The following is a 230,686-nucleotide window of genomic DNA, read 5'->3' as shown; positions in this document are numbered from 1 at the left end:
GTGGATCTTCAAGACCGGCTATCGCCTGAGGTCCTGATAACCAGAGGATGGAGATGAACCTGTTGATCGGGCCTTTACCAATAGCCGCCGTGGTGCTTTTGTTTGCCGGCTGCGCACCCATGGAAGCCGCCCAGGAAGAGCTTGAGCTCGCCCAGGCTTGCCTGGTGACGGGTCCGGATACCGTCCACATAGAAGTGGAGCTCGCCCGGACCCGGGATGAACGGGAGCGAGGTCTGATGGAGAGGACCGAGCTTGACGAGCACAGGGGTATGCTCTTCATCTACGAGGATTTGCGCCCGCCAAGTCACAGCTTCTGGATGTATAACACCCCGCTTCCCCTGGACATCGCTTTCATCAGACCGGATGACACCATTGGTACAATCCGCGCTATGGCACCCTGCCCTGACACCGCCGGGCGCTGTCCCTCCTACCCTGCCGATGTGGCGTTTACCAGGGCGCTGGAGATGAACCAGGGCTTCTTTTCCAGGGCGGGCGTCAGGGAGGGCGACCGGTTTTTGCTCAAAGGCCAGCCCGGCTGCGACTGATGAGCAGGAGGCAACTGGCCCGATTCGGTATGCCGGCCTCATAAGGACCGTTTACACTGAAGGCTGAGTTACGCACTATTCTAATAAGCCAGTCCAATGAGTCGATCTTTATGCGTCGTAAATCCCAAGCCTCCACCCCCTCCTCCATCGCCGCTACCACCCCATCAATAATCATCCTGGGTACCGGTTTTGGCGGACTCTGTATGGCGATTGCACTGAAAAAGGCCGGCATTGATGGCTTTACCATACTGGAGAAGGCCAGTAGAGGCGTCGGCGGAACCTGGCGGGACAACACCTACCCCGGGGCTGCCTGCGATGTTCAATCACACCTTTACTCTTACTCTTTTGAGCCCAAACACGACTGGACCCGCAAATTTGGCAGGCAGGCGGAGATCCGGGCGTACATGGAGAGTTGCGTTGAGAAGTATGAGCTTGGGCCCCACATTCAGTTCAACAAGGAAGTGACCGAAGCGGTCTTTGACGAGAGCCTGAACGAGTGGCAGCTTACAACCGCTGACGGCAGCTCATTCAATGCCACTGTCCTGGTAACGGCCACGGGCCAGCTCAACCAGCCAGCCTACCCGAACATTGCCGGCAAAGACGAGTTTAAAGGCAAACTGTTCCACTCGGCACGCTGGGACCATGACTATGATCTGACCGGCAAGAGAGTCGCGGTTATAGGTACAGGGGCAAGCGCCATTCAGTTTGTGCCCGAAATCGTTGGCAAGGTGAAGCACCTGACCCTGTTTCAACGGTCCGCTGCCTGGGTGATCCCAAAACCTGACCGCAAGTTCTTCGGCTGGGAACACTGGCTTTTCAAACATATCCCATTTCATGACCGGGCTTACCGCGCACTTATTTACTGGAAAAATGAAAGCCGCGCGCTGGCCTTTACCCGCTTCAATGCCCTGCTGGAGCTGTTTTCATGGCTGGCAAAGCGGGAAATCCGCAAACAGGTCCGGGACCCTGGCAAAAAGGAAAAACTCGTTCCGGACTATAAAATTGGCTGCAAGCGGATCCTGATTTCCAACGATTGGTGTAAAGCCATGGACCAGGACCATCTGGACATCGAGACAGTCGGTATAAAAAAGATCAGCGCAAAAGGCGTAATAACTCAGGATGACCGGCTCCATGAGGTAGATGCGATCATTTTCGGAACCGGATTCAAGGCCACGGACTTCCTGTCACCGATTTCCATCAGAGGCATTGACGGCCTTGACCTTAACGATGCATGGCGTACCGGTGCCGAGGCTTACAAGGGCATCACCGTGGCCGGTTTTCCCAACCTCTTCATGCTCTATGGCCCCAATACCAACCTGGCCCACAATTCCATACTGTTCATGCTCGAATCCCAGGTTGCCTATGTCATGTCAGCCATCCGCCTGTTGCAGGACAAACAGTTAAAAGTGGCAATGAACGTAAAGGCTGACCGTCAAAGTACCTACGTCAATGGTATTCAGGCGAGGCTTGAAGGCAGTGTCTGGCAGTCTGGCTGCACGTCCTGGTATAAAAATGAGCATGGCAGGAACACGGTAAACTGGCCGGGCTTCACCTTTACCTACCGGTTAGCAACGCGTTCGGTGGATCCCACCGATTACGAATTTCGGGAACCAAAGCCGGTAGCGAAATCAGAATCCATGACCGCGACGATATCCCGAGAAGAGTCAGCTGCCTCTGAAAGCCCGACAGTCTGAGCCAGGCTGGTTCGCGGGAGTTAGAATCGCGGGAGTCAGAATAGTGGCGACCGAAGTTCAGGGTGTCAGTAGAAGACGGTAAGCCTGAACCCGCGCCAAAACGAACAGCACCCGGGTGATATGCCCGGGTGCTGTCTCCACTGCTTTTCAGTAAGCATAGGTGGCCACTTAGCTGTTGCGGCCGCCCTTCTTACCTGCCTTACGAGCTTCTTCTGAGTCAAACTCGTGGGCGCTGCCAGTCTCGTGGGCTACTTTGCCCCCTTTCTGGCCGGCCTTGCGTGCCTCTTCAGAGGTAAACTCGTGGGCATTACCGCTTTCATGGGCTGCCTTGCCACCCTTCTGGCCTGCCTTACGAGCTTCTTCGGAATCAAATTCATGGGCCTGGCCTTGCTCGTGGGCAGCCTTACCGCCTTTTCTGGCGATTTCCTGCTGCTTGTCTTCATCCATTGAAGCAAAACCGCGGTTGTCAGTTCCTTTATTAGCCATAATTGACCTCCATCATTTGTTGGTCCTACTTGCAGCGGACTGGCTGTACCAATCTGCCACATACTGTGTTAAGCAAAGCATGGGCCAACTATCAGGACGTCTTTAAAGCCAACTAAAAACAGCTACTTAACTGAGTATACGGGTTAAAAGGAACGTTTGGCTGGCAGGAAGTTCGCAATATTTTCAACTCTCGCGAAATAATTTCGTGTAGATGCATAATACATATTCCTTATGCGGACCTGCGCGTTTCCGCTCCCGAACTCTCTGTCTGACACGCTTCCGCTTTGAGACCGGGAATATCGATGAGCGTGATGCCATGGCCGGTTGAGCCGACCACACCGTTCTCCCGTAACTGACGAAGCGTTCTGTTCACATGCACCAGGCTCAGGCCAAGCGCATCAGCGATGACGGCCTGGGGTATGCGAACGGTATCCACGGGCTCCAGGCGCTGCCTGCCAGGCTGAAGTTCCCTGGGGCCCCGGCCGAAGAGGTAGGCTGAATTAACGGTTCCCGGAGTCGCCCTTGACCGTATTTCCAGCAGGAAATGGGCGACACGGCGGCGCGCGGGGGCCCTGCTAAGGGTTAGAAGACGCTCGGTCAGGACCGCCTGCTGGTGGGATAGAAGATTTATGAACCGCCGGGACAGTTCCGGCGACTGATAGAACAATCGTGAGACATCGGCTTTGTCATAGCTGACAAGACGGGTATCTGTCAGGGCCATCAGCCCCGAGCTGTACCAGCGCTCGGAAAACTCGTTCAGTTCGAGAATTTCGCCCGGAAAGTAGAGGTCGACCACCTGTCTGCTGCCGTCCTCAAGATAGCGGTAGGCAACGGCGGAACCTCGCTCAATCACATGCAGGCGGTTGGCCAGGTCCCCTTGGCGGCTGATCACCTCACCGCGACGCAGGTTTCGTCCACTGAACGGTAGACGATCAATATGCCTTTGATCAGCCACCGTCAGCGGTGAGCCGTTTTCAAAGCGTGCACGAAGCACCGTTGACGTGTCGCTCGGCATGATCCCTCCCTAGATTACGCGCCGTGCCTGCATTGGAAGATCGTCAGCCTAGTCTGTCTGCTCACCCCTCCTTTTCGTATTCCCGGAGTCTGTTGTAGAGCGTCTTGACACTGACCCCGAGCACCCGCGCGGCCTTTTCCTTTTTGCCGTCGCACTTACTCAGCGTCGCAAAGATCAGCTCTTTTTCCACCTCTGCCATGGACGTCCCGACACGGACGCTTAACTGGCCACCCTGGTTTGAGACAGGGGCGTAGTGCTGAAAAATCTCCTCAGGCAGATCGGCCGTATCGATGATTTCACCGGCCATGATGTGAGCCCGTAGTACCAGATTCTTCAACTCACGCAGGTTGCCGGGCCAGCGATAATCCTCCAGGGCATCCAGGGCCTCGTCAGTAAACTCCTTCGTGGTCTGCTCAATCTCGTTGAGTTCTTCAAGAAAGTGGCAGGCCAGCAATCGCACATCCCCGGACCGGTCCCTGAGTGGTGGCAAGGTAATCGGGAAAACCCTTAACCGGTACAGAAGGTCAGCCCGCAGCCGACCTTCCTCGACCTCCTGCTCCGGATCACGGTTGGCGGCAGCAATAATGCGCACGTCGGTGTTCTGTTCCTGGCCGCTACCTACCTTTGCAAAACGACTGGTTTCCAGCACCCGGAGCAGTTTGACCTGCAGATCCATGGGCATCTCGGTGATCTCATCGAGAAACAGGGTGCCGCCATCAGCCCGTTCGAAGAGACCGCGGTGGTCCCGAACAGCGCCCGTGAAACTGCCTTTCTCATGGCCGAACAGCTCACTTTCGATAAGCTGTGGCGCAATAGCGCCGCAGTTCACCGGAATGAACGGTTTGTCACTACGCCGGCTCTGCTCATGGATTGCCTGGGCGACGATTTCCTTGCCGGTACCGCTCTCACCGGTGATCAAAACCGTGGCAGATGTTGGGCCCACTTTTCTCACCGTATCCACCACCTGGCGCATAAGGCTGGAGGTGCTGGCGGGCTTGCTTAACCTGGTGGTCGCGTCCTGGTCCGCATTGCGGCTAGGGCCCGTTTTCGAGGTGGTCGCAGGCAATGGTTGCTTCAGCGCTTTGCCCAGTACGCGCCAGAGACTGTCAAAACTCACAGGTCGTGAGACATAATCGGTGGCACCCTGGGCCAGCGCTCGCTGTGCAACGAAGTCAGCGTCAGCGGGACCGATCACGATGACCCTGGCATTGCGGATCACCGCCTCCTTGATCAGGTTGAGCTCGGCAACCGAATCCTTGTCCACGCCCAGCACCAGAACAGACGGCCGGGTCTCCCGCACCAGAATGCTGGCCTGCTCAATCTCGTTGGAGATGGTGACTGGAATCTGCCGTGCCAGCAGGCCTTTGGCCACGGCAACGGTAGCGTCTCCCCTATCCATCATCAAAACGTGATCCGCAGCTTCTGACTGCGGCACGGAATAGGATTTTAAAGGCGTTGTCTCAGTTGGATGCATTCTCAGGTTCCCTCCAGATATGTTGCCTCCATGCCCCTCAGCGACATCGCCCCGCCAGCGTCTGCTGAATACCGGCGCGGCCTGCTGGGTCCCTTGCTGAACCCTTTTCTTTAGAAAAAACCAGCATTTCCTCAAACATGAACTTGAGATGCGGGCGAGTCAATACACTAAGTTATAGCCGCCTAGAACGGGGAAAACCTTCATGTTCTCAATCATGTAGCATTTATAGGGTATCCCCTACCTAAGCTCTTAATATGCTTGGCATGTTGTCTGGATAACGGGGCGGTATTCAGAAAACATACCAAGTAACAAAACATCATTACGTTAATGTTAAAGACTCGTCAGGAAGCTACCTGTAGCCCTGGCTCAAGGGGAAAAATACCCGAAAATTAACCTGTGATAATTCATCCGTACCACTGGTTGTGCTCAACATAGGGTTGTTCAAACGCTTGCACATTCAAGGAGGAATTATGCACGGTTCCGGTAGGTTCCCCACCCATTCCCACGGTTCCAACGACAGCACCTCACCCCAGCAACTCATGCGCTACGCAGGCATGGCCGGCGGCGGCCTGGTCGCCGTCTCCGGCTTGCGTCGTGGCGGCGCCGTAGGTGGGTTGTTGACTGGCCTTGGCATAGGCCTGATCCTGAAATCAGCCCAGGAGCAGCGCGCTGCCTCAGGCCGCGCCCCGGTTATCGGGTTGCAGCGAACCACCATTCACCTGGAAAGCACTGTCAACATTGATCGCCCCAAGAGCGACATCTATGACTTCTGGCGCAGCTTCGTACGGCTTCCTGAAGTCATGGACTTCCTGGACCGGATTGAGCCGGACAGCCGCGGCTATACCCGATGGGTCGCCAAGGGACCCCTTGGCAGCTCTGTTGAGTGGACTTCGGAGGTAACCGAAGACGTCCCCAACGAGCGGATAGCCTGGGCCTCTCTTACCGGGTCAGACATTCACACCTGGGGCGACGTGACGTTCAAGCAGGGTTTCGGCGGCCTTGGTACCGACGTAACGGTAAACCTCAACTTCGAGCCCCCCGGGGGCATGATTGGAGCTGCCGTAAACCATTTTCTGTCCGGTCTTGAGAATGCCGTACTTAACCAGAACCTCCGCCACCTCAAGGCGTATATGGAGACCGGTGAAGTTCCGACCAACCGCACGCAGAAATCAGGGAGGCTCTTATGAAGGCTGTCTGCTGGTACGGCAAGGAAGACGTCCGGGTCAACAACGTCCCTGACCCGGAACTGGTCAATCCCCGGGACGCCATCATCAAGGTAACGTCCACCGCCATCTGTGGCTCAGACCTGCACCTGTACGATGGTTATGTGCCCACCATGCAAAAAGAGGACATCCTGGGCCATGAGTTCATGGGCGAGGTGGTGGATCTTGGTCCGGGCGTCAAGAACCTCAAGGTAGGTGACCGGGTCGTGGTCCCCTTTACTATTTCCTGTGGCAGCTGTTTTTTCTGCAGCAAGGACCTCTATTCGCTCTGCGATAATTCCAACCCGAACGTTGCCATGGCCGAGAAGTTCTGGGGCCACACACCCTGCGGCATCTTCGGCTACTCTCATCTTGTTGGTGGCTATGCCGGCGGCCAGGCCGAGTACGTTCGCGTACCCTACGCCGATGTCGGTCCTATGAAAGTGCCTGACCACCTGCATGACGACCAGGTGCTTTTCCTGACCGATATCTTCCCCACCGGCTACATGGCGGCAGAGAACTGCAATATCCAGCCGGGCGAAACCGTCGCTGTCTGGGGCTGTGGTCCGGTAGGCCAGTTCGCCATTGCCAGCGCCTATATGCTGGGAGCGGAACGGGTTATCGCCATCGATGACGTGCCAGAGCGCCTTGACATGGCCCGTCGGCAAAAGGCCGAGATAGTCGACCTGAATGACCTGCCCAACAGCTTTCAATTGGTAGACAAGCTCAAGACAATGACCAGTGGACGCGGACCGGATTCGTGTATAGACGCAGTTGGCATGGAGGCGCACGGCATGGGAATCGAGCACATGTATGACCGTGCCAAGCAGATGCTGCGCTTTGAAACAGACCGGCCCAATGCCTTTCGACAGGCACTGATGTCCTGCCGTAAAGGTGGCACGGTTTCGGTACCGGGTGTGTATGGCGGCATAGCGGACAAGATCCCCCTTGGCAGCATGATGAACAAGGCCCTGACCATCAAAACCGGTCAGACCCATGTCCAGCATTACCTCAAGCCGTTGATGGACCGGGTGGCCAAAGAGGAAATCGACCCAAGCTTTGTGATCAGTCACCGGCTGAGCCTGGACGATGCGCCCGAGGCCTATCGCATGTTCCGCGACAAGACCGATAACTGCACCAAGGTGGTTATGCGTCCCGGGCAGAATCCGGAAGGCAGGAAGCTTCCCCATTACGCCTAGATGGCATACCAGAATGGGTTTGCCCTATGACCACTGAAAAGGAGATCAGCTATGGATCAGTTGAAATACCAGGACTGCATTGATGCCTGCAACCGCTGTGCCGATGCCTGTGACCACTGCTCGGTGGCCTGCCTGAGCGAAGAAAATGTTGCGATGATGGCACGCTGTATACGGCTCGACATGGACTGTGCAGCCCTGTGTCGTTTCACCGCCGGAGCACTGGCGCGGGATAGCGAGCATGCTGCCCAGATCTGCAGGCTGTGCGCCGACATCTGTGAAGCCTGTGCCAAGGAATGCGAGAAGCACGATCACGACCACTGCAAAGCCTGCGCGAAGGCGTGCCGTGACTGTGCCAAAGCATGCCGCGATATGGCCGCCTGAAAGGCGGCCTTTAAATAAAACCTTAACCTAAAAAATGATGAAAGGAGACCAGTAAATGGCTACGGAAAAGCTGAATTCAGACAGTATTATCAAGAAACTCAACGATCTGGTGGAGCTGGACTACGACGCCATCGAAGCCTACCAGGCAGCGGTGGATCGCCTTGACGACACGGGCTTCAAATCCAAGCTCCAGGAGTTCATGAAGGATCATGAGCGTCACGTACGCGAGCTCTCCGAACAGATCCGGACCGAGGGCGGCACGCCTCCCGACAGCGGGGACGCCAAGGCAGTGCTTACTAAGGGCAAGGTGGTCATGGCCGACATGGCCGGTGACAAGGCCATTCTGAAGGCAATGCAGACCAATGAAGCCCAGACCAACAGCAAATACGAAGACGCTGTGGAAGAAGCCTTTCCTGAAAACGTGCTCACCTTGCTGCGCAACGCTCTGAACGATGAACGTAAGCATAAGGCCTGGATCGACCAGACCCTTGATAAGCTGTAGTTGCCGGGAATCAGTTAACCGGTAAATCAGCCGTGAGAAGGTTCCCTTCACAAGCAACCCGGAAAGGTCACGCAAGTGGCCTTTCTTTTTAGGCTTTCTTTTTACCGGTCCAGAAACCAAAAAAAGCCCCGAGCCAGCTAATGGATCGGGGCAAGACAACCGCCTACTCAGTGGCGATCGGAAAGTTGGCGGCCCGGGAGCCATCGGTCCTCGACGCGAACCACCGGCTCCCATTGTGCCAAGGTACAGGGACTCAAGCCGACATCCTGTTTCTGAGCCGGTTACCGCGGTATGACTGTAGCCTTGAGCCAGCCCGGTTGCCTTGTGTCAAACTGCTTGTAGGCGTCGAGTACAGAGGGCATGTCCTCCTGCTTTTTGATAAAGCTGCTGAGGTCCACAGAACCGGATCGGACAATCTGGATCAGCTTGGGAATATAGCTCCGGTGATTACAGTTACCCATCCTGATGGTGAGGTTTCGGTTCATGGCCATGCCTATCGGGAAGGTGGTGTCGTTGGGCGGATAAACGCCGATAATCGACAGGGTTCCGGCCTTGGCCAGCGCCTCGGTTGCCCATCGCAGGGACTGTGATGGGGCTTTGCCGGGCTGCCAGAGTTCGCCGTCCGGATTCTGTTCCGGCGCAACCTGGGCCCGTTCGGCCTGAAAGTCGTCCGCGTTCTGGCCATGGGGACATTCCGCATCTACTCCTACCGCATCAATGGCGCAGTCTACCCCTATGCCACCGGTAAGCTCCCGGATCTTCTCCACCGGATCATCCTCTTCGAAATTGATGATCTCGGCGCCCTGCTTGCGAGCCTCTTCCAGGCGGTCGGGCCGACGGTCGACGGCAAATACACGCCCTGCCCCCATCAGTTTCGCCGACACGATGGTCAACTGGCCTACTGGCCCACAGCCGAATACGGCCACGCTGTGACCTTTCTTGATGTCCGCAAGCTCAGCGCCGAAGTAGGCCGTGGGGAAGATATCAGACAGCAAGATGGCCTGATCGTCGGAGACATCATCCGGCAGCTTGAACAGGTTCACCGCAGCAAATGGAATACGGGCTTTCTCTGCCTGCAAGCCGTCGAACGGGCCCGTGGGCTCCGGACCGCCATAAAACGAGGTACCGCCCTGCTTGCCGTGCGGGTTCACGGTATCGCACTGGGCGTAATAACCGGCCCGGCAGTAGGAACAGTAGCCACAGGCAATGGTTGAAGGGATCACCACGCGGTCGCCGGCCTTGAAGTTGCGGACGTCGTTACCAACTTCTTCGACCACGCCGACGCCTTCATGACCAAGCACGGTGCCCGGTTTCATGCCGGAGACCGTCCCCCGAATAAAATGCAGATCGGTGCCGCAAATGGCACTTGTGGTGATGCGAACGATCGCGTCCGTTGGTTCCTGAATGACCGGATCATCCACCTCGTCCAGCCTGATGTCTCCCACACCGTGAAATACCACCGCTTTCATAAGACGCTCCTTGTGTTATGGAAAGTGCTGATCGGTTGTTATGGAAAGTGCTGATCGTTTTTCAATGACAAGCAATTTTCAAGCCAATGCACCTCGTTAGCGAGGCAGGCTCGCCCCTGCCGTTATAAACAGGCGTGCGGACCAGCCCATAAGCCTTGCACCATCGACTGTCGGAAAATGCTGGAACGAGCAGGTAAATCTGACAGCAACCCGGGTGCATCTTCACACGATGTTACGTCCTGTTACCCCACTCACACTGAGTTTTTAGGCTACGCCCCTATCCTCGTTTTCATGCATTTGCCCTATTGCCCCAGCCGTACTGAAGGGAGCCTGAATGACCATACCTGCCTCATGCGCCCTGCCTGAAAATCAGCCACACCTGCACGCCCGGGCCATCCCGACCCAGGATCTCCAGGCCTTGTTTGAGCTTTGCAACGAGCGCTATTTCGACGGCTACCTGGTGCCTTCCTCCGGCTTCAGGCTCCGCTTCAGCCGATCGGTCAAGTTGTCCGGCTGCTTTCATTATTGCCTGGCCAGTTCCGAGGACTGGGGGATCGACATCTCACAGCGACTGAAGGACCATCCCTTCGCCCTGCTGAGCACCATGGTTCACGAGATGATCCATATGCTGGCCCATCAGCTTTTTCGTGAAACCGGGAGCCGTGAATATCTGGACGAGCAGGCCCTGCCTGGCCAACCCTTTACCAACCGTGGCCACGGCGCCTTTTTCATGGCCTGCCTGGAGCGTCTCAACCAGCGCTTTGCTGAACTGAGAATAACCATCAAGTCGACCTTTGGCGACTCCCTGTATGACCTCAGCAAAATCTCTCGGGAACGCCTATTGCTGATCTCCATCAGAGACGCCTCGATTGCTGGCGCCAGCAACCCGGAGCAGTCCAGCTCAAAAGGCATGATCTATAGGTTGGATCCGAAAGCAGAGCTGGACTGGGACAGACTGGCGAAGACCGCAGAAGAACTTCATGGCAGCCGGGAGATCCGGGTGCTCAGTGTGGCCGGCCACCGGGCGGAGGGATTTCCAGTATTGAGACGGGATAACGGAGCGCGCCGCAATATGAGGCTGCGCTCACTGCGCAATTTTAGCGCCAAGGTCATGATGTTGCTGGATGCGCCACAAACCGATGAGCTTCGGGAAGCACCCCGGAGCCCATCGTTAAAGACGGCCGTTTAGGCGTCTCGGAACAGTTTGAAAGGCGGTATATAGCCGTTCGCTGACGTCGGAGAGACCGGCTAATCGATAAAAGTGACACCGGGGATGACATTTAAACTGGCTGTGGATAGCGCTCGCCCGGGACCCAAAGCCAGACGTTCGAACAGGTCGAGGTCCCTGGAGAAGGCTTCGTTCGCATCGGATACAAGCTGCCTCAGTTCGGTGGAAACGCGGTCATCCGGTATGATGCGGTCGTTTACAATGCCCATGCCAATGCGTACGAGGAAATTGTCCAGGCCTTCAAATGCACCCCCCGCCTTCAGGCGGCCCGAACGCAGAGGATCACCGTTGATAATCTCCAGTCGTCCGACTATGCCCTCCCCGCCATTGCCAAGGCTGGCGACCGTCAGGAAATCCGTAACCAGCTGATCAATCCGCCGGGGCAGGAACAGGTTGATCACTGACGGGGGCACCAGCCCCAACGCCCGACCGCCCACCGTGACCTGGGGTACCTCGGTTACCTGCCCCTCAAACACGGCACCTGAAGCCGTTGGCAAATATTGGATATCCGTCTGCATACCGCCGACCCGGGCAACCACACCCAATATGGTCATCCTGGTATCAATATGAGCGGTGAGCTGGCGCGGCCGGTTCGGGTCAAAAGGCTCGAGATCCAGTCTGGGCCTGCCATTTGCGACCGGTAGGATCTCTCCCTGACCTGCCCCGTTGATACCGACCACCATCTCGACCTCTACTTGCAGGGTTTCGGTATTGCCCTTGAGAATCAGCAGGCGGCCGTGCTCGTTGTGAATCTCGACCTTCACTTTCAGTAACCGGTCCAGCATAGACAGATGCTGGGAAAGAACCGGGTACCGTTGGCCAAGGCGAGCGGTATCAAGCCTGAAGGCCGCCCGAACCTTGCGATAGGGCTCATCAGAAGCGGAACTGGTGAACAGAGTTTCCAACTGTCCAAGACGCGCCAATAACGACCACAACTCAGGGTAGGCCACCCATAGCTGGCTGATCAGCTCGAGTTCGTGATCGCCCAGATCGGGGTTCATGGCCCTGGCGGCAGCGCCGGCTTCTCCTGCCCAGACGTAATCCCCCATCGGTGGTTGCTTGCTCGCTGACACCTGGTGCAGGGCTTCCTGCCCGGCCCCGACAACGGTCTCCCAACTGATAGGCCCGAGCCCCAGCTCAAGGCTGCCGTCAAGCAGATAATGGGTTGCGTTCTGCGCTGAAATCCGGCGTGCCTGAACCCGGGCATCAAGGTCGCCGAGCCGGAACCGATCATTACTGCCATTGGCTCCGCGGATTGGCTCCGGCCCGACAAGGTACTGGCCGGCCTCGGAACGCCCATAGATGTTGAGCTTGCGCCACTGGTCGTCCTGCTCAGGTAGAAGACGGTAGAGCCCATCCAGATCAAAGCGCTCGAATGAGGCCCACAAACCGTCAATAAATCCCTGGGTCTGGGGATGGAATTCTGTGTGTTCCATAACGAGCCGCTGCAACCAGATGTAGTGCCTGAGCCTCTCAGCCGCCAGCCTGGCCTGATCACCGCCGGTGCCCACTAGCTCGACCGGTGGCTGCCAGCCGCGGCTTACGGTTTCCGCGAGCGCATCGCCACGGGCAGCTGAGCTATCGCCTATCAGAGCCAGGACAGTAAACAGACTCGCCGCCAGGAAGCCGAGCGGATGCAATGGACTCATGAATACCTCAAAACTCAAAGCTGACGGGGCCGGTGGCAGACACTACCGAAGCGAATGGCAGAGACATTCATTCAGTATATCCAAATACGGCAGCCCTCCTGACAGGCATGATGCGCCAAACCAGAACAAACCCATTAAATTTGTTCAATATGTGATCAGACCCACAGCTGCATAACCGTCACTGGACACTGGAGGAATAACCGTTAATCAGGATCACTCCCGCGACGATCAGCGACACGCCTACCATCGCCGGAGTATCCAGGGGCTGCGAGAAGAACACCCATCCAACCAGAACTATAAGCGCCACTCCCGAACCGGCCCAGACTGCATAGGCAATGCCCACCGGCATGGTCTTGAGGGTGAGTGATAAAAAATAGAAAGCCACCACATAGCTGATGACCACTACGACCGAAGGTACCAGGCGGGTAAAGCCTTCCGTACTTTTCAGGAAGGACGTGCCGAGCACCTCAGCACAAATGGCAATGGACAATAAAAACCAGTGGGACATGAGAGCACCTCGGTAAGCATCATAAAGGGCACGGGCTGAGAAATTTAACCCAGGTTAATTGCTTTAAGGGGCAGACGTGCGAAACATGGGGTTTCGTGTGAGCGGATGCCAGACCCTGCATTAGCAGGCACGAATGCCAAGGGAATCGTATTCAGGGAGGATAATACATGGCTAAGCGCAATCTGAAGAACGCTGTCGTAGTGATAACCGGGGCCACCAGCGGCATAGGCCGCGCCACCGCCCTGGCTTTCGCTGATAAAGGGGCCCATCTGGTGCTCGCGGCCCGAAAGCAGGACAAACTCGATGATATCCAGGACGCCTGCATCGAAAGAGGCGGCCTGGCCAATACGATACAAACTGATGTCACCAACGGCGCATCGGTGAAATATCTTGCCGAGCATGCGGCGCAGCTTGGGGGCGGCAGGATCAATGTCTGGGTCAACAACGCCGGTGTGGGTGCTGTCGGCGATTTCCTGGACACTCCGCTGGAAGCTCACGAGAAAGTGATTCGCACCAACCTGCTCGGCTACCTCTACGGTGCCCATGCGGCGCTGCCGTTTTTCGTCGAGCAGGGCGAAGGCGTGCTGATCAATAACATTTCCTTCGGCGCCTGGTTTCCAGCCCCGTTCGCAGCTGCTTACAGCGCCAGCAAATACGGCTTGGAAGGTTTCTCCCAGGCATTGAGAGGCGAGTTGTTCCGCTGGCCGGGTATTCGTATCTGCGATGTCTACCCCGCCTTCGTCAACACCCCCGGTATTTCTGACAATGCCGCTAACTATACAGGACGGAACCTTGGTAAACCCGGGCTGGCCATTGAGCCCGAAAAAGTCGCCGATGCGATGGTAAGTCTGGCCCAGAACCCCCGGGACCACCTCATGGTCGGCTTGACGGCACACGCCACCAGGGTAGCCCACGCTGTAAGCCCGAACCTCACCCGCTCCCTGGCCGCCCGGTTTGCCGATCTCTTCCTGGGCATCCGACCGGAACAGACCCCAACCTCCGGAGGCCTGTTTGAAGCCGGTCCGGGTAACCGGACCACGGGGGCAGACCCGCGGCAACGACAGGCGCTGCGATTTGCCGGTGCCGCTCTGGCAGTAGGCGGGCTCGCCTACCTACTGACCCGCCCTCCGGTTCGGCAAAGCCAGCTTGCACGTAAGGTGTTTTGACACCCCAAAAAAACACCCCGGCTTGCGCCGGGGTGTCCTGTGCTTTGCTTATGGGCTTTTCTGGTGCGATCTACCGGCCCTTATAAGCCTGGGCCGCGACCTTAGTGTCCTGCACTTTCGTGCACCAACTCGGAGCTTTCAAAGATTTCCGGATCGGCTTCTCCATTAACGTTCAGAATGCCCACCAGCCCTTTCTCTGCCCGTGACAGGGCGTGGTCAACCAGGATGTACTTGCCCGGGAACTCGGTGACAAACTCGACCATTGTGGCACCGCCAGGAGGCACCAGAGTAGTTTGCACATTGGTCAGTGGAGGGCTGGTCAGGGACGCCTGGTCGTACACCTTGTCGAAAATCTCGCCAATAACGTGGAAGCTGGATACCAGGTTAGGACCACCGACGCCGAAGAAGATACGGACGTTATCGCCAGTCTCGGACTCCATCTTGTGGGTAGCTGTCAGAGCATCCATGGCACCGTTGAACATCATGTGCTCTGGGCGCTCATCAAGCATTTTGTCCAGGGAGAACTCCTGCAGGCCAGAGGAGCCATGACGCTCGGCTGTGTAGAGTTCGCCCTGCATCACGTAGAACTCACGGTCGACTTCGGACAGGCCACCTTCAGGCTCCACCAGAATCAGGCCATACATGCCATTGGTGATGTGCTGGGCCACCATCGGGGTTGCGCAGTGGTAGACGTAGAGTCCTGGCGCCATGGCCTTGAAAGAGAAGCTCTTGGTCTGGCCCGGGGCCGCCTGGGTTACCGCAGCACCGCCGCCGGGGCCAGTCACCGCGTGAAAGTCCACTGAGTGAATGTGAGCGCTCTCGTCAGAGTTTTTCATGTTGACGGTTACGGAATCGCCAACGCGCACCCTGATCATTGGGCCCGGAACGGTGTTGTTGAAGGTCCAGAACTTGTAGCTGCTGCCGTCGCTAAGACGTCCGACCACTTCGGTTGTTTCCAGGTCGACAGTGATGTTCTTGGGCCCACGGTCGCCCACCGGTTCACCGACTTTATGGGGGTCCATGGAAAGATCCCGTTCCTCGGTTGCGGCCTGCTCCTTCGGGTCACCTACAATCACCTTGCCAACCATCCCGGCCGCCTTGTGGCCAGGCAAGGTGCACAGATACTCAAACGTACCTGCCTTGTTGGCCTTGAACACGATCGCCGTGGCCGATCCTTTGCCTGAAATCTCATCGGACTTGGCGTCAAATTCCGGCACCGCCAGATCATGGAGCGCCCCGTCACCATTGACCACGTTAATCTGGACAACCGCTCCTTCATCAACCTTCAGGTCCGGGTTGATCTGGCCCTTGGTGGGGCCCGCTTCACTGACATACACCAGCTTGCCGTCGGCAATGTCGGTTCGCAGCGTATAAGTTACATCCGGAACATAGGTTACGTCCGAGCTGCTCTGCGGATGCTCCGCAAAGGCCGGCGAAGCGAGTCCCACCATTCCGCATAATGTCGCTATCAAAACAAAGGCTCTCATGGTTTTTTCTCCCCGTTTCTAATACCCGCCTAGGGCGGGATCCATCAATGCGTTAAACATTGATCTGAAATAAGTGTATTGAGAGTCAAACCATTTGATCTTGATGTTCATCAAGTACTTAAGATTACCGGCCGGTAATTGTGGTTACCTCCTAGTGGTTATCTTTGGAGGGGAAGGTGATGCCAGAGACATTGCTGTCCTCGCGTGGCGCCGGACGTGCAAAGTAATAACCCTGCTGGAAAAACACCCCCGCTTCGTGCAGCCAACGCCGGTCTTCTTCGGTCTCCACGCACTCGGCAATCAGCGTCATCTGGAGGGTGTTGATCAAAGGCACAAGGCCGGTGGCCAGGTTCTGGGCGCGCTGGTCCATCGCCGCGGCGCGTACGAAAGAACCATCGAGCTTGAGTTTGTCCAGCGGGTACTGCCAGAGATAAGACAGCGACGAATAACCCACCCCAAAGTCATCGGCAGCGATCTGGACCCCACGATCATGAACCGCCTTCAATGGCTCCAGCACCAGTTCCGGTGAGCTGAACACACGCTCCGTCAGCTCCAGGGTCAGCCAGCTTGGTGGCAATCCGCTCCGGACCAGTGCCCGGTCCAGGCGTTTGACAAAATCCGGAGCCGTAATGGTATTGGCGGTTATATTAACGGCCACCGGCGTTCCCATGGCCATGGCTTCGTGACAGGCCCGCTCCAGAACCCAGAGGTCCAGATTGACAATCAGCTGCATCTCTTCAATAACCGGAATGAAATGCCCGGGCAGGATCATGCCCCGCCACGGATGGTGCCAACGGATCAGCGCCTCCATGGACACGGCTTCCCCGGTTCGGGTGTCAACGACGGGCTGGTAGTAGAGTTGAAATTCGCCCTCGCGGAGGGCGCGCTGGGCCTCAGCGGGAACCCAGCTGTAGGCCAAAACATGATCTTCCAGAGCAAGGCTGAAGAAAGCGTAGTGGAAACCGTTAAGTCGGGTGCGCTCAAGAGCGATGGTGGCACGCCGCTCAAGATCCTTGGCTGTCGTGCCGTCTTCCGGATAACGTGCAATACCCACATTCAGGTGAAGCATGAACTGGAGAACCCCGACTTTCAGGGGCTCATCGAACAGAAGGTCCATGGCTTGTATGCGCTTATGAGTCTGCTCGTCATTTTCATGGTGGATAAGCAGAATAAACTCATTGCCCCCTACGCGGCCCACACACTCGCCCTCATCCAATGAGCGAACAATGCGGCTGACGGCCTGATAGAGCGCACCGTCGCCCATTTCCTGGCCCAGGGCCTGGTTTATGCGTCTCATGCCGACAATCTTGAGCCTGAGGATGGCCCACTGGGCATCGGGCTGACTGTTAAATGCTTCCCTAGCAAGTCCAACCACCACCCGTCGGGTGGGAACCCCGGTGGTGCGGTCCAGCCTTCGAGATTCCGGTTCATCCTCGGTCGGTTCTTCCTCCTCTGCCAGCACAATAGCCAGGGCCAGCACCTCCCGGCCTCTTTCGGTATCCAGGGGGGATAATTCCCAGGCAACGTCCACGCCCCTGACACGTTGACGACAGCTCTGCAATTCGCCTGTCAGGGCGCTGGCATGAGCCTCGCGCAAGCCATGGTTTCCGGCCGATTCCGGAAACAGAGAGTCAATGCTCTCCCCGAGCGAAGGGCGGTGTTGATCAAGAACTTTGCCGATGCTCTCCCCGCGCCCGGCCTTGAGTACGCCGGCTTCGTCAAGCAACAGCATTACGCCGGGGGTATCTTCTAGCGGAAGGTCATCAAGAAGACTGTCCGGATCCCAATTCCCTGGGCCATTCGCCATACATCCACTTCCTTACTGTTGGTCTAATGCATGCACACAATATGCGGTATTCCAGGCCGCTCCACTCTGCCATCGGCGGAACAAGTAGACTTGGAATACTAGATTACAAACGAAGCCAGGCCAAACCCTTATGTTATTCAGGCATAAAAATCGGGAAGAACGAGGAAGTGGGCAAAAAATGACGTTTGACAGACATGACAGTCTGGATGAGGTACAAGGCGTAATTCAGTGATAGTTATAATCGACCAGACTTAAAACCAGCCGTAGCATGTGGCGGGCAATTACTCAGACCGGCTTCTCGACTTCTGTAAAAGATTTGAAAAGTCCACCAGAAGACTCCGGTCGCTAGGCGCCAACTGTATGAAATTGGCATTCAGATGGCTCTGACCATCACCGGACCGGCTGACTTCGGACACCTGGAAGAGTTCATTAACCGAAACGTTAAGAGAATCCGCCAACCGGTACAGAAGATCAAGGCTCGGCTTGGCAGCGTCCCGCTCAATACGCGAGAGGTTGCCTTCATGGGAATGTGCCTGCGTCGCCAACTCAGTCAGCGTGAGTCCTTTCGCTTTACGGAAGGACCTCAGGGTTGCACCTAGAGTCATAAGGGACTCCTTGATAGGGCATCAACGTTCGGTGGAAATGGGAAGGGTTCGTTGAGCGGTGAATAACGTGAACATACACTCACCATACGCCTTATAAGGTGCGTGTCGAGCATTAAATGAACAGTTTTGTTACTTCATTGATCAAGCGAGGCATTACTGTGACCCTAGCAATTTGGCTGAGGCACAGGTACTCCAGCTATTAGCGACCGAATCCTTAACAATCACGACCTAACGTTTCAGACAACATGAGCGGCCACCATTACTACATGACGTCACAGGACACTCGCTAACTGGAAATTTAGAATTTGGCAGGTTACCCTTCCAGCTTACAAAAATGTAATCTCCAGGGATTGGGGTAGGGTTAGTTCCCGGACCAGGATAAGAAGCGTCCGTGCCGTAAAATAGGACAAACAATGAGCAGTAGCGATAAACGAGCCCGTAACCTCATGGGGGAAGATCCGGATTTTCTCCTGCGCCTTTCCGGCAGTCCCCTACCTGGCTCTAACGCCTACAGTGCAGGCTATTACGACGGCGTCCACAGTCTGCCCTTCAACCCTACCAGTCAGATTTTGCCCCGAACCAGTGACGACCAGCCCGACAGGATCGTGGCACGGCTTTACCAACGCTTCGCACGCTGGGCAGCAAGGGGCTTTACGCCTGACAGTGATGGGTTTCAGGATGCCAGAGCTGATGTAACAGACTTGCTCCGGTCAATGGTCAAGGCAGAGCGCAATGGCTGGATGTCAGCCACTCACCGCCGATACCCGCCTGGGAGTCTGGTCGAGTTCAGGTTCAACCCGGACGGAAAGATGCTTAGCGGCAGGTGCGAGATAACCACATACGAAGACTATGGCGTCTGTTTTAAGCCGGCCTTGATGAGCAGCCAATCCTGTGCCCTGTCCGACATCGAGTTTCGACCGTTAGGAAAGAAACCAGAATAGATACCCTCGCCTCTGTCCGCCCCAATGCCTGGAGGCGGACTTGAACCGTCATAGCTTAACGGCCGAGGGATTTAAACTACCTCATGGGTGTGACTCGCCTTTTTGCGTCGCAGAAAAAATCTATTTCTTTGAGCATCTTTTGGCGAACAGCACCATTCTGATGTTTTATGTCGTAGCCGAGATTCCAGCACTTCACTGCAAAGTGCCACTGCGCGTATCGACGGCAGCCTTTCCAATCAAGCCCGCTGTACTCTTTACAGACACTATTCTCTACAACTCTTCCGTTATTCGCCGTTTGGTAGCTGAAGCGGTAGTGCTCGGGAGGGTCATTCTCCAATTCTGTTCCGGCCCATGTGGGCTCAAGCCCTAGAAGTAGCGCCAAAACAAACGGCAGTGCCTTGATTTTTTTCAATTCTGATTCCTTTGCCCTGAAATATATTGGAAAGCCTTTCTGGTTAATTGTGTCGCTCTGAGCACCAGACGGCATAAAAACAAGACGAAACTTAGAAAAGTGGGAGCATCTGGCTCCCCACTCTAAAAGTTTATTTTGTACCAATAAACACAGCGGCGACCTCACCGTCAGAGCCAGCAAACTCGAGCTCCATAAGGTCAGGGTCATAAGCGCCCAAACCAGTAAACTGGCCATTCCGTTGGGTGTCGGCACAGTTGCCTGCATCGAAAGACACTTCGAAAACGTTGTAGTTCTGGTCGGGTATGGTGATGCTTCCGTTGAATGCACATCCAGTTTCATCAGGTGATAAATAGATCTGTCCCGGTTTTCTTACATCAGGTGATAAATAGATCTGTCCCGGTTTTCTTGGTTTTCTTACATCAGGTGATAAATAGATCTGTCCCGGTTTTCTTAAATAGATCTGTCCCAGTTTTCTGGTTGTCCCAGTTTTCTGCAGTTTTCTTATGGTACGTGAAACGATGTGCAGCCTAAACAAACGTGACGTTATTTTTGTATGCTAGGTAGATTAGGTGATAAGTAAATCTGTCCCGGTTTCACGCATTTGCTTTGAGCATCTGTTGGCGAACAGAGCCAGTTTGGTGTTTGATGTCGTAACCTAAATTCCAACACTTTACTGCAAAGTGCCACTGTGCGTATCTGCGACAGCCTTTCCAATCGAGTCCGCTGTACTCTTTACAGACACTATTTGCTACAACTCTTCCGTTATTTGCAGTTTGGTAGCTGAAGCGGTAGTGCTCGGGAGGATCGTTCTCCAATTCTGTTGCGGCCCATGTAGGTTCAAACCCTATAAGTAGCGCTACAACAAACGGCGCTATCGTGGATTTTTCCAAAATTATTACCTCGGTGAGTCCGTTTCAATAATCATGTCAAAGCACATTTAGCTAGTTGCAGCTCGTGCAACCTTTTTTGCTTCATCGCGACTCATGGATACACCTAAATCTAACCAGTGGATTACGTTGTAATATCGGTACTTATCACTACTGACGTATTCCGCAAGAACAGACCTAATTCGTTTGGCGGGGAGTGCTCTCACGGTAAGAAGCGCAGCGGATTTACGAACCTTTTCGGACTCGTTATTGAGAAGTGAAAGCAATGCCTCCTCCGAGATCTTGGCAAACCGTTTTTCTGAACATAGGTCAATTGTGTTCTTCAGAATGGCGTCAGGCATTTCAAGACACAGAAGGTCTGAAACCGAATGTTTCTTGCCGATAGAGGTTATAGCTTTAGCTACTTCAAACTCAAACTCCCCATGTATTGCGTCAAGTTTCTCACCAAGTAATATCGCACCAAAACCTGCCCCTTTCCCATTTGTAAGTAGGGGTATGTCGATCCACTCTCCATGCTTTTGCAGATACTCTGCGTCAAGCTTCGAAGATTCTGCGTATCCAGTGCGGAGATTGGTGCGAATTCTACGCAAATCCTCGGGTTTCTTTGCTGAACAAAGTATGTCCAACCCTTGTCTCGTGAGCGTTTTGCACAAAAAACTTTCCATGCCCCTCATTTTCTTGATTAGATCTTTAATCGAGGGTACCAGGCCATATGCTTCCTCCATCCTACGAATCTTCCCTTCAAAATAGGCGCGGAAGCGGTCATCTACGTTTTGTCTCATTCCATCAGCATGTTTGCTGAAAAATTTCTCCGCAAGTACAAAGTAAGCAGCATCGTCATGAACCAGGCTCGACTCGGCTTTTAACTTCAGCTCCTCTTCAGAGGCCTGCCACAACAAACCCAACTGGTATTTCTTAAAAAATACCTCCCCTTCTTTTTCTGTTTTCTTTCCACCGCCTATCTCTAAACCAAGGAAACCACTTCTGGAGGTAGGAGTTACTAGGATCTGTTTAACTTTATTGTCGTCTAATGGCTTTCCTAGTTTAGAGAGTTCAAGGACAGCCTCGTATCGTATTCGAGGATCACTATCCGTAGTCAGCAGCTCGGCCGTAGCAACGTCCATTGCATCAGTAACGATTAGAGCCTGCATTGCACTTAACCGGACCTGCGAATTGCGATGTTCAATACCAAGAAACAGCTCTGCCGATTCGAGACTCTCTATCCCCGCTAATACCGCCCTCAGAAGGTGGGCATTCAGCGTCGCGAACTGTGACTCCATGACTATCTCTCGAGCGGCATCCAACTGACCGGATCGGATCATAATCTCAATCATGCACTCTAGTGCGCTCCGAGATGTCCCGTAATCGCTTCTTTCATACTCTCTCCTAACAACGTCCAGGTCGGCAACCGAACCGCACTTTGATAGGTATTCGAGAGCCGCCGTTCGAACTTGTGCCGAAGATTTATCCGAGAACCAATTCAAGACAACATTTTCCCTAATCTCGTTGTCCCTTATCATGAAATCGAGAGCCTTCAAAACCCATAGCGCTCCCACCTTCTCGCTATCACCGACTCCAGTGATTGAGGATATAACAGCACGATTTAAACTTGAGTCCGCTAAAGCCGAATACCAGCTCCACAACGGTACGTTCTCATTATCGAGGTGTTGAAAGCCCAGCCGAACTAGATATTTTATCTCACTCCGACCCAGCCCCATGTCTTCTAGATACGCCGAGAAAAGTATATTAATGTCATGGACACCTAAATTCATTTCCTCGTTGCCTGGTTTTGAGATCAAGTTCGACTGCAATCTGAACCTTGCAACGTCACTCGCGCTAACAATGTCTAAAGCGTTTGACTGCCTTATCTTCTCGACCATGCTCTCAAGAAACGCGAAGCCCTGAGCAGAAAGGGGAGATTGCTCTGGACCCCTAACTTCGACCCCCGTGTTTTGAATGACGGGTTGAGTACGTTTAACTTGGGGTTCGTCTCGCTCGGACAACTCATTGTCGTCTCTGAACCGAATCACATAGGCTGTGATGCATTTTCTAACGAGGGATTCTAGCTCCATCACTGTCGAAAAATTCTGAAATAGAATCTGTTTTTCAGCGATGATTGTGTCCCGAAATTTCAGAACTTTCTTCAAATCGTTACCAGGGTCCACCATAAACTCGTCGGGGACCTGCTTAAAAAAAAGCGAAATCTCAGGGTTTCCTTTAATTTCGCGTCTTTTCAGGGATCGGAGATATTCCTCTTCGAACCCAGACGAGAATTCCCCGCTCAGGTCTGGTGGGGTTCCCCATCTTTTCCAAATCATGCCCAAAAATAGATCGCATCTATCAAGTTCTTGGTTTATCAGCTGCTGTGGACGACCAAATCCGGCAACGGTTTCCTCCCACCCCATAAGCTCGATTTGTAAGCCAAGCTCATTCGCCCATGACTCATTAAATTCATTGACGACGCCGCGAATAGCATAACGCTCATCTTGTAAGTCGCCAGGTGAAGCAAGGAATGCTCGGATTATTTTTCTAGTGCTAGTCATAAATGAAGCCTGAAGCTCGATGTTTTGACGCACTATAGCAGGGCAAATGGAATGCATTATTTTTTATTGTAAGGTGCATCTTCGGAAACTGTTTAAAAGCACTCGGGGTCGCCCTTTAAGCAACACAAAGTGTCTACATTACGTCTACATTTAAAAGGAAAATTCGAAGTCGGGGGGAGAAAAAACCACACGGCATTGATTTTATTGGTGCCCGGAGCCGGACTTGAACCGGCACAGCCTAACGGCCGAGGGATTTTAAGTCCCTTGTGTCTACCAATTTCACCATCCGGGCATTCAGGAGGGAATTGCGGGCAGGATTGTATAAGGCCCTGCTGCTGAACGCAATTCGATCGCGGCAATTGCAGCCCTGCCGATGGGTCAGGTTGGCTTGTGGGCCCGGCCCTTGTAGATGTAGCCGGCGATTTTCGGGGTTTTGGGCATGTAGAGCGTCTCCAGCGCATCTACCTCAAAGCCTGCCTGCTCAATAAGCTCCGAGATCGGTCGGTTGAGGTGGCATCCGCCGGCAAACCTTTTCCAGCCGGGCGTGATACGGTCCTGCCACTTCCTGACTTTATAGTCTGGGGACTGGCCGTGTTCCAGGAACAGTAACTTGCCTCCCGGTTTCAGCACCCGCAGCATTTGGGCAAGCGCTGTCTGGGTGTCGGGTATGGTGCACAGGGTAAACGTCAGCAGAACGGTATCGACGGAGTCATTGTCCAGGGGGATCTTCTCCCCCGGAAGGTCCAGCCATTCGACGCGTACCCGTGCCTCACGCAAGTTAGCCCGGGCTTTGTGCCGCATGCCCTCGGACGGTTCCAGGCCGTATACAAGGGAGACTTTGCCGGCATCGTACAGGGGCAGATTGATGCCCGAGCCAATGCCTACCTCAAGCACCACGCCCTCGCACTCTGGCACAACCTGGGATCGTAGCTTCATGACCTGCCCTACGGAACAGGTTTTATCGATAAGATGCGGCAGTATGCGCTCATCGTAAAAGCCCATGGTTCACTCCATAATCGAAAGTGTTGTAAAATTGTATCCAAGCTATCACAGCTTGGTGGTCATTCATTGCCGAAAACTCAATAGAAGACCAACCACCGGTTTATAACAAGTCCAAGAAACGAAGTACTCAGAGTGGTTACACGAGCAGTAGTTTCGTCCTTTTCTGGTTAAGCCGGAGGCTTCCGTGGATCTCGATCCTGTCTTGTTATCGCGCATTCAGTTTGCGTTTGTCATTTCCTTTCATGCCATTTTCCCGGTGTTTACCATTGGTCTCGCCTCCTATATTGCCCTTCTGGAAGGTCTTGCCTTCAAAACCCGGAACCCGCTGTGGCTGACACTTTCCAGTTTCTGGACCAAGGTATTTGCCGTGGTCTTCGGTATGGGGGTGGTGTCTGGCATCGTCATGTCGTTCCAGTTTGGTACCAACTGGAGCAATTTCTCCCAGGCAACGGCCAACTTTATCGGCCCTGTTCTCAGCTACGAGGTCATCACCGCCTTTTTCCTGGAAGCGGCGTTTCTGGGTGTTTTGCTGTTCGGTCGCGACAAGGTGCCTCCCTGGGTGCACCTGTTCGCGGCCATTATGGTCGCCCTTGGCACGCTCATTTCCACCTTCTGGATTCTGTCGGCCAACAGCTGGATGCATACCCCAGCCGGGGTTGAACTCAGGGACGGTACCTTTTACGTGACCTCCTGGTATGACGCCATTTTCAACCCTTCCTTCCCCTACCGCCTGACCCATATGGTGCTGGCCTCCTTTCTTACTGGCGGCTTTGTGGTTGCAGGTGTGAGTGCCTGGTATCTACTCAATGGTCGTCAGGTGGAGGCAAACCGGAAGGCGCTCTCCATGTGCCTTTGGCTCCTGTTGATCATTGCCCCGGCCCAGGCAGTGGTTGGTGATTTTCACGGCTTGAACACTCTGGAGCACCAGCCCCAGAAAGTTGCCGCCATGGAGGGACACTGGGAGACAGCCACCAACGTACCCCTGCTGCTGTTTGCCATCCCTGATCAGGAAAATCAGACCAATCACTACGAGGTGGGCATTCCCGGGCTGGCAAGCCTGATTCTTACCCACGACTGGGATGGAGAACTGATCGGTCTGAACGATGTGCCGGCAGCGGAACGGCCCCCGGTGGCCATCGTGTTCTGGGCCTTTCGGGTTATGGTCGGGCTGGGGCTGCTGATGATTGCCTTTGCCTTAACCGGCCTGTTCCTGCGACGTGGAGGACGCTACTGGCAGACCCCCTGGTTCCTGCAAAGTATGCGCTTTATGAGTATAACGCCCTTTATCGCGGTACTGGCAGGATGGTTCGTCACTGAAATTGGCCGTGCGCCCTGGCTGGTTCAGGGCATCATGACCCATTCAGAAGGCGTCAGCCCGTCCCTGACCGGAGGTATGGCACTGTTCACCCTGATCGGCTACATCGTTGTCTACGCCCTGGTGTTTACCGCCGGGCTTTATTACCTCATGCGCGTGCTGTATGCCGGGCCTGAAGCCAGCGACCATGCCCAGGAATACGACAGTGGCAGACCGATGCGGCCCATGTCGGCCACCCATGTGCCCTTTGAAATCGAAGATGACGCCGAAGGCGGCATGCACAGAACGCCCGGAAGCCGGGCCAACCCGGGAGGACACTGATCATGGGACCGATTGATCTGGTTATTGTCTGGTCGTTCATCATCGGCTTCGGCGTCATCATGTATGTGGTCATGGACGGGTTTGATCTGGGGGTTGGCATCCTCTTCCCCTTCGCGCCCAATGAAGAAAGCCGCGATATCATGATGAATACCGTGGCACCGGTCTGGGACGGCAACGAAACCTGGCTGGTACTCGGCGGTGCCGGACTGTTTGCGGCCTTTCCGCTGGTGTACTCGATTCTCATGCCAGCGCTGTATATTGGTGTTTTCCTGCTCCTGGCGGGCCTGATCTTTCGTGGCGTGGCGTTTGAATTCCGGTTCAAGGCCAACACTTCCCGCTACCTCTGGAACTGGGCCTTTGCCGGTGGCTCTACGGTTGCCTCCTTCGCCCAGGGAGCGGTGGTCGGTGCTTATATCGAGGGCTTCGATACGGCCGATCGCGTATTCGTAGGCGGGCCTTTTGATTGGCTGACTCCGTTCAGTATCCTGACCGGTTTCGGGCTTCTGGCGGGCTACGCCCTGCTTGGCTCAACCTGGCTTATTCTCAAGACAGAAGGCGAGTTGCAGGCATGGGCCTATCGCATTGCGACACCACTGCTTGTAGCGGTTCTGGTCGTGTTTGCCATTATCGGAATCTGGACTCCGTTCGTTGACCAAATGGTTCGGGAGCGCTGGTTTAATTCACTCAGTATTATCTGGATTTTGCCCGTGCTGACAGCACTCTGCGCTTTCCAGATCTACCGTTCCGTGCGCAAACGGTACGAAGCCAGGCCTTTTCTCGCCACTATGGGACTGTTCGTGCTGACCTACCTGGGCCTGCTGGTCAGCAGGTGGCCCTATGTAGTGCCACCGGAGTATACCGTCTGGGATGCCGCTTCATCCTATGACTCCCAGCTGTTCCTGTTGGTCGGCGTCTTATTCGTGGTGCCCGTAGTGCTGGCCTATACCGCCTGGACCTACTGGGTATTCAGGGGCAAGGTCACCGCCGACTCTGGTTACCATTGAGTACCAGGCCCCCTGGCCGGGCGCCGGAATCAGCCAGAGCCTGGCTCAAATCCCTGGCGCATCAGGTTGCGTCATACCGGCGCGGAGCCATTGTAGCTGGCACTGCGGCCGGCCTGTTCACGGTTCTGCAGATGGCGGCACTGGCCTACATTATTGACAGGGCTGTGATTTCTGAATGGACTGCCATCGATCTGCTGCCCTGGTTTATCGCCCTGCTTCTGGCACTGGGATTAAAAGCCATAGCCCAGGGGATACAGGCCCATTATATGGCCAGGGCCAGCCTGGCGGCCCGCAACGAAGCGCGCAGCCAGCTTACCAATGCCTGGAAAACCGCGGGGCCGGTCCGGCTTCTGGATGAGTCTGCCGGCACCCTGGCCCGGGAATGGATAGACCATGTGGAAGCCCTCCACGGCTACTTCGCCAGGTACCTCCCCCAGATGTCCCTTGCCGTGTTTGTCCCGTTACTGATGCTGACGGTTGTGGTCTGGTTTGACTGGCTGGCAGCATTGTTCCTGCTTCTTGCCGCCCCTCTCATTCCGATCTTCATGGCTCTGGTGGGCATGGGTGCCGAGTCTCTAAACCAGCGGCACTTTGAAGCCATCGGGCGCCTGTCAGGGCAGTTCCTGGATAAAGTGCGGGGACTGACAACACTCCAGCTTTTCGGTCAGACCGAACCGGCGGCAGAGCTTCTCCAGACCCGCTCCGATGATTATCGCCGCCTCACCATGAAAACCCTGCGGGTGGCCTTTCTGTCCTCCGCGGTCCTGGAGTTCTTTGCCTCGGTGAGCATTGCCGTTGTCGCCATGTATGTGGGCTTCGGTCTACTGGGCTACATCGAGTTCGGGCCAGCGCCACAACTGACCCTGTTTTCGGGCTTATTTGTATTGCTGCTCGCACCGGAGTTTTTCCAGCCGTTACGCCAGCTGGCCCAGCACTATCACGACCGGGCAGCAGCCGTTGGCGCAGCACAACTGATTGTCCTCCGTCTTGATCACCTACAGAGCGCCGGAGGCCAGCCAGAGGATGCTACGTTCACACCCATTACCCAGCCTCCAGCCTGTACCCGTAACATCATGTTGGAACGGGTCAGTGTACGCTTTCCCGATGGCCGTACCGGCCTGAGCAACTGTTCTTTGGTGGTCGGCCAAGGTGAAAGCCTGGCACTGACGGGGCCTTCAGGCGGCGGTAAAAGCACCCTGCTCCATGTTCTGGCGGGCTTCATAAAGCCAACCGAGGGTTCTGTCACGGTATTCTGCGAGCCACCGGGGACCGAACCTTTCGCCTGGTTGGCGCAATCGCCCTATACGGTCCACGGCACCTGGGCCGAGCATCTGAGACTAACAACCCCGACGGCATCTGAGCGCGCGATGATCAGGGCACTGGAGGCGGCTGGGCTGGGTGAACTGCTGAGGTCCCGGCCCGAAGGCCTGCACAGTCCCGTGACGGAAGCCGGTTTAGGGCTGTCAGGGGGCCAGGCCCGTCGCCTGAGCCTGGCCCGGGTGCTGTTATCGGAAGCCCGTCTGATCCTGCTGGACGAGCCCACAGCAGGGCTGGATCGGGAAACCGAACAGATTGTTCTGGCGGCACTGCAGAAGCTGACCGGGGAGGGTCGAACCCTCGTGTTCGCCACTCACCACCCGTCGCTGCTCGGGCTTGCTCATCGGGTACTGACAGTTCAGGCCGGGGAGGTGTCCCATGGCTGATCTTCTGCCCTGGCTAAGGCTGATTGGCCAGCGCCGCGGCCGCTTGTGGGTCGGGGCGCTTCTGATCGCGCTCACCATTATTGCCGGGCTCGGATTACTGGCACTCTCTGGCTGGTTCATCACAGCGTCAGCGGTTACCGGCCTGGCGTTTGCTGCGGGCTCCCGGGTGGCGTTTGATATCTACCTGCCCGGCGGAGGTATCCGCACGTTCGCACTCGTGCGCACGGTCGGGCGCTATGCCGAACGGGTCTACAATCATGAGACGGTTCTGCGCCTGCTCGCGGATCTCAGGGTCTCGCTTTTTCGCAGCCTGGCAAGGGAGTCCGTCATGGCTCGCGCCCGTCAGCCGGGAGCGAGCTGGCTGTCTCGGCTTACCAACGATCTGGACAGCCTGGACACACTCTATCTAAGGCTGATCGCGCCCACCGGCCTTGCCATCGCAATAACCTCAGCACTGGTCGTGGTTTCGGGCTGGCTTTACGGGCTGCAGGCAGCAACAGTGACCGGAGTGATGCTGGCCGGGGCCCTTATCCTGGCGACCTGGGGTGTATTCCAGGCTACCGTTAGGTTAACCCGACAGCGAGTCGACCAGTTGGAGTCCCTTCGCGGTATGACCCTGGAGCACCTGGAGGGTCAGGCTGAGCTTACGGCCGCTAGCGCCCGTGATGAGCACAGCCGGCGCCTGCTGCGAGATGCCCACACAAGCTCTGAAGATCAGGCTCGGGTGGACCAGAGGATCGGATGGTTTGGCGCCGGGTCGAGCTTTCTCATGTATTCGGCCGCTGTCGCCGCATTGTTTACCAGTATTGGTCGCTTCCAGGCCGATGAAATCAGCGGTCCGGTTCTGGCCCTGCTGCCCCTCGCGATCCTCGGGCTCAATGAGGTTTATGCCACCCTTCCGGAAGCCTTTGGGCGGCTGGGAGGAACACTGGCAGCAGCGCACAGATTGAATCGGGACATTGCCCCCAGAGGTGAGCCCACAACTTGTGCCCGTCCGCCGAAGAACGGCTCGGCTCCATTGCCGGATGCTGTTCTTAGCTTTCGTAATGCCGGCTTCCAACACCCCGGCCTGCCGCCGGTCCTGGTGGGGCTCGATCTTGAGGTCAAGCCCGGGGAGAGAGTTGGCCTGACGGGGCGGTCCGGTTGTGGCAAGTCCTCCCTGGCTGACATGGCAGCAGGGCTAGCAGAACCAACTCACGGCAAGCTGTTCCGAAACGGCTATGGCTTGCAGGATGGCAACGAACAATGGCTGGCTAACGTCAGCTATCTGACCCAGAGTACTCAGCTGTTCGATGATACCTTACGCAACAACCTGCTACTCGCTGATCCGGATGCGACTGAGCATGATCTGTGGAACGTGCTGGATACCGTGTGTCTGGGGGACCTGGTCAAGCGCCTGCCCCAGGAGCTGGATACCTGGCTGGGCGCCTATGGGCGCCAGTTATCTGGGGGGGAGGCACGACGAGTGGCTCTGGCCCGGGCTTTGCTCAAGCCCGCCGATGTGATCGTACTGGACGAACCGTTTACCGGCCTGGACGCCAGTACCCGACAGACGGTAATCGCTAACCTGAGCCTCCGGCTCAGGGGCAAGACTCTGCTCGCATTCGCCCACGCCCCGGATGCTCTGCCAGAGGTCGACCGGGTGGTCGAACTCTGACTGGATGAGCATACAGCCTATTCGATAAGCTCGAAGGTCAGCCCGGCGTAGGTACGCAGGCGGCTTAACAGCTTGTCTTCAAAGATCGAGGCGGGAGTCCAGAAGCCGCCGGGCTTATTGGTCTTGGCAATATCAAAAGCCAGACAGGCACCCGCCTGGCCCAGCATCTTGCCGGTTGAACCGTAGCCCGGGTCCTGGTCACCCACGACCTTGGCACGGATTGTCTTGCCATCCGCCGTCTTGCCAACGAACCGCAGATCGTAGTAGCCCTCCTCCTGGGATTTGCGGCTTGGGCCTTCCCCTGGTTTGGGAACCACAAACCGCTCAAGTGCCCATCGGCTCGGCTTTATGGCTGAGGCTACCAGGAACCCACCCATGGCCGCGGTAATGCCATACGCCGCGAGACGGCCTTTAAGACCCCTGCCCGCTATCATGGCCTCGTCATACTGGAATTCTTTGCCATAAGCGGCACCCTGCATGGCGTTGGACCGGTGCACAATTCTCGTGTTAATGGCCGACATGACAAACGGCGCCAGCCAGACATTGAGATCCGCATCGTACTCGGCGGACTTTACATTGGGCTGGCGTCGGGTTGAGCGATGGCCCGGAGGACACAAAGAAAACGGATTCGCCAGCTCTTTGCGCAGTGCCGGGTCCGAAGCCGCCTCTTTTGCGACATTCATCAGACTGGCAACGGTACCTCCAGAAAATTCGCCTTTGGCCGCCTTAACACGCATTTTTATTTCAATGCAGGGCCCACCCAGGGTTTGCCTGGCTTGTTGCTGGAGGAAAAAGACGCCCATGTCAGAGGGGATAGAATCAAAGCCACAGCAATGGACGATGCGAGCGCCAGATTCTTTTGCCTGGACCTCATAGGTCTGGATCATCTTTCGGATCCACTGCACTTCACCGGTCAGGTCACAGTAATCCGTACCTGATTCCACACAGGCCTTGACCAGTGGCTCGCCAAACAGCGCATAAGGCCCTACGGTGGAGATCACAACCCGGGTCGACTGACACATGGCCTTTAGGGAAAACTCATCCTCAGCATCAGCAAGGATGAAATTCAGTTCGGCGGCATCGGGACCGAGGTCTGTCTTCAGATTCACTAGCTTATGTTCTGAGCGACCTGCAATAGCCCATTTCATCTGACCTTTGGTCCCAAAGGTCTCGAACAGGTAGCGGGTCAGTATCTGGCCAACAAAACTGGTGGCCCCAAAAACCACTACGTCATACGGTTGTTCAGTCATTCATCTTCCTTATTTGAAGGTATAGGTTCCTGAAAGTGGGTTTCTACTGCAGGCTTTTCGGGTTCCGGGCGCCCATCAGCACCAGAAAAAGTGCCAGGCCGAGTCCCCAGAATCCGTTGAGTATGAGTCCCCCGACCCAGGCCTGGGCGGTCACTTCCAGACCTTTGAGGGGGAAAACAACCAGCATGGCAACGGCAGTGGGAGCGACGGCACCGAGAATAACCGCCAATGCCCAGAACCCTGTAGTCGCCATACGGCCAATGATTGCCCAGAGTACCATGCCCCAGAGCCCGCCGAAAAAGGCCAGAGAAATCACCGCGGGTACCCCGATAGGAGGCACAGGAGTCAGGTTAAAGGGTTCCGAGGGAGCCATGCCCGCGTAGAAGAAAACTGCAAACAGGCCCTGATGAAATATCAGGGTCGAAAGAAATCCCGCAACGAAAGCTTTGAACCAGACCATGGGATGATCTCCTGTATGGGTGTAAAGAAAGACGAATTGTGCGCCGAGTTGATCTCTGCCCGCAAATATTCCACGATTTTACGGGTTTTTTCCCTGTTTTATGGGAAATTATGGGCAACTCGGCCAATCGATTCCCGGGATTGCTCCGTCAGACTGGATCAGACCAGTGGCATAGAAAACAGAGAGGCCTCACGTGTCCTATATTTTCACTTTAATCTTACTGGTACTGATTGCCGGCATAGGTCTGCTCTACCACCGCCTGCGCCTGCAGAACCAGCGTCTCGACCACGCCCTGGCCCAACTGGACGAATTGGGCACCGGCCGTCTCACTTCCCGGGAGCCCCAGCTTGTGCTTACGTTACGGGTGCTCGACCCGATTGCAGTGGCAAAGCGGGAATCACGCTCTGCAAGGATCCTGGCGGATCGTCTGCCGGTGATGGTCCAGAAGATGGTGTACCAGCAGGTCATGAAAGAGGTTGGTGAAGAGCTTGCTGCCCGGGATATTGATGTTGAGCTGAATGTCGAATACCGATAGTGCGTGAATACAGGGGTACACCAGCATGATTATTCTGAACACCTTGTTGGCGTTAATCGGACTTGGGCTGCTGGCAGCCACCGCCCGACTCAGCCACCGGAACCACAGTTTGGGTCGGATACTGAGCGCCGGGCTCGCGGCACTGGTCAATCAGGCGGGAAAGCGACAATTGGATCTGATTGAGTTCAGAAACCGGGCGCGTCTTGTGGAAGAGACCGTTCGGACCAGCACTACCGCAGTGGAAGTAATCCATCGTGCGATTACGTCCACGACCTTCGAGGTGATCGACCGCCTCTCGACAAGTGAAAGGTTCCGCGCCGATGCCCGCAGGGCCAAGACAGTTCACGACACCAAAAGCCGTAGCTTCTATCGTTCGTTACGGACAACCAACCGCGCATTTCATGGCTTGGCCAATAGGGTAATGGACAGCAAAGCTAAACGAACAAACCAGAACCGGGACAGCAAGAAGCACGGAAGCGGGGATCAACCGTAAAATCTGCCGGGCAGATATCGCGCCCGGCAGCGCCAACCTGTTCTGATCAGTCCTGACGGGAGGTCACTTCCAGAAGGTGGTAGCCAAACTGGGTTTTAACGGGGCCCTGCACTTCCTTGATAGGGGCTGAGAAAACGACCTTGTCGAACTCGGGAACCATCTGACCACGGCCAAACTCACCAAGGTCACCACCGCTGCGGCCAGACGGGCAGGTTGAGTGCTCCTTGGCCAGGGCCGCGAAATCTTCGCCCTTCTCGATGCGAGCTTTCAGCTCATTACAGGTTGCTTCGTCTTTAACCAGCAGATGACGGGCGGATGCACGTGCCATAGTTACTACTCCAAAGTGTGTGAGAGCGCATAATACCCTGTTATAGCGCGTTAAAAAAGATACAAAAAAAGGGCGCACTGAGGCGCCCTTTTTCATCACAGACAGTCAGTTAGACGACTTTCTTCAACTCTTCCTCAAGCTGAGGAATGGCTTCGAACAAATCCGCGACCAGACCATAATCCGCGACCTGGAAGATAGGCGCTTCTTCGTCCTTGTTGATCGCAACGATCACCTTGGAGTCGCCCATGCCGGCCAGATGCTGAATGGCACCGGAAATACCAACAGCAATATACAATTGCGGCGCAACAATCTTGCCTGTCTGGCCGACCTGCATGTCGTTAGGCACAAAGCCCGCATCAACTGCCGCACGGGATGCACCAACAGCCGCCCCCAGAACATCGGCGACCTGCTCCAGCATCTTGAAGTTTTCGCCGTTCTGCATGCCACGACCACCGGAAACAACCACACCAGCGCTGGCAAGATCGGGACGGTCAGACTTGGCCTTCTCTTCGCTCACAAAGCTTGAGAGGCCCGCATCTTTGACGATGTCCAGATTCTCGACGGAGGCGGAGCCCCCCTCTGCAGCAACCGGGTCAAAGGCGGTGGGACGTACAGTGATCACCTTGATCTTGTCGCTGCTCTTCACGGTCGCGATGGCGTTACCCGCGTAGATCGGACGAACAAAGGTGTCCTCGGATTCAACGGCCATGATGTCAGAAATCTGGGCGACATCCAGCAGGGCAGCCACCCGGGGCATGAAGTCCTTGCCCGTGGTACCGGCTGACGTAAAGATGTGGCCGTAATCCTTGCCAACCTCAGCCACCAGCTCTGCCAGGTTCTCACCCAGAAAATGGCCATAGGCCGCGTTATCTGCAACCAGAACCTTGTTGACACCTTCCGCCTTGGCGGCCGCTTCTGCTACGGCACCGACGTTTTCACCAGCGACCAGCACATCCACATCGCCGCCAACGGCCTTGGCAGCAGCCACGACGTTCAGGGTTGCCTGCTTCAGGCTGCTGTTGTCATGTTCAGCAATTACAAGGATGCTCATTTAGATCACCTTCGCTTCGTTCTTCAGTTTATCGACAAGCTCTGCAACGTCAGCCACCTTGATGCCACCCTTACGTGCTGCAGGCGCTTCCACCCTCAATGTGGTCAGCCGCTGTGCGATGTCGACACCCAGGTCCGCCGGGCTCATGGACTCCAGGGGCTTTTTCTTGGCCTTCATGATGTTTGGCAAAGAGGCGTAGCGCGGCTCGTTCAGACGCAGGTCCGTGGTAACCACGGCCGGAAGGCCCAGGGAAACCGTAATCAGACCACCGTCGACTTCGCGGGTCACTGTTACCTTTTCACCTTCGACAACCACCTCGGAGGCGAATGTGCCCTGCCCCATGCCGGTTAAGGCCGCCAGCATCTGGCCGGTCTGGTTGTTGTCCGAATCAATGGACTGTTTGCCGAGAATGACCAGCTTGGGCTGCTCTTTCTCCACGACGGACTTCAGTAATTTGGCAGCTTCGAGTGACTGAACCTCTTCGTCAGTCTCGATATGGATACCCCGGTCAGCGCCCAGTGCCAGAGCGGTACGGATCTGCTCCTGGCAGGCTTTGGGCCCGATGGATACCACGACGATTTCGCTCGCGACACCTTTCTCTTTCAGGCGAACCGCTTCCTCGACAGCGATTTCGCAGAAAGGGTTCATTGCCATCTTTACGTTGGCAAGATCAACACCGGTGTTGTCCGGCTTGACGCGTACCTTGACGTTGTAGTCGATTACTCGTTTTACAGCGACCAGAACCTTCATAGATTCCTCGTTCTTCTACGATGGGTTGAATGACTCGCACCGGTTGTCACAGTGACCAGCGTCCCTGGATTCGGTACCTGTCGCATCGATTCGTCTAATGACCAATCGACCGTTATGTCTGCCTGTTTCTTACCTGGTTCCGCTTTTAAAGGCTAGTGCGTGCCCCAGGGCGCCATAATACTGACGCCAAAGCCTAAACGGGTCAATAGCCCCGAATGGCCGTCGTGGCCGCCACAGGGGCCAACGAGCGCTTGCCTGTGCCGTCTGAGCCATGAGACCATAAATTGAACCGACTCATAACAACAGACCACCGCAGACATCCAAAGCGCGCTTTCCCTGCATTACCCGGATCTACGATCCCAGATATCTGTGTCTGAATGTAAAAGATGGAGGCAGCAGGGTCGCTTTACAATGCCAAAGGATCAGAGGAATTTCAAACAAACGTTTGTTTGATTACCGGATTATTATATCCTCAAGGTATGGGGTCGGGCGGGCAGAGACCGCAAAAGTCGTTCGATTGCTTATATTTGGGTATCATGGCCCCCTTATGGAAAAGGCAGCCATTACGGCTGGTCTATTAGAAGAGAGAACAGGATTAGTCAGCGCGGCAGTAGCCGTTTGCCCCGTGGCGACCGCTCCAATGAGCTGATCACGGGCGCAAGAAGCGTCGAAGTCCTTATATCCACTGCGAAGTTTGAGGAGACCAACGTGGAACGCGAATCGATGGAATTTGATGTTCTGATCGTCGGCGGTGGGCCAGCAGGCCTTTCGGCTGCCTGTCGTATCATGCAGTTGGCCGAGGAAGCCGGCGAAGAAAAGACCGTTTGTGTGGTCGAAAAGGGTTCCGAGATCGGCGCTCACATCATGGCCGGTACGGTCTTCGAGCCGACGGCCCTTAACGAGCTGTTTCCCGACTGGAAGGAAAAAGGCGCTCCCCTTAATACGCCGGTCACGCGTGATGACATCTTCCTGCTCAAGGACCAGGCGTCCGCCACCAAAGTGCCTGGCGCCTTCGTGCCGAAGAGCATGCACAATCACGGCAATTATATCATCAGCCTGGGCAACCTTTGCCGCTGGCTGGCCGAGCAGGCCGAAGCCATGGGCGTCGAAGTCTACCCTGGTTTTGCGGCAGCAGAGACCATCGTTGAGGATGGCCAGGTCAAGGGTATCATTACCGGAGACATGGGTGTTGCACGGGACGGCAGCGAAAAAGACAGCTTCATGCCGGGCATGGAGCTGCGAGCAAAGTATACGCTCTTTACCGAGGGTTGCCGGGGCCACCTGGGCAAGCGCCTTATACGGGATTTCAAGCTGGACGAAGGCAAGGACCCGCAGCATTACGGCATCGGCATCAAAGAACTCTGGGATATCGATCCAGCTAAACACGAACCAGGGCTGGTGGTTCACACCACGGGCTGGCCACTGAAAGAGACCGGCTCCACCGGCGGCTCCTTCCTGTACCACCTTGAAAATGGCCAGGTCTATGTGGGTCTGATTGCGGATCTGTCCTATAGCAATCCCCATATGGCGCCGTTCGAGGAGTTTCAGCGGCTGAAACTGCACCCGGAGATCAACAAGCATCTGGAAGGCGGCAAACGGGTTTCCTACGGCGCACGGGCCATTACCAAGGGTGGCTTCAACTCGCTACCCAAAATGAGCTTCCCCGGCGGCCTTCTGCTGGGCTGTGATGCTGGGACTCTCAACAGCTCCAAGATCAAGGGCTCCCACACTGCCATGAAGTCCGGTCTTCTGGGCGCGGAAGCGGTTTTTGCAGCGCTGAAGGAAGGCAAGAGCGGTGAAGAGATCACCAGCTTCGAGGATCGCTTCAAAGACAGCTGGCTGTACAAGGAGCTCTTCAACGAGCGCAACTTCAGCCCGGCCATGCACAAGTTTGGCAACGTCGTGGGCGGTGGTATCGCCTACTTCGAGCAGAATATCCTGCGCCGGAGCCTGCCGTTCACCTTTCATGACACGGTGCCGGACTATGCGACCCTCAAGCTGGCATCCGAAAGCAAGAAGATCAGCTATCCCAAGCCGGATAACAAGCTGACGTTTGATCGTTTGTCATCGGTGTTTATCTCGAACACCAATCATGAGGAAGACCAGCCGGTTCACCTGAAGCTTGAGAACCCAGCTATTCCCATTGAGGAAAATCTGCCCAAGTATGACGAGCCGGCTCAGCGGTATTGCCCAGCTGGCGTTTACGAAGTAGTTGAGAAAGACGATGGCAGCGGCAAGCGGTTTCAGATTAATGCCCAGAACTGCGTTCACTGCAAGACCTGCGACATCAAGGACCCTGCCCAGAACATCAACTGGGTGACCCCGGAAGGGGGAGGCGGACCGAACTACCCCAACATGTAGGGGATAGAAGGGTTCAAGTGAATCCTGAAGTATTGCAAGCGGCTCGTTTAGAGCCGCTTTTTTTTACTCAACCGAAAAGTTTGGCCGTTGTTTTTCCGATCAATTCACCCTGATGCCGGGCACCTTCGAGCTCGATCTCGCTCGGTTGCCGGGAGCCATCGGTACCGGCAATAGTGGTGGCTCCATAAGGCGAGCCACCCACAATTTCCTCCATTGTGGTCTGTCCCTGGTGACTGTACGGCAACCCCACGATCGTCAAACCGAAGTGCAGCAGGTTGGTGATAATGGAGAACAGCGTCGTCTCCTGACCGCCATGCTGGCTATTGCTCGAGGTGAAAGCCCCGCCGACCTTGCCATTAAGAGCGCCACTGGCCCAGAGACCGCCGGCCTGATCCAGAAACGTGGCCATCTGACTGCTCACCCGCCCGAACCGGGTCCCGGTACCAACGATTATGGCGTCGTAATCGGCCAAATCATCAACTTTGGCCACGGGCGCTTCCTGGTCCAGCTTGAAGTTGGCTTTACGTGCGACGTCGTCGGGAACTGTCTCCGGAACACGCTTGATATCGACCTCTATGCCCGCCTTTCGGACACCTTCCGCCATAGCTTCCGCCATAGCTTCGATATGCCCGTAGCTTGAGTAATAAAGTACAAGTGCCTTTGTCATAGTTACCTCCTGTAATTGCCACTAAAAAAAACAATTGGTCTCACAGCCGAACACTGCATATATCTGCGGCATTGCGTAATTCAAGTTGTTCAGGCTCAGGGTGCAACACTACTGCAGCGTCAATCAATAACCGGATCGGTGCTTGCCCGATAGCCTTGTTTAATAAGGCTCAGACGGAATCTCAGGCATAAAAAAAGCGGTCTCGAAAGAGACCGCTTTTTTGAACCGGACTAAACGATCAGTGCACGTGACCGTGTTCGGATTCTTCCTCACTCGCTTCGCGGGTGTCGACCACTTCCACGTCGAAATGCAGGGTTTCGCCTGCCAATGGATGATTGGCGTCGATGGTGACGGTCTCATCGTTGACTTCTACCACACGAACCACCTGCGGGCCGCCCGGGGTCTGAGCCTGGAACTGCATCCCGGGTTCGATGGATTCGACCCCCTCGAACGCGGAACGGGGAACCGGCTGGACCAGCTCTTCGTTGACTTCGCCATAACCTTCAGCGGGCTCGATGGACACTTTCAGCTGGTCGCCGGGGGCTTTTTCGGTGAGCGCGTTTTCGAGTCCACCAATAATATTTTGAGCACCTTCCAGGTATGTCAGCGGCTCACGGCCTTCCTCGCGGGAGGAGTCTAGCTGCTCTCCCTGGTCGTTAGTGAGCGTGTAATGGATGGTGACAACACGAGGTTGGGCCATGTGATCTCCTTGCGTGTCGCAATGACTGAGTATGTAAGGTTAGGGCAATCGTAAGTAGTCTTGAACAGCCAGACTGCACAGAGGGACTCGCGACCACCAGGCCTCGTTAAAAGAGCTAACTTCGGTAACACGAAAGTGCAGTCTAACAAGGGTCAGACTGCGTTTTCTACCGTAACGATAAGGGCGCCCCCCGGGAATTCAAGCCCCCTTTCCCAATTCAAAGAAGACCCCATCGCTCCAAACCCCCACGCTCTGGTGTGTTCCGTCAGGGTTATCAGTAACATAGCGCACCAGCTCGTAGAAGGCAGCGGTACCTAGCCGGGCCTGTAAACCGTGATACATATCAACAAGAGGTCGTGGCTCATCAGAGCCCGGGTAGGTATCCATATGCAGGGAGTGCTCCCGCCCAAGCGTGATGCTTTCACCCGTGTTGGTGGTGACTTCCACCTTCTGCTGCTGACCTTCTCCCATGACGGTCACGTTGTGGGCCATCAGTGGCGTATCCTCAACCTTGATGCGCCACTTTTCGACGGGCGTGACCAGATAGTATTCGCCGTCATCCTCACGCCTGAGAATAGTGGAGAAAAGCCGGACTAACGCCTCCCGCGCCATCTTTTCGCCCTGGTAGTACCAGTCGCCATCACGGGCTATGCGGATGTCGATATCCCCGGAGAATTCCGGATCCCATTTTTCCAACGGCGGTCTGGCATTCGGCTCCGGCTTCGCGGCTTCGATCTGGGCTTCAATGCCCTTGGGGTCAGGACTCATAGGTGACTCCTTCACGTTTATACGTTGACTGGCCGTTTTATTCGCTGTCAGGCAGAAACTGGTCTTTCAGGTCAGCACATCCCGGCCCCACAATGGGCATATCCAACAGGACCGCCTGGCTGGTCATGAACGGAATACCTCGCCGATGACCATCCACCAGCAGCGTCGAGAGTGCGCCGACAAAAGGCATATGGGAAACCAGCATCAGGCGTTCAATATTACAGTCAAGCAGTGCTTCGAGGCATTGGCCGGGGTCATCATCAGGCGTAATAAAGGGTTTCTCGAGCACTGGCCGGTTGCAGGTTTCGGAAATAATTGCGGCAGTCTGCCGTGCCCGTACCAGCGGACTTGCCCAGATCACCTCCGGGCGCCAGGGCGACGCCGCAATCATGCGCGCTACTGAGCCTGTGCCAAGGCGACCCGCTTCTGTCAGTTCCCGCTCCTGATCACGCGTGTGCCAGCCGGCTTCGCCATGTCGCATCACAAGCAGATACATGAGCTGCTCCGATAAGCTAGTGGGTGAGCGTCCTCGGCAGGATGAACTCCACATCCGAATTCTGCACTGCCATCATCAGGCTGTTGATCACGGCCTTGATGGACGCGTTGCCATACAGTATTTCATACAAGCCTTTGACAAGCGGCATATAGATGCCGATTTCCTCGGCTTTTTCCTTGACCAGCAGCAGGGTGTAGATGCCTTCAGCCACCTGCCCTATTTCCGCTACTGCCTCGTCAAGCTTTTTGCCCTGGCCTATAGCATAGCCAATGCGGAAATTACGGCTCTTCGGTGAAGTACAGGTCACGACCAGGTCGCCCACGCCAGCCAGGCCCATAAAGGTCATCGGGTTGGCGCCCAGGCTCACTGCGAACCGGCTCATTTCTGCCAAGCTGCGGGTAATCAGCATGGCTTTGGCATTCTCCCCCAGCTCGAGGGCTGCGGCCAGGCCGGCAACGATGGCGTAGATATTCTTGAGCGCGCCCGATAATTCAACCCCGTACATATCGACGTTGGCATAAACCCTGAAGTACTCACAACCCAGCATTTGCTGGACTTTGCGCCGAACGTCCGGATCCTTGGCGGCGATGACGGTGGCGGTGAGGTCACGGTTGACTATCTCGCTTGCCAGGTTGGGGCCGCTCAGCACACCAATGCGAGCCCGGGGCAATTCAGACTGCAGGATCTCGCTCATCAGCTTGAAGCCTTCTTTCTCAATGCCTTTGGTGAGACTGACTACGATCTGCTCATCCCGGAAACTGGCAGCGTTTTCAACGATAACCGTACGAAAAGCCTTGCTGGGGATGGCAACAAAGACAATCTCCGCCTGCGCTATGGCTTCTGCAAGGTCACTGGTGGGGCGGATATTACCCGACAACTTGATGCCCGGCATGTAACGACTGTTGCAGTGCTGCTCTGCGACTTCATCCACCTGCCTGGCGTCTCGCATCCAGAAGTGGGTGGTATGGCCATTTTCCGCCAGCACCTTGACCATGGCTGTGCCAAAACTGCCACCACCGAGCACCGCGACATGATGCCTGTCCTGTTCGTTGGCTTTTTTCTCGCCCTGTTGGTCAGGCTTGTTATTCTGAGACATAGAATCCCCGCTCAAGCGTCTATTAAGCTATCTGAAAGTACATCTCATGGAGTTTCAGTACTGCAAAGGGTTCCGGTTCAGCCCGGCTCCTCGCATTCAAGCGCACGTACCAGATTCTTGAATTCTTCCCGATTACGGCTGTTCAGACTCATCAGCACGCGATGAGCATCAAGTACCTTGTCGCGCACCTGCTGTTCACTGGCCCTGAGCACGGGAATTTCTTCAAGCTCTTCAATTCGGGAAGCGGGCTCCTTGACGATTATAAAAATCTTGTCAAAGCCCATGGAGGTAATGATTCGGGTCACGTCGGGGTTGGTGGATATCAGGGTCGGCAGGAAATGGCTACGCTTTTCTGCCGCCATAGCAATCTTGGCGAGCAGTCCCAGGGTCGTGCTGTCTATGATTTCAGTTTCAGTGACATCCACAACGACGGTCTTGAAGGCAGGATCCTGGGTAATGGTCTCAACCAGGTGGTCCAGCGTTGAACACAGGTTCAGCCGGATTTCCCCAATAAACTTGAGGAGGTAAATGCCCTGTTTTTCAGCTTGCAGGATTTTATAGCCAGCCATGTTTTCTGCCATCATTTCGAAACGACATCCGTTACCGACACGAGTGCAATATCATCCGGCAACTCTACAATCTGTTCGAGGTTCAGAGCATCGTTCAGAGAGGCGATAGTGTGACTACCTCCCGACACGAGTTCAAGTAGTCGACGCTCCTTTTCGTCAAGCCCCTGAGCTTTTATAACCTCAAGAATGCCGTCTGAGAAAAGAATCAGACGGAATGGCCCGGAAAGCGGTTTTTCATATACCTCCCAATGGGGCTCTTCGAATAATCCCACCGGTAGTCCGTTACCCTCCAGAAACGCTGTTTCACCACCGTCAAAGGAAAGAATCGGCATAGGAAAATGCGCCCCGACCGCGTAACGAAGGGTTCGGTCCCGCTCAGAGATGATCCCTACGAATACCGTAACATGCTTACCCAGCCCTGTATCCAGCAGTTCCGAGTTAATCCGCTCCAGAAACCGGTCAGGATAGAGAATATCGTCGCTGGAACCTCGTCTCATATTACGCTGCAGGCGATTGGTCAGATTCTTCAGCAGAACCGTGACAAAGGCCGAGCTGGCGCCGTGGCCCGACACGTCGGCGATGTAGACGAGGGTCTTATCGGAATCAATGCGGAAATAGTCAAGAAAGTCGCCGCTCAGGTACAGGGACGGCTTGATCAGGTGGTCGACCGCGAAGCTGCCCAGCATCTGCTCATGGTCGGGCAACATCCGCAGCTGGACCTTACGCCCTGCCCGCTGGTCTGCCCGCAGTTCGGCGATGCCGGCCCGCAGGTCACGGTTAGCCTCTTCAAGCTCCTGCCGGTATAGCTGGTTGAGCCTGGTGACCCGGACACGGTCAAACAGTTTGCTGAGCACATCATCCAGGGCGATCTTGTCAGAACAGGGTTTGAGTACGAAATCAGAGGCCCCCGCCCGCAAGGCTGCTACAACCTCAGCGGCTGTCTGCGCACCAGAATAGGCAATCAGAGGTACGGAGAGGTCCTGATTTTCCAGCCGTTCCTTGAGGACAGCGATGCCAGCAGGCACCATGTCCACGAAAATGGCATCCGGTGGGCTCTCTTCAAAGAGCTGACGGGCCGCCTGGAAATCGCCATAGCCGCTGACATAGAAGCCCTTGGTTTCAAGGTGCCTGTCCAGCTCGGCCCGGGCTTTCTCGTCAGGGTCAATTATCAAAATGCGCTCAGTGCGCGATGTCATGGATGTCACCCTAAACCACTAGCCGTAAACAACAAAAACACGTATTTCGCGGTTGGTATAGGGCTATTCTGGCACGACGCTGTGATATAACAAGATAAGATTCAACTTTACCCTTTGATTGCTGGAGAGATTCAACTGTGCGAAGCGCTGTCAACGACCTGCTGGGAGCCTATGACAAACTGATCATGGACCCGGTCCATGGGGGCATCCCCCTGTATCGCCATGAAATCCAGGTAATCGATCACCCCCTGTTTCAGCGCCTTCGTAATATTTGCCAGAATGACATACTCAGCCTGGTCTTCCCTGGTGCCACTCACTCCCGCTTTCTTCACAGCATCGGGGTGATGCACGTGGGCGGACGCATGTTCCGCGCCATGATTGATGCCTATCTGAGGGAACGTCAGCTCAGTGAACAGGTGGACCTGAGCCTCAGTCAGCTAGACGCCATCGATTATCTGGCCAAGACCATACGGCTGGGCTGCCTCTTGCACGACAGCGGCCATTCCAGTTTTTCCCACCAGTTTACCCAGGCACGCCGCATCCACGAACTCATGTCCCGACCAGACCGGTTCGATGATCTCTGGCAAGGGGTGGACTACTCCCGATTTTACCCCGAGCGACCCACCGAGCTCGAGCACGAGCATTACTCGGTGCGGGTTGCCTACGATGTGCTCGAGTCCATCGACCTGCAGGCCGCCGGGCTGTGTACACAGGACATACTGGGCATCATGGAAACCACCCGGGTTACGCCCAGTGAAGCCTTCTGCCGCCACGCGCGCACCTTCTGGGACTTTATAGCCGGTGCCGATGCCGAGTCCGGTGCTCTGAGCGAGGCTTCCACCCCTGCCCTGGTGATGGACCTGCTGTCCTCTGTGGTATCAGGCGAGATAGATGCTGACCGGGCAGACTACATGCTACGGGACGGTTTCCATTCATCTGTCACAATCGGGGGCTTTAACCTGGATCACCTGCTCAGCAACCTTCGGTTTGGCTGGGATGTGGAACAACCCTGGCTGGGGTTGGCCATTACCCAGAAAGGTCTGGGAGCCCTGGAGGATTTTGTCTATAGCCGTCATCAGATGTACCGAAAGGTTTACGCCCACAAGACGGCACTGGGGTTCGACTGGGTGCTTAGAGAGGCCATCAATGAAGTGCTGGAGGACCCGGAAACCTTCGACTGGGTCGATACCTGCCTCAGCGATATGCAGTATTTTGCGGAACTGACCGACAGTTTTTTCTGGGAGGCCTTCCGCAAGCTGGCCCGAAAGAAACCCCAAAGTTACTCCAAATGCATTGTCGACAGGGTCAAACTTGACCACCTGGATACCCGGGAAGACCTGTCACCGGAAGGTATTGAGGACCACAGCGCCTATCTGGCGGACGCTATGGAACTGAGGCCCGAGAACGTCGTGACCTGCTCCATGCGGGCACGGTTTTCCAACATCCAGGATAATTTCAGCGGTATCAAAGTGCTTGTACGGGACCCCGTACGCCGCACCCGCACCCTACGACGCATTACCGAGGTCAGTGCTTTTTTTACCAAGTTTGGCGACGGCACCATCACCCACTTCTACCATCGTCCGGCCATCATGCATGATCTGCCCGCCGATCGCGGCCATTAGCCGCGAGGCTGGAGGTCGCCGGTTTTTTTCCACTCCCGGATCAGACTGTCAGCGCTTTCAAATGCGCCCTCGACCCGACCACCACTGAGCCAGTCCCCGATCAAGGCAACCTGGTGCTCAGCAAACCAAAGATGCCCCGGTCCGGCTTTAGCGCTGGATTTGGCATAAAGCCATCGATGACTATGGACCTGGATGGGCTGTGACCCTGTGTCTGTGGCCAGGCTGAAGGCATCAAGCAAAGCCTTTTCCACGTAGGCTTTCGGTGAATCCTGATGCTCATCGGACCAGTCGGGTCGGCCATGCAGAACCCACCATTCACCGCTGGTATTGCGCCCGGGCTTGCTTGAGTTATTGCCTGCCCACTGAAGGACGTCACTCTGTGGCTGGAGCCCTTCATAATCGAGCCCGAGACCATTTTCATACTGAGCAACTACAGTCCAGCAAGCCTGCATCAGGTCAATGTCATCAGAGAACGCATTAACCAGCGGGTCCAGATGGCTGTTGAGAATAATTTCCTCTGCCTGGGCAGGCGGAACGGTCAGGATAACAGCGTCGAACGGCCCATACTCTGCGCCCTCACTGTCGTTCAGATGCCACTGGCCGGTCAGTGGGCGGATCAGGCGCTCGATTCGCACCCCGGTTCTGATATCAAGAGTTTGGGCCAACGCCCGGGAAATGGCGGTCATCCTGGGCACACCAACATAGCGGGTCTCGGCATGAAAGGCGTCCCAGTCGCCATCGCTAGCCTGGTACCTTAATCGGCCATGCCATTGGTCATACGTCTCCGAGCCGGAATCCGGGTCTCGGGCATAGCGATTGAGAAACGAGCGGAAGCTTGGATTACGAACAGTAAAATACTGGGCGCCTATATCGACAGAGACATCGGCAGAAGCGTCGGCCGAGCCGTGAGCCAGGTCAGCAAGACGCTTTGACGCCAGCCGACCACCAGGCCCGCGGCTTTTCTCAAACAGCACGGTTTCCACACCCGCCTCATTCAAACGGAGGGCAGCGGTCAGGCCCGATATGCCTGAACCGATGATGGCAGCCTTTCGTATAACCGTCGGCTTGGGAGATTCGTTAAACATGGTCATCTATGCATCCATTGAGGGGTGGCTGAACGTACATTAACCGAGCGCGCCGGGTTCCGGTTACTTCCGTTAAATCATGAGTATGGCAAAAAAGGGCTGGCAGTCTATGACCCGAGTTCAGAACGTGTTGGTCAGTGTGGTGAGATGGTTCGATTCTGAGGCACATTCAGATCACATCAGTGGCGAACCGCGCGCTTTCAGTTTCGTGCGCGTATTACCATTCATAGGCCTGCACCTTGCCTGTCTGCTGGTTTTGTTCACCGGCACCAGTGCCTTTGCCGTTGGTTTTGCGGTTGCTTTCTTTTTCTTGCGCATGTTTGCGATAACGGGCTTCTACCATCGGTATTTTTCCCACAAGACCTTCAAGACCAACAGGTTCTGGCAGTTTGTCTTTGGCGTGCTGGGCGCCAGCGCCGGCCAGCGTGGCCCCTTGTGGTGGGCGGCCCATCATCGCCACCACCACCAGCACTCCGATCAACCGGAAGACCTGCACTCACCCAAGCAAAGCGGCTTCTGGTGGGCACACATCGGGTGGTTTACCTGTGAGGACGGCTTCCGGATGAACGAACGCCGGGTTAGGGACTGGCTCAGATTCCCCGAGCTGAGGTTCATCAACCGCTTCGACGCCCTGGTGCCGGCAGTGGCGGTTGTGCTTATTTTCGGCCTTGGGGAAGCCCTGGCCCTGTGGGCCCCGGGCCTGGGAACCAATGGCGTCCAGCTTGTGGTCTGGGGCTTTGTCATTTCGACGGTCGCGCTGTTTCACGCCACGGTTTCCATCAATTCCCTTGCCCATGTATGGGGTAGCCGGCGCTTCGACACCAGCGATGACAGCCGTAACAATTTTCTGCTCGCTCTGATCACTCTGGGTGAGGGCTGGCACAACAATCACCATCGCTGGCCCCAGTCGGCAAGACAGGGTTTTCGCTGGTACGAGATCGACATCACCTACTACCTGCTCTGGGTGCTCGAAAAGCTGGGCATTATCCACGACCTCAACCCTTTGCCTGCCCAGATTCGGGAAGAAACCCTGCGTCTGGACGAACTTCGGAGAGTCAAGCCATGAACCAGACCCACACCGGACAGCCATCGGCTATACCCTTCGCCTCCCGCGGTCCTGTCCTCGACAGGTTCCGGGAGCTGTTCAACAACATGAGTGGCAGCGAAACCGGGCCTTTGAGTGATGTGTACCATGCTGACATCCAGTTTACCGACCCATTTACGTCAGTGACCGGAATCACCGCCCTGGAGCAGTACTTCAGCGGCGCTTATGCCAACGTCATCGAGTGCCGCTTCGAGTTTTTCGACACCGTAGCTGACGACGACAACGTCTGCCTCACTTGGAAGATGGACCTGCGGCACAAGCGTATACGCCGGGGCGAACTGATTCAGGTAGACGGTATCAGCAGGCTCAGACTTCAGGATGACCGCATCATTGTGCACCGGGATTACTTTGATGCGGGCCAGCTTCTTTACGAGAATCTGCCGGTTTTGGGTAGTGCCGTGCGCTGGCTAAGGAAACACGCAGCATGAGTGATCTTTTTAACCGACCCATCACCCTCTGGTTAACCGGCGCGACTTCTGGCATCGGACATGCGCTGGCTGAAGCGCTTCTGAAAGAAGGACATCAGGTGGTCGCTACAGGCCGTCGAAAAGATGCGCTTGCTGAGCTGGCCAGTACTGCACCAGGGCAGGTAATCATCGCTCCGGCCGACACCACCAGCAAGGCTGACCTTGAAGGGGTTCAGAAGCAGCTGGAGCAGGTTAGGCCGGTTCAGGCAGCCATACTGAATGCGGGTACCTGTGAGTATCTGGACATCGCCGAGTTCAGCGCCGATCTTATCGAGCGCAATGTGCACACCAATGTCATCGGGACGGCCCGCAGTATTGAGGCGGTCCTGCCGTCCCTTCGTGAAGCACGGCGTCAGGGTTTGCCTGCGCAACTTGTGATTGTCAGTTCCTCGGCCTGGTGGTTTCCGTTTGGGCGTGCCGAGGGCTATGGTGCGTCAAAGGCCGCCCTCACCTATTTTGCCCAGTCGCTGCGGGCTGATCTGGCCGCAGAGGGTATACAGGTAACCGTGGTCTCGCCTGGCTTTGTCAAGACACCGCTGACGGACCGGAACGATTTCCCCATGCCTTTCCTGATCTCGGCAGAAGATGCCGCCCAGCGGATCGTGAAGGGCTTGCACAAAGGCCAATCCGAGATCCAGTTCCCGAAACGGTTCACCTGGATGCTCAGAGGCTTCAGCGCCCTGCCCCAGGGCATTATTGATCGTATGGCGGCCGCCATGGCCCGGAAGCAGAATCAGGACGACGCAAAATGACAGCTGCCCGCCAGAAACTGGCGATTATCGGAGCCGGTGTATCCGGCCTTACGTCGGCCTGGCTCCTGGCCCCCCGTCATGACGTGACCCTGTTTGAAGCGGGCAGTTATGCTGGCGGCCACACCAACACGCGCTCTGTTGAAGCCGGTGGCAGGACCTGGCCTGTAAACACAGGGTTTATCGTATTCAACGACTGGACCTATCCGAATTTCATAAAACTCATGGACAGGCTCGGGGTGGCGTCCGAAGTCAGTGGCATGAGCTTCAGTGTGGACTGCAACAGCACCGGGCTGGAATACAACGGAACCAGCCTCAACACCCTGTTCGCGCAGCGTCGCAATCTGGTCAACCTGCCATTCCTTCGCATGATCCGGGAGATCCTGCGTTTCAACAAGGAAACCCGGGCAGAGCTTGCCGACGACGCCATAACCGATGATGAAACTCTGGGGAGTTACCTTAACCGGAAAGGCTATTCCCGTTATTTCCGGAACTATTACATCGTTCCTATGGGGTCGGCCATCTGGTCTGCCCCCGAACTGGTGCTGGAGCGTTTTCCAATCCGGTTCTTCCTACAGTTCTTCAACAACCACGGCATGCTGTCGGTGGACGACCGCCCGACCTGGCGGGTGATCAGCGGCGGTTCGGCCCGCTATGTGGATCGGATGCTGGAAACCCTCGCGCCACACCTGCACCTGAACAGCGCGGTGCAGTCGGTAACACGACACGAGCGTGGTGTGACGCTTCGGGTCAATGACAAAGAACACGAGTTCGATCAGGTGATCTTTGGCTGCCACAGTGATCAGGCCCTGGCCATGCTCGGAGATGCCAGTGCTACCGAGCGCGAAATACTGGGCGCCATCCCCTACCAGAACAATGACGTCGTATTACATACTGACGCCTCGGTGCTACCGGCAGAACGACGCGCGTGGGCAGCGTGGAATTACTTCATTCCGAGCCACAGCACGGAACCCGTTTCGGTTACTTACAATATGAATATTCTGCAGAACTTTGCAGATGCTCCAGAAACGTTTTGCGTTACGCTAAACCGCACCAGGGACATCAAGCCTGAGCGCATCATCGAGCAATACCAATACGCCCACCCGGTGTTCAGCCTGGAATCTGTTGCCGCGCAAAAACGCTACCACGAGATCGGAGGCCACAACCGAACCCATTTCTGCGGAGCTTATTGGTTCAACGGTTTCCATGAAGACGGGGTACGCAGTGCCCTTCGGGTCACAGACGCCTTCGGAGTCGGTCTCTGACCATGGCCAGTCGTCGGACACCCCAACCCCGCCTGGCGAGCCAGTGGCTTAACGGAACCGTTCGCCACCGGCGCCTGAGCCCAGTCAACCATGAATTCCAGTATGATACCGGCATGCTGGCACTGGACCTGGACGAGTGGTCCTCCCTGGGAGCCCTGAGCCCGTTCTTTTCTATTGAAGGCTTTAACTGGGTATCGCTGAAGCGTGATGACTACTTCCAGCCGTCAACACCGGATCTCAAACAGGCCATTTCGGATCAGGTGGAGACTGCCACCGGCTGGCGGCCGGAAGGCCCCATCGAGCTGATAACCCACCCGCGCTATTTCGGCTATGTGTTCAACCCCGTCAGTTTCTACTTCTGTTACGACCAGGGGCAGCGCGCCGGCGATGTGCCCAGGGTCATCGTTGCCCAGATAACCAACACCCCCTGGCATGAGCGCCACGTCTATTGTCTGGAAAGGAGCGAGGGCCGCACCTCGGCGGATGGCTGGCATACCCAGTCGTTCAGTTTCCCCAAGCGCTTCCATGTCTCGCCATACAACCCCATGACCCAGGATTACCGCTGGCTGTTCAGCTTCCGGGGTGATGAACTCCGAATCCATATGAACGTGCTTCAGGAAGAGCAAAAGGTATTTGATGCCACCCTGGTAGTCCATCGCGCCCCTTTGTCTCGTAAGACCATTCACAGCAGTCTGCGACGCTTCCCCGCCGAATCCCTCAAGGTGGTGGCGGGCATCTACTGGCATGCCCTGAGGCTCAAGCTCAAAGGCGCCGTATTCCAGACCCATCCGGACAAGCTTGCGTCTGACGATCCCGGGTTTCGGCTCGGCAATGAAGACAAGGGCGAGCAGATCGGACACCAGGGGCTGAAACACGGCTCCAGTGGTGGCACCTGCGAACCTGACAAGACCAACACAGTGAAGGTAAGCTCATGGAGAACCTGAATTCGTCGCTGACACGTGATACTAACCAGGGGTCAGCCTCTTTCACCAGCCGGGCCGCACGGAACCTGGTCTGCCATCAGTTGGCTCAACTTGGTGACGGCATCCTGACCATCCGGGAAACCCGCATGGATGACCAGGTGTTTGGCGATGGCAATACTGCCCATGAGCCCGCGGAGCTGATCATTCATGACGCCAGTACCTGGCGTGACCTGCTGACCGGTGGCAGTGTTGGCGCAGCTGAATCCTATGTGGCCGGGGACTGGACAAGCCCTGACCTGGTGGCCCTGCTCAGGTTTTTTACCCGCAATGTAGACCGGATGAATGCCTTTGAAGACAGATTCAGCTGGGTCACCAAGCCTGCCCTGAAAGGTCTGCATTGGCTGAACCGCAACACGCCGACCGGTTCCCGGAAGAACATCGAAGCGCATTACGATCTGGGCAATGACCTTTTCGAGGCCTTCCTCGATCCGACCATGATGTATTCCTCTGCCATCTACCCGACGCCCTCAAGCTCGCTGGAAGACGCGGCAGTACACAAGCTGGATATTCTCTGCCGCAAACTGGACCTGAAGCCGACAGATCAGGTCGTCGAGATCGGCACTGGCTGGGGCGGTTTCGCAATTCATGCGGCGAAACACTACGGCTGCCATGTGACAACAACCACCATCAGCCGGGAACAGCTCGAGCTGGCCCGACAGCGCGTGGAGGCGGAAGGCCTGTCCGATCGCATTACCCTGCTGTTCGACGATTATCGCGACCTGACTGGACAGTACGACAAACTGGTGTCCATTGAGATGATCGAAGCGGTAGGGCCGCAGTTTCTCGACAGCTATCTCAGACAGATAGACACCCTTCTTAAACCGGATGGGCTCGCCCTGATTCAGGCGATCAACATGCCCGAACAACGCTACCGCCGTGCCCTGAAGAACGTGGACTTCATTCAGCGGTTTATATTTCCCGGCAGTTTTATTCCCTCATTCGGCGCCATACTGGAGTCCATGGGTAAAGAAAGTCAGCTGGTCCTGAGCCATGCAGAGGACATAGGCTTTCACTACGCCCGAACCCTGCGGGACTGGTCCGATCGATTTGCCGCCAACCATAAGCACATTGCCAGCCTGGGCTATGGCAAAGAATTTCAGCGTCTTTGGCATTTCTATTTTGCCTACTGTGAAGCCGGATTTAGCGAGCGGGCGATCGGGGTCTCCCAGATTATGCTGGCCAAACCCGGCAACAAGCGCGCGAATATTCTGAGCCTGTGATCCGCTCCGACACTGTGCGTAGCCTGGTAAATTTGTTGCTGTTCCAGCTTGGCTGGTTTCTGTGTGTTCTGTTCCCGGGACTACTGAGTGCCACGGCAGCGTTCGGCCTGGTGGGGATACACCTGGCGCTGGTCAGCCAGCATCGAAGCCGTGAGTTGCAGTTTATACTTCTGGGTACGGTGCTGGGTTCCCTTCTGGACGGGCTCTGGTTTCAGCTGGGCGTTATGACTGACAGCAGCGGCACGGTGTTCTGGACGCCGGTGTGGCTGGTGGGCATGTGGGCCCTTTTTCTCACAACCCTCGCTCACTCCCTTTCTTGGATGGGCTCGCGTCCCTGGCTACCCTTTGTGCTCGCTCCCATAGCCGGCCCTTTCGCCTACTGGAGCGCCAGTGAACTCGGCGCGGTGGTCCTGCCGGCCGGGTGGTCCTCTCTCCTTGCATTGGCCCTTGGGTGGCTGGTTATATTTCCTCTGTTGATGTACATCAGGAAACGGTTCTACCCGGAGATCACCTCATGATGCACATACGCCCCTTTATCAGTCTCGCAATCTTGTTTGTGCTCCCGACCATAGGCCAGGCTGCTACCTGGACGTTCACCGGATCTGCCACCGCCCAGGAGGAAGACCGGGTATATCAGGAACGCCACGAGCTGACCGGAGAATGCCGGGACGGGCTGTTCCTGCCCCTGGAACATCAGGTGGAGTATGTGAAGGAGGGTAGCAAGGATGTCTTTGCCCGCAAAACCCTGGAGTATGAGGAATCGGTACTGAGACCGAGCCTGGATTTTCGCCAGCCGGCATTCGGCGAGCGGATGCAGGTCACCAACGCCAATGATGAGACTGCCAAAATCCATTGGCAGACCAACGAAGGCGGCACCGAGACCTACGAGGTGGCGTTGACTGACGAGGTTGTCGTGGACTCCGGTTTCGACAATCTTGTGCGTACCAACTGGCAAAGGCTGACGTCCGGGGGGTCCGTAGACTTCCGCTTCCTGGCCCCTACCCGCGGCGAGCATTATGCCTTTGTGCTGGAGCCGGCCGAGGACAGCCGAATTGATGCAGACGTTGTGCTGCGGATCGAGCCTTCGGGTTTTGTCATGGGCTTTCTGGTGGAGCCCATTCTGCTGGGGTATAGCGACGATGGCACACTGACTGACTATCTTGGCCTGACCAACGTCCGCAAGGACCGGGATAACAACTACACCGCCCATATCCGCTACAGCCATGACGAGATGCCGGGTTGCGGTCTTATAAGGTGATCCGGGCCACCGCGGCGCTTAGGGAAATTATGGTAAGCTTTCGGCTCTTCAATCCTGTATCGAACCGGATGAGATAGCAGCCATGATGTTCGTATCTTTCAACGTCAACAGCATTCGTACCCGAATGCACCAGCTAGAAGCCGTTATCGAAGCGCACCAGCCTGATTTTATTGGCCTCCAGGAAACCAAAGTCAGCGACGCGGACTTCCCCCTTGAAGCCATTGAGGCCCTGGGGTATCACGTTCACTTTCACGGCCAGAAAACCCACTACGGCGTTGCGCTTCTCTCTCGCATTCCACCGGATCGGATAATCAAGGGCTATCCCGGCGATGACGGTGACGCCCAAAAGCGCCTGATTACCGGGCATTTCACGATTGGTAGCCAGATGCTTACGGTCATCAACGGTTATTTTCCCCAGGGTGAAAGCCGTGACCACCCGATCAAGTTTCCTGCCAAGCAGAAATTCTACGCCGACCTGATGACCTACCTCGATGAGCTCGACGACACTGACACCAATCTGGTGGTGATGGGTGATATGAACATTTCCCCTACCGACCAGGACATTGGCATAGGCGCGGATAACGCCAAGCGCTGGTTACGGTCCGGCAAATGCAGTTTTCTTCCAGAGGAACGGGAGTGGCTTGGCCAGATTGAAAGTCGCGGGCTGACCGATACCTTCCGGCACCTCAATCCCGTGGAGTGCGATACCTTCAGCTGGTTTGACTATCGTAGCCGGGGGTTCGAACGTGAGCCTAAACGGGGCCTGCGAATTGACCTCATCATGGCCAATGAGGTTTTGCTGCCTAAAATCCGGGCGGCCGGAGTTTCCTACGAGGTGAGGGCCATGGAGCGACCATCGGACCACTGTCCGGTCTGGGCTGAGTTTGAACTCTGATGAAGGTCAAGACCCGCGACCGCATACTCGATACCAGCCTGGCCCTGTTCAATATCGTGGGCGAACCCAACGTCACTACGCTACTCATTTCTGACGAGCTGGATATCAGTCCCGGTAATCTTTATTACCATTTCAAGAGCAAGGGTGACATTGTCGGGGAGCTTTTTGATCGTTATGAGGCGGAGCTGCTGGACCTGGTTACGGTGCCCGAGGATGCGGAGATATCCCTTGAGCAGCAGGGGTTCTTCCTGCACCTTCTGTTCGAGGGTATCGCCCGTTATCGATTCCTGTACCAGGACCTGGTCAATGTACTGTCCCGCTATGACTCCCTACAGACGCGCTTTCGACGCCTGCTGCGCAAGAAGGAAAAAGCCTTTCGCACAATATGCGACAGCCTGAGACAGCAGGAAATCATGCTCATTGGCGATCGGGAACTTGATGCCCTTTGTGAACAGCTTACCTTAACTATTTGTTACTGGGTAAGTTATGAAAGCCTTTCCCATCTTGATGACCGGGAATCCGTGGATCTTGGGCGGGGGGTTTTCCAGATGCTTCAGCTGCTCGCACCTTACCTCCGGGAGGAAGACCGCGAGCAGGTGCTGGCCATGAGCCAGGACTATTACTGAGGCGGTTTTTTCGGGCTTTTAGCGGTGGTCTGCGGTACTGACTTCTTAAGCTCGCGCAGTTCCTGCTCCAGGGCTTCAATCCTGTGTTCCAGTGACTCGATCTCTTCGCGCCGGTGAATACCCAGGCGACGCAAGGCCCCCGAGACCCGCTCGTCGAACAGGTGCTCAAGTTTATCCCAGGTTCCGGTTGCCCGGCCGCGGACGTCTTCCACCCGGTGCTCCACAGACTTCACGTGTTTTCCGACCACACCCCGGGTCTTACTTTCAAGCTCTTCGCCTTCGTTGACCAGCCGCTCAAAAAAACGTCCGGCATCCTCTTCCGCTTTGGTGTAAGCGCCCAAGCCAGCCAGCCATATCTGACGTGCAGAATCCTTGATTTTACCGGCGAGCTGAACATCGTTGTCCGGTTTTTTATCCTGCTGATCTGACATAAGTACACCTTTTACCTTGCAGCCAATTGGCAGACCATCTGCCAACACATGCATTGTATTACACCAGTGTCTCGATTTCAGTGGTTTGGCTGTGGCGTGGGTATAAATGCCAATGCTCAGGAATTGAGCGTCTAATCAGGCTTTCGTTAGATCAAAATGTGATCAATGCTTTCAGCCAAAAACTTGAAGTGCTCAAAATATCGTCAATACTTTAAGTGATCAGTGCCCCTGCTGGCGCTGATCGTCTGGAAGTCTTTCATGGATACTACTCGCATGCCTCGCCCGGCTTTTCAAGCCGGGCTTTTTTTATCTTAAGGATTTCCCTCAAGCGTGCTGAATCAGGTTCGCTGCCGCCCTTTCGTTTCGCCCGCCAAAAGAATATTGTTCTTGCCTGATGAATTTGGACTGACCCGTACCCTTAGGTCCCATCCAACCAACTTGCGAGAAACCGAGGAGTTCACTTGTTATGACCATTGATTGGGCTTCGTTTACGCCCTGGCTCTCTTTAGCCGGCGGAGTGCTTATCGGGCTATCTGCTGCTGGCTTCGTGCTCCTGAATGGACGTATTGCCGGAGTCAGCGGTGTGCTCGGCGGTCTGCTGCAGCGACAAAAAGCAGACAGCTTCTGGCGCATCGCCTTCATCGCAGGTCTTCTGAGCGCACCGCTACTGTGGGCACTCGTAGCTGATCTACCACCCATTGAAGTCAATGCGAGCCTTCCGGTGGTCGTCATCGCCGGACTACTGGTCGGTATTGGCACCCGGTTTGGCTCCGGCTGCACCAGCGGACATGGGGTCTGCGGCCTGTCCCGCTTGTCCCCTAGATCGCTCATGGCCACTCTGTGCTTTATGGCTGCAGGCTTCGGAACCGTTTATGTCGTTCGCCACCTGGTCGGAGGTAGTCCACTGTGAAGTACAATCTTTCCTCATTTTTCTGTGGCCTGGTGTTCGGCCTGGGGTTGTTACTGTCCGGCATGGCGAATCCCGAAAAGGTTCTGGGCTTTCTGGATATTGCCGGTCTCTGGGACCCTTCCTTAGCCCTGGTAATGGCAGGAGCCATAGGTGTGGGCCTGATCGCCTTCACGGTCGCAGGCCAGCGGCAGAGGAGTCTGTTGGGATTTGAGATGGAACTGCCCACTTCCCGCTCCATCGATCGGCCGCTGGTCGTCGGCAGCCTGCTTTTTGGCGGCGGCTGGGGCCTGGCAGGTTTCTGTCCGGGGCCCGGCCTGGTTGCCATGGGCGCAGGAGAAATTAAGGCGATTGCCTTTGTCGGCGCCATGGTGGTCGGTATGATGATTTTTGAGCAGATCGAACAGGCCCGTAAAGCCCATGCCTTAACCCAAGCGTAACTTTCAAGAGATCGTACATGGACATTCGAACTATCGATGAGGACATTTCAGTCGCACCCCAGATATCGGTGCAGGACGTGGAAGAAATAGCCCGGTTGGGTTTTCGCACCCTTGTGGCCAACCGTCCAGATCAGGAAGACCCGGGTCAACCGGCAATGACAGATATTGAATCCGCAGCAAGGGCCCATGGCCTGCAGTGGATCTACCTGCCGGTGGAGTCGGGTAACATCACGGAAAGCGATGTGGATCATTTTGCGCCCATGTTTGAAGAAGCGCAAAAACCCGTCTTGGCCTTCTGTCGCTCGGGAACCCGTTGCACGGTGCTTTGGGCCCTGAGTAGCTCCCGCAAGGAACCGGTGATGCCAGTACTCATGAAAGCCCAGCGTGCCGGCTACGATCTCAACGGCATGAAGCCGAGACTGGAACAGCAGGCCCGCCAGCACGCCCGGAAAGACTGAACGATGAGGCAACGCCTGTTGCGCTACATACCGGCGATCGGCTGGTTGCGCCGCTATGACCGCCATGCCCTGGGGAATGACGTCGCTGCGGCAGCGCTTGTCACGGTGATTGTCATACCCCAGTCCCTGGCTTTTGCGCTGCTGGCCGGGCTGCCCGCGGAAGCTGGCCTCTACGCAAGTATTCTGCCCTGTATTTTTTACGCCATTTTTGGCACCAGCAACACCCTTGCGGTCGGTCCTGTGGCGCTGATTTCCCTTATGAGCGCCGCGGCGGTGGGCGATGTGGCTACCCAGGGCACGGCAGGGTTCATGATCGCCTCTATTTACCTGGCCCTGCTGTCAGGGCTGATACTGCTTGTCATGGGCCTGCTGCGTCTCGGCTTTCTTTCAAACTTTATCAGCCATCCGGTCATTTCCGGTTTCATTACCGCTTCCGGCATCCTCATAGCCGCCAGTCAGATGAAGTATCTGATGGGTATAGACGTGCCTGGCGACAACGCCGTGGAGCTGGCTTTGGGCTTTTACCGGAACATGGACGAAACCAGTTTTCCGACCCTGGCGCTGGGACTGCCTGCCCTCGCCTTTCTCTACCTGATGAGGGATCATTTGGGACCCTTCCTAGCGCAAATAAAGGTCAGTAACCGGGTCTCTGTCATTCTGGTACGCCTTGGGCCTGTGATCGCGGTCGTGGTTGCCACAATCCTCGTAAGCTGGTTGAACCTTGCCCAACAAGGCATTGATGTTGTTGGTGAAGTTCCGGCGGGCCTGCCTCCGCTGGCGCTTCCTCAGGGCTCACTTGAACTGATTCAGAACCTGATGGTGCCCGCCATGCTGATCAGCATTGTCACCTTCGTCGAATCAGTGTCCCTGGCCCATAAGCTTGCGGCGCGACGCCATGAGCGCATTGACCCTGACCAGGAACTTCTGGGCCTGGGGACGGCCAATATAGCCTCAGCATTTTCAGGCGGTTTTGCCGTTGCGGGTGGGTTCTCACGCTCAATCATTAATTACGACGCCGGTGCCCGGACCCCTGCCGCAGGGGCCTTTACCGCCATTGGCATCGGCTTGATCACATTGTTCTTCACCCCGCTATTCAGCAATTTACCAAAAGCCGTGCTGGCAGCTGCCATTATCATTTCCGTGCTTTCGCTGGTGGATTTCCGAGCGGTCCGGGAAACCTGGAAGTACTCCCGTCACGACGGGGCTGCTCTGGTTGGCACCATCGGGGTGACCCTGGTGTTTGGTGTTATACCCGGCATTCTCACCGGCATAGCCCTGTCACTGATACTTTACCTCTGGCGCACCAGCCGTCCCCACAGCGCGCTGGTTGGCCGAATCCGTGGATCCGAAGCGTTTCGCAACATTGCCCGCCATGATGTGGAGACCGATCCCCGCGTGCTGATCCTGCGGGTCGATGAAAGTCTGTATTTCGCCAATGCGCGTTATCTGGAGGATCGGGTATTTACGGTCATTGAGGAGCAGCCGCAACTAGAGGAATTCATACTCATGTGTCCCGCTGTCAACTATATCGACGCCTCGGCGCTGGACAGCCTTGAGGCAATCAATGGCCGGCTGCATGATGCCGGCATAAGGCTTCACCTTTCCGAAGTCAAGGGCCCCGTCATGGACAAGCTGAACCAGAGCCGTTTCCTGCAGGGCCTGAATGGCGATGTTTTCATGACGACCTACGAGGCCTGGTGCGAGCTTCGCACAAAGCCCGCTAATACCGACCCCGGCGCGGTTCATCCCGACTCCTGATTCGGTCTTTTTAAGTGGCCACGTAATCCTCGGCCTGATCCGGTTCGTAAGTCCTCCGGGTCGGGCGGCGCCTGACAGGGTTCACAACCAAAAACTAAGAGGTTTGAATGAACTATGCAGTATAAAGGCGAAACAAATTTCCGTCACGACCAGCCTGAACGCCTAGGTATTCTGGTGACCAATCTAGGCACGCCTGATGCTCCCACTCCCAAAGCCCTGAGGCGTTACCTGGCGGAATTCCTTTCAGACCCGCGGGTGGTTGAGTTACCTCGGTTCCTTTGGTGGTTCATTCTTCACGGTATTATCCTGAGATTCAGGCCCAAAAAATCGGCCGCAGCCTACAAAAAAGTCTGGCAATCGAAGGGCTCACCTCTGCTGACCAACACTGCAGCCCAATGCGAAGGTATTCGCAAAGCCTTGCGCGAAACCTATGGCCAGTCCGTCATCGTTGCGTTTGCCATGCGGTATGGCAATCCGTCCATTCCCGACGTTCTGGAAGAGCTAAAGAGTCAGGGCGCCCGCAAGCTACTCGTGCTGCCGCTCTACCCGCAATACTCCGCGTCGACCTCAGCCTCGACCTTCGATGCCATAGCCAGGGAGTTTCTGAAAAGCCGCTGGCTACCGGACCTGCGGTTCGTCAGTCATTACCCGGACTTTCCCCCCTATATCGAGGCCATGGCTAGCCGAATCAAGAGTCACTGGGATAGCCACGGGCGCAATGAGCTGCTCATCATGTCCTTTCACGGGGTACCGTTGAAATACCTGAAAAAAGGCGATCCTTACCATTGTGAATGCCACAAGACCGCCCGCCTCATCGCCGAGCGTCTCGGTCTGGAGAAGGGCCAATACATGACCACCTTCCAGTCCCGCTTCGGCGCCGAGGAATGGCTCAAGCCTTATACCGACGAAACCCTCAAGTCGCTGCCTGGCAAAGGTGTCAAGACCATTGATGTGGTCTGCCCCGGCTTTTCGTCTGATTGTCTTGAAACCCTTGAAGAGATAGAGGAAGAAAACCGGGACTATTTCATCGAGGCCGGGGGCACCGCTTTCAGCTATATTCCGTGCCTTAACGACAGTCCCGAGCATATCGAGGCTTTGACTGCGCTGATCGAGGTAAACATTCAGGGCTGGGGCATTCCAACCAACACTCCAGAGGAACTGGCGCTGCGTGCCGAGCGGGCCAAGGCAATAGGCGCCCAGGCCTGAACGATCCACGGATACCGCTGCCGAGGCTGGTTACGGTAGCATCGTTGCTGCAATGACCGCCCCTGCCACCATCTCTGCCATTCGGGAGGCAGTGGCCACCTCAGCCCCATGAGGTTTTTGCGCTATCCCACCGATGGTCGCAAACCGTGCGGTCCGGCAGAACCAGTTATTGCGGCGTCACTCTGAACGAGAACATGAGTGGCGGCCTGGAACTTTATCCTCGGCGGTTTCCGGCGGAGTCCGGAACCGATCAGCAACACAGGAGAACCAGCATGCTGAAGAACCCCCTTAGCAGAAGGAAACCGAACCGCGCGTCCACTGAATTCAAGGGCCAGGTCGTCTGGATTACAGGCGCGTCCTCGGGCATTGGCGAAGCTCTGGCCGTTGGACTCGCAGCCCAAGGCGCCAAATTGGTGCTGTCCGCCCGTCGAAAAGCGGAGCTCGAGCGAGTTGCCATGCGCTGCCTTCAGGCAGGTCTGACTGAAGTCGACGTGATGGTTCTGCCCCTCGACGTAACCGACCTCGAAGCCATGCCGGAAGCCACGAATACGGTACTGGACAGGTTCAGTCACATCGACTTGCTAGTCAACAATGCCGGCCTGTCGCAACGATCGCTGTGCAAGGATACTGACCTCGACGTCTACAAAAAACTACTGGATGTTGATGTGCTGGGCCAGATCGCGTTGACCAAGGCGGTACTGCCCCACATGCTCCAGCGTCACAGCGGCCATATCTCTGTCACTGCCAGTGTAGCGGGCAAAGTGGGCGTGCCGAACCGTACGGGTTATTGCGCTGCCAAACATGCCGTGATGGGCTTCTTCGACGCCTTGCGTGCGGAGGTGGAAGATGACGGCATCAAGGTATCGACCATCGTGCCTGGATTCATCAATACCGCTATCGCCCACAATGCCCTGGCCGCCAATGGCGAGGCTTACGGGAAAGACGATGCCTACATTGAGGGCGGCATGGATGTAGATGAAGCGGCCCAGGTGATTATCAGAGGCCTGGCTCGTGGAACACGGGAGATTCCCGTTGGTAAAGGCAAGGAAATGTCAGCCCTGTGGGTAAAACGTATCTCACCCGAGGCGGTATTCCGGATAACCAGGCGCTTGCGTTAGCGCCTGGTTAATGAGAACAGTGCTGGCGCGCGTCGGAGATGTGTGAAGCCGGGTCGTCACCCGGCTGCACTGACACAAAAAAAAGCATTCAGAATGTGCGCTTTTTACATACTGTCAACCCAATTCGCGAAATATCATATATTACTTTTATTATCAGCAACCTATAAAACAAATACGCTCGAAATGCATCTCCTGCCCACGGCCAATAGTACAAATCTTAACCTAAGTTAAGTCGTTTTAATCAACAGGCCACTGTGCGATTTCCCTTGATTTACTCCAACTCCCTGTTTGCAATTCACTTCTTTAACCGACACCGTTTCTAATGCCGTAATGCTACGTCATAGTCTTACCCACCGTATCGCGCCTATAATCGTCGCGCATCAATGAACAACGCGTTAGCAAATGTTAACAAAGCATTAAAAAAACTCATCGATAAATCGGAAAGCGCCAGTGAATAGCACCTCTATCGAGTCTGCAATTGCTGAATGGGCCGACCTCCTGGGTGAATCCGGAGTAGTCCCGGCCAGTTCAGCCGACTATGGCGCCTCCACGATAGGAACAAGGCGCTCAATTCCTGCGGTGCTCCGGCCAGAAAATCAGGAGCAGGTGGCGGCAGTTCTAAAGGTGGCTCAAAAATGGTGCGTTGCCGTTTACCCCGTGAGCACAGGCAACAACTGGGGTTACGGGAGCGCCAACCCTGTCGAAGACGGCTGCGCCGTTCTTGATCTCAGCCGGCTTAATCGTATTTCCGATTTTGACCCGGAAATGGGCGTTGTAACTGTTGAGCCCGGTGTAACCCAGGGCGCCCTTAGGGCCTTCCTCGACCGACATGATGGCAATTACCTCGTTCCGGTGACGGGCGCGGGCCCCACCTGTAGCCTTCTCGGAAACGCACTTGAGCGCGGCTATGGCATCACGCCCGTCACTGACCATTTTGCAGCAGTGACGAAAATTGAAGCGATCCTGCCCGACGGCACGCTCTATCGAACCCCCCTCAGCGAACTGGGCGGCGAGGAAATCGACAGACTGTTCAAATGGGGCCTGGGCCCCTATATCGACGGTCTTTTCAGCCAGGGCAACTTTGGTGTTGTGGTGAAAATGACCATTGCCCTCGCTCCAGTTCCGGAAACTGTGACCGCGTTTTTCTTTTCTCTCAAGGATGACGCCAGACTTGAAGCTTTGGTTCCAACCATCAGAAATGTATTACTCGCACTCGGCGGAACAGTTGTAGCAATCAACCTGCTCAACAACCAACGCATGCTCTCAATGATGACCCCTTTCCCTGCCGCAAAGGCCATTAACGGGGTTCTGCCTGCTCAAGAAGTAAACGATCTAGCAGACAGACACGGAGTTCCTGCGTGGAGCGGGGTTGGCGCGATTTATGCTTCGAAGGAAGTAGCGAAAGCGGCTAGACGTACGCTAAGGCGGCTTCTTGGCCCGGTTACCGATCGGCTCATCTTTATCAACCGGCGAAAAGTTGACACTGCGCGAAAGCTCGCCCGTGTGCTCCCGGGCAGACTGGCGTCCCGGGTCATGGGAATGGCAAATACACTTTCGGGGGCTCTGGAAATAATGCATGGCACCCCTAATGACGTTGCACTGGCACTAGCGTACTGGCGGTCTGGCGACCTGCCCGAACCCGGCAAGCCGAAGAATCCGGCACGGGATGGCTGTGGACTTATATGGTTTGCACCGCTGGTCCCGATAAGGGGTAACGATGTGCGCCGCTATATCGAGATGATCGAGCGCATCTGCCCTGAATACGGTGTGAACCCATTAATTACGTTGACTACGATCAATGATCGCTGCTTCGACTCAACCGTTCCCCTGCTCTTTGATCGCAGGGACCCTGACGCGACGGCAAGGGCCAAAGCCTGTTACCAGGCCCTGCTTGAGGCGGGCCGCAGAGAAGGCTTTCTGCCCTACCGACTGAATATTGACGCTATGAACACTTTGCAAACCGGTGGCTCCGCTTTCGCCAGACTTGCCAGTCAACTGAAAGCAGCAGTCGACCCCAATTTTATCTTGGCGCCCGGACGTTATGTGCCCAGGGTAAAGCGCTCCGAGGTCTTATGAGCTGTAGCCTCGATACAACCGTACGCCGTCAGTTGAGGTTAGGGCGGCGTATTTCTTACCACCACACTATCGGCATAACAGCTCCCTGAGCGGGACAGTTTGAGGATCAAAAAATGAACACAGACTTTGCTCTTCAGCATGAAACAAGAAATACAAAAAACGATCAACTACACCAAACCCAAGAAGACGTCAGTACTATTTTCAACTCTGTATTCAACGTCCAGCTAGCGACTTCCCCCGAGGTTATCAACGAAGTTTACGAAGTGCGTTATCAGGTTTACTGCATAGACCGACCCTTTGAGGATCCCAATTGCTTCGCCGATAAGCGCGAGCATGATTCCTACGACCCTCGGTCCGCACATGCCCTCATACGGCACCGGATAACGGGAGATAGCGTTGCTGCTGTTCGTCTGGTTATGACAGGTGATAACCCTGAGAATGCCGACTTTCCCATGGAAGGCCACTGCGTCCCTCATATGGATCTGGATGCGCAAAGTGCCATTGCAGAAGCGCCCCGGGAGAAGATCGCCGAAATTTCCAGGATGGCAGTCAGCCGGGAATTTCGGCGACGTCTCAACGAGGATAAGTCAGTCTCTGGCATCAGTGATTCCGCCTACTACAGCGACTCGGAAAATGGCAAGCGCGCTATGCCCTATATCAGCCTCGGGCTTTTCGCCGCTATTCTCCAGATGTCGGTCAAACATGGCATAACCCATTGGATGGCAGTCATGGAGCCAGCACAACTGCGGCTGCTAAAACGTTTCGGGGTGGAATTCGATCATGTAGGCCCCGTGATTGAGTATCACGGCCGCCGACGCCCTGCCTTCACCGAAGCGGCGTCACTGATTGAGGGTATAAGGCTGCGGCGTCCCGATGTCTGGTCGCTGATCACTGCTGATGGAAAATATTTACCAGCTCTGCCGGATTCCAGCTATGGCTCTGCCGAGAGGCGCGTTGCCTAAACTAACCCCAGCGCAAGCTGGACTGGTCAGCCACGGCACCTAAGTCATATAGATTAGCTGGAAACGAAAAAGCCCCCGCATTAAAACGGGGGCTTTCTTTTTAGCACAGACAGTCTAAACGTTGTTCTGTCTAAACCTTATGCCTTAGCTGCTTTTCTCTTGCGTGACAGACCAAGACCCGCGAGGCCCATGCCCAGCAGTGCAAGGGTGCCTGGCTCAGGTACGCTTACCGGAGTGGCAGCAATACGGAACCGTGTTTCAAAGTTGTTTACATTTTCTTCCGCAGTCAGAAGGCCGATGCAACCGGCAGCAGCGCCGGCGTCGGTGCAGGCATCTGCACCCAGTGGAACCAGACCTGCAAGCTCAGTGTAGACTGTATAGGTATAGTCGTCGATTGTGAACGACGGTGATGCGAATTCAAAGCCGTCAGTAGTACGCTCAGCACCTAATTCATCAATGTTGCCGACCGTGAAAATGTCATCACAGTTAGAAACTGCACCAGCGACACAGTTTCCGTTGTTCAACGTTTCGCTAAAGAAACTGTTGAAAGTACGAGACTCGGAGGCTAGGGAGTCACCAGCGGGATTGGCCGGAGTGAGCGTCAATATTGAGGTCAGGTCGAAGTCCTCAAGTGCAGCACCCCTGGCAGGAAGAGCATTATTGGTGTGGGTGAATGTTCCGCCCTGTACATAGCTACCGTTCGTCATAAGGCCGCTATCTGCTGATACATCAGTGATCGCGATGGACGATTGCGGTCCGTCTCCGACACCCCAAGAAAGTTGGTTGTTACCCTCATTAGCAGTAACCCCGCCCTCTTCGCCTGGAGTCGAAGTCCAATTGGAGAACGTGCTCTGAACGTCATAACCCCAATCGGTGATCAAAGCCGCGCTGGCAGACTGTGCGCCCAGGGCGAAAGGTACGATTAGGGATGATAGAAGCGTTCTTTTAAGGACACTGTTCATAGATTATTCCTCCTTGATTGTGAACGCTGCAGCTGGATTCAAAAGAAGCAGCTCAGCGGTATATATAAGGTTGCATCAAGCGTGCCACATCTTTTTTTACTTTGTTTACCAATGCCTTACCTGGTTTTATTATTATTTGAAAAACAAAGGTGTAAGCATCTTCGACATTTAATGCCCCTATAATGAATCGCTTAAAGCGTCATGTGTTTTTTAGCGTGATATATATGTGACCCTGATTAGGCAAAAGCGCCCTTACCGTTCCTTTTACCTAATTTCAAAATCAGGCAGAAACACTATAGAAACGCTAAAAAGTTACCTGCGTCCCAAAATGCGTAAATTATGTTGACGCCCGGAAAAGACGGTACAAAACGGGCAGGTCGGGCAGGACGAGCGACACCCGCGAGCTAAACTTTCCTGACGACAGGTAGCGCCAGATCTACCTGGACAAACAGAGAATGCAGATAACAGCCAGTTCCACAGATTGAGATGGGCTATCTCTGGCTGAGCGGTAATTGTTGCAGTCAGCGAGCAAGAGGCAGATTTTTATGCTTCTGCTTCTGCTTCTGCTTCTGCTTCTGCTTCTGCTTACAGGCTGAGAGCCAGGAAAAAGATTCAACTGAAGCTATCTTTCAGTCTGCCGTCGCTGGACCCCTAGCTTAGCAATAGAAGAGATTGATTCAGAAAGAGTCGAAGGTCGTAAAAAAGCATACAAAAAAAGGCCTAGACTCTCGTCTAGGCCTTATTGTTGGCGGTGGGCCAGGGATTCGAACCCCGGGACGGCTACTAACCGTCGGCGGTTTTCAAGACCGCTGCATTAAGCCACTCTGCCAGCCCACCTGAAACTGTTTTCAAACTTCAACTGTCTATGAGCCCGGAGTGCCCAGAACTTCATTCTGCCTTAATAATTGGCAGAGCCCAATAGGGGCCGACGACAGCGGTGTGCATGATACCGGAAACCGTCTCTCTGTCAACGCTTGCGCTCCCGGCTAAAACATTAACTCAGTTTAATGGAATATCCAGTCTCCTTTACGGTCATAAATGATTGAAAGTAACCGCTCTGCCATTATGATAGGCTTAGTCAGGTTACATTAACGTGGTGTTGCAACCGGAGATTATGATGGAAAACAGACGTTTCAGTGTCCCCCAGGATCAGGCTGCTCACTCAGCCTCCCAAACCGGGACCGCAACGGGAATCAGCGCAGATGCAATGAAGGTGCTGCGCAACACTTACATGCTTCTGGGTATGACGCTGGCGTTTTCAGCGGTCATCGCATTCTTCAGCATGAATGCGCCTCATCCTGGCTTCCTGATCACCATCGTCGGGTACATCGGGTTGCTCTTCGCTACCTACAAGCTTAAAAACAGCCCCTGGGGCATCGTGACAACGTTCGCCCTGACCGGATTCATGGGCTACACCCTGGGCCCGATCATTGGGGCCTACGTTGCGAACGGCGCCTCTCAGATCGTTGCTAATGCTCTGACCCTGACTGCCCTCGCCTTCGTTGGGCTTTCAGCTGTCGCTCTTGTCACAAAAAAGGATTTCAGCTTCCTGGGCAGTTTTCTAACCGCGGGTGCCTTTGTTCTGATTGGTGCGATGGTGCTTGGTATTTTCCTTGAAAGCTCAGCATTCCAACTTGCGATTTCTGCGGGCTTCACGATCTTCGCCTCAATCATGATCCTGTTTGAGACAAGCCAGATCATAAAGGGCGGCGAGCGTAATTACGTGATTGCGACCGTTGGCCTGTATGTGGCCATCTACAACCTGTTCCTGAGCCTGTTACACCTGCTGACAGCCTTCAGCGGCGACAACTAAGCCGCATCAGTGAAGCCGACCCCGGCCCTGTGCCGGGTTTTTTTATGTTCAGGTTCAGCTGATTCACAGGTTACACTTCACACACAGCCCTTTGACCCAGGTACGCAGACTATGGCGCAGACCCAGAGCCTGTCCTACACCCTCGTCATCACAGGCGCGCCCTACGCCAGCCAGGCTCCACAGACCGCCCTCGGGTTTGCTTCAGCCCTGGTGCAGGCCGGGCACCGTATAGATCGCATCTTCCTTTATGGTGACGGTGTTCACCTTGCGTCGGCCCTCTCCTGCGCGCCAAGCGATGAGATAAACTGGACCCAGGCGTGGTCCGGCTTCCTCAGTGAAAACGGGATTCCGGCTATCGTATGCGTCGCCTCCGCACTGCGCCGTGGTGTTCTCGATGAAACCGAGCAGAAACGCTATGGAAAGATGGCCTCGAATCTGGTGTCCCCTTTTGAAATTGCGGGGCTTGGAGAATGGATCGATAGCCTGAAGCGGTCTTCCCGAACCCTTTACTTTAACGCTGCGGACTGATTCCGATGAAAACTCTCATCATTGTCGATAAGCCGCCCTACGGCGACTGGAGCGGTCGAGAAGCTCTTGATATGGCGTTCTCCCTGGCTGCTTTCGATCAGCCCGTCAGCCTGCTGTTTGTGGGCGGTGGCGTAAACTGGTTGAGGTCGGGGCAGAATGCCGAAAATATCAAGCAGAAAACGGTGACCAGGCAACTGGGTGCTGCGGCAGTGTTTGGTATTGAGGAGTTTCTGGTTGATTCAGAGGGATTGAGCGCCTACGGCATGGCAGCGGACGCCTTGTCCGCTGATGTAATCTGTGTTGAGCCGGGACCGGACCTTTATCAACAGTACCAGCACATAGTGTGCCTTTAACCCATGCGATATGCCTTTGATCCATGGAGTGCAGTATGCCTTTGACCCAAACCGGAACTGAACTGATGCCCGTGCTTCACGTCCTCAACAAGTCACCCAACCATCCCCGTTTCGGCTACTGCCTCGCCGCGCTGGCCGATAACGACGCCCTGATATTGATCGAGAACGCCGTGTTCGGCCTCGGGTCAGCCAATCGGTTCAGATGTCGGGTATATGCCCTGCAAGATGATGTCAAAGCCCGGGGTCTGCCGTCGCCAAGTGCTGGCGAGGCCATCGAACTGGTCGATCTGCCCGGGTGGGTCACCCTGACAGCCACCTATTCCCGCATTGTCCACTGGTGACGCGTATGTCTGATAACAGCGCCGCCCGAAACAGTGAAGGATTTCTCGAAAGTGCGGACGACTGGACACCGGAACTGGCGATTGAAATCGCCGCTGAAAGCAACATTTTATTAAGCGACAATCATTGGGAAATCATTGCGTTACTCAGAGAGTTTTATAATGAACATCAAGTATCACCGCCATCGAACCGTCTGTTTGTGAAAGCGGTCAACATGCGTCTGGGGGAACAAAAGGGCAACAGCATCTACCTGATGCAACTGTTTTCAGGCACCCCTGCCAAGACTGCCTGCAGGATTGCGGGGCTGCCCCGCCCCACCAATTGCCTCTAGATAAACCCGGTCCCACATCTTTCGCCTGGAAAAGACTGCAGCCTGCGCCTACCGTGGGTCCTCATTACGACGGTAGCCCTCCTTGGAAGATGTTGCGCTATGCTCCGCCGCCCGCTTCTGGACTTGCTCGGACGAGCCCAGGAAGCTGCTGAGCCCATTTTCAAAAAGATCAGAGCCGAATTTCAGGAACTGCCTGGTACTGTCGCGTGCGGTGTTTTCCGGAAGATCCCGCAGGGTTTCCCGCACGCCGGTTCTGACACCTCGGGTTACGCGGGGCTCAATGTCGTGGGTAGCATCAATCAATTCCCTGACCTTCCGATCGAGGTACGGCCTGATTACCCACCGGTAAAATCCAGCCAATACCACAACAACAACCAGGGCCGTAACCAGGCCGTGCAGTGCCAAACCCATCCAGAAAGACATGCGGTACTCCTTCAGTTTTCAGGGCCAATAGAGGAAGACGCCCCACTGCAGTGCGCCAGCAAGCGCGCCGAGCAATCCTCCCACCAGCATCAGTTTGAATTCTTCCTCTTTGAAGGCGGGTCGCAACACATCCTGAAATTCCTTAGGTTCAAGGGCCTTCATCTGCTCCGCCAGCACAGCCGCAACGACGGGTGCACGCTCCTGATTAAAGCGAGGGTCACTAAAAATATGTTGTGTTGCGCTAACCGCCTTGTTGTTCATGGCCTTCTTCAGGTCGGTATACCCGGTCATACCCACGGTGACCTGAGCCGTCAGCTTCATGACTACCGAATTATCCAGTAGTGGCCTCAGGTGTTTCTGGATAATGGCCCGGGTTCGGTCACCGTGTTGACCATGGACCATGGCATCAGCCACTTTCTCAACTGTAATCAGCTCCTGGGCCACTAGACGACTCCACACGTCGCTTATCTCTGACTGTCGGCGCAGGAACAACCCCTGGATTTTCCAGAAGCCAACCCGGGTAGGTTTCAGGGGCCGAAAAATCAGAGTGATTGCCAGCCAGTTTGTTACAAACCCGACCACAAAGCCCGCTGACGGCAACAACCAGGGCTCGGGATACCGCAACCACAGAGGCACGATGACTGCACCCAGAATGCCGCCAATGACAAATCCTCTGTTAATGACGGATCTCAGCTCAACCGAGCCGGCTTCCTGGAAAATCCGGTTCATCAGGTCCGGATGTGTCTGCAACTCCCGACTAAGCAGTGCCTTTAGGTCCACCAGTTCGGCCAGGTCGTCACCGAAATCCTCTACCAATGACTCGATCCGTGACGGTAGCTGCTCCCGTGCCCACTGGTAGATACGGCGACGCACGAAATTGGGCAGGTTATCCCAGAGCACTGGCTGAATTTCGTACATTACTTCATCAATATACTCATCCAAACGGGGATTAACCTGAGAAAGGACCTGTTCAACTATGCGGGTGGGTTCCAGCTTCTGGTAAACAGCATTGAGGTCGCCGAATTGAACCAGAGTCCGATCAATACAGATATGTGCCATCTTCTCAGCTTTGCCCGGAATTACGCCCTGCCAGCTGAAAATGCCGAAGTCCATCCGATTCACAGGATAGAAAGACATCTTGATAGCGAGCCAGTTCGTACACCAACCGACAATTGCCGCCATTAATGGCACTGACCATAGCGCTACATCTGCCAAGACAAACCCCGTATAGGTGAAGATCAGACGCGCGGGTCTGATATTTTTATGCCGTTGCCATGCTAGCCTGCACCGGCTTATCAGTTATTGAAAGGATACTCTGTCATTTCACCGGCATCGACATTGGCCGCACCGCCCGGAAATGCCGGACAAAGGCGCCGCCTGGGTTCAGCCCATAAAAAAACCGGCGAGAACGCTCGCCGGTTTATGACATTTCAAATGGTGGTCGCCCTTTATCGGTGATTGATCAGTTTCACACCGCTGGGGGTACTTTCCATTCTTTTGCCTACCACTGCCATTTTCTTGTCCTACTACTGATAGTAGGCGTTTTCCTTGACCGAATGGTCGGTAACATCCCGCACGGCCGAGATCTCCGGCACTCTTTCCTTGAGAGTGCTCTCGACGCCCTGCTTCAGGGTGAGGCTGACGGCACTGCAACCCTGACAACCACCGCCGAACTTCAATACCGCTACGGATTCGTCCACGACCTCTACCAGGGAAACATCACCCCCATGGGATGCAAGCCCGGGATTGATCTCTGACGCCAGCACATAACGAATACGGTCCGGAAGCGGAGCATCGTCGTCAATTTTGGGCACCTTCGCATTAGGGGCCTTGATCGTCAGCTGACCACCCATCTGATCCTTGGAATAATCAACATAGGCTTCCTCAAGGAAGGGAACCGAGTTGTGATCCAGGTAAAGGGTAAAGACGTCAAGATCCACCTGCTCGTCTGTAGGAACGATCTCGTTGGGTGGGCAGTACGCCAGACAGGTTTCGGCGTGCTTGGTCCCTGGCTGGGTTACGAAGATGCGCACGCCCATGCCCTCGACGTCCTGCTTGTCGATCAGTTGCGCGAGATAATCTCGCGCTGAATCAGTCACAGTCACCAGTGCCATGTGTTCCACCTGTTGAAGAATATACTCTTTATTTTAGGCCAGTTCGCAGCAACTTAAAAGACCTACTAAAATAGTCGGCTTTTAGGGCGCAGATTGACATAAGTGATTACACATCACGACGCAAAGGCGCATTTTTGCTATCATCCTGCGCCCAAATGACATAAATGAAGCCCGGAAGCATCCGTATGACCAACGACCGCGACACCCGCCTGAAGCAGCTCAGGCAAGCCCTGGAAAACCGCATTATCATTCTCGATGGCGGCATGGGAACCATGATCCAGAACCTCAAGCTGGACGAGTCTGCGTTTCGCGGTGAGCGCTTCAAGGACTATGATCGGGAGGTCCAGGGTAACAACGACCTGCTCAACCTGACCCAGCCTGCTCTGTTGCGGAATATCCATGCAGATTACCTGGCAGCTGGCGCTGACATTATTGAAACCAACACCTTCAACTCCACCCAGCTGTCCCAGGCGGACTATGGCCTGGAGCCGATTGCTCGGGAACTGAACGTCGCCGCCGCGCAACTGGCCCGTAGTATCGCCGACGAGTTCACCGCCAAGAACCCCGACAAACCGAGATTTGTCGCAGGGGCTGTCGGGCCGACCTCACGCACTGCGTCCATTTCACCTGACGTCAACAACCCCGGTTATCGCAACGTCGATTTCCAGACACTGGTCGATAACTACTACGAGGCCGTGTCCGGGCTTGTCGAAGGCGGTTGCGACCTGATCCTGATTGAAACCATCTTCGACACCCTTAACGCCAAGGCCGCCATTTACGGCACCCAGCAGTTCTTTGAAGACAGCGGCATCGCACTGCCCATAATGATCTCCGGCACGATCACTGATGCTTCTGGCAGAACGCTGTCCGGCCAGACCACTGAAGCCTTCTGGAACTCCATAGCCCATACCAGGCCCATTTCCGTGGGCCTGAACTGCGCCCTGGGCGCGGACGCCCTGCGACCCTATGTCGAGGAGCTTTCCCGCAAAGCCACCACTTATGTCAGCGCTCACCCCAATGCAGGTCTTCCCAACGAGTTTGGTGAATACGACCAGACCCCGGAGGAGATGGCTGACATTATTGAAGGCTTTGCCCGTGACGGCTTCCTGAACATTATCGGTGGCTGCTGCGGTTCCCGCCCGGAGCATATTGAGGCGATTGCCGAGGTAGTCGCCAAGTACCCGCCACGCAAGATTCCGTCACCACCCAAGGCGCTCCGCCTGTCGGGGCTCGAGCCTTTCACCGGCGATGAGAACACCCTTTTCATAAACGTGGGTGAGCGTACCAACGTCACCGGATCAAAGCGCTTTCTGCGCCTGATCAAGGAAGAGCAGTACGAGGAAGCCCTGAGCGTGGCCAGGGACCAGGTCGAGAACGGTGCCCAGATTATCGACATCAACATGGACGAGGGAATGCTCGATTCCCGTGAGGTCATGGAAATTTTCCTCAAACTGGTGGCATCCGAGCCTGACATTTCCCGAGTTCCGCTCATGCTCGACTCCTCCAAATGGGAGGTCATCGAGGCTGGCCTGCGCTGCGTCCAGGGCAAGGCGGTGGTCAATTCCATCAGCCTGAAGGAAGGCGAAGACGAATTTCTCTCCCGTGCCCGTTCGTGCATGCGTTATGGAGCTGCGGTGGTTGTCATGGCCTTTGACGAGCAGGGCCAAGCCGATACCTACGAGCGCAAGACCGAGATCTGCAAGCGCTCTTACGACTTGTTGGTTGCCATTGGATTCGATCCAACCGACATCATCTTCGACCCGAATATTTTCGCCATAGCCACAGGCATCGAAGAGCACAACAACTACGCGGTTGATTTTATCAATGCCACTCGCTGGATTCGGGACAACCTGCCCCACGCCTCCATTTCCGGCGGCGTGAGCAACGTGTCCTTCTCGTTCCGCGGCAACGATGCCGTGCGCGAAGCCATTCACTCGGTCTTCCTTTACCACGCCATCAAAGCCGGCATGAACATGGGGATTGTGAATCCATCCCAGCTGGTGATCTACGACGACATCGAGCCGGAGCTCAAGGAACTGGTTGAAGACGTTGTGCTCAATCGCCGCGCGGATGGCACTGACCGGCTTCTTGAAATCGCCGAGCGCTACAAGGGCCAGGGCGGCAAAACCCAGGAGGAAGACCTGGCCTGGCGCGAATGGCCGGTTGAGAAACGCCTGGAGCATGCCCTGGTCAAGGGCATTACCAGCTACATTATTGACGATACCGAAGCCTGCCGGGTCCGCGCCGAACGGCCCATCCATGTCATCGAAGGCCCGTTAATGGACGGCATGAACGTGGTTGGCGACCTGTTCGGGGATGGCAAGATGTTCCTGCCCCAGGTTGTCAAAAGCGCACGGGTGATGAAGCAGGCGGTCGCCCACCTCATTCCCTACATCGAGGCGGAAAAGTCGGAAGACCAGCAGGCCAAGGGCAAGATCCTCATGGCCACGGTAAAGGGTGATGTCCACGACATTGGCAAGAACATCGTCGGTGTCGTATTGCAGTGCAATAATTACGATGTGGTGGACCTTGGCGTCATGGTGCCCTGCGATAAGATCCTTGAGGCTGCAGTCAGGGAAAAAGTGGATATCATCGGCCTCAGCGGTCTGATCACCCCCTCCCTGGACGAAATGGTACATGTGGCAAAGGAAATGCAGCGGCTGGACTTCCACATCCCCCTAATGATCGGTGGTGCGACCACATCCAAGGCGCACACCGCAGTCAAGATAGAGCCCCACTACAAGAATGATATCGCGCTCTACGTATCGGATGCGTCGCGCTGTGTAAACGTGGCGTCGCAACTATTGAGCAAGACAGCAAAAGCAGGTCTCGTAGAGGCGGCCCGGGTAGAATATGAGGACGTGAGGGAGCGTCGCAAGAACCGAACGATACGCACAAAACTGGTTTCCCTGAAGGAAGCCAGGGACAGGGCGCCCGATATCGACTTCGAGAAATTCCCCCCGGTCCGGCCAACCTTCACCGGTGTCCGCAGTTTCGACAATTACGATCTCAGCCTGCTGGCCGAGTATATTGACTGGTCGCCCTTCTTTATCGCCTGGGATATGTCCGGCAAGTACCCTGCCATTTTCGATGACCCGAAGCGGGGGGAGGCAGCGAAGACCCTGTTTGACGACGCCCAGGTCATCCTCAAGCGAATTATCGACGAGAAACGGCTTACCGCAAGGGGTGTTGTCGGATTCTGGCCCTGCAACCGCCGTGGTGATGACGTGGTGGTGTATACCGATGAATCCCGCTCGGAAGAACTTACGGTTCTGCATCACCTGCGCCAGCAGGATGAGAAAGCTCCAGGCAAGCCCATGATGACCCTGTCCGATTTCATCCTCTCCGAAGAAGCGGGATCCTGTGATTATATTGGCGGTTTTGCAGTGACCACGGGCATAGGCGCTGATGAGTTTGCCCAGGAATTCAAGGATGCAAACGACGACTATAATGCCATCATGGTTCAGGCCCTGGCTGACAGGCTGGCAGAAGCTTTTGCCGAGCACCTTCACGAGCGGGTCAGAAAAGAGCTCTGGGGCTATGATCCAGATGAAAGCCTGGACAGTGACGACCTGATCCGGGAGCGCTATAAGGGCATACGGCCTGCACCGGGGTACCCCGCATGTCCGGACCACACCGAGAAGGCCACCCTGTTCAGCATGCTCGATGCCACCGAAACCGCTGGCCTCAAGCTTACCGAGTCCTTTGCCATGTATCCTGCGGCGGCGGTCTCCGGCTGGTACTTCGCGCATCCCCAGTCCAAGTATTTCGGAGTCGGCAAGATAGGCCGTGATCAGGTTGAGGACTACGCCCGGCGCAAGGGCCAGACCCAGGCGGATGCTGAACGCTGGCTCTCACCAAGCCTTGCCTATGACCCTGCCGAGTAGCCCTTGATACCAGGGGCAGCGAGCACTTACAGAGAGGTACGGCCATGACCGGACAGCAAGCACCAAGGAACGAGCCAGCAAAAATGGAAGAGCCGCAGCAACCGCGGAAGAAGAAGCCGGGGCTGCTGCGAGTCATGCGCAGCATTCTTGCTGGTGCCCTGGGCGTGCAGTCCAGCCGCAATCACCAGGAGGACTTTGAGAGCAGCAGCCCGTGGCCTTACATTGTTTGTGGAATTCTTTTTACTGCGGGGTTCGTGGTAACACTGATACTCATTGTGCGCTGGGTTCTGGCGAGCCAGTAGGGCTTGCTACCGCAATCGCACTTTGTTTTGCAACCGTTAACCCGTCCGGATAACCGGCAGGTCTGCCGGCAAGACGGGCACAAGCCGGGCGGCTTTACTGACCGGCAACCCAGAAAACCGCTGCAAAGACGACCAGTGCTATCAGGGCTGTCGCTGCGATGGCATCTACCGCGCTATCTGAACGTGTGCTCTTACTCATTCCCTTCCCTCAATTATTGTTGTGACTGGAGTTAAAATGACGCTTACAGAGTAGGCACAGGGACACTAAAGTTCTAGCGGTCTTTAAGTACCAAATGTAATTACCATATTAAAAAAGAATCATTTTAAGCATAAGGCCTAACTGGTATTGTTGCCACCATCGCGCCGAACGTGCAAGCACTTCATGTGCCGGCGCAGGCGAAACTGCTTTGCTTCGGACTATACGACCTCAATTTCAGGAATCCGCACTATGTACGTTTACGACGAACACGATCGGCAGATACTTGCTGAACGCGTCGCCCAGTTCCGTCACCAGACGGACCGGGCCCTGGCCGGCGACCTTGCGGAAGACGAATTTCTGCCACTGCGCCTGCAGAATGGCCTGTACATCCAGCGCCTGGCACCCATGCTCAGGATCTGTGTTCCCTACGGCATGCTGAGGTCCGAACAGCTCCGGCGCCTGGCCCGGATCACCCGGGATTATGACAAGGGCTATGCCCACTTCACCACGCGCCAGAACGTTCAGCTTAACTGGCCGGAAGTGGAAGATGTGCCGGATATTCTCGCTGAACTGGCGGAAGTGGAAATGCACGCTAACCAGACCAGCGGTAACTGCATTCGCAACACAACCACAGACCAGTTTGCCGGCGCCCAGTCCGATGAGATTGTTGACCCTCGGCCCTACTGTGAAATCATACGGCAATGGTCTACCTACCACCCGGAGTTTGCCTTCCTGCCCCGCAAATTCAAAGTGGCGGTGAATGCGTCTGAGAACGGCGACCGGGCCGCGGTTCAGGTCCATGATATCGGGCTCGAGATCATCCGCAACGATCAGGATGAACTGGGCTTCCGTGTTCACGTTGGAGGCGGCCTGGGCCGTACGCCCATGGTGGGCCCGGTTATTCGGGAGTTCCTCCCGGAACTCGACCTGCTGACCTACCTTGAAGCCATCCTTCGGGTATACAACCGGTACGGGCGCCGCGATAACAAATACAAGGCCAGGATCAAGATTCTGGTGAAAGCGCTAACACCTGAGGCGTTTGCTGAAAAAGTAGAGGAAGAGTGGGCCCATACCAAGGACTCCCCGACCCGGCTCACCCCTGAAGCCATCCGGAAGATCCAGGGCTATTTTACTGAACCACCCTATGACAGCCTGAACGACAACCCACAGGCGCTGGTTTCAGCCCGCTCGGAAAGCAAAACCTTCGATAACTGGGTCAAGCGCAATGTAGACAGCCATAAGAAACCTGGCTACGCCATTGTCAGCCTGACCATGAAAAAAACCGGGATTCCGCCCGGCGATATCAGTGACCGGCAACTGGAAGACATCGCCGACCTGGCAGACAGGTACAGCTTCGGGGAGGCACGGGTAACCCACCAGCAGAACGTCGTCTTTGCTGACGTCCGCCAGGATGAGTTGTTCGAACTTTGGCAGGCACTCAAGCCCCTGGGTTTTGCGACGCCGAACCTCAACACCCTGACCGATATTATCTGCTGCCCGGGTGGTGACTACTGCGCCCTGGCTAACGCCAAGTCGATACCGGTGGCGGACGCGATCCAGCGTAAGTTCGATAACCTCGACTATGTTTGGGATCTAGGTGATATCGACCTGAACATTTCCGGCTGCATGAACGCCTGTGGCCATCACCACGTTGGCCACATCGGCGTACTGGGTGTGGACAAGAAGGGTGAAGAGTTCTATCAGATCAGCCTGGGCGGATCCTCCCAGCGGGACGCCTCGATTGGCAAGATCCTCGGGCCCTCCTTTGCGCGGGAAAGCATGCCTGACGTAATCGAAAAGATTCTTGATGTGTACGTGCAGAACCGCACGGAAGAGGAGCCTTTCCTCGACACCTACCGTCGCATTGGCATCAGCCCATTCAAGGAGCGCGTTTATGCCTGACATCATCACCCAGGAAGGCGAAATCAAGACTGACAAGTGGACCCTGGTACCACATCCGGAAGAAGGCGAAGCCCTTGAGCTGCCGGAAGGACCGGTGATGATCCCGGCAGAGCTCTGGCTTGCAGGCATTGACCATTACCGCGGACAGGAGCGTATCGGCGTCTGGCTTGAGAGTCATGACGAGCCTGGCATGCTGGCGGACTACGTGAACGAAGTGCCGATTATTGCAGTGAACTTTCCGAAGTTCACCGATGGCCGGGGCTACAGTTCGGCCCGCCTGCTCCGAGAGCGCTACGGCTACCGTAACGAGCTCCGTGCGGTAGGAGACGTCCTGCTCGATCAGCTCCAGTTCATGAAGCGCTGTGGCTTCGACAGCTATGCCCTTAGGCCTGACAAGGACATCCATCTTGCCGCCCATTGCCTGAATTTCTTCAGCCAGGCCTATCAGGCTGCTGGCGACACTGACCTACCCCTGTTCAGACGTCGCGCCTCCTGAGCCTCAGAGCCCGGAGAAATTAGAAGCGGCCTCACTCTGGAGGCCGCTTTTTTATTCGGCGGGTTACAGCTACAAGCTGTGATCGAGCACGATCTTGCCGTGGGAGTTACCGTCCAGAAAGGCCTTCAGCGCGCTATCTAGCTCTTCCTTGCCAATGGTTCTTGCGGAGCTTTCAGTATGGCCACAAGCCCAGGCGCCGCTTAGCTTATCCCAGACAGACTGCTTCTCCTCCGGTGGAATCTCGACCGAGTCGACCCCAAGCAGATTAACGCCTCGAAGTATGAAAGGCAGTACCGATGTCTGAACCTCCACACCTGCCACCAGACCACAACAAGAGACCGAGCCCCCGGGTTTGATGCGCTTGAGTAATTCGGAAAGTACAGCGCCCCCGACGGTATCAACCGCACCGGCGAACTCCGGCTTGAGCATCGGTTTTTTTTCCTCCGCCAGAAAGTCACGGCCTACCACTTCGGACGCACCCAGGGTCTTCAGCTCGCCGGCCTGGTCCGGCTTGCCGCTGACAGCGATGACCTCGAACCCGAGACGGGCCAGTAATTCAACGGCTACCGTGCCCACGGACCCGCTCGCACCCGTGACAACCACTTTGCCATGTTCGGGCTTGACCTTCATTCGCAAAAGTTTGCTGACACCTAAGCCCGCTGTCAGGCCGGCAGTGCCGTAAACCATGGCCTTGTGAGGGTTCCACACCTCAGGCATCGCAATACACCAGTCGGCAGGCACCCGGATGTATTCACCAAATCCCCCTGGGGTATTCATGCCCAGATCGTACCCGGTCACGATTACCTGCTGGCCCGCTGATAAGGCTCCGGCGCCTTCAACCACTTCGCCGGCCGCATCGATACCCGGAGTATGAGGAAAATTACGGGTGACGCCCTTATTGCCAGAGGCCGACAGTGCATCCTTGTAATTCAGAGAGGAGTGGCTGACTTTGACCAGCACGTCATTGGCCGGCAGGTCGGCAGTATTGCAGGTCTCAACCATGCCGATAAATTTACCGTCCTGTTCATGTACACGCCATGCCTGGTAGTCCAGGTTCTGAGTCATGGGTAACCTCCTGTTGGCCAGGCCAGAAACCGGGCCGTCGGTGCAGCCGCTGGAGTTCTAAGCCTGAGGGTTTACTGAATTTTCTGATTCCGGAACACGCTGAGTAACCGCATGACTGTGTGTTCCAGCGCCCCACTGGCTGCCAGACCAAGCTTTTCCGGCAACGACTTTTTGTGGCGATAATTGATCGAGATTACGTCAGCCCGCTCACAGGCCTCAATCAGATATTCGTCAGAGGTCTTGATCTCGTCAATCAGGTTTACTTCCAATGCACGGCGCCCAAACCAGATATCACCTGTTGCCACAGCGGAAACATCAAGACCCGGACGACGCTCGCCTACGTAATCCTTGAACAGTACGTGAGTGTCTTCCAGGTCTTCCTGGAATTTCTTGCGTCCTTTCTCGGTGTTTTCTCCGAAGACCGTCAAGGTTCGCTTGTGCTCGCCAGCGGTCAGGATCTCAACATCCACGTCGTTCTTCTTGAGCAGGCGATGGAAGTTGGGCAATTGCGCCACAACACCAATGGACCCCAGGATCGCGAACGGCGAAGCCACAATCCGGTCCGCAACACAGGCCATCATGTAACCGCCGCTCGCCGCGACCTTGTCAACACACACTGTTAGGGACAGACCTTTTACCCGGATGCGATCCAATTGCGCGGCGGCAAGACCATAGGAATGTACCATTCCGCCGCCGCTTTCAAGTCTCACAACAACCTCATCCCGTTCGCTGTCTGCTACCCCAAGAACGGCCGTTATACACTTGCGCAAGGAGTCTGTTTCGCTCGCCTTGATGTCGCCATCAAAGTCCAGCACAAACACTCTGGGCTTGTCCCGGGGTTCAGGATCTTCTGATTTGAGGTTGGCTTTTTTCTTTTCTTCTTTCTGCTCGGCCTTGTGCTGTTTTTTCTGCTGCTTTTCCCAGGCTTTTCGTGCCTGGGCGCCAAGCATTTTGGCCCGAACAGACTCATGGAGTTTCCGGTACACATCATTCAGGCGCTTGACTCGCAACTCACCCTCTGGCTCCTGCTCGCCCTTGCCCTTCTGGGCTGCCGAAATAAGTGCCGACAGAACGACCAGTAGCGCAACAACAAGCGTGACGGCTTTGGCCACGAACAATCCAAACTCTGTCAAAAATTCCAAGTCCGTTCTCCAGTTGATCATTAAAATGCTGGCCTGATTGTAACCGAGGCATACGCTGGCACAAGCATCGGGATCATATGGGCCCGACCAGCCTGTCTTTGATGACGATTAAAACAAGCGTTCGATCGAGCTTGACAGCGCCCGGAGCTGCCCCTAAAGTCGAATAGTTTGAAGGACATCCTGTGCGCTGCACCGCAGCCTGGCACTTGATTGAACTACGACGACACACATTTTAAATAGGGCAAAAATAATGTCTGTAGATCAGGTATTCGAAAAGCTTGAGAAGAACTTCAATCCCGAGGCGGCCAAGGGCCTTGACCTGGTATTCCAGTTCAATATCGAAGACGACAAGAACTATCATCTGATCATTAACGACGGCACCTGCAACCTGGTTGAAGGTGATCACGAAGACCCTTCCGTCACCCTGATCATGAACTCAGAAACTCTTGAGGGCATTGTTTCCGGTGAGACCGACGGCATGCAGGCATTTATGGCTGGTCAGCTTCGCGCCGAAGGCGACATGATGCTGGCTACCAAGCTGGGCGAACTCTTTACCCTGAACTGAGTTGGCTGAACGAAAAAACCTCTGAGCCTATCGGCCAGAGGTTTTTTTTACTCCCGATATCGGATACCAGCCCAACTACCCCTGGCTCAACAGCCTCGATCATTCGCCCCAGTTATCGATTGCGGCACGGGCCCGATTATTTGCGGGAACCGCAACAAGCCCTGACCCCGAAAGCCGGACATCATAAATAGCACCGTCGGCGAGTGGCATATAAGTAGCACTGCCATAGATGCCGTCTATGAACGGCAGATTGAAGGACTGATCAAGCTGCCAGATATCCGGCCATTCACCTTCTGCAAGATCCACCAGGGTTCGTGTTGCCGTTCTCTCCTGCTCCAGGGACACATAGCGGCCACTCAGTCGTTCCAGCCTGTACCCCGGGGCAACGCCCATCCAGGCGATGGGCCCCTTGAAGCGGATAATGCGCGCATCCACCTGCCACTGGTCGCCTCTGATCGCAACCTCCACCGATTTTTCATCCGGAGTCTCGAGCCGAACAGTCCACGCCTGAGGCCCACCTTTGGTGACGCCCACCGTCGCCACCGTGTCCATTTCAGACAGGGACCGGTATTGCGAGAGATTAAAAGCGATGAGACCTGCATAGGCCCCGGCAGCCAAAAGCACAATTACCAGCATGCCTTTGAACCAGCCCAGCAACCAGCCGGGCCGGCGAAAAAAAGCAAGGCCAATCAGAACAAGCACGGCACCAAAAACGCCGAGCACTATCATGGCGAGGCTGTAGGTCATGGCTGTATTACAGCCCTACATCGCTGAGGGAGGACTCCGCCAACTTTAGCAGATCAAGGTTCCGTTCATCCCGGGTGCCGATGCTTTCAATGTAATACTCAAGCGAGGTGAGCGCATCGGCCAAAGCCTCAAGAACAGACATCGATGGCGGCTCTTTCTGGTCAAGTAGTCGCTGCTGTATCGATACCGCTACCCGCTCAAGCACATTGCCTGCAGCAATGTCGTCGAGCATGATGAAGCCGCCCCAGATACTGTGCAGGGTGGCCGGCAGGTTGGCCAGGTGTAGCTTGTCATAATCGGATTCAATAAAGGCCGTAATGGCACGCTTTGCCAATGTCAGGGCAGCCCGCGCTTCGTCAGCCACCACGATCAGCGCTTCACGCAGATACAGGGACTGCTCCGAGACATTGGTCCGCGCCAGAGCCAGGGCATCTGTTTCAGAGGTAATGCCACGACTGACAATCTGCATGGCAGCATTTTCGATACTCAGTACCGCATCGGCCAGCTCATAAAGCTCACTGTCTGTCGGTAGCCGGTTCTCATGCTGCCATTTGCGCAATTTGACCGCTTCGTTCCGGGCAAGGTTACCCAGCTTGTTCAGGTCCAGCATTAACAGGGTGTTGGCGAGCCGCTCCAGGGCTTCAGCAATGATCAGCAACTCGCTGGTATCCGGCTCTATGCCCCGCTCGATAATATCAAGTTTGTCCTTGAGCTGGTTCAGCTCGTCCTGCAAGGCATCAGACAGCGACTTGAGGACATCTGCGCCCGGCCCATAAAGGCGCTTGCGATGAGTCTCAAGCATGGATTCAGGAAATTCAGCCGGACCAAGCCGGTAGGCCTGAAGAATTTCGACGACTTCGGGGTTGGCCGAACCGCTGCGATAGAGGATGTAGACCAGGTCCTTGAAGATCGAGTCCGGCGCATCCTTGGCAGTTGCTACCTTGCCAACGTAGACGATTTCCCGGGTGTATTTTTCGATACGCATCAGCATGCGCTTGCGGGCCTTGCCAAACACCATCGAGCGATCAAGCAGGGTATCCGCGGCGATCGCCAGCAGGCACCACATCTGGCCCATGGCCTCGCCGTTGCATAGCCGGGCAAAACCACGGGCTGCCCGGGCAATCAGCTTCTTGTTCACCACATCGTTGCGTTCGCGCAACACCCCGAGCAGGCCCACCTGAAACATCAGGCGCATACGCCTGGCGTGCACCTCGTATTCATTCTCGTTAACTTCCAGCGGTGCCAGAATCAGTAGTGCACACGCATCCGGGCGCAACTTGGTGTCGATGTCGAAAAAGCAGGATTCCGGGTAAGGCTTTTCTTTACGGGCTTCGCGAAGATCATTGATGATGGGTAGCAGGAGCTCAGGATGGTCGGCACGCTGCTGATGATAATACTCAACGTAACGTCGCAGAATAAACAGCGCACCGCTGAGGGTCGTCAGCAGGATGTTCTTGTCGTCGTTGGCTCCTACCGGCACATCGTTGGCCATGGCCACGGCTTCCTGGCACAGCAGGGTTCCACCCCGAAGCTCCACAAGTATAAAAATACCGCGGAGCTGATTCAGGAAATCGACGCAGTTCTGCAGGTCTTCTCCGCTCTCCCGGTTTTCCTGGAAACGCTCAAGACTGGTTTCGGCATGCCTGATCGTTTGTTCGATTTCGGTTTTAACCAGATCAAACGACTGTGACTTCGTCGCTAAAGACGATTGAACCATAAGTTACCGCTTCCCGTTATCGATGCGGAGAGTACCGCTTCCCCTTGCCACTGTTCAGGTGACGACTCTGCCCGTTTTCAACCGGCACCACCTGGGGCAATCTCTCGCTCTTGCCTGCCAACTGCCCGGCGACCCGATCGCCCGGGCCGGCCTTGCGCACCGCAAGATAAGGACCGGAATTGCTTCAAAAATTGGCCAACTAACGATTACTTATAACACAAAACTCAAGTAGCTCAAGAAACCGGAACTGTAACAGAACGTACAGCAGGAAGTGCTTCTCACACCCTGCTGTCTGCTACGACGACTTCGAGGATACCGGGCTTCCTTCGAGGGTATTCCACAGTGCCTGCCCACCGGCTGCAGCTATGGTTTCCAGCATAGCCTGATGGGCCTGGTCCTCGGCGTCACTGGCCCGAATCACCCTCAGTGCCCGGCGGTCTGCAGCAAGACGCCGGATGGTTCCGACTCCGCCTTCACTGTCGGTGCCCGCATCCAGTAACAGAGCGGTCTGGCCGCCCGTCATCAAAAGATAGACGTCGGCCAGTATCTCGGCATCCAGCAGAGCACCATGAAGCTCACGACTGCTGTTATCTATGCCATAACGCTTACACAGCGCGTCAAGGTTGTTTTTCTGCCCCGGATGCTTCTTGCGGGCAATAGCAAGGGTATCCACAACGCCGCAATGGTCAGCCGTTACCCGCCGTGGCTTGAGCCGCCCGAACTCGGTATCCATGAAGCCCACGTCGAAGGCTGCATTGTGGATAACCAGCTCGGCGCCTTCTATAAAGCTGAAGAACTCATCCGCCACATCGCGGAAAAAAGGTTTGTCAGCTAGAAAGTCGTTGGTAATGCCATGGACAGAAATGGCTTCCGCTTCCACCTCCCGCTCCGGATTGACATAGACGTGGTAGTGGCGCCCGGTAAGCTGGCGCTCGACCACCTCAACGCAGCCGATTTCAATAATCCTGTGGCCCTGACTGGGATCTATGCCCGTGGTTTCGGTATCAAGTACGATCTGTCTCATCTTTCTTCCTTTACTACAGCCTATACAAGGGTCCAGAACTCCGGTTCAGCCAAGGACCAACTCGTCTACACCCTGATTTGCCAACTGATCCGCCAGCTCGTTATCAGGCACGCCAGTATGACCTCGTACCCAATGCCAGTTGATCTTGTGGCGTAGTACTTCTTCATCCAGGGCGCGCCAGAGGTCATCATTTTTTACCGGTTTGCGGGCGGCTGTCTTCCAGCCGTTTTTCTTCCAGTTGGCCAACCACTCGGTAATGCCTTTGCGGACATACTGTGAATCCGTGTACAGCTCTACCGGACAGCCACGCTTGAGTGCTTTCAGGCCCATAATCGCAGCCATCAGCTCCATACGGTTATTGGTGGTATTCAACTCACCTCCGTGGAGTGTCTTGACTGCGCCGCCGTAACGAAGCACGACGCCCCAGCCACCAGGCCCTGGATTACCTTTGCAGGCACCATCGGTATACAGCACTACCTTATCCGACATACTTATTCCTGTTCCTTGAGAGAGACCACTGTTCTTTGGCCCCGGGAGATACCCAGAGGGCGGGCTGAAGGCAAAGCGACCACTTTTTGCCTGCGCCACACCGGGCGTGACTTGATCGGGGCATAGACCCGCTTGGTGGCAAAGATACAGTAATACGCGCCGAGGGGAAGAAAACGCAGACCCGGCAGACGGCCCAGGTCCAGCTTGTCGACCTGAGCTGCCCGCTGAACCGGAAGCCGGAGAAAATGGCTGCTTGCCGACTCCACCTGGAAGTCCAGCAGACGCAGCCAATCCTCCATTCGTGAGCGCAACATGAAGCGCCCGCTCCAGGGCCCGCCGCCGTGACGTGAAAGCCATTTTCTCAAGCCCCATACGCTGATGGGATTGAAGCCAAGTACAAGCAGATGCCCGCCACCCCGAAGCACCCTCGATGCTTCCCTAATCACCTGATGGGGATAGGCTGAGAAGTCCGCACTGTGGTGAAGTATGACCAGATCCATCGAGTCCCCGGGAAAGGGAAGCTCATCCGCATCCGCCACCGCGACGCCGGCCGTCAGGCCCTCCTGCCAGCGGGACACCGTCATGACTCTCTGGCTGAAATCGCTCTCCGTGGCCAGGGGAAGTTCCTGACTGATCCCGACATGAAGCTGCCTTGCTCCGGTCAGCCCGACCGCATGGGTATCAACGCAGGACGACTGATTCTCGAACAGGGCCTGGCCAAGCGGCGTGTGTAGCCAGCGTTCGAAGTCAGCATGTTTTTGCGAAAAATCCATGTGGTTGGACTGATCCATTGCTACCGCCCTGTGTTATCCAGACCCGGAGGACACACCACCATTGGGAGACCGGGCTTGTTTGATCTATGATAACAGTCACATTCGCTCAGGCCCACGTGAGGTTTTATGCTAACCATCACACCGATCCCGGCATTCTCCGACAACTACATCTGGTGTCTGGAGGACCCCGAAAAAAAGCTCGCCCTTATTGTCGATCCCGGACAGGCGGAACCCGTCAGCCGCTATCTTGAACAACACGGTCTTACCCTTGACACCATCTTGGTGACCCATCACCACCCCGACCACACCGGCGGCATTGCCGAGCTCAACAAGCGCCATTCGCCAAAGCGTATCACGGGGCCGGCCGATTCCCCCTTCACCGCTGTCACCAACACCGTGCATCCAGGCGACACGGTGGTGTGGAGTGATCTGGAGTTCTCCGTGATGGCGGTGCCCGGCCATACCCTCGACCATATAGCCTACTATTGCGAATACACGGTCAATAACCGGGAGGTTCTGTTCTGCGGCGACACGCTTTTCGTTATTGGCTGTGGTCGTCTATTTGAGGGTACCGCCGAGCAGATGCGTCAGTCTCTCGAGAGCCTGCGGGAATTACCCGATTCCACCGCTGTATATTGCGCCCATGAGTACACCCTCGCCAACCTGAAGTTCGCCCGGAGCTGGTCTCCCGACGACAGCGAACTGGCCAACTTTGAAAGCCGATGCAAGGATAGGAGGGATCGAAACGAGCCAACGGTGCCCTCCGTCCTGGGAGAAGAGAAAAGGCTGAACCCTTTCCTTCGCTGGGATGCTCCGGACGTCGTGGAAGCTGCAAAGCTCTATGGCCGGAAGCAGGGTCTTACCGTTAATGGAGACGATGGCGTCTTTGCCGCCGTGCGCCATGCCAAGGACAACTTTTAACACAATTACACAAGGTGACTGCGCCGTAACGTCAAGTATCTTGACCCTCGGAAATTCAATCACCTAGAATCCATAAGACCCTGCAGGGGCATCTTGCCAGCCGCCTTCTGCAGCTTTAATCATCGTAACCGGGGTCTGGGAGTCATAGGACGTCAGCCCCCCTACCCGGACCCCCATTATGACGGTACGAAGTATCACCGCCCTGCTCCTCCTCGGATTGCTCTCCGGTTGTTCATCATTGGGAACCGGTGACTCAGACCCAGACTCTTCAAAAACCGGTACAACAGCACTGAGTGAAGAAGAGTTGCTTGAGTCTGAAAACGTCACGGTTGCTGCCGGTGACGAACAGCTCAAGCGGGCCGTTGAATCTGGAAAGCCCGGTAGGGAGACCGATGAGCCTGCAGGGACCAGGCTGGACTCGGCAATCGAGCCGACCCTGAAGGGGAAAGCGGACGACGCCCGCAAGCGTCTTGACTCCCGGGAAACCTCGGTCACAGATCTTGACCAGCCAGCACAGGCCAGCGACCTCTGGGCACGGCTTCGTACGCTCTATGCCATGGATCATTCGGTAGACAACCGCAGAGTCCAACAGCAACTCGAATGGTACGCCCGCCATCCCCAGTACATCGAGCGGGTGGTAAAACGCGGCAGCCGTTACCTGCACCATATTGTCAACGAAGTGGAGGAGCGCGGCCTGCCCGGGGAGCTTGCCCTGCTGCCCATTGTCGAGAGCGCCTTTGACCCTTTCGCCTATTCCCACGGGCGGGCCGCGGGTATGTGGCAGTTCATTCCATCGACAGGGAAATATTTCGGCCTGGAGCAGAGCTGGTGGCATGATCAGCGCAGAGACATCCTTGATTCCACCGATGCTGCTCTGAATTACCTGGAACGACTGAGTGAGCGGTTCGGTGGCGATTACACCCTCGCGCTAGCCGCTTACAACAGTGGTGGCGGCACGGTTTCAAAAGCAATCCGGAAAAACAAAAACCGGGGGGCATCCACCGACTACTGGAACCTGAACCTGCCCCAGGAAACCCGAGCCTATGTACCCAAGTTGCTGGCCCTGGCAAAAATCTTTGATGACCCGGAAGCTTACGGTGTTGTTTTACCCGAGCTTGAAGATGTGCCCTATTTCGAAACCGTGGAAATAGGTTCCCAGATAGACCTGGCACAGGCCGCTGAGCTTGCTGCGATCGATATAGAAGAAGTATACCTGCTCAACCCCTCCTTTAACCGGTGGGCCACTTCTCCCAGCGGCCCCCACCGCCTGCTGGTTCCCGTCGCCAGTGCCGAACGGTTCAAAGAAGGCCTGGCATCCATAGACCCCAAGGCCCGGGTCGCCTGGCAAGACTATAAAGTGGTCTCAGGGGACTCACTGATCCGCATCGCCAACAAATTCGGCACCAAGCCCGACGTCATCAGGGAAGTGAACAATATCAATGGCAACCTCATCCGGGTTGGTCAGCAACTGCTGATCCCCACTGCCCGAGGCGGAAGCGAGCAATACGCGTTGAGTCAACCCCAGCGTCTGGCCAAAAAGCAGGCCAGCGGTGGCCGTTCCGGTAAGGGCACCAAAGTTGAACATAAGACCCGGTCAGGCGACACTTTCTGGGACATTGCCCGTGAGCACAAAGTGAGCGTTCGCCAATTGGCCTCTTGGAATGGCATGGCGCCCGGGGACCCGCTTATGCCCGGTAAAAAGCTGGTCATCTGGTCGAAAGCCCCGACCAGCTATACCGCGTCCACAGGCAGTGCCCGTGACAAGGCCATGGTACGCCGGGTCGGCTATCAGGTTCGCCGCGGTGACTCCCTTGCAGCAATTGCGAACCGGTTCTCAGTAGCGGTCAGCGATATCGCCAGCTGGAACGATCTGAACACTGCCCGTTATCTGCAGCCGGGGCAAAGTCTGGTACTCTACGTAGATATTCGAAGGAGTCCCTGAGGCTAGGCCATAGGGACCGCAAGCCTCGGAGCCAGCGTCGCAGAGAGTAAAGGCGCTGAAACAGAAACAGAGACAAGCGAGACCCATGGCATCATTCGAGAGCCTTACCCGTTCCCTTTTTCAGCTAACCGGCGCCAGTCTTGTGGCTGGCCTTCTCGGCACCTCCTCCGTTACGGCCCAGGAGGCTGAGCAAGCCGGCGATCCGGAACCCCGCCACGGCATTGCCATGTACGGCGAGCCGAAATATTCTGCCGACTTCAGCCATTTTGACTACGTCAATCCAGACGCGCCCAAGGGCGGTAGCCTTCGCATGGCTGTGGTTGCCAACGGGTATGATTCCTTCAATCCGTTCGTGATCCGGGGCGTGGCTGCTGCCGGGATCAGTACCTATGTCTACGACACCCTGCTGGTTTCCTCGGACGATGAACCGTTCAGCGCCTATGGCCTGATTGCCGAGTCCCTGGAGACCCCGAAGGACCGCAGCTACGTCATATTCAACCTGGACAAGGACGCCCGGTTTCAGGACGGCGAAGCCATCAAGGCCGATGACGTGGCCTTCTCGTTTGAACTGCTGACTACCGAAGGGCACCCGATGTTCCGCAGCTATTATGCGGACGTTTCGAAGGTGACGGTTATTGATGATTACCGGATCCGGTTTGACTTTGGTGTCACCGAAAACCGTGAACTTCCCCTGATTCTTGGCCAGCTCCCTATTTTGCCAAAGCACTACTGGGAAGAACGGGAGTTTGCCGACAGCGGACTCACCCGTCCGGTGGGCAGCGGCCCTTACCGTATAGGCAAGTACGATGCCGGCCGGTCACTCAGGTTCGAGCGCGTAGACGATTACTGGGCAGCCGATCACCCGGTCCGCAAGGGCCGGTATAATTTTGATGCAGTAAGCTACGAATACTACAGCGACGATACGGTAGCACTGGAATCCTTCAAAGCCGGCAACTATGATTTTCGCCTTGAATCCTCTGCCAAGAACTGGGCAACCGCCTACACAGGGGAGAAGTTCAACAACGGCCCCATCGTAACCGAAGAGCTTGAGCATGAGCGACCGGTTGGCATGCAGGCCTTTGTTTTTAACACCCGCAAGGACAAGTTCAAAAACCCGCTGGTGCGCCGGGCCATGGCCTATGCCTTTGACTTCGACTGGGCCAACCGCAACCTCTTCTATGGTCAGTACCGTCGAACCACCAGCTATTTTGAAAACAGCGAACTGGCATCTGAGGGTTTACCCCAGGGTGAAGAGCTGGCCCTGCTGGAACCCTTCCGTGACCAGCTTCCGGAGGACGTCTTTACAGAGTCTTACCAGCCCCCGTCCACCAACGGGGATCAGACCTTGCGCGACAATATGCGCGAAGGCCTCCGGCTTTTCCGGGAAGCCGGATACAGCATCAGCAACGGCAAGATGGTTCATGAGGAGACCGGCGAAGGGCTCCGGTTTGAAATACTGCTGAGCCAGAAGAACTTTGAGCGCATCGTTTTGCCCTTCGCCAACAACCTTAAGAAGCTGGGCATTGAAGTGGATGTCCGGCTGATCGACAGCAATCAGTACGTTCAGCGGGTCCGAAGCTTTGATTTTGACGTCATAACACAGGTTATTCCGCAATCCGACTCCCCCGGTAACGAGCAGAGGGACTATTGGCATTCTGATACTGCCGATGTAAACGGGTCCCGTAACTATATGGGAATAAGCGATCCGGTGGTGGATAAACTCATCGGCCGGCTTATCCAGTCATCTGACCGGGAGCAACTGGTCACTCGGGTAAGAGCTCTTGACCGTGTTCTGTTGCACAGCCACTACGTTATTCCCCAGTGGCACCTCAATGTTGACCGAATCGCTTACTGGCAGCAGCTGGTGCGCCCTGACGCTGTGCCCAAGAATGGGACAGACCTGAGCAACTGGTGGGCCAGGCCCTGACCCACGCCCGTCATTGCCAACCAACACAGGCCAGGGAGCGCTTCTGATTCATGGGCGGATACATACTTCGACGACTGATGCTGATCATTCCAACGCTGATCGGCATCATGCTGCTGAACTTCGTTATTGTTCAGGCAGCGCCAGGCGGCCCTATCGAACAGATGATCTCCGAAATGGAGGGTCACGGCAGCAGCGCCTTGAGTCGGGCTTCTGGCGGCGGTGGGGGGCCTGAAGTAGCCCAGGGTGAAAGCCGGGGGGAACGGGGTATTCCGGCCGAGCTGCTGCAGGAACTGGAAGTGCTGTATGGCTTCGACAAACCGGCCCATGAACGGTTTTTCAAAATGCTGGGTGACTACGCCACCTTCGACTTCGGGGAGTCCTTCTTTCGCGACCGAACGGTCATCGAGCTGATTCTCGACAAAATGCCGGTTTCAATCTCTCTGGGGCTCTGGTCGACGCTGATTATCTACCTGATATCCATTCCCCTGGGCGTTCGCAAAGCCGTCACAGACGGCTCCCGCTTCGATGTCTGGACCAGTTCGGTCATCGTGGTTGGCTATGCCATCCCAGGCTTTCTGTTCGCGATTCTTTTAATCGTTCTGTTCGCCGGCGGCAGCTATTTCGACTGGTTTCCCCTCCGGGGCCTGACGTCGCCTGGGTTCGAGGATATGACCTGGTACCAGCAGGTAGGCGATTACTTCTGGCATCTGGCCCTGCCGGTGCTTGCCAATGTTATCGGCGGTTTTGCTACTCTCACGCTACTCACCAAAAATTCCTTCCTGGACGAAATCGGCAAGCAATATGTAGTGACGGCCAGGGCCAAGGGGCTGGAAGAGCGGCAGGTCCTCTACGGCCACGTTTTCCGCAACGCCATGCTGATTGTGATCGCGAGCCTGCCGGGGGTTCTGGTGTCGCTGTTCTTTACCGGCTCGCTGCTTATCGAAGTGATTTTCTCTCTGGACGGACTCGGTCTGCTCGGATTTGAAGCAGCCCTCAACCGGGATTACCCGGTCATATTCGGTACGCTTTATATCTTCACCCTGATGGGTCTTGTGCTCAAGTTGATCAGCGACATCACCTACGTGTTGGTGGACCCACGAATCGACTTCGAAAGCAGGGAGAGCTGATATGCGCTTACCTGTACTTTCGCCCATCCAGAAACGCCGGCTTGCCAGTTTTCGCAACAACGGGCGCGGGTTCTGGTCCCTGTGGCTCTTCCTGGCACTGTTCGGGCTCTCGCTGGTGGCGGAACTGATCGCCAACGACAAACCGCTCATTGTCCAATATCAGGACGAACTCTACTTTCCTGTTATCCAGTCTGTCCCCGAGGAAGCATTCGGCGGGTTCCTGCCCACCGAAGCCGACTACCGGGATAGCTTCATCCGGGACGAAATCGAAGCCAATGGCTGGATCCTGTGGCCACCGGTGCCTTTCAGCTACGACACCATCAACTACGACCTGGACCAGCCCTCCCCGGCGCCGCCCTCTGCGGTCAACTGGCTGGGTACCGATGACCAGGGTCGTGATGTTCTGGCCCGTGTCATTTACGGGTTCCGTATCTCGGTGCTGTTCGGCCTCGTGCTTACCGTGCTCTCCTGCATTGTCGGCGTGGTCGTCGGGGCCATCCAGGGCTTTTACGGCGGCAAGATTGATCTGGTCGGCCAGCGATTTATCGAAATCTGGTCGGGCCTGCCGGCACTTTACCTTTTGATCATATTGTCGAGTATCGTCCAGCCAACCTTCTGGCTCCTGCTCGGCATTATGCTTCTGTTCAGCTGGATGGGACTAGTGGATGTGGTGCGGGCCGAGTTCCTGCGGGCGCGCAACTTCGAGTACGTCAAGGCCGCCCGTGCTCTGGGCCTGGGTAACCGGAAAATCATGTTCCGGCATATACTTCCCAATGCCATGGTCGCTACCCTGACGTTTGTACCCTTCATTCTGACCGGCGCCATAACCGGGCTGACGTCCCTGGATTTCCTGGGCTTCGGTCTACCCTCTGGCTCACCCTCGCTGGGGGAACTCATCGCTCAGGGCAAGACCAACCTCCACGCCCCATGGCTGGGTATCTCCGCCTTTGTCAGCCTGGCGGTCATGCTGACCCTGCTAGTGTTCGTAGGTGAAGCCGTGCGTGACGCTTTTGACCCGAGAAAGACCTGATATGACCGACCTGCTTACGCTTCACAACCTGTCCATTGCCTTCGGGCAGAACCCGCCGGTGGTGCGTAATGTGTCCCTGTCCCTTGCCGAAGGCGAAACCCTGGCCCTGGTAGGCGAGAGCGGCTCGGGTAAATCCGTGACGGCCATGTCCGTTCTGCGCCTGCTGAACGAGCAGCTTGCTTCGTACCCTACCGGTAGCATCCACTACCGCGGCGAAGACCTGCTCAAAGTGCCGGTCAAGCGCCTGCGGCAGATCCGGGGCCGCCATATCGGTATGATCTTCCAGGAACCGATGACGTCACTAAACCCGCTTCATACTGTTGAAAAGCAGATAAGCGAGACCCTGGCACTGCACCGCGGGCTTCGGGGTACGCAGGCACGCAAGCGCTGTCTGGAGCTGCTGGATCTGGTTGGCATTCCTGCACCGGAGGAGCGCCTGGGCAGTTTCCCCCACCAGCTGTCAGGCGGCCAGAAACAGCGGGTCATGATTGCCATGGCGCTTGCCAACGAACCGGACATTCTCATTGCCGATGAGCCCACCACGGCACTGGACGTGACCGTTCAAAAGCAGGTACTGGAACTCCTGGAAACGCTGCAGAGCCAGTTGGGCATGGCTATTGTGCTCATAACCCATGACCTGTCCATCGTCAGACGCTACGCGGATCGGGTCGCGGTCATGGAGCAGGGCCAGATCGTCGAGCAGGCGGACACGCAAAACCTGTTCGATTCACCAGCACATGCCTACACACGCAAACTGCTGGATGCCGAACCACCATCGGCTCCTGCTTCGTTACCTGCAGGTACGGCGCCACTTCTGGAGGTTAACGACCTGAACGTCCGGTTCGTGACGAAACGGTCCTTGCTGGGTAAGCCCAAGACCGCCTTTCACGCGGTAAAGAATGTCGGTTTCAGGTTAGGCGCGGGCGAAACCCTGGGGATCGTGGGCGAAAGCGGCAGCGGCAAGACCACCATAGGCCATGCCTTACTGAAGTTGACCGCAAGCGATGGTTCCATCGTCTTTCAGAATGATGCTCTGCACGGCCTGAACCAGCGACAGTTTCGGCCCTACCGCAGGCGGATCCAGATTGTCTTCCAGGACCCCTTCGGTAGCCTGAGTCCGCGTATGTCAGTCGCGGAAATCATCCGCGAAGGTCTTGAGATCCACGACGCCGGGGGTCGAGCCAGTCATGATGAGAAGGTGATCCAGGCACTGGCTGACGTGGGCCTGGACCCGGCCACCCGGCACCGGTATCCCCATGAGTTTTCCGGTGGCCAGCGTCAGCGTATTGCCATTGCCAGGGCGCTGGTTCTGCAACCCGACCTGATTATCCTGGATGAGCCCACCTCTGCCCTGGACCGTACTGTCCAGAAGCAGGTTATCGAACTGTTGGGCACCCTTCAGCAACGATATGGGCTAAGCTACATATTCATCAGTCACGACCTGTCGGTTGTGCGGGCGCTGAGCCATCAGTTGCTGGTGCTCAAGGACGGTGCAGTCGTGGAGTATGGGCTGGCCCGGGACATCTTCAACCAGCCCCGGCAGGAATACACCCGGGCCCTGCTAAGCGCGGCGCTTTTTTACTCCCAGGAGCCCGGGGCCCCGGCACCCGACTAAGAGGCCTGAGGTTGACCTGTCGGCCTTTGGCGGCCGACCCAGGATCGCGGGCCCGGCTACGACCAATTGAGTGTTACCCCGAACCTTCCGGTTCAGGGATAATACCCTCACAAACGAGAACAAGGAGAAGACTCATGGGTTTACTCAGTGGCAAGCGCGCACTGATTGTCGGCGTTGCAAGCAAGCTGTCCATTGCCGCCGGCATTTCTGAAGCATTTTATCAGCAGGGTGCGGAGCTGGCCTTTACCTACCAGAACGAGAAGCTTAAATCCCGGGTAGAAGAGTTCGCCAAGGGCTGGGGTAGTGAGCTGACCTTTCCCTGTGACGTCGCCAGCGATGAAGAAATCGAAGCCGTGTTTACGGAATTGGGCAAACACTGGGACGGTATCGACATCATCGTGCATTCAGTAGGTTACGCTCCCGCTCACGAACTCAATGGCAACTATGTGGAAGTGACCACCCGCGAAGGCTTCCGGACCGCCCATGAGATCAGCTCCTACAGTTTCGTGGCGCTGGCCAAGGCCGGCCGCAGCATGTTACGGGAGAACGGCTCGCTGCTAACGCTGACCTACCTCGGCGCTGAAAAAGTACTCCACAATTACAATGTCATGGGTCTGGCCAAGGCCTCCCTGGAAGCCAATGTCCGCTATATGGCAGCCAGCCTGGGGGAAGAAGGCATCCGGGTGAACGGTATTTCCGCCGGACCTATCCGCACCCTGGCCGCTTCCGGAATAAAGAGCTTCCGCCGGATGCTGTCTGAGAACGCCAAGCGTGCCCCCCTGCGTCGTAATGTAACCATCGACGAGGTGGGCAACAGCGCCGCTTTCCTGTGTTCCGATATGGCCAGCGGTATAACCGGCGAAATCCTCTACGTGGACGGCGGCTTTAACGTCACCGCCATGGGGCCGATCGAAGACTGACCGGTCGGGTCGGGCGAAGCTGAAAACGCTTCCCCGACCCGCGACCAGGGGTAATGATTCAGTCTTCGGTCATTGCCCGACTGACTGCGTCCACCCAGTCGATATAGGCTCCCTCTTCGGTTACCAGAATTTTCATTCCCACCAGCCAGTCACGCTCCTTCCTTTGCTCGCACCAGATGACTTCACTGGCCAGTGGGTAGGGTCCACCGTTTTCTGCAAGTGTGATCTCTATAGGCAGCCAGGCACCCACAATCAGCGGTTTCGGCGTACGTATCCGAAGGCCATTGACAGACAAGTCGTCGGTCTGGCAAATCATCCTGACGCCTGAGTCCAGGCCCTGTTCCTCGGGGTCAGGCGCCTCGAGCTCAATGACAATGGTTGCCCGGCCCGCCAAGCGGAATTCAGATCGCTGGTCTTCATCAACTGCCGGCCGTTCTCTGCCAAAACTGTAGTCATCCTGGTTCATCGTAAAGTCTCCGAGGGCCCGAAGCCCTGCCATAAAACCTGGGCACCATCAGCTCTTCCCTACCCTGATACGCCCCACAACCCTTGAAAGGGTGTCATCGAACTCGGCGGCCTGGTTCAGAACGCGTACCTCGCCTTTGGCAACCGCCTGCGCCAATTGATCCGCAAGATACTCGGTGCGGTTCAGTCCGAGACGGTCCACGAAAATCAGTTTGCCCGAGGAATTCATGCGAACAGCCAGCTTGAGGCGTTGCGGCCCTTTATCTGTACCATCAGCATTGGACTGTGGAAGCGCCTGGGTGTTTTCTACGGCGATCCAGCCCCCAAGCTTGATGTTCGCCACCAGAGTCTCTGCTTCAGCAAGACGGGCCCTGGCCAGGCGCTGCCGGGTTGCCTCTTCGTCTTCGAGACGACGGGCCTCGGCTTGGGCTTGCTGACGCTCCTGCTCTTGTGCCCTGGCAGCTGCTTCCTGCTGTAGCTTGAGATCCGCTGCTTCCTTCGCGATCCGTAGCGCGTCGGCCCTGGCTTTCGCCTCCGCCGCCGCTTTTTCCCTTTGGCGGCGCTGACTCAGCAGCACCCGGGCAAGGGCCTGGACCGTGTCCAGCAGCACCGAACCGAACTGATTCTGCTCCGGTAGCAGCCTGAGCCTGTCTTCCCGGAACGCCAGGTCCACCTCAGGCCACGGCATAAGCCCCAGCTTCACCCCGAAACCGTTAGTCCACAGCACCTCGTTGGAATCCAGCAGAAGGTCGAGGAAATATCGCCGCTGCTCGTTTTTTCCTTCACCTTCCACGAACCAGTGGCCGCGTAATTGCCCTATTCTCTGCGGAGCCGGATCCTGAGTTGTCAGCCAGCGGCTGTCGAACTCAAAGGGTCGATCGGGCGATATGGCCGCTTCGAGTTCCGGCGTTTCGCCCCGTAGCCGAGCCACCAGTACAGACTGGATCCCTTGCAGGACCTCAGGCGCCATGGCCTTGCCCTGAATGCGGAGCCAGACATCCATTATCTTGTCGCTCAACTGTTCGCCGACCTGATACAGCCGGTCCCGGTCCCGGTCGGACAGGGCCGGATCACCGGCCCAGACAAGCCACTCCAAAAGCTTGCTGGTGTGGCGCCAGTCCTCACTGGCGTTGCCGGATTTAAACGCGATTTCCTTGAGCAAGGGTAGCCAGGCATCCAGAATGAACCGAATGACAGGAAGCGGAAGCCGACGGCCTTTAAGGGCACGCCCCACCAGGGCCCGCGCCGACTGTTCTGCCTTGCGTTGGCGGGCCGCGCCCTGCTCGGTTGCGACCAGCCGTTCATGTAGCTGGCTAGCACGGCTCTGGCGGGTCTCGCCTTCCCGATGCCAGTCGACCGTGAAGGCCTGGAACGGTGCCAGGCTGCTGCTCTCGAAGCTCTCTCTTACCGCAATCACCATCGCGTCCAACTGGTCCAGCAGAGCCCGGGATGAGCGGCCACCGGAATCACTCCAGCCGCGGCAATGGGAGAGGCTATCGAGCCAGTCCCGGATACAGTCCTCAAAAGCCGAGGCGCCGTGCTCTCCCATTCGCCAGGCCAACAGGAACCGCAAGCGGGCGACCCGCTGGACCAGCACCGGATGCAGGCCTGACGTGCGCAGGAACACGTCCATGATGCGGTCGGCGATGTAGGCAGCGTTAACCTGGGTGACGGTCCAGGTAAGTGATACCGACTTTAGCAGGTGGGTGACCGACTCGTCCCGCTGCTCTGTCCAGCAGGACAACAACAGAGGCCGCCAGTCAGGCTGGGTCTCCGGCGCCACTTTACCTACCGGATAGGGCAATTCCGGCACCCGAATCCCGGTCAGGATGGCATCTATACTCCGCTTTACATCGTGTTCAGCCATGGGTTTGGGTTTGTTGTCAGCTTGTTCAAGTGCCATTGAATACGGAGCCGTTAATGTTTGACCTGTGGTCTTGCTGCAGGCTGGAGACAGTCAGTTGAACATTGCAGCACGGGCGTGGGTCTGCGTCCACAACGCCTACGTATCAGTTTGTGGCTGCGTTGCAATGACCAGGCAAATAACGCAGTATATCCGGCACTCTATTCAGCATCACACAGCCCGCCAGGCCTGGTCCGAGAGACCGTCCAAGGCATTCGGGCGATATCGTTCGGGGATAACTAAGATGTCCGGCAACAAACTCGAGAACCTTAATGTGGCCAGTCAGGAAGCGCTCATTACACCGGAGGCGCTGAAGCAGGAAATGCCACTGACCGGTAACGCGGCCGAAACGGTCAGCCGTGGCCGACAGGAAATCTATGACATTCTGGACGGCAAGGACCACCGTCTTTTTGTGGTCGTCGGGCCCTGCTCCATCCACGACCTCAAGGCCGCTCACGAATACGCTGGCAAGCTCAAAGCCCTTGCGGACGAACTGAGCGATACCCTGTGTATCGTGATGCGGGTATATTTTGAAAAGCCCCGCACCACTATTGGCTGGAAAGGCCTGATCAACGATCCCCACCTGAATGATTCCTTTGATATCGAACAGGGGCTGCAGATCGGTCGTCGCCTGCTTCTGGACATAGCTGAGCTGGGCCTTCCGACGGCGACAGAAGCCCTGGATCCGATATCACCTCAATATCTTCAGGACACCATCGCCTGGTCGGCCATCGGCGCGCGTACTACCGAGTCCCAGACTCACCGGGAAATGAGCAGCGGCCTTTCCATGGCCATAGGCTTCAAGAACGGGACCGATGGCAGCCTGGACGTCGCCGTAAACGCCATGAAGTCGGTGTCCCACCCCCACAGTTTCCTGGGCATCGACCAGAAAGGTCAGGTCTCCATTGTGCGGACCAAAGGTAACGCCTATGGCCATGTGGTTCTGCGTGGCGGTGGCGGCAAGCCGAATTATGACTCGGTGAGTGTGGCCTTGTGCGAGCAGGCGCTTGCCAAGGCCGGACTTCGCCAGTCCATTATGGTCGACTGCAGCCACGCCAATTCCAGCAAGGACCCAGGTATTCAGCCCCTTGTTATCCAGGACATCGCCCATCAGATTCTGGAAGGTAACACGTCAATCCAGAGTCTGATGGTTGAAAGTCATCTGAACTGGGGTAATCAGCCCATTCCGGAAAACCTGGAGGACCTCAAGTACGGGGTCTCCATTACCGATGCATGCATTGACTGGCCGACCACGGAAAAGGCACTGCGCGAGTTGCGGGACAAAGTGAAGGATGTGCTGCCCAACCGCATCAAGTAAGAGACGCAAACAAAAAAAGCCCGCCTGGATTACCGTCCAGGCGGGCTTTTTTGTAGCTGGTAGCAGTTCGGCGACTTAGCGCCTGAGCGCCGAGAAGTCCTTGCCGAGCCAATCAAGCTTTGATCTGAGCGACACCACGTGGCCGATAATTACGAGAGTCGGCGCCACAACCTCGCTCTCATTGACCCGCTCCACGATGGTGTCCAACTCCCCTACCACAACCTTCTGGTCAGGGGTGGTGCCCTTTGATACTAGGGCAACTGGCATGTTAACGCTCATACCATGGGCCATGAGCTCGCGGGTTATGACGGGAAGCCCCACCAGTCCCATGTAGAAAACAAGAGTCTGATTGTTCTGTACAAAGTCTCTCCAGGGCAAATCGCAGGTGTCATTTTTGAGATGACCGGTGACAAACCGCACCGACTGGGCATGGTCCCGATGGGTCAACGGTATGCCTGCGTATGCAGCACAGCCCGACGCGGCGGTAATGCCCGGTATGACCTGAAAGCGCACCCCTGCCTCAGCCAGGGTTTCAATCTCCTCACCACCCCGCCCGAAAATAAAAGGATCACCCCCTTTGAGCCTTAAAACCCGATGTCCAGCCTGTGCCAGCTCCACCAGTTGCTGGTTGATCTGGTCCTGGGGCAAGGTATGCTGCGACCGCTGCTTGCCTACGTGTATTCGGCGGGTTTCGGTAGGAATCAGGTCCAGAATTTCAGGAGAAACCAGTCGGTCGTAGAGCACAACATCAGCCGTAGTGATGATCCGATAAGCCTTGAGCGTGAGTAACTCAGGATCGCCAGGCCCGGCTCCCACCAGAAATACCTCGCCCTCGGAACTGTTCGCGTTGGCGGTAACGGTATTGGCCCGATACCGCGCAGGTAATGCCGGCTTTTGTCGCCTGCCGGGTCCCTGGTCGGGCTTGGTACCGGTCATTGAATGATCTCCAGCCCCCCCATGTAGGGTTTCAGCACTTCAGGCACACGAATACTGCCGTCAGCCTGTTGGTAATTTTCCATCACAGCTACCAGGGCGCGGCCTACGGCAAGGCCTGAGCCATTCAGAGTATGCACAGGCTCCGGCTTACCGGTCTCGGGATTGCGCCAGCGTGCGTGCATACGCCTGGCCTGGAAATCGCGGGTGTTGCTGCAGGACGATATTTCCCGGTATTTGTCCTGCCCGGGCAACCAGACCTCAAGATCAAAGGTTCGGGCGGCGGCAAAACCAATATCACCGCCGCAAAGCTCAACGACCCGGTAAGGCAATTCAAGCAGTTGCAAAACTTTCTCTGCATGTCCGGTCAACTCTGCCAGCGCCCGGTCCGACGCTTCCGGCGACACAATGTGTATGAGCTCTACCTTGTCAAACTGATGCTGGCGAATCATGCCGCGGGTATCACGACCGTAAGAGCCGGCTTCGCTGCGAAAGCAGGGAGTATGGCAGACCAGCTTCATGGGAAGGTCGCCCGCCTCGAGAATGGAGTCGCTGACAAGATTGGTAGCAGGCACTTCCGCGGTGGGAATCAGGTACAGCGGATGCTCTCCTTCAATCCGGAACAGGTCCTCTTCGAACTTGGGCAACTGGCCGGTGCCGAACAGAGTCTCGGCATTAACCAGATAGGGCAGATAGGTTTCGGTGTAGCCATGTTCACCAGTGTGCAGATTCAGCATGAATTGGGCGAGAGCCCGGTGAAGACGGGCAATTGGCCCCTGCATGACAGCGAACCGTGAATGTGCGAGCCGGCTGGCGGTCTCGAAGTCCAGGCCACCAATGAGCTCGCCAAGGGCCACATGATCTCTGGGCTCAAAATCAAGGACTCGAACCTCACCCCAGCGGCGGACCTCTACATTGTCCTCTTCGCTTTCGCCCTCGGGCACGGTGTCATCGGGCAGGTTCGGAATGCCGGAAAGAAAATCATTCAGTTCCTGCTGCAGTTTGCGCAGCTCATCCTCTGCCTCTGAACGCTGCTGCTTGAGGTTGTCGACCTCCCGCAGAAGCGGCTGGATATCCTCACCCGCCGCTTTGGCCTTACCGATGGACTTGGACCGCTTGTTCTGCTCGCTCTGCAGATTTTCCGTCCGCACCTGTAGGGAACGGCGTCGTTCCTCCATGGTCTCGAAAGCGGACTGATCAAAGGTGAAGTGCTTGATCGCCAACCGGCGTGCGATCTCTTCCGTCTGATTGCGAACACGTTTTGGGTCGAGCATGGGGATCCTGTGGCAAGGGAAATTGGGCCGACATCTGTCTGAACAAGAGGACAATCAGGACATTATACCTGCCGTCGCGGCTGTGGCCACATCTTGGGGGAAATCGACCGATCAGGTTTTGCCTGACTTGTACCGCTGACGATTGCTGGCCTGGTTCAGGGTCTCAAGCCGATCAAGCTTCTCGGCAAGGCGTATCTCAAGGCCCCTGGGCACTGGCGTGTAGTAGCGACGCCCGTGTATCGCCTCGGGCAGGTAGGCCTCGCCGGCTGCGAAGGCCTCGGGTTCGTCGTGGGCGTAGCGATAGTCGTCACCGTGGCCCAGGCTCTTCAGAAGCTTGGTAGGCGCGTTTCGCAGATGCACTGGCACCTCATGGCTGGGTTCACTGCGGATATCCGCTACACAGGCATTGTAGGCTTTGTAGACAGCATTACTCTTGGGTGCCAGGGACAGATAGGTCACCGCCTGGGCGAGACCCAGTTCGCCTTCAGGCGAACCCAGCCGCTCCAGGCTTTCCCAGGCGTCCAGGCAGAGCCTCAGGGCCCGTGGATCGGCGTTGCCGATGTCTTCACTGGCAATCCTAACCAGCCTGCGCGCCACGTAGAAAGGATCGCAGCCGCCATCCAGCATGCGGCACATCCAGTACAGGGACCCGTCCGGATCGGAACCCCGGACCGACTTGTGCAATGCCGAGATCTGGTCATAGAAAACGTCACCGCCCTTATCAAAACGTCGGAGGCTAGTCTGCAGCACCTGCTCAAGCTGATGCTCGGAGATACGGGCAACGCCCTGCTCATCAGGCTCGGCCAGGTCAGCGCCCACCTCGAGAATGTTCAGGGCACGCCGGGCATCCCCGCCGGCTGCGCTGGCCATCAAGGCAAGCACGTCCCTGGACACGGCCACAGCACCGGCAAGACCTTCCGGCGCGCTCAGGGCGCGGCCAAGAAGGGTCGTCAGGTCGTCTTCATCGAGGTTCTTGAGAACATAGACCCGGGTGCGGGAAAGCAGAGCGCTGTTGAGTTCAAAGGACGGGTTTTCGGTCGTAGCCCCCACAAATACGAAGGAGCCGTCTTCAATATGAGGCAGAAAGGCATCCTGCTGGCTTTTGTTAAACCGGTGAACCTCATCCACAAACAGCAGGGTGTCCCGCCCTTCGCCCTGCTTGCGAAGCTTTGCCCGCTCGACGACCTCACGTATGTCTTTGACACCGCTCATCACTGCCGATACGGTTTCAAAGCTGAGTTCGCTCAGGTTGGCCAGCAGCCGCGCGAAGGTAGTCTTGCCAACCCCAGGCGGCCCCCAGAGAATCATGGAATGGAGTTGGCCCTGCTCCACGGCCCGTCGCAGGGGTTTGCCCGGCCCTACCAGGTGTGTCTGGCCGACGTACTCATCCAGATCCCGGGGCCGCATACGCGCCGCCAGAGGCTGGAACCCCCGCTGGTCCGTAAAAAGCCCCGCCTGCATCAGCCGTTGCCCTGAATCACATCCACGCCTTCCGGATAATCGAGCTCGAACTTGCTGTCGGGAATGTCTTCATTGATCTCTATATTGTCGAACCGCAGCACGCTGCGTTGATCCAGGGAATCGTTAAGGCGCATTTCCTGGAGTTCGCCAGAGTAGAATGTCATGGTCAGGGACAGAAACAGCGAGTCTTCGCTGCGGGGCTCCAGTGTGTACTCCATGGTTTTATCACCGAAGGAACGCGACCTTACCTGGTAGGTCTCCTGGAGATTGTCCACTTCGCCACTGAGCAGCAGGGCCGGGGTACTGGCAATCTGCTCATCCAGCGGATGGACCGTGACCTGCTCAAGGTCAGGGTCGTATACCTCGACCTTTTTGCCGTCAGCAACAATATACTGACTCATGGGTTCAGAGGTCTCCCAGTAAAACAGACCCGGCCGTTTCGCCTTGAGCTTGCCCCGTGATTCCTGGACCTTGTTGCCCTGGGCGTCTGTCACAGTCTGCACAAAATCTGCCTGGTAGGTCCGATAGTTGCGCAACTCATCGGCAAGCTGCTCGGCACTGGCATTATCCTGAGCCATGGCCGCAGTCGCGGAGACGACCATGGCGAGGCCCCAAACCCAAATGTGTTTGGCTATCATGTATATCTCCTAATCTCGGGGGGGCGGTGGTGCCAGCACTTCGCGGGCACCATTGTGACCGGCTGCACTAACCACTCCGGAAGTTTCCATCGCCTCCACCAGGTTGGCCGCACGATTATAGCCGATCTTGAACTTGCGCTGGACCGACGAAATGGAAACCCGTCGGCCCTCTGTCACAAAGGCAACTGCTTCATCAAACAGGGCATCGGATTCGCTGTCTCCGCCATCGGAAAGCGAAGGTACGCCCGGTAGGCTCTCGCCTTCAGCCCCACTCAGGACATCTTCCACATACACCGGATCTCCCCGCTGCTTCCAGGCACTGACCACGCGGTGAACCTCATCATCGTCCACAAAGGCACCGTGAACCCGGACCGGCAGGCCCGAACCGGGGGGCAGGTAAAGCATGTCGCCGTGACCCAGCAACTGCTCAGCGCCACCCTGATCCAGTACGGTCCTTGAATCAATCTTTGAGGATACCTGGAATGACATCCGGGTAGGAATATTGGCCTTGATCAGACCGGTGATGACATCAACCGATGGCCGCTGGGTGGCGAGGATAAGGTGGATGCCGGCCGCCCGGGCCTTCTGGGCGATACGGGCGATCAGTTCTTCCACCTTCTTGCCGACGATCATCATCATGTCCGCAAATTCGTCTATGACCACAACGATAAAAGGCAGAGTTTCAAGCTCCGGGCGGAACTGCTCTTCGTTGTCCAGGTATTCATCCGGTTTCCAGAACGGATCCAACAAAGGTTCGCCCAGTTCAGCGGCATCACGCACCTTGCGGTTGTAACCGGCTATATTCCGGACGCCCATGTTGGCCATCAGTTTGTACCGCCGCTCCATCTCGGCAACACACCAGCGCAGGGCATTGGCGGCTTCTTTCATGTCGGTGACCACCGGCGCGAGCAGGTGCGGTATGCCGTCGTAAATGCTGAGTTCCAGCATTTTCGGGTCCACCATGATGAACCGTACTTCTTCCGGGGTGGCCTTCAGCAACATGCTGAGGATCATGGCGTTGACGCCCACCGACTTACCGGAACCGGTGGTACCGGCCACCAGCAGGTGCGGCATCTTGGCGAGGTTTGCCACCATGGGGTTGCCACCGATGTCATTACCCAGAGCCAGGGTCAGGGCCGAAGTTGACTCGGTAAAGACCCGGGCGCTCAGCACTTCGCTGAGCCGCACCATTTCCCGCTCTTCGTTGGGGATCTCGATGCCCACCACTGACTTGCCGGGGATAACTTCCACCACGCGCACACTCAGTACCGCAAGGGATCTCGCGAGGTCCTTGGCAAGGTTGGATATGCGGCTGACCTTTACCCCGGCCGCGGGTTTGATTTCGAACCGGGTAATGACAGGCCCGGGGTTCACTTCCACCACCTCTACCGATACGCCGAAATCGGCCAGCTTCTCTTCCAGCAGCCGTGACATATGCTCAAGGGATTCTTCCGAATAGCCCCGCTCCTTATGCTCTTCAGGCGGATCGAGAAGCGAGATGGGTGGTATTGCGCTTTCGATGTCATCAAACAGCGAAGGTTGTGCCTTGCCCTTGTCCGGTTCGGGCTCTTCGTCCCGTTTGAAAGGCGAAATCTTGAGGGACTTGGGCACAATAGAGCTGGTCTTCTTGCCCGCAGGACGTGCCCTGGTCTCACCTTCGCCCTTTGCTGGGCGGGAGACGGCAGACAGGGGCTCAATATACTCATCCTGGCCGGTGTCCCGGGAACTGAAACTTTCCAGACGCGAGGGGTCGCTGATCTGGCCCAGCAAACCGTCAAGACGTGGCTCACGCCGTTCCGAAGGAGCAGCAGGCCCGGTCTTACGCCCTTTACCCAGTAGACGCTTCCACCAGGGAGTCAACTTGACCTTGGGCGCGCGGCTATGAACAACCGGCGGCTCGGCTGACTCCGGGCCGGGCCGGGCCGCCTTTTCGGTTTTGTCTTCACCAGTTTTGTTCTGGTCACGGGCAAATAGCGATCGAGCAGCTGTACTGAGTCTGATGGCTTGGTTACCAAGCCAGTCCATCAGGCTGAACCAGGACAGGCTCAGGGTAACGGTCAGGGCGAACAGGAAAATGGATACCAGCAGCAGCGTGGTGGCGGGCAAGTTGAAGAAGCGCACCATGGCGTCGGATACCGCGACGCCGAGCACCCCACCCGAGGAGGCCTCAAGGCCAAAAACAGAGTACAGAGACAGCAGGCTGGTGGCCGATAACAGGATCAGGAGAAAACCGCCGAAGCGCACCATGAAGAGCGGCCAATGCAGATCCAGGGGTTCGTGGCGGAGCCTGATAAGCATGAAGGCGTAGCCCGCAACCATCACCGGAAACAGGAAAGCCACCTGACCGAAAAAGTCCTTTAGCAGGCTGGCCAGCCAGGCACCTGTCCGGCCAGCCGCGTTGGACACATGGGTTTCATGCCCGATACTTGCCCAGCCGGGGTCAGAATGGCTGAAGGTCACCAGCGCCATGGATAGGTAGATGCACAGCGCAACCAGCGCAATAACGGTACCCTCGCGGGCACCCTCTGCAACCAGGCGACGGAAGCGCTGTTGTTTTTCAGTCAGTTCCGGTGTCTTTACAGCTCTTTTTGACTCGGCCATGAATGATCAGACTGTTCCGTTGCTTTTCAAAAATCTATCGCAGACCGGCGAGAGCCGCCAGGCCGCGGTTGAGATCGTTCTTGAGGTCGGCCACTGACTCGATACCCACCGACAGCCTGACAAGATCATCCGATATGCCAGCCAGCGCTTTATCTTCCGGTGAAAGTCTACCGTGGGTGGTTGTGCCGGGATGAGTAATGGTGGTTTTTACGTCCCCAAGGTTGGCTGTAATCGAGATCATGCGGGTGGCATCGATAAACGCCCAGGCACCCTCTTTACCACCTTCAACCCGGAAGGAAAGAACGCCGCCGAACCCGGACTGCTGCCGCTTGGCCAACTCATGCTGGGGATGGTCGCTCAGGCCTGCGTAGAACACTTCGGTCACGCCCGGCTGCTGTTCCAGCCAGTGAGCCAACTCTAGCGCATTCTCACAGTGGGCGCGCATACGGATCGGTAAGGTTTCCAGCCCCTTAAGGAAGACCCAGGCATTGAACGGGCTGAGGGTCGGACCCGCCGAGCGAAGGAAACCGTATACCTCTTCCATCAGCTTGTTTGACCCGATCACCACGCCTCCGAGGCAACGGCCCTGGCCGTCCAGGTACTTGGTTGCTGAATGGATAACAATGTCCGCGCCAAACTCGAACGGGCGCTGCAAGACCGGCGTGCAGAAACAGTTATCGACCACGAACAGGGCATCTGAAGCTTTCGCAAGAGCTGCAAGTGCGGTCATGTCGGCTACTTCGCACAGGGGATTGGACGGGGTTTCGATAAAGATGAGTCGAGTGTGCGGCCGAATGGCGGCTTCCCAGCCAGCCATATCAGTCAGGGTGACGAAGCTGGTTTCTACCCCAAAACGGGCAAGATACTTCTGAAAAAGAACGTTGGTGGTGCCAAAGACCCCCCTGGAGCAGATGACGTGGTCGCCGCTCTTCAACAAGGCCATGCAGGTACTGAGAATGGCAGCCATGCCGGATGCTGTGGCAACGGCGCGTTCTCCCCCCTCCATGGCTGCAATGCGGGCTTCGAACGCCTGCACCGTGGGATTGGTAAACCGCGAATAGATGTTGCCGGGCTCTTCCCCGGAAAAACGGGCGGCCGCCTGGGCGGCGCTGCCGTAGACAAAGCTTGAGGTGGGAAAGATGGCATCCCCGTGCTCGAGCTGGTCCGTTCTCACCTGCCCTGCCCGGACTGCGAGCGTGTCCACTGAAACCCCTTCAAGATCGGATTCGGGAATGGACACGGTTTCTTCACGTCGCAAGGTCATGGTACTTCGCCTCAGTCTTCGTCGTTGTACAGATCGATGATGCCATTACCGGAGAATTCTCCGTCACCGGCATTGGTCTTTGCCTGACCCTCATCACTGCGCTGCAGCTCGAGCCGGTCCAGGTAGGCCTTGTCGATGTCACCGGCAACATAATCACCATCAAACACCGAACACTCCCAGCGTTCAATCTCCGGGTTCACATCATTGACACAGGCAATCAGATCCTCGAGGTCCTGGTACAGAAGCCAGTCCGCGCCGATCAGCACCCGGATCTGTTCGATACTGAGCTCATGGGCGATCAGCTCGCTGGCCGCCGGCATATCAATCCCGTAAACGTTGGGGTACCGGACCGGCGGAGCTGCTGACGCAAAATAAACCTTCCGCGCGCCGGCATCCCGCGCCATCTGGACAATTTCCTTGCAGGTGGTCCCGCGCACAATGGAGTCATCCACCAGCATGACGTTTTTGCCACGGAACTCCAGATCAATGGGATTCAGCTTCTGGCGTACGGATTTCTTGCGCAACTTCTGGCCCGGCATAATGAATGTCCGGCCAATATATCGGTTCTTGATGAAGCCTTCCCGGAACTTGACCCCCAGCCTGTGCGCCATCTGCATCGCCGAGGTACGGCTGGTATCCGGAATGGGCATGACCACATCGATATCGTGGTCGGGATTTTCCCGAAGAACTTTCTCGGCCAGAGTTTCGCCCATTCTCAGGCGTGCCTTGTAGACGGACACCTTATCTATGATGGAGTCCGGGCGGGCGAAATACACGTGCTCGAAAATGCAGGGAATCAGATGGGGGTCTTTGGCACACTGCTGGGTATAAAGCGTGCCGTCAGTCTCGATGTAAACCGCTTCGCCCGGTGCAATGTCCCGGACCAGAGTGAAACCGGCGGCGCTCAGGGCGACGCTCTCGGACGCGATCATGTACTCATGGCCATCCGCAGTCTCACGAACACCATAGCAGGCCGGCCGGATGCCGTTAGGATCCCGGAAGCCCACGATGCCATAGCCTGTGACCATGGCAATGACAGCATAGGCGCCCTTGCACCGCTCATGGACCGCACCCACCGCCGCAAAGATCTCGTCTTTGGTAGGGTCAAGCTTGCCCAGCTTCTGGAGCTCGTGGGCAAAAACGTTCAGCAGTACTTCGGAGTCTGAATTGGTGTTGATGTGGCGAAGGTCGGTACGGAAAAGGTCGCGGCTCAGTTCGTCAGCGTTGGTCAGGTTGCCATTATGGGCCAGGGTAATGCCATAGGGGCTGTTGACATAGAAAGGCTGGGCCTCAGCCGAGCTGGAGCTGCCAGCTGTCGGGTAGCGCACATGCCCAATGCCGACATTACCTACCAGTCGTCGCATATGCCGGGTACGGAAGACATCACGCACCAGGCCATTGTCCTTACGCAGAAAGAACCGGTCGTCCTGAAAGGTCACTATACCCGCTGCATCCTGGCCCCGGTGCTGCAGGACGGTCAAGGCGTCGTACAGCGTCTGATTGACGTTGGAAGTACTGACAATTCCGACAATTCCACACATAAGTGCTGACTTCTCCAGAGCAAAAAAGAATTTTAGCGGGCCCGGGCCTCAGCAGAGACTCCGCCGGGTTCCGGCTCGGCGGCAGGACCCAGGTAACGGCCGAATTCGTCGCCAAGCGTGCGTCTGGACCAGTCTTCCACGACGGCCAGCCGGTCAATCATGATGGAGGTTCGCCACCAGGTATCCTCTGACAGCGGTGTATAACGGGTGAATGCAATGGCTACGATGACCACGACAAGTCCACGCAACAGCCCGAACCCCATACCCAGAACCCGGTCCGTAGCTGACAGTCCCGTGGCCCTGACCAGATGACCGATCATATTGTTGATCAGGGCGCCGATGATCAGGGTGCCGAAGAACAGAATAGCAAACGCGGCGATCAGGCGAACCATGGGAGTTTCCACAGTGCTCTCAAGCAGAGATTGCATCTGTGGGTGAAAAGTGCGGGCGATAATAAAGGCGCCGACCCAGGTGATGAGAGACAGCGCTTCTTTTACAAATCCGCGTTTCAGGCTGATGAGCGTTGAAACGGCAATAACAGCGATGATGACCCAATCTATCCAGATCAGCGCGTTCATGAGCAACCCGGCTGAGAAACGAGAGCGCGGATTCTATCAGGAATCCGGACCACACCAAACCGCAATCGTGGGAAAACTCGTTCAGGTCACTTGCCTCCGGAGGTAACCAGCGAATTAACGCCGAATGAGCTATCGAGGGCCTTTTTAGCCTTTTCGGCATCGGCCTTTTCGGCAAAGGGTCCCGAAAAAACGCGAGTAAACGTGGTGTCACCCTGCTCTACTTTCTGAACATGGGAGTCATAACCCTGTTCGCGGACCTTGTCCCTGAGCCTGCGTGCGTTGTCAGCATCGCCAAAGCTGGCCAGCTGGACAAGCCAGGCGCCCTCAAGGGAACGGGCGAACTCGGCGCTGGTCTGGGTTTTCGCTTCTTGTTCAGGGGCTTGTTCGGGTTCGGGCTCAGGCTCAGGCTTCGCCTCCGACCGAGGCTCCACCTGGGTCTGCTGCGCGGCTGATGGCTGATCAGGAACCGGCTGCTGCTGATCGGGTTCGACCGGCGCGCTCGGTTCTGGTTGTGGCTCATCCTGGGGCCGGGCTCTGGTGCCAGTGTCCACAGGTTCTTCGAGACGATAGGAAGGCGGCTCGGCATCCGGCTCAGGCGGTTGCTGGACTTCGGGGAACGGTGGCTCCTCGGGTATATCAATCAGGCGGGACGAGCGCTCAGTATGGGGCTCATCAAAAAGCATGGGCACAAAAATCACCGCCAGCGACACCAGAACCAGCGCGCCAATTACCCGTTGCTTGAGTCCATCCACGTTATTCGCTCTCCCGTCCAAAAACTGTCATGAACCGGCCGACTCCGACCCCATGCGGATACTAACCGCCTGAACACGATAACTCAAAAGCACCGGACATCCATGACTCATATTTAAGAAAGATCTCTGTCTTCGCAGCGCGGGGACAGTGATTATGGTCAAGAACCCAGCAGATAGGACCGGGCAGACGCAACCGTGTAAAAAGAACCAAAAATAATCAGCACATCCTCTGGCCTGGCCTGAACCAAGGCGCGGTCAATCGCCTCGGTGACGGACTGACAGATTTCATAGCCATTCTCTGGCAGAAGCCCCTCCAGGCGTTGCACGAGAACATCTGTATCCAGCCCCCTTGGCACATCCAGGCCGGTCAGCAACCAATGATTTACCGTATTGGCAAGAGCGGAAACCACGCCCCTGGCATCTTTGTCAGTCAGACAGGCGTATATACCAAAGACCCGGCCGGTGGCGCCCCCGCCTGCCTCTGCTCGGGCGGCTTCGACTCTGTCTGCCAGCCAGGTGGCGGCATGGGGATTATGGCCGACGTCAACGAAAATCGCCGGCTCAGCTCTCAAACGCTCAAATCGACCAGGCACCCGGACCCTGGCCAGGGCGTCAAAAATGATCTTATCTGACAGCTCGGGAGCCAGCCATAACGCGGCACGGACCGCAGCTGCAACACTGGTGACCGGCAGCGGCATCAGCGGCAGCGGGATGCGCCGGTTCGCGGCTGGAACCTCCACTTGACAGCCGTCATGGCTTATCCAGTATTCCTCCCCCAGGCGCCATAGCGATACACGCTGCGCACGAGCTTGCTGGACAACCGAACGGGGCGGGTCCAGGTCGCCAAAGATTGCAGGCCGGTTGACTCTGAGAATACCGGCTTTCTCAAACCCTATGGATTCGCGGTCATTCCCCAGCCAGGCCGCATGGTCAATATCAACAGAGGTAATGATCGCCAGGTCTGCATCGAGCACATTGACCGCATCAAGTCGACCACCCAGGCCTACCTCAAGCAGCCAGTCTTCGACGCCCGCCGCCTCCATGACCAGGAAAGCAGCCAGCGTACCGAACTCAAAATAGGTGAGCGAAACGGAGCCGCGGGCTGCCTGGATGCGCACAAACGCGTCAATTATCGCGGAATCCGGGACGTCCCGACCATTGATCCGTATCCGCTCGTTATAGCGCAGCAGATGGGGCGACGTATAGGCGCCCACCTTCCGGTCGGCACGCAAAAGCAGCGCCTCAAGACAGGCGACAGTGCTGCCCTTGCCATTGGTACCGCCCACCGTGATGATTCGGGCGCCGGGCCTGCCCGGCATCAGCCGGCGCAGCACCGTTAATACGCGGTCCAGACCGAGATCAATTTCAGAGGGATGAACGGCTTCCAGGTAGCTCAGCCAGTCATCCAGAGAGGAATCAGGGCCCGGCGTTACAGGCCCGACAGTATTATTGTTCAGGGGCTTCACTCTCAGGTTTTTCGCTCACTTCGAACTCAATGGGCGCCTCGCGCTCGGGTTTTTCCTGACCGGTGAACTTGGCCAGCACCGATGCGATCCTTTCTCTCATCTTGTGGCGGTGGAGAATCATGTCCACAGCGCCATGCTCAAGCAGAAATTCGCTGCGCTGGAAACCTTCCGGCAGCTTCTCACGCACGGTCTGCTCAATGACCCGTGGGCCGGCGAAGCCAATCAGGGCATTGGGCTCAGCGATATTGAGATCCCCCAGCATGGCCAGACTGGCGGATACGCCGCCAAACACGGGGTCCGTCAGTACCGAGATGTAGGGGATGCCTTCCTGCTTCATCCGCTCGAGAACGGCCGCTGTTTTCGCCATTTGCATGAGGGACAGAATGGCTTCCTGCATGCGGGCGCCGCCACTGGCAGAAAAACACACCAATGGAATCCGCTCTTCCAGGCAGATGTTCGCCGCACGGACGAATTTTTCGCCCACAACCTGTCCCATGGAACCGCCCAGGAAGGCAAACTCAAAGGAACAGGCAACCAGGGGCACGCCGAGGGTCCGACCCCGGATGACCACCAGGGCGTCTTTTTCTCCGGTCGCCTTCTGGTTCTGAGCCAGGCGTTCTTTATACCGGCGGGTATCCTTGAATTTCAGGCGGTCCCAGGGCTCCAGCTCATTGGCAATCTCTTCCCGATCCTCAGGGTCGAGGAAAATATCCAACCGGCGCCTGGCGGAAACCCGCATGTGATGATTGCACTTGGGGCACACATCCAGGTTTTTATCCAGCTCGGGCTTATAGAGAAACCCCCCGCACTTGGGACATTTTTTCCAGAGCCCTTCCGGAACACTGGTGCGCTGCTTGGAATCCGAGCGAATCATGCTCGGCATTATCTTGTCCAGCCAGTTACTCATGGTGTCATCCTGTCCTTAAAGGCTTGCTGTCCAGCCACCGGTGCGGGTCAGGAAGCAAGGCCGTCCAGCGCTTCCCGCATCGGGTGCAACAGATCCGTCAGAGCTTTCTTGAGCTGCTCGGGATTGTCCTGATTATTCGCTATTGTATCCACAAGGACGCTGCCAACAATTACACCATCGGATACTTTGCCCACATCGGCTGCGGTTTTTGCATCCCGAATCCCGAACCCGACGGCAACCGGCAAGGCGGTCAACTCATGTATGTGCTGCACCTTCTCGGCGACTTCCGCAACATTGATGCCCTGAGCTCCGGTAACGCCCTTGAATGAAACATAGTACACATAACCGGATGAATGCTCACTGATCGCCCTTATCCGGTCGTCAGTGGTGGTCGGTGACAGCAGGAATATGGCGTCCAGCTCCCGAGCCGTGAACAGAGGCGCCACTTCGTCCGCCTCTTCCGGAGGCAGATCCACCGTCAGTATGCCGTCCACGCCGGACGCCTTGGCTAAGTCCGCAAACGCTCCATAACCCATGGCTTCCATGGGGTTAAGGTAGCCCATCAGGACTACCGGCGTACGGTCGTCGGTTTCCCGGAAGGTCCGCACCATACCCAGAACCTGACGCAACGAGGTGCCATGGACGAGGGCTCGCTCACAGGCAAGCTGGATGACAGGGCCATCTGCCATGGGATCAGAAAACGGAACCCCCAGCTCGATAATATCGGCACCTGCGTCTACCAGGGTGTGCATCAGGGCAACGGTCTGGTCCGGCGCGGGGTCACCCGCGGTAATAAACGGAATCAGCGCCTTGCGCCCCTGATCCTTTAATGCCTGTAACACCCCGGTAATACGACTCATGCCTGCTCCTTTGTTATTGCTCGAATCCGCCCCGAAAAGCGGCCTCATCACTTGTCATGCTGGTCCGGCCTACCTGAACAGCCGGTGACTTACAGCTTGATACCGTCAAGCTGTGCGACCGTGTTTATGTCCTTGTCACCACGGCCGGAGATATTGATGACGATCATCTTGTCCTTGTCCATCTCAGCCGCAAGTTTCATGGCATAGGAAACCGCGTGGGCTGTTTCGAGCGCAGGCATGATGCCCTCGGTGCGGGTCAGAAGGTGAAAACCTGCCATTGCCTCGTCGTCCGTCACAGACACATAGTGAGCCCGCCCGATGTCTTTCAGCCAGCTATGCTCAGGACCTACACCCGGATAGTCGAGACCGGCACTGACCGAATGGGTACCTGAAATCTGGCCATTCTCATCTTCCATCAGATAGGTGCGATTGCCATGGAGCACACCCGGCCGACCGGCAGAAAGCGGAGCTGCGTGCTTGCCGGTGTCGATTCCCAGACCTCCCGCCTCAACGCCGTAGAGTTCGACGCTTTCATCAGTCAGGAAAGGATAGAACATGCCGATGGCATTAGAGCCGCCACCCACGCAGGCGACCAGTGCATCGGGCAGTTTGCCGGCCTGACGCAGGGATTGCTCGCGGGTTTCACGGCCAATGACGGACTGGAAGTCCCGCACCAGCAGAGGATAGGGATGGGGACCGGCCACCGTGCCGATAATGTAAAACGTGTCGTCCACATTAGTCACCCAGTCACGCATGGCGTCGTTCATGGCGTCTTTCAGCGTGCGTGTGCCGCCAGTGACCGAATGTACCTCAGCACCGAGCAGTTTCATGCGGTACACGTTCAACGACTGGCGCTGAACATCTTCTGCGCCCATGAATATGTGACATTCAAGCCCCAGGCGTGCGCATACGGTCGCTGTTGCAACACCGTGCTGGCCGGCGCCGGTTTCTGCAATAATACGGGTCTTGCCCAGAAAGCTGGCAAGCAGGGCCTGACCAATGGTGTTATTAACCTTGTGAGCGCCGGTGTGATTAAGGTCTTCACGCTTTAGCCAGATCTGTGCCCCGCCGGCCTTCTTGGTCAGCCGTTCAGCGAAATACAGGGGGCTTGGGCGGCCTACGTAGTCGGCCAGATCCTTGTCAAACTGAGCCTGGAACTCAGGATCCTTTTTCAGACGCAGGTATTCACGCTCCAGCGTCATCAGCGAATCCATCAGAGTCTCAGATACGAACCGGCCGCCGTAGGCTCCGAAGTGGCCCCGCGTATCCGGAAGCATGCTGAGCATATCGTCAGTTAATTTAATTGACACGTTGAACCTCTCTCATGAATTCGTTAATTCGGGATACGTCCTTGATGCCTTTTGTTGCCAATGGGCCTTCGTGCTCTACACCGCCGCTGACATCCACAGCCCAAGGTCTTACCTGCTCTATGGCGCGGCCGACGTTGGCAGGTGTCAGGCCGCCTGCCAGAATCACAGGCAAAGGGCGCTGCTCGGGTATCAGTGCCCAGTCGAAACCGTTACCGGTACCACCGAACAGGTTGGGATCGTAGGCATCCACCAACAGACCTGATGCATTATGGTAAGTCCGAAACGCAGCTTCAATGTCTTCGCGGCGCCTGACCCGCACAGCCTTGATCCAACGGCGGCCAAATTGCCCGCAGAACGCGGCCTCCTCGTCACCATGAAACTGAAGGAGATCCAGCGGCACCCGGGCCAGCACTTCCCTCACCCAGGACGCCTCAGGATTCACAAACAGACCCACCACGCTGACAAACGCAGGCACACGGCAGGCTATCTCAGCAGCCCGGGCAATATCGAGTGAGCGGGGACTGGGGTCATAGAACACAAGACCAATGGCATCGGCGCCAGCCTTCGAGGCTGCCAATGCATGTTCAGGCGTAGTCACACCACATATTTTTGCACGGGTTTTCATCAGGTCTCGTACGCCTCAACTTTACTGACTGAACCAGGGCCTGGCGAACCCGGGCCCCGCCTGCCCCGGCGGTACGCCAAAAGCGACAGGATACCCCACATCGACCAGATATAATCCGTGGGGCGGGGCCGTAACCCCTGCCAGGGTTCTGTTGCGCTGACACAGTATGTCATGAATCCAGCGTTCCGGTCGCTGCCCGCTGCCTACGGACATCAGAGCCCCGGCAATGTTCCTGACCATGTGGTGGAGAAATGCATTGGCCTGGACATCCAGTACGACGTAATCCCCATGACGGGTTACCCCGATCCTGTGGAGATTTCTGTTCGGAGTCCTGGACTGACAGCCGGCTGCGCGAAAGGATGAGAAATCATGCTCACCTATCAGAGCCTGGGCCGCACGATTCATCGCCAGCTCATCCAGGGGGCGGTAGTTCCAGGATACCTGACTGCGCATGATGCCCGGGCGTACAGGGTGATTATAGATAATGTAACGGTAACGCCGGTAAACGGCTGAAAATCGCGCATGGAAATCTTCAACCACGCTTCCGGCCCAATGCACTGACACCGATCCGGGAAGAGCCGTATTGATGCCCATCACCCAGGAGCGCAGGCTACGCACTGAGGGGGTATCGAAGTGCACGACCTGGTAACTGGCATGGACCCCCGCATCTGTCCGCCCTGCGCAGACAAGCTCAACGGGATGGTCGGCCACCTTGGCCACGGCTTTTTGTAACACTCCTTCCACGGAGGGGATGCCGGATTTCTGGTATTGCCAGCCATGGTAAGCGGCGCCGTCATATTCAAACACCAGGGCGACACGACCGGCGCCAATGACAGCGTCGGTGGTTAATTCTGGCTGAATTTCAAACAAGAGGAATACCGGAGTTTATACGGATAAAAAGCAAAACGCCGGGGCCTGAATCAGGGCCCGGCGTTCTGCACGCTCAGTTTTGGATTATATACGATCAGCCCAGGTTATTAAGCATATCCTTGGCTTCCGCTTTCTGCTCATCGGTGCCTTCGATAGCAACCTCTTCCAGTATGTCCCTGGCGCCATCGGCATCACCCATCTCGACGTAGGCGCGGGCCAGGTCAAGCTTGGTGGCAGCCTCATCGGTGCCGCTCAGGAAGTCGAAGTCATCCTCTTCACCCAGTTCTGAATCGTCGATTTCACGACTTTCCGGTGTTCTGGGCGCAGGCTCGAGGGATTCAGGCTCCTCAGGCTCAATGAGCGGTGCCTGGTCAGAATCTAGATCGCTGGATTCCTCGAGCTCTTCAGCGTCAAGGGCTTCGTCAAGGCCGAGTTCATCGTCCAGCTCCAGATCAGCCGGCCGATCCCCCTTGCCGCTGTCAGCAACTTCTTCCATCAGCGCAAGGTCCTCGTCCGATACATCAAGCTCCAGATCATCAAGGGACTCGTCGGAAAGCTCATCGCTGCCCTCGACCGCAGTATCTTCACCAGCCACTTTGTCCAGCTCTGCATCCAACTCGTCAAGGAATGACTCGTCCAGGGACCCATCTTCCGAGGTGACCAGCTCCTCTGCCTGCTCCGGAGTCGGCTCCTTCTGATAGACATCGTCGCCCGTAGCGTTGTCCAGACCGGCCTCTTCCAGATCCAGGGACGCAAACTCATCTTCCAGGTCCAGTGGCTCTTCAGTGACGGCCCGGTCCTCTACCTCACTTTCAGGAGTCACCAGTTCATTAGCCTCGTCGAGGGTAGTATCGGAGTCGAAATCGATACTGAAATCGGTCTCATCCGATGATTTCTCAAGCTCAAGACTGAGATCTTCCAGCTCCTTGTCAGAGACTTCCTCCTCAAGGTCGCTTTCGTCTTCGAAACCGGAAAGATCAAACTCAATGGGCTTGTCACTGTCCGCTTCGGGCTCTGCCTGGGCTGCCTCGCTTGCTTCAGGCTTCTCCTCGCCAAGATCCAGATCTTCAAAGGCTGACTCAAAGGTATCGTCGACAACTTCATCTTCGCCACGCTGATCATCGACCACAGGCTGCTCTTCCGGCAGATCCGGTGTGGTGTAGGAATCAGACCTCAGCTGGGATTCAAGATCATCAATACTCGGCCTTGATTCAGCTTCTTCAAGCCTTGAACGGAGTGCCACCGCTTCGGCAATCGCATGTTCATCTTCCAGAGCTTCCAGTTCACCAAGCTGCTTCTCGAACGCTTCACGGTCCTGACTGTCAGCGTAGACGCCCAACAGTTTCAGACGCAGATCCGTGCGGCTTGGCTCACGGGAGATGGCGCTTTCCAGAGATTGCGCTGCCTGATCAAGACGGCCATAGGCGATGTAAACATCGGCATCTGCCAGGGGGTCACTGCCCTCTTCAGATTCAGTGTCGTGGCCGTCAGGCTCTTCCGCGCTGAGAGCGAAATGATCGTCGTCGCCAGCGGTCTCGCTGTTCAGCTGCTCATAGAATGCCTTCTCGCGATTGGCGTTTCTGCGGGCAAGGAACAGAAGCAGCAACAACAGCAGTACCAGTCCGCCGCCGAGGGCCGCCTGGTACAGGGGGTTACTGGCGATAGCATCAATGATATTACCGGGGAAGCCTTTTTCCTTGGTGGCCGGCTCAGGCTGGTTGGCCGCTGGAGCTGGCGACTGGGCGGCTTCGGGTTCAGCTGCCGCTGCCGGCGCCTCTGCTACCACCTCTTCCTGCTCCTGCGTACCGGAGTCAGCCTGCTGCCCGTCCGGCTCAGCCTGGGCTGTGGTTTCGCTGCCGTTTTCGGCCGGCGAACCGGCGTCTGATGTGGCAGTTCCGTCACCATCTCCATCGACTGTTTCTGCCTCGGTACCGGAGTCAGGAGAGACTTCATCCGAGGCCAGCTCAGACTCGTCATCTGTGGCAGCGTCAACGTCGGTTCCCGTTTCTGCATCAGTCCCCGTTTCTTCATCGGTTCCCGCTACAGCCTCGGATTCAGACGGTGACTGAAGGTCGCCGCCTTGCTCTGCGGTGGCCGAATCATCAGCCTGCCCGCCGCCAGCGGCGTCATCGTCAGTTTCTGCCTCAGCCCCTGTACCGCCAACGGCCTGTTCGTCCGGAGCATCCTGCCCGCCGGCAGGGTCCTGCTCGCCACCGGCCTGCTGCATTTCCGCCAGCTGGCTGTTCTTGAGTTCGATAAGACGCTGGAGTGTGGCTACCTGCTCCTGCATATCGTCAAGGCGGGAGGAAAGTTCTTCGTTTTCCCGGCGGGTCCGGTCCAGCTCTTCAAGCGCTACGGCCTGGCCGTTGTCGGCACCGTCGCCGCTGCCGGCACCCCCGGCTGAGCCGCCCTCGTCTTCACTACGACCTGCGCTTTCGTCAGCGGCAATCAGCCTCAATTCATCGCCGCTCTGGGTCTGTGCCGGTGCTTCAGCTGCCGCGCCACCTGCATCGCCGGCTCTGGCATCAACCGTGCGACGGGCATCGGAAAATGCCTCGTTCTGGGCCGCGACCTGACGATTGGCTTCACTACGACTGCGCCTCTGGACTTGGTCCAGAGTCGGTGTCCGCAAAACCTGACCACGCTTGAGGCGGTTGATGTTGCCATCCATGAAGGCATCGGGGTTCAGGTCCTGCAAGGCCAGCATGACCTGTTGCGTTGTCACACTGCTGTCTGGCCGAACCTCTACTGCGATCGTCCAGAGGGTGTCGGACGCCTGGGTAGGCCCGTAGGTGCGGGACGTGCCTGAACGCTGCTGCCCGGTTTGAGCCGGCTCTGACCGCTGCTCCCGCTGGGAAGCCTGGGACTGACTCTGACTGGCTGAACCCTGAGACTCAGCGGATCTCGGGGCCGACTCCGACGGCGCCTGGATCTGTTCCCGGACACCGGACTCTTCCGCATAGACAGGAGGATCCACCAGAACAGAGTATTCCCGCAGAACCCGGCCGCTGGGCCAGGTCACTTTCAAGAGGAAATTAAGATAGGGTTCCCGCACCGGTTGGCGGGAGGTGACATTAACCACCAGACCGCCACCAGGCTCGGACTCTACTGAGAATCTGAGGTTGGTAAGGAAATAGTCCCGGTCGATACCCAGCCGATCATAGCTCTCTTTAGACGCGAGCTCGACGATGATATTTTCCGGATCGATACCTTCCGTCTTCCGCAGGGCAATTTCCGCGTTCAGCGGCTCATTCAGATAGGACTGAAGTTCAACTTCACCCAACCCCAGTGCCTGAGCAACACCCGAACCAAGCCCTCCCGCAAGAGCCAGAGCAACCGCAAGCTTGCGTACCTTCATGCTTTTTCCTTACCAGTCTCCGTTATTCGGCACTGCTTTTTCAAACAGAATCGGACGAGGTGGGATGACTTCTGCATTCTATTCGTCAATTGGATTTCTAATTTTTATCATTAGGGATTTATCAATTTGGGCAAGTATTGTTGATAAGCTCAGTTTAATCAATCAATCAGATCCAAACCTTGTTCCATTAGGTTATGAACCCTGTGGAACTGTCTGTCCTTGTTAAAAGACACCGGATTTATGTATCCAAAACGTACCCGCTCCACTGGTGCAGGTGATAAAACGCCTGAGAAAATAACAGGGGCGGAAGCTGAAAACAGCTGCCGCCCCCCAGCCGGCCTTCAAAAACCGGACACAGTTGGCAATAAAGGCGGATTACCGTTCGACCAGAATCCTCAGCATACGGCGCAAGGGCTCGGCCGCGCCCCAGAGCAACTGGTCGCCTACCGTAAACGCCGAAATATACTCGGGGCCCATGGCCAGTTTACGGATACGACCTATGGGGACGCTCAGCGTTCCGGTGACTTTGGCCGGTGTCAGCTCCTGCATGGTGGCTTCGCGATCGTTGGGAACGACTTTAACCCAGTCATTGCCACCCGCAAGAATGGATTCAATTTCAGCTATCGGCAGATCTTTGCGCAACTTGATAGTCAGTGCCTGACTATGGCTTCGCATTGCGCCGACGCGCACACAGATACCGTCGATTGGGATAGGATTGCCGCTGCGACCCATAATCTTGTTGGCTTCACTTTGGGCTTTCCACTCTTCCTTGCTCTGCCCATTTTCAAGTTGTTTATCGATGAACGGGATCAGGCTGCCTGCCAGTGGAACATCGAAATGCTCGGTCGGGAAACTGGCTGAGCGCATGGTTTCCGTAACCTGACGGTCAATCTGCAGAATGGCGGACCCCGGGTCAGCCAGCAGATCAGCCACACTGTCCTGCAAGGCGCCCATCTGCATGAGCAGTTCCCGCATATTCTTGGCACCTGAGCCCGAAGCTGCCTGATAGGTCATGGGGGACACCCACTCGATCAGGTCCTTCTCCAGCAAGCCGCCCAGCGCCAGCATCATCAGGCTTACGGTACAGTTACCGCCAATGAAGTCCTTGACGTCATTATCCAGGGCCTCGTCAATAACCTTCCGGTTAACCGGATCGAGCACGATCACCGAGTGATCCGCCATGCGCAGGGTCGAGGCCGCATCAATCCAGTAGCCTTTCCAGCCGGCTTCCCGGAGTTTCGGGTAGACTTCACCGGTGTAGTCGCCACCCTGGCAGGTGACAATCACGTCCAGCTCCTGCAGGGCGTCCAGGTCAAAGGCGTTCTTGAGTGCGGGTACATCGCCCCTGCCCACGTCCGGAGCGGCCTGACCGGCCTGGGAAGTGGAGAAAAATACGGGACTGATCCCGGCGAAATCGTTTTCTTCCTGCATACGCTGCATGAGGACAGACCCCACCATGCCGCGCCAGCCTATTAGTCCAACTCGCTTCATGCGACTTTTGAACCTCATTTTATGCCCGCCCTGAACCTTTGTCGCCGGTTCCGGACAGGAGGGTTTATCCCGCGACAACTGCATCGTGTTGCCGTCGAGTTTCGAAGGTTTTAGCAAGCCCGGTCGTTTGCCGGACTGCAGTTTAAAGAGCGGCCAGCACTGCCTCGCCCATTTCTGCCGTAGAGACACGGCGACCATCGGGCGACATGATATCGGCGGTCCGCAGCCCCTGGTCAAGCACCCTGCTTACAGCAGCCTCTATTGCGAGGGCAGCGTCTTCAGCGTTCAGGCTGTATCGCAACATCATTGCAGCAGACAGGATGGTCGCAAGGGGATTGGCAATGCCCTGCCCGGCGATATCCGGTGCCGAGCCATGACAGGGCTCAAACATACCCTGCTTTTCTGCGTTCATGGACGCCGACGGAAGCATACCGATGGAACCGGTCAGCATGGCCGCTTCGTCGGATAGAATATCACCAAACATGTTTCCGGTCACAATCACATCAAACTGCTTGGGCGCTCGAACAAGCTGCATGGCCGCGTTATCCACGTACATATGCGTGAGCTCCACATCGGGGTACTCCTGCGCCAGCTCGTTCATCACCTCGCGCCACAACACCGTCACTTCCAGCACGTTGGCCTTGTCTACCGAGCACAGCTTGCCGTTACGTTGTTGCGCCGCTTCGAACGCTACCCTGCCAATACGCCGGATCTCCGACTCGCTGTAAATATAGGTGTTGAAACCCTGGCGATCGCCGTTTTCAAGGGTGCGGACGCCTCTGGGCTGGCCGAAGTAGATACCCCCGGTGAGTTCCCGGACGATCAGAATGTCGAGCCCCGATACTACCTCCGGTTTCAGGGAAGACGCTGAGGCAAGCTGGGGATAAAGGATCGCCGGACGCAGATTGGCAAAGAGTTGCAGCCCAGAGCGCAAGCCAAGCAGGCCTTTCTCCGGCCGCAGCTCCATCTTCAGGTTATCCCACTTGGGACTGCCGACAGCGCCAAGGAGAATGGCATCCACTTTCTGGGCGCGCTCCATGGTTTCGTCGGGCAAGGGCCCGCCCGTGGCGTCTATGGCAGCGCCTCCGACCAGGCCAGACTCGAAGCTCAGGCCAAGATTGAATTTTTCGTTGACCTTGCGGAGCACTTTCTCCGCCTCGGTCACGATTTCAGGACCGATGCCGTCACCTGGCAGAAGAAGAACTGACTGACTCATTGGGGTTTCCTTTACTTGAACGTGTGCCTTTGGTTAAACAGGTACCCGGGCCCTGGTGTCAGGCGGGAGAATTGAACAGCCAGGGCGCCGTCTGCCGGCGCCTGTCCTCGTACGACTGAATGACATCGCCATCTTCCAGCGTAACGCCGATGTCATCCAGACCGTTGAGCAGGCAATGTCTGCGGAAATCGTCGACCTCGAACCCAAACGATTCGCCGGAAGGGGTCGTGACCGTCTTGGCCTCCAGGTCTACAGCAAGCTCATAGCCCTCCGATTCTTCGGCTTCCTTAAACAAGTGGTCGCCAATATCTTCTTCAAGAACAATAGGTAGAAGACCATTCTTAAAGCAGTTGTTATAGAATATATCGGCAAAACTGGGCGCGATTATGACTCTGAAGCCATAGTCGTCCAGCGCCCAGGGCGCATGCTCCCGACTCGAGCCACAACCAAAGTTACGCCTTGCCAGCAATACACTGGCACCGGCATAACGGGGCTGGTTGAGCACGAAATCCGGATTGATCGGACGCTTTGAGCAGTCTTGGTCCGGCTGGCCTTCGTCCAGATACCGAAGCTCATCAAACAGGTTCGGGCCGAAACCAGTTCGCTTGATGGACTTCAGAAACTGTTTTGGAATGATCATGTCGGTATCGACATTTGACCGGTCCATGGGCGCTACCCGGCCCTTATGGGTTTTCATCGCTCTCATACTATTCTCCTCGAGGCCAATCAGCGGGTCAGTTGAGTGACATCGGTAAAGTGACCGGCTATTGCCGCAGCCGCTGCCATTGCCGGGCTGACCAGATGAGTCCGGCCCCCGAACCCCTGGCGGCCCTCGAAATTACGGTTTGAAGTGGAGGCGCAATGCTCACCCTGACCGAGCTTGTCGGCGTTCATGGCCAGACACATGGAGCAGCCAGGGTCGCGCCATTCAAGGCCAGCCTCAATGAAGATCTTGTCCAGCCCTTCCTGCTCGGCCTGGGCCTTTACCAGGCCTGACCCCGGCACCACCATGGCCTGCTTCAGCGTAGTGGACACCTTCTTGCCTTTGACCACCGCTGCTGCTTCCCGCAGGTCCTCGATCCGGGAATTGGTGCAGGAGCCGATAAAAATGCGGTCCAGCCGGATCTCGGAGATGGGCATATTGGGCTTCAGGCCCATGTACTTCAACGCCCGGACAATACCTTCACGCTTGATCGGATCCTCTTCACGATCCGGATCCGGAACCGTGCCATCAACACCCACCACCATTTCCGGGGATGTGCCCCAGGTCACCTGTGGCTTAATGTCGGCGGCGTCCAGTTCAACAACCTTGTCAAACACCGCGTCGTGATCGCTATGAAGCGTGCGCCAGTGAGCCACCGCCTGATCCCATTGCTCGCCTTTAGGCGAGAATGGACGCCCACGCACGTAATCAATGGTCTTGTCGTCTACCGCCACCATGCCAACCCGGGCACCGGCCTCGATAGCCATGTTACAGATAGTCATGCGGGCTTCCATGGACAGATCGCGGATGGCTTCGCCGCCGAACTCTATTGCACACCCGGTACCACCGGCGGTGCCGATACGACCAATAATGGCGAGCACGACATCCTTACCGGTAATGCCCGGCGCCAGCTTACCGTCCACCTTCACCAGCATGTTTTTCATTTTCTGCTGGACCAGGCACTGGGTCGCCAGCACGTGCTCGACTTCCGACGTGCCTATACCGTGGGCAAGGGTGCCGAAGGCCCCGTGGGTGGAGGTGTGGGAGTCACCGCAGACGATGGTCATGCCCGGCAGGGTCGCTCCCTGCTCCGGACCAATAACATGCACAATCCCCTGGCGCTGGTCCTTGATCTTGAATTCCAGAATGCCGAACTCATCGCAGTTGCTGTCCAGGGTTTCCACCTGAATCCGTGAGACCGGGTCCACAATGCCGTCGACACCACGGGCGCGGTCTGTGGTGGGCACGTTGTGGTCCGGTGTGGCCAGGTTGGCATCAAGACGCCACGGCTTGCGATTGGCAAGGCGCAGACCCTCGAAGGCCTGGGGAGAGGTAACCTCGTGGAGCAGGTGACGGTCGATGTAAATCAGGGCCGAACCGTCGTCCCGCTGTTTGACCACATGGTCGTCCCATAACTTGTCGTATAACGTCTTACCTGCCATAACAGCCTCCAGTGGCGCAGTACTAAAAACCAGTCACATGATAGCGCCGCCAAAGACATAACCGCAATTCATGTCTATTATAAATACCATTCCATATGGGAATGCTTTTTCCAACCACTGTCAACAAGGCTGAGACATGGATACCCAGGCTCTGGAAGCCTTTATCGCCGTCGTGGACGAAGGATCCTTCTCACAAGCCGCTGCGTCACTTGAGCTGACCCAGCCCGCGATAAGCAAGCGCGTGGCCGCCCTTGAAAATGAATTGGGCGGGCCGATAATCGACCGGTCCCAGCGCAAGCTGGGGCTGACCGACGCAGGCGCCCGACTGCTGCCCCATGCACGACGCATCCTTGATGAAATCCATAATGCAAGATTGGCGTTGTCCATGGGCAACGGAGACGTCAGGGGCTATTTGTCAGTGATCGCAAGTCACCACATCGGCCTTCATCATCTGCCAGCCTGGCTCAGACGGCTAAACCGGGATTATCCGGAGGTAAGCCTCGGTCTTCAGTTCATGGACTCGGAGAGTGCCTTCGACCGGATGCGCAAACGCAGTGCAGAACTTGCGTTTGTGACATTGAACGACGCCATGGACAGAAGTTTCCAGGTGCATGCCCGCTGGGATGACCCCATGGCCTTTGTGGTGGGCAAGGGCCACCCACTGGCCCAACAGCCGCACCCCAGCCTTGCTCATCTTGCCGGCTTCAGCGCGCTCTTGCCTGACCCAGGCACCGCCACCTACCGGGCGATCAGTCGTCTTTTTCTGGAAGCGGACCTCACCTTACGACCAGAAATGCCCACCAACTACATGGAAACCCTCAAGATGATGACCAGTGTAGGGCTGGGTTGGAGTGTGCTACCCCTGCGCATGGTTGACGATTCACTGACCGAGCTGGCGATACCGGCCCAGGTTTCCCGGGTACTGGGTGCCGTTGGGCTCAGGGGCCGGCTGCTCTCACGACCCGCCCAGGCCCTGGTGGACATCGTGGAGGAGCTACGCTAGCCGTCGACTCAGGCCGGCCGGGGTGGTGGTCGTAGCCAGCACCAGGCCACCACAAACGCCACCGCCATGGCTCCGGCACTGGCCCAGAAGGCCGGCGGCGTTCCGTAAGCGTCTACAATAAAACCCGACATCCACGCCCCCACCGCACCGCCGGCACCAAAGGTCAGGCCGCTGTAAAGCGCCTGACCCTGGCCGTGGTGCTGCTCGCCAAAATAGCCATGAATGTAGTGCACGGATATCGCGTGCAGGGCGCCGTACGAAGCTGCGTGCAGGCACTGGGCGATAATCAGCAGAACCAGGACGGAGGAGACCTCCGCTATCATGCCCCAGCGCAGCAACGTCAGCGCCACAGCAGTCAGCGCGATCTGACGGACGGTAAACCGGCGCAGCAGACGGTGCATGAAGATGAAGAGAATGATTTCCGCAAACACCCCGAGGGACCAGAGCAGCCCGATGGCCAGCTTGTCATAGCCGAGCTTTTCCAGATGAATGCTGAAGAAGGTGTAGTAAGCCCCATGGGAGACCTGCAGCAGGATGTTCATCGCAAAAAAAGCCAGCACGGATGGGTCAGCCACGATGGCTTTCAGGCTCCCCCGCACCCGTTTAGGACGGGTGGTGGCTGTTTCGGCAGGAATCAGCAGAGTTGAAATGGCAATGCCGGCGAACAGCGGTAGTAATAACCAGGGCAAGGTGGTCAGCGGCAACAGGTCCAGCAGCCAGCCAATCCCCGCCACGGAGACAATGAAACCCACCGAACCCCAGAGCCGGACACGGCCATAGCGTTCCCGGTCCCGGCCCATGCCCTGCAGGGTTATCACCTCATACAGAGGAAGTATGGCGTTCCAGAAGAAGGTGAAGGCGAGCATGACCAGCAGCAGGCCGTAAAACCCCGTATCCAGAAAAACCCCGAGGAAACACAGGGCCCCGGCCACAGCGCCAAGCCGCACTAGTTGCACCCGGCGGCCGGTGCGGTCTCCTATCCAGCCCCACAGGTTGGGCGCAACCACCTTGGTAAGCTGGATAGTCGCCATCAACGTGGCTATCTGGAGGTAACTGAAGCCCCTTGCTTCAAGGTAAAGGGACCAATAAGGCAGGAGCGCACCCAGCAGCGCGAAAAACCAGAAGTAGAGATTGGAAAGTCGCCAGTAGATAAACGTTACCTGCGGTGTGAGGGTTAACGGTTACGGTTCGTCTCTATATCCGGCGTGGTCACAACCACATCTCCGTTCTGTCCCCGATGACGCAGGTAATGATCCATCAGTACCAGCGCCATCATGGCTTCAGCAATGGGGGTAGCCCGGATGCCCACACAGGGGTCGTGGCGACCGGTGGTGATCACTTCCACAGGCTCACCGCTGGCATTGATGCTCCGCCCCGGCAGGCGCAGACTGGACGTCGGCTTGAGTGCGATACTGGCCAGTATCGGTTGGCCTGAGGAGATGCCGCCCAGGACACCACCGGCGTGGTTTGACAGAAAGCCGTCCGGCGTAAGCTCATCCCGGTGCTCGGTGCCCTTCTGGGCTACGCAGCCAAAGCCTGCACCGATTTCAACACCTTTGACCGCGTTGATGCTCATCAGGGCGTGGGCCAGGTCTGCATCAAGCCGGTCAAAAACCGGCTCGCCCAGGCCCGGAGGCACATTGTCGGCCACGACGTTGATTCTCGCACCAACAGAATTGCCCTCTTTTCTCAGGGCGTCCATGTAGTTTTCTAGTTCAGGCACCTTTGCCGCGTCGGGGCAGAAAAAGGGATTCTGGTGGACCTGATCCCAGTCCAGGTTCTCAATTACAACAGGGCCCAATTGCGCCAGGTAACCGCGAATGCGGATACCCAGGCGTTCCGACAGGTACTTCCGGGCCACCGCGCCGGCTGCGACCCGCATGGCGGTCTCCCGGGCCGACGACCTGCCGCCGCCCCGGTAATCCCGCACGCCGTACTTGTGCATATAAGTGTAATCAGCGTGGGCAGGCCGGAACTGGTCGGAGATTTTGGAGTAGTCTTTCGAGCGCTGATCGGTGTTCTCGATCACCATGCCAATGGGTGTGCCAGTGGTTTTGCCTTCAAAAACCCCAGAGAGAATACGGACCTCATCCGCTTCCCGACGCTGGGTGGTATGCCTGGACGTGCCTGGCTTGCGGCGGTCAAGATCCCCCTGCAGGTCTGCCTCAGACAGCTCAAGCCCCGGAGGACAACCGTCAATGATGCAACCCAGGGCAGCGCCGTGGCTCTCGCCAAAGGTCGTCACTGTGAACAATTTTCCGAAACTGTTTCCAGACATAATCAATATCTTATATAGGTTGGTTAAAGTCTTTTAAATGTTTCTGTGGCGTTGCCATTCAACAAGGTCTGCCGCACGGAGCAGGAACACGCCATCACCACCGTGCTCGAATTCCAGCCAGATAAATGGCAACTCAGGATAGGCCTCGACCAGCGCCGGCCAGCTGTTGCCTACCTCAACAATCAACAGTCCCCCCGGCGCCAGATGATCGGCTGCCTGTTCCAGAATGCGATGGGCGATCTCAAGCCCGTCCGGACCGGCCGCCAGGCCAAGCACAGGCTCATGATGGAACTCAGCCGGCATATCCGCCAGATCCTCGGCATCTACATAAGGCGGGTTGCTCAGGATAAGATCAAATCGCCCGTCAATACTCTCGAACACATCCGACCTGACGGTGGAGACGCGGTCTTCAAGTTCGTGCATCACAATGTTGCCCTGGGCCACCTCCAGTGCATCACCGGATATGTCCGACAGCACCACTTCTGCTTCCTGGAAAACAGAAGCCGCACCAATGCCAATGCAGCCACTACCGGTACACAGATCGAGTATGCGGTAAACCTCGTGGTCACCAAGCCACGGCTGAACCCCTGCCTGTAAAAGCTCTCCCAGAGGCGAGCGAGGTACCAGCACCCGCTCATCTACCTGAAACGGCATACCCATGAACCAGGCCTCGCCAAGAAGATAGGCCAGCGGTGTGCGATCATGAATACGACGTTCAAGACGATCCAGGATCACCTTGCGCTCTTCCCGGGTCAGCCTTGCATCCAGGAACAGCGTATTATTTTCCAGCGGCAGATTAAGGCTGCGCATCACCAGCAGCACCGCCTCATCCCACACATTGTCCGTGCCGTGACCGTAGAAAAGCTCTGAGCCGGCGAATCGGGTCGAGGCGTACCGCAGCAAGTCACGGATGGTGATCAGGTCTTCAATGGGCTGGGTCAAACCGTATCCTCTGTATCGGGTAGCTGTAACGTTGAACTCGTCGCCTGGCCCTCGCCTATATGGTCCGAAGCACCGGAATTATACGCCCATCAGCCAGTATTCTGCAGCGGCGATTCATTCCGCAGCCCGGTTACCGGCGACCTAAGACCTCCCCGAAGTCAATTCAGATTGCGAGAGGCCCAGAGCTGCTTTCGTGGTTCTCGTAGCGATCGAGGGCAGTGGTCATGCGCTGGCGCCCGAGCTGAATCAGTTCCGGCGCCTTATGATAATCGTAGGTACGGCATGCATTTTTTGGCACGTTAACAAGCAAATCAGGAGGATACCCGGCAATCTTGTACTGAACCAGAGCACTCTGCATGGTCTCGATGGTCAGGTTCATGATGTCAAATTTCCCCAGCCCAAGCCGGTCCCAGGCGATGGTTTCGGCTTCCTCTTGCTCTTTACGATCCGCACCGGCCTGTTTGAGCGCCGCTTTCTCGGCTTCCTTTTCGCGAACAGCTTTGGCCATCCTGTGCTCGGGCGCATCGCCATCCATTTCATCTTCAAGGGGCCGGCCCTGGTCCCGACGGTTCACGAATGAGCGCACCAGGTCCCAGTCCAGCCAGCGTGACGCCTTGTCGCGCATCCTTTCCAGCCACTCCTCAAGATCGCTGTCTTCTTCAGGGGCGAAAAAAGCATCGGGCAACCTCTGGCGACGGTCGTCTTCACCGCTGAGGTTAACGGCTACGATCAGGTCTGCATGGGAGGAGATTGTGGGAATGATTGGCAGCGGATTGAGGGAGGCGCCATCGACCAGAACCCGCCCGTTGAGCACCACGGGGGTAACAACACCGGGAATCGCAACAGAGGCCCGAATTGCCTGATGCAGGGGGCCTTCCTGGAACCAGATTTCCTTGTGGCCCAGCAGATCAGTGGCCACGGCGGTGTACGCAAATGGCAGCTCCTCGATCCGGATATCGCCGATCATCTCCCGTACCACGGAGAATATTTTCTCTCCCCGGATAGCGCCGGGCGTCGCCAGCGAGAGGTCAAGCAGCCGCAGAACATCAAACTGACCAAGGCCCGTCACCCAGTCCTTGTAGTCTTGCATCTTGCCGGCCGCAAAAACACCGCCAATGAGCGCCCCCATGGAGCAGCCTGAAATGGCGATGATGTCGTAACCACGCTCCACCAGCACTTCGATGGCGCCGATATGGGCATAGCCCCGAGCGCCACCAGAGCCGAGTGTGAGAGCAACCGTTGGTTTGCGGATGGGAGCGACAGGGCCTGAAGCCTTCGCCGCCGGGCCCGGGTTTTTTCCTGCACCCTGGGGCTCGGCGGTTTTACCGGGCTCCTTCGGCGGCCCGGCAGCACCCCCTTTACTTGTGTTCTTGCTCACCCGCTCTACGCTCCTTGTGTAGCCACGGTCCCGGTAAACACAGGGTCATTCCGGGCTGGTGACAACTTTCAGTTCAATCCGGTTACCACTGCGGGAAGGCACGTCAAAAGCAACGGCGGGACCGATAATAATCGGCATGATCTGTGAATCGCTGACCCCGCTTTTGCCCAATAGAACGGCCATGGACTGGGCCGCTTCCCTGGCGCGGTTCATGGCGCTGTCGAGGGTTTCGGACTCCTCAAGTTCGGTATAGCTGTTGACCAGCACCTTCGTGCCCGGCTCCTGCGCCCACTCCCTGACCTGACGCCGGTTGTTGGCGCTGTAATCGAACTGGAAGGTCACCCCGCCGGTCCAGGGAATAATGATAGGGCCCAGAATCCTGGTGGAACCTGCCGTGAAACCGGGCAGCGCTTCGCTGCTTTCCGTGGTCAGTTGCTCAACCCAGACGTACTCCCGCATGTTGCCCCGCGTCACGGTATACACAAGCACGACCTTTACCTCGCCATCCATGTTCTGGTAAGCGGCGGCTACGTAATCCTGGTCGGTATCCCGGCCATAGAGCCGGGCTTCGTTGAAAATCTGGTTGGCCCAGACGTTGCTGCGACCGCAGGCCCGGCCTTCGCAACGATACAGAACTATGGCGTTCCGGGCCGCCAGTTCGTCCAGATAATACTGTCGCGCCTGCTTACGGCTGGCGTCCGGTTCTACCTGCAGCAGCTGACCCTCACCTTCGACGGGTAGGCGCACGATAGAGTCGGACCGGATCTGATCATTTATTTCCCGCACTGCGCTCAGCAGAATCCGGTGGCCGGACGACACAATGGGCACGGTTTTCTCAACGGTCGCCTTGGGATAGGGAGGAATATCCTCCGCCATAACCCCCGGGCTGGCCCATAGCGCCATAAACAAGGCAAGCAGCTGGACAATGGTGATTCGCTTAATGATCATGAATTAGAAAGCCTCTGACTGCATCAGCCACCGGACGGGTGTCGCCGTCCAGATGACAGTGGTGGGATCCTGGCACCACCACTTCGGTAAGTGATGGTACAGCATCAATACGACCCTGCCAGCGTTCGCGATTACCCAACAGGCCCTTGTCGGCACGGATCAGCATGGTCTCTGCACGCACGCCTCGTAAAAACGCCATCGCCTGCTCTTCGGTATACATCATCAGGGAGGGGTGCCGGAGTCGCGGGTCCGTGCGCCATTCAACACCGTTCTTGCCGGTGACCAGGTTCCTGGCCACCAACTGCTCGGCCGCCTCTGCCGACAATGGGCTCAATCCCCCTGCCCTTGCCACTGCGGCTGCCTCCAGGGAGTCATAGCCGATGCTGTTGCCGGAACCTGACAACCGTTTCTGAATGCCACGTCGTAACTGCCCGACCGCATCTGCATTATCCTTGCTGATCGGCCCGAGGCTGTCGATCACTACAAGCCGACGGACCTTTTCAGGAAAAGCCGCGGCATAAAGCACCATCACTATGCCGCCCAGGGAGTGCCCCACCAGATCGACCGGCTGGCTGAATGTGCTTTCGATCATTTCGGCCAGGTCCGCCACATACTCGCCAAGCAGGTAGCTCTGTCCTGCCGGCCTGTGCCCGGAATGACCATGGCCGGCCATGTCCAGGGCATAGACTTCGGCATGCTGGTTCAGCTCCGGTGCCAGCCTGACGAATGACAGGCAGTTGTCCAGCCAGCCATGCAGCATGACGATAGCCGGCGTCTCTGGCTGCGGTGACCGGGCAGGCCAATGGATGCCAGCCAGCGTCAGGTTCTTCAGGGGCCAACGGGTTTCACGATACTGGGGCTTGCCATCAACCATTGGCGCCTCAACCAGATAGTCATTCATGGAGCGGAGAAATGCCTTACATGGTGTGGGTGGGGCGATCGGAACTCAGTGCTCCTGCGAGGTAGGACTCAATCTTGTTCTTGGCTGACTCGTCGTCGCCGTTAAACTGTACCCCGATGCCGGCAGCACGGTTTCCCTGGGCACCTTTGGGGGTAATCCAGATCACCTTGCCAGCCACGGGGAGCTTCTCCGGCTCGTCCATCAGGTTCAGCAGCAGGAACACCTCGTCCCCCAACTGATACTGCTTCTGCGTCGGGATAAAAAGCCCGCCCTGGCGGATGTAGGGCATATAGGCCGCGTACAGAACGGCTTTGTCTTTAATGGTCAGGGTCAGAATGCCACTGCGTGCGCCGAAACCAGGCCCCATAGCTACTTCCTTCCGTAAGGCTGTTGTCAGTTTTACTATCGGTCAATCATAGCAGGCATGAACAAAGAACGCCCAGCCCTCCAGACGCCAATTCGCGGTATTGGTTAGCTGACCCGGCGCTTTCTGGCAGGCATGAGTCCGAGCCATTGGATCAATAATCGCTCGGCTTCAAGCTCCGGATTGGCGTTGTACACCTGCGCCGACCGTGCCTCCCGGATGGCATCAAGCAGCTCATGGGCACGCCAGGACGGATTGCTGCCAGCCAGGAAGCCCAGCATATCAGCCGCCTCGGTGTCGCGGCCCTGGCCTCCGGCGCTGATCCTCGCCATGTCCGAGGCCCAGAGCTCCATCAGCCAGAGGGTGGCTTCGGGGCCCAGGGTCTTGAATGGTTTGGCGGCTTCCGACACGGACACTTCTGATTTCATGAAGCGACGGAATGTTGACAAAGCCTCTTCCCGAAGCGTGACGTACTCCCCCGCCAGAAACTCCAGTGCCAGCCGGGGCGCAAAGCGGGCCATTGTGAGCGCCTGGGACCTCTGGGCGGCGCTGGCAGTGACCTCCACCTCCGCTTCTGCAAGCTCGGCATCCAGCCATCGGGTCGCGGCCTCCGGCCCGGGTGTTGGCAGTACCAGTGACTGGCACCGTGACCGCAGGGTCGGAAGTACGGGTCGACCAGTTTCCTGGAGCAGGATCAGGATGGAATCCGCGGTCGGCTCCTCAAGGGTCTTCAACAGCGCGTTGCCAGCATTTATGTTGAGCTGGTCAGCCCGGTCGATCACGATGATCTTGCGCCGGGCAACCTGGGGCGATGCCACCGCAAAACCTGACAGCGCCCGCACCTGATCCACCTTGATCATGCGGGATTTTTCCGGGGCGTAAAACCTCACGTCAGGGTGGGAGTCGGCAGCTACCAGCTTGCATTGCTTGCAGCCGCCACAAGGGAGTAAATCCGGGCCCTGGGGCTGCTCGCAAACCAGTTTGTGGGCCAGGGCTTCGGCAAACAGGCGCTTGCCCACGCCCCGCTCACCACCCACAAGCAGTGCGTGGGGTAACTGCCCGGCATGAACACGGGTGTTAACGGAGGCCCAGGCAGCAGAATGCCAGGTCATCGCTTGGTAGGACTGTTGCACGAACGCGTTACCTCATTAAGGCTGATTCCCGGAACGGGAATCGACACAAGCTCCGGGCCACCTGCCGGTTCACCTTGAGCCGCCAGGCCGGGATTTTATCGCATGCCTTGTCGCGGGTATAAGTTGTTTCAGGGCGCGGCGGTCGGCAGGGGTCATATCGCCGGCTCCATAGTAATGCTTGTTCACCAGGGCGGCAAAGGCATGAAGCAGTTTTCTGGCCTGGGGATACTGCCCCGAGGCGCGCCGGGCCAACTGCTCGGGCGTTTCACCGGTGACAGGTTTGACACCGTGGCGGCGAAGCAGGCGTTGCCAGCGGTCCACAGACCTTCGCACCGGATCAGACGGCCTTCCCCTGTGTTGGCGGGCCGCCGTCACCTGGGCTGCTACCAGCAAAGCGGTGGCAATAAGTCCGGCCGTGACATAGCCCAACTCCCGCAGGGTCAGGTTACCTGGCAGGCGCGACATCAGATTCATCTGTGACTGACCCTGATAGCCAACCACCCAGCGAGTCCATTGGTAATTCAGCATGTCCAGCCGAAGGCTCGCCCACTGGATCAGCTCGATGTCCCCGTAACGCTGGGGCGATGCCCAGTCGTCCTCCAGGAACGACCCTTCCTCTGCGACGGCGTCGCGAAGTCCGGATTCGATCCGCTCCGGCGAAATGGCTGCCGTCGGGTCGACCCGCACCCAACCTGATCCGGACAACCAGACTTCCACCCAGGCGTGAGCGTCATACTGGCGTACAATCAGGTATTCGTCGCCCGCCCCGGTCGAGCCACCCTGGTAACCCACCACCACCCGGGCCGGGATACCGGCAGCGCGCAGGAAAAAGGTCATGGCGCCAGCATAGTGGGCACAGAACCCGCGCCTTACATCGAACAGGAGCGCGTCGATGCCATCCTCGGGCATGGTCGGCGGTCTTAAGGTGTAGAAATAGGCATCGGTCTTCAAACGCTGCAGGAACCGGTTGGCCAGCTCAAGCGGCTTATCCATTTCGCTTGCCCACTGCCGGGCCAGGGCCCGTGTGCGGGGGTTACCCTTAATCGGCAGCTGCAGATACTGGCGGTGCTCTGAAGGAGAGAGCACCGGTTGAACAGATGCAACGCCCTCAGGGCTGTCTTCAAAAGCCAGCCGATACCGGACTGCGGTATCCGCGGGACGGCGCAAGCGAAATAGATCCCCATCCATTGAGACCAGGTTGCCCGAAACCGCCATTGAACCATCAAGGGCGAAGGCCCAACGCTGATTGGTGGCTTCCAGAAGGACATCGTATTCATCATCTTCCAAAGCGCCGATACCTCCGTCGATATTGACCATGCCCGCCCGCTCGAACGGCTGCCTCAGGCCCTGCACCCAGGTTTCCCCCTCGAGCTGATCAAGCACCAGGCCGCGCCAGTAGCGGTCCCGGTGGGATGGTATCTTGCCCCCGAAAGTAACCCGGAAGGCCCGCTCACTGCTTTGTGCCAGATCGGAAATGGACCCCGGTGTCATGGTGTCACTGATGCCGGTCCTGGCCTGGTTGGAAACCAGCGGTACACTCCAGAGCGGCGGCATGCGCGGGAAGAAAACGAACAGGAGCACAACAATGGGCAGGGTTTTCAACAGCATCACTCCGAGCCTTCGCCAGCTGGCCCATGTTGCACCCTTTAACCGGGGCGCATTGAGAACCTGAAGCCCGATGAAGAGAAACGTGACACCTGTGAGATTAAGCAGTGCCCATCCAATGTCCTGCTGGAACAGGAAATTGACCGTTGCCAGATATACCAGAATAAAAAACAGCACATAGAAGTCGCGGGCGGTTCGGGTTTCTAGCCATTTCAGCCCTACTGCCAGAACAAAAAAAGAGGAGGCTGTATCCACCGAGAAACGGCCCTTGACGGTTGCCACATAGACCGCAATGGCGGCGGCCATGATCGCCAGGCGTATCAAACGACCGGGCAGACGAACCCGGCCGAGTTGTGCCAGCCACCGCCAACTGGCGAGCACGATACACAGGGCAAGCAGCCACCAGGGCAAGCGGTCCCATTGCGGCGTGACCAGGATCGCAAAGGCCAGCATCAGCCACAGCAGAGCCCGGGACGACAGCTTTTCAGGGTAGCCCTTTGCTGATGGCCCTGCTGGAGCGGCACCTGCCAGTTCCCGGCGCCTCATACCGCAGCCCGTGCCGACTGAGCGGACGGAAGATGGGAGGCATCAGCGGTTCCAGGCTGGTGAATCCCGAACAGCGCAAGGGCCCTTAGACACCGGCGCAGGTGGAGCTCGCCGCTGTCCGGCTCGATCACCTGCCCCGGCAACCTGAGGCCAAAGACCTGGCCGGCGGTATCCCGCTCCAGTACCTGGGCGGTGAGGTAGCTCAGGCGAAGCTCGGCCTCTGCCCCAGGAAAAGCACTGAAGTCAAGCCAGTGGGGGCTGCCCTGGTCGCCTTCCCATTTGGCGATGACCATTTCCCCGGTGCGGGCATAACGCTTCCACAGCACCCGCTGGATCATGTCACCGGCGCGCCATGGCCGTATTTCGGCATGGTCATGACCGAAGGCCGCCCTAAGCTGGGCCGACTCATCGCCCTCCCCTATGTCGGTCATCGTTAAGGGTGGCGTTATCGGTCGCGGATAGACCAGCCCCTGACCTTCCGGGCGCATCCAGGACCAGGCTTTCAGCAGACCGAACGGGAAGCCGGTTTCCACCCGCAGGCGGTCAATTCCCTGCAGTCCCCGCCTGGGGGCAGGCACCAGAACGGTGAGGTCGTCGGTGTCGCCCTCCATAAAGGTCAGCGTATCGATGGTACGACGGGCAACACCTGAGCTTGCGGGTAACGTAAAGGCGATGGCGATGGCGTCGTCTCTTGGGCTGGAGCCGCGCAGGACAAAAGGAATCTCATCCCCGGCGAACCCTTCTCCTGGCTGCACCAGGGTCAGCTCAAAACCTGCCAGGTTCCGGTGGGTCTGGTGCATGGCCGCCACAAACACAGCCCCCAGCAGGAAAGTCAGCAGGTAGATCAGACTGTTCTGGTAGTTGATACCGGTTATCAGCATGATCACCAGCAATACGGTAAAGACCACACCTGCTCCGGAAGGCAGGATAAAAATATTGCGCTGGTGAAAGCGCTGGCTGTCGCTGCGGGGTATCCGCTGGCTTACCCAGCGGTTCCAGCGAGCTTTTAAACCTGATGTCATGCTTTGAATCCGAATCCTGACGGGCCAGCAACGTTAAGATGACCCTGTAAACGCCGCCGGTCACAAAATCACCAGAAACACCTTGAATTACCAGCGTCCTGACCAAATACTCTACCAGAGAAATCTATTTCTGCACTGCCCGCTATGAGAGGCTCGTCATGATTCGTCGCAACGCCCTGTATCTCGCCCTGACCAGCGTCATGGCCCTACCTGTCCAGGCCGGCGTTGAATCATTGACATCGGAAGAAATGGTCGACACCTACGTTAGAGACTCGGCCATCATTATTGTGCCGCGGGACCAACAGAAACCCCAGCAGGAACGCCAGCGGGTGATTCGCTCCCTGACCATTTCCCCCGGCGAACCGGCGATCCAGGAATCCGAGGAGCAGGCTTACCTGAACGCCCTGCGGCAATATGAAGAGCTGGGTAAAGATGAGGCTCTGGAGCGGGCCCGGGAAGAATTCCTGCGCCGCGCCCTGTTCCTGCCCCAGGAAGAACTGGCAAGAGCCCAGCCCCCGGCCAACTTCCAGCCAACGGTTTCGCCCATCATCTTCGGCCAGCAGGCAGAAATCCCGGACGAGCCATTCAGCCAGACCTTCCTGAACGACCAGCTTGGCATCGCGTTTGACGGTCAGAACGTAAATTTTTCCATCGGCAACCCGCCGGGTATTGACCGTATCAATGTGCCTCAGGCCATTAACGAGGGGCCTATCCAGTTAACGCCAAGGCCCGGTGGTGGCTTTGATCTGTCTATTGCGGTGCCAGACCGGTAACGGTTTCGTTTACACAGAAACCGGCTCTGGAGGGGGCCGGTTTTTTATTGGGCTACTCGTCGGAATAGGTACGCCAACCGAAAGCGACATACCGCTCTCAAGTGAACACATTCAGCTTGCCGCCCATTCCCAGACCTGGCCCACCTGTCAATCAGGACCTGAGACTAAGTGCGATTCAGCTCAAAAGACTCGTTCCTCGGCGGGCCGCACCGCCTTATCATTTTTAAGCTACAAAAAAAGCGCCCCGCTAGGCGGGGCGCTTCTTAACACTTAAGCTGAAACCAGGATTAGTGGCCGTAGATCAGCATTTCAGTGTTGGTGACGGACAGGTTGTCCACCTGGAAGGAACCGATGGAAGCTCCACCGATCTCAACCGCGCCAACTACGATGTCAGCATTGAAGCTTGGGATGGAAACAGCCAGAGCGTCGTTACCAGCAGAGTTAACACCCTTGCCAACGGTAATGGTTGCGAACGCGTAGGCGTTTGACAGAGTAGCTGGATCGGCTGGATCAACCGCACCACCAGTTTCAAGGAAGCCAGCACCCATGACCGCCATGTCACGAACATTCACACCAAGGAAGTCGATGTCCATGTCCATCTGGGTCACGTTGAAGCCCACGTTCATGATCAGGTTATCAGTAGCGGTATCAACACGAATGTTCAGCTGCGCCAAGGCACCTTCAATACCGATGTTGCTGGCCAGCAGGGTGCTGTCGCCTGAACCGTCGGTTGAGTTCAGGGAAGCTGAACCAACACCAACGGCGTAGTCGATCGGAGCACCGGAGATGCTGTGAACGTCGATAACGGCGTCGCCGTCAGCTTCGATGTCGATGTCGATCTGCAGGTCATCCAGCAGGCCGCTGACGCCAGTTACAACGCCGGAACCGTCACGCTCAACAGTGCCGCCACCAATGTAGATGTCGTTCACTGCCAGGTAACCTTCGTCAGTGTAGCGGAACTCGCCGATGCTGACTTCGGTTTCCAGTTCGATGGTCACACCCGCCTGGCCGGTAACGTTACCCATAGAGGTGTCGTCGAGGGCTTTCAGGTCTGCGTGAGCAGCGAATGGCATTGCAGCAACTGCAGTTGCAAGAGCAATTTTCTTCAGGCCTTTCATTTTGTTCTCCTTAACGGATTCCATTGTTTTTATGCATGTGCAGATGTTTTGTTGTACTGCTTTTGTGTCTGCTTTTGTGTCTGCACGGTTAAAGAGTACGTCAGTGGGGCCTGACTATTCCGTGATCACATTCACACTCCTCAATAATCTAATTGTCCAACAATTTAGACTATTGATCAGCCTCTTCCCCAGATTTCTCCTCGGTCTTGAAAATGGATGGCTCCATATCCACAACTACGGGCTCACCGAACCGGGGCTCGCCGTCTTTCATGGTATAGGGGGTCAGCTGGGCGAAGGTCAGACCGAAAATATGCTCCATTTCGGCAACCAGTACCTTATCTGCCTCGGATTCCTGATTGGGGTTGTCTGCAACATATACCAGCGTGGTTGCCCCGACCTTGCCCTTGCCCACCAGGACCCGAAGGCTACGGCGAACCACTTCCAGTGCGAGTTCCGCTGGCATCTCCTCGGCCTGCTTCAGCCGCACCACCTTGACGTTGTCGCCGGTATCCGTCACCACAGCGAATGGCTTGACACCGCCCGTCAGCACCATGCGGTCAGAGGTATTCTCGATGACCTTTTCATACATTCTTTCAAACTGCTTCTGCGCCATTTCTTTCACTTCGGCCTCCGTATCCGATGAATCCTGTTGCGCATGCAGCCCTGTGGACATACCGAAAACCGCCAGAAAAAGGCCCAGAAAAGTGAAGTGACGAAGTGTTGCCAACATAAAACGAACTCCCGAGTTTCAGTTTTTATAAGAATATTCTGGCCAGGTACTTTAACGGCCACTGTGGATAGCCATGTATGCGAGCACCGCCAATACGTTACTATTACCGTCTGATTGTCGCCATTCAACGAACTGTCATGGACATCCCTTTTGGCCGATACCATGGAGCAGCTTTCGCTGCCAGCTGAGCTAGTTTCCTCCTTTATAGTCTGTCTGAGCCGTCAGCCCGGCTTTGTTCAGTTCACCGGACGCCCGGGTTCCGAGCAACGCTATTCCGCCTGGCCGCGGCAGCGCTGGTGTTTACCTGCCGATCGCGCCGGGTTTGAAGCGACCATTGCCGAGATCCAGCGTGCCCATGACGCCACCGGTTTATGTCCGGACGGTGGCGCGATCGCAGGGGTGATTGGCTACGAAGCGGGGCGCCATACCCAGCCAGGATTCGAGACCGGGCGTCAGGCACTTCCACATGGCCTCGGCTATGTGGGGCACTACCTCTGGCAACTGACCATCGGCGGCATCGCAGACCCCGGGGCGGCACGACTGGTGTTTCACCCGTTGTGTCCGCAAGCCACCCGCCTCCAGGTCAAAGGGCTGATCAATCAGATCCGGCTGGATGATCCGGAGATTCCCGGTTTTTACCTAACCGCTCCCTTTTCAGAAGAGCACTCTGCCCACCACTACCAGACCGGCGTGGCGCGAGTACTTGATCTAATCTCAGCCGGGGATTGCTATCAAGTAAACCTGTCACAGAAATTTACAACCGGTTACTGCGGCCACCCGTTTTCTGCTTTTCAGGCTCTCATCGAGGCCATCCCGGTACCTCACAGTGCTTATATTGACGCGGGGGACTTCCAGGTGCTGAGCATTTCGCCGGAAATGTTCCTCGATATAGACAACGGAGCCGTCACCAGCAAGCCCATTAAAGGCACCCGACCGCGGGATGCGGGCGACCCGACCGCGGACCTGGCTCTGGCGGAAGAACTGAAGGCGAACCCGAAAGACCGGGCGGAAAATCTGATGATCGTCGACCTGATCCGCAACGACCTGGCCCACTTCTGCCAACCTTTCAGCATCAAGGTGCCCAAACTCTTCGAAATTGAAAGCTACCGGAATGTGCATCAGCTGGTCAGTACGGTTACTGGCCAGCTAAACCCAGAGGTTTCTCCGCTAACGGCTCTTTTATCCGCTTTTCCCGGCGGCTCCATTACCGGCGCGCCCAAGAAGCGGGCCATGGAAATAATAGAAGAGCTGGAAGACCACCAGCGTGGGCCCTATTGCGGGAGTGTCTTCTGGTGGGATTACCAGAACAGCCTGGAAAGCAACATTGCCATCCGCACACTGATGACAGACGCCTCAGGCGGCATTCATTGCTGGGCTGGCTGCGGCATCGTGGCTGATTCGGATCCGCGGGAAGAATATGACGAGTCTGTGACCAAGGTACGGCGACTGATGGACACGCTGGAATCCAAGGAATAGCTGTTAGCAAGTCGACAGAGCCCTGGCCCCGGGCGCTTTCCTGCTCGGGGCTTACGAGTTTTGCAGGGCTTCGGCCCGGGACCTAAAAGCGATTGCTGAGCTCCAGGAATTTTGCCTTCAGGTCTTCAAAGGTATGAACAGCCGGGAACTGGGGGAACTCGTCAATGACGTTCTGGGGCGCGTGGAACAGGATGCCCGCTTCCGCCTGCTTCAGCATGGTGGTGTCGTTGTAGGAGTCGCCAGCGGCAATCACCCGGTAATTAAGCAACTGAAACGCCCGGACCGCCTGGCGCTTGGGATCCCGCTGACGGATCAGGTAATCGGTGATCCGCCCTTCCTCATTAACTTCCAGCTTGTGACACAGCAGCGTCGGGTGGCCCAGCTTGGCCATCAGCGGCATGGCAAACTCATAGAAGGTGTCGGAAAGAATGACCACCTGGAAACGCTCCCTGAGCCAGTCCAGAAATTCGCTGGCGCCTTCCAGCGGGTCCAGCTCACCGATCACTTCCTGGATCGCCGGCAGGCCATAGCCATGCTCATCCAGTAACCGGAGCCGTTGCTGCATCAGCACATCGTAGTCCGGGATATCCCGTGTGGTGGCCTTGAGGGCATCAATACCGGTTTTCTCCGCAAATGCGATCCATATTTCCGGGATCAATACTCCTTCCAGGTCAAGGCATGCGAGTTCCACGGACATCTCCTGCTAACGGTTGGTGATTCAAGAGCGCGTATAATAGAAAAAACCGGCACAGAATGCATTGCGGATCTGCCCCGCGGGGGTGAACTCAGGGTCAGATATAAGCATATAGGTGCTTCTTCCTTCAGACTCGCTGTCTGCAATGGTAGATTTGACCCAAATTTCAAAGGAAGCAGTTTTTTCCATGAACGAATTACAGCAACTGAACCAGGACCTGAGTGACAAGTCGCCCCGCGCCATACTCAAGGCCGCCCTTGCCCGGCACGACAACATTGCCATCTCCTTCAGCGGAGCGGAAGATGTGGCCCTGATCGAACTGGCCCACAAGCTGACGGACAACCTGCAGGTGTTCACCCTGGACACCGGGCGGCTCCATGCCGAAACCTATGACTTCATCGAGCGGGTCCGCAAGCACTACGGCATCACTATCGAGATTATGGCGCCGGATACTGCCGAACTGCAGTACCTGGTCAGTCGGAAGGGTCTGTTCAGTTTCTATGAGGATGGGCATTCCGAGTGCTGTGGTGTGCGCAAGATCGGTCCGCTTCGCCGTAAACTGGCCACCGTGGATGCCTGGATTACCGGCCAGCGCAAGGAACAGAGCCCAGCGACGCGAAACGATGTACCCGTTGTTCAGCGGGACGATGCGTTCTCCACGGATGAGCGCACCCTGGTCAAGTACAACCCACTGGCGAACTGGAGTTCTAAAGACGTCTGGGACTACATCCGCATGAGTGAGGCGCCCTACAATACCCTTCACGAGAAAGGCTACGTCAGCATTGGCTGTCAGCCCTGCACCCGCCCCATACTGCCGGGCCAGCACGAGCGTGAAGGCCGCTGGTGGTGGGAGGAGTCGACCAAGAAAGAGTGTGGTCTCCATGCTGGCAATGTAATTGCAAGCACTGATCTTTCATAATCCAAAAACCGGGGTCTGCCCCCGGTTTTTTATGGCGGTGAAAAGCGAAGTCGCGACTTCAGTAGGTGGGCAACTCCACGTCCCTGAACAGTTCTTCGATCTCTGACCGGCTGCCCTGGTGAGCCACGGCTTCATCCACTCTTTCACGGGTGAGATGGGGTGCAAAGCGCTTGATGAAGTCGTACATATAGCCTCGCAGGAAGGTACCCTTACGGAAGCCGATGCGGGTGACGCTGGGGCGGAACAGTTGGCGGGCATCCAGCGCCACCAGGTCGGTATCCACATTCTCGTCGAACGCCATGCTGGCAATGATGCCTACCCCGAGCCCCAGGCGCACATAGGTCTTGATGACGTCAGCGTCCGCAGCCGTAAAGACCACCCTGGGTGTCAGGCCCATGGTCTGGAAAGCCTCGTCCAGCTTGGAACGGCCGGTAAACCCGAACACGTAGGTTACCAATGGATATTCCGCCAGTACCGGCAAGGTCAGTTCGCCCAGGGAAGCCAGCGGATGATTCTTCGGAACGATCACGCTGCGGTTCCAGCGATAGCAGGGCATCATGATCAGGTCGTTGAAAAGCTCCATGGCCTCGGTGGCAATGGCAAAATCCACCGCACCATTGGCGGCCATTTCTGAAATCTGCATGGGCGTTCCCTGGTGCATATGCAGGGAGACGTCGGGGAAAGCCTCGATAAAGCCCTGTATCACCGGCGGCAACGCATAGCGGGCCTGGGTGTGGGTAGTGGCGATACTGAGGTCGCCCTTGCGTTGGTTACTGTATTCCTGGGCAATCTTCTTGATGCCCTCAACCCGACGCAGAATCTCGCCAGCTTCCCGGATGATGGTTTCCCCGCCGGGGGTAATACGGGTCAGGTGTTTCCCGCTGCGTGCGAACACCTCCAGTCCCAGCTCGTCTTCGAGCAGGCGGATCTGCTTGGAGATGCCGGGCTGGGAGGTAAAGAGGCTCTGGGCGGTGGCTGAGACGTTCAGATCATGATGCGCGACTTCCCATATGTAGCGCAGCTGCTGTAGTTTCATCGACCCGATCGCTCCTGATTGTGAAGAACATGTTTTAAAAGAAAGGTTTTAAAGACCTTTATAGAATAGATAGTGCCTGATAACTCAGTGTAGACCAAATCCTGACGAATCAAGTGCCGGCCCTTGACTTCACCACGACAAAGCACACAATTCGTTACTTGAGGGACCCGAGCCTGTAGTCCCAGATGACCACCAGACAGGATCACCTGACGGTCTGGCCGCGCTACCGACAGTCGATTGCGGAGCCGGCCGTCCTGTCCAGAGCCACGCAGTCAGCCAATGCTTCTAGCCACCAAATTCATGCGACCCGCCCCGGATGCCCGCGCCATACCCCGCGAGCGTCTGACCAGCATGCTCGCCCAGAGACCCACCAAAAAGTTGAATCTTGTTGTGGCGCCGGCCGGCTTTGGCAAGACCACCCTGGTGAACCAGTGGTGTGACGATCTGATGACCCAGGCCCCGCCTCCGACTGTGGCCTGGCTGGCTCTGGACGAGCACGACGACGAGCCCCGGCGATTCTGGCAATATGTCGTAGGCGCCCTGGAAAACAGCGGGGTTACGGGGCTCGAACACTGCCGTCAGCACATCAACAGCTACAGTGTCCAGGAGCTGGAAGGGGCCATCACCACCCTGATCAACGCACTGGTGAGCTGGGGCCAGGAAGGCGTGCTGGTGCTGGACGACTATCACTTGGTGCATGACCACCGGATCCACCGCCAGCTCACGTATTTTATCGACTATCTGCCACCCAATATCACCCTGGTCATCGCCTCCCGGGTCGAGCCCGAGCTGCCGGTGGCCCGCTGGCGTGTGCGGCAGTGGGTGGACGAGATTCACCCGCAGCTACTGGCGTTTTCCGAACGGGAGTGCCAGCGCTTTTTCCAGGAAACCATGGCCCTGCCGCTGTCACCGGAGGATGCCCACCGCATCTGGAAAACCACCGAAGGCTGGGTGGCCGCCATGCAGCTGGCGGCGTTGTCGGGTCAGGATGGTAACCGTGTTGACGGACGCACGGCCTCCCCCATTCATGTCAGCAGCCGTCAGATCAGCGAATACGTACTGACGGAAATTCTGGCGCAACAGCCGGAAGACGTCCGCCGGTTTCTGCTCGACACGGCCGTCTGCCCACGGCTCTGCGCGTCCCTGTGCGATTCCATGAGGCAGGCCGATGACAGTCAGGCGCTGCTGGAAACCCTGACCCGGCGCAATCTGTTCCTGATACCACTGGACACCCGCCAGGCCTGGTTCCGTTACCACGACCTGTTCCGCGAGGCACTGTTGCAACGTGCCCGGCATGCTGACCCCGGTCGGGTCGACGAACTGCAGAACCGCGCCATTGATTGGCTGCTGGTGCACGACCATATTCAGGAAGCCATCAGCCAGATCGTTCAAAGACAGGAGTGGCCCTGGCTTGCCCGGGTGCTGGAGCAGCACGGCAATAATCTGATCCACGGGGGTTTCCATCTGCCCGTGCTGGACTGGCTCGACGCCCTGCCCGCGTCGGAAATCGAGGACAATCCCCGGCTGCTGATGTTGCAGATCTGGGCGCTGTTTTTCGCCAATCGTGTAGCTCCGATCAAGGATCTGCTGGCGCAATTGGAAGACCTGCTGGACAGGCGCGTAGCGGACTCCCATCCCGATGCAGATGGCGCTTTGGGCCTGCAGAGCGAGATTTCGCTGATGCGTTCCTATCTGGCCCGTTCCCGCAGTGATGACAAAAGCGCCCAGGATCTCACCAACCAGGTATTGAGGGACATTGACCACACCCGCATTCCCCTCAAGTCGGTAACCTATTACGGCCTTGGCCTGGACTACTATGGCCGGGGTGAGCTGGAAGCCGCCGAGGAAGCACTTCGGTCGGCGGTCAGCCACGGCGAACGGGAACGCAAGCCGTCTACGGTGCTTTCAAGTGGCGGACTGCTGGCATGGATACAGTTCAACCGGGGCGACATGGAACTGGCGCTGGCCACCTGTACCGACGTCAGGGACTGGATCGACCAGCATTACAACGACCCGACACAGCCGAGGCTGATTTCCTGCTGGCAGAACAGCACCCTGGTGGAGATCTACCGGGAGCGCAACGAGCCAGAGCTGGCCGAAGCCTACCTGGCTCCACTGATCGGCCATGTGGAGAGCGGCACAGAGCCCGGGCAGCATGTCATTATTCAGTACGTGCGTGGGCACCTGGCCTTCAGTCAGGGCCGCTACGACGAGGCCCTGGCTGCGCTGGAGGATGCCGAGTCAGTGTCGGAGCGCCGGGGCGAAGACATTGTCTTTGAACCGCCGAGTTGCGCCGCACTACGCGCCCGGTGTCATCTGGCAAGGGGCGACCTGAACCGCGCCCGTAGCTGGCTGGAGAGGCGCGAAAACAGCCAGTTCCGTAACCCTTTGAATCGAGAACAGAGCGCCATCAGCGCCGTTCGCGTACTCCTGAGCTTGCGACAGCCCGCAGAAGCCATCGCCCTGCTGGCTCCACTACGGTTGAGTACCGAACAGGGACATCATTACCGACACCTCATCGAGGTGCTCGTGCTCTACGCCGAGGCCCTGAAAGCGGAAGGCCAAAGCCGGGACGCGGAACAGCTGCTCATCCAGGCCCTGCAACGGGCTGCAAAAGCCGGTTTCCTGCGCATGTTTGTGGAAGAAAGCCAGGTTATCCAAAGCATGATTCTGGCCCTGAACGGCGCTGACCTGCCTGCAGTCTGGTTTGCCGAACTGGTAGCCATGCTTCGTGAGGCGCCGTCCGGGCCAGGCCCGAAAAGCGCAGGGGAGCGACAGGCTCCGGTGCAACTGGTTGAGCCGCTGAGTCAGCGCGAAGAAGAGGTCCTGAGCCTGATTAACGAAGGCCTACCCAACAAGGAAATCGCTCTGCGGATGAATGTGGCAGCCACCACCGTGAAGGCCCATATTCGGAATCTGTATGGCAAACTGGACGTTAGCAGTCGTACAGAAGCCCTGGCACGGGCCCGCCAGCTGCGCCTGCTGTAGAAAGTCCTGCAGAAACGCGAACGGCGTCACACTTTTTTTCACTATTTTAACGCCACTACGCCCTTTGGACGATCCGGGTACGCCCCCTCCTCCCCTATGATTAATCCAACGATGAGGCACAGCCCCATCAGGAATTTGAAACTTCAGGCCTTCAGATTCCAACTTTGCGTTTTTCAGCGCTAGGGTTTCCACAAACCCGTCTTCCGAAGGTGCCACCACTTGGTTGGCACCTTTTTTTTGCCTGGGTATTTCCTTATGGCCGCCAATCGGAGTGGCCTCCTGGTTCTTGCCACGTCCCACTCTGGGCGCTGGTTTCAGTGCCCGATGATCCGGCGGAACGGCGGTAACGCATCCAGGAGCAACTGGCCATAGCGCCGGCTGATGATGCGCCGGTCCAGAATGGTTACCCGACCGGTATCCTGTTCGGTCCGCAGCAGCCTGCCGACGGCCTGGACCAGTTTGATGGAGGCGTCCGGCACGGTAATTTCCATAAACGGATTTCCGCCCCGCCGGGTAACCCATTCCGCCAGACTGGCTTCAATGGGGTCGTCGGGCACCGAGAATGGTAACCGTGTGATGATCACATGGCCCAGGTAGCGCCCGGGCAGGTCGATCCCCTCTGCAAAACTGGCAACACCGAACAGTACACTCGGGCGACCCTCGTCAACACGCAGGCAATGCTGGCGTAACACTTCACCCTTGGCCATATCGTCCTGGGTAATGATCATGTCCGGGTAGTCCGGCGCCAGACGGTCCCGAACCGCATTCATCTGGCGGCGTGCCGTAAACAGCACCAGGGTGGCTTTCTCCCCCGCCCAGAGTTCCGGCAGCCTCGCCACAAGGGCATCGGTGAAGGCCTCAGCATCTGTAGGCAGGACTGCCATGGCAGGCACCTCGACGGTGGCCATCTCGTGATAACGGAACGAGCTTGGGACCACCAGGAAACGACTCGCTTCCGGCAGCCCGGCACGGGCCTGGAGCCGGTCAAAGCGTCCCAGTGCAGTGAGGGTGGCGCTGGTGAGAATGGCGCCGTAAACCCTGGACCAGAGGCGGGTATAGAGCAGGTTGTCTGCCAGCACAGGGCTGCTGTACAGGGTAATGTCTTCGGCATGGTCCCAGCGTTGGCGTATGGCCCAGCGAGCCGGCGGTGGACCGCCACGACGGCGACCTTCGCCTTCATCCAGATTCTTTTTCTCACACCAGGCCACCCACAGACGCAGCTGGTCTTCAGCCCGGCTATGAAACCCACCCATTATCGGAAACCATGACTCGGCAGTCTGCCGGTCCACGTCATGCTCGCGTTTGTCGTCAAAAGCTTTCTGAAGTTCATCAACCAACACGCCAAGCTGTCGTACCAGGGCTGCGGTTACTGTCTGGGCACCTTGGGCCAGCTCGGCCATGGCATCCGGGAGTTCACCTTCAGGGTATCGCCATTGGGCTGACTTGCGCTCATCGCTGAAAGCCCACTCGATGCTCTGCTCTGCCTCGTCATAGACCTGGGTCAGAACGCCGTCCACTTCCCGGGCGCAGGCACTGATCTTGTCCACCGCCTTCGCAGCCGCAGTGCCGGGGGTCAGGTAGGGCGGAATCTTTACCAGAGCCTGGGACAACTGCTTCAACCACTGGCGGGTGCCGTTCAGCGGCACAGACGCAGCAAAATGATTGAGCGCTTTATCCGGCAGATGATGGGCTTCGTCGAAGATAAATAGGGCATTTTCCGGTTCCGGCAGGATGGCCCCGCCGCCCAGCGCCAGGTCCGCCAGTACCAAATCGTGGTTGGCGACGATGACGTCCGCCTCTTCCAGACCCTTACGGGCATCAAAGAAGGCGCAGCTGTCAAAGTAACTGCAATGGCGGTTGGTGCATTGGCGATGATCCGTGGTGACCTGGCGCCAGGTCTCATCCGGTATCTGGCTCGGCCAGTGGTCCCGGTCGCCGTCCCATTCACGACTGCCATAGCTGGCCAGCATGCCTTCAAAGAATTCGCGGGCACCTGCTTCCTCTTTCCTGGGCTCGTCCACGAAAAACAACGGCATGCTTTCGCTGTCACCCACCCCCTCGTCATGCAGGCGACCTTCCAGGCGGGACAGGCACAGGTATCGGCCCCTGCCCTTGGCCAGAGTCCAGGTGAACGCCAGCGAACTGTGTTGTTTCAGGTCCGGCAGATCCTTGTTGACGATCTGGTCCTGCAGGGCGACGGTTGCCGTGGAAATGACCAGTTTCTTGCCCAGGGCCTTGGCGACCGGAATGGCGGCGATCAGATAGGCAAGGGTCTTGCCGGTTCCGGTACCTGCCTCGACAACACAGCTGGCGGCAGCCGAGGTACGCTCACCGTCATTGGCGGTGATATCACCCATATAGCGGGCAATCTCGGCGATCATCAACCTCTGGCCGTAACGGGCCTTGATCCCCTTGCCGTTGAGAACGTCCCGGTAGGCCTGCTGAATATCCGTTTTTACACTGTCAGTTAAAGGCATCAGCGGGGGCTAGTCCAGTTGCGGACGACGCCGACGCGGAAACGCTGGCCATCGAGGCTCAGCACGACACCATCCACGGTTATCTGCTCAACCCGAATGCCTGAGAACTGCTCACCCATACGCAGGTAGTTATCGTTAATCATGATTCGGCTGGCCGTTGGGTCTGAGGAGTAAAGATGACTGTTAAACACCAAAGTGGGGATTCTGCGCTGGAATGACATGGGTAACTCCACCAGGTGGGGTGCCCGTTCGCCATAACCTGCAGCACCGGAATCAGCAACCGCACCCGGGCTTGTCGGAGCGGATGTTTTCCAGGACGGCACGATAATGGTGGGTTGCAAGGGCGTGACCGCTGGCACTGCAGGCACTTGCGCGCCGGTTGTGTCTGGCTGGGTTGTGCCCTTAACCGGCTGCTCAATGTTCGCCATGGCCCCGGGATCGCCGCCTCCCGGCTTCGTCGTTTCGGTCTTGCTGGCCTTGTCCTGGGTTGGCGCTGCACCGGCTGTGTCTGCCGGCTCTGGCGCGACCGCAACAATTGCCTTTGCCTCGCTTTCCGGCGCAGCCGTCAGCCCTCCCATCAAGCCCTTCTCGGGCCAGAACACCAGGGCCAGAACCGCTGCGTTCAGGACCAGTCCCAGGCCAATCCATAACGCCACGGGCACGGTTTTCTTGCGGGGGCGATGGATCAGTTGGACCTGTTGGCCAAGGTCAGGAATACGGCCCTGCCGGCGCTCGCTTTCGGACTTCCTGAGGGCGTCGAGAATGTACGACATCAGCCGGGCTCCCTCTCTGCGCTCAGTTGGGGAGCGTCCGAATCCAGATCGTTGTTCATCTGGATCAGCGTCATGGCACCTGCGATACCATCGACCTCCAGCCCCTTAAAGGCCTGGTACCAGCGTATCTGGTCGCTCTGATTCATGTTTTCGATGTCGCGTCGTTGCTCCGCATCCGGGCTGTGCATGTCGATAAGCTGCATCATCCGCGCAGTCAGCCACAGAGCCTCCCGGTCCGCCGCTCCCGGCTCCGCTCCCCGGGACAGGTAGGGAGGCAGCTGCCAGACAATGGAGTAACCGCCCAGCCAGTATTCCTGGATCTGCGCCACCGAAACCCAGCGTGTCCCTGCTGCCGTGTCGATAACCGCCTGGTCATCCTCAATCCCGAGCAAGGTGACAAACCGCTTGTCGCCGCCCAGTTCCCTGAGGTCCAGAATGGCCGGATGATTCAGACGTTCCAGGCTGCGCCAGCTGCCTTCTCTGTGCAGGCAGCGCAGACCCCGGGATTCGGCGAACTCACAGGCCAGGGGCTGCTCAGATGGGTCATAGTCCAGCTCCCAGGCCTGGAAAAGTGCCTCATAGGCCGGAGCCAGGGCCATGGCATCGGACTCCGGGTTGAAGTCACCCACAGCCGCCTCATCGGACTCACCGTTAGCCTCCCGCACTAGGGCCGACGCAATCGCCGGCTCCGGCTCCAGCTCAGGCACCGGAGCTGGTTCGCGTTGCGAAGAATCAGGGCTGCGCTCGATGGTCCCCGAGAGCGCCGGCGCCTCGGCATTTTCAGCCACAACCCCATTCCGGTCCATAAAAGCGATGGTCAATACAATGGCAGCGCCAATACTGGCGGCCAGCGTGGCATACCGCATGCCTGGTGTCAGTCCGGAACCGGACCCACCCTTGACCGGTTTGCCCAGAACTTCCCTGGCCGCGCCCTTGACGTGATCGGCCTCCACCCGGTGCTCTCCGTTAGCGTAGGCACCCAGCAGGGCCCGGTCACTGATCAGGTTGATGAGCCTGGGCACGCCGCCACTCAGGCGATAAAGCTTTTTGATGGCGCCCGGGCTGAACAGGTCGCTGCGCTGGCCGGCAACACTAAGCCGGTAACGCAGGTAGGCGGGCAGCTCCTTCCGGTCCAGGGCATCCAGGTGGTAGCGGGCAGTGACGCGCTGGGATAACTGCCGGAGTTCAGGCCGGGACAACATGTCCTGAAGTTCGGGCTGGCCAAGAAGTACGATCTGCAGGAGCTTTTTCTCAGCAGTTTCCAGGTTGGTGAGCAGCCTCAGTTGCTCAAGTACTTCGGGGGACAGATTCTGTGCCTCATCAATCATCAGGACCTTATGGCGGCCGGCGGCATGGGCGGCCAGCAGGTCGGCATTGATCAGATCGATAAGGCGCTTGATGCTGGAACCGGCCGGGTGCCGGATGCCCAGTTCATCGCAGATACTGGACAGGAGCTCGCGTGCCGACAGTTTCGGATTGAGGATAAGTGCAATGTCGACGTGGGCAGGCACGTTTTCAATGAAACAGCGGCTGACGGTGGTCTTGCCGGTGCCCACCTCACCGGTGACCACGATGAAGCCACCCTGCCCCTGCACACCATACATAAGGTGAGCCAGAGCTTCCTTGTGACGCTCGCTCAGGTACAGGTAACGTGGATCGGGGGCAATCGAGAACGGAGGTTCCCGAAAACCGAAAAAGTCGTAATACATGGAAATCCAGTCAGGGCCAGCGGGGGGTCATAATCATACCGCCACGGCCAGCCCGGGGCTACCACCGCAAAGGTACGGTTTTGTTAACCACTGTCATTGGTTGAGACCAGACGCAAGTCCCGTGGAGATTCCGCCTGGCGTTCCTTGAGCCTGCGAATACAACGCTCCAGGGTATTGGCAATACGACCGTGGGAGCGAATCATGGAAATTTTCGGCCAGGTCGCCCGTTCCCCTTCCAGAATCAACTGCCGGGCGAACGCCGGGTCCGGGTTAGACAGCATGCGCCGATAGTGTTTCAGGGTGTAGGTTGGCGCGATGGTGACGTCCCCGGAATAGCGCTGGGCCATTATGGTGTAAAACTGTCCCGACACCTGACGAAGCAGCTCAGGCCTTAGTCGCTTTCTCATGAAATCGAACAGACCGCGGCCATGAAACTGAACCTCGGACTTGAGCAGGTGAAAAGGCAGTCCGGCCAGGCCCAGTTTCTCGTCCTCACCTTTCATGGAGAGGAAGGGGACAACATGGGGATTGGTCTGGCTCACGATGGTAAAATTGACATCGTACAGATGCCGCAGGCGCTCAACCGGAAGGTCGCTGACAACTGAGCCGTCCACAAATCTCAACCGCGTGGTATAAGGCAGGACACTGCCGTGGAGATCTTTTTTCATCAGCGTTACCGGCGCAAAGATCCCGGGTACCGCTGCACTTGCCAGTACCGCGCTCCACACCATCAGGTAGGGCGACGTATAGCCACACAACAATCGGGCTTTCTGGTTTACCTGTACCGGCGAGACACTGACGTTGATAGACCTGCCGGTTTTCTCGAACGCCTCCTCGAAGGTGTACTCACCGATATTTGCCCGCAGACAGGCCTGGAGCTGGGACTGATCCATAAGGCCTTCCCCCCGCATGGCGCTGTAAATGCCTTTCCACTTCCAGGCATTCAGGTGGTGGGATTCGGGATTGAGCATCTCGGGTATCTCGGCGTCGGTATGGACACCAAGCATGCCGGCCATCACCGCACCCACACTGGAGCCTGCGATTACTTGGGGCAGCAGGCCCTTTTCCCACAAAGCCTTGATAACCCCGAGGTGAAACATGCCAAGGGTGGCTCCGCCGCTGAGAAGCAGAGCCGGCCGGCCATAGCTGGTGAGTGTGTCCCGGAAAAACCGGATCTTTTCGCTGAGGGTGAAGTTGGCAATTGGCTCATCACACAGAAAATTTAGGGAATCGCAGACCTGGTTGATATATTCCTCAATCAGGTGCTTGGTCCCGACCCGGGAACGGGTGTACAACGCCGGATTGCCCATATTGCCCAGATCGTGGTGAAGGCCTTCCCTCAATGCCCTGCGCAGTCGGTCGTAGTCCTGCTTCTGATGGTAATACTGCAGGTTCCTCAAACGCTCGTAGATAAGCTCATAGTGGTACATGTCAGAGGCAAAATCCTCTTTCCACTCCACATTGCCTTCAAGATAGTCCAGCTCAAGCGCAGCGGCCTTCCAGACCTCGTAGTTCGGGGCTTCTGCCAGCATTTTCCTGAATTTACGAATGCGGCTGTCAGTCATAGTGGTGTGGCTCCGCAGGCCTTGGTCGGTCGCCTGACCTGCGCTGATAGCGAACGGCCTCTAGAAGTCATCCAGCATCAGGTCTTCATCGTCATCACTGGCGAATGGATCAGTTTGTGTTTTGCCATCATTGACCAGATATTCCCGGCGCTGCAAGTAAGCGTTCCGTACAAAAGTGTAACTGTCCCCCGAGATGAAAGCCTCCGCCCGCATCAGGTCAGCCCGACGGTCGACGATCTGCAGAGCCCGTGCATAGTAAACCTCCGGGGACTCGGCCAGGTCCCAGGGTGAAGGCGTGACAAAAACATCAAACCCGAAGCCGGTAAAATCCCGGGCAGTGGATGGCCCAAGCAACGGGAGCATCAGGTAAGGACCGGTATCAGAACCCCAGTAGCCAAGAGTCTGACCGAAATCTTCCGGCCGCTCAGGTAACTCGAAGGCTGTCGCCACGTCAATAAACCCGCCCAGGCCAAATACGGTGTTGTACGTAAATCGCCCCACGGCAACCACCGCAGACTCGCCCTTCAGCTGCAGAACACTGTTGGTGAAGTTGCGCACTTCCGTGAGATTATTGAAAAAGTTGGTCACAGCCTTGTCGGCAAACCCGGGCATGACTGCCTGATAGCCTTCCGCCACTGGTTTAAGGAACCAGTCATCCAGGAACTGGTTAAAGCGGAAGACGCTTCGGTTCCAGTCTTCGTAAGGGTCTACTTTTTCACTGTACTGCCGTGAAGGATCCGATGCCTTGTAAGCCTCTGCTTCGTCCTCGGAAAACTGGGCCCAACCAGAAACGGGAGACAGCAGAAGGCATGCGGTCAAAAAAGAGGTAGCGGCAACCTTGTGCTTGGTCGACGTAATGCTTGGTGCTTTCATGATCAGGCCTGGGTTTTGACTTCAATGAACATTCGTCGACAATAGCGGTGTTTCTCTTTATTTTTATTACTTGCCAAACAACCCAAGGGGTCACTATGTCGGAGTTAGGAAATCTGGTTCACACGCTTTCAATGCCGCTACGCTGGGGCGACATGGATGCATACGGCCATGCCAACAATACAGTTTTCTTTCGCTTCTTCGAAGAAGCTCGCATTACCTGGCTGAGCTCCCTTGAGCTGGGTGGCGAAAGTGAACCCACAGGCCCGATCATTATCAAAACAAGCGCCACGTTTCTCAAGGAACTGAGTCACCCTGCCACCGTCGAGGTCAAAACCTATGCCGGCAAAGCGGGCACGACCAGCCTTGAAAACTGGCATACCGTGACCGACTCTGACACAGGTGATCTCTATGCCGAAGGCTACGCCAAACTGGTCTGGTTTGACCGGACAGCGCGCAAGTCCACTGCCCTGCCCGCGCGTCTTCGGGCTCTGGCTGCCGAATAGGGCACAGGCCAGAACCCTGCAACAAACCTAACGGTGCTGAACAACCACACTGCCGATCGAGTAGCCGGCACCGAACGAACAGATAACCCCGAGGTCACCGGTGCCAAAATCGCCCCGGTGCTTGTGGAACGCAATGATTGACCCGGCGGAACTTGTGTTGGCGTATTCGTCCAGAATGACCGGCGCCTCTTCCCGGGTGGCGTCGCGACCCAGCACCCGGCGGGCAATCAGTTCATTCATGTTCAGGTTGGCCTGGTGCAACCACATCCGGCGCAGACTGTCAGGGGAAAGTTCCAGGCTCGCCAGGTGTCCTTGGATAGTTTCGGCAACCAGGGGGGACACTTCCTTAAACACTTTACGGCCCTGCTGAACGAAGAGCTTGTCCGGTTTGTTGACGCCTGATTTGTCCGCCCGGTTCAGGAAACCGAAATTATTACGGATGGCGTTGGAAAACTGGGTCTTGAGCCTCGTGCCCAGGATTTCAAAACCATGCCCCTTGGCCACATCGGTTTCCCGCTCCACCAGAATGGCGGTGCAGGCATCGCCAAAGATGAAGTGGCTGTCGCGGTCGGTGAAATTCAGGTGCCCCGAGCAGATTTCGGGGCTGATCACCAGCACGGCTCTGGCTGTACCATTCTCAACCGCGTTCACCGCGGCCTGAAGCCCAAAGGTGGCCGAGCTGCAGGCCACGTTCATGTCATAGGCAAAGCCATCAATACCGAGCGCATCCTGGACCTCGATGGACACGGCCGGATAGGCGCGCTGCAGATTGGAGCAGGCCACAATGACCGCATCCACGTCCCGGGCGGACTTTCCGGCCTGTTCCAGGGCGCCACGGGCGGCCGCCACTGACATCTCACACTGAATGGATGGCTCTTCATTGCTGCGATCCGGAATGTGGGGACACATGCGTTCCGGGTCCAGAATGCCGTCCTTATCAATGACGTGGCGTCTTTTGATGCCGGAGGCCTTTTCAATAAACGCAGACGAAGACGGCGCCTTGGCCTCCCGCTTGCCCTGGGCGATCTCGTCGGCATAACGCTCGTTATGAATGTCTACATAGGCATTGAACGCCTCAACGAGTTCATCGTTTTCGATGACCGCTGGTGGTGTGTAGAGACCTGTTCCGCTGATAACGGCTTTAATCACACGTGACCCCGATTTTTAATGTACGTACAAGAATATTACCACAGTACGACAGAACTGCTCGCCGCTACAATCGTCGCATTTCCTGCTCCCGAGCGGGTTATACACGGACGTTCTGCCACTGCCTGTCCAGCCTCTGCACCGACACCGGCAATGCCGTACCAAGCTGCTGGGCAAAAAACGAAACCCTGAACTCTTCCAGCATCCAGCGGTAGAGAGTCAGCTCCGGATCCCTGATGCCCTGGCGTTGCTGATCATCCCGCTTCTTCTCGTAGCGGGCCCACAAAGGCGCCATGGTGTGGAGGAACTCCCGTTCCCGGCCCATTTCCCGGCTCATCTTTTCCAGCCTGACATCGGCCGCCTCAAAATACCGGGGAAAGTGGCCGAACCAGGTCCCGGGTGTCTGCACCAGAAACCCTGGGTACACCAGGTTCTGCAACTGGAATTTGAGATCAGCCATGCTGTTGGCTTGGGCCAGGTTGATCTTGCCTTTAAGCTGCTTCATCACGCCGTGGTAACCGTTCATGGCTTCGAAAAGCCGTGCGTCCGCCAGCTCCAGAGCCGGCAGGAAGTCGGGTCTGCCGGCGTCGTAAACTTTCGAAAATTCCGCCTCGGAGCGTGGCGGCGGGCCGGCCAGGAAATGCGCCATGGCGGTGGCCAGAAGCAGGTCATCAAGAAGCGCGCTGGCCTTGCCAACGGGCGCGAACATGAGGGCTGACCTCTTGAAGTGCCTGAGTCTGGTATCGATGCCATCCAAGGTGTTGCCCAGGCGCTGGAGAATCAGCCTTGCGACCCCCCGGCGAGTGGCATCTTCCGCGGTCAGCGCATCGAGGTAGCGGGTCTTGCGAACGGCATCGCCCCGGTCCTCAAGGGCCGGATAAACGGTAACCTGCATGCCGGCCTTTTCGGTCTGGACGGATTCCGGTACCTCGCCAAAATTCCAGGATCGCGACTCCACCCTGGGCTGGTCCCGCTCGCTGGCCTCCACAGCCGTTAACGCTGCCTCTGCCTGCCGGTCAAGGCGGGCCTGAACAGCATGGATGTCCCGGCCCTCTGCAATAACCTCGTTTCGGTCATTGAGTACTTTCAGATTCATGAGCAGGTGTCGGGGCAGTTGCTCTGGCTGCCAGGCTTCGGGATCAATGGTGACGCCGGTCATCCGTCTCAGTTCCTGTCCGAGCTTGAGCGTCAGGTGTTCGTTGCTGGGGCTGAGATTCTCCAGGGCAGCGTCGACGAAGTCAGGCACCGGTACAAAATTTCGACGCAGGGTCTTGGGCAGCCCCTTTACCAGCGCGATGCATTTTTCACGGAGCAGGCCCGGCACCAGCCACTCAAGTCGGTAGACAGGCAGCTGTTTGAGCGCCATGAGGGGCACATGCACGGTTACGCCATCGTCCTCACCGGTGGGCTCGAACTGATAGCTCAGGGGATAACGGACGCCATCCCACTCCAGCTCATCAGGAAACTGCTCGCCAGTGGTAGCATCCACAGGCCGCTGCAAGACATCGGACTGGGAAAGCTCCAGGTATCGAAGGCCTTCGGCGTCCAGGGACTTCCACCAACTCTCGAAGTGCCGCCCACTGACAACCGTAGCGGGAATCCGCTCGTCGTAGAAATCCACCAGAACCTGCTCATCCACCAGCAGATCCCGCCGGCGGGTCTTGCGCTCAAGGTTATCCACCGTGGCCAGCAGGGCCTGGTTATTTTCAATGAATGGCGCTTTGGTGTCGTAGTCCCCCTCCACCAGAGCCCGCTGGATAAACAGGGTGCGGGACTCGATCGGGTCAACCTTGCTGTAGGCAATTTTGCGGCGCGGAATAACATCCAGACCGTAGAGGGAGACTTTCTCGTAACCCATCACCTGAGCCCGTTTGCGCTCCCAGTGGGGCTCGAAATAATGCCGCTTGACCACATGGGATGCCAGGGGCTCAACCCACTCCGGTTCAATGCGGGCCACCACCCTGGCAAAAACACGGCTGGTCTCCACAATTTCAGCAGCCACGATCCATCTCGGTGAAGCCTTGGCCACTTTGGAGCCGGGAAAGATATGCATTTTGCGGTTGCGGGTGGCAAGGTATTCGCGCTTCTCAAGCTTGGTGGCCACCTGGCCCAACAGACCCGCGAGAATAGCCTTGTGGATGCTGTCGTAGCTGGCCGGCTCAGGGTTGAGTGCGAGTTTCTGCTCGCGGCAGATGAGCGTCAGTTGACGGTGAACGTCCCGCCATTCCCGCATGCGCATCCATGAAAGGAAGGTTTTCTGGCACACCCGCTTGAGCCGGTTCTGGGAGAGCTCCTGACGCTGCTCTTCGTAAAAACGCCAGAGATTGAGCAGGGTGACAAAGTCTGACTCCTTGTCGTTGAACGGGGCATGCGCCTGGTCCGCCGCCTGCTGTTTGTCCTGGGGCCGGTCGCGGGGGTCCTGGACACTCAGGCCGGCGATAATAACCAGAATTTCGGCCAGGCTGCCCTGCTCTGCGCTGGTCACCAGCATACGTGCCAGGCGGGGGTCAACCGGCAGTCGGGCCATGGTCCTGCCCAACCTGGTCAGTTGCCGACGGCCATCGACCGCGCCCAGTTCCTCAAGCAGCTTGTAGCCGTCGTTGATTAGCCGGTTATCGGGCGCTTCCAGAAAGGGAAAGCTGCGGATCTCACCCAGGCCGGAACTGGCCATCTGCAAGATGACCGAGGCCAGGTTGGTACGAAGAATTTCGGGTTCGGTGTAGGCCGGCCGGTTCAGGAAATCGGTTTCATCATAGAGCCGGAAACAGATGCCAGGTGCCACTCTGCCGCAGCGTCCCGCCCGCTGGTTGGCGCTGGCCTGGGAAATGGCCTCCACCGGCAGGCGCTGGATCTTGGAGCGCACACTGTAGCGGCTGATACGGGCAACCCCGGTATCGACGACATAGCGAATGCCAGGAACCGTGAGGGAGGTTTCGGCAACGTTGGTTGAAAGCACGATGCGCCGGCCCTTGTGGCCCTGAAACACCCGGTTCTGTTCCTTGTTGCTCAAGCGACTGTATAGGGGCACGACTTCCGTATGGAGCAGATCCGCGTGACGAAGGTTCTTGCTCAGGGTGCGGATCTCCCGCTCGCCGGGCAGAAATACCAGGACATCACCAGGCGGCTGGCTTGCGGCCCGTTCATGGGACTCGATTTCCTCCAGGGCCCCCAGAACGCCCTCGCTCCAGCTCTGGTCACGATCGTCCTCGTCACCGACCAGTGGCCGATAGCGCACCTCCACGGGAAATGTCCGGCCGGACACTTCGATAACCGGGGCGTTGTTGAAAAACTGGCTGAACCTTTCCACCTCGATGGTGGCAGAGGTAATAATGACCTTGAGATCCGGACGCTTGGGCAGCAACTGGCGTAGATAACCCAGCAGGAAGTCGATATTGAGGCTACGTTCGTGGGCCTCATCGATAATGAGGGTGTCGTAGCGATCCAGAAACCGGTCGTGCTGGACTTCCGCCAGCAGGATACCGTCTGTCATGACCTTGAGCCGGGACTGCTCCGAAGTGGTATCGGTAAAGCGGATCTGGTAACCCACCTGTTCCCCCAGGGGCTCTCCGATCTCCTCGGCAATACGGGCTGCGACACTGCGGGCGGCAATTCGCCGGGGCTGGGTGTGACCAATGAGCCCACGTATGCCGCGGTCCGCATTAAGGCACAGTTTCGGGATCTGGGTGGTCTTGCCCGAGCCTGTTTCGCCGGCCACTATAACCACCTGATGCTGCTCAAGGGCCGTCCGGATATCGTCAACCCGGTCCGAAACCGGCAACCCGGGCGGGTAGTCCACCGGGCGGTGCCGAGCCTGTCGTTCGGCTACCCGGGCCACGCCCTGGTCGAGCCAGCCCCGGATCTTTGCCATCTCAGGGCCGCCCGGCCGACCCTTGGATCTGGCCACCAGTTGCCGGATGCGCGCCGCTTCCTGCTGGTTGCAGCTCTCAAGCTGCGCCATGACAGCGGGCAGAGACGCTTCCCCATGATCGGGCTGGTCGGTTCTGTTACGGGGAGCCTTGGTCATCAAGCGTGCTTCACATCCTCACTGAACAGTTGCATATCCGCAGGCTGCGAAATAATACGCGCCCGCCGTGAACGAAAAAACCCTGCCTGGGCAGGGTCATTCTGACCTTGCAGGAGCTTTCGGGCACTGTGCCACGGCTCCGGCTATCGGTCACCGCTTACTTCTTCTTGGCGTCTTCGTCCCGTAGTTCCCGGCGCAGGATTTTACCCACGTTGGTCTTGGGCAGATCGTCCCGGAATTCGAACTTCTTTGGAACCTTGTAGGCCGTCAGTCGCTCGCGACAGAATTCCTTGAGCTCGCCTTCGGTAAGATCTGGCGACGAAGCCACCAGGAAGACTTTCACCGTTTCCCCGCTCTTTTCGTCCTCAACACCGACAGCGGCGCATTCCACCACCTTTGGATGGCTGCTTACCACGTCTTCGATCTCATTGGGGAAGACGTTGAAGCCCGAGACGATAATCATGTCTTTTTTGCGGTCAACAATCCGAATGTAACCGTCCTGCTGGATCAGGGCAATGTCGCCGGTACGCAGGAAGCCATCTTCGGTAAAGGACTTCTGGGTTTCTTCAGGACGCTGCCAGTAACCGCGCATGACCTGGGGACCCTTGACACAGAGCTCGCCGGGTTCGCCCAGCGGAGTCTCGTTGTCGTCGTCATCCAGAGTCTTGACCTTGGTATTACAGACAGGCAGCCCGATGGTTCCCAACTGAATGGCGCTGTGGGGGTTAAACGTCACCACCGGCGACGTTTCTGTCATGCCGTAGCCTTCACTGATCTCGCAACCGGTGACTTCCTGCCAGAGCTTGGCGGTAGCGCTGGTCAAAGCCATACCACCGGAAGAGGTCAGTTTCAGGGCGCTGAAATCCAGATTCCTGAAGTCTTCGTTATTGCACAGGGCAACAAACAGGGTATTGAGTCCCAGGAAACCGGTGAAGCGGTAGTTCTTCAGTTCTTTTACAAAGCCGGGAATATCACGGGGATTCGGAATCAGCACGTTGTGTGCGCCCGCCTCCAGCATGATGCCGCAGTTCAGGGTGAACGAGTAGATGTGGTACAGGGGAAGCGGCGCAATGATGACTTCTTTGCCCTCTTCAATGATCCCTTCCATCATCGGCCGGGTCTGGAGCAGATTGGCGACCAGGTTACCGTGAGTGAGCATGGCCCCTTTGGCAACGCCTGTGGTACCGCCGGTGTACTGCAGCACTGCAACGTCGTCCTGCTTGACGGTTACCGGGGTGAACTTCTCCTTGGCACCGGCACTCAGTACTGCCGGCAGGCGATGAGCCTGGGGAAGACTGTAGCTCGGCACCATCTTCTTGACGTGCTTGACCACGGCATTCATCAGGGTGCGCTTCAGGGGCGAGTGCATATCGGCAATTTCGGTCACGATAACGTGCTCAATGCCGGTATGGGGCAGCACTTTCTCTGCGTTATCGGCCATGTTGGCCAGCACGACCAGAGCTTTGGCGCCGGAGTCGTTAAACTGATGCTCCATCTCGCGGGTGGTGTACAGCGGGTTCGTATTCACTACGATCAGGCCGGCCCGCATGGCCCCGAAAACCACGACCGGATACTGGGTCAGGTTGGGCATCTGAACCGCAATGCGGTCGCCAGGCTTCAGATTGGTCTTGTTCTGCAGCCAGGCTGCAAACTGGCGGCTCAGGGTATCGAGGTCCCGGTATGTCAGGGTGACGCCCACGGCACTGAACGCGGGTCGGTCGGCGAATTTCTTGACCGCCTGTTCAAACACTTCCACCATGCTCTGGTACTTGTTGAGATCAACTTCGCTGGGGACACCCGGGGGGTATTTATCCTGATAGAACTGCTCGAAATCCATCACTCCATCTCCTGTTTGCGCTTGTGATTATAGTCTTTGACAGGTTTGGGTCGGGTTTTATGCTCCCGGACGGGAGGTCATCAGCCCGACATCTGTTATTGGATACTCTACCGGTGCCGGCGACCGGTAACCTCTTGGCCTGATTGTTTCCACAATTACAACAAGACAAAAGTATCAGCCTCAAAAAAGATCCGAGAGAATAGCAGTTTTGTGAACGATGAGGTAGTTTTCAGCGATACCGGTTAAAGCAGAAACAGGTGAGACTCATGGATGCCACGCTCGATACACTGGAAAACGTTACTTATGACGAACTCCAGGAAGGGGATACCGCGACCTACAGCAAAACCCTCACCGAAGACGAACTGATTCTGTTCGCCGCGGTTTCCGGCGACGTTAATCCTGTGCATCTCGATGCTGAATACGCTGCCGGATCCATGTTCAAGGAGCGCATTGCCCACGGCATGTGGAGCGGGTCCCTGATTTCAGCGGCTATCGCCACGGTACTCCCCGGACCGGGCACAATCTACCTGGAACAGAGCCTTGCCTTCAAGCGCCCGGTCAGGCTCAACGACACGCTCACCGTGACCCTGACAGTGCTGCACAAAGAGCCAAAGGGTCGTGTCGTCATGGGGTGTGTTGTCAGCAACCAGGACGGCAAAAAGGTGGTGTCCGGCGAAGCCAGGGTCATAGCCCCCAATGAGAAATTGACCCTGAACAGACCCAGCTTGCCCAGAATCACCATCGACTAGTGCCCCTTCTGGCCCCGGTCAGGAGGGCAGGAAATCGATTGGGTACCGGACCGTTCTGGTCTCAACATCCGCGGCACCGAAATTGAACAGGCGCACACGGTTTGCGATACGAGCCTCAAGGGCGGGGTTGTCCAGCTCTGAGCTCACCACCTCACTGCTTGATACGCTCCCGTCAGGTTCTATAACCAGTTCCAGAAGCACCTTGCCGGCCAGTGTCGGATCCATGCGGAGTTCACGGTTGTAGATCGAATAGAGCGCGCCTTTGTTGCTTGAAAACACCTGCCGTATGTTGCTCATGGAACGCTCGGCCGGCTCGCTCTCACTCTGGGCGGCTTCGGCCACCTGGGTCTGCTCAGCCTCCCGGGCCTCCTGAACTTCGTGCTCGGCGAGTGCTACATCCTTTCTTACGGTTTCCGCCTGCTCAACACCACCGCTGTCTGATAGGGCTGACTCGTCCGCAGAGGTGTCTGCTTCCGGAACCCCGCTGCTGTCATCGACATTCGCACTGAGGGTGTCCGGAGAATCGGACTCGGATTCCGGCTCCTGCATTGCCGAAAGCTCGTCCTGCAGGGCCATAAGGCCTGAACGGGACGCCACTTCCCTTGCCTCCTCGACAGTCTGCTGCTGGGGCTGTTCCGGCTCTGGCTCGTCCGCAACCTCAGGTTCTGGCCCCGGCTCCGGCTCCGGTTCTGGCTCCGGCTCCGGCTCAGGTTCTGGTTCTGGTTCTGGTTCTGGTTCTGGTTCTGGTTCTGGTTCTGGTTCTGGTTCTGGTTCCGGCTCAGGTTCGGGCTCAGCCGCAGGTTCCGACTCCTGCACCAGCTCCATCCGTCTTTCTTCTACCAGCCGAGCCAGTTGTGGTGGCACCTCTTCAGACTCCACCCGTTCTATTTCCGGCAGCGTTATCGCCGGAATAATAATGGCCAGGGGCACAAAGACGACGGCGACCAGCGTGAGGCAAAACCCGAACCTGAGTTTGTCTCCCGGCTCGGAAGACCAGGGTAGAACCAGGCGACGGGAAGGACGATCAGCCATTGGCAGCCTCCTCCGGACGTGATTCCACCGCCAGACGGACCTGACGGTAGTCCTGGTCTACACAGGTCTGCATGACCTTGCGTAAGAGTCGATAATCGGTATCGCGGCCGGCCATGATGGTGATTTCCAGCCCCTCCTCCGGCAGTTCACCCTGACGGCTGCTTCGGTATGCCAGTTCTTCCGCCAATCCGGATATGGTCTTATCGTCCGGCTGGATATCATCGACCCTGGCAACTTCCCGGCCCTGCACAAGAATGGCCGTATCCGTCACCTGGACTACCAGGGAATCTCGGGCCTGCTGGTCTGAGCTGGATTCAGGAAGCGGAACCGCTGCGGTATTCTCCATGACTTTGACATCGGAAGAGTTGACCATAAGAAAAAATACGAGAATGGTGAAAATGTCCATCAGGGACACAAGGTTGAGCCCACCAGCCCTGTGCATCCGTGAATAGTGGCGCTTCATGCGCCGGGCACGGCGGGACGATTTCATCGTGCAGCACCCCCCGGCGTCAGCGCAGCGGTTAGCTGCCTGTTATCAGGGGCATCGGCGAGAGAGACGTCCGGGAACAGTTCTGCTTCAACAACGCTGGCCGCCACAACCGCGGGATAGGACCTCACGGTATCCATCACCCTGACCAGGGTCTGATAGTCCACATCACCGGCAACCTCGAGCACAAGGTCGGTCTTGTCAGGCACCTGGCTTTTTATCGAACGCAGGGTCTCCCGCAGCTCCCCATAATTCTGCTGATCGCTGTCTCCGTCTTCCGAGGACATGACCGGCAACGTCTTAATCACGCCCCGCTCACTGTCGCTCACCTCCAGTCCCTGTGGCAGCAGGGTAACCACCAGCTTCAGGTTTTCAGAATCAATAGGCTGGTCAGCGCTTTCGCCGGGGAAATTAAGCTCGATCATGCGGATCTGGCTGAACACCATGCCAAGCAACAGCACCGGCACCAGCACGATCATGAGATTCATGAAGGCAGTAATATCCAGATCCGTGTTTGCCGGCAAACGACGGTGTTTACGTCTCATAAACCTTCCCTGGTTAAGCTACGGCCGGGCGTGTGGCCGGGTTTTGCGGAGATTCTTCCGATACCATGTTCAGCAACTTGATGCCGGCCATCTCGAAGCTGTCGACGATTTCGTTGGTCCTGGTTTGCAGCAGAGCGTGGAACAGCAACAGGGGGATGGCAGACATCAGGCCGAACGCCGTGGTATTCATGGCAATCGAAATACTCTCGGAGAGCAGGCTGGCTTTCTGGGACGGGTCTGCGCTCGCAACCGCAGTAAACGCAGCAATCAAGCCGATAATGGTTCCGAGCAGCCCGAGCAGCGTTGCCACGTTGGCCAGCGTTGCCAGGTACTGGGTCCTTTTCTCAAGCCTTGGCAGAACCTCCATCAGGCCCTCTTCCATGGCGTATTCAATGTCTTCCCGGGGGTTATTGTTGAGAAGCCGTGCGATACCCGCGCCCATGACCGATGCAATGGCGCTGTCTGAGCTGTTGGCGGCATGCATGGCCTTCCGATAGTCCTTCTTCCGCAACAGGGGCAGTATCCCCTGCTCGAAAGCCCGCCGGTTTCGCCGCTTGACCGATCCCAGATAGATAAACCGTTCCAGGGTGATGGCCAGGCCAAGCAAGAGTACAAGCGCTATGGGGTACATAAAGGGTCCCCCATCCTGGAAAAAGCGAATAACAGTCTCAAGCATATACAGGTGCTCCGTGAATCAACGGGAAAAAGGAGCCGGATCCAGATCCGGGTCCAGGTTTTGTCTGAATTTTCGATGGCGTTCAAGGGTGTGCGGGTCGACCGGGCTGAGAAGTTCCGGGGCTTCCGAGTTCAGCTCTGTACGCGGTCGCTTGGGTAAGGTCGGAGGTTGCCAGGGCAGAATGTTGAGTACCCGTGGGTCCTCATCATCGGAACGCCGGCCAATACCCTCGACCACCATGCCTTCACCCATCATGGCCCTACCCGGTTCGTTTTCCGTCCTGTCCTTTTCCTGGGCCATGACAGAAAACGCCCACAGGCTTAAAGCCATGACCAGACTGTATGTCGACAGGTTCATTTCAGCCTCCGTTCCAGGTCGGCTATCCAGCCTTCTACCCGGGCGTCAGCCTCGGGTCTGGCCCCTGAAGCTCTTGCGTCAGTTTCGCTGCCATCGCCGGCATCCGTTGGCGCATCGGCACCGTTGGGCTCGGTGGCGCCGCTTTCAGCCTGGGCTTCAACGGCGCGCTGGTAAGCCCGGTAATGGGTCAGGGCAGCCTCGAGGTCCAGAAGGTAAAGCTCGGATAAGACCGCCAGATTGTAATGCAGCTCCGGCGCCGGACCCGGCTGGGCCAATCCTTTTTTCAGCAGTTCTCTGGCAGCCTGGAATTCACCTTCTTCCTGCAACAGCAAGGCAAGATTATTAACAGCCATGACATCGCTGCCATCCTGGGCAAGCGCCTGTTCATACAGTCGCCGAGCCTCATCGTTGTCGCCCTGCTGCTGGCGCACCCAGGCCAGTCTGACCTTGAGAAACGGAACGTCCGGACGAGCCTGCTGAAGGCCTGCGAGCAGCTCTCCTGCCACAGCCCATTGTTCATCACTGGCCGCCTCCAGGGCCCGGTCAAGACGACCCTGCTCCTCGGCAGTCAGGGGCTCGTGATAGATCGGCTCTACCGCGGTATACACCTTTTCTTCACTTTGTGGCTCAGCCTGGCCCGGCGGGGCGTCCCCGATCGGCGACTGGGCGCAACCAGCCAGGGTCAGAGCCAGCAGTAAGCACTTTAACAGGCCGGCAAACGACGTGTTGCCAAAGCCCAGGTTCGGGACGGATCTACACATCATTACCAGGCCCCTCATTCCAGGATATCCAGCGGCGGTCCCGCGCATAACGCCCTGGGAACAGATCCTCAAGGGCCTCCAGACTCTGCTTTACCCACCGGTCGTAGACCCCTTCGGAGATCAGCTCGTGGTTACGGGCATGAAGCTCAATGGCTTTTTCTTCAAACGGATAGGCCTGCTCTTCCACCAAGAACTGATACTGGGACAGCTCGAGCTCGCTCAGACCCTGCGGCGGAGCTGACTCCATGATATCCCGGGCTAAAATCCGGTAGAGTTCGGCACGGTGATACAGGGATTCCGACTGGGCACTGTCGCCGCCAAGGGTCTCAGCCTGGCGGTAGAGCTCCCGGGTCTGGTCCAGGGATTTGCGCTTGCGCGCCAGGGATTCCGGCAGGGGCTGGACCAGCTTGATGTCCCGGAAGTTCTTGCCGGATGCTTCTGCCAGAACCAGGGCAGCACCCGTGGCCCAGGCGAGAGAATCACTGGAATGCCAGTCACTGGCCAGCTCGTGCCTGACCATCTCGCTGCGCATGCTCTCGGCCTGAACCCCGGACTCGATCAGGCGCTGGCGCTGGCGTTGCTGGCGCAGGTGCTCACCCTGGGAATCCGGTCGCCCGGCCTGGGCAAGATACTGCTGGTATAGCCTATTGCGGGACTCCAGCTCACCGGACTCATGGTAAAGCTCAGCAGCCTTGAGCCGCTTTTGCCAACCTGCAGCATCACCGGCACTGGCTGATACCAATTCGTCAGCTGCGCGAACGGGCTGACCGGAGGACTGGTAGGCAAACACGAGTTTGTCACTGACGCCCTCGGTGAGCTCATGACTGGCGTGATCATTACGAAAGCGCTTGAGCTCATTGACCGCAGGCTGCCAGCGCTCGGCTTTCAGCAGTGTATTGGCGGCATCGTACTGGCCCTTGATGGCAATCTCAGACCCGGGATAGACAGCGGCTATGCGCTGATAATGAGCCACGGCCTGGTCGATCTGCTCGTTCTGCTCGGCGAGCTCGGCCTGGCGGTAGATAGCCGTTGCCAACTGAAGGCGGATATTGGCGATATCGGTAGTATCTGCGCCAACTTTCTCGGGCCCAACGGCATAGGCCAGCGCTTCGCGCCAGGCCTTTTCGGCGGCGGGATAGGCCTGGGTTTCAAATTCTGCCTGCCCAAGCACAAGCCAGGCACTGTAAGCATCCGGCGGCGTTATCTCGTCATGCTCGATAGCGCGTATTGCATAGGCTCCGGCTTCTCCTGGCCGGCCTGCGTCCAGCAGCCGGTTCGCGAGGTCCGCCTGGAGCGTCGGCAAGCGGCTGTCGCCCGGGAAAACCAGGGCGAAGCGGTCGGCAGTAGAGGCCAGGTCGTTAAGGTCCATCCTGTACCCGGGCGCGCCCTTCTCCATGAGATCAGTTCGCAGAGTAATGCCCGCCCAGGCAGCATCTTCTGCACCGGCAAAATCCGGGTCCTGATATCCCGCGGATTCATACATGGCTAGCGCTTTTTCGTGGTCCCCGGCCTGAAGCCAGGCATCACCCGCCAGCAGATGAATCGGGCCGGGCTGGTCGTGCTCACTGGCGAGGATTTCATAGTAATGCCCCGCCCGCTCAAACGCCCGGATGATATCGGTGGGTGTGTCGGCGCTATCGGGGTCGGAGCCGCTGTCAGGGCCACCGGACCCTGCTCTTGCGATCCTGTAGTAATGTTCAGCCAGGGTTTCGGCATAGCGCAGCCAGAGTTCGTGCTCTCTTTCAGTGAGCCGCACGACATCTCGCCCTGACTCGTAGGCTTCAAGGTATTCCGCCCGGGCGTCCCGGGCCCTTTCTGCTTCTCCGGCGGCATCCCATACCTCGACAATCTGGGCCCGGAACGCCGGAGTACTGTAATGATCAGGTGCTTCCTCAACAAAGGTACGGGCAACCCGGGCGCTCTGCTCATAGTCCCCGCGGGAGGCGTAGTAATCCGCAAGGCCATCATAGAGTAAAAAATCGTAGGAACGTCCGCCCACGCGGCTCAGCAGTTGCTCAAGGGTCGGCTGCCCGCCATTGTTGACGGCAATGATGCCAATAACCCGGAAAGCGTCACGTATCATGTCGGCTGAAACTGTCGGCAGATAGGTAAAGCCGCCGGAGGTTTCCGAATACTCATCAAGCACTGCGATAAAGGTTTCACCGGCTCGCTGACTATCGCCCTGCTTGAACTGGCTCCAGCCCAGCATATAGCGAGCTTTGCTTTTCAATTGCTCCTCAGCCGGACCTTCAAGCACCTGCCTGTAGCCGGTTTCAGCCTCGACATAGTTGCCATTGGCGTAAGCGGCCTCGGCAATCCGAAAGCGGGCCTCGGGAACCAGGCCGGAGGATGGGTACAGCCCGACCATTTGCTTCAACCGTTCTACCGAACGACTCTCCTGGCCGATATAGGAGTAAGCCTTGGCTGACTGATACAAAAGCTCATCAAGGCGACCCTGGAAGGAACCACTGCCCACGATGCGTTCGTAGCTCTCGACAGCCTCGCGATACACCTCTTCTTCCTGGTCGGCGGTAAAAGCCAGGTCTTCACCGGTCTGGTCCTGCAGGTTGGCCAGCCGGTTGAGGGCATCAATCCGGACCTCCGGCTCCTCGGACTCATCAAACAGCCTCTGGTAACGCCGTGCCACTTCTGCAGGAGAAATGTCGGGCATGGAGCGGGAGCTGAATTTGAGAAACACCGGTCTCATGTCACCGATGGTCTCGCCATCTTCGTCAAGATTGACCTGAAACGACTCCTGGGCAGATAACGGCAGGCTGAGGCCAAACAGCACCATACCGAGACCCAGAAGCGCCGGAGAAAGCAACTTACTCATCGGCCGCCTCCCGCTTGAGCCCGGTCAGAGCCAGATGCTCGTATAGATGGGCAATCTGCTGCTGGGTTCGGTCCAGGGACCGGGCAATACGTTGTTTTTCTTTCCCCAGGAAGGCCAGGGCCATCTCGTCCAGGGACTGCTCTGCCCGGCTGCGCAATGTCCTGACCCGGTCTTTCAACTGCCGGACCTCCTCCTGGGCAGTTGTTACCCTATCGGACAGCTGCGCCAGACTGGCCGGTACCGCTTCCAGGCGTTTGTCAAAGTTTCCGCTGCGCCGGTTGGCGTCGTTGAGGATTCGTTTCAACTCTGCCAGTTCCCTGGCCTCGGGCGACCCCGGGGTAGCGGCTTCAGACAGGGTGCGCCACCGTTCGGCGAGCGACTCCACTTCCGGTTTTATCAGGTCGGAAGGACGCGGGCCGCTATAATCCTCTGCCTGCCGGGCTCGTTCCTGCAGGGAAACCAGGAACACCGAGAGGTCCTGCTCCCTGCCAATGAGGGCAATTTCCATTTTCTCGAGATCCGAAACCCTCTTGACCGCCTGCTGGGCCTCCGGCTGCTCCATGAAATGCAGAAGGTAGGCAATACGCGGCTGGGTCAAAGTCCGGCTATCCGCTAGAAACCATTCCACATCATCCCTTCGGGCCGCCTTGACCAACGCGTCATAGGCGCCCCTGCTCTCAATTTTGAGCTCAAGGGTATCGAGACTGACGCCTTCGCCCTCAAAGGCCGATATCGCAGCAAGGTAGGCTTCGCCCGCCTGTCCGAGAAAACCCGTCTCATCGTAACCCCGTCCCATGCCCAGCCACGCATCGGTGGTGCCCGGAAAGGCCAGTGGGAACTTGCGGGCCCGATGCCACGACTGCATGGCGGCGCGGTAGTTATCGTTGGCGGCATGGGCCAGCCCATGGAAGTAGAGGGCCTGGGGTGCCAGGTAGTGGTCCAGGGAGACCTTGTTGAGAAAACCCAGGGCCTTGTCATAGTCACCCCGACGGTAGGACAAAACTCCGGCTTTCACCAGAATGCGCATTGAAAGGTCTTTCATGCGGTTGCGATCAAGGTCCTCACTGGCCATGGCCTGGGCCACTCGGAGGGCGATCAGGGCCCGCGACGGGTCACGGTCAATACGGGCGTAATCGGCGGCCAGGTTAAGATAGCCAAGGGCTGACCAGTAACCACCTTCCATGTCCCCCAGGATCCTTCCAGCCTGGTCATGCCGACCGGCCTGCCTTGCCAGTTCCGCCTGCAGGAAGAGGGCTTGTTCCCGGATGTGGTCGTTGCCGCTGGACGCTGCAAGTACGGCCCAGTCAACGGCATCGGCCGGTTCGCCCCGGGCCATGGCAAGCCGGGCCAGGTGCAGACTGGCCTCACCTCGGTAAGCGCGGTCACCGGCCGACACCTGTTCAAATGCTGACCGGGCTCGCTCGCTCTGGCCGGTCATCAGCCAGGCCTTACCCAGAAATAGCAGGGTTTTATCTGATGGAGCATCAGTCGGCTCGTCGCCCCGCTCAAGCCAATACAGCGCCCGGGCCGGTTCACCTGAGGCCAGGGCGAAGCGGGCAAGGCTGCTGCGCTGGTTTTCCGGGACCTCTGCGAATACCGTCATCGCAGGAAGGATGATTAGACCGGTTATGATGGCCAGGGCAGCGAACAGCCTCTGCATTGCTTCGCGATTCATCGGGATTACTGCCATTCCTTTAGGGTCAGTTCCGGACGGTCGGCCTGGGGATTGGCCTCGAGTACCAACTGGACCTGGGTTTCGCCCTGATCTTTGCGAATGGTGAAATCGGCCTGGTTCCGGATGTAACGGGCATTGGAACCCTGGCCATTGAAGGTGGCGCTGACCTGGTGTTCACCGGCAGGGAGGTTGCCCAGATAGAGTCTCTGGACACCGCCCTGCTCCAGTGCCTGCCGCTCCTGGTCGGTATACAGGTAGGAAACCGCTGGCTGGTCGTTGAGGGACAGCTCGATGGAATCGAGGATGAAGTCACCGCTGCCTGCGAGGGAGAGGTACACCGAAAACTGGGTATCTGCCGGGTGGAGTATCTTTTCCTCCAGCTCGAAAAGTGACCGGTTCATAGTGGCCACATCGGCCTTGAGCTGATCGATCTCCTGATCCAGAGCATCTGCGTTTGCTGGCGCAACAAAACTTACAAGCACTGCCAGGAAGGCTGACCTAACTGCAATCCGGGCTTCAAGGATATAGGCATCTGACATGACTGGCTTCCGTTCCGAAAACTACTGCAACTAATGTACACAAAGAGTAACACCGGGTTCCAGCCCAGAACGTTAACAGATCAGCAATTCGAAAAGGGGATTGTCGAAAACTTTTACACACGGGTGTCAATATCGCTGACAAACCCCCGGGCAAGTGAGAATATTGATAACATATGCTATTTATTTCAGTCAGTTGAAAATGTTGGCCCGCTACCTGCTTGAAAAACAGTAGCGGGAAAGCAATGAGCAACTACCGCTTGATATGCCGAGCTTTGCCGATGCACCTCAACTGCATCGGCTTTTTTTTGGCCTGAATTAACCTGAAACCCCCTACTTGCTGAGCTGGCGCATGGCCGACTCAAGGCCCTCGATGGTCAACGGATACATCTGGTTGTTGACCAGTTGCCGGGTCATGGCAAGAGAGCCTCCATTGCCCCAGTAGGTTTCCGGCAGGGGGTTCAGCCATATCACCTTCTGAAAATGCTCCTGTATGCGCTGGAACCAGGTAGCCCCGGCCTCTTCATTCCAGTGTTCTATGGAGCCACCTGGCTGGGCAATCTCATAGGGCGCCATGGTCGCATCGCCAACGAAGATTACCTTATAGTCCGGGGTATATTTGTGAAGAATATCCCAGGTATTGGTGGTCTCATTCATCCGCCGGATATTGTCGGTCCAGACGCTCTCGTAAATGAAATTATGGAAATAAAAGTATTCCATATGCTTGAACTCGACCCGGGCGGCAGAAAAGAGCTCCTCACAAACCCGAACGTGGGGGTCCATGGAACCGCCAACGTCGAAGAAAATGAGAACTTTAACCGCATTGTGGCGCTCGGGCACCATCTTGAGGTCGAGATAGCCGGCATTTCTGGCGGTAGAGCGAATGGTATCGTCCATGTCGAGCTGGTCAGGGGCGCCCTGTCGCGCGAACTTACGCAGGCGACGCAGTGCCACCTTGATGTTACGGATACCCAGGGTGATGCTGTCGTCCAGATCGCGAAAATCCCGCTTCTCCCAGACTTTCACCGCACGTCCGTGGCGGCCCTTTTTCTGGCCAATGCGGAAGCCCTCCGGGTTATAGCCATTGGCGCCGAAAGGCGAGGTGCCCCCGGTCCCTATCCATTTATTACCGCCTTCGTGACGCTCCTTCTGCTCCTCCATGCGCTTTTTGAAGGTTTCGATAAGCTCCTCAAGGCCACCCAGGGACTCGATCTTGGCCTTTTCCTCGTCAGTGAGCTGTTTCTCGAACTGGGCACGGAGCCAATCATCAGGAATCAGGTCTTTCATTAACTCATCAAGGTTCTCGATGCCCTTGAAATAGGCATCAAAGGCCCGGTCGAACTTGTCGTAGTGGCGCTCGTCCTTCACCAGACACAGACGCGCCAGGTAATAGAACTCTTCCATGTCGGCATAGGCGAGCCGGTACTTCAGGGCTTCCAGAAGGTCAAGGAACTCCCTCAGGCTGGCCGGAACCCGCGCCCGGCGGACTTCCATAAAAAAATCGATCAGCATAGCTGTCTCCTGCCGTGGCAAGAATGAAAGGGAGAGGCCTCCGGCTGGTGAAATGCGAAGACGATCAGGCCTCTACCCTCAATTATATTAGCTGCGGCGACGTGCCATGAAGGCCAGCTTCTGAAGCAGGTGGACGTCCTGCTCGTTCTTGACCAGAGCGCCATATAGAGGCGGCAGTGCAGAGCTTGGGTCCCTGTCCTGGAGCAGCTTGGCAGAAAGCTCGTCGGCCATTAACAGCTTGAGCCAGTCGATAAGCTCGGATGTGGATGGCTTCTTCTTCAAACCAGGTACCTTGCGTACGTCGAAAAAGATTTCCAGGGCGTCCCGGACCAGGTCCTGCTGCAGACCAGGGAAATGGACGTCGACAATGCTTTGCATGGTGTCATTGTCTGGAAAGCTGATGTAGTGGAAGAAGCAGCGACGCAGAAAGGCGTCCGGCAGTTCTTTCTCGTTATTACTGGTGATGACCACGATCGGACGCTTGTTGGCCTTTACCAGCTGTTTGGTCTCGTATACGTAGAACTCCATGCGATCCAGTTCAAGCAGCAGATCGTTGGGAAACTCGATGTCCGCCTTGTCTATTTCGTCGATCAGCAGCACCACCTGATCATCGGAGTCGAAGGCCTCCCAGAGCTTGCCCTTGACGATATAGTTGCCGATATCCTTGACCTTCTCATCCCCCAACTGGGAATCCCGCAACCGGGAGACAGCATCGTACTCGTACAAACCCTGCTGGGCCTTGGTGGTGGACTTGATGTGCCAGGGAATCAGTCGCATACCAAGCGCTGAAGCCATCTCTTCGGCCAGCAGCGTCTTGCCGGTACCCGGCTCCCCCTTGATCAGCAGCGGACGCTGCAACGTGATCGCGGCGTTAACGGCCATCTGGAGATCGTCTGTGGCAACGTAGTTCTCGGTACCGGTAAATCTCATAGCAACCCTTCCTGTGAATAGAATGAAGAATAAAGGACTGGGATTATAGTGACTTCGCCGCCGGGGTAACACCCATGCGGGTACCGACGGCGTCAGGCGGGTCTAGTCAGCCTTTCGGGGGCTTTGGGTCGGCGTCATCCTCTGATTCGCCGGACAGGTCGTCGGCATCCAGATCGGTTTCCATATCCGGCAGCTCATCAATATCCGACAGGTCGAATTCTTCCATACCAAAAATGTCGTCGTCTTCCTGCGCTTCCGGTTCAGGCTCGGCGTCCTCGACAGGCGCAGGCTCCGCTTCCAGTGGCCCGGGCTCAGGAGTGACCATGGGGACTTCCGGATCTTCCTCCGGCTCAGGCGCCGGCGCTGGATCTATCGGTTCGGCATATTCGGGCTGCAGTTCCGGAATTTCGTCGTCGACTTCGGTCTCAGCCTCGGGCTCTGGTTCCGCCTCGGGTTCGGGATCCACTACGGGTGTCTCAACCACCGGCACGTCTTCGCCTTCGTCGTCAGATTCTGAAGCCGCCTCTTCACCACCCTGCTCCTCCGAGGGTACGGCAGACTTCTTCTTACGGCGGACAAACCAGAAGGCGAACCCTCCAATCAGCACGGCCGCCAGGCCGGCAGCGCCTGCCAGCATCACAGTTGAATTCCTGGGCTTGGATTCATCGTTTAGTGGCGCCGGCGCTGAATCACTCTCTTCCAGCTGGGCCAGATCAATGGGACCGGCACTTTCCTCTTCGACAGGCGCAGGCCCGGACTGCTCGGGTGGCTGTTGTCCCTGCTCCGGCTCCTGCCTGGCTTCGGGCTTCTGTTTCGGCTCCGGTTCCTGTTCCGCTCCGGCTTTTGGGGCGGCTTGCGCCGTTTGTTCCGCTGTCGGCCGAGAGCCCGGGGTAAGTGGAATGCGGACGTTCTGCTCCCCTTCCTTGCGAGGGAAGACAGCGGTGAACACTTCCGGAGCATAGTTGACAGGCTCGCCATCCGCCAGCTTGCCCTGGAACTCAAGCCTGACCTCGTACTGGCCATCTCCGGCTTCGGCAGAAATGACGCCCTGCCACTGGCCACGCTCAGCATCGTAATCCAGGCTACCAACCTCGTGTGCCTCACCCGCTTGGCTCACGGCCATTGTGGCCGTCGCATCTTTCAGATCCAGCCCCGGCTGCTCAGGTGTCACTGTAACAAGATACCGCGAACCGTCACCCGAGCCCGACGCTTTGACCACCACCGATACCGGTGGCCTGAGGGTTATGGTGCGGGTGAATTTTCTCATGAAGGTTTTGCCATCGGCGACCAGACTGAGCTGGTATTCGCCGGGCTCCTGCAACCGTTGTATGAGATCCCGATAGACGCCATCTTCCGGCGGTGAGTCTTCCGATAACACTTTGGTTCCGGAACGGCCATCGGAGGTGGTCAGGGTCAGGCTCACATCAATCACCTCTAGAAAAGCCGGATCGCGGACCAGTTCCCGGTCTTCATAGAAGGCTGCGTTAACGCTGACCGATTCGCCCCGGTAGAACCCTGACGGCAGATCATCCACAACCATCTTCAGATCACTGACTACCGTTACCCGGCTGCCCTCGCCCAGGGCTCCCTCTAGCTGCCATTGCCCGGCAGGCGGGCGATCGACAGTGATCAGGTCGTAACCAGGTTCGCTGACCCAGCGGACATTGCCGGGCTTATCATCAACCGAAGCCGGCTTGCCCTCAGGATCTACCAGAGCAAGGGGCTCAAAGGCATCACCTGAGCCCGGAGCCTCGCCTCTGAAAATCAGCGCCGTGAACTCTTCCACACCGGCATCCACCACAAAACCATTGTTCTCGATCGGCACCTGCTCCTGGGGCACCGCTGTATTCAGCGCCCGCAGGAAGACCCGATTCAGCTCATCGGCACTTTCAGCAACCGATCCACTACCATCCGTCTGCCTTGCCAATTCGGCCAGGAGGTCCAGATCAGCCTCATCGGACAGTGCAACGGTATGGATGGTCGCGCCCTGGCTTTTCAACAGTCCCAGCAGGTCATCGAGAATGCGCTGACGCTCACGCTCGTTGGCAGAGCCATCATTGGCGGCAATGTCTACCTGGCCATCAGTGAGCAGTATGAAATGGGTGTTTGCCAAGTCGGCGCTCAGGTAGTCGTCACTTGCAGTGGCAAGGGCAGCCCCGAGATTGGTACGCAGGGCAACAGAATTAATCCGGCCGGCCCGCTCAATGGCCAACTCACGCCATGCATCGTCTACGGTGCCGTGGGGCACCAGCATGTTGACGTACTGCCCGAAAGTCCAGATACCTGCGCGGCTGCCCTCCGGCAGAATACGCGCCAATAGCCTGACCGCCGGCTGGCGAAGATTCTCGGGGTCGTTCTTCTTCATGCTGCCGGAAATATCGACAATCACCCGCACATCGGCATCCGGGGGCAGTGTCGGAACATCAGACTCGGTTGGGGTTGATTGGGCCAGACTGGCAAGCGGGACACATAACAACAGGGAAATGCCGAGCAATACGGCGGCCATTCCTTTCATTGCAACTCCGTATCTCTGGGCCTGGCTCTTGCCTGGGCCGGTTTATTGTTCTTCTTTGGTCTGCCTAGTGTCCCGTCGGGTTAATTCGCTGACCTACTGAGCCCCAAAGGGCCTTGAGAGCTAGGCGCGATGGCGAAGGTTTGGTGGCTCCAAATCGAGACAGCGCAACGCGGCTACCAAGGCCCCAGCGGCTCGCAGTAGGCCAACGAATTAACCCGACGGGACACTAGCGCCTGGTCAGCCGGTAACGGACAAGGTCGAGCATCCACACCAGCAGCATGGCCATGGCCGCAAGACCCAGGTTGAAAAAGGCGCGCCCGGCTTCTTCGGGATTACCAAGAATGCCTTCGTAGCCGCCGTGCAGCCAGGCGGGGATCCACCAGCTGAGGGCTTCAGAGGACTGGACCGGAGTCAGGAAAATGACCACCAGCGCTGCCTGAAGCAAGGTCCGGACGCCGTAGACCGGTATGATCCGGAACAGCTTTGAAAAGGTGTAGAAAAAGACCACGAACGCAAGCGCGTAGAGCGTCCAGAAAATGCCATAGGCCATCTGTGTATCTGAATCCATTGCCCAAGTACCTAACTAGAGTATCCAGTGAATTATGTGGTCTTCCCAGTCCTGCTCCGGAATCTCGGCCTCCGAAGTAACCCGGTTCTGCACCGACACCCCAGCCTGGTGGACCGTAGCAGGGTCCCCCGAGCGTAAAGGGTGCCAGTCTGCCAGCGGCCGATCCTCGGCCAGGGTGCGATAGGCGCAGGTGAAGGGCAGCCAATGGTAATCGCTAACTGTGCCGGGTGTCAGTACCGTGCAGGCGGGAACCTTTTCCAGCCTGGTGGAATAGACGGTACAGCCACAGGTTTCGGTATCCATGTAGCGACAGACAAGGTCGGTATAGTAAACATCTCCGGTGTCCTCGTCTTCCAGCTTGGCCAGACAGCACTTGCCACAGCCATCGCACAGGGACTCCCATTCCGAGGGGGTCATCTCATCCAGCCGCTTACGCTGCCAGAAGGGAATCTGGGCTATCACTCGGCACGCTTCCTCAGTTTTTGATTGAACTCTACAAGGTAACTATCTAGTTTGTCAGGCATTTGCAGGAAGAAGCCTTGATCGGAAATCGCCTCGATAACCTGGGAACCGGTGACTTTCGCCAGCTTGCGCTCACCGGTAAGCAACAGATCCATGGTATGGACCGGCTTGCCAAAGGCATTGCGCAGGGGCTCAGGCAGGTCTCCCCATATCTGGCCCCGCTTGGTGTACACATAGGTATCGCTGTTCTTGCTACTCCGGAATACGGAGATGAACTGTCGTTCGGCTGTCATGGTCAAAATCGGTTTCCTGGACAATAGTCTGTAATAAAGTGGCGGTGGCAGATTCCTGGTTCACGGCCTCTACACGGAGGCAGGCGGGCCCGGGGTTTCTGCGGCCGGTAGTCATACCTGGCTTTTATCCCGGGCTTCGCCGTCGAGCACGGCACGTACCTGATCCTTAACCGGCTCGGTCAGGGCCTGCCGCCAGCCCATGAACAATATACTCCGGGCCAGAGCCTGCTCATCGCTTCTGGCGTGCACAAGGGCCTCCAGACGACGCCTGGGCGCCAGCAATTCCACCGGTACATCATTTTTCTCAGCGGCCCTGGTTAACAGCCGCTTGACCTGCTTATAGGTCCCCTGCTCGTCCCGGGTCAGCGGCGCAGCTATGGATTCGATGTCTTCCGGGGCTGACGCCTGGGCCTGGGCCTGGGCAACGATGTTCAGCAACAGGTCACCATAACGTCTGACCACCACCGGAGGCACATCTTCAACCGCCGACAGGGCGCCGGCCGACGACGGGCAGCGTTCTGCAATATTGATCAAGGCGTTGTCAGACAGTACCCGATTGCGGGGCCGGTCCCGGCGTCGACATTCTTCCTCACGCCAGACCGCCAGCGCTCTGAGTATCCGCTGCCTGGCCGGATTAAGACGCCAGCCGCCGCGGATTTTCAGGTAGTAATGCTCTGGCTCCACCTGCAGGCTTAAATCATCGGCAAAGCGGGTGGATTCCTCCGCCAGGGCTTCCGCCAGGCCCCGAGCCTGCAGACGCTCAACGACCCAATGGTACAGGGGCTTCAGGAACCGCACATCGTCCAGGGCATACCGCTCCTGGGCCGTGGTCAGTGGTCGGGCCAGCCAGTCTGATCGGGTGGCGGATTTATCGAGGCTGTGGTCAAACAGGGTTTCCACCAGGCGGGCATAGCCCACGGAAAAACCGGCACCCGCCAGGGCTGCGCCAATCTGAAGGTCCAGCACGCCGGCGGGGGCTATGCCAAGCCAGTGGCGAAAAAGCTCCAGGTCTTCACTCATGGCGTAAAGCAGCTTGGGTCGTTCCGGATCCGCCAGTAGTTGCCGGAAGCCCTGGGACTGCTCTGCCACCGACGGATCAACCAGGCAGAAGGACTCCCCAAGGCCAAGCTGAACAAGGCCCGGGATCGGATAAAATGTCGACACCCGCTCAAACTCGGTATCAAGGGCGAGCAATTCTCCGGCGCCCTCGCTCAGCCAGGCATCAAGCTCTTCGGGTTGGTGGATCCAGCGAGTCGGGGCTGGCTCGGGTATGGTGACCATAAACAGTACTCAAGGTGGTCATTCGGCCAGCGGTTTGCGCCCGCGAAATGCATGGGTGAGAGTGAAGCCATCAACGTAGCCGAGCTCACCGCCCACGGGAATGCCATGGGCGAGCCGGGTAATCAGCACCCGGTGACTGGCATTGGGGCTGTCCAGCCGGTCGGCAATGTAATGGGCGGTGGCCTCGCCTTCCACGGTCGGGTTGGTGGCAAGGATCAGCTCAGTGATGCCTTCGTCGCGGACCCGGCGCAGGAGCCGGTCGATACCGATATCCCCCGGCCCGACGCCGTCGATCGGGGACAGATGCCCCATCAGCACAAAGTAGCTGCCGCGGTAGTCTCCGGCCTGCTCGATGGCCAGCAGATCAGACGGGCTTTCAACCACGCACACCATTCCCGTGTTGCGCTCAGGATTCTGGCACAAGCCACAGACCGGTGTGTCGGAAAAATTCTGGCAGGTATCGCATCGCCTCACCCCTGCCATGGCATCAGCCAGGGCGCCGGCCAGGCGCTCACCGCCGGCCCTTCCTTTCTCAAGCAGGTGAAACGCCATGCGCTGGGCGGTTTTCTGGCCAACCCCGGGCAGACATCGCAACGACTCGACGAGTTCATCAACCAATGGGCTAAACGCCATTCAGACTCCTAGGTCAGGCTGAAGGTAGACATGGTAAACGGACCCGCTCTCAGAAAGGCATCTTGAACCCGGGGGGCAACCCGAGGCTTGAAGCCATGCCGGACATCTTTTCCTTCTGGTTTTCTTCCACCCGACGCACGGCATCATTCACCGCTGCCGCCAGCAGGTCTTCCAGGATGTCCTTTTCTTCCGACAGCAGTGAGGGGTCAATCTCTACATTGCGAACGTCGTGACGACCGGTCATGGTCACCTTGATCAGGCCCGCGCCGGACTCGCCCACAACCTCTGCCTTGGCGATCTCTTCCTGAGCTTTCTGCATCTCCTCCTGCATTTTCTGGGCTTTCTTCATCATGTCGCCCATGCCGTTCATCATCTGGCTTTCCTCTCATGTCGTAAACCAATGGGGTCACAAGTGGCGCAAAAACCGGCGTTACCACCTGCGCTTGCGGGCGCGCCTGACTGGCGCTGCCACAGGCTACAGCTACTCAAGCGGCCGTATACTGTCTTCGACTACCCGCCCTTCAAATCGTTCAACTATGGATTGTACCAGCGGATCGGTGCGAATTGACGCTTCCGCCGCCAACTGCCGCGCCCGCCTTGCACTCTCTTCGTAGATGGCCGGGGTCTGGTCACCGGGCGCACCCTCTTCAACCTGCAGGCGAATGCCTGTTGCAAAATAGCTGGCCAGGGCCTGCTGGATCTTTTCCCGATGGCGGTCGGTCAGCAGGCGGGCATGGCCCTGGTCCAGAGTAAGCGTGACCAGGTCGCCCTGGCGCTGGAACGCCGCATTACTGGCCAGGTTGCCGGGCATGCCCACCACGCCAAGACTGCGAAAATCTCGGGCCCAGCTGAATTCTCCCTCAGGCGCACTGGCAGCCTGCGCTGGTTCGGGCCCATGGCCTTCAGCGCCCATCAGATTGGCGGCTGGGGGTTTCTCTCGCTCTGGTGCTCTTTCAGGTTCTGGTTCTGGCTCTGGTTTGACAGCGTTCGCACTGGCAGGACCGGTGGCCGTGTGTTCCTGTTGCGATGGCTCAGTCGCTGGCCTGGCATCCTCTTGCGCAATGCTTGCATTGGAAACCGCCGTATCAGATGGCACTTCATCGAGCACTGACATGGCCTGTGCGGCTTCGTCGTAATCCGTCAGGCTGTCCAGGTAGGCGTCCTGGTCGCTAAAAGGCGATGCCTCGGCCAGCTCAGACTCGGCTTCTGGCCCGGGCTCACCCGATAGCGGGCTGGTTGCGGTTATCTCAGGCTCGGGGTCAGATTGTGGCTGTTCCGCCACACCTGAGTGTTCTCCTGGCCCAACGTTGGACGACTGCTGGACCGGAGGCTGAACCTCCGCCCCCAGCTCCGGGCCCGCTATCGGGGCCGCAGGTGTAATCCTGGCCGGTGCCTGCCCAGGGTCAGGTTCGTCCTTGGTCTGCGATTCTTTGGGAGCAGGCGCTGTCGGTGGTTCGCGCCGGTCTGAGCCCGGACGGAAGGCGAGCATCCGGAGCATGGCCATCTCAAAGCCCATGCGCGCGTCCGGCGTAATGGCCAGGTCCTTACGACCCATCAGGGCGGCCTGGTAGAAGAGCTGGGCATCTTCAGCGCTCAATTGCCGCGCCAGGGACTGGACCTGATCCGCATCACCCAGGGCGTTATCCGCAGTGCCCGGAACCACCTGTTCCATGGTAACCCGATGAAAAAGCGACAGCAGGTCAGACAGAATGGCACCGTAGTCCGGGGCAAAATCCGAGATCCGGCTGATTTCCGCTAACAGCGCCGGCCCGTCATTGCGGGCAAGCGCATTAACCAGTTGTTCAATGTCCCGCTGGTCAATGGTGCCCAGCATGCTGCTGACATCCCGGGCGCCAAGCTGCTGGTTGCCGAAGGCGATGGCCTGGTCGGTAAGACTGAGCGCATCCCGCATGCTGCCGTCGGCGGCCCGGGCCAGCTGCCAAAGGGCGGGCTCTTCAAAGGGGATCTGTTCCTCGCCCAGAACAAAGCGCAGATGGCCGGCGATATGCTCCGGCGTCATCCGTTTGAGATTGAACTGAAGACAGCGGGACAGAACAGTGACCGGCAGCTTCTGCGGGTCTGTGGTGGCAAGCAGAAACTTGACGTGTTCCGGCGGCTCTTCCAGGGTTTTAAGGAAGGCGTTGAAGGACTGGTTGGTCAGCATGTGCACCTCGTCGATCAGGTACACCTTGAAGCGGCCACGGCTGGGCGTGTACTGAACGTTGTCGGTCAGTTCGCGCATGTCGTCAACGCCGGTACGGGAAGCCGCGTCAATTTCAATCAGGTCGACAAACCGGCCTTCCTGGAGCTCACGGCAACTGGAGCACTCGCCGCAGGGACGTGGGGTAATACCGGTTTCACAGTTCAGGCAGCGGGCCAGCAGACGCCCTATGGTGGTCTTGCCGACGCCACGGGTGCCGGTAAAAAGGTAGGCATGGTGCAGGCGCTGGTGCTCGAGAGCGTGAATCAATGCCTGAAGCACATGCTCCTGACCGACCATATCCTCGAAGGTTTTCGGGCGCCATTTTCGGGCAAGTACCTGGTAGCTCATGAATGCGTCAACTGCTGCTGTAAATGCGGCTAACCTTAGCACGGACGGTGGAGGAGAAGAAGCCAAACAACCGCTGCCCAGAGGCCCGGAAGCCAGGCTCAAAGCCGTGAAAACGCTGCTTTAGCCGGAACAGGCGAAGACTTATCGAGAGGAGGAAAACGAATTCAGAAAATCTGGGGGTGACCCCGCCAGCAACACTCCGGCACACAAGTCCACCGCTTCGGCTGCTCCCTTCCGGGCCTGACCGGGTTCACGGTTTATCGTTGCGGAGGCACCGACAGGGCCACCATAACGATCCGGACAGCTCATCCGGATGCGGCGCGCATATTAGCAGGCAGGACCGGTGGCATCAATCCCAATCGGAAAAGGAACTTCATCGCACCGGAACCAGCAGGCGAGACTGTAGCGGGTACGCTGGGCTGTAATCACCTCGTGGGGGACCTCCTCGCTCATGAAAACCACCATCCGGCCGGCTTCGGGCAACACCGTTCCGCATAGCTCATTGGAGGATTCGCGGTTATATACCTGCAAAACGCCGCCGTCCTGTGCCTGCCAGCCTTCGTTAAGGTACAGCACCAGGCTGACCACCCGGGATGCCCGGCCCCGGAAACTGTCAAGGTGACGCTTGTAGAAATCCCCGGCCTCATAGGTGGCGTAGTGAGCCTCAAATCGCCTCAGACCGAGAAAGGCGCGCTCGTTCAACCCTCGCCTGACGCCCTCAAGACATTCAAACAACGCCTTCTGCGGCGCGCTGTCACCCTTGAGCCAGGCAATCCGATCCCGTCTCACAGATTTGTCATGGGTATGGCCCAGTCCGCGGCCAACGCCGGCAATCGCCATGGCGTCTGCCTCATGCAGTGCCGATACTTCAGCCTGTAGCTCAGCCAGCAATTGTGGCGTCAGCCACGCCCTGGCATCCAGCGAAGACCAACCACACTCGGCCAGCTCCACCGTCATGGTGTCTAGTAACGATTCGAAGAGTTTTTGCCTTGAAAGCTCTGAATTCGGTGGACGACAGGCAGTGGCGCGATAGCCAGGAGGCAGGCCAAATGAAAAAAGTACGGTTGCGTCCAATACCTTGCTCCCGTAGCGGATGGATGGCACTTATTCTTGGGAGTCTAGCTGTATTCCGCACTGGACGCGCGCGTTCGTTTTGCGCTAAAGATACGGATATACCCGTAAAACGTCGCCACGCACAAGAACCTCAATCTGACTTATTTCTTTCCAACCCTAAATATTTTTTTATTCTTGACATGAAGTTGAAGACAATATTAATCGGCAGCAAGGGTTCATAATAGCCAAACGGACTGAAGTGAATGATCCATGCCTTTCTTATAGAATCAGAGTTGTTGGGCAAACTGCTGTGAATAGTACCGGGAAGATGAACAATTATATCGCCTAGTTTCCCCTCCACTACCGTGACGTTGCGCTTCCACTCTTTGTCATGGTCAAGAAATAACGCTCCTGAATTCGCGCGAACAGCATGTTTTAACAAACCAACACTATTAGAACCGGAAACATACTGCATACACCCGTTGCACTCATCAAAATCATGGAGCGGTATCCAAAAATGAACGCTCTTCATCGATTTCACCGAACTTTTATAGGCTTGATCCTGGTGCCATTCCACCATTCCTCCGCCTGGCCACTTATAGATAGCGTGGTCAAAAGAAACAAACGCACTGCGTCCCAGCAGACGGGTAGCAATTTTCTGACAGGCCTGAACAATTTCGCTCTTAGCTAAACCAGGGTATTCTTTTAGCAAATGGTTCCTCTCAATGACGAGCGAGCCTCTAACCTCTTCTGGCTGTGCGCATGGTTCAACCGGAAGAGCCTCCTTCTCAGGCAACTTGAACAGTTCATCAATTGACGCTCTTGCATTTAAAAGATGATGAGATGGAAGGGCTTCAGAGAGGTGTAGTACACCGTTCTGGAAGAGCGTTTCTTTTATCGATAGATCGTCTGCTCTAGCGTGCATTTAATCTCACCCTTAGTTATCTTTTTGTTGGCGACCAGGCACCGATCTCTTTATTTCTGACCACGGTGACGATCGCTAGGGAAACAGAAAAAATGGCCATAAGAAAACAGCAAATGTTTTCATTTATTGCTCTTCGCACATTTAAACCTACGAACGTATATGCCAAGATAGCCGAAACTATCGTTACCGGCACGACATAATAACTCATAGCCGCGACAGTTGTGATCGCGCCAGAAACTATAGCTGCCAAAATGAGGTAAGGCAAAAGCCAACGAAGAATCTTGTGACTGAATATCTGCCATGAGTACAAGCCACCATAATAAGGATTTAATATATTATAGTTGTTTATCACGGTAAATATCCCATGCGCCATCGTCCGCCTTGTTCTGCTAAGCTCGCCTGATGCTGTATTGGATTTCTTGTATACCGCTTTAACGGCTCTATCAGTGATCACACCGAGCTTTTCCCGAGCGCAAATTATTGTTATTTCCAGATCAGAGCAGGAACCGGCATTAAACTCTTCACAAAGTATCTTTCTTGTGGCAAAAAGTGAACCGCTCACGCCCACTGAACATCCTAGTTTCGACTCAAGACTTCGCAAATACATTTCGTAAATGATGTACCAGTATTTCAGAGAATATTGCGGGTAATCGACAATATCATAAGAACTGACAGCCCCAATGTAGGGATCTTCAAAGTGGCGAACAAGCTTACTCACAGCGCATGAGTCAGATAATGTGTCGACGTCGGTGAAAATCAAAATCTCGCCTTTAGCTTCAGCAATTCCCTGAGCCAGTGCTCTCTCCTTCCCCTGACGAATTGGAAGAGATATTAAATTTACTAATGGATTCGATTGAATGATAGCGACAGTACCGTCTGTACACCCATCATCAACAAATAGGTAATCTATTTTTGCCGGATCATAGTTATTGTTCGTTAGGTTTTCTATCTTGGCTTCGATGGCAGACTCAGCATTATGAACAGCGACAATAACAGTGACGGTAGGCTCGGCGTTATTCGTGAGGTAACTTCTTTTTTCTCTATAACTATAAACGGAGCCGATGATCCATAATAAGAATGGATATACGAAAATGGTATATATGGCCAACATGGCAGCAGACTTACTGTAGACTTCCATTTCGTGCCTCTAAATTCTTTTAAACCTGGTTGCCAACATCTTCGGTCACGTGTTCGTAGCTTTTAGATGCATTTTGCACTATTTTTGCGAACGAAAGACTTACGAGCGAGCCAACACAATAAGGGCAGTGTAGCTTGTCATTGCGGTTTTTCGAGTGACATGTATATTTTTATTTCACTATTAGCGAAAACCGGTAGTCGGTGTGGTAGAAGAGGCTTATAAAGGAAATACAGCATTTCGTCTCACTGGACGCACGCGTTCATTTTGCGCTAAAGATACCGATATACCCGTAAGCTCTATCCACTAACGCTACGCATAATTCAGAGGTGCATCTTGCCCATCACCCCAGGCCAGTGGTCGTTTACCCGATGGGTCACCATTGGTCAGCTTGAAGCCCTTGAAGTCCACCACCCTTTGTTTGGCGCCCGGCTGTTTCTGCAGGGGGCTCATCTGACCCAGTTTGGCCCTGTCGGGGAGCCGGGCTGGCTTTGGGTGAGCGAAACCGCGCGCTACGAAACCGGGCGGGCTATTCGCGGTGGCATTCCGGTTTGCTGGCCCTGGTTTGGGGACCCGGCCCGCAACCCGCCGGAAGTGCGGCGGCGGATTCTGACGGACAGCGCCCATGGGTTCGCCCGCACCGCTGTGTGGAAACTGGAGGATGTCCGTGAAACTGCTCATGAGATTGAAATCAGCCTGTCCCTGGATGCGGACACCGATTTCGAAGACCTCTGGCAGGGCCGCGCCCGTGCGCTACTGACCTTCAGCTTCTCGGCAGAGGGCTGCCAACTGGCGCTGACCACCTCAAACGCCGACCGGGAGGCTCTCGCCTTCACCGAGGCGCTGCACAGCTATTTCCCGACCCCCGATATCAGCGATACTCGAATTCGCGGGCTGGATGGCGCCACCTACATCGACACCCTGGATGGCTGGCAGTCGAAAGTGCAGAAAGGTCCGGTCCGGTTCGAAGGCGAAACCGACCGGATCTACGAATCCGGCGGCGACCTGCGCATTGCCACACCGGCCAGGCTGCGCCTGCTGGGTTCCGCCGGCAGCGACTCAACCGTGGTATGGAACCCGGGTCCTGCCAAGGCGCGACGTTTGACGGACTTTCCCGATCAGGCCTGGCGGACCATGCTGTGTGTCGAGACTGCCAATGCAGGCAATGACTATCAGGTATTAAATAGCGGCCAAAGCCATACCCTGGCATTGATGCTCCGCCGGGGCTGAAGGCCGTTGCCCGGCTGCGCTATCTTCGAGGCGCTACCCACGCCTATAATGGCGACAAAACAATTACCGATGGAGCGGCAACGCTCCCGGCATAGCCTTTGCCGGCAGACAAGGAGTCGCAATGAGCCTCAGTTCTTTCCTCAAATCCAAGCTGGTGCCGGCCTCGCTGGATGAAAAGGTCAACCGCATCCGCAAGCCCATTGGCAGCCTCGGCTATGATCCCTGGGGCTACAACAACGAAGCCATAAAAGTCGGCTACTCCCTGACCCAGCAGCTCTACGAAAAGTACTTCCGTGTAGAGGCTGAAGGCGTTGACAAGGTGCCCGCGGAAGGCCCGGTGCTGATCGTTGCCAACCACAGCGGCCAGCTCCCCCTGGACGGGCTGCTGATCGGCTACGCCCTGGCTTCCCGTGAAAACAAACCACGCATGCCCCGGGCCATGATTGAGCGGTTTTTCCCCACGGTGCCCTACCTGGGCAACCTGCTCAATGAAATGGGGGCCGTGCTTGGAGACCCGATCAACTGCGCCAAGATGCTGGCCAATAATGAGGCGGTGGTGGTCTTCCCTGAAGGGATACGGGGCTCCGGCAAGCTCTACAAAGACCGCTACCAGCTCAAGCGGTTCGGCAACGGCTTCATGCATCTGGCGATGAAATACAAGGCCCCGATTGTGCCGGTGGGCGTGGTGGGCTGCGAAGAAACCATCCCCGCCATCGCCAATTTCAAGCCTCTCGCCCATGCCCTGGGTCTGCCCTACGTTCCCATTGCGCTACCGGTGGTTTTCCCGGCCAAGGTCCATCTCAACTTCGGCGACCCAATGATGTTTGATGACACCGATATTACCGAAGACCAGATTGCAGAGCGGGTAGAACAGGTGAAGGCAAGCATCAGTGCGCTTATCGACAAGGGCCTCAACGACAGGAAAAGGTTGTTCTAATGGACCAGGCACGCAGACCTCGTATCCTAGTCACAGGGGCCGCCGGTGCGCTGGCCCAACAAGTCATTTCCCGTCTTCGAAAGGACTGCGACCTGGTGGCGGTGGATTTCCGCGAGCAGGTCTACCTGGGTGACGAGATTCCCAGCTACTGCATCGATTTCAACAAGCGGGGTTTCGAAGACCTGTTCCGGCGTTATGAATTCGATGGCGTGATTCACATGGGCCGCATCATGTCCAGCCAGGAAACCCGCATGCGCCGCTACAATGCCAACGTACTCGGCACCCAGCGGATGCTGGACCTGAGCCATAAATACGGCATTACGCGAGTGGTCATTCTTTCCACCTATCACGTTTATGGCGCGGTCGCCTACAATCCCGCGCTGATCGAGGAAGATGCGCCTCTCAAGGCCGTGGGGCTGAGCATGGACCTCATCGATTCCGTGGAACTGGAGAACCTGGCCAACATCTACCTATGGCGCTACCCGGACCTGAACATCACCATCCTGCGGCCATGCAACATCGTCGGCCCCGGTGTACGCAATTCCATCAGTACGCTCCTGTCCAGCGAGCGGGCTCCGGTGCTGGCCGGATTTTCGCCGATGATGCAGTTCATCCATATTGACGACATGGCGGATGCCATCGTGCTGGCCTATCAGAAAGACCACAAGGGCATCTACAATGTTGCCCCGGAGGACTGGGTTGCCTATCAGCATGCCCTCAAGCTCTGTGGCTGCAAACGACTGCCCATCCCGTCCGTTCCGCCGTTGGTGCCGAAGCTGATCCTGAAGACGCTGGGGCTGCGAAGCTTCCCGCCGTATTTGCTAAGCTTCTTCAAATACCCGGTAGTGATTGATGGCCGTGCCTTTGCCAGGGCGTTCGACTTCAAGCCAAAACGGCCGCTTAAGGCTATCTTCCGATTCTATCGGGAAAACAAAAAACCGATATAACCGCCCTGACCCGTTCAGCCCCCGGTTTATCCGACCCTGTACCGATGATGTATTCTTCGAAGTACCACAGGATGTGAAGAGCCATGGTTACAGATTTCAGCCTGATCAGTCACTCGGCAGCAGCCCTGACGTTTCTTCTGCTGGCACTGTTGATCGCAAGGAAGTACCTGCGGCGGGAGGCTGATCGGGCCCTGTTCCTGGCGTCTCTGGTGTCAGTTCTGTGGGCGACTTCCCTGGTTACCCAGAACCTGTGGAGCCAGCCTCCCTTCTTCCTTCGTTATGTTATTGAACTGCTCCGGGACGCGGCCTGGATCACCGTTGTATTCGCATTGATTCGCGACGGTGCCCGCAACTCCGAACTTGCCGGCCGCACCCAGGGTATATTGGGCACTACCGCCATCGTGCTTGTTACCGGCTTGCTGCTGAGTGGCGTACTCGAGTATCTGCTGGGCTGGCAGATACTCAGCGGCAAAACCAAGGTGATAGGCCAGATTGCCCTGACGCTGCTTGGCATCTGCCTGGTTGAACAGATATGGCGTAACTCGATGTCGTTCGGGCGCTCCAGCGTCAAGTACACCTGTATCGGCATCGCCACCATCTTCATCTTTGACTTTCTGATGTACGCCGATGCGCTTCTGTTCGGGCAGATATCCAGCTCGTTCTGGAATGCCCGCGGAGCGGTGAACGCCCTGGTGGTGCCGCTGTTTGCGGTCAACATGATCAATACCCGGCGCCAGCCGGTAGACTTCCAGCTGTCCCGGAATGCGGTATTCCACGTTGGCACCTTCGTTTTTGCCGGCGCCTACATGCTGTTTGCCGCCGCCGGTGGCTATTACGTCCGCGTGCTGGGGGGCGAATGGGGGGATGCGCTCCAAGTGCTATTCTTCACCGTGCTGCTGGCATTTCTGGCGATGCTGCTGACCTCAACCCGGTTCCGGGTCAAGCTGATGATGTTCATCAGCCAGAACTTTTTCGATTACAAATACGATTACCGCGATGAATGGCTGAAGATGACCCAGGTGTTCGCCAACCTGAGCGACGACCCGCCCCTGCCGGAACGGGTTGTGCGGATACTGGCGGGCCTGGTGGAAAGCAACTCGGGGGTGATCTGGATTCGCGATGAGGACGGCAATTACGCCCTTAACACGGCCGTTAACATGGCGCCGCCCAAATACACTTCCATCGATGGCAAGTGCGAACTGGTGCGTTTTTTCGGTGAGCGGGAATGGATTATTGACCTGCACGAGTACCGGGTCGACCCCATCAGTTACAATTTAGTGGAAATACCCGACGCGGTGCTCAAGTTCGCTGATGGATGGCTGGTGATTCCCATGTACCTTGGCGACAGCCTGTACGGCATCGCCCTGGTGGGCAACCCCTACGCCAAGGTAGAGCTGAACTGGGAAAACTTTGACCTGGTGCGGGTGGTGGCAAGGCAGACCTCCAACCTGCTGGCCCAGGCCGATGCCCAGAACCGTCTTTCCCGGGCCATGCAGTTCGAAGCCGTGAGCAAGGCGTCAGCGTTTATGGTGCACGACCTGAAGACCCTGATCGCCCAGCTCTCGCTGCTCGTCCGCAACGCGCCCAAGCACAGGGATAACCCGGCCTTCATCGACGACATGATCCGCACTACAGACCATGCGGTACAGAAAATGGCCAACCTCGTGGACCACATTCGCAAGCCGGTGGAAGACACCTTCGAGGTCAAGCCGATTGATCTTTATGGACTGATTTCGGAACTGGCAGCCCATTATGGGCGTCATCGTCCTGCCCCTGTGGTAGAAGGTCCCACGGACCCGGTCCTGGTGGCCGCCGATCCCGAGCAGTTACGGAGCGTGCTGGGACACCTGATCCAGAATGCCCAGGATGCCACCTCGCCGGAAGGCGATGTGACCTTGACGATGAAAACTGCCAGTGGCAACGTCGTTCTGTTTATCCAGGATAACGGCTCAGGCATGAACGAGGATTTCATCAAGACCCGGCTCTTCAAGCCGTTCGAAAGCACCAAGGGTCTGACAGGCATGGGGATCGGTGCTTACCAGGCCCGCGAATACCTGCGCAAGATCGGCGGCAATATTGATGTGACCAGCGAACCAGGCGTGGGTTCCTGTTTTTCGGTTCGCGTCCCTATATTCCAACCCGACCCGGAGCGGATTGAAGCCCGGCAATCCAGAAGCGAAAAGGCTGCGGAGCTTACGGTTACTGAGCCGGTGCCAGGCGCAATACAGACCGGCGATGACAAATGATTGGCGTTTTTCAAATTACCGATGTGCTGGCATTGCAATGCGTCAATGATCAGTGAAAAATCTAGACCATACTTAAATACGACATAAGATGGACTTCCGGCACAACTGCCGGCCGACAATTAAAAAAGGATTTGGCCCTGCTGTGAGTAAACGACTTTTAATCGTTGAGGACGACCCAGGACTGCAAAGCCAGATGCGTTGGTGTTTCAGTGATGAACTGGAAATTGGCCTGGCCAACGACCGGGATTCAGCCCTGGCCGCATTGCGGCGGATGGAACCTGATGTCGTGACACTTGACCTTGGCCTGCCCCCGGACCCGGGCGGCGCCAGCCAGGGCTTTGCCCTGCTGGAAGATATTCTGCGCCTGGCACCCCAGACGAAAGTCATCGTGGTGACTGGCCGGGAAGACAAGGAAAACGCGGTCAAGGCCATTGGCATGGGCGCCAGCGACTTTTACCAGAAGCCGCTGGATGCGGACATTCTTACCTTCGTAGTCAACCGCGCCTTGCGCCTGTCCGAGCTTGAGCGCGAGAACCGCGAACTCACCAATCAGCCCAACGGCACCTCCATCAAGGGTATTGTGGCGGCCAGCCCCCAGATGATGACCGTGTGCCGGACTCTCGAGAAAGTCGCGCCTGCGGATGTCACCACACTGATCACCGGGGAAACCGGCACCGGCAAGGAACTGCTGGCCCGGGCATTGCACGACCTGAGCCATCGCGCCAGCAAGCCGTTCGCCGCCATTAACTGCGCCGCGATTCCCGAGAATCTGCTGGAAAGCGAGCTGTTTGGCTATGAAAAAGGCGCCTTCACGGGCGCCACCCAGAGCAAGAAGGGCAAGATTGAAACCGCCAACGGGGGCACGCTTTTCCTCGATGAAATCGGTGACATGCCCATGGCGCTGCAGTCCAAGCTGCTTCGTTTCCTGCAGGAGCGAGTGGTCGATCGTGTTGGCAGCGTCCAGCCGGTTGCGGTTGACGTGCGGGTGGTCTGCGCAACCCACCGGGAAGTGAAGCAATTGATCGAAAAAGGCGACTTCCGGGAAGACCTTTATTACCGGATCAGCGAAATCACCCTTGACGTACCCGCCCTGCGGGATCGCGACGGCGACGCCCTGGTGATTGCCAACTCCCTGCTGAAGAGTTTGGGCAAGCAGATGGACCGCCCGAATCTGAGCTTTGCCGAGGACGCGGTGGCAGCCATCAGCCAATACCCCTGGCCCGGCAACGTGCGTGAGATGATCAACAAGGTCAAGCGCGCCATTATCATGGTGGATGGCAAGCGCATTGGCGCCGATGACCTGGAGCTTGAGTGCGACAAGACCACGCTCTCCAACACCCAGCTCAACCTGCGCCAGGTGCGGGAAACCGCCGAGAGCCAGGCCATTACCCAGGCCCTGCAGACCAGCGGCTTCAACATGGCCCAGGCTGCCCGTCTGCTGGGCATTACAAGGCCGACTCTGTATAACCTCACGGACAAATACAACATAGAGACCTCGTCTGAACCCTCCAGCGTGTGAGCGAGGCATTTCAGTGCAACCGGATTTAAGGAAGGTTAACAACGTGAAACCAAGTAACAGCGTCATGAAGTCACTGCCATTCGCCCGCGCAGCTTTACTCTCTGTTGCGATCAGTGTTGCGCTCGTTGGTTGTGGTGACGAAGACAACATGAGCCAGGACGAAATCCAGTATATGAGTCACCTGGACCAGTCCCGGTTCTTCCAGCGTCAGGGCGAGCTCAGGGCGAGCACCCTGGAGGCACGCAGCGCCATAGACCTGCAACCCGCCAATGCCGACCCGTACTTTGTCATAATCAATAACCTGCTCACAGCGGGTGATGCGGTGAACGCCGAGCGTCAGGTCGATATGCTCGAGGAAATCATGACCGATGAGGTCAGAACAGACACCATCAACAACCGGATGAACCTGATCCGGGCCAAGGCCAACCGTCTGCGGGGCAATACTGACGAAGCCCTTGCCCACCTCGACAAGATCAAGGATCCGGACCGCTCCCAGGAGATCGAGGCAGCGCTTGTCCGGGGTGATGCCCTGCTTACGGCCAGACGCCTGGATGAGGCGGAACTGGCCTATAACCGCGCCCGCGAGCTGGATGGCGGATCGGTTGACCCGCTCATAGGTCTGTCCCGCGTAGCCTATACCCGCGGCGACATGGAGCAGGCCCAGGCGCTGATCGAAGAAGCCAAGGAGATCGACGAGTCCGAAGCAGAGCTCTGGCTGTGGCGGGCTCAGCTCGCCCATTCCAACGAACAATGGGGGCAAGCCGAAGAGGCGTATATCCAGGCTCTGGAAGATATTGGCCAGTTCGATGTCATGACCTACCGCAAGTACGAGACCATCTCGGCACTGGTAAGGGTTCTCAGGGAACAGGGCAAGGCGTCTGAAGCGTTTGTGTATGAAGAAATACTGGCCAAGTCCGCGCCTGGAACCATCAAGAGCAATCTGGTGGCTGCCCAGTCTGCCTACAACGATGGCGACCTGAACCTGGCAGCCCGCTACCTGAACGAGGTGCTGGCCCAGTCACCGAGCCACGAGCAAAGCGCACTTATGCTCGGCATGATCCGGTTCCGCCAGGGTCGTACCGAAGAGGCCGCCCGACTGCTCGGACCCCTGGCTGAAGCCGAAGACTCCGAGGCTGCCTCCAAGCTGTTGGCGGCGGCCCGTATACAGCTTCGGGATCCGGATGAAGCCCGCCGTATACTCGACAACCTGGAAGACAAGGACAGCGACCCGGGCGTGCTTGCACTGGTGGGTATCGCCACCCTGGCCGGCGGCGACAAGCAGGCCGGTGAAGAACTGATCAGAAGATCCCTGGAAATGGCGCCGGACAACAATTCCCTGCGTATCCGCTTTGCCCGCTATCTGGTGCAGGAAGGTGAGACTGACCAGGCCATCGAACAGGCCCAGCAGGTGATGGAGCGGGACCCGGATTCGACCGATGCCCGGGTTCTCATGATCCAGGCCCATATTGCCAGCGGTGACACCAATGCCGCTGTGGAATCGGCGAACGCATGGGTCAAGGAAAAGCCCGACGAAGCACAGCCGAAGCTGGCCAGGGGTGAACTGGCCATGCGCATGGAAGACCCCGCCGACGCCAAACGCTATTTTGAAGAAGCGGCGGCTGCCGACCAGGATGACCCCAGGCCCCGTATTGCCCTGGCCAACCTCGCCCGCAGCCAGGACAATACTGATGAAGCCGCCAGCCATTACAAGGCAGCTGTAAAACTCGCGCCCGACAATCGCCAGGCACTGCAGGGCCTGGCCAACACCCTGGGACGGGACGAAACCGCCGGTTTCCTTGGCGACATTGTCGAGAACAATGAAGCGGTGACCGGCCCCCGCCTCATTCTGCTGGAATATGCCCTGACCAATGGCGACACCGGCAGCGCTGATAACCAGACCGCGAAGCTGCTGGAAACCTCCGATCCAGATGAGCCTTCCGAGCTCGCGCCTGCTGTGGCCAGTGTCTACAACAACGTGGCCGGACAGAAAATGAGAGCCGAGGAGTTCGACCAGGCCCAGGCCATTCTCAAACGGGCCCGTGCCCTCTTTCCGAATAACGAAGACGTGATGCTGCAGTCAGCCTCGCTGGCGTTCCGGTCGGATCGCGAATCGGACGGCCGGGATCGCCTCCAGGAAGCCAAGAAGGCCCAGCCGGATTCTCCCCGCCCCTTCCTGCTGGAAGCGGCCTACCTGACCGAGCAAGGCCGCCACAAGGAAGCGGTGGAGAACTATCAGCTGGCCCTGGAAAAACAGCGCAGCCCCAGCACCCTCCTGCGCTATGCCCAGGCACTGCAACGGGCAGAGCAGCCAAACAAGGCAGTAGAGGTACTGGAAGAGGCTCATGAGGCGTCCCCCAACCAGCCCCAGATAAGCCTCGCCCTTGCCCTTGCTCACCAGAGCGCTGGTAATGATGACGAGGCGGCCGAAGCCTACGAGGCGCTACTGAGGACCGAAGCCAATAATGTAGTGGCCCTGAACAACCTGGCGTGGATCTACCACGAAGGCGATGATGACCGCGCCCTTGAACTGGCCAAACGCGCCTATGAGCTCAGCCCTGAGTCGGCCGCCATTGCGGATACCTACGGCTGGATTCTGTTCAAGATGGGTCAGCAGGCCGAGAGCATCACCGTGCTGGAAAAAGCCCATGAACTTGAGCCTCAGTCTGAAGAAATTGCCATGCACCTGGTAGACGCCTACAAAGCGGCGGGTGAAGAGGCGAAGGCAAAAGCCGTCCTGCAGAAGATCTGATACTGATCGGACAAGGATGAGGTGACACACAAGCCGAGGGCAGCCCCCTCGGCTTTTTCTTTGTATGGTCAGCCCGTATGTCGTCTTATAAACCGTTACTTAATGCTCCACAGTAGTTCAATCTAAGAACTCCGCTGAAATATCAAAACGATACAACGATCGGGTGGCAGCGCCCGTCCCCGGCGCCAATACTTAACTATATGTATTCATGGCAAGAACCACGGAGGGCTTATGTCGAACAGCAAAATTCTTGGCGTTGGAAGTATGCTGGTGCTGATGAGCGGGTGTCAGAGCTGGCAATACCAGGATGTTGACAGCCTGCCCCCCACGGCCTCCCTCCCCCAGACCAGTGAACCAGGCATTGTCCAGGCCCGTTACTGGAATAATGTAAGCGGCAGCAAAGTGCTTGACCTGCTCAGCCTACCGGCCTATCTCGACCAGCCCGATGAGATCATCACCCTGACTGAATTACGGGGTGAGACCAACCGGGGGGACAGTTACGGGGCCCTGGTACGAGGCTATATTATCCCTCCGGCCGATGGCTCGTACCGGTTCTATGTAAGCGGCGATGATGAAACCCAGTTCTGGCTCAGCCCAAGCGAGCTGATCTCCGACGCCCAGATGATCGCTTCGGTCCCGGGCTGGACGCCGGTTGGAGACTACGCCAAGTACGCCAGCCAGCGCTCACCCACCCAGGACCTGAACGCTGGCGAGCGGTACTACTTTGAAGTCCGGTTCAAGGAAGGCGGCGGGGCGGATCATTTCACCGTCGCCTGGGAGGGTCCAGGCTTTGGCAGGCAGGTGGTGGGCAGCGATAATCTGGCTTCCCTGGGGCAGTCCGTCTACCCGGACGAAGAAGGCGCCCGGACCGCCTACTCCATTGGTTATCGGGTGGGCTTCCTGGACGGCTCTGAAGGGCTTGACTTCAACCCCTCCTATCCTCCCCTCGACAAAGACCAGGATGGCCTTTACGACAACTGGGAGGTTATACACGGGCTTTCTCCAGCCGACCCGGGCGATCCGTTTTCCGACCCGGACGGCGACCTGCTCTCGGCGGCCGACGAATTCCTGCTGGGCACCGCTGAAAACGACCGGGACACTGATGATGACGGCATTCCCGACGGGGTCGAATTCGCTTACGGGCTGGACCCGCGGGACCCGTCGGATGCCTCCGAGGATGCGGATAATGACGGCTACACCAACCTGGAGGAATACCGCAGCAATACCGCTATCGATGACCCTGAGGATACCCCCTACACGGCACCCGCGTTCGTGGCGGGCTTCGTGGGTCAGTACTTCCGGGGCACTGGCTTCAATGAATTCGTACAGGCCCGCCATGACGGCCCCATAGACTTTGTCTGGGGTTCGAACGCGCCCATGCCGGAATTGCCGGTGGACCGCTTCAGTGTTCGCTGGAGTGGTCTGTTTACCGCACCCCATACTGAAGGTGTGCGGGAATACGAGTTCATGATCCGCATTGACGACGGTGGCCGGCTGTATCTGAACAATGAGCGCCTGATTGACCAATGGCGGGGCCAGGCTCCCACAGTCTACCGGCATGTGGCGGCGATATCAGTCGGAGAAACACTGCCCCTGACCATGGAGTACTACGAAAGCGCCGGCGGCGCCGTGGCGGAGCTGACCATTACTGACCTGTCCAATGGCCAGACACTCACCATGGACGCCGTTAACGCTCCAGACCCGGACATTGCCCACGCCCAGGACACAGACGGCGATGGCATCCCGGACACATGGGAACTGAGGCACGGGCTCGATCCCTGGCAGGACGACGGTTCAGGTATTTCAAACGCAAGCGGGGTCACCAATCTGCAGGCCTATGAAAACGGCCTTGACCCCTGGACCCTGGAGCCCGTCCCCACGCCCGAGAAAGCCCCCAGAACAGCGGAACCGGAGACAATCGAGCCAGCTGCCCGGCCCGCCGGCACCGCGACCCTGTCGTGGACCGCTCCCTCCACCCGGGTGGACGGAAGCTCCATAGCCCTCAGCGAGATCGACTCCTACATCATTAATTATGGATCCAGCGAGGATAGTCTCACTGAGAGCTATACCGTTTCAGGGGACGCCGAATCCTACACCCTCACCGGGCTTAGCCCTGGCACATGGTATTTCCAGGTGCGCGTGGTCGATACCGATGGGCATGTCAGCGATCCTTCGGAAGTCGTGTCCTATGAGGTGCGATAGTACTTCCAACCGGTAGAAGTACTTGATGTCAGATTAGCTGCTTTAGCTATTGGTTATACAGCTCATCAAGATAAGACTGAGCCGTGGGACGAATAGAGGAGGCCATTGAGCTTAGCTCCTCCATTTCGTCGCACTCGCTGCAAGCCACGGCAAACACCAACAAGGAGGCGTCCGACCGGCTGTTCAGAATGCCGGGCAGTTGAGCCAGTTTGGCTTGCAGTTCAGTGTTCTCCCAGCGCCCTTCAACGTAATAGCCGTACGCCAGATGAATAAACTCGCCGGACTTGCGATCCCTCAGCGACAGGCCTCCGAGCTGTACCCCATCCCCTGCATTAACGGTAAACGTCTGCTCGGGGCGCATATCGCGCGAGCCGGTGACCCGATTCTCGTACTGGACAGCTTCCCGTCCCGGCCGCTGGTAATCGTAACTGTAGAGGCCAATGAACAGACCGTCTCCGGTGCCCAGTTCCTCTCCGGCCAGCTCCCTTTGCTTATAGGTGCGTTCAAGGATGCGGTCCGGCTTGACGATTTCGGGCTGCCAGCCATGCAACCGCTTCTGGAACAGCGGCATCCACTGATCGCCATCAACCAGTTGGACCTCGTGGGGCCGGGTAGAACTGGTGGCCCCCGCCTGGGGCGAAGGCGAGACTGACCAGGCCAGCAGGCCGACCAGCACCAGGGGAAGGACTGCGCCAACGCCGCCAACGAGCGGGCGGCTTTTGCGTGCTGCCGGGGCATTGCCTTGTACCGGCGTGGCGCTGGACTCCCGGGCCACCTGGGCGTCTTCCCGTTTCTCGAGGTGGCGGCCGAAGAAGAACAGAGGCACAAGCGTGGCGGCGAACACCCACCAGCCGAACATGTCGTGATCCGCAATAAGGGATGACGTCATCTCCGTTTCGTAGCCCTGGTAGATGATCACGAACACCCGGATCCAGTTGGCGATCAGCGACAGCAGGATACCCATGGCTATAAGCACAAAACGGCTGCGCCAGAACCTGTAGTTCAGTTCCCCGTACAGCGTCGATAGGGTCACACCTACCAGCAGGTACCTAAGCCCGGAACAGCCGTGGGCAATTTCAAAGGCACCAATACCGGGGAAATAGACAAAGACGCCCTCCACCACGAACTCGATATTCAGGGGCGTGAGCATCAACTGATTTATGCTGACCGTGACCACCTGCAGGGGCCAGGACAGGTAATCCCAGAAGGGCATGGCGAAAATCAGCAAGCCCACGGGAATAATAAAGGGCACCGTCTGTCGCCAGCCCCACATCAACAACAGCCCTGACCCCAGAATCGGCATGAGAGCCAGGTACTGGAAGGTTTCAATCATCAGGATGCGGCCGCTCAGATAAACCAGCAGCGACAGCACGAAGGGTATCAGCCAGGGCCAATAAAAACCCACCTCAGGCCTGGTGCGACGCCAGGTGATAACGGAGAGCCCAACGGTTACCGCAAGAAGGAGGAAGCCATGGGAAAAGGAGCCATCAAAACTCAGCCAGACCCTGCTCAGCACTATCAGGGTGGGCAAGGTGGCGATCAGAAAAGCAAACGCAAAGAAAACGGGGGCTACCCACTGGGACGTCTGTTCGCGGTTTCCAACTGCCATGTGATACTGCTCTCCCTGATAATGCATGCTATTTCCTGAAAAACACGTAGCCGCAGTCTATAGGTTGTAGCGAAAACTTGCATCATCCGTCACGCATCACCCTTCGCTGTTCACCCGTGACCCGGTACCGCTAACCTGGCTGCCTCCCCAACCCAGCGGAATCTTCCGGCTCAGACAGATGAGACAGGATATCTGCCGTTCGTTCAATGTCAGCAGAGGTCACATCTTCATGCACAGGCAGGGTCAGCAGCCGGTCGGCAAAGTCCCGGGCATTGGGAAATGCATCCGAGCTGAACCCGGGCAGGTGTTCCAGCCCGGCAATCTGGGGCAGCGTCGTGCCGTAAAACGCGTTGGCCCCTATGCCGGCCCTGTTTAGCAGTGCCAGCGCGCGGTCTCTGATTGGCCTTGAAGGCGCCAGCACCGGGTAGCGCAGAAGCCTGGGCTGAAGGGCTTGTTGCGATCCGGGCTGTGATGATGGCTTATCCTGACTTCTGGCCGCTGCGGGCAAAGACCAGTTGCGCCTGGTCAAAAGCCCCAGGGCATAGTCATAGGAGGCGGCAAGGCAGGGACGGTTGCGATGGTACTGGACGCCGGCGTCTACCAGACCCTCAATCGGTACCTGGCGGGTAATGGTATGCAGCGGGTGGAACACCGTCTGGCCGATACCGAGAAACGGCAGCCGCTCAGCCAGACCATACATGGGCCGGGTCAGAAGCAGGTTGAACAGCCAGCGTTTGATGGTCCAGGGCATGCCTGAAGACACCCGAACCTGGGAGTAGCGCCCCAAAGTGCGGGCCGCCGCTTCAGCATGATCCTTCCGAATCAGCAGAGCGCCTCCCCCCATGAGATTGACCGGTTTGCCCCGGCCAAAACTCAGCACCACGCAGTCTGCCAGCGCCGAGGTGCCGGAATCCGGTGGAAACGACTGGGCAGAGTCTTCGATCAGCCAGGCGCCGCCCGCATCAGCCAGCTCGCGAAGTGCGGGAAGGCGCTCCCCGATACCCACAAAATTGACCGCCACAATCGCTACCGTGTTGTTGCCCATGGCTGACTCAACGGCAGCCAGATCAAGGCGCGGCTCTTCCCTTGCGATATCCACCAGAACGGGTTTCGCACCCTGGGCCAGCACAGCAGCGACCAGATCAGGGCAACCGTAGGCGGGCAATATAACCTCCGCTTTGACAGGCTCCGGATGATTGCCAATGGCCAGGGCAATAGCCAGGGACAGGGCAGACGTGCCGCTATCCACGAACTCGGTGTGGTAATCACCCTCCCAGGAAAATGCCGGCCTCTGGGCCTGCCCGAGCGGTAGGGGAATGCGACTGCCAACCGGCCGGAGCTTGCGGAAACTCAAGGGCGTCTCCTATCGCTGAGAGGGCGACCAGACAGTCATCCTGCGACCGCGCAGGAACTGAATGGTTGCATGGGCAATGGCGTAGTTCACCTGTACGAAGAAATAGGGAATCCGCGCGAAGGCTCTTTTTTGCACTGACGGTGAAAGATGGGCCACAAGCACAGTGCCATAGAACAGGAACTGCAGAACCAACGCCAGCCGGTACAGGGCCCCTTCATCGGCCAGAGCTACCGTGGTGACCAGCAGCACGATCAGGAACCAGGGCACCGCCCAGCGCATCAGTTTATGACTGAATACCTGGAAAGAGAACAGGCCAAACTTCGTCGGGTTCAGCACCTCGGGGTGCCGCGCCAGGGCCGTCAGACCCCTGATAACCGTCCGAAGCTTCCGCTGGTACTCCTTGGACGAGTCTGCCACATCCTGGTAGTGGCCGAGCACATCCGGCGCCGAAACCGCGACGTAGCCCTCCCTTGCGCAATTAAGGGCTGAATTGAAGTCGCTCGGGGAATGAATGTCCCAGCGCTGGCAGAGCTCCCGGCGAACCGCGAAAAAGGAGCCGCTCAGGCCCACAAGCCCGCCCCGCAGCGACTCGAGCTTTCTCAGCCACATCTCGTATTTGACGTAGGCGCCCTCGCCCACCACGCCGCCGTCGCGGCTGACAAACACATCCTCACTGGAAACAGCGCCAACGGTCGGGTTGTCGAAATAGCGAACAAGTGCATTGAGGGCATCCGGCGGGATACTGGTGGCCACATCAGAAAACACGACGATGTCGCCGCTGGCTTTGGCGATAGCGTCTTTCTGGGCGTTCTCTTTGCCCAGCCGGTCCTCGGTTCGCGACAGGATAACGCCACGGCCTGCGTATTCCCTGACAATCTCGTCTGTTTCATCCGCGGAGGCATCCGAGGCGACAATAATCTCAAGGGGCTCGTATTCCACCTTCAGGGTATTCTCGAGTTTATCGCGGATACGCTTGGCTTCATTGTGAGCGGTAATAATCAACGAAAGCTTTGGTCTGGTGTCATTGGCAGGCACCTCCCTGTTATCACCAATAGCGGCTGGCAACGTCCGTTTGCGGGGCAAGAAACTTAATATGAGGGGATAGATAAAGTAGCTGTACACAGAGCCGATAGCCGCGACCCAGAAAATCAACTTCAGCATTTCCAACATCCTTGCCAGATCAAAAAGGATTGAAATTCTAACACGACACCGTAAGTGACCGGCACCGAAGCTTCAATTTAATTAAGACCCTAGAGTCAGTGACAGACGCAGCGCAAACTGGCACTATCTACCGGATTCTCGACCACGATAACGATACGGACGACGGCTCCGCCAAGACGGAATGAAGCTCACGGAGAGCAACTGAAGTGAACGTTCTCAAACAAACCGCGAAGCAATGCTTCAATTATACGCTTGCCACTTTTGCCTTGATCAAACTCCGGCTCCAACGTACACCAACGTTGCTTATCCTGACCTACCACCGGATTTTGCCCGCCTCGGCTCCGGAAAGAGCGACGGAACAGCCTGGCATGGCACTGACACCTGAATCCCTGGACGCCCATCTCCGGCTTCTTCGCAAGCTGGGGGCTGAATTCGTTTCCCTGGATGGCTGGCTTCAATCAAGGCACAAGGCTGAAGCTCTGCCCCGGCTTGCGGTTGCGGTCACCTTCGATGATGGCTGGCAGGATAACTACCAGCACGCCTTCCCCGTTCTCCGGCAGCACCAAGTGCCGGCGACCATCTTTCTGGTTTCCCGCCGGGTGAATACGCCCTGGCAGTTCTGGCCGGAGCGGATACTGAATATTCTGCTCAACCACGACCAGGAACTGGACCACCCTGCCCTGGCCTGGCTCAGGGAATTCGGCGGCACCCGAAACCTGACGAGTGACCAGGCCAATGGCGTTATAGAAAACCTCAAGCAGCTAGACGATGAAACCATCGAGGCCCGCCTTGAGGAGGCCGAGTCTGCCATTCCAACGCTCAGAATAAGCGATCAGCGTTTTCTGCTTAACAAAGATGAAATGGAACAGATGAGGGATTCTGGCCTGATTGATTTTGGCGCCCACACGCGGCACCACTACCGCCTGAATCACCTGAAGGAAGCAGGCTCCCTGGAAAGCGAGATTTGCGGCAGCCTTAAAGACCTGAAGGCGGACGGCCTCTCGCCGGTCAACATTTTCTGCTACCCCAATGGCAACATCACTGCCGCCGGTGAACAACTGGTCTCTGATAACTTCCAGGCCGCCTGCACCACCCAGCGGGGCTGGAATACAGCCGGGGTTCAGCCTCACCTGCTTTCCCGGTTCAGCTTTCATGATGGCAACGGTGGCACCAATGCCGGTTTCCTGGCCACGCTGGTAAGGCCCGGCCAGTGACCCGGAAACAACAGAAAGTGCCCGTTGTAACCCATGTTGTCTCCGGAGATATATGGGCCGGTGCCGAGGCCCAGGTCTACCAGCTGGTCCGCGCCCTGCAGGCCAACCAGACCGTTACACCCACGGCAGTGGTCTTTAACGATGGGGACTTAATGCAGAGGCTCAAGGCGGCAGGTGTTCCTGTAACCCTGGCTGATGAGAGGGTTGAGTCACCCCTTGGGCTGATACGCGGTCTTTGTCGGCACTTCAGGCACCATGGTACAGCGATCGTCCATACCCACGGCTTCAAGGAAAACGTTCTGGGCACCCTGGCCCAGAAACTGAGCCGGGTCCCCAGGTCGGTACGCACTGCCCACGGCAACCCGGAGGCAGAAACAAGCTGGCGTAACCCCAAACGCAAGATCACCACCCTCTTGGACCAGGCAACCGCACGCTATGGTCAGGACGCTGTTGTTGCCGTATCAGGCCAGCTGGAGAGTGACCTGAGCCGGGCCTACCCCGACAAGACGGTCAAAATCCGAAACTTTATTGAAATCCCGGAATTGTCACAGCAGGCCCCATTGGCAAAATCGATAGAATCGACAGGGCCCGAACCAGCACAAAACGAAGCCCCAACGGCAATAAGGATTGGGCTGGTGGGCAGGCTGGTCCCGGTCAAGCGGGCGGATATTTTCATTGATACCGTCGGTCTCTTAAAGAGTCAGCTCTCGGCCCCGGTAAAAGGCATCATCATCGGCGACGGTCCCCTTAGGGAGGCCCTGGAAGCCTACACCAGGGAAAAAGGCCTTGCTGACTCCATCGAGTTCAGGGGCTTTGTGGCCAACCCCGCCCAGGAGCTGGAACAACTGGACCTGTTAATGATGCCATCGGATCACGAAGGCATTCCCATGGTTCTGCTGGAGTCACTGCTGGCGAGCCTGCCCATTGTGGCCCACAACGTCGGCGGCATCCCGGAGATACTGGATGACGGCCAGTGCGGCTACCTGGTGGACGAACACAGCCCGACGGGCTACGCCGCCAAAGCTGCAGAGCTGCTTAGTAATCCCGAGTTAATGGAACAGTTCAGGCGCGCCGGACGTGCTCATCTGTTGCAGGAGTTCAATAAAGATAAAAATGCCCGGAAGTACGAAGCACTCTATAACGCCATCTACTTCGAGCCCGGCCGGCCCCTGACTACGATTTTTCGCAGTACGCGATCACAACCCTAAATTCTCATAACCAGAGATGCAGTATGTACATTTTATCGGTGATCAAAACCATCCTGAGTGTTCTTGATAAGAAAACCAAACGGCAGTACATCGCTCTTCAGATTGTCTTTTTTCTGTCAGCATTTTTCCAGGTTGTCGGGATCGCCAGTATTGGTCCTTTTATCTCCATCCTTTCCAATCCTGACGTCATCCACACCAATAGCATCCTTTCATGGGGATACGAGCAATTCGGGTTCCAGACCGACCTGCAGTTCATTATCGCCGCAGCGCTGGGTTCCCTGGTTCTGATTCTGTTATCCAATGCGGTCGCTGGCATGACCATCTGGCTGACCTACCGGTTCTCAGTCTCCCTTGGCAGCAGCCTTCAGCAAAAGGTTTACCGCAACGCTCTCTACAAGGATTACCTGTCCCACAAGACCGAGAACTACACGAAAAAGATAGCGGTAGTGGCAGCCCAGGTACCCCGTTTTGTCTACATGCTTTTCCAGCCTTTCCTGCTGCTAACGAGTCAGCTCTTTGTTGTGCTGCTAATCCTTGTTGGCTTACTGATTCTGGATCCGCTATTGGCCCTTATTGCAGGCGGAATTATTGGTGGCTCATACCTGGCCACATACGTCGTCCTGCGACGCAAGCTTGCCCACCACGGCGAAGTCATCTCTGATAAAAACAACAGGGTACAGGCAATTCTTTCAGAATCCTTCATAGGCATTAAAGACGTAAAACTGGACTCTCTTGAGAGCCGGTATATCGATCGGTTTAGTTCAATCAATGTCCGGGGCCTGAAATCCCAGGCGTTCATTGCCCTGTCTGGTGAGTTACCCAAATTCGTCATTGAGTCCATTTCCTTCGGAGCGATACTGATCCTGGCCCTGGTGCTGCTCACAACTCAAGACGACATCCGTTCAGTTGTACCCATCCTGAGTATTTATGCACTGGCGGGCTATAAGCTGCTACCCACCATGCAACAGATCTACAAATCTCTTTCCAGCCTAAGTGGTCACGGCTCGGTTGCCAAAGTTATCAAGAAGCGACTGGGGTCAACTTCCGAAGAAGAAACAGAGGTTCCCAAGCCAATAAAACCGATGAGCATTGATCAGGTTCAGCTCTCGGACGCCGAATTCAGCTATAACAAAGACAGTGAGCCTGCGGTCCATAACGTCTCCCTGACCCTCAACAAGGGCGAGATCTACTCACTGGTGGGCCATTCGGGATCCGGCAAATCTACCCTTGCGGATATCATACTGGGGCTGCTTAAACTCCAGTCGGGCAAGCTCATTGTTAACGATCAGGTTCTTACCACCGAGGATCTGCCCTCATTCAGAAAAAAGGTGGGGTATGTGGCCCAGACCATATTCATTCTGGACGATAACGTCGTAAACAACGTCGCCTTTGGCGTCACGGAAAATGAAATCGACATGGATCGCGTAAAGCATGCCCTTACGTTGGCCAACGCAGATGAGTTTGTCGACGACCTTCCGCAAGGCATTTACTCAAACCTGGGACAAGACGGGAAACTGTTAAGCGGCGGTCAACGGCAACGGATTGGTATCGCCAGGGCCCTATACAAGCAGACGGATTTGCTAGTGCTGGATGAGCCTACCAGTGCCCTGGACATGGAATCCGAATTCAAACTTATGACCACACTGAATTCTCTTAAAAAAGATTTAGTTATTTTGGTCATTTCTCATAGACCTGCCTCTATAAAGATGTCCGATAAAATTATTTTAATGGCCTCTGGAGGAATACAGGATATCGGTACCTATAGTGAACTCACCTCGAGAAACGATAGCTTCAGAGATATGATGCACCATTCCACCGAATAGCGAATCGTGTAGCACAGTGACGACCTATAGAGCGATGTTCCCTACTCATATAAACTTGTCGAGCTTCTAACTTCCGTATAGCAGGATCAAAATTTATGGGTATTATTGGCAAGGCCAGGAGAGTTAGACATTTTCTAAAAACGGACAGAAGATATGGGGTGAAACCCGATTTCTTAATGTTACGTGATGGTTTTTTTTCAAAAAGACGGTATTTTTATCCTTTCGATAAATATCATAAAGCGTTATTTATTACTGACTGGGAAATCGAGTTCCACTTTCGGACTTTAAATCCCAATACAGCAAAGGAAAATTTAAAAAACAAGATTTTCTTTCAGTTGATGCTGCGTCACACGCCTCTCGCCGATAGCAGTCCAGGCCTCATAGGGTCAGTTTCAAATGGCCAGTATCGGTCTTATTCCGAGTTTTCTACTGTCAATAACATATTCGACTCTAAGGACCGCGTATTCCTTAAACCTGCCTCCGGCTGGGGCGGGGAAAGGTGCTTCCTCGCAACGAGCCCCAATGATATCCCCGACAAGGGAACTTACGTTATTGAAAACTGTGCTGAACCTCACCCTTATGCATTGACAATATTCCCATATTCCATCAATACCATAAGAGTCTTTACATTAAAGGATGAGCATAATGAACCCTTTATCGTAGGCGCAGCCCACCGCTTTGGTGGGCAGGCAGACAGCCCTATTGATAACTTTAGTAAGGGGGGGATATCTTGTGGTATCGATATGGCCACGGGCATTCTAAAATCGGGTACCTCTAACCCAGGGGCGCATGCCACGATATTACATCAGCAGCACCCAGTGACTAAAGTAGACCTCGCTGGCGTACAAATACCATTTTGGGAGGATGTTAAAAATTTAGCGCTAGACCTGGCTCGTTATTATGGCGACCTGAATTATGCTGGATGGGATATCTACGTATCCCCCAATGGCCCAAAGATAATAGAAGGTAACGGGGACCTGCCGAACCCAAATTTAATTCAGGTTCATTCCCCCCTTCTGGTATCTAACAGAGTAAGAAATCAGCTATACAATTTTGGTATGATTTCAAAAAAGAGGAAAGAATTTATCGATCAACTGTGCCAGACATCTCATAAGGCATTAGACATTCCATGAAGATCGGAACGCGGAAGAGAAAGCAGTCTATCAAAGAGAATTTTCATGACGGACAAGATACAGTGATTTAGGAACGAAGATGACCACCTTGGCCAGCGAGTTTATCTTTTATCTAGCCGAAAGCGCGAATCTTGTCAGACGCCATCTAAAGCACATTCTCTATCAAAAGGCTCTGCTGCCTAAAAAGCATTTTTTTTGCCGTTCGTCGAATAAACGTAGCCTAGACGCCCACTTAAGATAGTTGAAAGGACGAGAAAGAAGCTTACGGGGTGCAAGTAGACCCTCGGTCAGCCCTCCTCTGGCAAAGTTACCATCGGAATGATTAACCCTATAAACCGCTGCGGGGTAACCGAATGGCTGCAAAGGGGTGCCCCTTTTTTTCATTTCTGGAAGCAAGCAACGATGGTGCCCATATATACTACTAACTATATCAGGCTCCATCTCATCTACATTTGCTGGTAAACCCAATAAGTCAGTCCTGACCATAGCATAGGTACCGCACCAGTTCTGGAAGTCCGGTAGTATCAAGCCCCACTTGGAGCGCATCGGCAGTAGCCACCCCTTATCAATGTACCAACCGAAACCGTCAGATTCCGCTCTTGCAACTTGCGCAATGTCCGACGCAATGAGGTCATCAGCATCTACCCCCATAACAAACCTGGACCCCGTATTTTTTGCGTGAATCATACCAGTTGCAATTTTGTACCCTTTGTCCCAACGGACAGCTTTAGTTCGCTCCTCCTCGGGACTTTCCCCGCGAAACACCGAAACTGTGGGCGGCTTTAGATCAACTCGAATAACCTGAAAGCACTCTGGGAGAGGCCTAAGTTTGGCGTCCCTGTTTGCAACTACGACGGCCCTTACGTCCGTAGAGAAGCCACAAGCAGCCTGAATTGAACTGGCGGTCTCATCAAGACGAGAAAGAACGTTTTCCCAGTCTTTCGAGGCTTGAGGAGATCTCAAGGGTACAACAAAGGTAAGTAGTTTATTCATCTCAAAATCCTTTTACGAGCGAATGAACCGACACAGCAGAGCCACGTTTTCCCTTTAGTGACCGCAGTCTTTGACAACTGAAGAAAGATAGGCTTCAACCTGTCTCTTTAATTTACAGAGCTTATCATAGTTTTCTTTTTGTAGTCGACCTCGATACTTTAGCAAATGGGCAACCTTATCTTTAATCTCAGCACCTTCCTCCACATATACTAAGAACTCTTCGAACCCAAACGTCTTAAAAAGATTAACAACTTTGTAATGATCTTTGGAAACAAGAGCGATAGGCAGAACACCTTCAGACATAGCCGGCAATAAAACATGGAGGCGATTACTAATAACAACTCCATTATCTCTAAAGAACCAGGAATAATCTAAATCAGTAGGACTTTCCTCAATGTAGTTCGCAGGCAAGCCTGAGGTTTTCAATTCAGCGACAAGCTCAACATTAAACTCACGATCTTCCTCCACATTTGAAAAGAAGCAAATTTCGCTCTCTAGCATTGAACAGGCTTCCAGTGCCAAACTGATGGCTGGCTTGAGCAACTGACTGTAAGCAGAATCATAATAGTCGTCAGGTGTTTCCTTCCTCAGGCTGACCATAATATTCTGTCGAGCAGTCGCAGGCAGTTTAGGTGGTCGTAAAAAAGCCATATCCGGACACAAGTTAGCGTTTATGCCCACGTCCAATAAAGATATTTGGCTTTCTTTATCCCTAACGCCTATGGATTTAAACCTTTTATAATGCTGCGAATCAAATTCTTTACCTAACGAAATTCCCGCAATATGGAGCTCAGCACGCAAGAGTGACCAGGCTAACAGTGTTGTTTTGTCTCTAAATTTTTCAGCTTTGCTTTTCTTTTGTGCTTCTCTTGGAAGAAAACGAGCACCAGGCGGGTGGAAAACCAGAACTTTCTGCCCCTTAAGATAACACTTTAGTGCTTTAAGGAAGGCTTCTCTAAATCTGAGCGGCGACTGAATAAAGTCGCTCTTATCCGAACCAAAAAACTCAACCTTATCGTAACGCTTTAATTCGTTGTACAAACATGAAAATATCAATCTATCACCAAGATTATCATGCCGACCATTGAACTTCATAAGTATCATATTAAGATATCTGTTAAATAATAAAGTGAAAGACGTTAAACGCCTTTAATAATCGATACCACCTCAAGACTTTCTGGCAAATTTTTCTTTAAAAAGATAGCGGACAAACGCAGGATCAAAACGGTCGACAACCCAGCGGTAAGGTGGCAGAGCTGCTGACAGATTCAGGGACATGGGGTTAGTAAATACTTTGAAATCTTTGTGCAGTTGTTCGAGCCTAGAACCGTATCTATGCCCGCTTGGGCCGGCATAATGGATCATATAACTTTTGAAACGGGTATGGGTCTCGGTGATCACGCGAGTATGGTTGTACTCGTGCCCTAGTTCAAACAGATCTATACCAAGTTCATTTATTCGATGATTTAGATAAGGCTGGTCATTAAGCAGGTTAACTTCCTTTTTCCTGAAATCTCCCGTAGACCAGAGCCTCAATTCGTCTCTTTTAGGGTCAAACACAGACTTGTGAGCTTTACTAAAAACCATCACACCAGAATTAAAGTAATAATTTCTCCAGTTTACCTCACCCAATATTTCCTGCGTAAGGCGTATATCCCGGCCAGCTTTAGAAAACGCAGCCTCAGAGACAGCAGCGAATCTGTCTACCGGAACAAGGTCGAACAATGAAGGAGTTTTAGGAGAAACCAGAATATCCGTATCGACAAATACGATCTGATCATATTTATCTATGAGATCGTATAGTTGGAATTTTTCGTAACGCTCATCTAAACCGTAATTCTCGTTGACCTTGCGATCCTGGATTACAATGAAGTCAACTCCACAACGTTCAGCGTAGTCCTGCATTAGCGAATGGGTTATATCGCCCATTTGGGTATAGAAATCGCCTACTGCCAGCGTGACCAGGGCTTTTACGTGTCTCTGAGCTTTTTCCATTACTTAGCCTCTCTACCCTGTATTTTGAAATCAAATAACGTCATCTAGCGCTCCGATAAAACGCTTGACCATCGCACTGCTTGAGAACTCACCCTCCACCTTCGCTCTGGCAGACTGCCCGATTCTATCACGCAACGACTCGGATTGAATTAAACGAACCAGCACCTCAGTGGCACTGCTTTCGGATCCTTCCCTGTAAATTAACCCATCCTCACCGTCAGTCAACGCCGAACTAACAGAGGGGTTATCCGACGCCACTACCGGCAAGCCCGCCCGCATGTATTCAAGGATAGCCAAAGACATAGCCTCCCCCTTTGAGGGATGGAAAGCGATATCAGATGTTCCCAGTTTCTCAGCCACGTTATCAACTGGCCCATGAAAAATTACAAAAGGCTCAATCTCCAAATCCTTTGCAAGCAATTTAAAGGCTTCGAGGTCTGGGCCGCCACCAAATAACGCGTACTGAACATCCCGCCGCCCATGCTCAAAGACCAGAGCCCGGATTACCTTAAGGGAAAAGTCGATACCCTTGTAATAAGACGCCCGCCCCACAGTCACGATTCTGACAGTCCCGTCTTCCTTCCGCGCTTCCGGCTTAGCATCCGTTACGTCGATGCCATTGGTAACACAATAGACTTTGGAAGGGGGTACACAATTGATTTCAATAAGGCGCCGCTTGACGTAGGGGCTCACCGCAAAACATGCAGAGCACGAGATCAACGGAAGCCTGTTGATAATGAGCTTTAGTAATCTTTTTACGGAACCAGGGGGCGTCCGAACACCGGGCGTGTGGTCGTGAACGATGATCTTGCGAACACCACATAACCTGAAAACGAGATACCGAAACGAGCTAGTTTCCTGGTCGGTCAGGTAGAGCACCTTAATCGAACGTTTTCGAAGGTAGCGTGCCTGGCGAATCACCGGACCTAAGGAGCGGGCGGTAAAGTCTTCTTGCTCGACAATGCAATTATGCTCGGTTAAACATTCAGGAATCTCGGACACCGTGGGGAAAACGACATAGGTCTGATAAGCTTTAGCTTGGAAAAAAACCGACAACTCGCACCAAAGTCGCTCCATTAACTTCCACGCATATCCAGTATTGGAATCGAAATTGCCAACAGCCAAAACACCTGCTTTACGCAACACGCTGGCCCTCCACTGGTTTGGCAATAAGACGCTTTAATAACCTCTTCCAATTTTCTTTGTAGAGAAGTGAATTAACGATATGGGACAAACCACGCCTTACAAGTCCCAGCTTTAAATAGCTCTTGCCGATAGCAAACTGTTTCTGGGATATATAAAAGTTACAGAGGGATCTAACATTTTTTTTCACATACAAATCTCTATACAGCTTCATACTGATAAGGTTTACATTATCTTTAGCCAGGAAGTCTGAAGATTTATTAGAGTCATGAACACGTACCGTTGTTAAGCTCTGGCTCACGTATGCAAATCGGTATTGCCTCGATACCTTTAAAACAAAGTTAAAGTCTTCAGACTTCAAGATACCCGGATCCCATCTATAATGATCGTGAACATCGCGCCTAACAGCGAAGGTGGAAGGATATAACGGATAGCCTTTAAAAAGCAGCCTCAGCAGATCTTCGCCTTCAATGGTATATAGCTCTCGCTCAAACTGAGCTGCGAGATCGTAGATGTATGGAAACATGTCCGAATTGGACAAGGAGTAAGGCTCAGGCAGTTTTATGTCGTGTTTGTGAAAATCGGAAAACAGAAAGCTGGCGTCAGGAATCTTGCTAAGAGAATCCTTATATATAGCCAACTTTTCAGGATGCCAGAGGTCGTCACTGTCGAGGTAACAGATATATTGGCCGTTAGAAAGAGCCACGCCCTTATTACGAGCTGACGCTACACCCGCGTTGGTCTGCTTGTGGTAGATTATTTTTTCATCAAAAGAGCGCAACACTTCGTCCGTATCATCGGTCGAACCATCGTCGACCACTATAATCTCAAAATCCTGAAATGTCTGATCCAAAACTGATTCTATAGCTTCTTTGGTCATTCCGGAGCGGTTATAGGATGGTATTACTACTGAAAAAAAAGGCATATTAAATCCGTTTTATGATTGCCTACATTCGCTGCGTCAGCCCGGAGCGTCTATTTCCTGGTTACCATATAACCAACAGAAAGTCTGTCCCGGATGGAACACGCACGCGTCAGAATTAGCCAACAAGCCTATCCCATATTGGATTTAATCGGAAGACCAAAAAGCCGCAACTAGGATTACTATAACTTAAAGGGCTCCTGAGTTTGGCGTTTCGTACAGAAATACCAACGCCGGAGAGCGCGTATCAAGCGCTGACCTAACGTGGAGTAATAGCTGTACCGATTTCTTCCGAACCAACCTATACAAGCCTATGCTTAAGCATCACCCATACGAAGCTTACAGAAATATTCTGTCAATAATTTAACGTGTTTTTACAAATGACGACGTCCGCCCCTTCCCAACAAAATTTTGGCCTGCTGCTTGAGCCCATTAACCACTTTAAAAATAGCTATCTTCACGCGAAGAGACTTGCTAATTTGGACATCAGAAGCCTTAGCTAACGATGCTATATCCGTACTAAATGAGTCGTTACTGGTCAGATATTTGAACAGGTACTTATCTTTAACCTTTTTATATTCAACTATGGAAAAGCTACGATTGAATTTTGAAAGATGACCCATGAGATCGATCACAAGCAGTGTCCGGACACATTTCTGACATTTTGAACAATTGCCTTTCGTATTATGGTCAACGCAGACATACAGATTTTCTTGGAACACAGGATTTTCGATAAGACGTCGGATCTTTTGCGACCGGGTGTATTGAGCTCCTTCTGATTGGATGTCCAGTCCTTCAGAATTGAGAAGAGGTAACGTAATCGGGTCGACGCCGCCAATAGTGCTGAAGGGTTCGACCTTTACGTCTTTGTATGAGCGAGCTGCAGCGTACCGGTACGTGGATACGCCCTTGCTCAACAAGTGTGCGACAGCCGCGTTTCGGAAACTATGTGTTTTAAAGAAGTTAAGATCCTCAAACCTGGAATAAAACTCATCCAGGTTTGAGTCCACCACAATTAAAGGTAAGCCAATAACAGAGGCCGAATCCAACGCCTGATTTTTCCTGCTATGGAATAGCTCTTTTTCTTCTATAGTTCCATTCGCACCGACATTATTAAATATGAGCAAGTCAATCCCACGCCGATCTTGGGACTCATTAAAGTAATAGTCGTCTAGAATCGAGTATGAATCGACGCCACCGGAAAACCCAGTGGCAGAAAGGCCTGAGACCGACCCTTCTTTCAGTACCTGTCCGTCATGAATTATAGCAACTGGCTCTAGACCAAGGATCTCAACGATAATCGGTATGACTCGCAATGTACAAGAAGTCAGAAGGTTATATGAGACGGGACCGCTTAGTTTAATCGACAGCCCTCCTCGCATCGCTGGTATAAGTAAGGCGACTAGGGCACAGTTGAGGCTCATATCCACATATGAAGCAAACGCTCTATCCAACCGAAAGTAAAGTGTATCGGAAAAGCAATCACTTTCAATTTTAAACTTAACGAGAGCTTCGCGGCCCTCTATTTCAATAACTGGGGTATGAATTGTTAGGTTTTTTTGGCTAAGTTTGGGCATAAAAGATCTCTAAAAATTTTAAGCGGGTGGCTAGCTTAAATGAAACGGCGTCACACTGAGACGGAAACAAAGCACCTATCGTTGGCCCCCTAAAGCAGACACCACCTATTTTACTTAAGCTAGTGCCGACCGGTACTTTTAAGGAGAGCTCGTTTCCAGTCCTCTGCGCGGGTAACTGCGATTATAGCCCCTGGACGATTCCTACCTACTTGCTTGATTACCACCGCGCTAGGAAGATCGTTGAGCTAAGCGTAGTCCTGTTTGGCGGGCCTCACGACCACTTTAGAGAGTACGTCACACCGAGGGGCTCTCACCTGGAACGCACCCCAAATAGCAGAAATGGCTTGTAGCACCCTTTTTCGCTGGCAATATAGCAGCGTCCGCTACCCGTCAGCCATTCCAGCGGGCTCCGAACCCGCTCCGACTGGCCGAGCGATCTCAAGACATTTTACTGGACATTGCGCCCGAGGTCCCACCGACGGGCACTCTTCAGGGCATTATTTCACGATCAAAGCAATTCCGTCTGGTGGCCACCCTAAACAACTTCTTTGCCAAAGCATCGCAGTGCCGTGCGCCCAACCCGATCCTGAGTCGGTTTTTCAAATTGCCATATTGCTACGGTAGCGAAAAGCCAGCAAACCAGCCAAGCCCATTCCCAAAAGCCCCAGGGTGCCAGGTTCCGGGACAGTCGCCAGTTTCAGTTTGAACCGCAGATCATCAAACTCAAGAGCATTTATGGTATCACCCCCCACAACCAGCGTGGTCATGCCCGGTATGGACCAGCTCATGTCAAAGGGAACACCACGGTTGTCCTTGTGTCCGTCTCCCTCTGACCCGAACGCCAGATAATCTCCATTTTCGTCGAAGGCAAACCATACTGCATTCGCGCCAAACTCCTGGTCCTCGCCCGTGTAGCCAACAACGCCGTTCTGGCCTTTTAAAGAAACCCAGTCCAAGGGATGATGAAATGTCATGCCAAACCCGGAAATACATTCAATACGGTCCTCGCATTGAATCCAGCCCGCAGCGAAATTACCAAAGACTAACTCGCCTGTAGGCGCGGCAAAATCAAACTTAGGCCTGGTAGCATAAACTGAGTCAGTACCTAAATTGCCGCCCAAGTGCTGCAGAGTCACGTAAGGGGCGACACTGGACAGATCGCTTCCCTCCTGGAAGTGATCCGGCTCAATAACGATAGAGTATGCGTTGGCCGTCGACGATGCTGCGAGCACTGTTACCAGAAGGCAGATCGCCCCCGCCATTGATCGTTGATTGCCGTTCGTGCTGAGCGCGCGTGATTCCATGAGCGTTAGTCCTGGTAAACAACCTATGAACAGCTGCGTACAGCATGAATTGGGCCGTTTTTCAGTAAAGCGCTGCTAAACAACGTGAAAACTCAAAAAGTCGATGAATAAAATCCTGGTGTGTAAGCAATTCTGACACTCTTGTAAACAATTGCTCTGCGGTCAATCTTGTGAGCTGAGCAGTGCCTACAGCCAAACAGCTATGTTACATTGCGGCAATACGTAGCGTGAGCGAGGTCGGTGGTAATTATCTGGTTAGGCTAAAAAAAGCGTTATCTAGATGGCCGTGAAACATCATTCAGCCATTAACGGGCGGTAACCAAAATACACCCATATTCTGGATACAATAATCCGCCTTCAAGTTACGCTTCGAATGTGAAAACTAATTTTTTGGGGAATTTCATGCACAAACTTGCGGTTGCCTTCACTGCAGCGGGACTCATGACCTTTGGCGCTTATGCCAGCAGCGAACCACTAGTATCCGATTCTTTTGAGACGGGCGATATGTCCACAACAAACTCAGCTGGATTCAACTGGTCAAACACATCCTCAACTTCCATTGTTACTGCCACAACCGAGGTATACAAGACATCACTACTCAACGAACCGGCCCCATCAGATAGTAACTGGGAAGCAAAAACTGGCGATCACGCACTAAATTTTCGTTATAACGCCGGAAAAAACTGGGTAGAACAAAGATTTCAGATAGGCGAAGCTCATCCAGAAATCTGGATGAGCTTCTGGTTGCGTGTGCCGAACAACTACTCGCACCCTACGGTTGAAGGTGCCAGCGATAACCAGAAACTTATTTCTCTTTGGATGGATGGCTATTCGACTAAAGGTGAAGGCTCAACTGTGAATATGGAATTTAGGGGCAGTGGTGGGGGAAGCTCTTATTTTTATGGAAAAATAGCGCCAGGTGGCTATAAAGGTACCGGTGGAGATCGTGGCAGAGCTCCTTTCATACAGGTACCAGACGATCGTGGGCGGTGGATGCACTTGGTAATTCATGTCGCTAGTGAAAAGTCGGCTGGCGCCAGTGATGGCCTGCTTGAGGTATGGAGAAAGTGGGAAGGCGATTCTGAATACGAGAAGACACAGGATCTAAAAAACCAACCAATCAGCTTAAGCTCAAGCGTTAAAGGCTTTTCTCGCGGCTACTTAATGGGCTGGGCAAACGCCGCCTACCCAGTAGATACTGAATTTCTGCTTGATGATTTCGAACTCTCTACTGAGCCATTATTCTCAAATTCAAATGCACCAAATGCACCCTCAAAGCTGGTTGTAAGATAGCTAGCGTCGACTACGCGAGGAGTGGTGTACTCATTGCAATAACTCTGGCCGACGCAAAGCTCGGTCAGAGTTAGGAGATATGCGTAGCTCGATTTAGTCGATACTTAGCCACTGTTTCGCTCACCTAACCTATCCACAACCACTAATTTCTTGACCTGCCCCGGGCCCTTCCTAAGTTTGAAATATTCGGCTCCGGTTGTTGCCACTTTCGCCCAAAAACAGCAGGTTTCTTGACGTAGTCAGATGGCAGGGCCACTCCAACTTGCGGCTGGGCAAGCTGGCACTTAGTCTCACCGATCAGCTTTAGAAAAAATGCCATTCTAAAGCTATCAAAGACTAAAAAATAAATCCGAGAGTCGTTTTCCGATAGTTTTGAACGAAAATTCTTCAACTACTAATTGACGCCCATTAGCTGCAAGCCGACTGGCCAGGTCTGAATCGGTAAGTACCCTTTGTATTTGCGCTACGAACTCTTCCGGTGTTTCTGCAAACAGAACATGTTTCTCATCTTTGACCGGAATACCAACACAAGAGAACGGGTGAGCAACCAAAGGAACGCCCATTGCCATAGCGTCAAGCACCTTTAACTTCGTGCCACCTCCGGTTCTTATCGGACAAACATAACAGCTGGCCGCTTCCATATAGGGCCTTACATCATCAACAAAGCCGGTAACATTAAAATCACCGCTACTCAGCTTTTTAAATTCTTGTGGTGGGTTCCTGCCAACTAGAAGCATTTTTACCTTTTTATTTCTCTCCTTTAACTTTGGCCAAACGCTTCCCGTGAAGTAACGCATCGCATCCAGGTTCGGATACCATGACAGGCCCCCTGCAAAAATAACCGTATCTGGTTCACGCTCGTTCAATGCTTTGCGGCTGAAATAGTCAACGTCAACACCGTTAGGAATACTCTTTACATTAGTAGCCCCGTACTCGCGTTCTAAAAGTTCAGCATCTTCTTCAGAACATACCGTATTATAGGCAACCCGCTTCACATATTTATTCTCATAGGACATAAGCTTTTGGGCCTCTACCCAAAAATAAGCTTTCTTGACCAAGTTATTTTCTTCTTTTGCCCTCTCCCGCATCATTACACCTTCGATATTATGGTGATTCAATATGCAAGGATCAGAGATTTTAGCTGGCACAAACTGGAGTAAAGAAACCGTATCTACAAAAATTACATCGAAATTGAGTCTACTCAAAGTGGCTAATACTAACTTTGAATACTCACGTGATTTTAGCCAATTTACAGTATATGAATCTTTAGAAACGAGAGAATACAGCTTACATATTATGCTTTGGAATTCGCTGGTCTCGGAAGGGATATCTACTATGTGAACCTCTTCGCACAGGCTGCCTAGCTTACGAACAGAAATGCCAAGGGGATCAGTTTCGCCTACAAAAGAAGACTCCAACAACCGATTTTGATTAAAAGCCAACAAAACCACTTCATGAGATTTAGAAATCTCCTTTAACAGATTGTAACTACGCTGAAGAAGACCTCCTTTGGGAGGGTAAGGAACCATATGGGATAGCCACAATACACGCTTCTTCCTCGACAAAACACTACTCCTATTATAAATATAATATATCTAGACAGCTAACGATATTGAAGGTCTTGCATTAAACTCAGCTGTGAAAGAACTTCAAAAAGTCCACATGCGCTAGTCGTTGCAATCAGGACGCCTACTAATTTGGGGCGAACGAAGAACGAAGATAACGAGCTCAATCAGAAAAATACGACCACTCTTTCTAAATCTACCTTTCAAAAACCGGTGCAGCCTACCCAAATTTTCAGCATTAAAAATATGGAAAATGATACTACCGTGTGTCGGCAGTAGCAACCTCCGAAGCTATGATTAGCTAGGGTTTCCTAATAGATCGGACAGCACCTTAATGCTAAACACCGAGCTTTCCAAAGCACAAGTGTTCGTAGATTTGAGCATTACTTTGTTGCATAATAACAAGCTATTAGATGCCCGTTTCAACGGCAACGCCTAGCGGCATGCCGAGTAGAATTTTGGAGCAAAAAATGAACAGCGCTTTGTCAAAGTTTCTCTTTTTTTACCCGGTCACTTTATCGAAAGGAGAACCAATCGCTTTTCTGATAGGAGATTACAGGCGTAATCAATGGCTTCCTCTGCAAAAGATTCAAGAGCTCCAGCTTAAGTTGTTTAAAGAAATAATGCAGCATAGTATCGCTAACAGTGTATTTTACCGTGAACTTTATAGGAAACATGGCGTATCGGTTAACGATATACAAACCCTAGATGATATTAAGAGTCTCCCAATTGTATCCAAAGACGACTTAATTCAAAGCTTGGACATCATTTCCACAAAAAACAAAAACTTTTTTGCTTCTACAAAGACTACCGGGGGGTCTACCGGTCAGCCGGTTAAGCTCTTCAAGGACGCTCTGGCACTTGCACGTGAGCGCTGCGCCACTTCGCGAGCTTATGAATGGGCTGGTATTGGGTTAGGAGACTCTCAACTTCGTTTTTGGGGTGTTCCTCATTCGAAGAACGCCCGAAGGATGGCTCATTTGACGGATATAATAGCAAACAGAAAAAGAGTCTCAGCGTTTAATCTTACTGATGATTCTTTGGCAAGTTATTATGACGAGTCTAAAGTTTATAAGCCGAAGTATGTATATGGGTATGTCAGTGTTATCGAACGGTTTGCTAGGTTTATAGTTGACAATAATCTCGATCCTTTGCCCTCTGTCAAAGCCGTCATTACAACTGCCGAAGTGTTAAATAGCAATGCGCGCTCTGTTATAGAATCCGCTTTTCAGGTGAATGTATATAACGAGTACGGCTGCGGAGAGGTTGGCTCAATAGCGCACCAATGTGAAGTCGGTAACATGCATATCATGGCGGATAATTTGTACGTTGAAGTTGACGGAACCGACTCTGGCGAAATCATTGTTACTGACTTTTTTAATAGAGCTACGCCTCTAATTCGCTATCGTCTTGGAGATTTTGCAACTCTCTCGTCTGCTATTTGCCCTTGTGGTCGGGGTTTCCCAATCATAGACGCGATTCATGGTCGGGCCTATGATTTACTGGAAATGCCGTCTGGAAAGAAGATGCATCCTGAGTCGGTCATTTATGTTTTTGAACAGATTCAGCAGGAAACAAATGCTTTTAAACAATTCCAGGTGATTCAGCATAGCGTTAACACGATCGAGGCTAAAATAATTGCAAACGTAAACTGGTCTGAAGCCGTTTCAAATCGACTAATCTCAGAATTAAAGAAACACATCGATCGCTCTGTTCATTTTAGCGTAACGCAAGTGGATACTCTGCCACGTGAAAAATCGGGCAAGATGAGGTTGGTTAAGCGCAATTTTTAAAAAGAAATATTGGCGATCTTTATAGTCCCTTTTTAGCTCGCACGATTTAGTCGCGCTCAATGTGGTTTTCACGCCGCAGAGCGTCGGCGATATAGCTCTATGCGCGCCTGAGGACTTTGTCATTTTGTATGATAAGCATGCGCTTTCAGTGTAATACAGTAACTACTCTTCGTTCACACCCCCTTTTGTAGGCTAGGGACTTCGGCGACGAACTACAGTTATCTTGCTTTTTTGGATATAGCCGTCTTTCTGCGCACACCCATATTTAGTTACACCCCGTTATTTATATAGGCACGATCTAGATCAGCCTTATTTCTTATAGTTAGAGATGGAGACATAGCCTCTTGATCCAACTAGAAGGACATTATGTTATAGTGTCCGGGAGTCCATGATCTGATTCTGCCTTTCTGACAGTTGTTTACTTCGCCGCTTACGCAGGCGCGAGATCGTTGGCATTTCTGTCATCCGGACTTTGTCACAAGCGCAGTGATACACTAATTTAAGAGGTTTCACTTAATTACAATCAGTTTTGCAAGGATTCTTATATGGATATTCTAAGGTACTTAATAATTGCAGCCTTTGGGTCATGTAGCCTATATGCTTCGGCCTGGACTATTCACGCAGACTTTGACTCCGGTCCAATTGGCGCAAAGGTAGATAAAGGGTCTGACGGTTTTAGTGGTGCCGGTGGTGGAGGGCTGTACTCAGATGAGAAATCGATCAAGGGCAACTCTGCGAAGCTACATATCAAAAAGGGTAAAACCGGCTACGGCATGTGGGGGGGTGAATTCATGTTTCCGGAGAAACTCTATCGTGGTGATACAATCTGGTATCAAGTGCATACATACTTCCCTGAAGACTTTGACCATTATTCGTACGGAGAAGGCAACCGTCTGAAATTCTTAAGAGTCTGCACCAGGTCCGCAGAGGACAAGAACCATGGATGTGTGGATTTTTTGCTCGACAAGAAGTCCACAGATAACGCGTTTAAATGGATCTATGAGGGAGAGAACGTCTGGCGGAACGTTGGTAAACCAGAAGATATGATTGTGAAAGAAAAATGGGAAAGCTATCAACTACAGATTACGTTTGACTCCAAGCCCCTGGATCTCGGGGGTCAAGCCGAAGTGCGTGTATGGAAAAATGGTGAGCTACTCGGGCACATCACTGACCGTCCTACGTTTAAAGAAGATTCCGATTTCTCACATCGAGCACTTCTATTTACCTATTGGAACGGCGGCGCTCCTAAAACCCAGTCAATGTACGTTGATGAAATAACGATAACTAATGAGCGTCCTGACTGGACTGATGCTCAGGGTAATCCCATGATCAAAAGCGCCGTACCACAGCTTCACCAGGATTAAATGCGGCTAAGATTGAAAGCCCGGGCTAGCGGCCTTGATAACAGCCCGATCAAGGCCGAGCCTCTCCCGGCGAGGTAAAAATTCATAATAAGATAACTTAGAACGGTAGACTTTCCGTCCCAGCCCAGTTTGTAGAGCGTTAAGCCCAATGGGAAAAACAAAAAGGCCAATGCGGCGGGCAGGAAGACTGACCAATTGGCAGTAATCAATGTGGCCAACACGGTTAAACTAATAAGCACATAAAGCGTCGCCGCAAGCATAACGCGGCTTGCCATAAAGGCTTTAATACTTCCTAGATCTCCTGACGCATGCCAGCGCTCTCGCTTAAGGAATTCCATTACTGACTTTGGGTAACCTTCATGGAACACTTTCAGCCGCTTATCAAAAACGGGAGGTGCACCGTAGGCTGCAGATCTTATAGAGAAGTCATAATCCTCGCCGCTGTCCAGCTTTTCATTGAACCCACCTAAGTCTTGAAAAAGATCTTGCCTAACGAGAACATTAGCGCTGTTAATGTACTTTCGTTCACCCCTCTCCATTTGGGAAAACCAAAAACGCTCAAGCCAGTTCGGCGTTGCCGAAACATGAACAGTATCACCTGCTAGGAGCACTGACTTCTCTTCAGTGATTTCGTCAAGTGCGACTTTCCACTGCTTGGAAACCAGCACATCGGAGTCAAGGAACATGATGTAGTCGGCTGTTGTTTCGCCTGCGCCTTTGTTCCTGGTGGCTGAGGGGCCTTGTCTATTTTCAGAATATAACAAACGGAAGCCATAACTAGCTTTAAGCTTATCGATATTGCCCTTAGGGCCGGACATGCTGACAATCACATCGCATGGGCTGACTCCCACATCAGCCAGACTATCCAGCAGATTGACGAGGTTTTCCTCGTCATCAAACACCGGTATGACAATTTCATACGGCCTTGGCCTTGGCTTTGGCGCTGCCACTGAATGCTCCCTTTTGCACTTTAATTTCACGTTCCCTGTCTCTTGAAAGCCGCATTTTGATAATCGCAAGAGCCAAGAGGAAATAGATGTAGGGATAGAATGTGATCGACATGAAGATCGCCCCTACAAAGTAGGTCAGGACCGAGGCATTCAATGCAACCCTGAAGCTTTCCAGGAACTCAAGCTCCGGCCCCGGGTCTTTGTGCTTCTTTACCAACGACCTGCTGGAAAACACAGAAAAGTGGAACCAGACATACAAAATCAGAGCTGGTATCCCTAAGGTCGACGCAACCTCAATTAGAGAGTTGTGGGCCACCTCCCTCCTGGTCGAGAGATAGCTCCCGTCGCTGACCTTAAAGTACCTGTGGTAGTGTTCCGGAAAAGACCTGAAGCCAACACCAAGTATCGGGTAGTCCTTGGCCATCTCTATCCCAGCCTCCCAATAATCTATGCGGGTGGTGGACGTCTGGTCCGAGCCTGCGGTCTGGAAGCGGGCTTTCTGTTCTTCAGGAAAGAGCGCCCATGCAATAGTTACGAACACCGCAACATAGGCAAGGTTTTTGAAGCTTATTTTCCTGTACGCGAGCAGCAGGTAAATGAGGCCCACCAACAGAGCCAGTTGCCCGCCGCGCGAGCTGGCGCCCATCACCGCCATAGCCGCGGTGACGGGCAGTATCCAGTAAAGCTTCGTCTTCGGCTTCATATATAGGATAAGCGGGATCGACATCACCGTGCATAAGGCCATCAACAGGCTGTACTCACCACTGTTCTGAAAGAAACCTGGGGGGCCCTGTATGCCCCAATCGGTGAAGCCGAAACCCCGGGTTGCCCAGACGCGTGCGCCAAAAAACGACATTTTAAAAATGCACAGAAAGAAGATGATCATCAGCAGCTGTAACTGCTTGACGTTTTTCACGCAGTTGGAAAGAAACAGAACCTCCAGGGCAAATATGAATGGCGTGGTTATGTCCTTGGAGGAAATGTGGGGGTAGAGGGAATTCATCGCCGACAGCCAGGCAAGGGTCGCAAACAGGAACACCAGGAAATGAGTGCCTGTGAACTTGAGCCTGTTATTTCCGATCATGGTCAGAAAGCCGACCAGAATAACGATCTGCATCCAGGGGATGATATCAAGGCCTGGAATGATCACCTGGGGGCGCAAATAGTAGAGAACGATAAAGGCGAGGCCAAGATAGAAAATCAAATCCTGGCCTTTCAGGGCCTGCCGGAATTCTTTGAAATCACTTTTTAATACAGCAAACACCAGTTACCTCTTTAGGCTCTTCGCCAATTCAACGGTGTGGTAGACGATGTCATCAATGGTTTTTGTCATGAAGGTATCGTTGGCGGAATACGGGTCGTTGATGCGGAACGTCTTCTTTTTTCCGAACGAACCCAAGAGCAGAAAAGGCCCGTTATAACCAAGGCTCTTAATTTCCCGAATATGGCTCGCCTCCATGCAAACGAAAACGTCGCCGGTTCTGGGGACGTAGTCTTCTACGCTCGTGGTCTTATGAGACGACAGGTCTATATTTTTGGTTTCGTATGCGATTTTAAGCAGGCGGGGGTTCGCGCCCTTCCCTGTGTTTGTGTTCAGGCCCAAAGAAATGGCCTCGATATCGGAATGGCCTTTGAACACCCATTCGGCAAGGGCACTTCGGCATATATTCCCCTGGCAGACGAACACCAGCCTGTCCGGTGGCGTATCGCAGCGGGTGTAGTCGCGAAAGGCGCCCACCCGGCAATACAGCTCGTCGAGGCAATAGCGCAACAGGCCCTTTTTACTGCCGAATTTGTCCATGATGTACTGACGGAGCATCATACGGCCTCTATTCCATAGAGATTGGTGTACCGCTGTCGCATCACTTCCTCGCTGTAATTGTCCTTGACGTACTTCCGACCTTCTACAAGGCGCTCCGAGCTTTCAGTTCCCTCGGTAACGGCCTGGAGCTTTTCAAGGGCTGCAAACAGGGACGCCGCTGTATGTTCCTCGGCCAGAAAGAGCAGGTGCTCCGGTACCACACGCTCGACCCCGTTACGGGTCGACAGAATTGGCTTGGCCGCAGCAAGGGCCTGGGTCAGGGCCAGCGGGTGCCCTTCTGATGACGAGGTCATGAGGAAAACATCAACGGAGCCGAAAAACCCGGGCACGTCGTCGATAAAGCCCAGGAATTCAACGTTGTCTTCAAGTTCTAACCGGGCCACTTCCTTTTTCAGCTCGATGGCACCACTTTTGGTATCGTCGCCGGCGATCCGAAGCCTGGCGTTTATACCGTTGCTTTTCAGAAGCCGGATAAACTCCACCGCAAGGGGGTAGTTCTTCGCGGGCCTGACGTTGCCTAGGCAGCCAAACACCAGGGGCCTTCCGGGCTCTCCCAGCGTGTTAACCGGTAGCTTTTCCAGCTCGCTTAAATCGATACCGTTGGGAATAACCGTCGGATGCAGTCTGCAATAGGACCCGGTGGTGTGGTTAATGGTGTTCTTAAGATCTTCAGTAACCGACACCACGTGCCGGGAGCCCATCTTGATAAGGGCCAGCTTGGCATTGCGAAAGCGCTCGTCCGGCGATATGTCCACGTGACCATGAAACGTGGCGGTGACGGGAAGCCTGGTGATAAGACCCACGATTGAAGTGTAAACGTTGGAGCCAAGCAGATGGGATTGAATATGAGTCACTTTCTCCCTTCGCACAATGGAAAGGACCTCGAACAGAAACTTGAGGTTAAGTGAGCCTTTACAATCCCGGATATAGTACGGAATCGAGCGTTGTTTGAGCTGCTCCTCCACCCAGCCCGGCCCCCGTATCAGCGCGACGCTGCGGTAGCCCTGTTTGATACAGCCCTCGGCCAGTGCCAGGAAAACTGTTTCAGCCCCTCCCGGGCCCGTGGTGTCGATTACATGCAATACGGTGGGAGTCATTCCACGTTTGGCCATTCCATTGATCCGCTCTCTATATTCGTTCTATGTTAACCTACGTGATTAGGTGGAGCCAGTGCTGTTTCTACACGGATTTGTTAGGCTTGATTATCTGTATTTCCAAGAGGTTGTGAATGGATTCTAATCTGCCCAGCGTGCTGGTTCTGGATGCCAATCAGCGTAGTGCTCTTGCGGTTACCCGCTCCCTTGGCAAATCCGGCCAATTCCAGATCACCACGGCGGACGCCACGGTACAGGCCCTTGCTGGTCAGTCCCGCTACAGTCAGGCCTACCTCCAGCACCCTGACCCGGGCGAACACCCCCGCGACTTTATCGCCTGGATGAAGGACCTCACCGCTCGCCAGCATTTCGATCTGGTCATGCCCACCACTGAGGTGACCAGCCAGCTGTTACTGTTTTGCCGGGATGAATTGCCAGGGATTGAGCTTCCGTTTGCGCCCTATCAAACCGTTATGGCCCTTTCTGACAAGATTTCACTGGTAGAGCTTGCTAAAAGCCTGGGCATTCCTGTGCCAGAGAGCCGGATGTTCAAAAATGCCAGTGAACTGGAAGGTGTTTCCCTCCACTATCCGTGTGTATTGAAGCCGGCCTTGTCCCGTATCTATACGGGGGATGATTGGGTACACACCCAGGTGAGGGTTATTCATGATGCGGCCGGGTTACAGAAGGCGCTAGAGCTTTCCCCTTATCTTGAGACGACGCCGTTCATGCTGCAGTCGTTTATTCCGGGCCATGGCGGCGGTGTTTTCTGTCTTTACAATAAAGGCCAGCCGCTGCAGTTTTTTGCCCATGAGCGCCTGCGGGAGAAGCCGCCTGAAGGGGGCGTCAGCGTTCTGTGTCGGAGCGTAGCTGCCGACGAAGAGCTCAAGGCAACCGCACAGAAACTGCTGGATGCAGTGAACTGGCACGGGGTCGCCATGGTCGAGTTCAGGATCACGCCGGAAGGCAAGGCCTATCTCATGGAGATCAACACCCGGTTCTGGGGATCCCTGCAATTGGCGATCGATTCCGGGGTGGACTTCCCCCTGATGCTGGCAAAGGCCCAGCTTGGCCAGCGGGTCGTTCCTACCGAAACCTATCGCACCGATCAACGGCTTCGCTGGCTGCTGGGTGACCTTGACAGTCTCTACTTGTACCTGAAAGGGCGGCAGCCCTGGATGAAAAAGATTATGAGACTGGTTAGCTTTCTTTCCATTAGACTCCGTCATCAAAAGCACGAAGTTAACCGTCTGGATGATGTGATGCCGGCATGGCATGAACTCAGGCAATACATCAGAGCGCTGAAAAAATGATAAACTGGAGTATTTCAGGGTGAGTTTCTCGGAAACAGCGATAAATTTCCTGACCAGCAGTCCTGTATGCCGGGTCATGCAGCCTTTGCGTCGCCGGGTTGTGCCGGTTTTTCTGCTGCATCGCTTTGCGGACAACGCCCTCAATATTCACGGCCACTGTCCGGATCACCTGGAAGCGGTGCTGATTTATCTTCGAGCGAACGGTTATACGGTGATTTCGGTAAGGGAACTGGTGCATGCCATGCTCGATCACCGCCCGCTTCCGGAGCGAGCCGTCGCATTTACCCTGGATGATGGCTTCTATGACCAGGCTGACAGTGCCCTGCCCCTGTTTGAAAAGCACAAGGCCCCGGTCACCCTGTTCCTGGCGACCGACATGCAGGAGCAGCAATACTGGTCCTGGGACTACAAGCTGGAGTACCTGTTCAAGCATACGACCCTGACCAGCATGGAGCTTGACCTTGGCCTGGGACCTGTCCATGTCCAGTTTTCCAACCCGGAAGAAAGGCGCACGCTGGTACGACAGTTAAGGCAGGTCTACAAGTGCGAGTCGAACAGGAATGCCGAGCAGGTCGTCAAAGAGCTCGGCCAGATGCTCGAGGTAGAGGTCCCGGTGACGGCTCCTCCTGAATACCAGTCCATTACCTGGGATCAGGTCCGGCGTATCGAATCACCCTACATTGAGTTTGGCCCCCATACCAAGCGCCACCCAATCCTGGCCCAGGTAAGCGATGACGAAGCCAGGAGCGAGATTCTTGGCAGTTGGGAGATACTGAAACGGAATGTGGCCAACCCGGTACCCGTCTTCTGTTACCCCAGTGGCCGGGAAAGTATTGATTTTGGCGATCGGGAAAAGCGGATCGTGGCGGAGGCCGGACTGTTGGGTGCGCTGTCCGCGGACCCCGGCTACGCCTACCTGCTGCCACGGACAAAAAACGACATCTACGCCATCAAGCGCTTCAGTTTTCCCAACACCATGCCCCCCTTCAAGCAGTACTGCAGCTGGCTGGAGTATGCCAAGGAAATCCTCACCCGGGCCTGACGCCTGCTTTACGGTTAATTTGCTTTCGAATCCTTCAGCCGGTAGAGCACTTTAAGCAGCGGATTGCGCACCACCATCAGGGACACCAACTGACAGGACCCGGTCGCAATCCTGGCCTTGTAGTTTTCCTTTTTCCCGGAGCCGGCAAGCATGTCGAACCTGCTTACCTCAGGGTCGTTGAATGCCTCTTCAATGGCGTAGCCCAGGTGCAAGGTGCCAAGCGCCAGCTTGGGGTGGAAGGTTTCTTCAAACCCGCTCTGCAGGTTATAGACACAACCCTGGTATTTGACGTTATAAAGCACGGAGATGACCCCATCATTGCATTTCAGCAAGGACAACTGGGGCTCGCCTCCTTCCTGCTGGACCCGCTGCAGGAACAGGGTATTGAAGGCCAGGGCTTTGTCGCCGTAGACCGGTTTGCCCCAGCGTCGACGATGGAATTCATTGAGGCGCCGGAAGAAAGCGCCGGGGTCAGTGCAACCGGCAAAGCAGTTTTCTGTTGAGATCGCGCCGGTGGTTTCCAGAACCGAACGACGGTTGTAGAGCCGAAGCCGGGTATTGGAGCCCAGAGACTTCAGATAAGTCCTGAACAAGCCATCGGTGTTCACATGCCAGGCGGCATCCGCAGCGGTTTCCCGCACCAGCCAGCCTTCCTGTCGGGCCAGGGTCCTAAGTGCCACCGTGTCTTCGGAGTCTTCAATCAAGTCGTTGAACACGGCTTCTGACCATCGGGTGGTCAGCAGCGATTTCAGAGCGGCGGCTGAAAGCCCGACGGACTCGCTGTCTTTGCGGAACGAATTGTACTCGGTGCGCGTAGAGCGCAGGTTGCGGTAGCTGCACCCCACAAACTCGAGGGATGTGGCCGGTATGAGGCCCTTGATACGGTAGCGGGAAAGGTAGAGGCCGGAACGGCCATCGCCCCACTCCCTGACCAGGTCAAAGTTGTTCTCCCTGCCCCAGACCTCCCACCAGGCGCTTTGCCATGCGTGGGTCTGAAACAGGCTCATCAGGGCAGGCTCTTGACGATGGGCGGGCCGATCAGCCGCGTAAGCCACACGGGCAGACGCTGCCATACCGCAATCATCAGCCGGAACTTGGGGTTGTTGGGGTTAAGCTCCGGCAGTTTCTCACCAGCGGGCAGGCAGTAATTCCAGTTGAGGGGCACCGGCGTTGCGCCCCACTGCTGCTTGAACTTATAGGTCCCGGCGTCCTTGCTGCAGCGGCCAAAATCAAACGTCTGGTAGCCCTGCCCGATGCTGTACTCAAGAATTTTCCAGTACATGAGCATGTTGATGCCTGTGGCGTTGGACTCCCTCAGGGTCGAGGCCCAGGGGATTTCCATGCGTCCGGCGTGCCCAATCAAGAAGGCGCAGCCACTGGAGCGACCGTTCAGCGTGGCGATCACGAGGCGTGCGGACGTGCCCAACTGTTCAAGCAGGTTCTGGAAAAAGCGCTTGCTGTAAACCGGCGTGCCAAGATCTCGCATATTGGCGGCGAATACATCGTAGAACTCGTCCAGCAGTTCCGCACCGCCTATGGTTACCTCAGCACCCTCTTTTTCAGGCCGGCGAACCTGGGCCCGCAGCTTGGGGCGGAAACTCTGCCAGAGCTCCTCCGATGAGCCGGGTAACGGCAACCAGAAGGTCACCTTATCGGTGCGTGCGGGTAGGCCGGTGCCGGCATCAGACACATGCCGCAGCTCCACATGGCTTGCGCCAATGACCTGTCGCCAGTTTTCAGCCGCCGCCAGGAGTTTTTCGGCCGCTTCTGCGCTGTTGGTTAACAATCCGCCGTAGTTGAAATAAGGTACTGACACCACAAAATTGCCGAACAGCCGGCTGCGGAGCTGAACGAGCGGCAATACACCCAGCACTTCGCCATCTTCCGCCAGGGCGCAGCAGTAGTGGGTCTTGTGGCTATAGGTCTGCTCGATGAACCGGCGCACGCTGATCTTGTGGTAGGGGCTGGTGGCGCCATGCTGATCGACGAAATCGTCCCAGGCCGCCTCGGGGCCAGTTCCACGGACGTCCTCCACCACCCGGTGAACTGGCTTGGCGCTGGTGTTAAGGACAGGGCTTAGTGCCTCGACCGGGGAGCAGCCTGTGGTCTTGCCTTCACCACCGGGTTGGGTTGCCCCATCGCTGTTCAGCGCCTGCTTGCGGGCTTTCTGAAGCGTCTTGATTTCATCCGACACTGACTTGAGCTGCGAAATCAGCTCATCCGCGCTATCGCCGGCCTTCTTCGCCTCACCGATCTGGCGGCTGAGACGGCCCTTGAGGGCTTTGAGATTTTCAATCTTCTGCTTTGACGGTTCAATCTCTGCTGTGGACAGCTCTTCCATGCATGTAACCTAAACTTTGACGGGCGTGCCATTGAAATCAATGGCATCCATGACATCGGTAACGGTTCCGAAGCGAAAGTCGCCAAGAAGTCGCTCGAGCCGGTCATAACATACCGAAAGATTGTTGTAGTGCCGGAATTTTGAAAACGCGCTCACTTTCAGGCGAGGCTGGCCCGGATCCACTTCCCAGGGGTGCAGGTAGAAGATGAACGGCTGCCCTGCCTTGTTGATTTTCCCCAGTCCCCAACGGCTCAGGCCATAGGGGTACAGCCGGAAATAGCCGCCGCCTGCGATGGGCATGCGGTACTTGCCCACCGGGCAGGTGGACAGCGGAAATTCCTTCAGCGTACCGCCGGAGGGCGCCTCGAGCAGATAGGGCTCATGGGGCGTGCCGGGCATGCCGTAGCGGTCATGATGAACAGGGAAAATGGACGAATCCCAGGTGAAGCCTTCCTCACAGAGGATATCCAGAGCCCAGCGGGACTGAGCCGTGATGGAATAGCTGGCCGCCCGATAGCCGTTGATGGGCTCGCCGGTGATATCTTCCAGGATCTACTTGGATTTACGGGTTTCTTCCCGGAACACCTTGGGGGTCTGATTGTAGATCAGCTGGTGGCTGTAGCCGTGGCTGGCGATCTCGTGGCCAGCCTGCTGGATACGCCGCACCAGGTTCGGGGAGCGCTCTGCCACCCAGCCCAGGGTAAAAAAGGTTGCCTTGGTATCGCGTTCGTCAAACAGGCCCAGAAGCCGGTCTGTGTTTGCTTCTACCCGGTACTCCATGGTGCCCCAGTCCTTGGGCTCCACAGCCTCTGCAAGAGCCGCAACCTGGAAGTAGTCTTCCACGTCGACCGTGAGCGCATTCTTGATCATATCCATGATTCAGCCATTAAAATCGGTGTGAGGGACGACGTTACCTTTACGGAACACCCTGGCCCTTTATTCGCCTGTTGGCTAGGGCCTAGAAGAACCTGTACTCGAGGCCCAGCAGTATCCAGTTCTCCTGGTACTCACGGCTGGGTACGTCGCTGGTTCGCCGGTTATGGCCAATCCTGCCCTGGATGTTCAGTTGCGAGCTGGCCTTGTAAAGCAGCCCGAGGTAGACATCTGCAAGGGTGTCGTCTGCCTGGTTCTCGTCGTAGGTCAGATAGGTATAACCGGCACCGGCGGTGCCATTCCACCGCGTGGCAATAGGTCTGACCACGTTGGCCTCGAGCCCGATACGATCTTCCTCGACGTCCGAGAGCACGTAGAGTGAACGGCTGGCGAACGCCTCTACGTTGAGATTGGTGCTGTCACCGAACCGCTTGTTGATACCGGTGTTGACCGTGGTTACTTCAATGACCTCGGTTTCTCTCAGGTTAAAGCTGAAGCCGGCGACCTCAATATCAAAATCCGATGTCTGGTCAGTCACGTCCCTTCTGACGTTCAGGTAAAAATCGGCCGACGGGTTGATCTGCCGGTCCAGCGAGACGTTACCCACGAACGCTTCGGTGTTTGATGGCGGCCGGGACGAATCGGTAAAGCGGGTTTCCAGTTCTGTCACGCCAACGGAACCGCTAATCTGGGTCGCGGGCCAGGCGTTGGAGAAGATGACACTGGCGGTGTTCTTGTCGATTTCGGTGTCGTTTTCCAGCTCTGCCCGGTCGGTGCTCACCCTCAGGCCGGCGCTCAGGGTGGAGCTGAACAGGTGGTTCCAGGACGCCGAGCCGATAACACGCTGGCCGTCGACCTGATTGTCATCGTCTCCCTGGCTTTCAAAATAATCCGTTCGCTGGTACTTGGCAGAAAACGACAGCACGTCGGTCTTGGTAATGGGAAGGGTATAGACCGGGCCGGTGGTGAATACGTTCTTGCTGCTCGTGTTGTCGGGGGTTGCGGCTTCCCGGGAGTCGGTCTGTACATCCCTTAGGGAGTTGGACACTTCCCAGTCCAGACCCCGTGTAATTTCGCAGTCACCCCGGAAGCCTAAATCGGTGTATAGCTCGGGGTCATAGGTGCTTTCCCACCAATAGCCCACCCCGACCTCGCCACCGAGCCTGGAGTTGCAACGGCCCGGGTCAGATACATGGTTGACGTTGACGCTGAGCCGGGTCTCCATGTCGCTCTCTTCGTTATTGGCACGCAACCTGACATTATCGCTGTATATGTTTTCGAGCCCCGCAGACAGTTTCACCGGCTCTGCCGATACCGAGGCTGCTCCTGAAAACGTCAATACACTGATGCTGAGCGTGGTAAGAGCGAGGGTTTCCGCCGCTCCGCGGGAAAACAGCGCTTTCCCTGAAGTGCGTGGATTACCCATTGATCACCGCTCCGACGAATTTTTCAGAGTTGAAGGAGGTGGCAGCGCTTTCGACGCTTGAGGGTGTGACCTTGCCATGGGGCACCACCAGCATGGAATAGTCACACAACTCGGCCAGAATCCGGGCATCCGGTGATTCCGAGATCGGAGCCGTGTCCAGCACGATGAAACGGTCCGGGTAACGCCTGCGGACGGCCTGGATAAACTGCTTCATGCGGAACGACGTGAAGAATTCGCTGGGGGACTCGCGCCGACTGCCGGCCGGGATGAGACGGAGCCTGGGGATACCGGTCGGATAGATGATGCGGGCGATGTCGTAGTCCGGGTCGTCCAGGAAGTCCGTCAGGCCGCTTTCCGGAACCACATCCAGCATGGAGTGCATGGAAGGCTCGCGAAGGTTGCAGTCAATCACCAGGGCCGTTTTGGCCTGGTCAAACGCAAAGGCCGCGGCCAGATTCAGGGCAACAAAGGAAGAACCCGCGCCCTGGGCTGCACCGCTTACTACGAGAGTGAAGTTATTGCCCCCGGAGACTTCCAGCAGCTTAGTCCGCAGATTGCGGAAGCGATTGACCAGGTCCCGGTTTTTGGAGTCCGGGTGAATAATCCGGCGCTCGTCCAGATCGTCAGCGGTCAGCCTGGTAGGCTCCTGCATCCGGACGATCTGCTTGCTGATGACGTATTTGTCTACCGCCCCGGGCCCAAGCTCCAGGGAGCTTGGTACCAGCATGCGGGAGTCGTCCCATTCTGAGTAAGGTACCGCATTCTTGTTACCTGACCGGGCATCCAGCCATTGGGATTCCTCTTTGTCCCGGTTCAGATCTGATGGTACACCTGGGTCTTTTGAGTCTCCCAGGTCATTCCGGGTCGATGGCTTGGTGTTGGTTTCGTCGTGGCTCTGTTGAGATTCAGTCATCAAATTACTCCCAAAGATGCAGAGACTGCGATAGCAATGTAAACAACGGCCGCGATGGCGGCACACACAAGGACTGCCACAGTCAGGCGCCGTTCCCTGCGCTTCTCAAAGGGCGTACGAACCCTTGGCAATTCCACTAACACCGGTAAGCCTATGTCACCTTCAAGCTGCTGCCTGGC

At 56.2% G+C, this 230,686-nt stretch carries 202 protein-coding genes, 2 tRNA genes, 1 other RNA gene and 2 pseudogenes (2 of these 207 only partly in view); 78 read left to right on the top strand and 129 right to left on the bottom strand.

The window, feature by feature from the left end; all coding sequences use genetic code 11:
* From G7W63_RS15525 to G7W63_RS15515, 3 genes are all read left to right on the top strand, one after another.
* Window positions 1-37, top strand: partial view of an ABC transporter permease gene (locus G7W63_RS15525; protein ID WP_166260164.1) — the end only. It extends 725 nt beyond the left edge of the window; 37 of the gene's 762 nt are visible here — the last part of the coding sequence; the start codon falls outside the window, past its left edge; the stop codon is at window positions 35-37.
* Between the two features lie 16 nt (window positions 38-53).
* Window positions 54-545, top strand: a complete 492-nt coding sequence (locus tag G7W63_RS15520) for a DUF192 domain-containing protein (protein WP_166260161.1) — start codon at window positions 54-56, stop codon at window positions 543-545.
* 110 nt (window positions 546-655) lie between these two features.
* Window positions 656-2,239, top strand: coding sequence for a flavin-containing monooxygenase (locus G7W63_RS15515; RefSeq protein ID WP_166260158.1), 1,584 nt, complete (start codon window positions 656-658; stop codon window positions 2,237-2,239).
* A gap of 168 nt (window positions 2,240-2,407) precedes the next feature.
* On the opposite strand, the gene G7W63_RS15510 is transcribed toward G7W63_RS15515, so the two are convergent.
* The 3 genes from G7W63_RS15510 to G7W63_RS15500 all read right to left on the bottom strand — a co-directional run bounded on the left by G7W63_RS15510 (window position 2,408) and on the right by G7W63_RS15500 (window position 5,142).
* A complete protein-coding gene (locus G7W63_RS15510; protein ID WP_166260155.1) occupies window positions 2,408-2,725 on the bottom strand; it encodes a KGG domain-containing protein in 318 nt (105 codons plus the stop codon).
* A gap of 229 nt (window positions 2,726-2,954) precedes the next feature.
* Window positions 2,955-3,740 carry a Crp/Fnr family transcriptional regulator gene (locus G7W63_RS15505; RefSeq protein ID WP_166260152.1) on the bottom strand — a complete coding sequence of 262 codons (786 nt, stop codon included), beginning with the start codon at window positions 3,738-3,740 and terminating at the stop codon, window positions 2,955-2,957.
* Window positions 3,741-3,801: 61 nt separating this feature from the next.
* Window positions 3,802-5,142, bottom strand: coding sequence for a sigma-54-dependent transcriptional regulator (locus G7W63_RS15500; protein ID WP_166260149.1), 1,341 nt, complete (start codon window positions 5,140-5,142; stop codon window positions 3,802-3,804).
* A gap of 542 nt (window positions 5,143-5,684) precedes the next feature.
* On the opposite strand from G7W63_RS15500, the gene G7W63_RS15495 reads away from it, so the two are divergent.
* The 4 genes from G7W63_RS15495 to G7W63_RS15480 are packed head-to-tail and all read left to right on the top strand — an operon-like array spanning window position 5,685 to window position 8,498.
* Entirely contained in the window at window positions 5,685-6,401 is a 717-nt protein-coding gene (locus G7W63_RS15495; protein WP_166260146.1) for an SRPBCC family protein, read from the top strand.
* Window positions 6,398-7,615, top strand: coding sequence for a zinc-dependent alcohol dehydrogenase (locus tag G7W63_RS15490; RefSeq protein ID WP_166260143.1), 1,218 nt, complete (start codon window positions 6,398-6,400; stop codon window positions 7,613-7,615). The genes G7W63_RS15495 and G7W63_RS15490 overlap by 4 nt, the downstream gene beginning before the upstream one ends.
* Before the next feature lie 51 nt (window positions 7,616-7,666).
* Window positions 7,667-7,996, top strand: a complete 330-nt coding sequence (locus G7W63_RS15485) for a four-helix bundle copper-binding protein (protein WP_166260140.1) — start codon at window positions 7,667-7,669, stop codon at window positions 7,994-7,996.
* A gap of 55 nt (window positions 7,997-8,051) precedes the next feature.
* Window positions 8,052-8,498, top strand: a complete 447-nt coding sequence (locus G7W63_RS15480; protein ID WP_166260137.1) for a DUF2383 domain-containing protein — start codon at window positions 8,052-8,054, stop codon at window positions 8,496-8,498.
* A 281-nt stretch (window positions 8,499-8,779) separates the two neighbouring features.
* On the opposite strand, the gene G7W63_RS15475 is transcribed toward G7W63_RS15480, so the two are convergent.
* The gene (locus G7W63_RS15475) at window positions 8,780-9,967 is read right to left on the bottom strand and encodes a zinc-dependent alcohol dehydrogenase (protein WP_166260132.1); all 1,188 of its coding nucleotides are present in this window, start codon (window positions 9,965-9,967) and stop codon (window positions 8,780-8,782) included.
* Between the two features lie 334 nt (window positions 9,968-10,301).
* Between G7W63_RS15475 and G7W63_RS15470 the strand changes: the two genes are divergently transcribed.
* A complete protein-coding gene (locus G7W63_RS15470) occupies window positions 10,302-11,156 on the top strand; it encodes a SprT-like domain-containing protein (RefSeq protein ID WP_166260129.1) in 855 nt (284 codons plus the stop codon).
* Window positions 11,157-11,215: 59 nt separating this feature from the next.
* On the opposite strand, the gene G7W63_RS15465 is transcribed toward G7W63_RS15470, so the two are convergent.
* Both G7W63_RS15465 and G7W63_RS15460 read right to left on the bottom strand, forming a co-directional pair.
* Window positions 11,216-12,844 (bottom strand): hypothetical protein, encoded by a 1,629-nt coding sequence (locus G7W63_RS15465; protein WP_166260126.1) that lies wholly within the window; start codon window positions 12,842-12,844, stop codon window positions 11,216-11,218.
* Between the two features lie 178 nt (window positions 12,845-13,022).
* Complete coding sequence (locus G7W63_RS15460) at window positions 13,023-13,352, bottom strand: DMT family transporter (RefSeq protein ID WP_166260122.1); 330 nt, start codon at window positions 13,350-13,352, stop codon at window positions 13,023-13,025.
* A 167-nt stretch (window positions 13,353-13,519) separates the two neighbouring features.
* On the opposite strand from G7W63_RS15460, the gene G7W63_RS15455 reads away from it, so the two are divergent.
* Complete coding sequence (locus tag G7W63_RS15455) at window positions 13,520-14,518, top strand: SDR family oxidoreductase (protein WP_166260118.1); 999 nt, start codon at window positions 13,520-13,522, stop codon at window positions 14,516-14,518.
* Window positions 14,519-14,619: 101 nt separating this feature from the next.
* Here G7W63_RS15455 and nirK read toward each other — a convergent pair whose 3' ends face one another.
* The 3 genes from nirK to G7W63_RS15440 all read right to left on the bottom strand — a co-directional run bounded on the left by nirK (window position 14,620) and on the right by G7W63_RS15440 (window position 18,417).
* Window positions 14,620-16,005, bottom strand: a complete 1,386-nt coding sequence (gene nirK / locus G7W63_RS15450; protein ID WP_207308965.1) for a copper-containing nitrite reductase — start codon at window positions 16,003-16,005, stop codon at window positions 14,620-14,622.
* Between the two features lie 151 nt (window positions 16,006-16,156).
* The gene (locus tag G7W63_RS15445; RefSeq protein WP_166260115.1) at window positions 16,157-17,812 is read right to left on the bottom strand and encodes a putative bifunctional diguanylate cyclase/phosphodiesterase; all 1,656 of its coding nucleotides are present in this window, start codon (window positions 17,810-17,812) and stop codon (window positions 16,157-16,159) included.
* A 281-nt stretch (window positions 17,813-18,093) separates the two neighbouring features.
* Window positions 18,094-18,417: a helix-turn-helix domain-containing protein gene (locus tag G7W63_RS15440; RefSeq protein WP_166260110.1), complete on the bottom strand. Its 324-nt coding sequence runs from the start codon at window positions 18,415-18,417 to the stop codon at window positions 18,094-18,096.
* Between the two features lie 413 nt (window positions 18,418-18,830).
* Here G7W63_RS15440 and G7W63_RS15435 point away from each other — a divergent pair, with 413 nt between their 5' ends.
* Window positions 18,831-19,358 (top strand): hypothetical protein, encoded by a 528-nt coding sequence (locus tag G7W63_RS15435; RefSeq protein ID WP_166260106.1) that lies wholly within the window; start codon window positions 18,831-18,833, stop codon window positions 19,356-19,358.
* Window positions 19,359-19,434: 76 nt separating this feature from the next.
* Here G7W63_RS15435 and G7W63_RS15430 read toward each other — a convergent pair whose 3' ends face one another.
* The 4 genes from G7W63_RS15430 to G7W63_RS15415 all read right to left on the bottom strand — a co-directional run bounded on the left by G7W63_RS15430 (window position 19,435) and on the right by G7W63_RS15415 (window position 24,202).
* Window positions 19,435-20,034, bottom strand: a complete 600-nt coding sequence (locus G7W63_RS15430; protein ID WP_166260101.1) for a hypothetical protein — start codon at window positions 20,032-20,034, stop codon at window positions 19,435-19,437.
* A gap of 673 nt (window positions 20,035-20,707) precedes the next feature.
* A complete protein-coding gene (locus G7W63_RS15425) occupies window positions 20,708-23,200 on the bottom strand; it encodes a DUF4062 domain-containing protein (protein ID WP_166260098.1) in 2,493 nt (830 codons plus the stop codon).
* 205 nt (window positions 23,201-23,405) lie between these two features.
* Window positions 23,406-23,492 (bottom strand) — tRNA-Leu (locus tag G7W63_RS15420).
* 86 nt (window positions 23,493-23,578) lie between these two features.
* A complete protein-coding gene (locus tag G7W63_RS15415; protein ID WP_166260095.1) occupies window positions 23,579-24,202 on the bottom strand; it encodes a class I SAM-dependent methyltransferase in 624 nt (207 codons plus the stop codon).
* A 184-nt stretch (window positions 24,203-24,386) separates the two neighbouring features.
* On the opposite strand from G7W63_RS15415, the gene G7W63_RS15410 reads away from it, so the two are divergent.
* The 4 genes from G7W63_RS15410 to cydC are packed head-to-tail and all read left to right on the top strand — an operon-like array spanning window position 24,387 to window position 30,202.
* Window positions 24,387-25,838 (top strand): cytochrome ubiquinol oxidase subunit I, encoded by a 1,452-nt coding sequence (locus G7W63_RS15410; protein ID WP_166260091.1) that lies wholly within the window; start codon window positions 24,387-24,389, stop codon window positions 25,836-25,838.
* 2 nt (window positions 25,839-25,840) lie between these two features.
* Complete coding sequence (gene cydB, locus G7W63_RS15405) at window positions 25,841-26,842, top strand: cytochrome d ubiquinol oxidase subunit II (protein WP_166260087.1); 1,002 nt, start codon at window positions 25,841-25,843, stop codon at window positions 26,840-26,842.
* The gene (gene cydD / locus G7W63_RS15400) at window positions 26,839-28,545 is read left to right on the top strand and encodes a thiol reductant ABC exporter subunit CydD (protein WP_166260083.1); all 1,707 of its coding nucleotides are present in this window, start codon (window positions 26,839-26,841) and stop codon (window positions 28,543-28,545) included. The genes cydB and cydD overlap by 4 nt, the downstream gene beginning before the upstream one ends.
* Window positions 28,538-30,202, top strand: a complete 1,665-nt coding sequence (cydC, locus tag G7W63_RS15395; protein WP_166260080.1) for a thiol reductant ABC exporter subunit CydC — start codon at window positions 28,538-28,540, stop codon at window positions 30,200-30,202. Before cydD ends, cydC begins: the two co-directional genes overlap by 8 nt.
* A gap of 17 nt (window positions 30,203-30,219) precedes the next feature.
* Here the strand turns inward: cydC and G7W63_RS15390 are convergent, their stop codons facing one another.
* A complete protein-coding gene (locus G7W63_RS15390) occupies window positions 30,220-31,452 on the bottom strand; it encodes a saccharopine dehydrogenase family protein (RefSeq protein WP_166260075.1) in 1,233 nt (410 codons plus the stop codon).
* 43 nt (window positions 31,453-31,495) lie between these two features.
* A complete protein-coding gene (locus tag G7W63_RS15385; RefSeq protein WP_166260072.1) occupies window positions 31,496-31,912 on the bottom strand; it encodes a hypothetical protein in 417 nt (138 codons plus the stop codon).
* A gap of 193 nt (window positions 31,913-32,105) precedes the next feature.
* Here G7W63_RS15385 and G7W63_RS15380 point away from each other — a divergent pair, with 193 nt between their 5' ends.
* Both G7W63_RS15380 and G7W63_RS15375 read left to right on the top strand, forming a co-directional pair.
* Window positions 32,106-32,447, top strand: coding sequence for a hypothetical protein (locus tag G7W63_RS15380; protein WP_242634442.1), 342 nt, complete (start codon window positions 32,106-32,108; stop codon window positions 32,445-32,447).
* 25 nt (window positions 32,448-32,472) lie between these two features.
* A complete protein-coding gene (locus tag G7W63_RS15375; RefSeq protein ID WP_166260068.1) occupies window positions 32,473-32,940 on the top strand; it encodes a hypothetical protein in 468 nt (155 codons plus the stop codon).
* Window positions 32,941-32,986: 46 nt separating this feature from the next.
* On the opposite strand, the gene G7W63_RS15370 is transcribed toward G7W63_RS15375, so the two are convergent.
* The 3 genes from G7W63_RS15370 to G7W63_RS15360 form a co-directional block, all read right to left on the bottom strand.
* Window positions 32,987-33,268: a peptidylprolyl isomerase gene (locus tag G7W63_RS15370; protein WP_166260065.1), complete on the bottom strand. Its 282-nt coding sequence runs from the start codon at window positions 33,266-33,268 to the stop codon at window positions 32,987-32,989.
* Between the two features lie 109 nt (window positions 33,269-33,377).
* Window positions 33,378-34,319 carry an electron transfer flavoprotein subunit alpha/FixB family protein gene (locus G7W63_RS15365; RefSeq protein ID WP_166260060.1) on the bottom strand — a complete coding sequence of 314 codons (942 nt, stop codon included), beginning with the start codon at window positions 34,317-34,319 and terminating at the stop codon, window positions 33,378-33,380.
* Entirely contained in the window at window positions 34,320-35,069 is a 750-nt protein-coding gene (locus G7W63_RS15360; protein ID WP_166260057.1) for an electron transfer flavoprotein subunit beta/FixA family protein, read from the bottom strand. It lies immediately after the preceding gene.
* 708 nt (window positions 35,070-35,777) lie between these two features.
* On the opposite strand from G7W63_RS15360, the gene G7W63_RS15355 reads away from it, so the two are divergent.
* Window positions 35,778-37,430, top strand: coding sequence for an electron transfer flavoprotein-ubiquinone oxidoreductase (locus G7W63_RS15355; RefSeq protein WP_166260054.1), 1,653 nt, complete (start codon window positions 35,778-35,780; stop codon window positions 37,428-37,430).
* A gap of 67 nt (window positions 37,431-37,497) precedes the next feature.
* On the opposite strand, the gene wrbA is transcribed toward G7W63_RS15355, so the two are convergent.
* The 7 genes from wrbA to G7W63_RS15320 all read right to left on the bottom strand — a co-directional run bounded on the left by wrbA (window position 37,498) and on the right by G7W63_RS15320 (window position 42,922).
* A complete protein-coding gene (wrbA, locus tag G7W63_RS15350; protein WP_166260051.1) occupies window positions 37,498-38,097 on the bottom strand; it encodes an NAD(P)H:quinone oxidoreductase in 600 nt (199 codons plus the stop codon).
* A 238-nt stretch (window positions 38,098-38,335) separates the two neighbouring features.
* The gene (locus tag G7W63_RS15345) at window positions 38,336-38,797 is read right to left on the bottom strand and encodes an FKBP-type peptidyl-prolyl cis-trans isomerase (protein WP_166260047.1); all 462 of its coding nucleotides are present in this window, start codon (window positions 38,795-38,797) and stop codon (window positions 38,336-38,338) included.
* 198 nt (window positions 38,798-38,995) lie between these two features.
* Window positions 38,996-39,565, bottom strand: a complete 570-nt coding sequence (locus G7W63_RS15340) for a DUF1285 domain-containing protein (protein WP_166260044.1) — start codon at window positions 39,563-39,565, stop codon at window positions 38,996-38,998.
* A 37-nt stretch (window positions 39,566-39,602) separates the two neighbouring features.
* The gene (locus tag G7W63_RS15335; protein WP_166260040.1) at window positions 39,603-40,061 is read right to left on the bottom strand and encodes a SixA phosphatase family protein; all 459 of its coding nucleotides are present in this window, start codon (window positions 40,059-40,061) and stop codon (window positions 39,603-39,605) included.
* Window positions 40,062-40,077: 16 nt separating this feature from the next.
* Entirely contained in the window at window positions 40,078-41,157 is a 1,080-nt protein-coding gene (locus G7W63_RS15330) for an NAD(P)H-dependent glycerol-3-phosphate dehydrogenase (protein WP_166260036.1), read from the bottom strand.
* Between the two features lie 77 nt (window positions 41,158-41,234).
* The gene (locus G7W63_RS15325; protein WP_166260032.1) at window positions 41,235-41,726 is read right to left on the bottom strand and encodes an STAS domain-containing protein; all 492 of its coding nucleotides are present in this window, start codon (window positions 41,724-41,726) and stop codon (window positions 41,235-41,237) included.
* 11 nt (window positions 41,727-41,737) lie between these two features.
* Window positions 41,738-42,922 carry a PP2C family protein-serine/threonine phosphatase gene (locus tag G7W63_RS15320; protein WP_166260028.1) on the bottom strand — a complete coding sequence of 395 codons (1,185 nt, stop codon included), beginning with the start codon at window positions 42,920-42,922 and terminating at the stop codon, window positions 41,738-41,740.
* Between the two features lie 137 nt (window positions 42,923-43,059).
* On the opposite strand from G7W63_RS15320, the gene G7W63_RS15315 reads away from it, so the two are divergent.
* Entirely contained in the window at window positions 43,060-44,544 is a 1,485-nt protein-coding gene (locus G7W63_RS15315) for an HD domain-containing protein (RefSeq protein ID WP_166260023.1), read from the top strand.
* On the opposite strand, the gene G7W63_RS15310 is transcribed toward G7W63_RS15315, so the two are convergent.
* Window positions 44,541-45,635, bottom strand: coding sequence for an NAD(P)/FAD-dependent oxidoreductase (locus tag G7W63_RS15310; protein WP_242634441.1), 1,095 nt, complete (start codon window positions 45,633-45,635; stop codon window positions 44,541-44,543). The two genes, G7W63_RS15315 and G7W63_RS15310, sit on opposite strands and share 4 nt — an antisense overlap.
* 103 nt (window positions 45,636-45,738) lie before the next feature.
* Here G7W63_RS15310 and G7W63_RS15305 point away from each other — a divergent pair, with 103 nt between their 5' ends.
* The 10 genes from G7W63_RS15305 to G7W63_RS15260 all read left to right on the top strand — a co-directional run bounded on the left by G7W63_RS15305 (window position 45,739) and on the right by G7W63_RS15260 (window position 54,197).
* Window positions 45,739-46,695 carry an acyl-CoA desaturase gene (locus tag G7W63_RS15305; protein ID WP_166260019.1) on the top strand — a complete coding sequence of 319 codons (957 nt, stop codon included), beginning with the start codon at window positions 45,739-45,741 and terminating at the stop codon, window positions 46,693-46,695.
* Complete coding sequence (locus G7W63_RS15300; RefSeq protein ID WP_166260015.1) at window positions 46,692-47,162, top strand: nuclear transport factor 2 family protein; 471 nt, start codon at window positions 46,692-46,694, stop codon at window positions 47,160-47,162. The genes G7W63_RS15305 and G7W63_RS15300 overlap by 4 nt, the downstream gene beginning before the upstream one ends.
* Window positions 47,159-47,953 carry an SDR family NAD(P)-dependent oxidoreductase gene (locus G7W63_RS15295; RefSeq protein WP_166260012.1) on the top strand — a complete coding sequence of 265 codons (795 nt, stop codon included), beginning with the start codon at window positions 47,159-47,161 and terminating at the stop codon, window positions 47,951-47,953. The genes G7W63_RS15300 and G7W63_RS15295 overlap by 4 nt, the downstream gene beginning before the upstream one ends.
* On the top strand, window positions 47,950-49,215 hold the full coding sequence (locus G7W63_RS15290) for an NAD(P)/FAD-dependent oxidoreductase (protein WP_166260009.1): 1,266 nt from the start codon (window positions 47,950-47,952) through the stop codon (window positions 49,213-49,215). The genes G7W63_RS15295 and G7W63_RS15290 overlap by 4 nt, the downstream gene beginning before the upstream one ends.
* A gap of 32 nt (window positions 49,216-49,247) precedes the next feature.
* The gene (locus tag G7W63_RS15285; protein ID WP_166260258.1) at window positions 49,248-50,159 is read left to right on the top strand and encodes a DUF1365 domain-containing protein; all 912 of its coding nucleotides are present in this window, start codon (window positions 49,248-49,250) and stop codon (window positions 50,157-50,159) included.
* The gene (locus G7W63_RS15280; RefSeq protein ID WP_166260004.1) at window positions 50,147-51,418 is read left to right on the top strand and encodes an SAM-dependent methyltransferase; all 1,272 of its coding nucleotides are present in this window, start codon (window positions 50,147-50,149) and stop codon (window positions 51,416-51,418) included. The genes G7W63_RS15285 and G7W63_RS15280 overlap by 13 nt, the downstream gene beginning before the upstream one ends.
* A 35-nt stretch (window positions 51,419-51,453) precedes the next feature.
* Complete coding sequence (locus G7W63_RS15275) at window positions 51,454-51,936, top strand: DUF2878 domain-containing protein (protein ID WP_341273691.1); 483 nt, start codon at window positions 51,454-51,456, stop codon at window positions 51,934-51,936.
* Window positions 51,933-52,676, top strand: coding sequence for a hypothetical protein (locus G7W63_RS15270; protein ID WP_242634440.1), 744 nt, complete (start codon window positions 51,933-51,935; stop codon window positions 52,674-52,676). The genes G7W63_RS15275 and G7W63_RS15270 overlap by 4 nt, the downstream gene beginning before the upstream one ends.
* 82 nt (window positions 52,677-52,758) lie before the next feature.
* Window positions 52,759-53,571 (top strand): exodeoxyribonuclease III, encoded by an 813-nt coding sequence (xthA, locus tag G7W63_RS15265; RefSeq protein ID WP_166259997.1) that lies wholly within the window; start codon window positions 52,759-52,761, stop codon window positions 53,569-53,571.
* Window positions 53,568-54,197 (top strand): TetR/AcrR family transcriptional regulator, encoded by a 630-nt coding sequence (locus G7W63_RS15260; protein ID WP_166260252.1) that lies wholly within the window; start codon window positions 53,568-53,570, stop codon window positions 54,195-54,197. The genes xthA and G7W63_RS15260 overlap by 4 nt, the downstream gene beginning before the upstream one ends.
* Here the strand turns inward: G7W63_RS15260 and G7W63_RS15255 are convergent.
* Window positions 54,191-54,628, bottom strand: a complete 438-nt coding sequence (locus G7W63_RS15255; protein WP_166259993.1) for a phasin family protein — start codon at window positions 54,626-54,628, stop codon at window positions 54,191-54,193. The genes G7W63_RS15260 and G7W63_RS15255 overlap by 7 nt on opposite strands.
* Before the next feature lie 466 nt (window positions 54,629-55,094).
* On the opposite strand from G7W63_RS15255, the gene G7W63_RS15250 reads away from it, so the two are divergent.
* The 8 genes from G7W63_RS15250 to G7W63_RS15215 all read left to right on the top strand — a co-directional run bounded on the left by G7W63_RS15250 (window position 55,095) and on the right by G7W63_RS15215 (window position 63,553).
* A complete protein-coding gene (locus G7W63_RS15250; protein WP_166259989.1) occupies window positions 55,095-55,538 on the top strand; it encodes a YeeE/YedE family protein in 444 nt (147 codons plus the stop codon).
* On the top strand, window positions 55,535-55,975 hold the full coding sequence (locus G7W63_RS15245) for a YeeE/YedE family protein (RefSeq protein ID WP_166259985.1): 441 nt from the start codon (window positions 55,535-55,537) through the stop codon (window positions 55,973-55,975). Before G7W63_RS15250 ends, G7W63_RS15245 begins: the two co-directional genes overlap by 4 nt.
* A gap of 17 nt (window positions 55,976-55,992) precedes the next feature.
* Window positions 55,993-56,433 carry a protein tyrosine phosphatase family protein gene (locus G7W63_RS15240; RefSeq protein WP_166259982.1) on the top strand — a complete coding sequence of 147 codons (441 nt, stop codon included), beginning with the start codon at window positions 55,993-55,995 and terminating at the stop codon, window positions 56,431-56,433.
* Window positions 56,434-56,436: 3 nt separating this feature from the next.
* The gene (locus tag G7W63_RS15235) at window positions 56,437-58,191 is read left to right on the top strand and encodes a SulP family inorganic anion transporter (protein WP_166259978.1); all 1,755 of its coding nucleotides are present in this window, start codon (window positions 56,437-56,439) and stop codon (window positions 58,189-58,191) included.
* A gap of 114 nt (window positions 58,192-58,305) precedes the next feature.
* Window positions 58,306-59,397 (top strand): ferrochelatase, encoded by a 1,092-nt coding sequence (hemH, locus tag G7W63_RS15230; protein WP_166259975.1) that lies wholly within the window; start codon window positions 58,306-58,308, stop codon window positions 59,395-59,397.
* Window positions 59,398-59,669: 272 nt separating this feature from the next.
* Window positions 59,670-60,515: an SDR family oxidoreductase gene (locus tag G7W63_RS15225; protein WP_166259972.1), complete on the top strand. Its 846-nt coding sequence runs from the start codon at window positions 59,670-59,672 to the stop codon at window positions 60,513-60,515.
* Between the two features lie 450 nt (window positions 60,516-60,965).
* Window positions 60,966-62,591 carry an FAD-binding oxidoreductase gene (locus G7W63_RS15220; RefSeq protein WP_166259969.1) on the top strand — a complete coding sequence of 542 codons (1,626 nt, stop codon included), beginning with the start codon at window positions 60,966-60,968 and terminating at the stop codon, window positions 62,589-62,591.
* 113 nt (window positions 62,592-62,704) lie between these two features.
* Window positions 62,705-63,553 carry a PEP-CTERM/exosortase system-associated acyltransferase gene (locus G7W63_RS15215; protein ID WP_166259966.1) on the top strand — a complete coding sequence of 283 codons (849 nt, stop codon included), beginning with the start codon at window positions 62,705-62,707 and terminating at the stop codon, window positions 63,551-63,553.
* Window positions 63,554-63,690: 137 nt separating this feature from the next.
* Here G7W63_RS15215 and G7W63_RS15210 read toward each other — a convergent pair whose 3' ends face one another.
* Window positions 63,691-64,515, bottom strand: a complete 825-nt coding sequence (locus tag G7W63_RS15210) for a THxN family PEP-CTERM protein (protein ID WP_166259963.1) — start codon at window positions 64,513-64,515, stop codon at window positions 63,691-63,693.
* Window positions 64,516-65,261: 746 nt separating this feature from the next.
* Window positions 65,262-65,352: transfer RNA gene (locus G7W63_RS15205), tRNA-Ser, on the bottom strand.
* A 280-nt stretch (window positions 65,353-65,632) separates the two neighbouring features.
* Here G7W63_RS15205 and G7W63_RS15200 point away from each other — a divergent pair.
* The 5 genes from G7W63_RS15200 to G7W63_RS15180 all read left to right on the top strand — a co-directional run bounded on the left by G7W63_RS15200 (window position 65,633) and on the right by G7W63_RS15180 (window position 67,879).
* On the top strand, window positions 65,633-66,328 hold the full coding sequence (locus G7W63_RS15200) for a Bax inhibitor-1/YccA family protein (protein ID WP_166259960.1): 696 nt from the start codon (window positions 65,633-65,635) through the stop codon (window positions 66,326-66,328).
* Window positions 66,329-66,439: 111 nt separating this feature from the next.
* Window positions 66,440-66,856 (top strand): sulfurtransferase complex subunit TusD, encoded by a 417-nt coding sequence (tusD, locus tag G7W63_RS15195; RefSeq protein ID WP_166259957.1) that lies wholly within the window; start codon window positions 66,440-66,442, stop codon window positions 66,854-66,856.
* A gap of 5 nt (window positions 66,857-66,861) precedes the next feature.
* Complete coding sequence (locus G7W63_RS15190) at window positions 66,862-67,209, top strand: DsrE family protein (RefSeq protein WP_166259954.1); 348 nt, start codon at window positions 66,862-66,864, stop codon at window positions 67,207-67,209.
* A 35-nt stretch (window positions 67,210-67,244) separates the two neighbouring features.
* Complete coding sequence (gene tusB / locus G7W63_RS15185) at window positions 67,245-67,550, top strand: sulfurtransferase complex subunit TusB (protein ID WP_166259951.1); 306 nt, start codon at window positions 67,245-67,247, stop codon at window positions 67,548-67,550.
* 5 nt (window positions 67,551-67,555) lie between these two features.
* Window positions 67,556-67,879 carry a TusE/DsrC/DsvC family sulfur relay protein gene (locus tag G7W63_RS15180; protein WP_166259948.1) on the top strand — a complete coding sequence of 108 codons (324 nt, stop codon included), beginning with the start codon at window positions 67,556-67,558 and terminating at the stop codon, window positions 67,877-67,879.
* A gap of 48 nt (window positions 67,880-67,927) precedes the next feature.
* Here the strand turns inward: G7W63_RS15180 and G7W63_RS15175 are convergent, their stop codons facing one another.
* From G7W63_RS15175 to nfuA, 3 genes are all read right to left on the bottom strand, one after another.
* The gene (locus tag G7W63_RS15175) at window positions 67,928-68,302 is read right to left on the bottom strand and encodes a hypothetical protein (protein WP_242634439.1); all 375 of its coding nucleotides are present in this window, start codon (window positions 68,300-68,302) and stop codon (window positions 67,928-67,930) included.
* Window positions 68,303-68,320: 18 nt separating this feature from the next.
* Complete coding sequence (locus tag G7W63_RS15170; protein WP_166259945.1) at window positions 68,321-69,484, bottom strand: DUF445 domain-containing protein; 1,164 nt, start codon at window positions 69,482-69,484, stop codon at window positions 68,321-68,323.
* Between the two features lie 344 nt (window positions 69,485-69,828).
* Window positions 69,829-70,416, bottom strand: a complete 588-nt coding sequence (gene nfuA / locus G7W63_RS15165) for a Fe-S biogenesis protein NfuA (RefSeq protein ID WP_166259942.1) — start codon at window positions 70,414-70,416, stop codon at window positions 69,829-69,831.
* Window positions 70,417-70,601: 185 nt separating this feature from the next.
* Between nfuA and metH the strand changes: the two genes are divergently transcribed.
* From metH to G7W63_RS15145, 4 genes are all read left to right on the top strand, one after another.
* On the top strand, window positions 70,602-74,303 hold the full coding sequence (gene metH / locus G7W63_RS15160) for a methionine synthase (RefSeq protein ID WP_166259939.1): 3,702 nt from the start codon (window positions 70,602-70,604) through the stop codon (window positions 74,301-74,303).
* 44 nt (window positions 74,304-74,347) lie between these two features.
* Window positions 74,348-74,605, top strand: coding sequence for a DUF2970 domain-containing protein (locus G7W63_RS15155; protein ID WP_166259936.1), 258 nt, complete (start codon window positions 74,348-74,350; stop codon window positions 74,603-74,605).
* A gap of 448 nt (window positions 74,606-75,053) precedes the next feature.
* Window positions 75,054-76,706 (top strand): nitrite/sulfite reductase, encoded by a 1,653-nt coding sequence (locus tag G7W63_RS15150; protein WP_166259933.1) that lies wholly within the window; start codon window positions 75,054-75,056, stop codon window positions 76,704-76,706.
* Window positions 76,699-77,202, top strand: a complete 504-nt coding sequence (locus tag G7W63_RS15145) for a DUF934 domain-containing protein (protein WP_166259930.1) — start codon at window positions 76,699-76,701, stop codon at window positions 77,200-77,202. Before G7W63_RS15150 ends, G7W63_RS15145 begins: the two co-directional genes overlap by 8 nt.
* A 69-nt stretch (window positions 77,203-77,271) precedes the next feature.
* Here the strand turns inward: G7W63_RS15145 and G7W63_RS15140 are convergent, their stop codons facing one another.
* Window positions 77,272-78,267 carry a YhdH/YhfP family quinone oxidoreductase gene (locus tag G7W63_RS15140; protein ID WP_166259927.1) on the bottom strand — a complete coding sequence of 332 codons (996 nt, stop codon included), beginning with the start codon at window positions 78,265-78,267 and terminating at the stop codon, window positions 77,272-77,274.
* A 71-nt stretch (window positions 78,268-78,338) separates the two neighbouring features.
* Window positions 78,339-79,409 (bottom strand): protease SohB, encoded by a 1,071-nt coding sequence (sohB, locus tag G7W63_RS15135; protein WP_166259924.1) that lies wholly within the window; start codon window positions 79,407-79,409, stop codon window positions 78,339-78,341.
* Window positions 79,410-79,659: 250 nt separating this feature from the next.
* Between sohB and G7W63_RS15130 the strand changes: the two genes are divergently transcribed.
* Window positions 79,660-79,974, top strand: coding sequence for an SCP2 sterol-binding domain-containing protein (locus tag G7W63_RS15130; RefSeq protein WP_166259921.1), 315 nt, complete (start codon window positions 79,660-79,662; stop codon window positions 79,972-79,974).
* 99 nt (window positions 79,975-80,073) lie between these two features.
* On the opposite strand, the gene G7W63_RS15125 is transcribed toward G7W63_RS15130, so the two are convergent.
* From G7W63_RS15125 to G7W63_RS15105, 5 genes are all read right to left on the bottom strand, one after another.
* Window positions 80,074-80,721, bottom strand: coding sequence for a multidrug transporter (locus G7W63_RS15125; protein WP_166259918.1), 648 nt, complete (start codon window positions 80,719-80,721; stop codon window positions 80,074-80,076).
* Between the two features lie 7 nt (window positions 80,722-80,728).
* Entirely contained in the window at window positions 80,729-82,438 is a 1,710-nt protein-coding gene (locus G7W63_RS15120) for a FimL-related protein (protein ID WP_166259915.1), read from the bottom strand.
* Between the two features lie 295 nt (window positions 82,439-82,733).
* Window positions 82,734-83,462 (bottom strand): DNA polymerase III subunit epsilon, encoded by a 729-nt coding sequence (dnaQ, locus tag G7W63_RS15115; RefSeq protein WP_166259912.1) that lies wholly within the window; start codon window positions 83,460-83,462, stop codon window positions 82,734-82,736.
* 45 nt (window positions 83,463-83,507) lie between these two features.
* Window positions 83,508-83,951 (bottom strand): ribonuclease HI, encoded by a 444-nt coding sequence (rnhA, locus tag G7W63_RS15110; RefSeq protein ID WP_166259909.1) that lies wholly within the window; start codon window positions 83,949-83,951, stop codon window positions 83,508-83,510.
* A 2-nt stretch (window positions 83,952-83,953) separates the two neighbouring features.
* Window positions 83,954-84,742: a class I SAM-dependent methyltransferase gene (locus G7W63_RS15105; RefSeq protein ID WP_166259906.1), complete on the bottom strand. Its 789-nt coding sequence runs from the start codon at window positions 84,740-84,742 to the stop codon at window positions 83,954-83,956.
* 108 nt (window positions 84,743-84,850) lie between these two features.
* On the opposite strand from G7W63_RS15105, the gene gloB reads away from it, so the two are divergent.
* The 7 genes from gloB to G7W63_RS15070 all read left to right on the top strand — a co-directional run bounded on the left by gloB (window position 84,851) and on the right by G7W63_RS15070 (window position 94,206).
* The gene (gene gloB / locus G7W63_RS15100) at window positions 84,851-85,645 is read left to right on the top strand and encodes a hydroxyacylglutathione hydrolase (RefSeq protein WP_166259903.1); all 795 of its coding nucleotides are present in this window, start codon (window positions 84,851-84,853) and stop codon (window positions 85,643-85,645) included.
* 178 nt (window positions 85,646-85,823) lie between these two features.
* On the top strand, window positions 85,824-87,587 hold the full coding sequence (locus tag G7W63_RS15095) for a lytic transglycosylase (protein WP_166259900.1): 1,764 nt from the start codon (window positions 85,824-85,826) through the stop codon (window positions 87,585-87,587).
* A 226-nt stretch (window positions 87,588-87,813) separates the two neighbouring features.
* Window positions 87,814-89,514, top strand: coding sequence for an extracellular solute-binding protein (locus G7W63_RS15090; protein WP_166260249.1), 1,701 nt, complete (start codon window positions 87,814-87,816; stop codon window positions 89,512-89,514).
* A gap of 50 nt (window positions 89,515-89,564) precedes the next feature.
* Complete coding sequence (locus G7W63_RS15085; RefSeq protein ID WP_166259897.1) at window positions 89,565-90,641, top strand: microcin C ABC transporter permease YejB; 1,077 nt, start codon at window positions 89,565-89,567, stop codon at window positions 90,639-90,641.
* 1 nt (window position 90,642) lies between these two features.
* Window positions 90,643-91,671, top strand: coding sequence for an ABC transporter permease (locus G7W63_RS15080; RefSeq protein WP_166259894.1), 1,029 nt, complete (start codon window positions 90,643-90,645; stop codon window positions 91,669-91,671).
* A gap of 1 nt (window position 91,672) precedes the next feature.
* On the top strand, window positions 91,673-93,286 hold the full coding sequence (locus G7W63_RS15075) for an ABC transporter ATP-binding protein (protein WP_166259891.1): 1,614 nt from the start codon (window positions 91,673-91,675) through the stop codon (window positions 93,284-93,286).
* Window positions 93,287-93,420: 134 nt separating this feature from the next.
* Window positions 93,421-94,206 (top strand): enoyl-ACP reductase FabI, encoded by a 786-nt coding sequence (locus tag G7W63_RS15070; RefSeq protein ID WP_166259888.1) that lies wholly within the window; start codon window positions 93,421-93,423, stop codon window positions 94,204-94,206.
* Between the two features lie 58 nt (window positions 94,207-94,264).
* On the opposite strand, the gene G7W63_RS15065 is transcribed toward G7W63_RS15070, so the two are convergent.
* Together G7W63_RS15065 and G7W63_RS15060 are read right to left on the bottom strand one after the other, a co-directional pair.
* Window positions 94,265-94,672 carry a PilZ domain-containing protein gene (locus G7W63_RS15065; RefSeq protein WP_166259885.1) on the bottom strand — a complete coding sequence of 136 codons (408 nt, stop codon included), beginning with the start codon at window positions 94,670-94,672 and terminating at the stop codon, window positions 94,265-94,267.
* A 48-nt stretch (window positions 94,673-94,720) separates the two neighbouring features.
* The gene (locus G7W63_RS15060; protein ID WP_242634438.1) at window positions 94,721-96,574 is read right to left on the bottom strand and encodes a DUF1631 family protein; all 1,854 of its coding nucleotides are present in this window, start codon (window positions 96,572-96,574) and stop codon (window positions 94,721-94,723) included.
* A gap of 244 nt (window positions 96,575-96,818) precedes the next feature.
* Between G7W63_RS15060 and G7W63_RS15055 the strand changes: the two genes are divergently transcribed.
* Window positions 96,819-97,892 carry a 3-deoxy-7-phosphoheptulonate synthase gene (locus tag G7W63_RS15055; protein WP_166259882.1) on the top strand — a complete coding sequence of 358 codons (1,074 nt, stop codon included), beginning with the start codon at window positions 96,819-96,821 and terminating at the stop codon, window positions 97,890-97,892.
* 75 nt (window positions 97,893-97,967) lie between these two features.
* On the opposite strand, the gene cobA is transcribed toward G7W63_RS15055, so the two are convergent.
* The 21 genes and pseudogenes from cobA to leuC all read right to left on the bottom strand — a co-directional run bounded on the left by cobA (window position 97,968) and on the right by leuC (window position 123,182).
* A complete protein-coding gene (gene cobA / locus G7W63_RS15050; protein WP_166259879.1) occupies window positions 97,968-98,828 on the bottom strand; it encodes a uroporphyrinogen-III C-methyltransferase in 861 nt (286 codons plus the stop codon).
* On the bottom strand, window positions 98,825-100,099 hold the full coding sequence (gene serS / locus G7W63_RS15045; RefSeq protein ID WP_166259876.1) for a serine--tRNA ligase: 1,275 nt from the start codon (window positions 100,097-100,099) through the stop codon (window positions 98,825-98,827). The genes cobA and serS overlap by 4 nt, the downstream gene beginning before the upstream one ends.
* A gap of 111 nt (window positions 100,100-100,210) precedes the next feature.
* Window positions 100,211-101,560, bottom strand: a complete 1,350-nt coding sequence (locus G7W63_RS15040) for a replication-associated recombination protein A (RefSeq protein ID WP_166259873.1) — start codon at window positions 101,558-101,560, stop codon at window positions 100,211-100,213.
* Complete coding sequence (lolA, locus tag G7W63_RS15035; protein ID WP_166259870.1) at window positions 101,560-102,198, bottom strand: outer membrane lipoprotein periplasmic chaperone LolA; 639 nt, start codon at window positions 102,196-102,198, stop codon at window positions 101,560-101,562. The genes G7W63_RS15040 and lolA overlap by 1 nt, the downstream gene beginning before the upstream one ends.
* A 9-nt stretch (window positions 102,199-102,207) precedes the next feature.
* A pseudogene (locus G7W63_RS20225) lies at window positions 102,208-103,794 on the bottom strand (DNA translocase FtsK); the annotation flags it as partial.
* Window positions 103,795-104,207: 413 nt separating this feature from the next.
* Window positions 104,208-104,799: pseudogene (locus G7W63_RS20220) on the bottom strand (DNA translocase FtsK 4TM domain-containing protein); the annotation flags it as partial.
* Between the two features lie 34 nt (window positions 104,800-104,833).
* The gene (locus G7W63_RS15025) at window positions 104,834-106,063 is read right to left on the bottom strand and encodes an O-succinylhomoserine sulfhydrylase (RefSeq protein WP_166259864.1); all 1,230 of its coding nucleotides are present in this window, start codon (window positions 106,061-106,063) and stop codon (window positions 104,834-104,836) included.
* A gap of 11 nt (window positions 106,064-106,074) precedes the next feature.
* Window positions 106,075-107,604, bottom strand: a complete 1,530-nt coding sequence (gene purF, locus G7W63_RS15020) for an amidophosphoribosyltransferase (protein ID WP_166259861.1) — start codon at window positions 107,602-107,604, stop codon at window positions 106,075-106,077.
* A 32-nt stretch (window positions 107,605-107,636) separates the two neighbouring features.
* On the bottom strand, window positions 107,637-108,182 hold the full coding sequence (locus tag G7W63_RS15015) for a CvpA family protein (protein ID WP_166259858.1): 546 nt from the start codon (window positions 108,180-108,182) through the stop codon (window positions 107,637-107,639).
* Between the two features lie 86 nt (window positions 108,183-108,268).
* Entirely contained in the window at window positions 108,269-108,934 is a 666-nt protein-coding gene (locus G7W63_RS15010) for an SPOR domain-containing protein (protein ID WP_166259855.1), read from the bottom strand.
* A gap of 158 nt (window positions 108,935-109,092) precedes the next feature.
* Window positions 109,093-110,400: a bifunctional tetrahydrofolate synthase/dihydrofolate synthase gene (gene folC / locus G7W63_RS15005; RefSeq protein WP_166259852.1), complete on the bottom strand. Its 1,308-nt coding sequence runs from the start codon at window positions 110,398-110,400 to the stop codon at window positions 109,093-109,095.
* Window positions 110,381-111,307, bottom strand: coding sequence for an acetyl-CoA carboxylase, carboxyltransferase subunit beta (accD, locus tag G7W63_RS15000; protein WP_166259849.1), 927 nt, complete (start codon window positions 111,305-111,307; stop codon window positions 110,381-110,383). The genes folC and accD overlap by 20 nt, the downstream gene beginning before the upstream one ends.
* 47 nt (window positions 111,308-111,354) lie before the next feature.
* On the bottom strand, window positions 111,355-112,167 hold the full coding sequence (gene trpA, locus G7W63_RS14995) for a tryptophan synthase subunit alpha (RefSeq protein ID WP_166259846.1): 813 nt from the start codon (window positions 112,165-112,167) through the stop codon (window positions 111,355-111,357).
* 89 nt (window positions 112,168-112,256) lie between these two features.
* Window positions 112,257-113,453 (bottom strand): tryptophan synthase subunit beta, encoded by a 1,197-nt coding sequence (trpB, locus tag G7W63_RS14990; protein WP_207308967.1) that lies wholly within the window; start codon window positions 113,451-113,453, stop codon window positions 112,257-112,259.
* A gap of 13 nt (window positions 113,454-113,466) precedes the next feature.
* The gene (locus G7W63_RS14985) at window positions 113,467-114,102 is read right to left on the bottom strand and encodes a phosphoribosylanthranilate isomerase (RefSeq protein WP_166259839.1); all 636 of its coding nucleotides are present in this window, start codon (window positions 114,100-114,102) and stop codon (window positions 113,467-113,469) included.
* A 21-nt stretch (window positions 114,103-114,123) separates the two neighbouring features.
* Window positions 114,124-114,972, bottom strand: coding sequence for a tRNA pseudouridine(38-40) synthase TruA (truA, locus tag G7W63_RS14980; protein ID WP_166259834.1), 849 nt, complete (start codon window positions 114,970-114,972; stop codon window positions 114,124-114,126).
* A 94-nt stretch (window positions 114,973-115,066) separates the two neighbouring features.
* A complete protein-coding gene (locus G7W63_RS14975) occupies window positions 115,067-118,330 on the bottom strand; it encodes a FimV/HubP family polar landmark protein (RefSeq protein ID WP_166259829.1) in 3,264 nt (1,087 codons plus the stop codon).
* Window positions 118,331-118,705: 375 nt separating this feature from the next.
* On the bottom strand, window positions 118,706-119,821 hold the full coding sequence (asd, locus tag G7W63_RS14970) for an aspartate-semialdehyde dehydrogenase (protein WP_166259825.1): 1,116 nt from the start codon (window positions 119,819-119,821) through the stop codon (window positions 118,706-118,708).
* A gap of 142 nt (window positions 119,822-119,963) precedes the next feature.
* Window positions 119,964-121,037, bottom strand: coding sequence for a 3-isopropylmalate dehydrogenase (gene leuB, locus G7W63_RS14965; RefSeq protein ID WP_166259821.1), 1,074 nt, complete (start codon window positions 121,035-121,037; stop codon window positions 119,964-119,966).
* A 58-nt stretch (window positions 121,038-121,095) separates the two neighbouring features.
* Window positions 121,096-121,743: a 3-isopropylmalate dehydratase small subunit gene (gene leuD / locus G7W63_RS14960; RefSeq protein ID WP_166259818.1), complete on the bottom strand. Its 648-nt coding sequence runs from the start codon at window positions 121,741-121,743 to the stop codon at window positions 121,096-121,098.
* 20 nt (window positions 121,744-121,763) lie between these two features.
* Window positions 121,764-123,182, bottom strand: coding sequence for a 3-isopropylmalate dehydratase large subunit (gene leuC / locus G7W63_RS14955; RefSeq protein WP_166259815.1), 1,419 nt, complete (start codon window positions 123,180-123,182; stop codon window positions 121,764-121,766).
* Between the two features lie 136 nt (window positions 123,183-123,318).
* On the opposite strand from leuC, the gene G7W63_RS14950 reads away from it, so the two are divergent.
* Window positions 123,319-124,185 carry a LysR family transcriptional regulator gene (locus tag G7W63_RS14950; RefSeq protein ID WP_166259812.1) on the top strand — a complete coding sequence of 289 codons (867 nt, stop codon included), beginning with the start codon at window positions 123,319-123,321 and terminating at the stop codon, window positions 124,183-124,185.
* 8 nt (window positions 124,186-124,193) lie between these two features.
* On the opposite strand, the gene G7W63_RS14945 is transcribed toward G7W63_RS14950, so the two are convergent.
* The 10 genes from G7W63_RS14945 to G7W63_RS14900 all read right to left on the bottom strand — a co-directional run bounded on the left by G7W63_RS14945 (window position 124,194) and on the right by G7W63_RS14900 (window position 135,302).
* On the bottom strand, window positions 124,194-125,279 hold the full coding sequence (locus G7W63_RS14945; RefSeq protein ID WP_242634447.1) for an MFS transporter: 1,086 nt from the start codon (window positions 125,277-125,279) through the stop codon (window positions 124,194-124,196).
* A gap of 80 nt (window positions 125,280-125,359) precedes the next feature.
* Window positions 125,360-126,463: a chorismate synthase gene (gene aroC / locus G7W63_RS14940; RefSeq protein ID WP_166259809.1), complete on the bottom strand. Its 1,104-nt coding sequence runs from the start codon at window positions 126,461-126,463 to the stop codon at window positions 125,360-125,362.
* Window positions 126,464-126,496: 33 nt separating this feature from the next.
* Window positions 126,497-127,405 carry a 50S ribosomal protein L3 N(5)-glutamine methyltransferase gene (gene prmB / locus G7W63_RS14935; protein ID WP_166259806.1) on the bottom strand — a complete coding sequence of 303 codons (909 nt, stop codon included), beginning with the start codon at window positions 127,403-127,405 and terminating at the stop codon, window positions 126,497-126,499.
* Between the two features lie 163 nt (window positions 127,406-127,568).
* A complete protein-coding gene (locus tag G7W63_RS14930) occupies window positions 127,569-128,657 on the bottom strand; it encodes a patatin-like phospholipase family protein (RefSeq protein ID WP_166260240.1) in 1,089 nt (362 codons plus the stop codon).
* Window positions 128,658-128,828: 171 nt separating this feature from the next.
* Window positions 128,829-129,731, bottom strand: coding sequence for a DUF4892 domain-containing protein (locus G7W63_RS14925; RefSeq protein WP_166259803.1), 903 nt, complete (start codon window positions 129,729-129,731; stop codon window positions 128,829-128,831).
* Window positions 129,721-130,632 (bottom strand): alpha/beta fold hydrolase, encoded by a 912-nt coding sequence (locus G7W63_RS14920; RefSeq protein ID WP_166259800.1) that lies wholly within the window; start codon window positions 130,630-130,632, stop codon window positions 129,721-129,723. Before G7W63_RS14920 ends, G7W63_RS14925 begins: the two co-directional genes overlap by 11 nt.
* A gap of 16 nt (window positions 130,633-130,648) precedes the next feature.
* Window positions 130,649-130,999, bottom strand: coding sequence for a PilZ domain-containing protein (locus tag G7W63_RS14915; protein WP_166259798.1), 351 nt, complete (start codon window positions 130,997-130,999; stop codon window positions 130,649-130,651).
* 104 nt (window positions 131,000-131,103) lie between these two features.
* Complete coding sequence (holB, locus tag G7W63_RS14910; protein WP_166260237.1) at window positions 131,104-132,108, bottom strand: DNA polymerase III subunit delta'; 1,005 nt, start codon at window positions 132,106-132,108, stop codon at window positions 131,104-131,106.
* Between the two features lie 90 nt (window positions 132,109-132,198).
* The gene (locus G7W63_RS14905; protein WP_166259795.1) at window positions 132,199-134,280 is read right to left on the bottom strand and encodes a transglutaminase TgpA family protein; all 2,082 of its coding nucleotides are present in this window, start codon (window positions 134,278-134,280) and stop codon (window positions 132,199-132,201) included.
* On the bottom strand, window positions 134,277-135,302 hold the full coding sequence (locus tag G7W63_RS14900; protein WP_166259793.1) for a DUF58 domain-containing protein: 1,026 nt from the start codon (window positions 135,300-135,302) through the stop codon (window positions 134,277-134,279). Before G7W63_RS14900 ends, G7W63_RS14905 begins: the two co-directional genes overlap by 4 nt.
* A gap of 158 nt (window positions 135,303-135,460) precedes the next feature.
* On the opposite strand from G7W63_RS14900, the gene G7W63_RS14895 reads away from it, so the two are divergent.
* The gene (locus G7W63_RS14895) at window positions 135,461-136,075 is read left to right on the top strand and encodes a hypothetical protein (RefSeq protein ID WP_166259790.1); all 615 of its coding nucleotides are present in this window, start codon (window positions 135,461-135,463) and stop codon (window positions 136,073-136,075) included.
* Window positions 136,076-136,362: 287 nt separating this feature from the next.
* On the opposite strand, the gene G7W63_RS14890 is transcribed toward G7W63_RS14895, so the two are convergent.
* Window positions 136,363-137,193: a DUF6160 family protein gene (locus G7W63_RS14890; protein ID WP_166259787.1), complete on the bottom strand. Its 831-nt coding sequence runs from the start codon at window positions 137,191-137,193 to the stop codon at window positions 136,363-136,365.
* Window positions 137,194-137,362: 169 nt separating this feature from the next.
* Entirely contained in the window at window positions 137,363-137,923 is a 561-nt protein-coding gene (locus tag G7W63_RS14885) for a hypothetical protein (RefSeq protein WP_242634437.1), read from the bottom strand.
* Window positions 137,924-138,073: 150 nt separating this feature from the next.
* On the opposite strand from G7W63_RS14885, the gene G7W63_RS14880 reads away from it, so the two are divergent.
* A complete protein-coding gene (locus G7W63_RS14880; RefSeq protein WP_242634436.1) occupies window positions 138,074-139,399 on the top strand; it encodes an anthranilate synthase component I family protein in 1,326 nt (441 codons plus the stop codon).
* A gap of 82 nt (window positions 139,400-139,481) precedes the next feature.
* Here G7W63_RS14880 and thrH read toward each other — a convergent pair whose 3' ends face one another.
* Entirely contained in the window at window positions 139,482-140,090 is a 609-nt protein-coding gene (gene thrH / locus G7W63_RS14875; protein ID WP_166259784.1) for a bifunctional phosphoserine phosphatase/homoserine phosphotransferase ThrH, read from the bottom strand.
* Between the two features lie 148 nt (window positions 140,091-140,238).
* Here thrH and G7W63_RS14870 point away from each other — a divergent pair, with 148 nt between their 5' ends.
* Window positions 140,239-141,012, top strand: a complete 774-nt coding sequence (locus tag G7W63_RS14870; RefSeq protein WP_278185425.1) for a phosphoadenylyl-sulfate reductase — start codon at window positions 140,239-140,241, stop codon at window positions 141,010-141,012.
* 58 nt (window positions 141,013-141,070) lie between these two features.
* Here G7W63_RS14870 and cysB read toward each other — a convergent pair whose 3' ends face one another.
* Window positions 141,071-142,048 (bottom strand): HTH-type transcriptional regulator CysB, encoded by a 978-nt coding sequence (gene cysB, locus G7W63_RS14865; RefSeq protein WP_166259780.1) that lies wholly within the window; start codon window positions 142,046-142,048, stop codon window positions 141,071-141,073.
* Window positions 142,049-142,327: 279 nt separating this feature from the next.
* On the opposite strand from cysB, the gene G7W63_RS14860 reads away from it, so the two are divergent.
* Window positions 142,328-145,036, top strand: a complete 2,709-nt coding sequence (locus tag G7W63_RS14860) for a winged helix-turn-helix domain-containing protein (protein WP_166259778.1) — start codon at window positions 142,328-142,330, stop codon at window positions 145,034-145,036.
* A gap of 314 nt (window positions 145,037-145,350) precedes the next feature.
* Here G7W63_RS14860 and dinG read toward each other — a convergent pair whose 3' ends face one another.
* From dinG to G7W63_RS14835, 5 genes are all read right to left on the bottom strand, one after another.
* Entirely contained in the window at window positions 145,351-147,513 is a 2,163-nt protein-coding gene (gene dinG / locus G7W63_RS14855; RefSeq protein WP_166259776.1) for an ATP-dependent DNA helicase DinG, read from the bottom strand.
* Window positions 147,513-148,286: a general secretion pathway protein GspB gene (locus G7W63_RS14850; protein WP_166259774.1), complete on the bottom strand. Its 774-nt coding sequence runs from the start codon at window positions 148,284-148,286 to the stop codon at window positions 147,513-147,515. The genes dinG and G7W63_RS14850 overlap by 1 nt, the downstream gene beginning before the upstream one ends.
* Entirely contained in the window at window positions 148,286-149,995 is a 1,710-nt protein-coding gene (locus tag G7W63_RS14845) for an AAA family ATPase (protein ID WP_166259772.1), read from the bottom strand. The genes G7W63_RS14850 and G7W63_RS14845 overlap by 1 nt, the downstream gene beginning before the upstream one ends.
* 83 nt (window positions 149,996-150,078) lie before the next feature.
* Window positions 150,079-151,560 (bottom strand): DUF3336 domain-containing protein, encoded by a 1,482-nt coding sequence (locus G7W63_RS14840; protein WP_166259770.1) that lies wholly within the window; start codon window positions 151,558-151,560, stop codon window positions 150,079-150,081.
* Between the two features lie 60 nt (window positions 151,561-151,620).
* Entirely contained in the window at window positions 151,621-152,433 is an 813-nt protein-coding gene (locus tag G7W63_RS14835; protein WP_166259768.1) for an MlaA family lipoprotein, read from the bottom strand.
* Between the two features lie 95 nt (window positions 152,434-152,528).
* Here G7W63_RS14835 and G7W63_RS14830 point away from each other — a divergent pair, with 95 nt between their 5' ends.
* Window positions 152,529-152,936: an acyl-CoA thioesterase gene (locus G7W63_RS14830; RefSeq protein ID WP_166259766.1), complete on the top strand. Its 408-nt coding sequence runs from the start codon at window positions 152,529-152,531 to the stop codon at window positions 152,934-152,936.
* 27 nt (window positions 152,937-152,963) lie between these two features.
* Here G7W63_RS14830 and G7W63_RS14825 read toward each other — a convergent pair whose 3' ends face one another.
* The 3 genes from G7W63_RS14825 to G7W63_RS14815 form a co-directional block, all read right to left on the bottom strand.
* The gene (locus G7W63_RS14825; RefSeq protein WP_166259764.1) at window positions 152,964-154,085 is read right to left on the bottom strand and encodes a beta-ketoacyl-ACP synthase III; all 1,122 of its coding nucleotides are present in this window, start codon (window positions 154,083-154,085) and stop codon (window positions 152,964-152,966) included.
* 97 nt (window positions 154,086-154,182) lie between these two features.
* A complete protein-coding gene (gene hrpA, locus G7W63_RS14820; RefSeq protein ID WP_423202294.1) occupies window positions 154,183-158,040 on the bottom strand; it encodes an ATP-dependent RNA helicase HrpA in 3,858 nt (1,285 codons plus the stop codon).
* Window positions 158,041-158,263: 223 nt separating this feature from the next.
* Window positions 158,264-159,943, bottom strand: a complete 1,680-nt coding sequence (locus G7W63_RS14815) for a long-chain fatty acid--CoA ligase (RefSeq protein WP_166259760.1) — start codon at window positions 159,941-159,943, stop codon at window positions 158,264-158,266.
* A gap of 266 nt (window positions 159,944-160,209) precedes the next feature.
* On the opposite strand from G7W63_RS14815, the gene G7W63_RS14810 reads away from it, so the two are divergent.
* Window positions 160,210-160,692 (top strand): MaoC/PaaZ C-terminal domain-containing protein, encoded by a 483-nt coding sequence (locus tag G7W63_RS14810; protein WP_166259758.1) that lies wholly within the window; start codon window positions 160,210-160,212, stop codon window positions 160,690-160,692.
* 18 nt (window positions 160,693-160,710) lie between these two features.
* Here the strand turns inward: G7W63_RS14810 and G7W63_RS14805 are convergent, their stop codons facing one another.
* The 23 genes from G7W63_RS14805 to G7W63_RS14695 all read right to left on the bottom strand — a co-directional run bounded on the left by G7W63_RS14805 (window position 160,711) and on the right by G7W63_RS14695 (window position 183,455).
* On the bottom strand, window positions 160,711-161,724 hold the full coding sequence (locus G7W63_RS14805) for an AgmX/PglI C-terminal domain-containing protein (RefSeq protein WP_166259756.1): 1,014 nt from the start codon (window positions 161,722-161,724) through the stop codon (window positions 160,711-160,713).
* Window positions 161,717-162,214: an ExbD/TolR family protein gene (locus G7W63_RS14800; RefSeq protein WP_166259754.1), complete on the bottom strand. Its 498-nt coding sequence runs from the start codon at window positions 162,212-162,214 to the stop codon at window positions 161,717-161,719. Before G7W63_RS14800 ends, G7W63_RS14805 begins: the two co-directional genes overlap by 8 nt.
* On the bottom strand, window positions 162,211-162,756 hold the full coding sequence (locus G7W63_RS14795; RefSeq protein ID WP_166259752.1) for an ExbD/TolR family protein: 546 nt from the start codon (window positions 162,754-162,756) through the stop codon (window positions 162,211-162,213). The genes G7W63_RS14800 and G7W63_RS14795 overlap by 4 nt, the downstream gene beginning before the upstream one ends.
* A gap of 13 nt (window positions 162,757-162,769) precedes the next feature.
* On the bottom strand, window positions 162,770-163,432 hold the full coding sequence (locus G7W63_RS14790; RefSeq protein ID WP_166259750.1) for a MotA/TolQ/ExbB proton channel family protein: 663 nt from the start codon (window positions 163,430-163,432) through the stop codon (window positions 162,770-162,772).
* An 18-nt stretch (window positions 163,433-163,450) separates the two neighbouring features.
* The gene (locus G7W63_RS14785; RefSeq protein ID WP_166259748.1) at window positions 163,451-163,789 is read right to left on the bottom strand and encodes a hypothetical protein; all 339 of its coding nucleotides are present in this window, start codon (window positions 163,787-163,789) and stop codon (window positions 163,451-163,453) included.
* Window positions 163,786-164,553, bottom strand: coding sequence for a tetratricopeptide repeat protein (locus G7W63_RS14780; protein WP_166259746.1), 768 nt, complete (start codon window positions 164,551-164,553; stop codon window positions 163,786-163,788). Before G7W63_RS14780 ends, G7W63_RS14785 begins: the two co-directional genes overlap by 4 nt.
* Window positions 164,543-167,383 carry a tetratricopeptide repeat protein gene (locus G7W63_RS14775; protein WP_166259744.1) on the bottom strand — a complete coding sequence of 947 codons (2,841 nt, stop codon included), beginning with the start codon at window positions 167,381-167,383 and terminating at the stop codon, window positions 164,543-164,545. The genes G7W63_RS14780 and G7W63_RS14775 overlap by 11 nt, the downstream gene beginning before the upstream one ends.
* On the bottom strand, window positions 167,376-169,058 hold the full coding sequence (locus G7W63_RS14770; protein WP_166259742.1) for a tetratricopeptide repeat protein: 1,683 nt from the start codon (window positions 169,056-169,058) through the stop codon (window positions 167,376-167,378). The genes G7W63_RS14775 and G7W63_RS14770 overlap by 8 nt, the downstream gene beginning before the upstream one ends.
* A 5-nt stretch (window positions 169,059-169,063) precedes the next feature.
* A complete protein-coding gene (locus G7W63_RS14765; RefSeq protein WP_166259739.1) occupies window positions 169,064-169,597 on the bottom strand; it encodes an AraC family transcriptional regulator in 534 nt (177 codons plus the stop codon).
* Window positions 169,598-169,927: 330 nt separating this feature from the next.
* Window positions 169,928-171,106: a vWA domain-containing protein gene (locus G7W63_RS14760; RefSeq protein ID WP_166259736.1), complete on the bottom strand. Its 1,179-nt coding sequence runs from the start codon at window positions 171,104-171,106 to the stop codon at window positions 169,928-169,930.
* A gap of 87 nt (window positions 171,107-171,193) precedes the next feature.
* A complete protein-coding gene (locus tag G7W63_RS14755; RefSeq protein ID WP_166259733.1) occupies window positions 171,194-172,036 on the bottom strand; it encodes an AAA family ATPase in 843 nt (280 codons plus the stop codon).
* A gap of 106 nt (window positions 172,037-172,142) precedes the next feature.
* Complete coding sequence (locus tag G7W63_RS14750; protein WP_166259730.1) at window positions 172,143-174,551, bottom strand: VWA domain-containing protein; 2,409 nt, start codon at window positions 174,549-174,551, stop codon at window positions 172,143-172,145.
* A gap of 226 nt (window positions 174,552-174,777) precedes the next feature.
* Window positions 174,778-175,119, bottom strand: a complete 342-nt coding sequence (locus tag G7W63_RS14745) for a hypothetical protein (RefSeq protein ID WP_166259727.1) — start codon at window positions 175,117-175,119, stop codon at window positions 174,778-174,780.
* Between the two features lie 15 nt (window positions 175,120-175,134).
* Window positions 175,135-175,581: a YcgN family cysteine cluster protein gene (locus G7W63_RS14740; protein WP_166259724.1), complete on the bottom strand. Its 447-nt coding sequence runs from the start codon at window positions 175,579-175,581 to the stop codon at window positions 175,135-175,137.
* On the bottom strand, window positions 175,578-175,874 hold the full coding sequence (locus tag G7W63_RS14735; protein WP_166259721.1) for a YcgL domain-containing protein: 297 nt from the start codon (window positions 175,872-175,874) through the stop codon (window positions 175,578-175,580). The genes G7W63_RS14740 and G7W63_RS14735 overlap by 4 nt, the downstream gene beginning before the upstream one ends.
* Window positions 175,875-175,985: 111 nt before the next feature.
* Window positions 175,986-177,155, bottom strand: coding sequence for a ribonuclease D (gene rnd / locus G7W63_RS14730; RefSeq protein ID WP_166259718.1), 1,170 nt, complete (start codon window positions 177,153-177,155; stop codon window positions 175,986-175,988).
* 18 nt (window positions 177,156-177,173) lie between these two features.
* Complete coding sequence (recR, locus tag G7W63_RS14725; RefSeq protein WP_166259715.1) at window positions 177,174-177,788, bottom strand: recombination mediator RecR; 615 nt, start codon at window positions 177,786-177,788, stop codon at window positions 177,174-177,176.
* 49 nt (window positions 177,789-177,837) lie between these two features.
* Entirely contained in the window at window positions 177,838-178,161 is a 324-nt protein-coding gene (locus G7W63_RS14720) for a YbaB/EbfC family nucleoid-associated protein (RefSeq protein WP_166259712.1), read from the bottom strand.
* Window positions 178,162-178,269: 108 nt separating this feature from the next.
* Window positions 178,270-180,339 carry a DNA polymerase III subunit gamma/tau gene (gene dnaX / locus G7W63_RS14715; protein WP_166259710.1) on the bottom strand — a complete coding sequence of 690 codons (2,070 nt, stop codon included), beginning with the start codon at window positions 180,337-180,339 and terminating at the stop codon, window positions 178,270-178,272.
* 183 nt (window positions 180,340-180,522) lie between these two features.
* Window positions 180,523-180,619: signal recognition particle sRNA small type (ffs, locus tag G7W63_RS14710), an RNA gene on the bottom strand.
* Between the two features lie 47 nt (window positions 180,620-180,666).
* Window positions 180,667-181,413: a 2OG-Fe(II) oxygenase gene (locus tag G7W63_RS14705; protein WP_341273690.1), complete on the bottom strand. Its 747-nt coding sequence runs from the start codon at window positions 181,411-181,413 to the stop codon at window positions 180,667-180,669.
* 130 nt (window positions 181,414-181,543) lie between these two features.
* Complete coding sequence (locus G7W63_RS14700) at window positions 181,544-182,317, bottom strand: phytanoyl-CoA dioxygenase family protein (RefSeq protein ID WP_166259707.1); 774 nt, start codon at window positions 182,315-182,317, stop codon at window positions 181,544-181,546.
* A 16-nt stretch (window positions 182,318-182,333) separates the two neighbouring features.
* Complete coding sequence (locus tag G7W63_RS14695; RefSeq protein WP_166259704.1) at window positions 182,334-183,455, bottom strand: glycosyltransferase; 1,122 nt, start codon at window positions 183,453-183,455, stop codon at window positions 182,334-182,336.
* Between the two features lie 333 nt (window positions 183,456-183,788).
* On the opposite strand from G7W63_RS14695, the gene G7W63_RS14690 reads away from it, so the two are divergent.
* From G7W63_RS14690 to G7W63_RS14660, 7 genes are all read left to right on the top strand, one after another.
* Window positions 183,789-184,682, top strand: a complete 894-nt coding sequence (locus G7W63_RS14690) for a D-hexose-6-phosphate mutarotase (RefSeq protein WP_341273689.1) — start codon at window positions 183,789-183,791, stop codon at window positions 184,680-184,682.
* A gap of 121 nt (window positions 184,683-184,803) precedes the next feature.
* Window positions 184,804-185,619 (top strand): lysophospholipid acyltransferase family protein, encoded by an 816-nt coding sequence (locus G7W63_RS14685; RefSeq protein ID WP_166259701.1) that lies wholly within the window; start codon window positions 184,804-184,806, stop codon window positions 185,617-185,619.
* Entirely contained in the window at window positions 185,619-186,566 is a 948-nt protein-coding gene (locus G7W63_RS14680; protein ID WP_166259698.1) for an SDR family oxidoreductase, read from the top strand. Before G7W63_RS14685 ends, G7W63_RS14680 begins: the two co-directional genes overlap by 1 nt.
* Before the next feature lie 83 nt (window positions 186,567-186,649).
* Complete coding sequence (gene prsK / locus G7W63_RS14675; RefSeq protein ID WP_166259695.1) at window positions 186,650-188,812, top strand: XrtA/PEP-CTERM system histidine kinase PrsK; 2,163 nt, start codon at window positions 186,650-186,652, stop codon at window positions 188,810-188,812.
* 142 nt (window positions 188,813-188,954) lie between these two features.
* On the top strand, window positions 188,955-190,331 hold the full coding sequence (gene prsR / locus G7W63_RS14670) for a PEP-CTERM-box response regulator transcription factor (RefSeq protein WP_278185424.1): 1,377 nt from the start codon (window positions 188,955-188,957) through the stop codon (window positions 190,329-190,331).
* Window positions 190,332-190,374: 43 nt separating this feature from the next.
* A complete protein-coding gene (locus G7W63_RS14665; RefSeq protein WP_242634435.1) occupies window positions 190,375-193,080 on the top strand; it encodes a tetratricopeptide repeat protein in 2,706 nt (901 codons plus the stop codon).
* Between the two features lie 231 nt (window positions 193,081-193,311).
* Window positions 193,312-195,282, top strand: coding sequence for a PA14 domain-containing protein (locus tag G7W63_RS14660; protein ID WP_166259687.1), 1,971 nt, complete (start codon window positions 193,312-193,314; stop codon window positions 195,280-195,282).
* A 46-nt stretch (window positions 195,283-195,328) separates the two neighbouring features.
* Here the strand turns inward: G7W63_RS14660 and xrt are convergent, their stop codons facing one another.
* The 3 genes from xrt to G7W63_RS14645 form a co-directional block, all read right to left on the bottom strand.
* On the bottom strand, window positions 195,329-196,918 hold the full coding sequence (gene xrt / locus G7W63_RS14655; RefSeq protein ID WP_166259684.1) for an exosortase: 1,590 nt from the start codon (window positions 196,916-196,918) through the stop codon (window positions 195,329-195,331).
* A 103-nt stretch (window positions 196,919-197,021) separates the two neighbouring features.
* Window positions 197,022-198,245, bottom strand: a complete 1,224-nt coding sequence (locus G7W63_RS14650; RefSeq protein ID WP_166259681.1) for a DegT/DnrJ/EryC1/StrS family aminotransferase — start codon at window positions 198,243-198,245, stop codon at window positions 197,022-197,024.
* A gap of 9 nt (window positions 198,246-198,254) precedes the next feature.
* Window positions 198,255-199,406, bottom strand: coding sequence for a glycosyltransferase family 2 protein (locus G7W63_RS14645; protein WP_166259678.1), 1,152 nt, complete (start codon window positions 199,404-199,406; stop codon window positions 198,255-198,257).
* Between the two features lie 368 nt (window positions 199,407-199,774).
* On the opposite strand from G7W63_RS14645, the gene G7W63_RS14640 reads away from it, so the two are divergent.
* The 4 genes from G7W63_RS14640 to G7W63_RS14625 all read left to right on the top strand — a co-directional run bounded on the left by G7W63_RS14640 (window position 199,775) and on the right by G7W63_RS14625 (window position 204,784).
* Complete coding sequence (locus G7W63_RS14640; protein ID WP_242634434.1) at window positions 199,775-200,620, top strand: polysaccharide deacetylase family protein; 846 nt, start codon at window positions 199,775-199,777, stop codon at window positions 200,618-200,620.
* On the top strand, window positions 200,617-201,828 hold the full coding sequence (locus G7W63_RS14635; protein WP_166259672.1) for a glycosyltransferase: 1,212 nt from the start codon (window positions 200,617-200,619) through the stop codon (window positions 201,826-201,828). Before G7W63_RS14640 ends, G7W63_RS14635 begins: the two co-directional genes overlap by 4 nt.
* A 23-nt stretch (window positions 201,829-201,851) precedes the next feature.
* Window positions 201,852-203,651 (top strand): ATP-binding cassette domain-containing protein, encoded by a 1,800-nt coding sequence (locus tag G7W63_RS14630; protein WP_166259670.1) that lies wholly within the window; start codon window positions 201,852-201,854, stop codon window positions 203,649-203,651.
* A 95-nt stretch (window positions 203,652-203,746) separates the two neighbouring features.
* A complete protein-coding gene (locus tag G7W63_RS14625) occupies window positions 203,747-204,784 on the top strand; it encodes a sugar-transfer associated ATP-grasp domain-containing protein (protein WP_166259667.1) in 1,038 nt (345 codons plus the stop codon).
* A gap of 162 nt (window positions 204,785-204,946) precedes the next feature.
* On the opposite strand, the gene G7W63_RS14620 is transcribed toward G7W63_RS14625, so the two are convergent.
* From G7W63_RS14620 to G7W63_RS14590, 7 genes are all read right to left on the bottom strand, one after another.
* Window positions 204,947-205,777, bottom strand: coding sequence for a hypothetical protein (locus G7W63_RS14620; RefSeq protein ID WP_166259664.1), 831 nt, complete (start codon window positions 205,775-205,777; stop codon window positions 204,947-204,949).
* A 54-nt stretch (window positions 205,778-205,831) separates the two neighbouring features.
* The gene (locus G7W63_RS14615; protein ID WP_166259661.1) at window positions 205,832-206,881 is read right to left on the bottom strand and encodes a polysaccharide pyruvyl transferase family protein; all 1,050 of its coding nucleotides are present in this window, start codon (window positions 206,879-206,881) and stop codon (window positions 205,832-205,834) included.
* A gap of 63 nt (window positions 206,882-206,944) precedes the next feature.
* A complete protein-coding gene (locus G7W63_RS14610; RefSeq protein ID WP_166259658.1) occupies window positions 206,945-207,772 on the bottom strand; it encodes a glycosyltransferase in 828 nt (275 codons plus the stop codon).
* Window positions 207,773-207,802: 30 nt separating this feature from the next.
* Window positions 207,803-208,918, bottom strand: a complete 1,116-nt coding sequence (locus G7W63_RS14605; protein WP_166259655.1) for a glycosyltransferase — start codon at window positions 208,916-208,918, stop codon at window positions 207,803-207,805.
* Window positions 208,908-209,840 carry a glycosyltransferase family 2 protein gene (locus G7W63_RS14600; protein ID WP_166259652.1) on the bottom strand — a complete coding sequence of 311 codons (933 nt, stop codon included), beginning with the start codon at window positions 209,838-209,840 and terminating at the stop codon, window positions 208,908-208,910. The genes G7W63_RS14605 and G7W63_RS14600 overlap by 11 nt, the downstream gene beginning before the upstream one ends.
* 371 nt (window positions 209,841-210,211) lie before the next feature.
* A complete protein-coding gene (locus G7W63_RS14595) occupies window positions 210,212-211,414 on the bottom strand; it encodes a hypothetical protein (protein WP_166259649.1) in 1,203 nt (400 codons plus the stop codon).
* Window positions 211,415-212,013: 599 nt separating this feature from the next.
* Window positions 212,014-212,718 carry a PEP-CTERM sorting domain-containing protein gene (locus G7W63_RS14590; protein WP_166259646.1) on the bottom strand — a complete coding sequence of 235 codons (705 nt, stop codon included), beginning with the start codon at window positions 212,716-212,718 and terminating at the stop codon, window positions 212,014-212,016.
* A 402-nt stretch (window positions 212,719-213,120) separates the two neighbouring features.
* Here G7W63_RS14590 and G7W63_RS14585 point away from each other — a divergent pair, with 402 nt between their 5' ends.
* Window positions 213,121-214,011: a hypothetical protein gene (locus G7W63_RS14585; RefSeq protein WP_166259643.1), complete on the top strand. Its 891-nt coding sequence runs from the start codon at window positions 213,121-213,123 to the stop codon at window positions 214,009-214,011.
* Window positions 214,012-214,340: 329 nt separating this feature from the next.
* Here G7W63_RS14585 and G7W63_RS14580 read toward each other — a convergent pair whose 3' ends face one another.
* Complete coding sequence (locus G7W63_RS14580; protein WP_166259640.1) at window positions 214,341-215,576, bottom strand: glycosyltransferase; 1,236 nt, start codon at window positions 215,574-215,576, stop codon at window positions 214,341-214,343.
* A 470-nt stretch (window positions 215,577-216,046) separates the two neighbouring features.
* Between G7W63_RS14580 and G7W63_RS14575 the strand changes: the two genes are divergently transcribed.
* Both G7W63_RS14575 and G7W63_RS14570 read left to right on the top strand, forming a co-directional pair.
* A complete protein-coding gene (locus G7W63_RS14575) occupies window positions 216,047-217,369 on the top strand; it encodes a phenylacetate--CoA ligase family protein (protein ID WP_166259637.1) in 1,323 nt (440 codons plus the stop codon).
* 545 nt (window positions 217,370-217,914) lie between these two features.
* Window positions 217,915-218,733 carry a hypothetical protein gene (locus G7W63_RS14570; protein WP_166259634.1) on the top strand — a complete coding sequence of 273 codons (819 nt, stop codon included), beginning with the start codon at window positions 217,915-217,917 and terminating at the stop codon, window positions 218,731-218,733.
* Here G7W63_RS14570 and G7W63_RS14565 read toward each other — a convergent pair.
* Together G7W63_RS14565 and G7W63_RS14560 are read right to left on the bottom strand one after the other, a co-directional pair.
* Window positions 218,730-219,683 (bottom strand): glycosyltransferase family 2 protein, encoded by a 954-nt coding sequence (locus tag G7W63_RS14565; protein WP_166259631.1) that lies wholly within the window; start codon window positions 219,681-219,683, stop codon window positions 218,730-218,732. The genes G7W63_RS14570 and G7W63_RS14565 overlap by 4 nt on opposite strands.
* Window positions 219,649-220,686, bottom strand: a complete 1,038-nt coding sequence (locus G7W63_RS14560; RefSeq protein WP_166259628.1) for an O-antigen ligase family protein — start codon at window positions 220,684-220,686, stop codon at window positions 219,649-219,651. Before G7W63_RS14560 ends, G7W63_RS14565 begins: the two co-directional genes overlap by 35 nt.
* A gap of 42 nt (window positions 220,687-220,728) precedes the next feature.
* On the opposite strand from G7W63_RS14560, the gene G7W63_RS14555 reads away from it, so the two are divergent.
* Entirely contained in the window at window positions 220,729-220,935 is a 207-nt protein-coding gene (locus tag G7W63_RS14555; RefSeq protein ID WP_166259625.1) for a hypothetical protein, read from the top strand.
* 15 nt (window positions 220,936-220,950) lie between these two features.
* Here the strand turns inward: G7W63_RS14555 and G7W63_RS14550 are convergent, their stop codons facing one another.
* Window positions 220,951-221,484 carry an arsenate-mycothiol transferase ArsC gene (locus G7W63_RS14550; RefSeq protein ID WP_166259622.1) on the bottom strand — a complete coding sequence of 178 codons (534 nt, stop codon included), beginning with the start codon at window positions 221,482-221,484 and terminating at the stop codon, window positions 220,951-220,953.
* Window positions 221,485-221,501: 17 nt separating this feature from the next.
* Window positions 221,502-222,617 carry a glycosyltransferase family 4 protein gene (locus tag G7W63_RS14545; protein WP_166259619.1) on the bottom strand — a complete coding sequence of 372 codons (1,116 nt, stop codon included), beginning with the start codon at window positions 222,615-222,617 and terminating at the stop codon, window positions 221,502-221,504.
* 116 nt (window positions 222,618-222,733) lie between these two features.
* Between G7W63_RS14545 and G7W63_RS14540 the strand changes: the two genes are divergently transcribed.
* Together G7W63_RS14540 and G7W63_RS14535 are read left to right on the top strand one after the other, a co-directional pair.
* Window positions 222,734-223,912 carry a carboxylate--amine ligase gene (locus tag G7W63_RS14540; RefSeq protein WP_166259616.1) on the top strand — a complete coding sequence of 393 codons (1,179 nt, stop codon included), beginning with the start codon at window positions 222,734-222,736 and terminating at the stop codon, window positions 223,910-223,912.
* Between the two features lie 19 nt (window positions 223,913-223,931).
* Window positions 223,932-224,954: a polysaccharide deacetylase family protein gene (locus G7W63_RS14535; RefSeq protein WP_166259613.1), complete on the top strand. Its 1,023-nt coding sequence runs from the start codon at window positions 223,932-223,934 to the stop codon at window positions 224,952-224,954.
* Between the two features lie 14 nt (window positions 224,955-224,968).
* On the opposite strand, the gene G7W63_RS14530 is transcribed toward G7W63_RS14535, so the two are convergent.
* The 7 genes from G7W63_RS14530 to G7W63_RS14505 form a co-directional block, all read right to left on the bottom strand.
* Complete coding sequence (locus tag G7W63_RS14530; protein WP_166259610.1) at window positions 224,969-225,961, bottom strand: GNAT family N-acetyltransferase; 993 nt, start codon at window positions 225,959-225,961, stop codon at window positions 224,969-224,971.
* Window positions 225,961-227,295: a FemAB family XrtA/PEP-CTERM system-associated protein gene (locus tag G7W63_RS14525; protein WP_166259607.1), complete on the bottom strand. Its 1,335-nt coding sequence runs from the start codon at window positions 227,293-227,295 to the stop codon at window positions 225,961-225,963. The genes G7W63_RS14530 and G7W63_RS14525 overlap by 1 nt, the downstream gene beginning before the upstream one ends.
* A gap of 9 nt (window positions 227,296-227,304) precedes the next feature.
* A complete protein-coding gene (locus G7W63_RS20030; RefSeq protein ID WP_278185426.1) occupies window positions 227,305-227,724 on the bottom strand; it encodes a DUF3473 domain-containing protein in 420 nt (139 codons plus the stop codon).
* 123 nt (window positions 227,725-227,847) lie between these two features.
* Window positions 227,848-228,171 carry a polysaccharide deacetylase family protein gene (locus G7W63_RS20025; protein ID WP_242634432.1) on the bottom strand — a complete coding sequence of 108 codons (324 nt, stop codon included), beginning with the start codon at window positions 228,169-228,171 and terminating at the stop codon, window positions 227,848-227,850.
* 82 nt (window positions 228,172-228,253) lie between these two features.
* Complete coding sequence (locus G7W63_RS14515; protein WP_166259604.1) at window positions 228,254-229,594, bottom strand: outer membrane beta-barrel protein; 1,341 nt, start codon at window positions 229,592-229,594, stop codon at window positions 228,254-228,256.
* Complete coding sequence (locus tag G7W63_RS14510; protein WP_242634431.1) at window positions 229,587-230,507, bottom strand: P-loop NTPase family protein; 921 nt, start codon at window positions 230,505-230,507, stop codon at window positions 229,587-229,589. Before G7W63_RS14510 ends, G7W63_RS14515 begins: the two co-directional genes overlap by 8 nt.
* Window positions 230,507-230,686, bottom strand: partial view of an XrtA system polysaccharide chain length determinant gene (locus G7W63_RS14505; protein WP_166259601.1) — the final stretch only. 1,341 nt of this gene lie beyond the right edge of the window; 180 of the gene's 1,521 nt are visible here — the last part of the coding sequence; its start codon lies beyond the right edge, outside the window; its stop codon occupies window positions 230,507-230,509. The genes G7W63_RS14510 and G7W63_RS14505 overlap by 1 nt, the downstream gene beginning before the upstream one ends.

This window comes from Marinobacter salicampi (assembly GCF_011074795.1).
In the GTDB taxonomy this organism is placed as follows: Bacteria; Pseudomonadota; Gammaproteobacteria; order Pseudomonadales; family Oleiphilaceae; genus Marinobacter; species Marinobacter salicampi.
This window is presented reverse-complemented; position numbering and strand designations above follow the sequence as displayed.

Bases quoted from the DNA above. Each gene is read 5' to 3' on its own strand.
- G7W63_RS15290 (WP_166260009.1), top strand. From the start codon at position 47,950: ATGACAGCTGCCCGCCAGAAACTGGCGATTATCGGAGCCGGTGTATCC.
- G7W63_RS14860 (WP_166259778.1), top strand. From the start codon at position 142,328: ATGCTTCTAGCCACCAAATTCATGCGACCCGCCCCGGATGCCCGCGCC.
- G7W63_RS14695 (WP_166259704.1), bottom strand. From the start codon at position 183,455: ATGGAAGTCTACAGTAAGTCTGCTGCCATGTTGGCCATATATACCATT.
- G7W63_RS14620 (WP_166259664.1), bottom strand. From the start codon at position 205,777: ATGAATAAACTACTTACCTTTGTTGTACCCTTGAGATCTCCTCAAGCC.
- G7W63_RS15255 (WP_166259993.1), bottom strand. From the start codon at position 54,628: ATGTCAGATCAGCAGGATAAAAAACCGGACAACGATGTTCAGCTCGCC.
- G7W63_RS15060 (WP_242634438.1), bottom strand. From the start codon at position 96,574: ATGGCACTTGAACAAGCTGACAACAAACCCAAACCCATGGCTGAACAC.
- cobA (WP_166259879.1), bottom strand. From the start codon at position 98,828: ATGACCGGTACCAAGCCCGACCAGGGACCCGGCAGGCGACAAAAGCCG.
- G7W63_RS14560 (WP_166259628.1), bottom strand. From the start codon at position 220,686: ATGAATTCCCTCTACCCCCACATTTCCTCCAAGGACATAACCACGCCA.
- G7W63_RS15415 (WP_166260095.1), bottom strand. From the start codon at position 24,202: ATGGGCTTTTACGATGAGCGCATACTGCCGCATCTTATCGATAAAACC.
- G7W63_RS14975 (WP_166259829.1), bottom strand. From the start codon at position 118,330: ATGAAGGTACGCAAGCTTGCGGTTGCTCTGGCTCTTGCGGGAGGGCTT.
- G7W63_RS15080 (WP_166259894.1), top strand. From the start codon at position 90,643: ATGCGCTTACCTGTACTTTCGCCCATCCAGAAACGCCGGCTTGCCAGT.
- G7W63_RS15330 (WP_166260036.1), bottom strand. From the start codon at position 41,157: ATGTCTCAGAATAACAAGCCTGACCAACAGGGCGAGAAAAAAGCCAAC.
- G7W63_RS14640 (WP_242634434.1), top strand. From the start codon at position 199,775: ATGGCACTGACACCTGAATCCCTGGACGCCCATCTCCGGCTTCTTCGC.
- nfuA (WP_166259942.1), bottom strand. From the start codon at position 70,416: ATGGCACTGGTGACTGTGACTGATTCAGCGCGAGATTATCTCGCGCAA.
- rnd (WP_166259718.1), bottom strand. From the start codon at position 177,155: ATGGTCACCATACCCGAGCCAGCCCCGACTCGCTGGATCCACCAACCC.
- G7W63_RS14625 (WP_166259667.1), top strand. From the start codon at position 203,747: ATGGGTATTATTGGCAAGGCCAGGAGAGTTAGACATTTTCTAAAAACG.
- leuB (WP_166259821.1), bottom strand. From the start codon at position 121,037: ATGAGTCAGTCAGTTCTTCTTCTGCCAGGTGACGGCATCGGTCCTGAA.
- G7W63_RS14915 (WP_166259798.1), bottom strand. From the start codon at position 130,999: ATGGGGCCTGGTTTCGGCGCACGCAGTGGCATTCTGACCCTGACCATT.
- G7W63_RS15145 (WP_166259930.1), top strand. From the start codon at position 76,699: ATGCCTGACATCATCACCCAGGAAGGCGAAATCAAGACTGACAAGTGG.
- G7W63_RS15340 (WP_166260044.1), bottom strand. From the start codon at position 39,565: ATGAGTCCTGACCCCAAGGGCATTGAAGCCCAGATCGAAGCCGCGAAG.
- G7W63_RS15325 (WP_166260032.1), bottom strand. From the start codon at position 41,726: ATGGCTGGCTATAAAATCCTGCAAGCTGAAAAACAGGGCATTTACCTC.
- G7W63_RS14900 (WP_166259793.1), bottom strand. From the start codon at position 135,302: ATGACATCAGGTTTAAAAGCTCGCTGGAACCGCTGGGTAAGCCAGCGG.
- G7W63_RS14590 (WP_166259646.1), bottom strand. From the start codon at position 212,718: ATGGAATCACGCGCGCTCAGCACGAACGGCAATCAACGATCAATGGCG.
- G7W63_RS15215 (WP_166259966.1), top strand. From the start codon at position 62,705: ATGAACACAGACTTTGCTCTTCAGCATGAAACAAGAAATACAAAAAAC.
- G7W63_RS15335 (WP_166260040.1), bottom strand. From the start codon at position 40,061: ATGTATCTGCTTGTGATGCGACATGGCGAAGCCGGCTGGCACACGCGT.
- G7W63_RS15465 (WP_166260126.1), bottom strand. From the start codon at position 12,844: ATGAGTCCATTGCATCCGCTCGGCTTCCTGGCGGCGAGTCTGTTTACT.
- trpA (WP_166259846.1), bottom strand. From the start codon at position 112,167: ATGAGTCGTATTACCGGGGTGTTACAGGCATTAAAGGATCAGGGGCGC.
- G7W63_RS14680 (WP_166259698.1), top strand. From the start codon at position 185,619: ATGGACCAGGCACGCAGACCTCGTATCCTAGTCACAGGGGCCGCCGGT.
- G7W63_RS14985 (WP_166259839.1), bottom strand. From the start codon at position 114,102: ATGAAAACCCGTGCAAAAATATGTGGTGTGACTACGCCTGAACATGCA.
- G7W63_RS15090 (WP_166260249.1), top strand. From the start codon at position 87,814: ATGTACGGCGAGCCGAAATATTCTGCCGACTTCAGCCATTTTGACTAC.
- G7W63_RS14745 (WP_166259727.1), bottom strand. From the start codon at position 175,119: ATGGATTCAGATACACAGATGGCCTATGGCATTTTCTGGACGCTCTAC.
- G7W63_RS15065 (WP_166259885.1), bottom strand. From the start codon at position 94,672: ATGAACCAGGATGACTACAGTTTTGGCAGAGAACGGCCGGCAGTTGAT.
- G7W63_RS14530 (WP_166259610.1), bottom strand. From the start codon at position 225,961: ATGAGCCTGTTTCAGACCCACGCATGGCAAAGCGCCTGGTGGGAGGTC.
- G7W63_RS15510 (WP_166260155.1), bottom strand. From the start codon at position 2,725: ATGGCTAATAAAGGAACTGACAACCGCGGTTTTGCTTCAATGGATGAA.
- purF (WP_166259861.1), bottom strand. From the start codon at position 107,604: ATGTGTGGAATTGTCGGAATTGTCAGTACTTCCAACGTCAATCAGACG.
- G7W63_RS15170 (WP_166259945.1), bottom strand. From the start codon at position 69,484: ATGGCGGCAATTGTCGGTTGGTGTACGAACTGGCTCGCTATCAAGATG.
- G7W63_RS15280 (WP_166260004.1), top strand. From the start codon at position 50,147: ATGGAGAACCTGAATTCGTCGCTGACACGTGATACTAACCAGGGGTCA.
- G7W63_RS14700 (WP_166259707.1), bottom strand. From the start codon at position 182,317: ATGCACGCTAGAGCAGACGATCTATCGATAAAAGAAACGCTCTTCCAG.
- aroC (WP_166259809.1), bottom strand. From the start codon at position 126,463: ATGTCTGGAAACAGTTTCGGAAAATTGTTCACAGTGACGACCTTTGGC.
- G7W63_RS15385 (WP_166260072.1), bottom strand. From the start codon at position 31,912: ATGGTCTGGTTCAAAGCTTTCGTTGCGGGATTTCTTTCGACCCTGATA.
- G7W63_RS15515 (WP_166260158.1), top strand. From the start codon at position 656: ATGCGTCGTAAATCCCAAGCCTCCACCCCCTCCTCCATCGCCGCTACC.
- G7W63_RS14950 (WP_166259812.1), top strand. From the start codon at position 123,319: ATGGATACCCAGGCTCTGGAAGCCTTTATCGCCGTCGTGGACGAAGGA.
- G7W63_RS15360 (WP_166260057.1), bottom strand. From the start codon at position 35,069: ATGAAGGTTCTGGTCGCTGTAAAACGAGTAATCGACTACAACGTCAAG.
- cysB (WP_166259780.1), bottom strand. From the start codon at position 142,048: ATGAAACTACAGCAGCTGCGCTACATATGGGAAGTCGCGCATCATGAT.
- xrt (WP_166259684.1), bottom strand. From the start codon at position 196,918: ATGCATTATCAGGGAGAGCAGTATCACATGGCAGTTGGAAACCGCGAA.
- leuC (WP_166259815.1), bottom strand. From the start codon at position 123,182: ATGGCAGGTAAGACGTTATACGACAAGTTATGGGACGACCATGTGGTC.
- G7W63_RS15300 (WP_166260015.1), top strand. From the start codon at position 46,692: ATGAACCAGACCCACACCGGACAGCCATCGGCTATACCCTTCGCCTCC.
- G7W63_RS14555 (WP_166259625.1), top strand. From the start codon at position 220,729: ATGAGTGCCTGTGAACTTGAGCCTGTTATTTCCGATCATGGTCAGAAA.
- G7W63_RS14515 (WP_166259604.1), bottom strand. From the start codon at position 229,594: ATGGGTAATCCACGCACTTCAGGGAAAGCGCTGTTTTCCCGCGGAGCG.
- G7W63_RS15480 (WP_166260137.1), top strand. From the start codon at position 8,052: ATGGCTACGGAAAAGCTGAATTCAGACAGTATTATCAAGAAACTCAAC.
- accD (WP_166259849.1), bottom strand. From the start codon at position 111,307: ATGAGTAACTGGCTGGACAAGATAATGCCGAGCATGATTCGCTCGGAT.
- G7W63_RS15120 (WP_166259915.1), bottom strand. From the start codon at position 82,438: ATGGTTCAATCGTCTTTAGCGACGAAGTCACAGTCGTTTGATCTGGTT.
- G7W63_RS15430 (WP_166260101.1), bottom strand. From the start codon at position 20,034: ATGCAGGCAACTGTGCCGACACCCAACGGAATGGCCAGTTTACTGGTT.
- G7W63_RS14835 (WP_166259768.1), bottom strand. From the start codon at position 152,433: ATGAAAGCACCAAGCATTACGTCGACCAAGCACAAGGTTGCCGCTACC.
- G7W63_RS15190 (WP_166259954.1), top strand. From the start codon at position 66,862: ATGAAAACTCTCATCATTGTCGATAAGCCGCCCTACGGCGACTGGAGC.
- G7W63_RS14720 (WP_166259712.1), bottom strand. From the start codon at position 178,161: ATGATGAACGGCATGGGCGACATGATGAAGAAAGCCCAGAAAATGCAG.
- G7W63_RS15225 (WP_166259972.1), top strand. From the start codon at position 59,670: ATGCTGAAGAACCCCCTTAGCAGAAGGAAACCGAACCGCGCGTCCACT.
- G7W63_RS15250 (WP_166259989.1), top strand. From the start codon at position 55,095: ATGACCATTGATTGGGCTTCGTTTACGCCCTGGCTCTCTTTAGCCGGC.
- G7W63_RS14785 (WP_166259748.1), bottom strand. From the start codon at position 163,789: ATGAACCTGTCGACATACAGTCTGGTCATGGCTTTAAGCCTGTGGGCG.
- G7W63_RS14760 (WP_166259736.1), bottom strand. From the start codon at position 171,106: ATGCTGATCGATTTTTTTATGGAAGTCCGCCGGGCGCGGGTTCCGGCC.
- G7W63_RS15025 (WP_166259864.1), bottom strand. From the start codon at position 106,063: ATGACCTTGCGACGTGAAGAAACCGTGTCCATTCCCGAATCCGATCTT.
- trpB (WP_207308967.1), bottom strand. From the start codon at position 113,453: ATGCTCAGCATGCTTCCGGATACGCGGGGCCACTTCGGAGCCTACGGC.
- G7W63_RS15125 (WP_166259918.1), bottom strand. From the start codon at position 80,721: ATGACCTACAGCCTCGCCATGATAGTGCTCGGCGTTTTTGGTGCCGTG.
- hrpA (WP_423202294.1), bottom strand. From the start codon at position 158,040: ATGGCGCAGCTTGAGAGCTGCAACCAGCAGGAAGCGGCGCGCATCCGG.
- G7W63_RS15175 (WP_242634439.1), bottom strand. From the start codon at position 68,302: ATGTCTTTCTGGATGGGTTTGGCACTGCACGGCCTGGTTACGGCCCTG.
- G7W63_RS14885 (WP_242634437.1), bottom strand. From the start codon at position 137,923: ATGTTGGCAACACTTCGTCACTTCACTTTTCTGGGCCTTTTTCTGGCG.
- G7W63_RS15210 (WP_166259963.1), bottom strand. From the start codon at position 64,515: ATGAACAGTGTCCTTAAAAGAACGCTTCTATCATCCCTAATCGTACCT.
- G7W63_RS14585 (WP_166259643.1), top strand. From the start codon at position 213,121: ATGCACAAACTTGCGGTTGCCTTCACTGCAGCGGGACTCATGACCTTT.
- G7W63_RS15505 (WP_166260152.1), bottom strand. From the start codon at position 3,740: ATGCCGAGCGACACGTCAACGGTGCTTCGTGCACGCTTTGAAAACGGC.
- cydB (WP_166260087.1), top strand. From the start codon at position 25,841: ATGGGACCGATTGATCTGGTTATTGTCTGGTCGTTCATCATCGGCTTC.
- tusD (WP_166259957.1), top strand. From the start codon at position 66,440: ATGGCGCAGACCCAGAGCCTGTCCTACACCCTCGTCATCACAGGCGCG.
- G7W63_RS15240 (WP_166259982.1), top strand. From the start codon at position 55,993: ATGGACATTCGAACTATCGATGAGGACATTTCAGTCGCACCCCAGATA.
- G7W63_RS14550 (WP_166259622.1), bottom strand. From the start codon at position 221,484: ATGGACAAATTCGGCAGTAAAAAGGGCCTGTTGCGCTATTGCCTCGAC.
- G7W63_RS14615 (WP_166259661.1), bottom strand. From the start codon at position 206,881: ATGATACTTATGAAGTTCAATGGTCGGCATGATAATCTTGGTGATAGA.
- G7W63_RS15445 (WP_166260115.1), bottom strand. From the start codon at position 17,812: ATGGCGAATGGCCCAGGGAATTGGGATCCGGACAGTCTTCTTGATGAC.
- G7W63_RS14845 (WP_166259772.1), bottom strand. From the start codon at position 149,995: ATGTATTACGACTTTTTCGGTTTTCGGGAACCTCCGTTCTCGATTGCC.
- G7W63_RS15105 (WP_166259906.1), bottom strand. From the start codon at position 84,742: ATGGATCAGTCCAACCACATGGATTTTTCGCAAAAACATGCTGACTTC.
- G7W63_RS14645 (WP_166259678.1), bottom strand. From the start codon at position 199,406: ATGCTGAAGTTGATTTTCTGGGTCGCGGCTATCGGCTCTGTGTACAGC.
- G7W63_RS14920 (WP_166259800.1), bottom strand. From the start codon at position 130,632: ATGAATGACTATCTGGTTGAGGCGCCAATGGTTGATGGCAAGCCCCAG.
- G7W63_RS15075 (WP_166259891.1), top strand. From the start codon at position 91,673: ATGACCGACCTGCTTACGCTTCACAACCTGTCCATTGCCTTCGGGCAG.
- dnaQ (WP_166259912.1), bottom strand. From the start codon at position 83,462: ATGAGACAGATCGTACTTGATACCGAAACCACGGGCATAGATCCCAGT.
- G7W63_RS15390 (WP_166260075.1), bottom strand. From the start codon at position 31,452: ATGACTGAACAACCGTATGACGTAGTGGTTTTTGGGGCCACCAGTTTT.
- leuD (WP_166259818.1), bottom strand. From the start codon at position 121,743: ATGAGAGCGATGAAAACCCATAAGGGCCGGGTAGCGCCCATGGACCGG.
- G7W63_RS14600 (WP_166259652.1), bottom strand. From the start codon at position 209,840: ATGCCTTTTTTTTCAGTAGTAATACCATCCTATAACCGCTCCGGAATG.
- G7W63_RS14525 (WP_166259607.1), bottom strand. From the start codon at position 227,295: ATGGAAGAGCTGTCCACAGCAGAGATTGAACCGTCAAAGCAGAAGATT.
- G7W63_RS15455 (WP_166260118.1), top strand. From the start codon at position 13,520: ATGGCTAAGCGCAATCTGAAGAACGCTGTCGTAGTGATAACCGGGGCC.
- G7W63_RS15200 (WP_166259960.1), top strand. From the start codon at position 65,633: ATGGAAAACAGACGTTTCAGTGTCCCCCAGGATCAGGCTGCTCACTCA.
- G7W63_RS15305 (WP_166260019.1), top strand. From the start codon at position 45,739: ATGACCCGAGTTCAGAACGTGTTGGTCAGTGTGGTGAGATGGTTCGAT.
- G7W63_RS15040 (WP_166259873.1), bottom strand. From the start codon at position 101,560: ATGCAGGCGGGGCTTTTTACGGACCAGCGGGGGTTCCAGCCTCTGGCG.
- G7W63_RS15015 (WP_166259858.1), bottom strand. From the start codon at position 108,182: ATGAACGCGCTGATCTGGATAGATTGGGTCATCATCGCTGTTATTGCC.
- rnhA (WP_166259909.1), bottom strand. From the start codon at position 83,951: ATGTCGGATAAGGTAGTGCTGTATACCGATGGTGCCTGCAAAGGTAAT.
- G7W63_RS15520 (WP_166260161.1), top strand. From the start codon at position 54: ATGAACCTGTTGATCGGGCCTTTACCAATAGCCGCCGTGGTGCTTTTG.
- G7W63_RS15500 (WP_166260149.1), bottom strand. From the start codon at position 5,142: ATGATGGATAGGGGAGACGCTACCGTTGCCGTGGCCAAAGGCCTGCTG.
- G7W63_RS20025 (WP_242634432.1), bottom strand. From the start codon at position 228,171: ATGGATATGATCAAGAATGCGCTCACGGTCGACGTGGAAGACTACTTC.
- lolA (WP_166259870.1), bottom strand. From the start codon at position 102,198: ATGATAGCCAAACACATTTGGGTTTGGGGCCTCGCCATGGTCGTCTCC.
- G7W63_RS14775 (WP_166259744.1), bottom strand. From the start codon at position 167,383: ATGAGTAAGTTGCTTTCTCCGGCGCTTCTGGGTCTCGGTATGGTGCTG.
- G7W63_RS14750 (WP_166259730.1), bottom strand. From the start codon at position 174,551: ATGAAAGGAATGGCCGCCGTATTGCTCGGCATTTCCCTGTTGTTATGT.
- G7W63_RS15295 (WP_166260012.1), top strand. From the start codon at position 47,159: ATGAGTGATCTTTTTAACCGACCCATCACCCTCTGGTTAACCGGCGCG.
- G7W63_RS15495 (WP_166260146.1), top strand. From the start codon at position 5,685: ATGCACGGTTCCGGTAGGTTCCCCACCCATTCCCACGGTTCCAACGAC.
- G7W63_RS15270 (WP_242634440.1), top strand. From the start codon at position 51,933: ATGATGCACATACGCCCCTTTATCAGTCTCGCAATCTTGTTTGTGCTC.
- G7W63_RS15085 (WP_166259897.1), top strand. From the start codon at position 89,565: ATGGGCGGATACATACTTCGACGACTGATGCTGATCATTCCAACGCTG.
- G7W63_RS14630 (WP_166259670.1), top strand. From the start codon at position 201,852: ATGTACATTTTATCGGTGATCAAAACCATCCTGAGTGTTCTTGATAAG.
- dinG (WP_166259776.1), bottom strand. From the start codon at position 147,513: ATGCCTTTAACTGACAGTGTAAAAACGGATATTCAGCAGGCCTACCGG.
- xthA (WP_166259997.1), top strand. From the start codon at position 52,759: ATGATGTTCGTATCTTTCAACGTCAACAGCATTCGTACCCGAATGCAC.
- G7W63_RS15070 (WP_166259888.1), top strand. From the start codon at position 93,421: ATGGGTTTACTCAGTGGCAAGCGCGCACTGATTGTCGGCGTTGCAAGC.
- G7W63_RS14545 (WP_166259619.1), bottom strand. From the start codon at position 222,617: ATGGCCAAACGTGGAATGACTCCCACCGTATTGCATGTAATCGACACC.
- G7W63_RS15155 (WP_166259936.1), top strand. From the start codon at position 74,348: ATGACCGGACAGCAAGCACCAAGGAACGAGCCAGCAAAAATGGAAGAG.
- G7W63_RS14660 (WP_166259687.1), top strand. From the start codon at position 193,312: ATGTCGAACAGCAAAATTCTTGGCGTTGGAAGTATGCTGGTGCTGATG.
- G7W63_RS15365 (WP_166260060.1), bottom strand. From the start codon at position 34,319: ATGAGCATCCTTGTAATTGCTGAACATGACAACAGCAGCCTGAAGCAG.
- G7W63_RS15470 (WP_166260129.1), top strand. From the start codon at position 10,302: ATGACCATACCTGCCTCATGCGCCCTGCCTGAAAATCAGCCACACCTG.
- G7W63_RS14850 (WP_166259774.1), bottom strand. From the start codon at position 148,286: ATGTCGTACATTCTCGACGCCCTCAGGAAGTCCGAAAGCGAGCGCCGG.
- hemH (WP_166259975.1), top strand. From the start codon at position 58,306: ATGCAGTATAAAGGCGAAACAAATTTCCGTCACGACCAGCCTGAACGC.
- G7W63_RS15320 (WP_166260028.1), bottom strand. From the start codon at position 42,922: ATGACATCGCGCACTGAGCGCATTTTGATAATTGACCCTGACGAGAAA.
- G7W63_RS15485 (WP_166260140.1), top strand. From the start codon at position 7,667: ATGGATCAGTTGAAATACCAGGACTGCATTGATGCCTGCAACCGCTGT.
- wrbA (WP_166260051.1), bottom strand. From the start codon at position 38,097: ATGACAAAGGCACTTGTACTTTATTACTCAAGCTACGGGCATATCGAA.
- G7W63_RS14895 (WP_166259790.1), top strand. From the start codon at position 135,461: ATGATTCGTCGCAACGCCCTGTATCTCGCCCTGACCAGCGTCATGGCC.
- recR (WP_166259715.1), bottom strand. From the start codon at position 177,788: ATGGCGTTTAGCCCATTGGTTGATGAACTCGTCGAGTCGTTGCGATGT.
- G7W63_RS14830 (WP_166259766.1), top strand. From the start codon at position 152,529: ATGTCGGAGTTAGGAAATCTGGTTCACACGCTTTCAATGCCGCTACGC.
- metH (WP_166259939.1), top strand. From the start codon at position 70,602: ATGACCAACGACCGCGACACCCGCCTGAAGCAGCTCAGGCAAGCCCTG.
- G7W63_RS14925 (WP_166259803.1), bottom strand. From the start codon at position 129,731: ATGATCATTAAGCGAATCACCATTGTCCAGCTGCTTGCCTTGTTTATG.
- G7W63_RS15375 (WP_166260068.1), top strand. From the start codon at position 32,473: ATGATTATTCTGAACACCTTGTTGGCGTTAATCGGACTTGGGCTGCTG.
- G7W63_RS15435 (WP_166260106.1), top strand. From the start codon at position 18,831: ATGAGCAGTAGCGATAAACGAGCCCGTAACCTCATGGGGGAAGATCCG.
- G7W63_RS14510 (WP_242634431.1), bottom strand. From the start codon at position 230,507: ATGACTGAATCTCAACAGAGCCACGACGAAACCAACACCAAGCCATCG.
- G7W63_RS15095 (WP_166259900.1), top strand. From the start codon at position 85,824: ATGACGGTACGAAGTATCACCGCCCTGCTCCTCCTCGGATTGCTCTCC.
- G7W63_RS15425 (WP_166260098.1), bottom strand. From the start codon at position 23,200: ATGACTAGCACTAGAAAAATAATCCGAGCATTCCTTGCTTCACCTGGC.
- G7W63_RS14755 (WP_166259733.1), bottom strand. From the start codon at position 172,036: ATGAGATTTACCGGTACCGAGAACTACGTTGCCACAGACGATCTCCAG.
- dnaX (WP_166259710.1), bottom strand. From the start codon at position 180,339: ATGAGCTACCAGGTACTTGCCCGAAAATGGCGCCCGAAAACCTTCGAG.
- G7W63_RS14685 (WP_166259701.1), top strand. From the start codon at position 184,804: ATGAGCCTCAGTTCTTTCCTCAAATCCAAGCTGGTGCCGGCCTCGCTG.
- nirK (WP_207308965.1), bottom strand. From the start codon at position 16,005: ATGAGAGCCTTTGTTTTGATAGCGACATTATGCGGAATGGTGGGACTC.
- G7W63_RS15345 (WP_166260047.1), bottom strand. From the start codon at position 38,797: ATGGCCCAACCTCGTGTTGTCACCATCCATTACACGCTCACTAACGAC.
- G7W63_RS14575 (WP_166259637.1), top strand. From the start codon at position 216,047: ATGAACAGCGCTTTGTCAAAGTTTCTCTTTTTTTACCCGGTCACTTTA.
- holB (WP_166260237.1), bottom strand. From the start codon at position 132,108: ATGACCTGGCATTCTGCTGCCTGGGCCTCCGTTAACACCCGTGTTCAT.
- G7W63_RS14890 (WP_166259787.1), bottom strand. From the start codon at position 137,193: ATGAAAGGCCTGAAGAAAATTGCTCTTGCAACTGCAGTTGCTGCAATG.
- G7W63_RS15130 (WP_166259921.1), top strand. From the start codon at position 79,660: ATGTCTGTAGATCAGGTATTCGAAAAGCTTGAGAAGAACTTCAATCCC.
- G7W63_RS14800 (WP_166259754.1), bottom strand. From the start codon at position 162,214: ATGAAATCGTCCCGCCGTGCCCGGCGCATGAAGCGCCACTATTCACGG.
- G7W63_RS15235 (WP_166259978.1), top strand. From the start codon at position 56,437: ATGAGGCAACGCCTGTTGCGCTACATACCGGCGATCGGCTGGTTGCGC.
- G7W63_RS15460 (WP_166260122.1), bottom strand. From the start codon at position 13,352: ATGTCCCACTGGTTTTTATTGTCCATTGCCATTTGTGCTGAGGTGCTC.
- serS (WP_166259876.1), bottom strand. From the start codon at position 100,099: ATGCTCGACCCAAAACGTGTTCGCAATCAGACGGAAGAGATCGCACGC.
- G7W63_RS14815 (WP_166259760.1), bottom strand. From the start codon at position 159,943: ATGGATTTCGAGCAGTTCTATCAGGATAAATACCCCCCGGGTGTCCCC.
- G7W63_RS15370 (WP_166260065.1), bottom strand. From the start codon at position 33,268: ATGGCACGTGCATCCGCCCGTCATCTGCTGGTTAAAGACGAAGCAACC.
- G7W63_RS14570 (WP_166259634.1), top strand. From the start codon at position 217,915: ATGGATATTCTAAGGTACTTAATAATTGCAGCCTTTGGGTCATGTAGC.
- G7W63_RS14905 (WP_166259795.1), bottom strand. From the start codon at position 134,280: ATGAGGCGCCGGGAACTGGCAGGTGCCGCTCCAGCAGGGCCATCAGCA.
- G7W63_RS14780 (WP_166259746.1), bottom strand. From the start codon at position 164,553: ATGATGTGTAGATCCGTCCCGAACCTGGGCTTTGGCAACACGTCGTTT.
- G7W63_RS14765 (WP_166259739.1), bottom strand. From the start codon at position 169,597: ATGTCAGATGCCTATATCCTTGAAGCCCGGATTGCAGTTAGGTCAGCC.
- G7W63_RS14735 (WP_166259721.1), bottom strand. From the start codon at position 175,874: ATGACAGCCGAACGACAGTTCATCTCCGTATTCCGGAGTAGCAAGAAC.
- gloB (WP_166259903.1), top strand. From the start codon at position 84,851: ATGCTAACCATCACACCGATCCCGGCATTCTCCGACAACTACATCTGG.
- G7W63_RS15150 (WP_166259933.1), top strand. From the start codon at position 75,054: ATGTACGTTTACGACGAACACGATCGGCAGATACTTGCTGAACGCGTC.
- G7W63_RS14790 (WP_166259750.1), bottom strand. From the start codon at position 163,432: ATGCTTGAGACTGTTATTCGCTTTTTCCAGGATGGGGGACCCTTTATG.
- G7W63_RS14595 (WP_166259649.1), bottom strand. From the start codon at position 211,414: ATGCCCAAACTTAGCCAAAAAAACCTAACAATTCATACCCCAGTTATT.
- G7W63_RS14805 (WP_166259756.1), bottom strand. From the start codon at position 161,724: ATGGCTGATCGTCCTTCCCGTCGCCTGGTTCTACCCTGGTCTTCCGAG.
- G7W63_RS15140 (WP_166259927.1), bottom strand. From the start codon at position 78,267: ATGACTCAGAACCTGGACTACCAGGCATGGCGTGTACATGAACAGGAC.
- G7W63_RS15440 (WP_166260110.1), bottom strand. From the start codon at position 18,417: ATGACTCTAGGTGCAACCCTGAGGTCCTTCCGTAAAGCGAAAGGACTC.
- tusB (WP_166259951.1), top strand. From the start codon at position 67,245: ATGCCTTTGACCCAAACCGGAACTGAACTGATGCCCGTGCTTCACGTC.
- G7W63_RS15055 (WP_166259882.1), top strand. From the start codon at position 96,819: ATGTCCGGCAACAAACTCGAGAACCTTAATGTGGCCAGTCAGGAAGCG.
- G7W63_RS15180 (WP_166259948.1), top strand. From the start codon at position 67,556: ATGTCTGATAACAGCGCCGCCCGAAACAGTGAAGGATTTCTCGAAAGT.
- G7W63_RS15310 (WP_242634441.1), bottom strand. From the start codon at position 45,635: ATGACCATGTTTAACGAATCTCCCAAGCCGACGGTTATACGAAAGGCT.
- G7W63_RS14540 (WP_166259616.1), top strand. From the start codon at position 222,734: ATGGATTCTAATCTGCCCAGCGTGCTGGTTCTGGATGCCAATCAGCGT.
- G7W63_RS14795 (WP_166259752.1), bottom strand. From the start codon at position 162,756: ATGAGACGTAAACACCGTCGTTTGCCGGCAAACACGGATCTGGATATT.
- G7W63_RS14810 (WP_166259758.1), top strand. From the start codon at position 160,210: ATGGATGCCACGCTCGATACACTGGAAAACGTTACTTATGACGAACTC.
- asd (WP_166259825.1), bottom strand. From the start codon at position 119,821: ATGAAGCGAGTTGGACTAATAGGCTGGCGCGGCATGGTGGGGTCTGTC.
- G7W63_RS14870 (WP_278185425.1), top strand. From the start codon at position 140,239: ATGGTAGATTTGACCCAAATTTCAAAGGAAGCAGTTTTTTCCATGAAC.
- G7W63_RS14610 (WP_166259658.1), bottom strand. From the start codon at position 207,772: ATGGAAAAAGCTCAGAGACACGTAAAAGCCCTGGTCACGCTGGCAGTA.
- G7W63_RS14770 (WP_166259742.1), bottom strand. From the start codon at position 169,058: ATGAATCGCGAAGCAATGCAGAGGCTGTTCGCTGCCCTGGCCATCATA.
- prsK (WP_166259695.1), top strand. From the start codon at position 186,650: ATGGTTACAGATTTCAGCCTGATCAGTCACTCGGCAGCAGCCCTGACG.
- cydC (WP_166260080.1), top strand. From the start codon at position 28,538: ATGGCTGATCTTCTGCCCTGGCTAAGGCTGATTGGCCAGCGCCGCGGC.
- G7W63_RS15475 (WP_166260132.1), bottom strand. From the start codon at position 9,967: ATGAAAGCGGTGGTATTTCACGGTGTGGGAGACATCAGGCTGGACGAG.
- G7W63_RS14840 (WP_166259770.1), bottom strand. From the start codon at position 151,560: ATGACTGACAGCCGCATTCGTAAATTCAGGAAAATGCTGGCAGAAGCC.
- G7W63_RS15490 (WP_166260143.1), top strand. From the start codon at position 6,398: ATGAAGGCTGTCTGCTGGTACGGCAAGGAAGACGTCCGGGTCAACAAC.